General features: G+C 56.0%; 193 protein-coding genes and 2 pseudogenes (2 of these 195 running past the window's edge). 89 read left to right on the top strand and 106 right to left on the bottom strand.

The genetic code is table 11. From position 1 onward, the window contains the following. The 3 genes from EQV24_RS02950 to EQV24_RS02940 form a co-directional block, all read right to left on the bottom strand. On the bottom strand, window positions 1-3,083 hold the 5' portion of the coding sequence (locus EQV24_RS02950; RefSeq protein WP_130626149.1) for a nitrate reductase subunit alpha. The gene continues 658 nt to the left of window position 1, outside the view; only the first 3,083 of its 3,741 coding nucleotides appear in the window; the start codon lies at window positions 3,081-3,083; its stop codon lies beyond the left edge, outside the window. Window positions 3,084-3,150: 67 nt separating this feature from the next. Beyond that, entirely contained in the window at window positions 3,151-4,536 is a 1,386-nt protein-coding gene (locus tag EQV24_RS02945) for a NarK family nitrate/nitrite MFS transporter (protein WP_029883341.1), read from the bottom strand. Between the two features lie 207 nt (window positions 4,537-4,743). Continuing rightward, a complete protein-coding gene (locus tag EQV24_RS02940; protein WP_013096517.1) occupies window positions 4,744-5,319 on the bottom strand; it encodes a TetR family transcriptional regulator in 576 nt (191 codons plus the stop codon). Window positions 5,320-5,435: 116 nt separating this feature from the next. Between EQV24_RS02940 and EQV24_RS02935 the strand changes: the two genes are divergently transcribed. Further along, the gene (locus tag EQV24_RS02935; RefSeq protein ID WP_130626148.1) at window positions 5,436-6,923 is read left to right on the top strand and encodes an MFS transporter; all 1,488 of its coding nucleotides are present in this window, start codon (window positions 5,436-5,438) and stop codon (window positions 6,921-6,923) included. A gap of 46 nt (window positions 6,924-6,969) precedes the next feature. Here the strand turns inward: EQV24_RS02935 and EQV24_RS02930 are convergent, their stop codons facing one another. Further along, entirely contained in the window at window positions 6,970-8,043 is a 1,074-nt protein-coding gene (locus EQV24_RS02930) for a porin OmpD (protein WP_013096520.1), read from the bottom strand. Between the two features lie 625 nt (window positions 8,044-8,668). Next, on the bottom strand, window positions 8,669-9,547 hold the full coding sequence (yddG, locus tag EQV24_RS02925; protein WP_062676900.1) for an aromatic amino acid DMT transporter YddG: 879 nt from the start codon (window positions 9,545-9,547) through the stop codon (window positions 8,669-8,671). A gap of 221 nt (window positions 9,548-9,768) precedes the next feature. On the opposite strand from yddG, the gene fdnG reads away from it, so the two are divergent. Genes fdnG through fdnI form a run of 3 tightly spaced genes read left to right on the top strand, consistent with a single transcriptional unit; the run spans window position 9,769 to window position 14,361 of the window. Then, entirely contained in the window at window positions 9,769-12,816 is a 3,048-nt protein-coding gene (gene fdnG, locus EQV24_RS02920) for a formate dehydrogenase-N subunit alpha (RefSeq protein ID WP_130626147.1), read from the top strand. A gap of 11 nt (window positions 12,817-12,827) precedes the next feature. Next, complete coding sequence (gene fdxH, locus EQV24_RS02915; protein WP_130626146.1) at window positions 12,828-13,712, top strand: formate dehydrogenase subunit beta; 885 nt, start codon at window positions 12,828-12,830, stop codon at window positions 13,710-13,712. After that, a complete protein-coding gene (gene fdnI, locus EQV24_RS02910; protein ID WP_013096526.1) occupies window positions 13,705-14,361 on the top strand; it encodes a formate dehydrogenase-N subunit gamma in 657 nt (218 codons plus the stop codon). Before fdxH ends, fdnI begins: the two co-directional genes overlap by 8 nt. Window positions 14,362-14,415: 54 nt before the next feature. On the opposite strand, the gene EQV24_RS02905 is transcribed toward fdnI, so the two are convergent. The 3 genes from EQV24_RS02905 to ppk2 form a co-directional block, all read right to left on the bottom strand. Continuing rightward, on the bottom strand, window positions 14,416-14,739 hold the full coding sequence (locus tag EQV24_RS02905; protein WP_071830020.1) for a CcdB family protein: 324 nt from the start codon (window positions 14,737-14,739) through the stop codon (window positions 14,416-14,418). Beyond that, the gene (locus tag EQV24_RS02900; RefSeq protein ID WP_130626145.1) at window positions 14,739-14,927 is read right to left on the bottom strand and encodes a type II toxin-antitoxin system CcdA family antitoxin; all 189 of its coding nucleotides are present in this window, start codon (window positions 14,925-14,927) and stop codon (window positions 14,739-14,741) included. Before EQV24_RS02900 ends, EQV24_RS02905 begins: the two co-directional genes overlap by 1 nt. A gap of 103 nt (window positions 14,928-15,030) precedes the next feature. Next, complete coding sequence (ppk2, locus tag EQV24_RS02895) at window positions 15,031-15,849, bottom strand: polyphosphate kinase 2 (RefSeq protein ID WP_013096528.1); 819 nt, start codon at window positions 15,847-15,849, stop codon at window positions 15,031-15,033. Between the two features lie 167 nt (window positions 15,850-16,016). Between ppk2 and araJ the strand changes: the two genes are divergently transcribed. Next, window positions 16,017-17,192 (top strand): MFS transporter AraJ, encoded by a 1,176-nt coding sequence (gene araJ / locus EQV24_RS02890; protein ID WP_048972074.1) that lies wholly within the window; start codon window positions 16,017-16,019, stop codon window positions 17,190-17,192. 61 nt (window positions 17,193-17,253) lie between these two features. On the opposite strand, the gene adhP is transcribed toward araJ, so the two are convergent. The 6 genes from adhP to EQV24_RS02860 all read right to left on the bottom strand — a co-directional run bounded on the left by adhP (window position 17,254) and on the right by EQV24_RS02860 (window position 24,221). Then, on the bottom strand, window positions 17,254-18,264 hold the full coding sequence (adhP, locus tag EQV24_RS02885) for an alcohol dehydrogenase AdhP (RefSeq protein WP_013096530.1): 1,011 nt from the start codon (window positions 18,262-18,264) through the stop codon (window positions 17,254-17,256). 195 nt (window positions 18,265-18,459) lie between these two features. Beyond that, window positions 18,460-20,169: an ABC-F family ATP-binding cassette domain-containing protein gene (locus tag EQV24_RS02880; RefSeq protein WP_058678658.1), complete on the bottom strand. Its 1,710-nt coding sequence runs from the start codon at window positions 20,167-20,169 to the stop codon at window positions 18,460-18,462. 645 nt (window positions 20,170-20,814) lie between these two features. Next, window positions 20,815-22,512, bottom strand: a complete 1,698-nt coding sequence (locus EQV24_RS02875) for an NAD-dependent malic enzyme (protein ID WP_013096532.1) — start codon at window positions 22,510-22,512, stop codon at window positions 20,815-20,817. 176 nt (window positions 22,513-22,688) lie between these two features. After that, window positions 22,689-22,826, bottom strand: a complete 138-nt coding sequence (gene sra / locus EQV24_RS02870) for a stationary-phase-induced ribosome-associated protein (RefSeq protein WP_013096533.1) — start codon at window positions 22,824-22,826, stop codon at window positions 22,689-22,691. A 95-nt stretch (window positions 22,827-22,921) separates the two neighbouring features. Then, window positions 22,922-23,137: a biofilm-dependent modulation protein gene (gene bdm, locus EQV24_RS02865; RefSeq protein WP_013096534.1), complete on the bottom strand. Its 216-nt coding sequence runs from the start codon at window positions 23,135-23,137 to the stop codon at window positions 22,922-22,924. Between the two features lie 232 nt (window positions 23,138-23,369). Next, entirely contained in the window at window positions 23,370-24,221 is an 852-nt protein-coding gene (locus EQV24_RS02860; protein ID WP_130626144.1) for a Vmh family MBL fold metallo-hydrolase, read from the bottom strand. A 111-nt stretch (window positions 24,222-24,332) separates the two neighbouring features. Here EQV24_RS02860 and EQV24_RS02855 point away from each other — a divergent pair, with 111 nt between their 5' ends. Next, complete coding sequence (locus tag EQV24_RS02855) at window positions 24,333-25,226, top strand: LysR family transcriptional regulator (RefSeq protein WP_013096536.1); 894 nt, start codon at window positions 24,333-24,335, stop codon at window positions 25,224-25,226. Window positions 25,227-25,307: 81 nt separating this feature from the next. Continuing rightward, entirely contained in the window at window positions 25,308-25,736 is a 429-nt protein-coding gene (locus EQV24_RS02850; RefSeq protein ID WP_020690322.1) for an OsmC family protein, read from the top strand. 23 nt (window positions 25,737-25,759) lie between these two features. Here the strand turns inward: EQV24_RS02850 and EQV24_RS02845 are convergent, their stop codons facing one another. Beyond that, window positions 25,760-26,665, bottom strand: a complete 906-nt coding sequence (locus EQV24_RS02845) for a LysR family transcriptional regulator (RefSeq protein ID WP_045903017.1) — start codon at window positions 26,663-26,665, stop codon at window positions 25,760-25,762. Between the two features lie 133 nt (window positions 26,666-26,798). Here EQV24_RS02845 and EQV24_RS02840 point away from each other — a divergent pair, with 133 nt between their 5' ends. After that, entirely contained in the window at window positions 26,799-27,548 is a 750-nt protein-coding gene (locus EQV24_RS02840; protein ID WP_029883329.1) for an SDR family oxidoreductase, read from the top strand. Here the strand turns inward: EQV24_RS02840 and EQV24_RS02835 are convergent. Genes EQV24_RS02835 through EQV24_RS02805 form a run of 7 tightly spaced genes read right to left on the bottom strand, consistent with a single transcriptional unit; the run spans window position 27,545 to window position 34,378 of the window. Further along, a complete protein-coding gene (locus EQV24_RS02835) occupies window positions 27,545-28,474 on the bottom strand; it encodes an ABC transporter ATP-binding protein (protein ID WP_130626143.1) in 930 nt (309 codons plus the stop codon). The genes EQV24_RS02840 and EQV24_RS02835 overlap by 4 nt on opposite strands. 13 nt (window positions 28,475-28,487) lie before the next feature. Continuing rightward, window positions 28,488-29,453 carry an ABC transporter ATP-binding protein gene (locus tag EQV24_RS02830; RefSeq protein ID WP_130626142.1) on the bottom strand — a complete coding sequence of 322 codons (966 nt, stop codon included), beginning with the start codon at window positions 29,451-29,453 and terminating at the stop codon, window positions 28,488-28,490. Continuing rightward, window positions 29,450-30,346 carry a D,D-dipeptide ABC transporter permease gene (gene ddpC, locus EQV24_RS02825; RefSeq protein ID WP_013096542.1) on the bottom strand — a complete coding sequence of 299 codons (897 nt, stop codon included), beginning with the start codon at window positions 30,344-30,346 and terminating at the stop codon, window positions 29,450-29,452. Before ddpC ends, EQV24_RS02830 begins: the two co-directional genes overlap by 4 nt. Continuing rightward, entirely contained in the window at window positions 30,343-31,365 is a 1,023-nt protein-coding gene (locus EQV24_RS02820; protein WP_013096543.1) for an ABC transporter permease, read from the bottom strand. Before EQV24_RS02820 ends, ddpC begins: the two co-directional genes overlap by 4 nt. Window positions 31,366-31,387: 22 nt before the next feature. Further along, window positions 31,388-32,920: an ABC transporter substrate-binding protein gene (locus EQV24_RS02815; RefSeq protein WP_023619646.1), complete on the bottom strand. Its 1,533-nt coding sequence runs from the start codon at window positions 32,918-32,920 to the stop codon at window positions 31,388-31,390. 15 nt (window positions 32,921-32,935) lie between these two features. Further along, complete coding sequence (gene ddpX / locus EQV24_RS02810) at window positions 32,936-33,511, bottom strand: D-alanyl-D-alanine dipeptidase (protein WP_013096545.1); 576 nt, start codon at window positions 33,509-33,511, stop codon at window positions 32,936-32,938. A 12-nt stretch (window positions 33,512-33,523) separates the two neighbouring features. Further along, the gene (locus EQV24_RS02805; protein WP_038419494.1) at window positions 33,524-34,378 is read right to left on the bottom strand and encodes a MurR/RpiR family transcriptional regulator; all 855 of its coding nucleotides are present in this window, start codon (window positions 34,376-34,378) and stop codon (window positions 33,524-33,526) included. 267 nt (window positions 34,379-34,645) lie between these two features. Between EQV24_RS02805 and EQV24_RS02800 the strand changes: the two genes are divergently transcribed. The 14 genes from EQV24_RS02800 (at window position 34,646) to dsbG (ending at window position 51,352) form a co-directional block, all read left to right on the top strand. Then, entirely contained in the window at window positions 34,646-36,130 is a 1,485-nt protein-coding gene (locus EQV24_RS02800) for an alpha/beta hydrolase (protein ID WP_013096548.1), read from the top strand. Window positions 36,131-36,221: 91 nt separating this feature from the next. Continuing rightward, window positions 36,222-37,433: a diguanylate phosphodiesterase gene (locus EQV24_RS02795; RefSeq protein WP_165876008.1), complete on the top strand. Its 1,212-nt coding sequence runs from the start codon at window positions 36,222-36,224 to the stop codon at window positions 37,431-37,433. Window positions 37,434-37,521: 88 nt separating this feature from the next. Further along, a complete protein-coding gene (locus tag EQV24_RS02790) occupies window positions 37,522-38,415 on the top strand; it encodes an aminoimidazole riboside kinase (RefSeq protein WP_130626140.1) in 894 nt (297 codons plus the stop codon). 169 nt (window positions 38,416-38,584) lie between these two features. Then, a complete protein-coding gene (locus EQV24_RS02785; RefSeq protein ID WP_013096550.1) occupies window positions 38,585-40,102 on the top strand; it encodes a carbohydrate porin in 1,518 nt (505 codons plus the stop codon). A 67-nt stretch (window positions 40,103-40,169) separates the two neighbouring features. Next, window positions 40,170-41,540: a sucrose-specific PTS transporter subunit IIBC gene (locus tag EQV24_RS02780; protein WP_029883319.1), complete on the top strand. Its 1,371-nt coding sequence runs from the start codon at window positions 40,170-40,172 to the stop codon at window positions 41,538-41,540. Further along, window positions 41,540-42,946 (top strand): sucrose-6-phosphate hydrolase, encoded by a 1,407-nt coding sequence (locus EQV24_RS02775; protein ID WP_130626139.1) that lies wholly within the window; start codon window positions 41,540-41,542, stop codon window positions 42,944-42,946. Before EQV24_RS02780 ends, EQV24_RS02775 begins: the two co-directional genes overlap by 1 nt. Window positions 42,947-42,974: 28 nt before the next feature. After that, entirely contained in the window at window positions 42,975-43,991 is a 1,017-nt protein-coding gene (locus EQV24_RS02770) for a LacI family DNA-binding transcriptional regulator (protein ID WP_130626138.1), read from the top strand. Between the two features lie 97 nt (window positions 43,992-44,088). Next, a complete protein-coding gene (locus EQV24_RS02765; RefSeq protein WP_130626137.1) occupies window positions 44,089-45,639 on the top strand; it encodes a methyl-accepting chemotaxis protein in 1,551 nt (516 codons plus the stop codon). A gap of 761 nt (window positions 45,640-46,400) precedes the next feature. Further along, window positions 46,401-46,820 (top strand): hypothetical protein, encoded by a 420-nt coding sequence (locus EQV24_RS02760; RefSeq protein WP_013096556.1) that lies wholly within the window; start codon window positions 46,401-46,403, stop codon window positions 46,818-46,820. Window positions 46,821-46,825: 5 nt separating this feature from the next. Continuing rightward, entirely contained in the window at window positions 46,826-47,392 is a 567-nt protein-coding gene (locus EQV24_RS02755) for an RNA polymerase sigma factor (RefSeq protein ID WP_130626408.1), read from the top strand. A 90-nt stretch (window positions 47,393-47,482) separates the two neighbouring features. Then, window positions 47,483-47,854 (top strand): hypothetical protein, encoded by a 372-nt coding sequence (locus EQV24_RS02750; RefSeq protein ID WP_013096558.1) that lies wholly within the window; start codon window positions 47,483-47,485, stop codon window positions 47,852-47,854. A 47-nt stretch (window positions 47,855-47,901) separates the two neighbouring features. Further along, window positions 47,902-49,932: a protein-disulfide reductase DsbD domain-containing protein gene (locus EQV24_RS02745; protein ID WP_130626136.1), complete on the top strand. Its 2,031-nt coding sequence runs from the start codon at window positions 47,902-47,904 to the stop codon at window positions 49,930-49,932. 7 nt (window positions 49,933-49,939) lie between these two features. After that, complete coding sequence (locus tag EQV24_RS02740) at window positions 49,940-50,551, top strand: DsbA family protein (RefSeq protein WP_023619625.1); 612 nt, start codon at window positions 49,940-49,942, stop codon at window positions 50,549-50,551. A 42-nt stretch (window positions 50,552-50,593) separates the two neighbouring features. Further along, entirely contained in the window at window positions 50,594-51,352 is a 759-nt protein-coding gene (gene dsbG, locus EQV24_RS02735; protein WP_130626135.1) for a thiol:disulfide interchange protein DsbG, read from the top strand. A gap of 39 nt (window positions 51,353-51,391) precedes the next feature. Here the strand turns inward: dsbG and EQV24_RS02730 are convergent, their stop codons facing one another. The 9 genes from EQV24_RS02730 to EQV24_RS02690 form a co-directional block, all read right to left on the bottom strand. Then, window positions 51,392-52,684, bottom strand: a complete 1,293-nt coding sequence (locus tag EQV24_RS02730) for a glycoside hydrolase family 10 protein (RefSeq protein WP_130626134.1) — start codon at window positions 52,682-52,684, stop codon at window positions 51,392-51,394. A gap of 7 nt (window positions 52,685-52,691) precedes the next feature. After that, on the bottom strand, window positions 52,692-52,979 hold the full coding sequence (locus EQV24_RS02725) for a VF530 family protein (protein ID WP_130626133.1): 288 nt from the start codon (window positions 52,977-52,979) through the stop codon (window positions 52,692-52,694). A 93-nt stretch (window positions 52,980-53,072) separates the two neighbouring features. Next, window positions 53,073-55,244: a glycoside hydrolase family 2 TIM barrel-domain containing protein gene (locus tag EQV24_RS02720; RefSeq protein WP_130626132.1), complete on the bottom strand. Its 2,172-nt coding sequence runs from the start codon at window positions 55,242-55,244 to the stop codon at window positions 53,073-53,075. Next, window positions 55,234-57,909 (bottom strand): response regulator, encoded by a 2,676-nt coding sequence (locus tag EQV24_RS02715; RefSeq protein WP_130626131.1) that lies wholly within the window; start codon window positions 57,907-57,909, stop codon window positions 55,234-55,236. Before EQV24_RS02715 ends, EQV24_RS02720 begins: the two co-directional genes overlap by 11 nt. Before the next feature lie 11 nt (window positions 57,910-57,920). After that, a complete protein-coding gene (locus EQV24_RS02710) occupies window positions 57,921-58,346 on the bottom strand; it encodes a globin (RefSeq protein ID WP_130626130.1) in 426 nt (141 codons plus the stop codon). Further along, entirely contained in the window at window positions 58,343-59,737 is a 1,395-nt protein-coding gene (locus EQV24_RS02705) for a DUF3131 domain-containing protein (protein WP_130626129.1), read from the bottom strand. The genes EQV24_RS02710 and EQV24_RS02705 overlap by 4 nt, the downstream gene beginning before the upstream one ends. Further along, a complete protein-coding gene (locus EQV24_RS02700; protein WP_243649009.1) occupies window positions 59,722-61,224 on the bottom strand; it encodes a DUF3131 domain-containing protein in 1,503 nt (500 codons plus the stop codon). The genes EQV24_RS02705 and EQV24_RS02700 overlap by 16 nt, the downstream gene beginning before the upstream one ends. 41 nt (window positions 61,225-61,265) lie before the next feature. After that, window positions 61,266-62,597 (bottom strand): DUF3131 domain-containing protein, encoded by a 1,332-nt coding sequence (locus tag EQV24_RS02695; protein ID WP_130626127.1) that lies wholly within the window; start codon window positions 62,595-62,597, stop codon window positions 61,266-61,268. Further along, window positions 62,594-64,411: a cellulose synthase catalytic subunit gene (locus EQV24_RS02690; protein ID WP_130626126.1), complete on the bottom strand. Its 1,818-nt coding sequence runs from the start codon at window positions 64,409-64,411 to the stop codon at window positions 62,594-62,596. The genes EQV24_RS02695 and EQV24_RS02690 overlap by 4 nt, the downstream gene beginning before the upstream one ends. 280 nt (window positions 64,412-64,691) lie before the next feature. Between EQV24_RS02690 and opgC the strand changes: the two genes are divergently transcribed. The 5 genes from opgC to EQV24_RS02665 are packed head-to-tail and all read left to right on the top strand — an operon-like array spanning window position 64,692 to window position 68,797. Further along, window positions 64,692-65,909, top strand: coding sequence for an OpgC domain-containing protein (opgC, locus tag EQV24_RS02685; protein WP_130626407.1), 1,218 nt, complete (start codon window positions 64,692-64,694; stop codon window positions 65,907-65,909). Between the two features lie 11 nt (window positions 65,910-65,920). Next, window positions 65,921-66,820, top strand: coding sequence for a hypothetical protein (locus EQV24_RS02680; RefSeq protein ID WP_045294355.1), 900 nt, complete (start codon window positions 65,921-65,923; stop codon window positions 66,818-66,820). Between the two features lie 8 nt (window positions 66,821-66,828). Beyond that, window positions 66,829-68,049: a SpoIIE family protein phosphatase gene (locus tag EQV24_RS02675; RefSeq protein ID WP_058679074.1), complete on the top strand. Its 1,221-nt coding sequence runs from the start codon at window positions 66,829-66,831 to the stop codon at window positions 68,047-68,049. Next, complete coding sequence (locus EQV24_RS02670) at window positions 68,033-68,371, top strand: STAS domain-containing protein (RefSeq protein ID WP_045294124.1); 339 nt, start codon at window positions 68,033-68,035, stop codon at window positions 68,369-68,371. The genes EQV24_RS02675 and EQV24_RS02670 overlap by 17 nt, the downstream gene beginning before the upstream one ends. Then, window positions 68,372-68,797 (top strand): ATP-binding protein, encoded by a 426-nt coding sequence (locus EQV24_RS02665; protein WP_045294122.1) that lies wholly within the window; start codon window positions 68,372-68,374, stop codon window positions 68,795-68,797. 27 nt (window positions 68,798-68,824) lie between these two features. On the opposite strand, the gene EQV24_RS02660 is transcribed toward EQV24_RS02665, so the two are convergent. Then, a complete protein-coding gene (locus tag EQV24_RS02660) occupies window positions 68,825-70,315 on the bottom strand; it encodes a UbiD family decarboxylase (protein ID WP_130626125.1) in 1,491 nt (496 codons plus the stop codon). A 115-nt stretch (window positions 70,316-70,430) separates the two neighbouring features. Here EQV24_RS02660 and EQV24_RS02655 point away from each other — a divergent pair, with 115 nt between their 5' ends. Further along, window positions 70,431-71,315 (top strand): LysR substrate-binding domain-containing protein, encoded by an 885-nt coding sequence (locus EQV24_RS02655; RefSeq protein WP_013096565.1) that lies wholly within the window; start codon window positions 70,431-70,433, stop codon window positions 71,313-71,315. Here the strand turns inward: EQV24_RS02655 and EQV24_RS02650 are convergent. The 3 genes from EQV24_RS02650 to EQV24_RS02640 all read right to left on the bottom strand — a co-directional run bounded on the left by EQV24_RS02650 (window position 71,306) and on the right by EQV24_RS02640 (window position 74,102). After that, on the bottom strand, window positions 71,306-72,217 hold the full coding sequence (locus EQV24_RS02650; RefSeq protein WP_040022590.1) for a LysR family transcriptional regulator: 912 nt from the start codon (window positions 72,215-72,217) through the stop codon (window positions 71,306-71,308). The genes EQV24_RS02655 and EQV24_RS02650 overlap by 10 nt on opposite strands. A gap of 15 nt (window positions 72,218-72,232) precedes the next feature. Then, window positions 72,233-73,219 carry an MBL fold metallo-hydrolase gene (locus EQV24_RS02645; protein WP_100168897.1) on the bottom strand — a complete coding sequence of 329 codons (987 nt, stop codon included), beginning with the start codon at window positions 73,217-73,219 and terminating at the stop codon, window positions 72,233-72,235. Between the two features lie 142 nt (window positions 73,220-73,361). Then, window positions 73,362-74,102, bottom strand: coding sequence for a 5'-nucleotidase, lipoprotein e(P4) family (locus tag EQV24_RS02640; protein WP_130626124.1), 741 nt, complete (start codon window positions 74,100-74,102; stop codon window positions 73,362-73,364). A 162-nt stretch (window positions 74,103-74,264) separates the two neighbouring features. Here EQV24_RS02640 and treZ point away from each other — a divergent pair, with 162 nt between their 5' ends. Genes treZ through glgX form a run of 3 tightly spaced genes read left to right on the top strand, consistent with a single transcriptional unit; the run spans window position 74,265 to window position 80,605 of the window. Beyond that, window positions 74,265-76,049 carry a malto-oligosyltrehalose trehalohydrolase gene (gene treZ / locus EQV24_RS02635; protein WP_058650736.1) on the top strand — a complete coding sequence of 595 codons (1,785 nt, stop codon included), beginning with the start codon at window positions 74,265-74,267 and terminating at the stop codon, window positions 76,047-76,049. Next, window positions 76,046-78,514, top strand: coding sequence for a malto-oligosyltrehalose synthase (treY, locus tag EQV24_RS02630; protein ID WP_130626123.1), 2,469 nt, complete (start codon window positions 76,046-76,048; stop codon window positions 78,512-78,514). The genes treZ and treY overlap by 4 nt, the downstream gene beginning before the upstream one ends. A 15-nt stretch (window positions 78,515-78,529) precedes the next feature. Next, window positions 78,530-80,605, top strand: coding sequence for a glycogen debranching protein GlgX (gene glgX / locus EQV24_RS02625; RefSeq protein WP_029883305.1), 2,076 nt, complete (start codon window positions 78,530-78,532; stop codon window positions 80,603-80,605). Between the two features lie 2 nt (window positions 80,606-80,607). Here glgX and EQV24_RS02620 read toward each other — a convergent pair whose 3' ends face one another. Further along, window positions 80,608-81,156: a winged helix DNA-binding protein gene (locus tag EQV24_RS02620; RefSeq protein WP_013096572.1), complete on the bottom strand. Its 549-nt coding sequence runs from the start codon at window positions 81,154-81,156 to the stop codon at window positions 80,608-80,610. 215 nt (window positions 81,157-81,371) lie between these two features. Between EQV24_RS02620 and EQV24_RS02615 the strand changes: the two genes are divergently transcribed. The 3 genes from EQV24_RS02615 to EQV24_RS02605 are packed head-to-tail and all read left to right on the top strand — an operon-like array spanning window position 81,372 to window position 84,096. Beyond that, entirely contained in the window at window positions 81,372-82,094 is a 723-nt protein-coding gene (locus EQV24_RS02615; RefSeq protein WP_013096573.1) for a DUF969 domain-containing protein, read from the top strand. Next, window positions 82,091-83,077: a DUF979 domain-containing protein gene (locus tag EQV24_RS02610; RefSeq protein ID WP_013096574.1), complete on the top strand. Its 987-nt coding sequence runs from the start codon at window positions 82,091-82,093 to the stop codon at window positions 83,075-83,077. The genes EQV24_RS02615 and EQV24_RS02610 overlap by 4 nt, the downstream gene beginning before the upstream one ends. Window positions 83,078-83,100: 23 nt before the next feature. Further along, window positions 83,101-84,096, top strand: a complete 996-nt coding sequence (locus tag EQV24_RS02605) for a DUF2891 domain-containing protein (RefSeq protein ID WP_130626122.1) — start codon at window positions 83,101-83,103, stop codon at window positions 84,094-84,096. Window positions 84,097-84,132: 36 nt separating this feature from the next. Here the strand turns inward: EQV24_RS02605 and EQV24_RS02600 are convergent, their stop codons facing one another. Further along, window positions 84,133-85,542 carry an MFS transporter gene (locus tag EQV24_RS02600; protein ID WP_130626121.1) on the bottom strand — a complete coding sequence of 470 codons (1,410 nt, stop codon included), beginning with the start codon at window positions 85,540-85,542 and terminating at the stop codon, window positions 84,133-84,135. Window positions 85,543-85,659: 117 nt separating this feature from the next. Here EQV24_RS02600 and EQV24_RS02595 point away from each other — a divergent pair, with 117 nt between their 5' ends. Then, complete coding sequence (locus EQV24_RS02595) at window positions 85,660-86,571, top strand: LysR family transcriptional regulator (RefSeq protein ID WP_108453146.1); 912 nt, start codon at window positions 85,660-85,662, stop codon at window positions 86,569-86,571. Here the strand turns inward: EQV24_RS02595 and EQV24_RS02590 are convergent. Continuing rightward, window positions 86,539-87,996, bottom strand: coding sequence for a Cu(+)/Ag(+) sensor histidine kinase (locus EQV24_RS02590; RefSeq protein WP_130626120.1), 1,458 nt, complete (start codon window positions 87,994-87,996; stop codon window positions 86,539-86,541). The two genes, EQV24_RS02595 and EQV24_RS02590, sit on opposite strands and share 33 nt — an antisense overlap. Beyond that, the gene (locus tag EQV24_RS02585; protein ID WP_029883300.1) at window positions 87,986-88,669 is read right to left on the bottom strand and encodes a copper/silver response regulator transcription factor; all 684 of its coding nucleotides are present in this window, start codon (window positions 88,667-88,669) and stop codon (window positions 87,986-87,988) included. The genes EQV24_RS02590 and EQV24_RS02585 overlap by 11 nt, the downstream gene beginning before the upstream one ends. 162 nt (window positions 88,670-88,831) lie before the next feature. On the opposite strand from EQV24_RS02585, the gene EQV24_RS02580 reads away from it, so the two are divergent. The 4 genes from EQV24_RS02580 to silA are packed head-to-tail and all read left to right on the top strand — an operon-like array spanning window position 88,832 to window position 94,990. After that, a complete protein-coding gene (locus EQV24_RS02580) occupies window positions 88,832-90,217 on the top strand; it encodes an efflux transporter outer membrane subunit (protein ID WP_129317630.1) in 1,386 nt (461 codons plus the stop codon). Window positions 90,218-90,244: 27 nt separating this feature from the next. Further along, window positions 90,245-90,586, top strand: a complete 342-nt coding sequence (gene cusF / locus EQV24_RS02575) for a cation efflux system protein CusF (protein WP_058679091.1) — start codon at window positions 90,245-90,247, stop codon at window positions 90,584-90,586. Between the two features lie 11 nt (window positions 90,587-90,597). Continuing rightward, the gene (locus EQV24_RS02570) at window positions 90,598-91,839 is read left to right on the top strand and encodes an efflux RND transporter periplasmic adaptor subunit (RefSeq protein WP_130626119.1); all 1,242 of its coding nucleotides are present in this window, start codon (window positions 90,598-90,600) and stop codon (window positions 91,837-91,839) included. 10 nt (window positions 91,840-91,849) lie between these two features. Further along, complete coding sequence (gene silA / locus EQV24_RS02565) at window positions 91,850-94,990, top strand: Cu(+)/Ag(+) efflux RND transporter permease subunit SilA (protein WP_130626118.1); 3,141 nt, start codon at window positions 91,850-91,852, stop codon at window positions 94,988-94,990. A 27-nt stretch (window positions 94,991-95,017) separates the two neighbouring features. On the opposite strand, the gene EQV24_RS02560 is transcribed toward silA, so the two are convergent. Further along, on the bottom strand, window positions 95,018-95,593 hold the full coding sequence (locus tag EQV24_RS02560) for a hypothetical protein (protein WP_130626117.1): 576 nt from the start codon (window positions 95,591-95,593) through the stop codon (window positions 95,018-95,020). A gap of 611 nt (window positions 95,594-96,204) precedes the next feature. On the opposite strand from EQV24_RS02560, the gene EQV24_RS02550 reads away from it, so the two are divergent. Then, entirely contained in the window at window positions 96,205-96,516 is a 312-nt protein-coding gene (locus EQV24_RS02550; RefSeq protein ID WP_130626116.1) for a hypothetical protein, read from the top strand. Here the strand turns inward: EQV24_RS02550 and EQV24_RS02545 are convergent. Beyond that, a complete protein-coding gene (locus tag EQV24_RS02545) occupies window positions 96,513-97,313 on the bottom strand; it encodes a DUF4225 domain-containing protein (protein WP_130626115.1) in 801 nt (266 codons plus the stop codon). The genes EQV24_RS02550 and EQV24_RS02545 overlap by 4 nt on opposite strands. Before the next feature lie 57 nt (window positions 97,314-97,370). Further along, window positions 97,371-98,123, bottom strand: a pseudogene (locus EQV24_RS02540) (mechanosensitive ion channel protein MscS); the annotation flags it as partial. A 227-nt stretch (window positions 98,124-98,350) separates the two neighbouring features. Between EQV24_RS02540 and EQV24_RS02535 the strand changes: the two are divergent. Then, window positions 98,351-98,713, top strand: a complete 363-nt coding sequence (locus EQV24_RS02535; protein ID WP_023619585.1) for a DUF4406 domain-containing protein — start codon at window positions 98,351-98,353, stop codon at window positions 98,711-98,713. A 44-nt stretch (window positions 98,714-98,757) separates the two neighbouring features. On the opposite strand, the gene EQV24_RS02530 is transcribed toward EQV24_RS02535, so the two are convergent. Beyond that, on the bottom strand, window positions 98,758-99,525 hold the full coding sequence (locus EQV24_RS02530; protein ID WP_023619584.1) for a DeoR/GlpR family DNA-binding transcription regulator: 768 nt from the start codon (window positions 99,523-99,525) through the stop codon (window positions 98,758-98,760). 86 nt (window positions 99,526-99,611) lie between these two features. Here EQV24_RS02530 and EQV24_RS02525 point away from each other — a divergent pair, with 86 nt between their 5' ends. Beyond that, window positions 99,612-100,196: an NUDIX domain-containing protein gene (locus EQV24_RS02525; protein ID WP_130626114.1), complete on the top strand. Its 585-nt coding sequence runs from the start codon at window positions 99,612-99,614 to the stop codon at window positions 100,194-100,196. Between the two features lie 83 nt (window positions 100,197-100,279). After that, window positions 100,280-101,038 carry a trans-aconitate 2-methyltransferase gene (gene tam, locus EQV24_RS02520; protein WP_029883287.1) on the top strand — a complete coding sequence of 253 codons (759 nt, stop codon included), beginning with the start codon at window positions 100,280-100,282 and terminating at the stop codon, window positions 101,036-101,038. A 6-nt stretch (window positions 101,039-101,044) separates the two neighbouring features. Here the strand turns inward: tam and EQV24_RS02515 are convergent, their stop codons facing one another. From EQV24_RS02515 to EQV24_RS02485, 7 genes are all read right to left on the bottom strand, one after another. Then, entirely contained in the window at window positions 101,045-102,235 is a 1,191-nt protein-coding gene (locus EQV24_RS02515; RefSeq protein ID WP_038419435.1) for a cytochrome c biogenesis protein/redoxin, read from the bottom strand. Window positions 102,236-102,372: 137 nt separating this feature from the next. Next, complete coding sequence (locus EQV24_RS02510; protein ID WP_013096596.1) at window positions 102,373-103,668, bottom strand: HAMP domain-containing sensor histidine kinase; 1,296 nt, start codon at window positions 103,666-103,668, stop codon at window positions 102,373-102,375. Further along, window positions 103,665-104,405: a response regulator gene (locus EQV24_RS02505; RefSeq protein ID WP_020688639.1), complete on the bottom strand. Its 741-nt coding sequence runs from the start codon at window positions 104,403-104,405 to the stop codon at window positions 103,665-103,667. Before EQV24_RS02505 ends, EQV24_RS02510 begins: the two co-directional genes overlap by 4 nt. 44 nt (window positions 104,406-104,449) lie before the next feature. Next, window positions 104,450-105,445, bottom strand: a complete 996-nt coding sequence (locus EQV24_RS02500; RefSeq protein WP_013096598.1) for an alpha/beta hydrolase — start codon at window positions 105,443-105,445, stop codon at window positions 104,450-104,452. 145 nt (window positions 105,446-105,590) lie between these two features. Then, window positions 105,591-106,031 carry a GNAT family N-acetyltransferase gene (locus EQV24_RS02495; protein WP_130626113.1) on the bottom strand — a complete coding sequence of 147 codons (441 nt, stop codon included), beginning with the start codon at window positions 106,029-106,031 and terminating at the stop codon, window positions 105,591-105,593. A 12-nt stretch (window positions 106,032-106,043) separates the two neighbouring features. Further along, a complete protein-coding gene (locus EQV24_RS02490; protein WP_020688637.1) occupies window positions 106,044-106,514 on the bottom strand; it encodes a GNAT family N-acetyltransferase in 471 nt (156 codons plus the stop codon). A 9-nt stretch (window positions 106,515-106,523) separates the two neighbouring features. Then, window positions 106,524-107,111 carry a hypothetical protein gene (locus EQV24_RS02485; RefSeq protein ID WP_130626406.1) on the bottom strand — a complete coding sequence of 196 codons (588 nt, stop codon included), beginning with the start codon at window positions 107,109-107,111 and terminating at the stop codon, window positions 106,524-106,526. A gap of 134 nt (window positions 107,112-107,245) precedes the next feature. Between EQV24_RS02485 and EQV24_RS02480 the strand changes: the two genes are divergently transcribed. Beyond that, window positions 107,246-107,794 carry a GNAT family N-acetyltransferase gene (locus EQV24_RS02480; RefSeq protein WP_130626112.1) on the top strand — a complete coding sequence of 183 codons (549 nt, stop codon included), beginning with the start codon at window positions 107,246-107,248 and terminating at the stop codon, window positions 107,792-107,794. Here EQV24_RS02480 and EQV24_RS02475 read toward each other — a convergent pair. The 10 genes from EQV24_RS02475 to sad all read right to left on the bottom strand — a co-directional run bounded on the left by EQV24_RS02475 (window position 107,782) and on the right by sad (window position 119,254). Continuing rightward, on the bottom strand, window positions 107,782-108,696 hold the full coding sequence (locus EQV24_RS02475; protein ID WP_023619574.1) for a bestrophin family protein: 915 nt from the start codon (window positions 108,694-108,696) through the stop codon (window positions 107,782-107,784). The genes EQV24_RS02480 and EQV24_RS02475 overlap by 13 nt on opposite strands. Before the next feature lie 197 nt (window positions 108,697-108,893). Continuing rightward, a complete protein-coding gene (locus EQV24_RS02470; RefSeq protein ID WP_029883280.1) occupies window positions 108,894-110,345 on the bottom strand; it encodes a tagaturonate reductase in 1,452 nt (483 codons plus the stop codon). 117 nt (window positions 110,346-110,462) lie between these two features. Continuing rightward, window positions 110,463-110,990 carry a GNAT family N-acetyltransferase gene (locus EQV24_RS02465; RefSeq protein WP_038980690.1) on the bottom strand — a complete coding sequence of 176 codons (528 nt, stop codon included), beginning with the start codon at window positions 110,988-110,990 and terminating at the stop codon, window positions 110,463-110,465. A gap of 82 nt (window positions 110,991-111,072) precedes the next feature. After that, window positions 111,073-112,038, bottom strand: coding sequence for a sensor domain-containing diguanylate cyclase (locus EQV24_RS02460; RefSeq protein WP_023619571.1), 966 nt, complete (start codon window positions 112,036-112,038; stop codon window positions 111,073-111,075). 53 nt (window positions 112,039-112,091) lie between these two features. Next, on the bottom strand, window positions 112,092-113,084 hold the full coding sequence (locus tag EQV24_RS02455) for a sensor domain-containing diguanylate cyclase (protein ID WP_013096607.1): 993 nt from the start codon (window positions 113,082-113,084) through the stop codon (window positions 112,092-112,094). A gap of 176 nt (window positions 113,085-113,260) precedes the next feature. Next, window positions 113,261-114,700, bottom strand: coding sequence for a GGDEF domain-containing protein (locus tag EQV24_RS02450; protein ID WP_130626111.1), 1,440 nt, complete (start codon window positions 114,698-114,700; stop codon window positions 113,261-113,263). Between the two features lie 112 nt (window positions 114,701-114,812). After that, a complete protein-coding gene (locus EQV24_RS02445) occupies window positions 114,813-115,169 on the bottom strand; it encodes a DUF4186 domain-containing protein (RefSeq protein WP_013096609.1) in 357 nt (118 codons plus the stop codon). Further along, entirely contained in the window at window positions 115,169-116,095 is a 927-nt protein-coding gene (gene glsB / locus EQV24_RS02440; protein WP_013096610.1) for a glutaminase B, read from the bottom strand. Before glsB ends, EQV24_RS02445 begins: the two co-directional genes overlap by 1 nt. Before the next feature lie 64 nt (window positions 116,096-116,159). Further along, window positions 116,160-117,749, bottom strand: coding sequence for a methyl-accepting chemotaxis protein (locus EQV24_RS02435; protein ID WP_013096611.1), 1,590 nt, complete (start codon window positions 117,747-117,749; stop codon window positions 116,160-116,162). Between the two features lie 116 nt (window positions 117,750-117,865). After that, window positions 117,866-119,254, bottom strand: coding sequence for a succinate-semialdehyde dehydrogenase (gene sad, locus EQV24_RS02430; protein ID WP_130626110.1), 1,389 nt, complete (start codon window positions 119,252-119,254; stop codon window positions 117,866-117,868). Between the two features lie 99 nt (window positions 119,255-119,353). Between sad and EQV24_RS02425 the strand changes: the two genes are divergently transcribed. Continuing rightward, window positions 119,354-120,232 carry a LysR family transcriptional regulator gene (locus tag EQV24_RS02425; RefSeq protein ID WP_013096613.1) on the top strand — a complete coding sequence of 293 codons (879 nt, stop codon included), beginning with the start codon at window positions 119,354-119,356 and terminating at the stop codon, window positions 120,230-120,232. On the opposite strand, the gene EQV24_RS02420 is transcribed toward EQV24_RS02425, so the two are convergent. The 4 genes from EQV24_RS02420 to EQV24_RS02405 form a co-directional block, all read right to left on the bottom strand. Next, window positions 120,186-120,668, bottom strand: a complete 483-nt coding sequence (locus tag EQV24_RS02420) for a GNAT family N-acetyltransferase (RefSeq protein ID WP_013096614.1) — start codon at window positions 120,666-120,668, stop codon at window positions 120,186-120,188. The two genes, EQV24_RS02425 and EQV24_RS02420, sit on opposite strands and share 47 nt — an antisense overlap. A gap of 81 nt (window positions 120,669-120,749) precedes the next feature. Next, window positions 120,750-121,511 (bottom strand): DeoR/GlpR family DNA-binding transcription regulator, encoded by a 762-nt coding sequence (locus EQV24_RS02415; RefSeq protein ID WP_029883777.1) that lies wholly within the window; start codon window positions 121,509-121,511, stop codon window positions 120,750-120,752. 1 nt (window position 121,512) lies between these two features. Then, a complete protein-coding gene (locus tag EQV24_RS02410; protein ID WP_102752195.1) occupies window positions 121,513-122,499 on the bottom strand; it encodes a D-threonate 4-phosphate dehydrogenase in 987 nt (328 codons plus the stop codon). Continuing rightward, window positions 122,492-123,709, bottom strand: a complete 1,218-nt coding sequence (locus tag EQV24_RS02405) for a four-carbon acid sugar kinase family protein (protein ID WP_130626109.1) — start codon at window positions 123,707-123,709, stop codon at window positions 122,492-122,494. Before EQV24_RS02405 ends, EQV24_RS02410 begins: the two co-directional genes overlap by 8 nt. A gap of 173 nt (window positions 123,710-123,882) precedes the next feature. Between EQV24_RS02405 and EQV24_RS02400 the strand changes: the two genes are divergently transcribed. The 6 genes from EQV24_RS02400 to EQV24_RS02375 all read left to right on the top strand — a co-directional run bounded on the left by EQV24_RS02400 (window position 123,883) and on the right by EQV24_RS02375 (window position 129,730). Next, a complete protein-coding gene (locus EQV24_RS02400; RefSeq protein ID WP_102752193.1) occupies window positions 123,883-125,031 on the top strand; it encodes an iron-containing alcohol dehydrogenase in 1,149 nt (382 codons plus the stop codon). A gap of 14 nt (window positions 125,032-125,045) precedes the next feature. Beyond that, window positions 125,046-125,930, top strand: coding sequence for a dihydrodipicolinate synthase family protein (locus EQV24_RS02395; RefSeq protein ID WP_048972138.1), 885 nt, complete (start codon window positions 125,046-125,048; stop codon window positions 125,928-125,930). Window positions 125,931-126,006: 76 nt separating this feature from the next. Next, a complete protein-coding gene (locus EQV24_RS02390) occupies window positions 126,007-127,419 on the top strand; it encodes a sodium:solute symporter family protein (protein ID WP_013096620.1) in 1,413 nt (470 codons plus the stop codon). 1 nt (window position 127,420) lies between these two features. Beyond that, a complete protein-coding gene (locus EQV24_RS02385) occupies window positions 127,421-128,584 on the top strand; it encodes an exo-alpha-sialidase (protein WP_130626108.1) in 1,164 nt (387 codons plus the stop codon). Continuing rightward, window positions 128,581-129,051: a YhcH/YjgK/YiaL family protein gene (locus EQV24_RS02380; RefSeq protein ID WP_130626107.1), complete on the top strand. Its 471-nt coding sequence runs from the start codon at window positions 128,581-128,583 to the stop codon at window positions 129,049-129,051. Before EQV24_RS02385 ends, EQV24_RS02380 begins: the two co-directional genes overlap by 4 nt. Window position 129,052: 1 nt before the next feature. Beyond that, complete coding sequence (locus EQV24_RS02375) at window positions 129,053-129,730, top strand: SDR family oxidoreductase (protein ID WP_130626106.1); 678 nt, start codon at window positions 129,053-129,055, stop codon at window positions 129,728-129,730. Here EQV24_RS02375 and EQV24_RS02370 read toward each other — a convergent pair. Continuing rightward, on the bottom strand, window positions 129,727-130,518 hold the full coding sequence (locus EQV24_RS02370; RefSeq protein ID WP_057071885.1) for a PhzF family phenazine biosynthesis protein: 792 nt from the start codon (window positions 130,516-130,518) through the stop codon (window positions 129,727-129,729). The genes EQV24_RS02375 and EQV24_RS02370 overlap by 4 nt on opposite strands. Window positions 130,519-130,545: 27 nt before the next feature. Next, entirely contained in the window at window positions 130,546-131,334 is a 789-nt protein-coding gene (locus EQV24_RS02365) for a PhzF family phenazine biosynthesis protein (protein WP_130626105.1), read from the bottom strand. 175 nt (window positions 131,335-131,509) lie between these two features. Here EQV24_RS02365 and EQV24_RS02360 point away from each other — a divergent pair, with 175 nt between their 5' ends. Further along, on the top strand, window positions 131,510-132,706 hold the full coding sequence (locus EQV24_RS02360; protein ID WP_130626104.1) for a sugar transporter: 1,197 nt from the start codon (window positions 131,510-131,512) through the stop codon (window positions 132,704-132,706). Window positions 132,707-132,788: 82 nt separating this feature from the next. On the opposite strand, the gene EQV24_RS02355 is transcribed toward EQV24_RS02360, so the two are convergent. Next, complete coding sequence (locus EQV24_RS02355) at window positions 132,789-133,454, bottom strand: MarC family NAAT transporter (protein ID WP_013096626.1); 666 nt, start codon at window positions 133,452-133,454, stop codon at window positions 132,789-132,791. Between the two features lie 256 nt (window positions 133,455-133,710). Between EQV24_RS02355 and marR the strand changes: the two genes are divergently transcribed. From marR to marB, 3 genes are read left to right on the top strand one after another with little or no spacing between them, the layout of a single operon-like run. Then, window positions 133,711-134,145, top strand: a complete 435-nt coding sequence (gene marR / locus EQV24_RS02350; RefSeq protein WP_013096627.1) for a multiple antibiotic resistance transcriptional regulator MarR — start codon at window positions 133,711-133,713, stop codon at window positions 134,143-134,145. 20 nt (window positions 134,146-134,165) lie between these two features. Continuing rightward, window positions 134,166-134,546: an MDR efflux pump AcrAB transcriptional activator MarA gene (marA, locus tag EQV24_RS02345; protein ID WP_008502237.1), complete on the top strand. Its 381-nt coding sequence runs from the start codon at window positions 134,166-134,168 to the stop codon at window positions 134,544-134,546. A gap of 32 nt (window positions 134,547-134,578) precedes the next feature. Continuing rightward, a complete protein-coding gene (gene marB, locus EQV24_RS02340) occupies window positions 134,579-134,797 on the top strand; it encodes a multiple antibiotic resistance protein MarB (protein ID WP_013096628.1) in 219 nt (72 codons plus the stop codon). Window positions 134,798-134,834: 37 nt separating this feature from the next. On the opposite strand, the gene eamA is transcribed toward marB, so the two are convergent. Continuing rightward, entirely contained in the window at window positions 134,835-135,734 is a 900-nt protein-coding gene (gene eamA, locus EQV24_RS02335) for an O-acetylserine/cysteine exporter (protein WP_130626103.1), read from the bottom strand. Between the two features lie 194 nt (window positions 135,735-135,928). Here eamA and ydeE point away from each other — a divergent pair, with 194 nt between their 5' ends. Further along, on the top strand, window positions 135,929-137,146 hold the full coding sequence (gene ydeE, locus EQV24_RS02330; protein WP_048972147.1) for an efflux MFS transporter YdeE: 1,218 nt from the start codon (window positions 135,929-135,931) through the stop codon (window positions 137,144-137,146). A gap of 46 nt (window positions 137,147-137,192) precedes the next feature. On the opposite strand, the gene zinT is transcribed toward ydeE, so the two are convergent. The 8 genes from zinT to EQV24_RS02290 all read right to left on the bottom strand — a co-directional run bounded on the left by zinT (window position 137,193) and on the right by EQV24_RS02290 (window position 145,207). Continuing rightward, window positions 137,193-137,831, bottom strand: coding sequence for a metal-binding protein ZinT (zinT, locus tag EQV24_RS02325; protein ID WP_013096631.1), 639 nt, complete (start codon window positions 137,829-137,831; stop codon window positions 137,193-137,195). Window positions 137,832-137,884: 53 nt separating this feature from the next. Next, window positions 137,885-138,583, bottom strand: a complete 699-nt coding sequence (gene urtE / locus EQV24_RS02320; RefSeq protein WP_020688612.1) for an urea ABC transporter ATP-binding subunit UrtE — start codon at window positions 138,581-138,583, stop codon at window positions 137,885-137,887. Between the two features lie 9 nt (window positions 138,584-138,592). Beyond that, window positions 138,593-139,390, bottom strand: a complete 798-nt coding sequence (gene urtD / locus EQV24_RS02315; RefSeq protein WP_013096633.1) for an urea ABC transporter ATP-binding protein UrtD — start codon at window positions 139,388-139,390, stop codon at window positions 138,593-138,595. Further along, window positions 139,390-140,463 carry an urea ABC transporter permease subunit UrtC gene (gene urtC / locus EQV24_RS02310; protein ID WP_038980651.1) on the bottom strand — a complete coding sequence of 358 codons (1,074 nt, stop codon included), beginning with the start codon at window positions 140,461-140,463 and terminating at the stop codon, window positions 139,390-139,392. The genes urtD and urtC overlap by 1 nt, the downstream gene beginning before the upstream one ends. Then, a complete protein-coding gene (urtB, locus tag EQV24_RS02305; RefSeq protein ID WP_130626102.1) occupies window positions 140,463-142,037 on the bottom strand; it encodes an urea ABC transporter permease subunit UrtB in 1,575 nt (524 codons plus the stop codon). Before urtB ends, urtC begins: the two co-directional genes overlap by 1 nt. Window positions 142,038-142,061: 24 nt before the next feature. After that, entirely contained in the window at window positions 142,062-143,333 is a 1,272-nt protein-coding gene (gene urtA, locus EQV24_RS02300; protein WP_048972151.1) for an urea ABC transporter substrate-binding protein, read from the bottom strand. A gap of 200 nt (window positions 143,334-143,533) precedes the next feature. Next, window positions 143,534-144,637: a cobalamin-independent methionine synthase II family protein gene (locus EQV24_RS02295; RefSeq protein WP_130626101.1), complete on the bottom strand. Its 1,104-nt coding sequence runs from the start codon at window positions 144,635-144,637 to the stop codon at window positions 143,534-143,536. 156 nt (window positions 144,638-144,793) lie between these two features. Next, the gene (locus tag EQV24_RS02290) at window positions 144,794-145,207 is read right to left on the bottom strand and encodes a rhodanese-like domain-containing protein (protein WP_013096638.1); all 414 of its coding nucleotides are present in this window, start codon (window positions 145,205-145,207) and stop codon (window positions 144,794-144,796) included. A 73-nt stretch (window positions 145,208-145,280) separates the two neighbouring features. Between EQV24_RS02290 and ftrA the strand changes: the two genes are divergently transcribed. Beyond that, entirely contained in the window at window positions 145,281-146,282 is a 1,002-nt protein-coding gene (gene ftrA / locus EQV24_RS02285; RefSeq protein ID WP_130626405.1) for a transcriptional regulator FtrA, read from the top strand. A 158-nt stretch (window positions 146,283-146,440) separates the two neighbouring features. Here ftrA and EQV24_RS02280 read toward each other — a convergent pair whose 3' ends face one another. Next, window positions 146,441-146,803: a hypothetical protein gene (locus EQV24_RS02280; RefSeq protein WP_023619540.1), complete on the bottom strand. Its 363-nt coding sequence runs from the start codon at window positions 146,801-146,803 to the stop codon at window positions 146,441-146,443. A 250-nt stretch (window positions 146,804-147,053) separates the two neighbouring features. Here EQV24_RS02280 and EQV24_RS02275 point away from each other — a divergent pair, with 250 nt between their 5' ends. Continuing rightward, complete coding sequence (locus tag EQV24_RS02275) at window positions 147,054-147,284, top strand: DUF2554 family protein (RefSeq protein WP_013096641.1); 231 nt, start codon at window positions 147,054-147,056, stop codon at window positions 147,282-147,284. On the opposite strand, the gene EQV24_RS02270 is transcribed toward EQV24_RS02275, so the two are convergent. Together EQV24_RS02270 and EQV24_RS02265 are read right to left on the bottom strand one after the other, a co-directional pair. Then, window positions 147,285-149,249 carry a U32 family peptidase gene (locus tag EQV24_RS02270; protein ID WP_130626100.1) on the bottom strand — a complete coding sequence of 655 codons (1,965 nt, stop codon included), beginning with the start codon at window positions 149,247-149,249 and terminating at the stop codon, window positions 147,285-147,287. 80 nt (window positions 149,250-149,329) lie between these two features. Continuing rightward, window positions 149,330-149,857 (bottom strand): XRE family transcriptional regulator, encoded by a 528-nt coding sequence (locus tag EQV24_RS02265; protein ID WP_130626099.1) that lies wholly within the window; start codon window positions 149,855-149,857, stop codon window positions 149,330-149,332. Here EQV24_RS02265 and EQV24_RS02260 point away from each other — a divergent pair. Further along, window positions 149,754-151,115, top strand: coding sequence for a benzoate/H(+) symporter BenE family transporter (locus EQV24_RS02260; RefSeq protein WP_347812668.1), 1,362 nt, complete (start codon window positions 149,754-149,756; stop codon window positions 151,113-151,115). The two genes, EQV24_RS02265 and EQV24_RS02260, sit on opposite strands and share 104 nt — an antisense overlap. Here the strand turns inward: EQV24_RS02260 and EQV24_RS02255 are convergent. Next, window positions 151,095-151,967 (bottom strand): AraC family transcriptional regulator, encoded by an 873-nt coding sequence (locus tag EQV24_RS02255; protein ID WP_013096645.1) that lies wholly within the window; start codon window positions 151,965-151,967, stop codon window positions 151,095-151,097. The two genes, EQV24_RS02260 and EQV24_RS02255, sit on opposite strands and share 21 nt — an antisense overlap. Window positions 151,968-152,142: 175 nt before the next feature. On the opposite strand from EQV24_RS02255, the gene EQV24_RS02250 reads away from it, so the two are divergent. Continuing rightward, window positions 152,143-153,039: an EamA family transporter gene (locus EQV24_RS02250; protein WP_020688599.1), complete on the top strand. Its 897-nt coding sequence runs from the start codon at window positions 152,143-152,145 to the stop codon at window positions 153,037-153,039. Window positions 153,040-153,071: 32 nt separating this feature from the next. Here the strand turns inward: EQV24_RS02250 and EQV24_RS02245 are convergent, their stop codons facing one another. Together EQV24_RS02245 and EQV24_RS02240 are read right to left on the bottom strand one after the other, a co-directional pair. Then, the gene (locus EQV24_RS02245) at window positions 153,072-153,746 is read right to left on the bottom strand and encodes a DUF3313 domain-containing protein (protein ID WP_013096647.1); all 675 of its coding nucleotides are present in this window, start codon (window positions 153,744-153,746) and stop codon (window positions 153,072-153,074) included. Between the two features lie 134 nt (window positions 153,747-153,880). After that, window positions 153,881-155,476 carry an ABC transporter substrate-binding protein gene (locus EQV24_RS02240; protein ID WP_038419397.1) on the bottom strand — a complete coding sequence of 532 codons (1,596 nt, stop codon included), beginning with the start codon at window positions 155,474-155,476 and terminating at the stop codon, window positions 153,881-153,883. Window positions 155,477-155,586: 110 nt separating this feature from the next. On the opposite strand from EQV24_RS02240, the gene pepT reads away from it, so the two are divergent. Continuing rightward, window positions 155,587-156,816: a peptidase T gene (pepT, locus tag EQV24_RS02235; protein ID WP_045902945.1), complete on the top strand. Its 1,230-nt coding sequence runs from the start codon at window positions 155,587-155,589 to the stop codon at window positions 156,814-156,816. Here the strand turns inward: pepT and tehB are convergent. Beyond that, on the bottom strand, window positions 156,813-157,406 hold the full coding sequence (gene tehB / locus EQV24_RS02230; protein ID WP_013096650.1) for a tellurite resistance methyltransferase TehB: 594 nt from the start codon (window positions 157,404-157,406) through the stop codon (window positions 156,813-156,815). The genes pepT and tehB overlap by 4 nt on opposite strands. Continuing rightward, the gene (gene tehA / locus EQV24_RS02225; RefSeq protein WP_130626097.1) at window positions 157,406-158,407 is read right to left on the bottom strand and encodes a dicarboxylate transporter/tellurite-resistance protein TehA; all 1,002 of its coding nucleotides are present in this window, start codon (window positions 158,405-158,407) and stop codon (window positions 157,406-157,408) included. Before tehA ends, tehB begins: the two co-directional genes overlap by 1 nt. A 122-nt stretch (window positions 158,408-158,529) precedes the next feature. Here tehA and ydcK point away from each other — a divergent pair, with 122 nt between their 5' ends. Continuing rightward, on the top strand, window positions 158,530-159,510 hold the full coding sequence (gene ydcK, locus EQV24_RS02220) for a YdcK family protein (protein ID WP_045902942.1): 981 nt from the start codon (window positions 158,530-158,532) through the stop codon (window positions 159,508-159,510). A gap of 138 nt (window positions 159,511-159,648) precedes the next feature. Here ydcK and EQV24_RS02215 read toward each other — a convergent pair whose 3' ends face one another. From EQV24_RS02215 to EQV24_RS02205, 3 genes are all read right to left on the bottom strand, one after another. Then, window positions 159,649-161,304 carry a glucan biosynthesis protein gene (locus tag EQV24_RS02215; RefSeq protein ID WP_013096654.1) on the bottom strand — a complete coding sequence of 552 codons (1,656 nt, stop codon included), beginning with the start codon at window positions 161,302-161,304 and terminating at the stop codon, window positions 159,649-159,651. A 243-nt stretch (window positions 161,305-161,547) separates the two neighbouring features. Beyond that, complete coding sequence (locus tag EQV24_RS02210) at window positions 161,548-162,321, bottom strand: transporter substrate-binding domain-containing protein (protein WP_040020830.1); 774 nt, start codon at window positions 162,319-162,321, stop codon at window positions 161,548-161,550. Window positions 162,322-162,331: 10 nt separating this feature from the next. Next, window positions 162,332-163,501 carry a pyridoxal phosphate-dependent aminotransferase gene (locus EQV24_RS02205; protein WP_130626404.1) on the bottom strand — a complete coding sequence of 390 codons (1,170 nt, stop codon included), beginning with the start codon at window positions 163,499-163,501 and terminating at the stop codon, window positions 162,332-162,334. Between the two features lie 113 nt (window positions 163,502-163,614). Between EQV24_RS02205 and EQV24_RS02200 the strand changes: the two genes are divergently transcribed. Then, complete coding sequence (locus tag EQV24_RS02200; RefSeq protein WP_130626096.1) at window positions 163,615-164,457, top strand: LysR family transcriptional regulator; 843 nt, start codon at window positions 163,615-163,617, stop codon at window positions 164,455-164,457. Here EQV24_RS02200 and EQV24_RS02195 read toward each other — a convergent pair. Next, window positions 164,444-165,949: a carboxylesterase/lipase family protein gene (locus tag EQV24_RS02195; protein ID WP_130626095.1), complete on the bottom strand. Its 1,506-nt coding sequence runs from the start codon at window positions 165,947-165,949 to the stop codon at window positions 164,444-164,446. The genes EQV24_RS02200 and EQV24_RS02195 overlap by 14 nt on opposite strands. A 42-nt stretch (window positions 165,950-165,991) precedes the next feature. Next, complete coding sequence (locus EQV24_RS02190) at window positions 165,992-167,335, bottom strand: VOC family protein (RefSeq protein ID WP_130626094.1); 1,344 nt, start codon at window positions 167,333-167,335, stop codon at window positions 165,992-165,994. A gap of 529 nt (window positions 167,336-167,864) precedes the next feature. Here EQV24_RS02190 and EQV24_RS02185 point away from each other — a divergent pair. From EQV24_RS02185 to EQV24_RS02150, 8 genes are all read left to right on the top strand, one after another. Further along, window positions 167,865-168,050: a general stress protein gene (locus EQV24_RS02185; protein WP_004150795.1), complete on the top strand. Its 186-nt coding sequence runs from the start codon at window positions 167,865-167,867 to the stop codon at window positions 168,048-168,050. 89 nt (window positions 168,051-168,139) lie between these two features. Continuing rightward, on the top strand, window positions 168,140-168,634 hold the full coding sequence (locus EQV24_RS02180; RefSeq protein WP_014831873.1) for a ferritin-like domain-containing protein: 495 nt from the start codon (window positions 168,140-168,142) through the stop codon (window positions 168,632-168,634). A gap of 23 nt (window positions 168,635-168,657) precedes the next feature. Further along, window positions 168,658-168,861, top strand: coding sequence for a hypothetical protein (locus EQV24_RS02175; RefSeq protein ID WP_013096662.1), 204 nt, complete (start codon window positions 168,658-168,660; stop codon window positions 168,859-168,861). Window positions 168,862-168,886: 25 nt separating this feature from the next. Then, entirely contained in the window at window positions 168,887-169,393 is a 507-nt protein-coding gene (locus EQV24_RS02170; RefSeq protein ID WP_013096663.1) for a ferritin-like domain-containing protein, read from the top strand. 15 nt (window positions 169,394-169,408) lie between these two features. Next, complete coding sequence (locus tag EQV24_RS02165; RefSeq protein WP_020688584.1) at window positions 169,409-170,281, top strand: manganese catalase family protein; 873 nt, start codon at window positions 169,409-169,411, stop codon at window positions 170,279-170,281. Between the two features lie 67 nt (window positions 170,282-170,348). Continuing rightward, window positions 170,349-171,752, top strand: a complete 1,404-nt coding sequence (locus tag EQV24_RS02160; protein WP_013096665.1) for a cytochrome ubiquinol oxidase subunit I — start codon at window positions 170,349-170,351, stop codon at window positions 171,750-171,752. Beyond that, window positions 171,752-172,762 carry a cytochrome d ubiquinol oxidase subunit II gene (gene cydB / locus EQV24_RS02155; protein WP_013096666.1) on the top strand — a complete coding sequence of 337 codons (1,011 nt, stop codon included), beginning with the start codon at window positions 171,752-171,754 and terminating at the stop codon, window positions 172,760-172,762. The genes EQV24_RS02160 and cydB overlap by 1 nt, the downstream gene beginning before the upstream one ends. Window positions 172,763-172,770: 8 nt before the next feature. Further along, complete coding sequence (locus EQV24_RS02150; RefSeq protein ID WP_038419381.1) at window positions 172,771-174,396, top strand: alpha-amylase family protein; 1,626 nt, start codon at window positions 172,771-172,773, stop codon at window positions 174,394-174,396. Here EQV24_RS02150 and EQV24_RS02145 read toward each other — a convergent pair whose 3' ends face one another. Genes EQV24_RS02145 through EQV24_RS02130 form a run of 4 tightly spaced genes read right to left on the bottom strand, consistent with a single transcriptional unit; the run spans window position 174,397 to window position 176,878 of the window. Then, window positions 174,397-175,383, bottom strand: coding sequence for an SDR family oxidoreductase (locus EQV24_RS02145; protein WP_020688581.1), 987 nt, complete (start codon window positions 175,381-175,383; stop codon window positions 174,397-174,399). Window positions 175,384-175,400: 17 nt separating this feature from the next. After that, the gene (locus EQV24_RS02140; protein ID WP_029883805.1) at window positions 175,401-175,907 is read right to left on the bottom strand and encodes a 2-oxo-tetronate isomerase; all 507 of its coding nucleotides are present in this window, start codon (window positions 175,905-175,907) and stop codon (window positions 175,401-175,403) included. Between the two features lie 11 nt (window positions 175,908-175,918). Continuing rightward, window positions 175,919-176,365 carry a YetF domain-containing protein gene (locus tag EQV24_RS02135; protein ID WP_013096670.1) on the bottom strand — a complete coding sequence of 149 codons (447 nt, stop codon included), beginning with the start codon at window positions 176,363-176,365 and terminating at the stop codon, window positions 175,919-175,921. A 9-nt stretch (window positions 176,366-176,374) separates the two neighbouring features. Beyond that, on the bottom strand, window positions 176,375-176,878 hold the full coding sequence (locus EQV24_RS02130; protein ID WP_130626403.1) for a hypothetical protein: 504 nt from the start codon (window positions 176,876-176,878) through the stop codon (window positions 176,375-176,377). A 138-nt stretch (window positions 176,879-177,016) separates the two neighbouring features. Between EQV24_RS02130 and EQV24_RS02125 the strand changes: the two genes are divergently transcribed. From EQV24_RS02125 to EQV24_RS02110, 4 genes are all read left to right on the top strand, one after another. Beyond that, complete coding sequence (locus tag EQV24_RS02125; protein ID WP_013096672.1) at window positions 177,017-177,406, top strand: YdeI family stress tolerance OB fold protein; 390 nt, start codon at window positions 177,017-177,019, stop codon at window positions 177,404-177,406. Window positions 177,407-177,468: 62 nt separating this feature from the next. After that, complete coding sequence (locus EQV24_RS02120; RefSeq protein ID WP_130626093.1) at window positions 177,469-178,353, top strand: SDR family oxidoreductase; 885 nt, start codon at window positions 177,469-177,471, stop codon at window positions 178,351-178,353. 165 nt (window positions 178,354-178,518) lie between these two features. After that, window positions 178,519-179,442, top strand: coding sequence for a LysR substrate-binding domain-containing protein (locus EQV24_RS02115; protein WP_014831860.1), 924 nt, complete (start codon window positions 178,519-178,521; stop codon window positions 179,440-179,442). A gap of 266 nt (window positions 179,443-179,708) precedes the next feature. Beyond that, the gene (locus tag EQV24_RS02110) at window positions 179,709-182,093 is read left to right on the top strand and encodes a glucose/quinate/shikimate family membrane-bound PQQ-dependent dehydrogenase (RefSeq protein ID WP_045293990.1); all 2,385 of its coding nucleotides are present in this window, start codon (window positions 179,709-179,711) and stop codon (window positions 182,091-182,093) included. Between the two features lie 81 nt (window positions 182,094-182,174). Here EQV24_RS02110 and EQV24_RS02105 read toward each other — a convergent pair whose 3' ends face one another. The 3 genes from EQV24_RS02105 to EQV24_RS02095 form a co-directional block, all read right to left on the bottom strand. Further along, complete coding sequence (locus EQV24_RS02105) at window positions 182,175-183,866, bottom strand: methyl-accepting chemotaxis protein (RefSeq protein ID WP_038419375.1); 1,692 nt, start codon at window positions 183,864-183,866, stop codon at window positions 182,175-182,177. A gap of 160 nt (window positions 183,867-184,026) precedes the next feature. Then, the gene (locus tag EQV24_RS02100; protein WP_023619503.1) at window positions 184,027-185,145 is read right to left on the bottom strand and encodes an S-(hydroxymethyl)glutathione dehydrogenase/class III alcohol dehydrogenase; all 1,119 of its coding nucleotides are present in this window, start codon (window positions 185,143-185,145) and stop codon (window positions 184,027-184,029) included. Window positions 185,146-185,176: 31 nt separating this feature from the next. Continuing rightward, window positions 185,177-185,452, bottom strand: coding sequence for a metal/formaldehyde-sensitive transcriptional repressor (locus EQV24_RS02095; protein ID WP_013096678.1), 276 nt, complete (start codon window positions 185,450-185,452; stop codon window positions 185,177-185,179). Between the two features lie 516 nt (window positions 185,453-185,968). On the opposite strand from EQV24_RS02095, the gene iraM reads away from it, so the two are divergent. Further along, on the top strand, window positions 185,969-186,397 hold the full coding sequence (gene iraM / locus EQV24_RS02090; RefSeq protein WP_347812667.1) for an anti-adapter protein IraM: 429 nt from the start codon (window positions 185,969-185,971) through the stop codon (window positions 186,395-186,397). A gap of 246 nt (window positions 186,398-186,643) precedes the next feature. Here the strand turns inward: iraM and EQV24_RS02085 are convergent, their stop codons facing one another. Further along, window positions 186,644-186,931: a hypothetical protein gene (locus tag EQV24_RS02085; protein WP_130626092.1), complete on the bottom strand. Its 288-nt coding sequence runs from the start codon at window positions 186,929-186,931 to the stop codon at window positions 186,644-186,646. A 72-nt stretch (window positions 186,932-187,003) separates the two neighbouring features. Next, window positions 187,004-187,933 carry a LysR family transcriptional regulator gene (locus EQV24_RS02080; RefSeq protein ID WP_130626091.1) on the bottom strand — a complete coding sequence of 310 codons (930 nt, stop codon included), beginning with the start codon at window positions 187,931-187,933 and terminating at the stop codon, window positions 187,004-187,006. A gap of 81 nt (window positions 187,934-188,014) precedes the next feature. On the opposite strand from EQV24_RS02080, the gene EQV24_RS02075 reads away from it, so the two are divergent. The 3 genes from EQV24_RS02075 (at window position 188,015) to EQV24_RS02065 (ending at window position 189,622) form a co-directional block, all read left to right on the top strand. Continuing rightward, window positions 188,015-188,491 carry a GNAT family N-acetyltransferase gene (locus EQV24_RS02075; RefSeq protein WP_029883812.1) on the top strand — a complete coding sequence of 159 codons (477 nt, stop codon included), beginning with the start codon at window positions 188,015-188,017 and terminating at the stop codon, window positions 188,489-188,491. Between the two features lie 83 nt (window positions 188,492-188,574). Continuing rightward, window positions 188,575-189,243, top strand: coding sequence for an epoxyqueuosine reductase QueH (locus EQV24_RS02070; protein ID WP_130626090.1), 669 nt, complete (start codon window positions 188,575-188,577; stop codon window positions 189,241-189,243). Window positions 189,244-189,349: 106 nt separating this feature from the next. Further along, window positions 189,350-189,622, top strand: coding sequence for a CsbD family protein (locus EQV24_RS02065; protein WP_013096686.1), 273 nt, complete (start codon window positions 189,350-189,352; stop codon window positions 189,620-189,622). Between the two features lie 27 nt (window positions 189,623-189,649). Here EQV24_RS02065 and EQV24_RS02060 read toward each other — a convergent pair whose 3' ends face one another. Next, window positions 189,650-191,113 carry an EAL domain-containing protein gene (locus tag EQV24_RS02060; protein ID WP_058651354.1) on the bottom strand — a complete coding sequence of 488 codons (1,464 nt, stop codon included), beginning with the start codon at window positions 191,111-191,113 and terminating at the stop codon, window positions 189,650-189,652. A gap of 327 nt (window positions 191,114-191,440) precedes the next feature. On the opposite strand from EQV24_RS02060, the gene EQV24_RS02055 reads away from it, so the two are divergent. Then, window positions 191,441-192,325, top strand: coding sequence for a hypothetical protein (locus tag EQV24_RS02055; protein WP_013096689.1), 885 nt, complete (start codon window positions 191,441-191,443; stop codon window positions 192,323-192,325). A 40-nt stretch (window positions 192,326-192,365) separates the two neighbouring features. Here the strand turns inward: EQV24_RS02055 and EQV24_RS02050 are convergent, their stop codons facing one another. The 4 genes and pseudogenes from EQV24_RS02050 to EQV24_RS02035 all read right to left on the bottom strand — a co-directional run bounded on the left by EQV24_RS02050 (window position 192,366) and on the right by EQV24_RS02035 (window position 215,254). Beyond that, a complete protein-coding gene (locus EQV24_RS02050) occupies window positions 192,366-193,541 on the bottom strand; it encodes an HlyD family type I secretion periplasmic adaptor subunit (RefSeq protein WP_028027873.1) in 1,176 nt (391 codons plus the stop codon). After that, window positions 193,538-195,718 (bottom strand): annotated as a pseudogene (locus tag EQV24_RS02045) (type I secretion system permease/ATPase). Before EQV24_RS02045 ends, EQV24_RS02050 begins: the two are co-directional and overlap by 4 nt. 71 nt (window positions 195,719-195,789) lie before the next feature. Continuing rightward, complete coding sequence (locus tag EQV24_RS02040; RefSeq protein WP_130626089.1) at window positions 195,790-213,795, bottom strand: Ig-like domain-containing protein; 18,006 nt, start codon at window positions 213,793-213,795, stop codon at window positions 195,790-195,792. Window positions 213,796-213,916: 121 nt separating this feature from the next. Beyond that, window positions 213,917-215,254 carry a TolC family outer membrane protein gene (locus EQV24_RS02035; RefSeq protein WP_013096692.1) on the bottom strand — a complete coding sequence of 446 codons (1,338 nt, stop codon included), beginning with the start codon at window positions 215,252-215,254 and terminating at the stop codon, window positions 213,917-213,919. A 716-nt stretch (window positions 215,255-215,970) separates the two neighbouring features. On the opposite strand from EQV24_RS02035, the gene EQV24_RS02030 reads away from it, so the two are divergent. After that, window positions 215,971-216,714 (top strand): DeoR/GlpR family DNA-binding transcription regulator, encoded by a 744-nt coding sequence (locus EQV24_RS02030; RefSeq protein ID WP_130626088.1) that lies wholly within the window; start codon window positions 215,971-215,973, stop codon window positions 216,712-216,714. Window positions 216,715-216,727: 13 nt separating this feature from the next. Further along, window positions 216,728-217,795, top strand: coding sequence for an oxidoreductase (locus EQV24_RS02025; RefSeq protein WP_038419367.1), 1,068 nt, complete (start codon window positions 216,728-216,730; stop codon window positions 217,793-217,795). Between the two features lie 69 nt (window positions 217,796-217,864). On the opposite strand, the gene cybB is transcribed toward EQV24_RS02025, so the two are convergent. Beyond that, window positions 217,865-218,395 (bottom strand): cytochrome b561, encoded by a 531-nt coding sequence (gene cybB / locus EQV24_RS02020; protein ID WP_038419366.1) that lies wholly within the window; start codon window positions 218,393-218,395, stop codon window positions 217,865-217,867. Between the two features lie 189 nt (window positions 218,396-218,584). On the opposite strand from cybB, the gene gap reads away from it, so the two are divergent. From gap to EQV24_RS02005, 3 genes are all read left to right on the top strand, one after another. Then, the gene (gap, locus tag EQV24_RS02015) at window positions 218,585-219,586 is read left to right on the top strand and encodes a type I glyceraldehyde-3-phosphate dehydrogenase (protein WP_013096696.1); all 1,002 of its coding nucleotides are present in this window, start codon (window positions 218,585-218,587) and stop codon (window positions 219,584-219,586) included. Between the two features lie 250 nt (window positions 219,587-219,836). Continuing rightward, a complete protein-coding gene (locus tag EQV24_RS02010) occupies window positions 219,837-220,499 on the top strand; it encodes a DUF1120 domain-containing protein (protein ID WP_013096697.1) in 663 nt (220 codons plus the stop codon). A gap of 259 nt (window positions 220,500-220,758) precedes the next feature. Continuing rightward, the gene (locus tag EQV24_RS02005) at window positions 220,759-221,421 is read left to right on the top strand and encodes a DUF1120 domain-containing protein (protein WP_130626087.1); all 663 of its coding nucleotides are present in this window, start codon (window positions 220,759-220,761) and stop codon (window positions 221,419-221,421) included. Between the two features lie 67 nt (window positions 221,422-221,488). Here the strand turns inward: EQV24_RS02005 and EQV24_RS02000 are convergent, their stop codons facing one another. Next, the gene (locus EQV24_RS02000) at window positions 221,489-222,283 is read right to left on the bottom strand and encodes a YdcF family protein (RefSeq protein WP_130626402.1); all 795 of its coding nucleotides are present in this window, start codon (window positions 222,281-222,283) and stop codon (window positions 221,489-221,491) included. Between the two features lie 221 nt (window positions 222,284-222,504). On the opposite strand from EQV24_RS02000, the gene EQV24_RS01995 reads away from it, so the two are divergent. The 4 genes from EQV24_RS01995 to EQV24_RS01980 all read left to right on the top strand — a co-directional run bounded on the left by EQV24_RS01995 (window position 222,505) and on the right by EQV24_RS01980 (window position 227,382). Beyond that, complete coding sequence (locus EQV24_RS01995) at window positions 222,505-224,157, top strand: MFS transporter (RefSeq protein ID WP_095907795.1); 1,653 nt, start codon at window positions 222,505-222,507, stop codon at window positions 224,155-224,157. 22 nt (window positions 224,158-224,179) lie between these two features. Next, the gene (locus EQV24_RS01990) at window positions 224,180-225,262 is read left to right on the top strand and encodes an HlyD family secretion protein (protein ID WP_048972435.1); all 1,083 of its coding nucleotides are present in this window, start codon (window positions 224,180-224,182) and stop codon (window positions 225,260-225,262) included. Then, window positions 225,259-226,638, top strand: coding sequence for an efflux transporter outer membrane subunit (locus EQV24_RS01985; protein ID WP_130626086.1), 1,380 nt, complete (start codon window positions 225,259-225,261; stop codon window positions 226,636-226,638). Before EQV24_RS01990 ends, EQV24_RS01985 begins: the two co-directional genes overlap by 4 nt. 84 nt (window positions 226,639-226,722) lie before the next feature. Beyond that, window positions 226,723-227,382 (top strand): O-methyltransferase, encoded by a 660-nt coding sequence (locus EQV24_RS01980; protein ID WP_130626085.1) that lies wholly within the window; start codon window positions 226,723-226,725, stop codon window positions 227,380-227,382. A gap of 64 nt (window positions 227,383-227,446) precedes the next feature. Here EQV24_RS01980 and hrpA read toward each other — a convergent pair whose 3' ends face one another. Continuing rightward, window positions 227,447-230,686, bottom strand: the 3' portion of a protein-coding gene (hrpA, locus tag EQV24_RS01975) for an ATP-dependent RNA helicase HrpA (RefSeq protein WP_040023281.1). It continues 663 nt past the right edge of the window; only the last 3,240 of its 3,903 coding nucleotides appear in the window; its start codon lies off the right edge, out of view; the stop codon is at window positions 227,447-227,449.

Below are 230,686 nucleotides of genomic sequence, written 5' to 3'. Positions count from 1 at the left end.
TTGGTATAACCCGCGTTGTAGGAGACATGCTCGCTTTCCAGACCGGACCAGGTCGGGCTGGAGATGATTTTACGCGGCTGCGCCTGAATATCGCGGAAGCGGATTTTTTCATCTTCTTTATTCAGCGCCAGGTGGGTGTGGTCGCGTCCGGTCAGTTCGCCCAGCGCTTCCCACGCCTTCACTGCCACCTGACCGTTGGTTTCCGGTGCCAGCGCAAGGATCACTTCGGCGGCATCAATGGCCGTCTCGATACGCGGACGGCCTTTCGCCGGACCGTCGAGCTTGACGTAGTTCAGCTTGCCGAGGAACTCGACCTCGTTTTGCGTGTTCCACGAGATCCCTTTCCCGCCGTTGCCGAGCTTGTCCAGCAAGGGGCCGAGGGAGGTAAAGCGCTCCCAGGTTTCCGGGTAGTTACGCTCGACGACCGCAATGTTCGGCGCGGTTTTGCCGGGGATCAGATCGCATTCGCCTTTGCGCCAGTCCTGAATATCAAACGGCTGGGACAGTTCCGCCGGGGAATCGTGTTGCAGAGGCTGCAACACGACGTCCGTTTCCGTACCGAGATGGCCGACGCACACGTCAGAGAAAACTTTGGCGATGCCTTTGTAAATCTCCCAGTCGCTACGCGATTCCCACGCCGGGTCGACGGCGGCAGACAGCGGATGAATAAACGGATGCATGTCGGAGGTGTTCATGTCGTCCTTTTCATACCAGGTGGCGGTGGGCAGGACGATGTCAGAGAACAGGCAGGTGCTGGACATACGGAAATCGAGCGTTACCAGCAGGTCGAGTTTGCCCTCAATGGCGTTAGTCTGCCAGTCGACCTCTTCAGGCTTCACGTCATCGGTCGAGCCTAAATCTTCTCCTTGTATCCCGCTTTCGGTGCCGAGCAAATACTTGAGCATGTACTCGTGGCCTTTGCCGGAGGAGCCAAGCAGGTTCGAGCGCCAGACAAACAGATTGCGCGGGTGGTTTTTACCGCTGTCGGGCTGCTCGCAGGCGAAGCGGATATCGCCCGATTTCAACGCCTGAACGGTGTACTCCTGCGGCGTCATGCCCGCCGCCTCCGCGCGGGCTTTGATGTGCAGCGGGTTGAGGTTGAGCTGCGGCGCCGACGGCAGCCAGCCCATACGCTCGGCGCGGACGTTGAAGTCGATCAGATGACCGGTGAATCGGGATGCGTCCGCCAGCGGAGAAAGCAGCTCCTGCGCCGTCAGCTTCTCATAGCGCCACTGGCTGGCGTGGTTGTAAAAGAACGAGGTGCTGTTCATCTGGCGCGGCGGGCGGTTCCAGTCCAGCGCGAAGGCCAGCGGCAGCCAGCCGGTTTGCGGACGCAGCTTCTCCTGGCCCACGTAGTGCGACCAGCCACCGCCGCTTTGGCCTACGCAGCCGCAGAAGACCAGCATGTTGATCATGCCCCGGTAGTTCATGTCCATGTGGTACCAGTGGTTTACTCCGGCACCGAGAATGATCATCGAGCGTCCATGCGTTTTGTGCGCCGTGTCGGCAAACTCACGGGCAATTTTTTCAATCAGATACGCGGGAACACCGGTGATCTGTTCGCCCCAGGCCGGTGTATACGCTTTGATCTCACCATAATTTTCAGCCGCGTTACTGTCTTCCAGACCACGATCGAGACCGTAGTTGGCAAGCACCAGATCGTACACGCTGACCACATGTTTCTGGCTGCCATCGGCAAGCGTCAGGGTTTTACTTGGCACGCGGCGGGTCAGCACTGGCTCCTGCTTCACGCTGCGAAAATGCGGATTCTCATTGCCGCCAAAGTAGGGGAAGGCGACATCCGCCACGCTGTCGTGTGTGATCAGCAGGGAAAGGGTCAACTCCGTTTCCTGACCCGCAGCCAGCGATTCCAGGTTCCATTTGCCTTTTTCGCCCCAGCGGAAGCCAATGGAACCGTTAGGAACCACCAGATTACCGGCAATATCAAAAGCGACGGTTTTCCACTCCGGATTGTTGGCTTCGCCCAGCCCGTCAACAAGGTCAGACGCCCGCAGCATGCGTCCCGGCACCAGACGACCATCGGCCTGCTCATCCAGCAGAACCAGCATCGGCATGTCGGTGTAGCGGCGGCAGTAGTTGAGGAAGTAGTCGCTTGGGTTATCTAGGTGGAACTCTTTGAGGATCACATGTCCCATGGCCATCGCCAGCGCGCTGTCGGTCCCCTGTTTGGGGGCGAGCCACTGGTCGCTCAGTTTGGCAACTTCTGAGAAGTCAGGCGTGATGGCAACGGTTTTGGTCCCTTTATAACGAACCTCGGTAAAGAAATGGGCGTCGGGGGTGCGCGTCTGGGGAACGTTAGAGCCCCAGGCGATGATATAGCTGGAGTTGTACCAGTCGGCGGACTCCGGCACGTCGGTCTGCTCGCCCCAGGTCATGGGCGAGGCGGGAGGCAGGTCGCAATACCAGTCATAGAAACTCAGGCAGGTACCGCCGAGCAGAGAGAGATAGCGCGTACCGGCAGCGTAAGAGACCATCGACATCGCCGGAATAGGCGAGAAACCGGCCACGCGGTCCGGGCCATAATTTTTGATGGTCCAGACGTTGGCGGCGGCAATCAGCTGGTTCAGCTCTTTCCAGTTCGAGCGGATAAACCCGCCTTTACCGCGTGCCTGTCGGTAGCTCTGCGCTTTTTGCGGATCGTTTTGAATGGCATCCCAGGCGAGTACCGGGTCGCTGTTCTGCGCCAGCGCCTCGCGCCAGAGTTCAATCAGCCTGCGGCGCACCAGCGGATATTTGAGGCGGTTGGCGCTGTAGAGGTACCAGGAGTAGCTTGCGCCGCGTGGGCAACCGCGTGGCTCATGGTTAGGCAGGTCCGGGCGAGTGCGGGGGTAATCGGTCTGCTGGGTCTCCCAGGTCACCAGTCCGTTTTTGACATAAATCTTCCAGCTGCAGGAGCCGGTACAGTTCACGCCGTGGGTAGAGCGCACAATCTTGTCGAACTGCCAGCGCTGGCGGTAGCTGTCTTCCCAGTCCCGGTTGGTGTGATACACCTGCCCGTGTCCATCGGCGAAACTGTCGCCTTTTGTTTTGAAGTAACGAAAGCGGTCCAGCAGTTTGCTCATGACATTTCTCCTGCTTCGATAGCATGGCCGGAGGGTGCTGCATCACGCTCCGGCGAAGATGTAGTTATTATTTTTGTGAGGATTTACGGCCGTACACCAGCCAGGTGACGAGCACGCAGACGATGTAAAACACGAGGAAGACTTTCATGGCGCCGACCGGCGATCCGGTCATTGCCAGCGAGGTGCCGAAGGCTTTGGGGATAAAAAATCCGCCTACTGCGCCAATGGCAGAGATAAAGCCCAGCGCGGCAGCGGTGTCCGTCACGGCTTCATGCTGCGCCTGTTCATCCGTGCCACCTTGCTTTCTCACCCGGTCGATGGTGATTTGGCGAAAGATAATCGCAATCATCTGGAAGGTTGAGCCGCTGCCCAGCCCGGCGGTGAGGAACAGCCCCATAAAGACCAGATAAAACGCGACAAAGCTGCCGGAGCCCGAGCCGGGCAGGGTCAGGAAGATCAGGGCGCTAAAGATGGCCATAAAGACAAAGTTGATGAGCGTGACGCGCACGCCGCCCAGCCTGTCGGAGATCATCCCGCCCGCTGAACGCGCCAGCGCACCAATCAGGGGGCCAAAGAAGGCAAGGTGAAGAATGTTAACGTCCGGAAACTGGGTTTTCGACAGCATGGCAAAGCCTGCCGAGAAACCGATAAACGAGCCGAAGGTCGCCAGATAGAGCAGGCTCAGCAGCCAGAGATGAAACCGCTTAAGTACCGGAAGCTGGCTGGCGATAGAGGCTTTTGAGCTGGCGATATCGTTCATGCCAATAAACGCCGCAATGGTGGCCAGCAGCAGAAGCGGGGCCCAGATCCAGGCGGCATTCGCCAGCCACATGGTGGACCCGTCCTCCAGAGGCACACCGTTTACCCCCAGAAAGGTGAACATCGGCAGAAAAATGACCAGTGGCGCGATCAACTGCATCACGCTGACGCCCAGGTTTCCCAGCCCGCCGTTGATTCCCAGCGCGCTACCCTGTCTGGATTTTGGGAAGAAAAAGCTGATATTCCCCATGCTGGAGGCAAAGTTAGCGCCCGCAAATCCGCAGAGCAGGGCAATGACGATAAAGACCCAGTAAGGCGTCGCGGTGTTCTGAATGGCAATCCCCAGCCAGACGCAGGGGATAATCAGGATCACGGTGCTCAATACTGTCCAGTTACGTCCGCCAAATATCGGCACCATAAAAGAGTAGGGGACACGCAATATTGCGCCGGAGAGAGAAGGTAATGCCGTTAGCATAAAAAGCTGATCGGTAGTGAAATTAAATCCGACTTTATTGAGGTTAACCGCAATGGCACTAAATAACATCCAGACGCAAAAGGCCAATAGCAGGCAAGCCACAGAAATCCATAGGTTTCTTCGCGCGATATGTTTGCCTTTATTCTCCCAGAATTGCGGATTTTCCGGTTTCCAGTTACTTAAAAGATGGTGATGACTTTTCTCACTTTGTTGTGACATATCGCCCTCTTGCTTACCCAAATGAAGATAAAAAATAAGTAAAAACAGCTAGATATGAGAAGGTCTGGTATTGTGGTTATTGGAAGTATTGAGATACATCTGAAAGGATAGATAAAAAAGCGAACCCCAGAGTTTGGAAATGAAATAGGGGTTCGCCTAATGTGTTACTAATTGTAACGGTGGGATTTAATTACTCAGAAGGGAGTATTAAAACAACTCCAGAGAAATTAATTTATCAAGATGATTATTAAACGCAGCGTCATCCATTTCAGGCATGTTTAATAGATATATGCCGTCAAGGCCACATACCAGGCCAATTAAACGCCAGGCAATACTTGCTGCCGGGTCACCGGAACGGAATACGCCTGCATTCCTGCCAGCTTCAATAAGGGCAACCGTTTCCTGATGCCACATCTCCATTGTCAGCACATACGCGCCCTTGATCTCTGCGTCGCGGGTTGCGAGGATTTGCGCTTCTCGCCAGAGGCGAATGTAGGGTTCAAACCTGCCGTCATCGCTGCCGAGCATGGCATGTAAACGTGCCCGCCAGCTGGCGTGTTCCCCGACCACATCCGCATCCAGCAGTTCGCGGATCAGCCGGATAAAGGCCAGCGATTTTAACTCACCGCCGGAGGTGAAATGGTGATGCACTTGCCCGGTTGCGACACCGGCTTCGGAGGCGATGCGGCGCACCGTCATGGCGGAAAATCCCTCGGCCAGCGCCACGCGCATAGCGGCCTGTAAGATCTCTTCCCGTCTTTCATCCCTGGTCAGATAACCCATTTTCTCTCACTCTTAAATAGCAATGAAACGAGTGTAACAAAGAGCTGGACAAGTGTTCAACATTCCGTAGGATCGCATCCTGGACATGTGTCCATTTTTATATAAAAAGGAAATTTATGTTTCGTCAGTGGTTAGCGTTAGTGATTATCGTGCTGGTGTATATCCCGGTGGCGATTGACGCGACGGTGCTGCACGTGGCGGCGCCGACATTGAGCATGACGCTGGGCGCCAGCGGTAACGAATTATTGTGGATCATCGATATCTACTCGCTGGTGATGGCGGGTATGGTGTTGCCAATGGGCGCGCTCGGCGACCGCATCGGTTTTAAACGGCTGCTGATGCTTGGCAGCACGCTGTTTGGCCTGTCATCGCTGGCGGCGGCCTTTGCCCCCTCTGCGGGCTGGCTGATTGCCGCGCGCGCCTCGCTGGCAATTGGCGCGGCAATGATCATACCGGCAACCCTTGCGGGTATACGCACCTTGTTTATTAACGCGCGAGATCGCAACATCGCGCTTGGCGTCTGGGCCGCGGTCGGGTCCGGCGGGGCGGCGTTTGGTCCGCTGATTGGCGGTATGCTGCTGGAGCATTTTTACTGGGGATCGGTCTTTTTGATCAACGTGCCGATTGTGCTGGTGGTGGTGTCGCTGGCCGCGGTCTATGTTCCGCGTCAGCAAGGGCGCCCAGAGCAGCCGCTGAATATTAGCCATGCCGTCATGCTGATTGTGGCAATTTTGCTGCTGGTCTATAGCGCCAAAACCGCGCTGAAAGGCGGGCTTTCTCCATGGCTGGTGGCCTGTACACTGCTCACCGGCGCGGTATTGCTGTTTATCTTCGTGCGTATTCAGCTTCGCGCCCGCGTGCCGATGATCGACATGCGCCTGTTTTGCCATCGCATCATTTTAAGTGGGGTGGTGATGGCGATGACCGCCATGATCGCCCTGGTGGGGTATGAATTATTGATGGCCCAGGAGCTGCAGTTTGTGCATGGCTTTACCCCGTTTGAAGCGGGCATGTTCATGCTGCCGCTCATGGTCGCCAGCGGGTTCAGCGGCCCGATTGCCGGGATACTGGTTGGTCGTCTGGGGCTGCGCATGGTAGCGGCAGGCGGAATGGGGCTGAGCGCCGTCAGCTTTATAGGCCTGTCGATGCTCGACTTCAGCACGCAGCAGTGGCAGGCGTGGTGCCTGATGGTGCTGCTTGGCTTCAGTGCGGCGAGTGCGCTGCTGGCCTCCACCTCGGCAATCATGGCGGCGGCGCCGAAAGAGAAAGCCGCCGCTGCCGGGGCGATTGAAACCATGTCCTACGAACTGGGCGCGGGGCTGGGGATCGCGATATTTGGTCTGTTGCTGACCCGCAGCTTCTCGGCGTCGATTGAACTACCGAAGGGGCTGAACGCGTCCCTTAGCGAGAAAGCGTCGTCGTCGATCGGTGAAGCGATGAGCGTCGCGCAGGAGCTGACGCCTGCACTGGCCGAGTCGGTGATGTCGGCGGCGAAATCCGCGTTTATCACCTCGCACAGTGTGGCGTTAGGCAGTGCGGGAGGCATGCTGCTGGTTCTGGCGGTGGGGATCTGGTTTAGCCTGGCGAAAGCGCCGCAGCAGTAATAAAAAAGGCCAGCCGCGAGGGCTGGCCTTTCTGCACTAACGTATCTTAGAACTGGTAGGTCAGACCTACAGCAACGATATTGTCGGTAGCGATTTTAGCGTCTTTGGTGAACGCATTGTCGTCCAGCAGGTTGATTTTGTAATCAACATAGGTGGACATGTTTTTGTTGAAGTAGTAGCTCGCGCCAACGTCAACGTATTCCACCAGATCCTGGTCGCCGTAAGAACCGATGTCTTTACCTTTGGATTTCAGGTAAGCGATGGACGGACGCAGACCGAAGTCGAACTGGTACTGAGCCACAACTTCGAAGTTCTGTGCTTTGTTTGCAACGTGACCGTCACCGAAAGCTGTCATGTTACGGGTTTCAGAGTAGGTGGTTGCCAGGTAGATGTTGTTCGCATCGTACTTCAGACCGGCTGCCCATACTTCTGCGTTCTCGCCACCTGCGTTCAGGTCGCTTGCTGCACGAACCTGACGGTCAGTACGGTCAGATTTCGCGTAGGTTGCACCCGCTGCGAAGCCGTCGAATTCATAGGTAGAAGAGAGACCCCAGCCGTCACCGTTAGATTCGGTGATGTCGTTACGGTCGTTTTTACCCTGGTACTGAGCGGCAACGTTCAGGCCGTCAACCAGACCGAAGAAGTCGGTGTTACGGTAAGTCGCTACGCCAGTTGTACGGCCAGTCATAAAGCCATCAGTCTGGGTCCAGGTATCGCCACCGAATTCTGGCAGAACGTCAGTCCATGCGCCGATGTCGTACGCCACGCCGTAGTTACGGCCGTAGTCGAAGGAACCGAATTCGTTGAATTTCAGACCTGCGAACGCCAGACGCGTTTTGTTACCGTCAGCGCCCTGGGATTCAGAGCGGTTGCCCTTGAACTCATATTCCCACTGGCCATAACCCGTCATCTGGTCATTGATCTGAGTTTCGCCTTTGAAGCCCAGACGAACGTAGGTTTTGTCGCCGTCGTTGTCAGTATCATCAGAAAAATAGTGCAGACCTGTGACTTTACCGTACAGATCCAGCTTGTTACCGTCTTTGTTAAAAACTTCAGCCGCGTTTACAACGCCTGCTGCCAACATGGAAGTGACCGCCACTGCAACTAATTTAAGTTTCATCTTAAATATTCCTTATAATTTTCTTGGGTATTTCCTGAACCACTTCGAACGATTTCCAAACGAGGGTGTTCGTCAATGGCAAGCTATTTTTAAAAATCTTGTAGCCTGCTTTCAATAATAAGTTTCAAAATATTAAAGATAATTTCAATTAGTGTGATCGTGATCGGGTAAATTTCAGCTTTAACGAATAAATTGCCTGAAAATTATGCATTTTGTGCGCGTTTTACCGCCATTTTCGTTGCGGGGAATATAATTATTACCATTTTTATTTCATGGCGTTAATTATCGTTTTTTTCGTACTTTTACAGTGGCTGTTGAAATTGATGCGTATTGAAATCAGTATGTTATAAGATTAAACGTACGCTAATTCCGATGTATGAAGTGAATGTTTTGCAGTGAATTATATTATTTTATGCTTTTTCTGACGTGACTGTTTGATATACAGTTATTACGTTCCGGTGTCAGTTTATGTCAATTTGCGCGCCATATCTTTACGAACGAGAGTTAATATAAACAGAAACTAAACCGCTTTCTATTATTTTGCTAAAGAGTGAATGGGCGATCACATTTTAAATTTATGTTAATTATGTGGCCGAGTTGTAATTAACCCGGCATCAGGAAAAGATTATTTTCGTGTGGCGTACCAGCACAGCAAAGAACCCACACAGACCATGATGGCGCCTTGCCAGAAGGAGAAGGAAAGTGGGGCGCTCAACAACAGCGCCGCCAGCGCAGCGGATAAGACCGGGGTAAAATAGGACACGGCTGCCAGCACCGTGACGTTACCGTGAAGGATCCCAATATTCCACGACGCATAGCCCAGCCCCAGTGCGACGCCGCACATGAGTAATTTCACCACCACCGGAACGCTGAACACCATTTCCGGTTGATCGCTTAGGGCATATTTCACCCACAAACTCAGCGCGGTAAGCAACACAAAGAGCGTGATCCCGTTTTGTCCTTTGGCATATTTACTGGTTACCGTGCAGTACGCCGCCCAGATAAACGCGCCGGCAAATGCAAGGGCATAGCTGAGGGGGCTGGAGACAACATTGCGGATAATCTCATTCACCTGCAACCCCTGTTCGCCGCCCAATACCCAGCACACACCGAGTAAAGAGAGGGCTAATCCGGGGATCACCCACAGGGACGATTTCTGTCCGTTAAACAAAATGGCAAACACAATGGTCAGACTTGGCCAGAGATAATTCACCATGCCGACTTCAATCGCCTGTGAACGCGTAGCCGCATACCCTAACGACAGCGCCAGACAAATTTCGTAGCTCACAAACAGGAGGCTGCCGGCAATAAGATAGCCGGGAGTGAAGCGCCGGATTTGAGGAAATCCTACCGTCACCAGACAGAGTAAGCCGCTGACGGTATAGATCATGGCGGCACCCCCCACAGGCCCAAGCCCTTCACTCACGCTGCGAATGAGCCCCACCATGGTGCTCCATAACAAGATTGCTGCCAGCCCAATCAGCGTTGCTCTTTTTCTGTCCATACCCTTGCCATTACTCTCAAAACCAAAGGCAAAACTTATAGCACCGATCGCGCCCCGGTCGCGAATTATTCTCTTAAGCCGTTAATCAAAAAGAGGTATTTAAATGCGAGATGGTTGACTATTAAGGGGGCGAACACCGGCGACCTTGATTTGACGCAAAAAAAACAGGGGCTTTGCTGTTAGTTTGCGGCGCGAAGTCTTATCCGTAAATGAGGACAACAATGGACGTCAGCCGCAGACAATTTTTTAAAATCTGCGCGGGCGGTATGGCCGGAACAACAGCCGCGATGCTGGGATTCGCTCCCAAAATGGCGCTGGCTCAGGCGCGCAACTATAAACTGCTGCGTGCCAAAGAGATCCGTAACACCTGCACATACTGCTCCGTGGGTTGTGGGCTTTTAATGTATAGCCTGGGCGATGGCGCGAAGAACGCCAGAGAGGCCATTTATCATATTGAAGGGGATCCGGACCATCCGGTGAGCCGTGGGGCACTCTGCCCGAAAGGGGCGGGACTGCTGGACTACGTTCACAGCGATAACCGTCTGCGCTATCCGGAATACCGCGCGCCGGGTTCCGACAAATGGCAGCGTATTTCCTGGGATGAAGCCTTCTCCCGGATTGCCAGACTGATGAAAGCCGACCGCGACGCCAACTTCATTGAGAAGAACGCGCAGGGCGTGACGGTGAACCGTTGGCTCTCTACCGGCATGCTGTGCGCCTCGGCGGCCAGCAATGAAACCGGCATGCTAACGCAAAAATTTGTTCGCTCCCTCGGGATGCTGGCGGTTGATAACCAGGCGCGCGTCTGACACGGACCAACGGTAGCAAGTCTTGCTCCAACATTTGGTCGCGGTGCGATGACCAACCACTGGGTTGATATCAAAAACGCCAACGTTGTGATGGTGATGGGTGGCAACGCCGCTGAGGCCCATCCGGTGGGGTTCCGCTGGGCGATGGAAGCGAAAAACAATAACGATGCGACGCTTATCGTCGTCGATCCGCGCTTTACGCGTACGGCATCGGTGGCCGATATCTATGCACCGATCCGCTCCGGTACGGACATTACGTTCCTGTCGGGCGTGCTGCTCTATCTGATTGAAAACAATAAAATCAACGCGGAGTACGTAAAACACTACACCAACGCCAGCCTGCTGGTGCGGGATGATTTTGCCTTCGATGAGGGGCTGTTCAGCGGCTATGACGCGGACAAACGTCAGTACGATAAATCGTCCTGGAACTATCAGTTCGATGAAAACGGCTATGCCAGACGCGATGAAACCCTGAGTCATCCACGCTGCGTGTGGAACTTGCTGAAACAGCACGTTTCCCGCTATACGCCGGACGTAGTAGAAAACATCTGCGGTACGCCAAAAGCCGACTTCCTGAAAGTGTGTGAGGTGCTGGTCTCTACCAGTGCCGCCGACAGAACCACCACGTTCCTGTACGCGCTGGGCTGGACGCAGCACACCGTTGGTGCGCAGAACATCCGCACCATGGCGATGATTCAGCTGCTGCTCGGCAATATGGGTATGGCGGGAGGCGGGGTAAATGCCTTGCGCGGTCACTCCAACATCCAGGGCTTAACCGATCTGGGTTTACTCTCGACCAGCCTGCCAGGTTACCTGACGCTGCCGTCGGAAAAACAGGCCGATCTGCAAACCTATCTCACGGCGAATACGCCAAAAGCGACGCGTGCGGAGCAGGTGAACTACTGGAGCAACTATCCGAAGTTCTACGTCAGCCTGATGAAATCGTTTTATGGCGATGCGGCGCAGAAAGAGAACGACTGGGGCTTTGAGTGGCTGCCGAAATGGGACCAGGCCTACGACGTCATCAAGTATTTCAACATGATGGATAAGGGCAATGTCACGGGCTATATCTGCCAGGGCTTTAACCCGGTAGCGTCCTTCCCGGACAAAAACAAAGTGGTTCGCAGCCTGAGCAAGCTGAAGTACATGGTCGTTATCGATCCGCTGGTGACGGAAACGTCTAACTTCTGGCAGAACCACGGCGAGATGAACGATGTGGATCCCGCATCAATTCAGACCGAGGTCTTCCGCTTGCCGTCTACCTGTTTTGCCGAGGAAGACGGTTCGATCGCCAACTCCGGTCGCTGGTTACAGTGGCACTGGAAGGGGCAGGATGCGCCGGGTGAAGCGCGTAATGACGGTGAAATTCTGGCAGGGATTTACCATCGCCTGCGTGAGATGTACCGCACCGAAGGTGGCAAAGGCGCTGAACCGTTGCTGAAGATGAGCTGGAACTATAAGCAACCGGATCACCCTGAATCCGAAGAGGTGGCCAAAGAGAACAACGGCGTGGCGCTGGCCGATCTCTATGACGCCAACGGTAATCTGGTGGCGAAGAAAGGCCAGCTGCTGAACAGCTTTGCGCTCCTGCGCGATGATGGTTCCACCGCGTCGTCCTGCTGGATCTACACCGGCAGCTGGACCGAGCAGGGCAACCAGATGGCCAATCGCGATAACGCTGACCCGTCCGGGTTGGGCAATACGCTGGGCTGGGCCTGGGCATGGCCGCTAAACCGTCGGGTGCTGTACAACCGCGCGTCGGCGGATATCAACGGTAAACCGTGGGATCCGAAACGGATGCTGATCGCGTGGAACGGCGCGAAATGGACGGGGAATGATATTCCTGACTTCAACACCGCGCCACCGGGCAGTGAGACCGGGCCGTTTATTATGCAGCCGGAGGGGCTGGGACGCCTGTTTGCCCTCGACAAGCTGGCAGAGGGGCCATTCCCGGAACACTACGAGCCGATGGAAACGCCGCTCGGCACGAACCCGCTACACCCAAATGTTATCTCCAGTCCGGTCGTGCGTATCTACGCTGACGACGTGCTGCGTTTAGGCAAAAAGGACAAATTCCCGTATGTGGGAACCACCTATCGCCTGACGGAGCATTTCCACACCTGGACCAAGCACGCGCGGCTTAACGCCATCGCGCAGCCGGAACAGTTTGTGGAGATAAGCGAAACGCTGGCGAAAGCGAAAGGGATTGCCAATGGCGATCGCGTGACGGTGAGCAGCAAACGTGGCTTTATCCGTGCGGTTGCGGTGGTCACCCGTCGTCTGCAGACGTTGAACGTGAATGGTCAGCAGGTGGAAACCGTGGGTATCCCGCTGCACTGGGGCTTTGAAGGTGTGGCGCAGAAAGGCTATCTCGCCAATACCCTGACGCCAAACGTTGGCGATTCCAACTCGCAAACGCCGGAGTACAAGGCGTTTCTGGTCAACATCGAGAAAGCGTAAGGAGCGAGTAAATGGCGATGGAAACACAAGACATTATCAAACGCTCCGCGACCAACCCGATAACGCCCGCGCCTCGCGCGCGGGATTATAAGGCCGAAGTCGCCAAGCTTATCGATGTCTCTTCCTGCGTGGGCTGCAAAGCCTGCCAGGTGGCTTGTTCAGAGTGGAACGATATCCGCGATGAGGTAGGGCACTGCGTTGGCGTTTACGACAACCCGGCCGATCTGAGCGCCAAATCCTGGACGGTGATGCGTTATAGCGAAACTGACCAGAACGGCAAGCTGGAGTGGCTGATTCGAAAAGATGGCTGTATGCACTGTGAAGATCCGGGCTGCCTCAAGGCCTGCCCGTCTGCAGGCGCCATCATCCAGTATGCGAACGGGATCGTCGACTTCCAGCAGGATAACTGTATCGGCTGCGGATATTGCATTGCGGGTTGTCCGTTTAACATCCCGCGCCTCAATAAAGAGGATAACCGGGTATACAAATGCACCCTGTGCGTAGACCGCGTCAGCGTCGGGCAGGAGCCTGCCTGCGTCAAGACCTGTCCAACCGGGGCCATTCACTTCGGCACCAAGAAAGAGATGCTGGAGGTGGCGCAGCAGCGCGTGGACAAACTAAAAGCGCGCGGCTACGACAAGGCGGGCATCTACAACCCGCAGGGGGTGGGCGGTACGCACGTGATGTACGTTCTGCATCACAATGACCAGCCGGAGCTGTACCACAATCTGCCGAAAGATCCGGCGATCGATACCTCCATCAACCTGTGGAAAGGGGCGCTAAAACCACTCTCGGCGGCGGGCTTTATCGCCACCTTTGCCGGGCTGATTTATCACTACATCGGTATCGGGCCGAATAAAGAGGTGGATGACGACGAGGAGGAGCATCATGAGTAAGTCGAAAATGATAGTGCGCACAAAGTTTGTCGATCGCGCCTGTCACTGGACGGTGGTGATCTGCTTCTTCCTGGTGGCCGTATCCGGAATTTCGTTCTTCTTCCCGACGCTGCAATGGCTGACGGAAACGTTCGGCACGCCGCAGATGGGGCGTATTCTGCACCCGTTTTTTGGCGTACTGATTTTTGTGGTGCTGATGTTTATGTTTGTGCGTTTCGTCCACCACAATATCCCGGACAAGCAGGATATTCCCTGGCTGAAGGGCATTATTGAGGTCCTGAAGGGGAACGAACATAAAGTCGCGAAGGTCGGTAAATACAATGCCGGACAGAAGATGATGTTCTGGAGCATCATGAGCATGATTTTCGTCCTGCTGGTGACCGGTGTGATCATCTGGCGTCCTTATTTTGCGCAGTACTTCCCGATGCAGGTCATCCGCTACGCGCTGCTGATCCACGCAACCTCAGCCATCATTCTGATCCATGCTATTTTGATCCATATGTATATGGCGTTCTGGGTTAAAGGGTCGATTAAAGGCATGATTGAAGGGAAGGTGAGCCGCCGCTGGGCGCAGAAACACCACCCACGCTGGTACCGGGAAGTGGAGCGACAGGAAGCGAAACAGGAGAGTACGGAAGGGATGAAGTAAAACGTTCTGCGCCGTCGGCTTTGCCCGGCGGCGCTTCGCTTGCGCGGGCCTACGTTATGTGTTCGTCACTAACGCATCTATCGCCGCAATGACGGTACTTCTTGCGCTGCGAAGATTACATACAAAATTTTTATTATTTAATTTCTTTTTCTCCACGTGTGTTATGCCAGCGGTATTGAGAAAATATCTCTCAAATTCAATGTTTATTAATGGTGTGGCGGCGTTGTAATGCCCATGTAGGTTATTATGATAGCTTAAAGGAACAATCAGTCTTGTTGATAAGTCATCATAATAGTCATGTTGAATTATCATAAAATAAGGCTGGTATTCGCGCGTTTTGTCTGAGGGGTTACGATAAACATCGAACTGAAAGCACATTAAAGCCCTCCAAAATAAGGGTCATCTGATAATAATCCCGCTTTAGCAGTAAATTCATTCATGGCTTTTATGAACTCCTGATCCTGATGGTGCTGGCGTTTGCGTTCCTCTGGAGTCAAGGCCTGGCGCGGTATTCTCTCTGTCCGGAGTGGTCTGCTACTGCCGTTTTCTGTTCGGTTTGGTTTCATTTTTTAGCCTCCTTTGTTGGTGCGGTCATTATCAACCGCAGCCAACAAAAAACAATACCGTTTCCCCTGGTAATCTTCATTATGCGAGCCGTCTTCCAGCTTATCAGAATTTCTCCGCAATATATCGGAAAGGATATTTTGTCGGTTTGACTTTGCCAATTTTTCGCTTCGGCAAATCCACTTTTTCAACGTGAAGTTCTTTATACGGGATCTGCGAAAGCAGATGGGAGATAATATTTAACCGCACGCGTTTTTTATCTTCCGAGCGCGCCACAAACCACGGTGCCCAGGCAGTGTCCGTGGAGGCAAACATGGCATCCCGCGCTACGGTGTATTCATCCCATAAATTGAACGATTTAATATCCATAGGCGATAATTTCCAGATCTTGCGGCCATCGTTGATGCGATCGCGTAGCCTGCGTTCCTGCTCTTTCGGCGTCACTTCAAGCCAGTATTTCAGCAAAATGATCCCGGCATCGACCATCGCTTTTTCCATCACCGGTGCGCCATCAAGAAACTTTTCAACCTGTTCCGGCGTGCAGAACCCCATCACCCGTTCAACGCCTGCGCGGTTGTACCAGCTGCGGTCAAAAATGACGATTTCACCGGCAGCGGGCAGGTGCGGAACATAACGCTGGAAATAAAGCTGCGTTTTCTCTTTCTCTGTAGGCGCAGGCAGCGCGACAACCCGGAATACGCGCGGGCTGACGCGTTCGGTTATCGCTTTTATGGTGCCGCCTTTACCGGCCCCGTCGCGTCCCTCAAACACGATGCAGACTTTCAATCCTTTGGCGACAACCCATTGCTGGAGTTTGACCAGTTCAACGTGAAGGCGACGAAGCTCTTTTTCATACTCTTTTGTTTTCAGAGGGGCATTTTTAACGACATCAACAGCGACGCTGGTTTTCTTGTTACTTGCCATGATTGTCATCCTCAGGTTGTCCGATCGCGGGGAAGAAGCGAGGCCGCATTAAGAAGTGTAATTCACCTGAATTAATGGATTAACGTGTCAGTCTGCTGATTTGAACTGGCTCACCATACAAGATTATTCAATAATGCCCGCTGCGAATTTTCACTCGTGGTTGTGGTATGAAAAAGACAATTTTCTCGTTAGCCCTTAGCACGTTTGGCCTGGGCATGGCTGAATTTGGCATTATGGGTGTCCTGACGGAACTGGCGCATGATACCGGTATTTCCATTCCCTCCGCCGGAAATATGATTTCGTTTTACGCCTTTGGCGTGGTGATTGGCGCGCCGATTGTGGCGCTGTTTTCCAGTAAGTTCTCGTTAAAAACCACGCTGCTGTTTCTGGTTGCCCTGTGTGCGGTGGGCAACGCGATGTTTACCTTTTCAACATCCTACCTGTGGCTGGCGGCAGGGCGCTTAATCTCGGGGTTCCCGCACGGCGCAATTTTCGGCGTGGGGGCGATTATCCTCTCGAAAATAGCGCCACCGGGTAAGGTGACGGTGGCCGTGGCGGGGATGATCGCCGGGATGACCGTGGCGAATCTGGTGGGGGTTCCGTTTGGAACCTGGCTGGGGCATACATTCAACTGGCGTTATACTTTTTTCCTGATAGCCCTGTTTGACGCGCTGGTGATCCTCTCGGTGCTGGTGTGGGTACCAAACCTTCATGACGCATCAGAAATAAAACTCACCGAGCAGTTTCACTTCCTGAAAAAACCGGAACCGTGGCTGATCTTCGCCGCCACCATGTTTGGCAACGCTGGCGTTTTTGCGTGGTTCAGTTTTGTGAAACCGTTTATGGTCAATGTCTCTGGCTTCTCCGAGGGGCTGATGACGATCATCATGATGTTAATGGGCCTCGGCATGGTGCTGGGTAACCTGCTGAGCGGGAAACTATCGGGTCGTTTCAGCCCGCTGCGTATTGCTGCCACCACCGATATGGTGATTGTCGCCTCACTGTTATTGCTTTTCGCCTTTGGCGAACAGAAAACCGCGTCGCTGGTGATGGGGTTCATCTGCTGTGCCGGGCTGTTCGCACTCTCTGCACCACTGCAAATTCTGCTGCTGCAAAATGCGAAAGGAGGGGAAATGCTTGGTGCCGCAGGCGGACAGATGGCGTTTAACCTGGGCAGTGCGATTGGTGCTTATTTTGGCGGAATGATGATTACGCTCGGTTTTAGCTGGAGCTATGTCACGCTCCCGGCGGCGATATTATCCTTCCTGGCGATGAGCGCGCTGCTGGTGTATGGCTATCTGCGCGCCCGGCGGGCTCAGTCTGATGCTCGTGCGCTGGCCTGAGTGCCGGAATGTGGTCATAAAAAACCGCCCCATAAACGGAGCGGTTAGCGGGAACGGACCGTTACGAGCGTAAATCAATCACCATACGGCCGCGGATCTGGCCCTGTTCCATCTCTTTGAAGATGGCATTGATATCTTCCAGCGGGCGCATTGTCACTTTTGGCACCACTTTGCCTTCGGCAGCGAACTGGAACGCTTCCTGCAGATCCTGACGGGTACCAACCAGCGAGCCGACCACCTGGATACCGTCCAGCACCAGACGGGGGATATCAAGGCTCATGGCTTCCGGCGGCAGGCCAACGGCCACCACGCGGCCACCGGCACGCACCGCGTCCACCGCCGAGTTAAACGCTGCTTTCGCGACCGCGGTTACCACAGCCGCATGCGCGCCGCCGGTTTTTTCCTGCACGATTTTAGCGGCATCTTCGCTGCGGGAGTTGATGGTTAAGTCTGCCCCCATGCTCGCTGCCAGCTTCAGCTGTTCGTCGTTAACGTCAAGGGCGATGACTTTGGCGTTGAAGACGTTTTTCGCATACTGCAGCGCGAGGTTACCCAGTCCGCCCAGGCCGTAGATCGCAATCCACTGGCCCGGCTTGATATGGGAGACTTTTACCGCTTTGTAAGTGGTGACGCCGGCACAGGTTATGCTGCTGGCCGCAGCGGAATCCAGCCCGTCAGGCACTTTTACCGCGTAATCCGCGGTGACAATGCACTCTTCAGCCATGCCGCCATCAACGGAATAACCGGCGTTTTTCACATCGCGGCACAGGGTTTCGTTGCCGGTATTACAGTATTCACAGTGGCCGCAGCCCTCAAAGAACCACGCGACGCTTGCACGGTCGCCGACTTTTAGTGACGTCACGCCAGGCCCAACTTCTTTCACGATCCCAATCCCTTCGTGGCCCAGGATCACACCGGTTTTATCACCGAAATCGCCATTTTTGACGTGGAGGTCAGTATGGCAAACGCCACAGCACTCCATTTTGAGCAGGGCTTCGCCGTGCTTCAGTGGGCGTAAGGTTTTTTCGGTAACATTGACCTGATGATCCTGTGTAACAACAGCAGCCTTCATAGGTTTCTCCTTGTTTTTGATGGGTATGTGTATCGCAGGGGAATACTACTTAAGGATTAATAGTTTAGAGGAGTTATGCAAGGCGGCGGCAACATAATGTCACCAATTGATGCGATTTCAGATTAAGAATACAGCGATCCTCTAATAATTAGGGGGGAATTCACTGGCCCGGCGAGAAGCTCGCCGGGCACAGATCTACAGTTTTGCTTCTATCACCTCAATCTCTTTGCGCCATTGCGCCTGCAAATGTGGTTTCTGATGCTTAGGCTTACGCGCCAGGTCTTCTGCCAGTAGCGTTTCCAGCGCGATCAGCCTTTCAAGCAGATCGTCCGAGGCTTGCGCTTTAACATCCGCGACTGCGGGTGACGCCGACGACGCCATCAGGCCTGTGCGTTCACGCAGCCGTTCGAACACCGCTTCGGCGTCATGCCATTCGCTCAGCAAACCGTCCTCAATCAGCCAGAAGCGATTGCAGCTTTGGGCGATCAGCTGCCGGTCATGGCTGACCAGCAGCACTCCGCCGTCAAACTGTTGCAGGGTAGTGGCCAGCGCCTCTTTGCCTTCCATGTCCAGGTGGTTGGTAGGCTCATCCAGCATCAGCAGGCTATAACGGGCAAGCGTCAGGCCGACAAACAGCAGGCGCGAACGCTCCCCGCCGCTGAGGGTGCTGACCTTTTGCCCGTGACGAGCCCACGGGAACCCGGCGCTGATAAGCGCCATCTTGCGATCCTGTGGCGCTGGCGCAAAAGGCTCCAGCGCGTCGAAGATCGTTGCCTCATCCGGAAGCTGATTCAGCGTCTGGTCGTAATAGCCTGGCGACACGCGAGGATGGAGTTTTAGCCCAGCCTCTGACGGTTCACCTGAGAAATGCCGCCAGATGAGCTTCATCAGCGATGATTTGCCGCAGCCGTTACGCCCGACGATAGCCACGCGATCGCCACTTTTAAGCCGCGCAATGTCGACGTGAAATAGATCGGGCAACCCAGGTGCAGGCGGTACGCCGAGGTTTTCCATCTCCAGCAGTCGGTCCGCCCGCAGGGCATCACCACGCAGGGTTAACGTCCACGGACTGCCTGCCGTGAGCTCTGTCTGGCTCTCCTTTAGCCGCTCGACCTGTTTTTCCATCTGTTTGGCTTTGCGGGCCAGATCTTCGTTATCGTAGACCTTGCCCCAGGTGGCCAGCCGTCTGGCACTGGCGGTTACGCGGTCGATCTCCTTTTGCTCCGCCTTATGCCGAAGCGCATCGCTTTCGTCTTTCGCCACCAGCGCCTGGCGCGCGGCGGTGCAGGGAAGGGCGAAGTAGTGCAACATCTTATCGCGCAGGATCCAGCTGCCGTTGGTGACGGCATCCAGCAACTGCCTGTCGTGCGAGACCAGTACAAAGCTGCCGGACCAGTTCTGTAAAAACTGTTCCAGCCAGAGCATGGTAGGCAAATCGAGGTGGTTGCTCGGCTCGTCCAGCAGTAACAGATCCGGCTCGCCGATCAACGCCCGCGCGAGCAGGAGACGCGTGTGTTGCCCGCCGCTCAGCGTCGCCGACGTTAAGGCCATGTCCTGCGGCGTAAAGCCCATACCCGCCAGCAGCGTTTCTGCTTTCCAGCGCAGGCTCTCGCGCTCAGTCGTGGGCAGTTGCGCCAGTACGGCGTCCAGCATGGTCAGGGGATAAATGGCTTCTGGTAGATGTTGCTCAACGCGCGCCATCAGACAGTGTCCGGCCAGCGCGACGCTTCCGGCAGCAGGAGAATCTGTGCCGTCCAGCACCTTCAGCAGCGTACTTTTGCCGCAGCCGTTGTCGCCCAGCAGGCCAATGCGGTCGCCTTTTTTCAGCGTAAAGGAGAGGGAGTCGAAGAGCGTGCCAAACGCCGTATCAACACGTAAAGATTGTGCAGTGAGTAAAGTGCTCATTGTTGCTTACCCAAGAGTTACAGGCATGTTTATGCCTCGTCAAACATCGCTGACGATAACTCAGTAAGCCCGAGAGAAGGGATTTCAGGGGTTGGTGTCTTCGCTCAAGCAGAAGTTATCGCAGCACGATACCGATAACGCTTGAGCTGGTGCGATCACCAAATGCATGTGAAACATTGAAAATTTCACAGTACAGCATAATTGGCCTCCTTATATATTCAGTGGGTTAATGGATGAAAGGAGTGTAGCGGGGGAAAGGCGGTTTGGCTAGGGGGGGACGAATGTAATTCCCTCTCCCTTTGGGAGAGAAAACGTTTATAAATTCTTTGACCAGCAGCGATTCAGATTTTAGAAGTGAAATGATTAACTTGCAGCGACTCTCTGGTCCGGCGGTAAATCGCTGAGGCGATTTACCGCCGGGAGCCCGGGTCGCCAGGGCGGCGGCGATTGAGCCGCCCTGGCACGTTCACAAGTCATGCCGTTACAGAGTAGCAAGGAACATAAAGTGAACGGAATTACCTCTACAGCCTTATGTTCCCCCCTCACCCCGGCCCTCTCCCTCAAGGGAGAGGGAGTCCTCCGTGCAGGCATTATTTTGTGGGGAACCTTCAGCCCTGTGGGAGAGGGAACGGTCGGAACACAGTGTTAGATCGAAGTACGACGGTAGCTACGGTATTCCGGCATCCAGAAGTTGTCGTCGATGGCCTGCTGCAGCGCGTCGGCAGAGGTTTTCACCGCCACACCCTGCTGCTGGGCCATTTTCCCGACCGCGAACGCGATAGCACGCGACACCTTGTGAATGTCTTTCAGCTCTGGCAGCACCAGTCCTTCGCCATCGTTCACCAGCGGCGAGTGGCCCGCCAGGGTTTCGCTTGCCGACATCAGCATCTCATCGGTAATGCGCGACGCGCCGGAGGCGATCACACCCAGACCAATGCCCGGGAAAATATAGGAGTTGTTGCACTGGGCAATAGGATAGGTTTTGTCCTTCCACACCACCGGATCGAACGGGCTGCCGGTTGCGACCAGCGCGTTCCCTTCGGTCCAGGCAATGATGTCCTGCGGCGTTGCTTCCACGCGCGAGGTCGGGTTGGAGAGCGGCATCACGATAGGGCGTTCGCAGTGCTTGTGCATCTCACGAATGATCTCTTCGGTGAACAGCCCCGTCTGACCGGAGACGCCAATCAGGATATCCGGCTTCACGTTGCGCACTACGTCCAGCAGAGAGAGCACTTCGTTGTCGGTGTCCCAGTTCTTCAGATTCTCACGTTTCTGCACCAGCTTGGTCTGGAACGGCAGCAGGTTTGGCATGCCGTCGGTCAGCAGGCCGAAACGGTCGACCATGAACACGCGGGAGCGCGCCAGCTCTTCGCTTAGCCCTTCACGCTGCGTCTGGGCGATAATCTGCTCGGCGATACCACAACCCGCAGAGCCTGCGCCCAGGAAGACAATTTTCTGATAGCTCAGTTGGCTGCCTGCCGCGCGACTGGCGGCAATCAGCGTGCCGACGGTGACCGCGGCGGTGCCCTGAATGTCGTCGTTAAAAGAGCAGATCTCATCGCGATATCGGTTCAGCAACGGCATCGCGTTTTTCTGCGCGAAGTCTTCAAACTGCAGCAGCACGTCCGGCCAGCGATGCTTGACCGCCTGGATGAAATCATCAACAAACTGATAATACTCGTCGTCGGTAATACGCGGATGACGCCAGCCCATATACAGCGGGTCGTTAAGCAACTGCTGGTTGTTGGTGCCCACATCCAGCACCACCGGCAGGGTATACGCCGGGCTGATGCCGCCGCAGGCGGTATACAGAGAGAGCTTACCGATTGGGATCCCCATGCCGCCAATACCCTGGTCTCCGAGACCCAGAATACGTTCGCCATCGGTCACCACGATCACTTTGATATTGTGGTTCGGCACGTTCTGCAGAATATCGTCCATGTTGTGGCGGTTCTGATAAGAGATAAAGACGCCACGGGAGCGACGGTAGATCTCTGAGAAGCGTTCACAGGCGGCACCCACCGTTGGGGTGTAGATCACCGGCATCATCTCTTCGAGATGATTTTGTACCAGACGATAGAAGAGGGTTTCGTTGGTGTCCTGAATGTTGCGCAGGTAAATATGTTTGTCGATTTCGGTTTTGAAACCCTGATACTGGATCCACGCGCGTTCTGCCTGTTCTTCAATGGTTTCCACCACTTCTGGCAGCAAACCGAGCAGGTTAAAGCTGCTGCGCTCTTCCATGCTGAAGGCGCTACCTTTGTTGAGCAGGGGGAATTCGAGTAATACCGGGCCGGCATAAGGGATATATAGGGAACGATGTTTTTTCAGTTTGTTGTCCATGTCACTCACTCTTTTTTTGAAGATCCGTCCCTGACACTGCTGTTTGTCATCTTTCTGGCCTGTGCGATGGGGTGCGGTCAGGCGGTATTATAAAGGAGCTAAATATTAATTACCGCAACACATAAACAAAAACACCATCGGTTTTGCCGATGGTGTTGAGGATCTCTCCTGGGAACTTACTTGCCCGCGTGGCGTTTTCTGCCGGTGGCGTGAGTGACCTGTGTTTCACTGTCGCCTTCAATCACCACTTTACGTTGGTTAGAAAGCTTGTAGTTCAGTCCCAGTATATGGCGTGCCTGACGGTTCGATTTCATGTTAACTCCTCAATCCTGTTGATAGTTTTAAGGACCAGTTCGCTTACGCAAACGAAATGTAACCCCTTAGGTTGCAGATCCAGCTTAGCAGGTTTTTACAAAGGTGCGTTTTGCCCGCTGACGACGTAGTTAATGGTCTGCTGGTAGATGTCACTGAGGATGTCATTGTCTGTGGATTCCACCCACTTGGTCAGTTCCATCAAAATGTCATCTTCAGTCACAGCACCATGCTCGGCGTGAAGACCCTGTGCAATCGCGTTAACGAGTTCAGGTTGTGCTGCTGCAGTATTGGCCGGGTAATAAGTAAACATGCTGCCTCCGTGTCGTTGTCTGTTTAATGGTACGGCTCGCAAAAAATTTAATTCACAAACAGAATGGCAAATATTTTGGCCGCTGTGTCTAAGATTCATCTTAGAAATAAAAATGACATAAGTGCATGCTTTTATGCGCTTTTAGAATGGGAGGATATATTGCGGGTTTACCGCGAGGATATTTTGCAGGTGCTCCTGCTATCACTGAAATATAGCAGGAGCAGATTTTACATTACCACTTCATTTCGCCAGTATTCACTTTGGCGCTTAATTCCAGCGAGCTCTCTTCAGCCAGACCCGGATACTGTTTTTTCATGGCGTTGATCACGCCTGTCGATGTTTTATGTTCTGACAACGCCTGTTCGAAGCGCTGGAGATAATCACGGGTAAAGTCGATAGCACCGCTGCCTGCCGGTGGTGTTCCCAGATAGTGACCCGGGATCACGCGTTCAGGCTTATGTGCCGCCATGCTTTCCAGCGTCTGTTGCCACTCCTTGCGGCTGGCTGGCGTCTGGGTGTCTGCCGTCCAGACGTGGATACCCCAGGCGACACCGGTACCACCGAGGATAGTTTTAGCCGAAGGGATCCAGACATAGGCGGCGTAGCTTTCTGGCTGCTCGATATCAATCTTCTCGCCGTCCACCATGAAGGTAGTGGATGCCAGCACCTGCGGAACGATAAGTTCGGTTGGTGCACCGTTTTTCATTTGCGGTCCCCAGAAGGCAAGTTTTGCGTCTTTGGTGGCCTTGATATGGTCAACCACCTGCTGTGTGGCCACCACTTTGGCATTCGGGAAGGCTTTCACCAGCGGTTGCAGACCAAAATAGAAATCCGGATCGCCAGAGGTAATGACGATTTTATTCAGGGTTTTCCCGCTTTTGCGAATTTTGTCGACCAGCGCTTCGCCATCTTTGACGTTGAACTGGGCGTCAAACAGCACGGCCTCTTTTGGACCAGAGACCAGCGTGGAGGAGACCGCAAACATCCCTTTGTCCTGCGGGTTATAGGTATCAATGGTTAATGGCGCAGCCAACACCGCGGGCGTGATAAGCGTGGAAAGCAGTGCAAGGTGAGTGAATTTCATTCTGATGTCTCTGTTGTTCAGGAAAGTCTTTATTGTACGGATATTCGTATTTGCCAGAATTCCTGAAACAAGACATGCTTTGTTTCATAAATCGAGCAAATGGGGTGTGATATGGATCGCGTTATTGCCGCTCAGGTCTATAACCGGATATGCGAGCTGGGAAGCCTGAGTGCAGCGGCCCGGGCGTTGGGGATCTCCCGTCCTATGGTGAGCCGCTATCTTGAGCAAATGGAGAAGTGGGCCGGTACGCGGCTGGTAAACCGCTCGACGCGCAAGCTGACGCTGACGGCGGCCGGAGAGAAGGTGCTGCTAAAAACGCGAACGCTGTCCCAGCTGTCGCAGGAAATTGAAGGCCAGTCGGAGAAAGATCTCCCTTCAGGCACGCTACGGGTGGCCTGCGCCCATTTTACCGCCATGCATCTGATTGCCCCGGTGCTGCCCGGCTTGCTTTCGCGCTACCCGCAGCTGCGCATTGAGCTGGATGTGAACAACCACCCGGTGAGTCTGGTAGGGGAACGCATTGATGTGGCGATCCGCATTACGGATAACCCAGAGCCCGGGATGATCGCCCGCAGGCTTGGGGAGTGCCGTTCCGTGCTGTGCGCGTCGCCGCAGTATCTTGCAACCCACGGCACGCCAGAGCAGGTGGAGGAGTTAGCGCAGCACAACTGTCTGCACTACAGCTTTTTCGCCGGTCAGGCGTGGCACTTCCTGACGCCGGAAGGGGAAAACGTCAGCGTCGCCGTGAGCGGCAACCTCAGCGCCAGCATCTCGTCATTGTTGATGGAGGCGGCGGTGAAGCATTGCGGCATTGCCATGTTGCCGGAGCAGGAAGCACATGCCGCGATTGAACAGGGCACGCTGGTCCCAGTGCTGAGCAGCCTGACGCCCAAAGCGTTAGCCATTCACGGTATTTATCAGTCCCGGGAGTATCAGCCCGCGGCGTTGCGCGTGTTTCTTGATGAGATAGCGCACCATCTGTCAGGCGACGCGCAGCGGGAATAGGTTACAGAATTGTCTGTGTTCCAGGGTGTGCCGAAACCATCGTCTATACTTATCCCTTTGTAAGCCAAAAGGAGAGCAAGAATGACGATTCATAAGCACGGTTCGGCACACTGGTCTGGTGATATCAAAAATGGCAAAGGGACGGTCTCAACGGAAAGTGGCGTCCTGAATCAACAACCTTACGGCTTTAACACCCGCTTCGAAGGCGCTAAAGGTACTAACCCGGAAGAGTTGATTGGCGCAGCCCACGCCGCCTGTTTCTCAATGGCGCTGTCGCTGATGATTGGTGAAGCGGGCTATACCGCAGATTCCATCGATACCACAGCGGATGTCTCGCTGGATAAAACCGATGGCGGCTTCGCAATCAGCAAAATTGCGCTAAACAGCAAGGTCACCGTACCGGGTATCGACCCGCAGAAATTCGACGGCATCATCCAGAAAGCGAAAGCAGGATGCCCGGTGTCGCAGGTACTGAAAGCGGAAATCACGCTGGACTATAAACTTAACTAAGCCTGAGCCGGGCGAAGGCCCGGCTATCCCTTCAGCGCAGCAGGAAAAACCGCTGCCAGCCATGCAATAAACGCCTTAAGCCGATGCGTCAGATGCCGGTTTTGCGGATAAACCACGTGAAACGGATACGCCGCCGGGTGCCAGTCGCTTAAAATTTCTTGTAACGTACCCGCCTGAAGATATGTCTTTGCTGAATATGTAAACGTCTGAATGATCCCTAATCCTGCCACCGCCGCTGCCAGGTGCGCATTGCTTTCATTAACGCCGAGATAGTGCGAAATGCCGATCTCCTGCACCTCGCCGCCTTTCCTGAAGCGAAACGGAAAGGGTCGCCCGGTGACCGGGGAGAGATAGCTTATAAGTTTATGTCCGTTGCGCAACTCTTGGGGATAAGCCGGAACGCCGTGCTTTTTCAAATAGCCAGGCGTTGCGCAGGTCACCATGTCGGCGTCGCCCAGATGACGGGCGATAAGGGTGGAATCGTTCAGCGGACCGCCTCTGATCACACAATCCACGTTGCCGCTGATCAAATCAACAGGACGATCCGCCACGCCAAGATCGATGCGAATATCCGGGTAGCGCTGCATGAAATCCGGGAGCAGGGGGATGAGCACGTCGCGGGCAGTCGAACCGCCAATATCCACCCGCAGGTGTCCTTTCGGTGTGGCGTGAGAGACGCGAAACGAGGTATCGATATCTTCGATATCAATGAGCACCCTGAGCGCTTTTTCATAATACTCCGCGCCTTCCGGCGTCGTGACCACCCGGCGGGTGGTACGGTGCAGCAGCCGTATTTCAAGATGCGCCTCAAGCGCTTTCACAAGCTTGCTCAGTGTGGCGATGGGCATGTTTAGCGAATCAGCCGCTCGGGTAAAGCTACCGGTTTCCACAACCCGCGTGAAGGCGCGCATCGCCATGAGCTGGTCCATCTTTTTCTCTCGATTATTTCTGTCTGTGAATAGTCATTTTCATTTTTGCTGGTTTTTCACTAATCCGGCAAGGGCTAATGTGTCTCCAGCGCAAGCAAAACGCACAACGCAAACCCAACAAAAGGTAAATGACATGAACACAACGCTCTTCGAAAAAATCGCACTGGTCACTGGCGGCAGCACCGGTATTGGTCTTGCCACGGCGCAGGAGCTGGCGGCTCAGGGCGCCAAAGTTTATATCACCGGTCGTCGACAGGCCGAGCTGGATGCCGCCGTCGCACAAATTGATTCCCGTGCGGTGGGTATTCGTGCCGACGTCTCACAACTCGCCGATCTGGATCGAGTCTATGCGCAGATAGCAAAAGAAGAAGGGCGTCTCGATATTTTGTTCGCCAATGCGGGTGGCGGAGATATGCTGCCGCTGGGAGCAATCACCGAGGAGCAGTTTGACCGTATTTTCGGCACAAACGTGCGCGGAGTGCTGTTTACAGTACAAAAAGCGCTGCCGCTGTTATCTGCCGGGTCGTCCATTATTCTGACCGGTTCAACGGTGTCGATAAAGGGAACGGCAAACTTTAGCGTCTACAGCGCCAGCAAAGCCGCCGTGCGCAACTTTGCCCGCTCCTGGGCGCTGGATCTGCAGGGCCGTGGGATCCGTATCAACGTGGTCAGTCCTGGCCCCGTCAAAACCCCGGGACTCGGCGAACTGGTGCCAGAAGAACATCGTCAGGGGCTGTACGATGCGCTGGCTGCACAGGTTCCGTTAGGACGTTTAGGTGCGCCGGGCGAGGTGGGGAAAGTGGTGGCGTTTCTGGCCTCTGACGCGGCCAGCTTTATTAACGCCACCGAGCTGTTTGTTGATGGTGGGATGGCGCAAATTTAATCCACATTACGCCAGCAGCGCACGCTACGGCCCTCGTGTGAAGGCTGTAGCGGCTGCGGGCGTTCACACCCCTGCGTGGCCTGCGGACAACGGTCGCGGAAATAGCACCCCTCGGGCAGATGGCGGTTACCCGGGAGATCCGTTTTACGCAGCGCCAGGTTTTCATCCAGCGGCTCACCGGTTCTGGGAACGGAATCGAGCAGCAGCCTGGTGTAGGGATGACGCGGCGTAACCAGCACCTGTGCCGCCGTGCCCAGTTCGACAATCTGTCCCAGATACATCACCGCCACGCGATCGCTCATGTGCCTGACAACCGAGACGTTATGGGATATCAGCACATAGGTCAGGTTGCGTTCCTGCTGTAGCTTCACCAGTAAATTGAGGATCTGCGCCTGTACGGAAATATCCAGCGCGCTGGTGGGCTCATCCAGCACGATGATGTCCGGGTCAGAGGAAAGAGCGCGGGCGATAGCAATACGCTGGCGCTGCCCGCCGGAAAAGGCGTGCGGCAGGCGGTCGAGATATTCCGGGCGGATACCGACCTGCTGCGCCAGGTTTTCAGCAAGCTGACGTCGTTCCCGTTCGCTGCTGCGTTTTTGCACCCACACCGGCTCGGTGATAATGCGCCAGACCGGCAGGCGCGGGTCAAGCGACGAGAGCGGATCCTGGAACACCATCTGCATACCGCCCACGTGGTTTGTCCGTGCACACAGGCCGGCACTGGGTTTGAGCATCCCCATTAAAAGCTGCGCCAGCGTGCTTTTACCACAGCCGGATTCGCCAACAATCCCCAGCGTTTCGCCGCGATGGATCTGAAGATCCAGCCCGTTAAGAGCGTGCACCTGTTCAGTGACCCGCCCCAGCCAGTTTTTGCGTGCGGGAAAGTTAACGTGCACGCGATCCAGTTCCAGCAGTACGTCAGACATGGGTTTTCTCCTGTTACGGATACCAGCAGGCCGCCCGCTGGCCTTCGGCCCACTGAGGCAGTAAGCGCGGCGTTTCAGTGCATTTTACGCCCGCAGCAAAACAGCGCTCCCGAAAAGCACACCCGCGCGGAAGCTGGCTAAGATTGGGCACCGTACCGGGGATGGCAGGCAGCATCTCGCGCGGCTCGCCGTTTTCAGGCGCACACTGCAGCAGGCCGATGGAATAGGGATGAACGGGATGGTGGATCAGCGTTTGCGTGGTGCCGCTTTCAATCACGCTCCCGGCGTACATGACATACATCCGATCGCAGAGCTGTGAAACCACCGCCATATCGTGACTGATAAACAGTACCGAGGTTCCGCTGGCCCGCGCTTTATGCTTCAGCAATCGCAGTACCTGTAGCTGGACGGTGACGTCCAGTGCGGTGGTCGGCTCATCGGCAATAATCAGTTCAGGCTCGCAGGAGAAGGCCAGCGCAATCATCACCCGCTGGCGCATGCCACCGGACAGCTCGAACGGATAACGTTCCATGACCTCCGCCGCATCCGGGATCTGCATCTCTTCCAGCAGGGTGATCGCTTTTTTCCCGGCATCACGCCGTGAAAGGGGCTGATGCTGGCGGATCACCTCCACCATCTGTTTGCCAATTCGTCGCGTTGGGTTCAGCGCTGTCATCGGCTCCTGAAAAATCATCGCCACTTTGGCACCGCGCCACTGGCGGAGCTGTTTCTCGGATGCATTCAGGACATCTTCACCCAACAGTTTTACCTGCCCGCGATGGATCCGGTAACTGCCCTCCGGCAGCAGACGCATGGTCAGCATCGCCGTTACCGATTTTCCGGAGCCGGATTCGCCCACTACGCCAACAATCTCGCCGCGTTTGATCTCCAGCGATACGTGGTTCAGGGCGTGAACTTCACCGCGAAATATCGGGAAGCTCAGGTGTAAATCTTCAATGGTTAATACTGCTTCGCTCATGCCTGTTTTCCTCCCGATTTCGGATCCAGCAGGTCGCGAATGCCGTCACCAAACAGATTAAACCCGACGGCAGTGACCAGAATTGCCGCACCAGGAAAGGCGCAGTACCACCACTGGTCGAGCACATAGTTGCGGCCCACGGCCACCATCGCTCCCCATTCGGCGGTGGGCTGCTGTGCCCCAAGGCCGATAAAGCCCAGCGTGGCGGCCATCAGAATGGCGCTGCCAATATCCAGTGAGGCCTGCACGATCAGCGGTGGCAGGGCGTTACGCAGAATGTGCCAGCTGATCAAATGCCAGCGCGATGCGCCAAATGTACGGGCGGCCTGCACATAGGTAAACTGGCGCACCACCAGGGTCTGCCCGCGCGCCAGGCGCACGTAAAACGGGATACGCACAATCGCAATCGCCAGCATGGCGTTAAACAGACTCGGTCCCAGCGCCGCCGCCAGCGCCATGGTCAGTACCAGGGAGGGAATGGAGAGCATAATGTCCATCACCCGCATAATGATGGCATCGCCGCGCCCGCCCAGCACGCCGGACAAACAGCCCAGCAGCGAGCCGATACTCCCGGCAATCACCACCACCGCCAGCCCGGCGGTAATGGATTGCTGGCTACCGACCAGCACGCGGCTGAACAGATCGCGTCCGACTTCATCGGTACCAAACCAGTGTTGCGCAGACGGGGCCTGCAACCGGGCAGTGAGATCCAGCGCGTTCGGATCATGGGGGACGATCCACGGTGAGGTTACCATCAGCAACAGCATCACCAGCATAATCACCCCGCCGATCAGCGTGAGCGGGCTTTGACGCAGCATCCAGAAGAGCCTTGCCCAGTCGATGCCCGGTTTCGTTGTGTTTACGGGGACGGGCGTTTCCTCAGTCAACATCATTCGGCACCTCCGCGCCCGATACGAGGGTCAATCCACAGATAGAGCAGATCAACCACCAGATTGACGACCACATAGGCCAGTGAAACCACCACGGCGAAGCCCATGACGGCAGGGAAATCCAGCGCCTGAATGGAGGTCACCACCCAGGCGCCCATGCCTGGCCAGGCAAAGACGGTTTCGGTCAGTACTGCACCATAAAGCAGATCGCCCAGCGCCAGCCCGAGTACGGTAATGGACGGGATCATCGCATTCGGCAGGGCATACCGCAGGACGATATACCAGCCCGGCAAGCCGCTGGCGCGGGCGGTGCGAATGTAATCTTCGCTGAGCTGCTCCAGCATGGCGGAACGTACCTGACGCGCCACGATGCCAAGATGAACAAACGCCAGCGTCAGTGACGGTAAAATCAGGTGTTGCAGGGCGTTGAAAAAGACCTCGCCGTTACCCTCCAGCAGGGCATCCAGCAGATAAAAGCCCGTCACGTGGGCAGGCGGGTCGAGCCAGTCGTCCAGCCTGCCGCCGCCGGGCAGAAGCTGCAGATGGCCGTAGAACAAGACGATGACGCCCAGACCCAGCCAGAAGGCCGGTGTGGAGATCCCTGTCATCGCCATCAGCCGTACCAGATGATCCAGCCAGCGGTTACGGTAGACCGCCGATAAAATCCCCAGCGGAACGCCGATCACCAGCGCCAGCAGCAGGGAACAGAACGCCAGCTCCAGCGTGGCAGGGAAGAAGGCTTTTAAATCTTCCGCCACCGGCCGCCCGGTACGGATAGAGGTCCCTAAATCGCCGTGCGCCAGGGCGTCCACATAGCGGCCAAACTGGATATAGAGCGGCTGATCCAGTCCCAGTTGCTGGCGAATGTTTTGCACAATCTCGTCGCTGGCACGGTCACCGGCCAGCAGGCGGGCCGGATCGCCGGGGATCAGGTGTGAAATGATAAAGGTGATGATACAGACACCGGCTACTACCAGGATTAACCCCCAGCAGCGCTGGCGCACAATGCTCCAGAACGTCATACACTTTCCCCCGGCGAAACCGTTACTTGCTCATGGTGGCGATGTTGAACACCTGCTCGAGCATTGGATTAAAGGTGAAGCCTTTGACCTCTTTGTTCATTGCCAGCTGGTAGTTCTTCTGGAACAGATAAACGTAGGCCGCTTCGTCAATCACAATCTTCTGCGCCTGCTGGTAATCGCGGGTGCGCTCCGCCTGGTCCGTGGTTTTCAGCGCCGCCTGCAGCAGGGAATCGACCTCTTTGTTCTCATAGAACGAGCGGTTGCCCGGCAGACCTTTTTTGTCCGACTCAAACCAGTAGTTCATGAACATGTACGGGTCGGCAAAGTCCGGGCTCCAGTTGCCAATGGCAATGTCATAATCGCCTTTACCCACGCGGTCGCGCATGGTGGCGTTAGCCAGTTTTTCCAGCTTGACGTTGATACCGAGCTTGCCCAGGCTGGCCTGAGTGGAGAGGGCGATAGGCTCCCAGTTCGGGTCGTTGTCCGAGTAGAGGAACGTCAGGCTGGCCGGTTTATCTTTGACTTTCTCCAGTGCCGCTTTCGCTTTGGCCTCGTCAAAGCTGTACTGCATGGCGGTGGCGTCAAAGCCCCACATGCCATCCGGGATCGGGCCGCGCATCTGCTTGCCGTTACCGCTGAGAATGCCTTTCACCATCCCCTGATAATCGGTTGCCCAGGAGACGGCCCGACGCAAATCCACCTGATTCAGCGGCGCTTTGCTGTTGTTGAGATAGAGATAGGTCACGCGCAGGGACGGATACTCCGCCACGGCGACTTTGCCCTCCTGCTTGAGCGCAGAAAGCTGATCGACAGGCAGGGAGTCGGCAATATCCAGATCGCCACGGGAAAGCTGCAGGCGACGCGACGCGCTTTCACCGATAATTTTCACCGAGACGCGCTTAAAGTGGGGCTTATCTCCCGCCCAGTGCGGGTTAGGCACCAGCACCAGCTGCTGACCTTTTTGCCAGCTCTTCAGCATAAATGGCCCGGAACCGGCGGTGTTCTGCGCCAGATAAGCCCGCGCATCATCGGCGGCATTGGCCTTTAGTACGGCCGGGTTAATAATCGATGCACCGTCATTCGCCAGGGTATAGAGGAAGGGAGCAAACGGCTGGCTGAGGGTGAACTTCACCGTGTGGTCATCAACGGCATCAATTTTGAGATCTTTCGGGAACGCTTCAGACGGCCCCTGGCTGAGCTTCAGCAGGCGCTCAAACGACAGTTTTACCGCTTCAGCGGTGACCGGCGTGCCGTCAGAGAATTTCGCGTTGTCCGTCAGGGTGAAGGTCCACTCTTTCTGATCCTCAGATGCCTTCCAGCCCGTGGACAGATCGCCTTCGACCTCCGTGGTGCCAGGCTTGTACTTCACCAGACGCTGATAGGACGGATAGGTGACGGTCCAGTCGTTGTTATCAATGGTGATTGCCGGATCGAGGGTTTGCGGGTCGGCGGCTTTACCTATCACCAGCATGTCTTTCGGAACGGCGGCCTGCGCAGCAGGCATGCTCAGGGCCAGCGTGGCGGCGATAAGCGTCGTGAGAAGCGTTGTTTTCATGGCAGTGCTCCAGGTTTAAAGAGGGGTGTGCGTCAACGGAAAACAGGCGAAACGATCGTCAAGAAGGGGATAACTGGCGGCGTTTGGCAACTCGAAGTGCCACCATTCGCTGCCGATCCCCACAAAGCCGCCGCCAAACATGATGGCGTTAAGCAGCAGGCGGTTGCGCTGGGCGTGCGGCGGCACAGAGGGATGATACGGATGAGAACGGTCATCCATCTCATCAAACCCGGCCCCCATATCCAGCACGTTGTTATGTTCATCCATCAGGGTGACGTCGATGGCCGTGCCGCGGCTGTGATTGGAGCCAATGGCCACATCCACCACATATTCCGGGTTCGGGCACGCATCCCACAGCTGCGCCTGGGCCTGCTGTGGGCGATAGGCGTCGTATACCACCAGTTTCAGTCCGGCGAGCGTGGCGATGCCAATCGATTTCGCCAGCGCGGTGGCGGCATCGGTATGCAGCAAACACAGCGCCTCCTGATAAATGGGACGGCCAGTCAGGTTGTCGGCGGTGGCGTATTTCAGATCGATATGCAACTCAGGAAACATTCTGGCGACATCGATCAGTTCACTCTCTTCGGGCATAGCTCCGCTCCTTTAGCGTTCGAATTGTCCAAACTCTTGTTGTAATTCACGGTTTATCGTCAGACGGTCTGCAAGCGCATCACCCAGCGCCTGGACCACGCCTGACAGCAGCAGGTTGAAAAGACAGCTCACAGGGGCCAGCGAATCCCAGAAGTGGCCGGTATCGGTTTTAACCTGCAATAAATCAATAGGGTAATCCCGCGCCCACGGACACCAGATATCGGTGATCAGGGCCATCGGAATACTTTTCTGACTTGCGACACGACAGTACTGCCGGGCAATGGCGGAATAGGCGCGGGTATCGGTCAGCACCACATAAGGGTGGTCAAAACCGGAGTTGAGCGATTCAACCCAACTGCCGGATAACCCCTCGGAGTAGCTCACGCGCGGGCGCAGGTATTCCAGGTGGCTGAAGAAGGCGTTGGCAATCCCGCGTGTTGACTGAATACCCAACACAAACACCGCCTCAGCATGGGTGAGCTGATGGACGATTTGCTTAAAGACATCGGTTTGTGCCAGCTGATAAACATGGGTGATTGCATCCACCTCCAGCGAAAGGGAGTGCTGGAGGCGATCCGAGAGCGGGCGCTGCTGTTGCCAGGAGTCCAGACGTTCGTTCATTCCCCAGGGCTGATAAGGATCGCGCAGGCTTTTTTTGGCATCGTCCAGGTTGCGATACCCCAGCTTACGCAGGAAGCGCCCGACGGTGATCCCGCTGGTACCGGTAGTCAGCGCCACGCTCTCTGCCGTCTCAAACGGTATCAGCGCGGCGTGCGCCAGCATCCAGCTTGCCACACGCTTTTCGCTGGGCGTCAGCTGGCTGAAGGTGGCTTCGATACGGTTCAGCATTTCAGGTTTGGTGGTCATTACCGCCTCGCTGTTAACCGGCTGTCGATGGCCGGAATTATGTTACCTGGTTAACAATGCATGACGCGTGCCATGTTCACATGACGGCGAAAAGCCGCTGTGCTGTAAATTTCATGCAATATTTGATTAACCAATGATCAACATTTGTGCAGCGTAGTTCACTTTTGGTGCATTGTCGGATTCGACAGAGATGAATTTGGTGAATACGTCAGCCCCTTCACATTTTTGATAAGATACAAACACAGTGACTAAGAGAAGGAACCCGGTATGGCGAATCTGCCCTGGCGTGTCAGCGTGCGCCTGATGGCTCTCGCAAAGAAAGTGGCGATGGTCATAGGGATTATCGTGGTTGTGCTGCTGGCAGTGCGGGTATATCTCTCGCAGCAGGGGCCGGCGTTACATCTCTGGCATACCTGGCGTGCGGATGAAATGAGCGTAAGCGAGCTGGATAAGGCGAACTTTGCTGACTATCTCGACCGGGAAAAGGCCATCTTCACCGACCTGGATAACGCGGTCACGGCAAAAACGAAGGGGGAGGAGCGTACCGCCTTAAACCGCTACTACCGTCAGAGCCTGGTGTGGCCCGGAAAATTTACTCCGGATGCAAATCGCTCGTTTGTGCTGATGCCTGCCGGTAAACCGCGTGGTGCGGTAGTTTTACTGCACGGACTCACCGATTCGCCCTATAGCGTTAAGCACCTTGCCGTTGATTATCAGCAGCGCGGATTTGTGGCCGTGGTGCCGCGTCTGCCCGGACATGGGACGGCACCAGGGGCGCTGACAAATGTTGACTGGGAGATGTGGCTGGCGGCGACGCGTCTTGCCGTGCGCGAAGCCTCCCGTCTGGCGGGGGATAACGTTCCTTTGCATCTGGTGGGCTATTCCAACGGCGGGGCGCTGGCGATGAAATACACCCTGGACGCGCTGGAGTCGCCTTCGCTGCGAAAACCTCAGCAACTGGTGTTGTTGTCACCGATGATCGGCGTCACGGCGTTTGCCCGCTTTGCCGGATTCGCAGGCTTACCGGCACTGTTACCGGCGTTTGCGAAAGCGGCGTGGCTGAATATCGCGCCGGAGTATAACCCTTACAAATACAATTCTTTCCCGGTAAACGCGGCGCGTCAGTCGTGGCTGTTGACGAAGGCGCTGCAGGAGCAGATTGGCCGCGATGCACAAAACCACACGCTGGATCGGTTGCCGCCGGTACTGGCCTTTCAGTCGGTGATGGATTCCACCGTCAGTACCCGTGCGGTTGTCACGGGGTTATTTGACCAGCTCCCGGCCAACGGCAGTGAACTGGTGGTGTTTGATATCAACCAGGCGGCGAGTTTCCGCCCGTTATTCCGGCCGTCGTCGTGGACGGCCCTCTCTGAGCTGTTGCCGTCTGCGCAAAGACGTTACAGTGTCACAATTATTACCAACGCCAGTGCGGAGCGTTTCGCCACGGTCGCGAAGCACATCCCCGCAGACAGCACAGAAGAGACCGTGGAGCCGCTGGCGCAGCAGTATCCGCCGGAGGTCTATTCGCTTTCGCATGTCGCCGTACCTTTCCCGCCTGATGACGATCTGTATGGCCGGCATCCTGCCGTGAAAAACCGCTATGGCATCAGCCTGGGCACCATTGCGTTGTGGGGAGAGACCTCCGTACTGAGCGTGGGTAAAGATGCCCTGATGCGGGTGACCTCAAATCCGTTTTACGACTACATGAAGATGCGGATCGACAACCGCATCGGGACGGAGGAAAAAGGGTGATCCCTTAAGCCGTTAATTTATTAGGTAGCGCTGGTGAAGTATGTTAAACAGTAACTTCCTCGGCGCCTCCCTTATTCTGGAACCCATTCCTGTGCTCACCACGCTGATTTATCGAAGCCAGTTACATTTATCCTGCCGGTCCGCAGAATTAAGCGCGCTGGTAGAACGAGCACGAAGCCGCAATGCCAAACTGAACATCACGGGTGTCCTGCTCTCGAACGGCTGTGACGTCATGCAAATTCTTGAGGGCGCGGAAGAGAGCGTCGTGAAGTTGTTCCACAAAATTCGCGATGATGAGCGCCACAGTGGCGTCGTCGAACTGATGCGGGATTACGGCCCCCGCAGACGGTTTGACAATGTCGGCATGCTGCTGTTTGACCTGCAGGTCCAGTCCCCAAAAGAGGTGCTTGAGTCGGTTTTGCATTACAGCCAGCTGGAAAGCTATCTCATATCCGATGATCGGGTGTTCAAATTCATTCAGACCTTTATCACCGGGAAACATACCGGCCAGACGAGGAACCCGGTGGATGCGGGAAAATGGACGCTCGCATGTGAAAAAGCGCCCTTCGGTGAGGCCATGGGGTTGATAGCCGGTCAAATCTGTCAGTTTGCGCTGCAGCCGATAGTCGAGCCCTCGGAAGGGAAAATCAGTTCACTTGAAGCGCTTATTCGTGGCAACGATGGCGGGAGCCCGGAACATTTCTTCAAAACGCTCGATCAGGACAAGCTCTACGAAGTGGATCTGCAAACCAAAGCGTATGCCTTCGCGCTTGCGGAGAAACTGGGTATCGGCAGCCATAAAATTGCGGTGAATTTGCTTCCCATGTCGCTGGTCAAGGTGCCCGGGGCGGTCGAGTTTCTGGTGGAGCAAATCAGACAACACGGGCTTCAGCCGGAGCAGGTGGTCATAGAAGTAACTGAAAATGAGATGATTTCCGGCTTTAACAAGTTCAACAGCGCGATCAAACAGCTTCGGGGTGACGGTATTGGCCTGGCGATCGATGATTTCGGCTCCGGGTATGCGGGGCTTTCACTGCTTACCCGCTTCCAGCCGGATAAAATCAAGATCGATCGGGAAATTGTCAGCAATATTCATCTCAGCGGCCCAAAACAGGCGATTGTCCGATCGATAGTGAGCTGCTGCAGCGACCTTGAGATCACGCTGGTGGCGGAAGGCATTGAGAAGCTGGAGGAGTGGTGCTGGCTGGAATCCGCCGGTATTCGCCGTTTCCAGGGGTTTCTGTTTGCCCGGCCGCAGCTTAACGGGGTGGGCGATATTCACTGGCCACACCTGGTACGATAACGCTTTTTCCTTCCTGATTATTTCCCCTTTGGTCAGCCTGTGTTTAAATAGCTAAAACGGTTTAACAGAGTTTAGCTACGGGGATGACATGGATAAAATCTGGGTACTCGGTGATGCAGTGGTGGATTTACTGCCAGAGGGGGACGGCAAATTGCTGCAATGTCCCGGCGGAGCACCGGCAAATGTGGCGGTCGGCATCGCCCGACTGGGCGGAAAAAGTGCCTTTATTGGTAGGGTTGGCGACGATCCGTTTGGCCGCTTTATGCAGAAAACGCTTGCGGATGAGCAGGTTGATGTGCAGTGGATGCGCCTCGATCCGGCTCACCGCACCTCAACGGTGGTGGTTGATCTGGACGAACAGGGCGAACGCTCGTTTACGTTTATGGTTCGGCCGAGCGCCGATCTGTTTCTCGATTCCACCGATCTGCCGCCTTTCAGGGCCAAAGAGTGGCTGCACGTCTGCTCCATTGCGCTCAGCGCGGAGCCGAGTCGCTCTGCCACTTTTCAGGCGATGGATGCAATTAAAAAAGCCGGTGGTTTTGTCAGCTTCGACCCCAACATTCGCCCCGACCTATGGCGGGATGAGGGCGATCTTCGCCGTTGCCTCGAACTTGCGCTACAGCGCGCGGACGTGGTGAAGCTCTCCGTTGAAGAGCTGACGTTTTTGACCGGCGAATCCCATATCGAAACCGGTCTGGCGGCGCTGATGCGCCATTGTCCGGCCCGACTGGTGCTGGTGACGCTGGGTAAAGAGGGGGTAATGGCCTGGCATGAGGGCATCACGACACACTATCCGGCCACACCGGTAGCGTGTGTTGACACCACCGGCGCAGGCGATGCGTTCGTCGCAGGGTTGCTGTTCGGCCTGGCCTCGTCAGGCCAGGATCTGGCAACAACCCTTGCACTGGCCCAGCGCTGTGGTGCACTGGCCACGACGGCCAAAGGGGCAATGACCGCGCTGCCGTACCGTCACAACCTGTAATTCCTTCCTGGCCGCCGACCGGCGGCCTGAATTGTCGCCTCGATCACACTTACTAAAACGGTTTAGCAAAAAGTATTGCCGATCCAAAATTCACGGGTTTAGTATCAGCAGCCTAAACCGGTTTAGCAATTTAGCATTATCAAAACACTTTTTTTAGGGATGCGACAAAATGTATAAAAAACGCAGACTTGCCGTGATGATTGGCATGCTGGCCGGTAGTACCTCTGTTTTTGCCCAGACCGATATGACAAGCATTGAATCGCGCCTGGCGGCGCTGGAACAGCGTCTTCAGGATGCGGAAATGCGCGCCCAGAATGCGGAGAAACGCGCGACGGCAGCAGAACAAAAAACGCAGCAGCTGGTTGCCGCCCAGCAGCAAACGCAGACCACCACCCAGGAGGTGGCCCAGCGTACCACGGTGCTGGAAAAGAAAGCCGATCAGAGCAGTGGTTTTGAATTTCACGGTTATGCTCGCTCAGGCCTGCTGATGAATGATGCGGCGTCCAGCAGCAAAAGCGGTCCGTATCTGACGCCTGCCGGGGAAACCGGGGGCGCGGTCGGTCGTCTGGGTAACGAAGCGGATACCTACGTTGAGCTAAATGTGGAACACAAACAGACGCTGGAGAGTGGGGCGACCACGCGCTTTAAGGCCATGTTAGCCGACGGGCAGAAGACCTATAACGACTGGTCAGCCGATACCAGCGATCTTAACATTCGTCAGGCCTTTGCCGAGCTGGGCAATCTGCCTGATTTCACTGGCGCGCTGAAAGGGAGTACCTTCTGGGCCGGTAAACGCTTTGACCGCGATAACTTTGATATTCACTGGCTGGATTCTGACGTCGTGTTCCTCGCCGGTACCGGCGGCGGTGTCTACGACGTGAAGTGGAATGATACGCTGCGCAGCAACTTCTCGATTTACGGGCGCAACTTCGGCAGCGAAGAGCAGATCGACAACAACGTTCAGAACTATATCCTCAGCATGAATCACTTTGCCGGGCCATTCCAGCTGATGGTGAGCGGCCTGCGGGCGAAGGATAACGACGAACGCAAGGACAGTAATGGCGATCTGATTAAAACCGATGCGGCGAACACCGGCGTGCATGCCCTGGTGGGTCTGCACAATGACAGCTTCTACGGCCTGCGAGAAGGCTCAGCGAAAACGGCGCTGCTGTATGGTCACGGCCTGGGGGCAGAAGTTAAAAGCATCGGCTCTGATGGCGCGCTGCTGTCAGAAGCCGATACCTGGCGCTTCGCAAGTTACGGTGTCACGCCACTCGGCGGTGGCTGGCATATCGCGCCTGCTGTACTGGCCCAGAGCAGTAAAGACCGCTACGTCAAAGGCGACAGCTACGAGTGGGTTACGCTCAATACCCGCCTGATCAAAGAGGTTACGCAGAATTTCGCCCTGGCGTTTGAGGGCAGCTATCAGTACATGGATTTGAACCCGGAAGGCTACAAAGATCGCAACGCCGTTAACGGCAGCTTCTACAAGCTGACCTTCGCACCGACCTTAAAGGCGGGCAAAATTGGCGATTTCTTCAGCCGTCCTGAACTGCGCCTGTTTGCCACCTGGATGGACTGGAGCAGCAAACTGGATAACTACGCCAGCGATGACGCCTTTGGCAGCAGCGGCTTTAACGCTGGCGGGGAATGGAACTTTGGGGTCCAGATGGAAACCTGGTTTTAACCCTTCACGCTCCCGCCAGGCGGGAGCGTATCAAACATCATAAAAATGAAGTCAGGCAGAGGTAACTATGGATTTTGATAATATTTCCCGTGCGCTCATTCCGCTGCTCGGTGGCAAAGAGAACATCGCCAGTGCCGCGCACTGCGCAACGCGCCTTCGTCTGGTGCTGGTCGACGATGCGCTTGCTGACCAGCAGGCCATCGGCAAGGTCGAGGGGGTGAAAGGCTGTTTTCGTAACGCGGGCCAGATGCAGGTGATTTTTGGCACCGGCGTGGTGAATAAGGTTTACGCGGCTTTTATTCAGGCGGCAGGGATTGGTGAATCCAGCAAGTCAGAAGCGGCAGATCTCGCGGCGCGTAAGCTCAACCCGTTCCAGCGCATTGCCCGCCTGCTTTCCAATATTTTCGTACCGATCATTCCCGCCATTGTTGCGTCCGGTTTGCTGATGGGCCTGCTCGGAATGGTGAAAACCTACGGCTGGGTGAATGCCGATAACGCCATCTACATCATGCTGGATATGTGCAGCTCGGCGGCGTTTATTATTTTACCGATCCTGATTGGTTTTACCGCCGCGCGTGAGTTTGGCGGTAATCCCTATTTAGGCGCCACGCTAGGTGGCATTCTGACCCACCCGGCGCTGACCAACGCCTGGGGCGTGGCGTCCGGCTTCCACACCATGAACTTTTTCGGCCTTGAGATTGCCATGATTGGCTATCAGGGAACGGTGTTCCCGGTGCTGCTGGCCGTCTGGTTTATGAGCATTGTGGAGAAAAACCTGCGCAAGGTCATCCCGGATGCGTTAGACCTGATCCTGACGCCGTTCCTGACCGTCATTCTCTCCGGTTTTATCGCGCTGCTGATTATCGGCCCGGCGGGACGCGCGTTAGGCGATGGCATCTCCTTTATTCTGAGCACGCTGATTACCCACGCGGGCTGGCTGGCCGGTTTGCTGTTCGGCGGGCTCTATTCGGTGATTGTTATTACCGGCATTCACCACAGCTTCCACGCGATTGAAGCCGGGCTGTTGGGGAATCCGTCGATTGGCGTTAATTTCCTGCTGCCCATCTGGGCCATGGCGAACGTGGCGCAGGGTGGTGCGTGCCTGGCGGTGTGGTTTAAAACCAAAGACGCAAAAATCAAAGCCATTACCTTACCGTCGGCGTTCTCGGCCATGCTCGGCATTACCGAAGCCGCTATCTTTGGTATCAATCTGCGTTTCGTGAAACCGTTTGTGGCCGCGCTGATTGGCGGTGCGGTGGGCGGCGCATGGGTGGTGTCGGTGCATGTCTACATGACGGCGGTAGGGCTGACGGCGCTGCCGGGGATGGCCATCGTGCAGGCCAGTTCGCTGCTCAACTATATTATCGGCATGGTGATTGCCTTTGGCGTAGCGTTTACCGTCTCGCTGCTGCTGAAATATAAAACGGACTCTGAATAATGACATTACCTTCCCGCTGGCCTGCCGTGCTGCAGGCCGTGATGAAAGGCCAACCGCGCGCGCGTGCCGACCGCCACTACCCGCAGTGGCACCCGGCACCGGTGACGGGGCTGATGAACGATCCGAACGGTTTTATCTGGTTTGCCGGGCGCTACCATCTGTTTTATCAGTGGAACCCGCTGGGCTGCGATCACCGGTATAAATGCTGGGGGCACTGGAGTTCGCACGATCTGCTGCACTGGCAGCACGAGCCGATGGCGCTGATGCCAGATGAAGAGTACGACCGCAACGGTTGCTATTCCGGCAGCGCCGTGGACAACAACGGGATGCTGACGCTGTGCTATACCGGCAACGTTAAATTCGATGACGGCAGCCGCACCGCCTGGCAGTGCCTGGCGGTGGAACAACCGGACGGGACCTTTAAAAAACTGGGGCCGGTGCTGGCGCTGCCGGATGGCTACACCGGCCACGTGCGCGACCCGAAAGTGTGGCAGCACGACGGGCAGTGGTACATGGTGCTGGGCGCGCAGGATGTGCACAAGCGGGGCAAGGTGCTGCTGTTCAGGTCTGCCGATTTGCACATGTGGGAATCGTGCGGAGAAATCGCCGGTCACGGCGTCAATGGACTGACGGAGGCGGGATACATGTGGGAGTGCCCGGACCTGTTTGCCCTCGACGGGACGCACGTTCTGATCTGCTGCCCGCAGGGGCTGGCCCGTGAGCCGCATCGTTATCTCAACACCTATCCGGCGGCCTGGATGAGCGGGGCGTTTGACTATCAGCGCGGCGCATTTGAGCACGGTGAGTTACACGAACTGGATGCCGGTTTTGAATTCTACGCCCCGCAAACGACGCTGGCGGAAGATGGCCGGCGGATCCTGATTGGCTGGATGGGCGTGCCTGACGGGGAAGAGATGCTGCAGCCCACCCGGGCACAGGGCTGGATCCATCAGATGACCTGTCCGCGAGAGCTGCGCTACCGCGACGGCAAGCTCTGGCAGACCCCGGTGCGTGAGCTGGAAATGCTGCGTGAAGAGGAACTGCACTGGCAGGGCAACGCCTGCGATGCGCCGGAGCTTGATGCCTCGCGCCTTGAGTTCGAGCTGAGCGCTGCCTGCGCGAAACTGGATTTTGCCGGTGCGCTGCACCTCACGGTCGATGGCAATGGCCTGCGTCTGGAACGTGCCAGCCTGCAAACGGGTGAGACGTTAACCCGCTACTGGCTGGGTGAGGTTCACCATCTGCGCGTTCTGTGCGACCGCTCCAGCGTCGAAATTTTCATCAACCACGGCGAAGGGGTGATGAGCAGTCGCTATTTTCCTGACCAACCGGCCCGTGTGCGATTCGAAGGTGCGTCCGACATCACATTACGCTACTGGTCGCTGCGCGGCTGCATGGTAGAATAGCGGTTTTGGCAGCCGGATCTAAGTCGTTGTGAGAAAAACAAAACGCGTCACCATTAAAGACATCGCGGAGCTGGCGGGGGTGTCAAAAGCCACCGCCAGCCTGGTACTGAACGGACGCAGCAAAGAGCTGCGCGTGGCGGAAGAGACCCGTGAGCGCGTGCTGGCCATTGCGAAAGAGCATCACTACCAGCCCAGCATTCACGCCCGCTCGCTGCGCGATAACCGCAGCCACACCATTGGTCTGGTGGTCCCGGAGATCACCAACTACGGGTTTGCCGTGTTTTCTCACGAACTGGAGACGTTGTGCCGCGAGGCGGGCGTTCAGCTGCTCATCTCCTGTAGCGATGAAAATCCGGGGCAGGAGACCGTGGTGGTCAACAACATGGTGGCGCGTCAGGTCGACGGGCTGATTGTTGCCTCCAGCATGCTCAACGATGCGGATTACCAGAAACTGAGTGAACAGCTGCCCGTGGTGCTCTTTGACCGCCACATGAATGACAGCTCGCTGCCGTTGGTGATCACCGATTCCATTATCCCGACAGCCAAACTGGTGGCCGACATTGCCCGCCAGCACCCCGATGAGTTTTATTTCCTCGGTGGGCAGCCACGGCTTTCCCCCACGCGCGACCGCCTTGAAGGGTTTAAACAGGGTCTGCGCGACGCGAACGTTACGCTGCGCCCGGAGTGGATCATTCACGGAAATTATCACCCGAGTTCCGGTTACGAGATGTTCGCCGAACTCTGTGCTCGTCTGGGGCGTCCGCCAAAAGCCCTGTTCACCGCCGCCTGCGGCCTGCTGGAAGGGGTGCTGCGCTATATGGGGCAGCACAATCTGTTGCAAAGTGACATCAGGTTAGCCAGCTTTGACGATCACTATCTTTACGATTCGCTCACGATCCCGGTGGATACCGTGCGCCAGGATAACCGTCAGCTTGCATGGCACTGCTTTGATCTGATTGGGAAATTGATCGACGGTGAAACGCCAGAGCCCGTGCAGCGGAAACTGGATGCCACCCTGCAGCGGCGCTATAAAGTGGCAGAATAGCCCTGCCGGACGACGGGATATATCAATAACTTTAATTAATTTAAGTTTTGGTTTAGCCGATAACCATAAGGAATAATTTTCTTTGAGGTATCGGTTCATGTCGTTAAAAAAATCATCCCTGATTGTCTTTTTCTCGCTGCTTTTCTTCTTTATCGCCAGCACCCTCACCAGCGTTGGCCTCATCATCAAAAGTAATAACTCCCTGGATAACGTGAACAAAGAGATCCAGGTGGTGCTGTCAATTATTGATCCCATCAACCATAGCCGCACGCTGCGCGTCCGGGTGATGGAGTATGTGAAGATGGTAGAGGCGGGCGCATCAGCGGATGAATCTGCGAAGCTCGCCGCAGTAAAAGAGGCACTGACCAAAGCCGATCGCGCCTTTGCTGCCTTTATGGCGTCTCCCCGTCTGACCGATGAAGCGCCGTTGGTAAGCGCTTATCAGGATGCTTGGCAGAATTACCGTAACCAGGGGCTGGCACCGCTCATTGATGCTGCCGCCGCGCACGATATTGCCAAATTCAACGCCCTGATACCGGAAGTCTCGCGCCTCGATCGTCAGTATGAGATTGTCCTCGACCAGGTTCTGGCCGTACACCAGGCCTATGCCAAAAGCCTGAACGAAGATGCGAGCAGCAACTTTGTTTCTGGCCTGGCGATTATCGCCGCTATCGCACTGCTGTTTGTGCTGGTGATTGTCGCCGTCAGCCTGCTGATGAAACGCCTTGTTCTGGCACCGGTTAATCTGGCACGTGAACATTGCAGCCAGATTGCCGCAGGCAAACTGGATATTCCGGTGCCGGTGAAGGGGGATTCCGGCAATGAAATTGTTCACCTGATGGGCTCTATGGAGCAGATGCGCCAGGCGCTGCTGGCAACCATCGCCCAGGTGCGTGACGCGAGTCATACCGTGACCCATGCCGCACAGGAGATTGCCTCCGGGAATATCGACCTGGCTTCGCGCACCGAACAGCAGGCTTCTGCGCTAACCCAGACGGCGGCCAGCATGGAAGAACTGAGCGCGACCGTCGCCAATAACACCGATAACGTCTATCAGGCCGGAAAACTGGTGCAGGACGCGGTGAAAAATGCCCACACCGGGGAGGCCGTCACGCGTGAAGTGATTGAAACGATGAATACCATCGCCGCGAACTCGAAGCGCATCGAGGACATCACCAGCGTGATCAACAGCATCGCTTTCCAGACCAACATTCTGGCGCTTAACGCGGCGGTAGAAGCGGCGCGCGCCGGTACCCAGGGGCGTGGTTTCGCCGTGGTAGCCAGCGAAGTTCGCACGCTGGCGCAGAAAAGCGCGGTGGCGGCCAAGGACATCGAAAGCCTGATTGCCCAGTCGGTTTCCAGCGTCAAAAACGGTGCCGAACTGGTGGGGCGCTCAGGGGAGGTGATTGACTCGATTATCAGTTCCGTCAATAAAGTGAACACGCTGATGGAGCAGATCTCTGTGGCCTCTGAAGAGCAAAGCCGCGGGATTAGTCAGGTCGGGCAGGCAGTGACGGAGATGGACGGCGTGACCCAACAGAACGCCGCGCTGGTGCAACAGTCCGCCGCGGCGGCCGCGTCGCTGGAAGAGCAGGCCCAGCAGCTCACGCGGAGTATTTCGAGTTTTAGTTTGCCAGTGCAGGCTTGATATTATTGTGGATTGTAAGCCGGGTAAGCGTAGCGCCACCCGGCAATAAACGCGGCTAAATTGTTGGTTTCAGCTTAATTTTGCAAATTGTTTTGATTCAACAACCGGTGCGACGGGCATTATCTTTGGCGATGTTTCGCTGATAGCCGATGTAGCCGAAGGCATACCAGTAGCGCCGGGAATAAAAAGAAAATTAATCCTGTCAGGAATGCGTCATCCCCATGAAAATGCAGTATGGCATTAAAAAATACGCCAGCAGCCACGCCGACCACTAATAAAAATATAAACACCCAGACAGTGTGGTACCAGAGGATATAATTCGTCAGTCTGCCTATCATTACCGGATTGCTCCTTTTTAATGTGTCTGTTTCTATTTCCTGCTGCAGGGCATGACGCTATGAATAATAGACAGAGATGTAATGATTACAAACCTTTAACTAAAAATAGTTAATTAAGCCTCGCTTTAGATTATTGTTAAACAGAGGTTTTTTTGGATGATTATAGGAATAGTCTCAACAACTGGAATAGGGCATTTAAAAAGCATCAATATCAAACCTGTTGAATAAATAACCTGATTTAAAAGTGCGAACAGATCGGCATTATTACGGGTTTTAATTTTTATGCTGTTTCCATTCGTCAGTCGCGAAAAGCGTAAACCACATTGACTACAATGTTTTTAAAAATTTTTAGCAATATTCTTGTTCCTCATCCGTCTACCTCATCACAAGCCATAATCAGTTACTGTAAACGAGGTCAACACCATGAGAGAGTTTGATATGCACGGCAGAGGTCACGGGCGCGGATTCGGTCGCCACCGTATGGGCAAGGGCTTAGTCATCGGCGCGGTCATTTTTATCGTGCTCGGCCTGCTGGTGATGTCCCTGTGGAACGCCTTACTCCCGGCGATCCTCGGCGTGAAAGCCATTGGCTTCTGGCAGGCGCTGGGCATTTTGATATTGAGCCGGATCCTGTTTGGTGGTCTGGGGTTCCGTCCGGGTATGTTTGGTGCGCACCGCCGGATGCACGAACGCTGGATGAACATGACGCCCGAACAGCGTGAAGCGTTCATGCAGCAGCGCCGGGAAGGATTTGGTCGCCATGGTCGCGGGCACTGTGGCTGGCACGGCCACCGTGATGACAAGCGTGAAGACAACGCGCCAAAAGCGCCGGACGCAGAGTGAGCGAGATGAAAACCGGGGAGGCGGGCGGATCCTTGCTGATGTCGGCGGTTAATGCCTGCCGCGCCCGGCTGAGAGCCTTTTTTCGCGGAAGAACCCCGGTACGTGACGACGCCGACGATATTTTGCAGGAGATCACGTATCAGCTGATGAAGGTGGAACAGCCGGTCGAAAACGTTGCCGCGTGGCTGTTTCGCGCGGCGCGAAATGAGATGACCGACCGGGCGCGGAAAAAGCGTGAAGTGTCGCTCTCCGGTTATTTCAGCTTCACAGGCGAGGAGGATGACGATTTTCCGGAAGATGAGATCGCTGAAACCCTGTTCGGCGTTCCGCATACCCCGGAAGAGGAGTACCTCAAAACGCTGCTGTGGGAAGAGCTGGGGCAGGCGCTGGCTGAACTGCCCGCAGCGCAGCGCGAGGTCTTTGAGAAGACGGAGCTACAGGGCTACAGCATCAAATTGCTGGCCGGGGAAACCGGGGTTAGCGAGCAGGCATTATTATCGCGTAAGCATAAGGCCGTGTTGTTCCTGCGCACGCGATTGCGGGATGTGTATGACGCGCTGACAGGGGGGTAATGTTCCCGGCAGACAAAACCTTACACTGTCGGGACTTGTAGATTCATCACTATCGTTTATGATCGGGGCGTCTTGTTATTTTGGAACGTTATGCGCAACCGTCAGCTTCTCGGTAAATGGCTTCTGATAATCACGTGTCTGGCAATGGCAATTTGCCTGGTTCAGCGTGCGGTTTATCTCAACCATTTTTTACAGGGGCTGGATCCTCAGGTGCAAACGCTCATGATGGCTGACGCCCCGGGTCAGGAGGCTGAACAGCCCGGCCCGTCGCCGTGTCAACTTGGCGCACAGTCTTTGCTTTGCGCCCAGCCGCTGTTTTTTGACGGTGCGCTACCGGCGATTATTATCTTCTTCGCTCTGCTGCAGTTGTTTACCCAACGGCGCACATTTCTCTCCAGGGAGCAGCCTGTCCAGGCACCGCCTCCCCGAATACACCTCAAAAACTGCGTTTTCCGTGAATGAAAAACATCGTCACCACACGATAATTTTCACTATTCACGGAGTAAAACATGGTTAACCTTTTCAGGGGACTCGTCCTCCTGTTGCTGTCCTGCATGGGTATTGCTCATGCGGCAGATACGGGCTGGCTGGTGTCACCGCAAAACGATCACGCCCGCATCCGCTTTCAGGCTGAGCGGGATCACGACCGCATCATCGGCCTGCTCAGCGTGGAGCTGCAGCCCGGCTGGAAAACCTACTGGCGTTCGCCGGGCGAGGGCGGCGTGGCCCCGAAAATCAGCTGGCCACAGGGTGTTAAGGATACCTGGTACTGGCCGGTTCCTTCCCGCTTTGATATCTCGGGCCTGACGACCCAGGGCTACCACGATAGCGTCACGATCCCCATTACAATCGCCGGGACGGACGCGGATGTGCTCGACGCCACGCTTACGCTCCCAACCTGTAGCAACGTCTGTCTGTTGACGGACTACAAGCTGCATCTGGATTTTCGCACGCCAGCGGATGCGGGCTTTCGTACGGCATTCGAAGACGCGATGCGTTCAGTACCCGGTGCGTCAGGCGTGTCGTCAGACTTCAGCGCCTGGTTATCAGACGGCAAGCTGATGATGACGGGCACGACGGAAGGCGAATGGGTCAATCCCGGGATCTATTTTGACCCGCTGGAGGGTGACATTCTGCCCGGCGAACCGGTGATTAAGCACACCGGAAACCGGCTTCAGGTCGCGGTTCCGGTCACTGATGAGTGGGGCGATAAACCCGCGACGCTTGCGGGGAAAACGCTGTCGTTTGTCGTCACCAATGGCGATAAAGCCCAGCAAACGCAACTGACCGTAGGCGCAGCCCCCGCAGACGTGGTGCAGAGTGCGCCAGCGGGAACAGTCAAAATGTTGGCCTTTGCACTGCTGGGCGGTCTGATCCTGAACCTGATGCCCTGCGTATTGCCGGTAATGGGCATGAAGCTCAGCAGCGTCCTGCAGGCGGGTACGGACACGCGGAAAATCCGGCTGCGTTTTCTGGCGACCAGTGCGGGTATTCTGACCTCCTTTATGCTGCTGGCCACGATGGTGACCGTTCTGAAACTCACCGGCGCGTCGCTGGGCTGGGGCATCCAGTTCCAGAACCCGTGGTTTATTGGGCTGATGGTTGCGGTGACCTTTATCTTCGCGCTGAACCTGTTTGGTGCGTTTGAGCTGTTTCTGCCTTCCGCCGCCACCGGACGGCTCGCCACAACGGGCGGAACCGGACTGACGGGCAGCTTCTGCGAAGGCGTGTTTGCCACGCTGCTTGCCACGCCGTGTTCCGCGCCGTTCCTCGGTACGGCCGTGGCCTTTGCGCTGGGCGCACCGCTGCATTCCCTGTGGCTTATCTTCCTGATGCTCGGGGTGGGCATGAGCTTGCCGTGGCTGTTCGTGGCGCTGATCCCCAAAACCGCCTTGTTGCTGCCAAAACCTGGCCGCTGGATGAATACCCTGAAGGTGATTCTGGGGGGGATGATGCTGGCCTCCAGCCTGTGGCTGGTGACGTTGCTGAGTCTGCATCTGGGCGAGATGTTCAGCCACATCCTCATGCTGCTTCTGATTGTGGTCGCCATTGTGGTCTATGCCCTTCGCGGTCAGACATCATCGCCGCTGTTCTGGGTGGTGGTGATTGCGCTGGCCGTATTCGGGGGCTATCAGCTGCGCGGGATAGTGAACGCAACGCCGGTAACCACGGCTGAGAATAGCGAACAGACGATCCCGTGGCAGCCGCTCAGTGAAGAGGCAATCAGCGATGCGCTTGCGCAGAGGAAAAGGGTGTTTGTGGATATCTCGGCGGACTGGTGTGTCACCTGCAAGGTGAATGAGCATCGGGTGCTGAATCAGCCGGAGGTTATCGCCGCGCTGCGCCAGCCGGATGTGGTGGCGCTACGCGGAGACTGGAGCCAGCCATCAGAGACGATTGCGGCGTTTCTGAAATCACGCAATCGCTACGCCATCCCGTTTAACCAGGTGTATGGCCCTGGAACGCCGGAGGGCGACATCCTCTCGCCATTGCTGGACAAACGCACCCTGATGACCACCCTGAACAAAGCAAAAGGCTAACGCAGTTATGAAAAAAATCCTTATTACGTTTCTGCTGTTTTTCGCGTCAGCCCAGGTGATGGCGGCGGACCCGATCACCCCGGATCAGGAGCAACGCGCTCAGAAGCTGATCTACGATTTTTTGTTTAACGACCCGGATTCACCGCGTATCGGTGCCAAAAATCCAACGCTGACGCTGGTGGTGTTTACGGACTACAACTGTCCATACTGCAAAAAATTCGATCCGTATCTGGAGAAGATCGTTGAGAAACATCCGCAGGTGGCCGTGGTGTTTAAGTTTCTGCCGTTCCGTTCGGAAAGTTCGCTAACCGCCGCGCGCGACGCGTTAACCGTCTGGCGTTCACACCCTGAGCAGTTTATGAAGTTCAACGAAACCCTGATGGCGAAAAAAGGGTATCACGATGACGCCAGCATTCAGGAGGCGCAAAAGCGCGCGGGCGTGAATGTTGCAACGCCGGATGATACGAGCCTGGTCACGGTAAAACGCAGCCTGATCATCGCAGAAAAACTGGGTATTCAGGGGACACCGGCCACGCTGATTGGCGAAGGGCTGTTACCCGGCTGGGTGCCTTTCGAACAGTTTGATGAAATGGTCACTGATGCACTGAAAAACCGCTAACCTGAAGGGGGCCTCAGGCCCCCGAACAAACCGGAGAGGGACATGAAAAAATTACTGTTACTTTCGCTGCTGACCGCGTCAGGGCTGGCGCAGGCTGCGGATGCTATACCTGATGTCGTTAAGACCTTTAGCGAGCAGCAGGAGATTAAGATCCTCAAGAAGATCGACGTGCCCGGTGGCGCATCCGCCTGGCTGGGACAATATCAGGACATGGGAGTGACGCTCTTTCTGACACCTGACGGAAAGCACGTTATTTCGGGTTATCTCTATGACGAGAAGGGTAAAAACCTCAGCGAGGGTATTTTCCAGAAAGAGATCTACGCCCCGATGGGACGCGAAATGTGGAAACAGCTTAACGCTGCGCACCCCCTGAAAGAGGGGGCGGATAACGCGCCACGCAAAGTGTTTGTCTTCGCCGACCCGTTCTGCCCGTACTGCAAGGCATTCTGGTCAGAAGCACAGCCGTGGGTGACGGCGGGTAAGGTGCAGCTCAATACGCTGCTGGTGGCGTTTCTGAACCCAAACAGCGGCCGTAACGCATCTGCGATCCTGAATGCAAAAGATCCGGTTACGGCGTGGAAGGAGTATGAACTGTCCGGCGGTAAAAAACTGCCTAAACCGGAAGGCACCGCCTCGCGTGAAACCGTGGCGATACTGCAAAAACACCAGGCGTTAATGGACAGTCTGGGGGCGAATGCCACACCGGCCATTTATTATCTCAATGACCAGAATGAGCTCCAGCAGGTTGTCGGTATGCCGGACGCGAAGCAGCTTGAGGCGATGTTCGGGCCGAAGCCGTAAAAAAACAGGCAGAAACAGGGCGTTTCTGCCTGACTGTACTTAGCTTCCCCAGCGTCCTTTCAGGTAGTTTACCGCCTGCTGCGTCTGCGGCTGGTTGAGGTAATCTTCGCGGAACAGGATCGTGCCATTCACGTTCGGCAGTGAGTCGTTGAGATCGAGCTGTTTTTTCAGCTCCGGCACGCCGCCCTGAATCGTCCAGTCCGGCTCATTTCTCGACGGCTCGCCCACTTTATAGAACGCAATGCCGATGTACAGACGGGTATGGGTCGGTTTCACTACGTCGGCCCACCATTTGGTCAGCACGTCATAGCGTGCCGCATCCCGGGAGAAAGGCCAGTAGATTTGCGGGGCAATGTAGTCCAGCAGCCCCTGTTGCACCCACTGACGGGTGTCAGCGTAGGATTCATCATACGCCGCCGCGCCACGGGTGTCGGATCCTGCCGGGTCAAAGGAGCGGTTACGCCAGACGCCCGCCGGGCTGACGCCAAATTCAACCTGCGGTTTTGTCTGTTTGATCGCCCGAGAGACCTGCACAATCAGCTGCTGCGTATTGTGGCGACGCCAGTCGGCTTTGGAGCCAAACCCCTGGCCGTATTGTCTGTAGGTCTGCGCATCATTCAGCGTTGAGCGGGGCGATTCGGCATAAAAGTAGTCATCAAACTGCACGCCGTCTATCGGGTAGTTCGCCACCACCTCGGTCACCACCCGGGTTATCCAGTCACGCACCTCCGGGATACCCGGGTCGAGCACAAACCGATCGCCTGCGATGCGAACCCACTCAGGGTGCTGCACATAGACGCTGGACGGTTGTTGGTATGAGGTGCGGTTCAGCGCGGCGATGGTTGACGGTTTGGTATTGGTTGAAACGCGATAGGGGTTGAACCAGGCATGAACTTTCATCCCACGCTTGTGGGCTTCATCGAGCATAAACTGCAGCGGATCATAGCCCGGATACTCGCCAATATTGCCGGTAAGCATATCTGACCACGGCAGGATTTTGGACGACCAGAGCGCGGTGCTGTCCGGTTTCACCTGGAAAAACACCGTGTTAATTCCCAGGCGTTTCAGATTGTCGAGTTTGTCGATCAGCGCCTGTTTTTGCATCGCAATACGCTGGTCAGCACTGCGGCCATTCACCGACGCGACCGGCGGCCAGTCGAGACGGGAGACAGTTGCCAGCCAGATCCCACGCATCGGCTCGTTTGCCTGCTGCGTCGGTTTGCCTGGGGTCGGGAGCGGTGTGACCAGCGACTTTGGGGGTTTTGAGGAGCAACTAACAAGTAAAAGCGCGCAGCCAAGCAGCGCACCAGTCCGTTTTACATGTCGCATCATTTGCGTATTAGCTCTTGGTTATCCGACTATTGGCCCAGGGGTTAAAGGCGGGCGCCTCGCGTTCAGCGGTCCCGTTATCATTGAGGGAATCAAGATACAGGGCCTCGACCTCCGCGCGTGCCCAGGGGGTACGGCGCAGGAATTTCAGGCTCGACTTCACGCTTGGGTCATTTCTGAAACAGTTAATTTTGATTCGATCGCCCAACTCGCGCCAGCCATATCGCGCCACCAGGGCATTGATCATCATCTCCAGCGTAACGCCATGCAAAGGATCTTTGGAAATATGTGCAGTCATAGGCGTCCGGTGTCTCGATTTACAGGGGATTGGGGTAAACGCTGAAAGGGTACAAGAAAGCAGGGGAAGCGGCAATTTTCCTTTTCCCCTCGCTCACTTTATGACGGATTCTGTTCTCTGATTATCTCCGACGGTTTTCCCCGCTTTGTTTTTGATCGTGAATCTGATCAACACCGCGTCCTGACCCACGGGTGTGACCGTAAGCGCTTTTACCATTTTTCCGGAGTCTGCGGCGATCGTCATTGTCATCGTGCCCTTTGCCAGCACCTTATCGCGCTGGGTAACACGCCATATCAGACGGCATTCATTGCACGGTTTCCAGGTGTCATTGATTGCCCAAAGACGCAGGGTCGCCGCTGCGCCGGACATCCACTGCGCAGTGACCGGCTCAATGGAGGGCAGGATGGGCTGATACGCGCGTTTTAATGCGAAATACCCGGCTTTAGGTTTGCGCAAATAGTCCACCACCCCCCAGTTGATAGAGGGCCAGGTTTCTACAAACATGAAATGGAACAGTGCCGTTACCGGCTGGTATCGCTGTCTACGATAGCTCTCTGCCGCCGTGGCCACCAGTTGTGACTGATAGGCCTGCGTATTGTGGATCATCTGTTTAATGTTATTGCCGCGCGCGATGCCGGCAAACTTAAAGGTCTGGAACGGCTGAAAATTATGGTATTTCCAGAGCGTCCAGCCGGGGTCGTCGGCGGCGGTCGTTTTAGGCCACAGATGTGATGCCGGGATAATGGTTTTTAGCGTGGACAGGCGGGGAAGGGCCTGTGCACCGAACTCGGTAATGATACCCGTTTTGGCCGGGGCAAGCAGATCGCGTACGGTACCGAAATACCATCCCGCCCAGTAATGCTCCTCCACGGCGGAAAAACGATGCACAATGCGGGAGGTATCTTCGGCAAGCGTATCCGCGACTTTTTGCGTGAGGTCGCGATTAAGGTTTTTGTTCCAGTCCGGAAAGCGTTTTTCCATCCAGGGTGAATTCCAGGGCGGTTCGTTATGACCGCCCCAGACGATGATGGCGGGAGAATTACCGAACTGTTCGATCATCTCGCGAGTCTGGCGAACCGCATTTTTCGTAAAGGCCTCGCTGTTGTCGTAGCCCCACTGCAGCGGAACATCCTGCCAGATTAGCATTCCCATCTCATCGGCAACCTCATAAAGCGCGCGACCCGCCACGTGTCCGTGTACGCGTATGGCGTTGGCGTTCATGGCCTTAACCAGACGAAGATCGCGACGGTATTTCTCGCGCGTCATGGTGCTGAGCCACGGGGAGCCGATGTAATTGCTGCCCTTAATAAACAGGCGTTTATCGTTAATAAGCCAGCCTGTGTTACCCGGCTGTTCTACTATCTTGCGCAGTCCGGTGCGGGTGACAGCCGTATCCATTAACCCGGTTTTATCGCGTAATGAGGCGCGAACCGTATACAGGTGTGGCTTCCCTGTGCCGACCGGCCACCAGAGTTTTGCCCCCGTCATGGGCAGCGTAACCTGCACGGAATGGGCGTTGCTTTTGAGGATGACTGGAAAGTCAGCCTCAAAGCGTTTGCCGTTGAAGTTGGTGGGGGTTGCGGTAAGCCGCACGGTAGCGCGTTCCGACTGGAGGGCGCGATAGCGTATCTCAGCCTTTAACGCCGGATGCGTCAGTCCCTGCGTCCAGTCGGGGCGCAGAATAATGTCATCAATGGTGGCTCCCCGGCTAAGATGCAGTCTGACCGGTGCCCAGATGCCGCCAGAGTTCGCATCCTGACCTTCAGGTGACCACGCCCCGCCTGGACGAGTGTCATGCTGATTAAGAATCCCCTTCATGGCGGTTTTATGCAGAGGCCAGACCGTCTGCGGATCTTCGAAGGGGCTATCAACCCTAATTATAAGCTGGTTGTGACGTTGTAACGCTCCGGTGGCATCCAGCGAAAAGCGCTGGAAATAACCCTCATGCTGGCCCAGTGACTGGCCGTTTAATGTGACATCGGCCAGGTAGTCGACACCGTCAAACACCAGGGTGGTCATGATATCGGGCGGTTGAGCGGGGAGGGTAAAAGCGTGGCGATACCACAACGCCCCCTGATGATCGTACCCGGCGCTATACCAGTTGGCAGGTACGTTCAGTTTACGCCAGCCTGCCCCGGCAGGCCGGGGGTTATCGTTGGCGTCCTGAACCTGCCATACACCCGCAAGAGACCAGCTTATCGGTACTGAAGTTGCCATCACCGAGGGGGTCAACAATGCAAAAAGCAGCGTGCAGTTACGAATCATGAATAACATTTACCCCACGATTGGCGAGCCAGGCCATCAGGCGCCGTGATTCCTTATGAAGTTTGGCATTCAGCATCGCAAGCTGTTGCGTCTCCAGCGTATGCGCTTCGCTCTCCAGCACCTGCAGTTGCTGTGCGAGACCCCGGAAGTCCAGCGTGACGGCTTCGCCGCGCAGTTTATGGGCCGCACGGCGCAGCGTTTCACGGTCATCACGGTCGATAGCCCGGGAGATGGCTTTCACGGCCCCATCCAGTTCTTCACCAAACAGGGTCAGAAGTTCCTGGACCAGGGCGGGATCGTCAGCGCACTGGTTCAGCAGGCGAGCTTCATCGGGAAAGTCCAGTGAATCTTCGCGCTGAAGAACGCGGGCAATCTCTTCAGCAAGACGTTCCTGGCTGATGGGTTTGGCAATATAGCCATCGAATCCCATATTGAGACAACGCTCTTTATCCCCCTGCATAGCGTGTGCGGTCATGGCGACGGTTGGCTGAGCAGGGCCGGGTAGGGTCTGTTCCTCTTCCCGAAGCCGTCGAATGGCGGTTTCACCGTCCATTTCGGGCATCTGAAGGTCGATCAACAAAACGTCCCATTCTCCCGAACGCCAGCGTTCAAGCAGAGTGAGTCCATTGTCGACGATCTGACAGCTATGGCCGAGGCGTTCAAGCAGCCGTGCTGCCACCTTCTGATTGACCAGATTATCTTCAGCCAGCAGGATGCGTAGCCCCTTACGACCCGATGACGCGACTGGCACGGGGAGGGCTTCACTCATTAGCTTCGGCAACCGCTCAAAGGCTGCGGCAATGGCCTGATGCAACTCGTCCTGCGCGATGGGTTTATGCAGATAGTGTTTGATACCAATCCGTTTCAGCATATTGCTGTCAAAATGTCGGCTCATGGAGCTCAGCATGATGATATGACTCTCCGCCGTCTGCGGCAGAACTGAAAGCTCCAGCGCCAGAGAAACCCCGTCCATTTCAGGCATTTGCGCGTCCAGCAGTATTAACGGCCAGGCGGGCCCCGCTTTAACCCGATGTATCGCCTCGCTGGCTTTATTGACGCAGGTGGGTTTCAGCCCCATCTGGCTGAGCATTGCGGCCAACAATCGCAGATTCGTTTGGTTATCATCGACCACAAGCACCGGCTCCCCGCTAAACCGTTTGCTGTACGGCCGTTCTTCCGGGGCCAGAGGCTGCGTCGCCAGCGGTAGCACGAATGTAAACTCGCTGCCTTTACCCGGTTCGCTGGTCACGGTTAACTCACCCCCCATCGCCGCAACCAGCCGCGCAGAGATAGTCAATCCAAGCCCCGTACCTCCATAGCGACGAGTTGTTGAATTGTCCGCCTGGCTGAAGGCTTCGAAAATGGCATTCTGTTTATCCGCCGGTATACCAATACCGCTGTCACGTACCCGGAAACGCCAGCGATGCTCGCCATCTTCCGGCTCAATAATCAGCATGACTTCCCCCTGGTGGGTAAATTTGAGCGCATTTCCCAGCAGATTGGTGAGGATCTGACGTAGCCGTGCGCCATCCACCAGCAGTACGTCGGGAACGTCAGGTGCTATATCAACCAGAAGCTCAATCCCTTTTTCACTGGCACCCGGCATGTGCGGACGAATAAGCGACTGAATAAAGGGGCGCACAGAAACCGGCTCTGTCTCCAGTTCCACTTTGCCGGCTTCGATACGCGAGAAATCAAGAATGTCGTTAATGATGTGCAGCAAAGACTGGGCAGAACTCATCACCAACGTAAGGTAATCACGCTGATCGGCGTCAAGAGGGGTATCAAGGCACAGTTGCGTCATGCCAATAATGCCGTTCATCGGCGTGCGAATTTCATGACTCATATTGGCTAAAAATGCACTTTTCGCCTCATTCGCCTTTCTGGCCTCCAGGGCGGCATTGATCGCCAGTATTTCGGCCTCTTTACGCCGGGTAATATCCTGTAGTGTACCAATGACCCGCTCAGCGTTGCCCCCGATGGAGAGCGTCACCACCTGGCCGGACAACAGCATCCAGCGTAACCCTTCTGTGGGGTGATGAACGCGGATTTCACATTCGAAGACCGGACGGTGGTCCTGTTTTGAGGCCTGCAGTGCCTTGCGCAGCGCAGCGCGATCGTCCTCATGAACCTGATTGAGCAAAAAACGCACCGGATAATGCCACCGCGTGCGTGACTGACCGAGCATGGACAGCAGCGTGTCGTTCACCTGTAAAGTGTCACCAGAAACCTGCCAGTCCCAAATTCCGATATGAATGGATTCCGCCGTGAGCAGAAAATCGTCATGTAGCCGGTGGCGCGACCGCTGCGCTTCGTCAAGCTCCGTGATATCACTATGCAGACTGACGATACTGCCGTCCGCAAGCCGCTGATGTTGAACAAAAATGCGTCGTTGACCGGCCTGTCTGACTTCACAATGTTTATCCTGCCGACAGTTGCGAACGATGGATTCACGCAGCGTTTGACGAAGGCCTGGATCGACGTTGTAAACAGCGTCAATGAAACGTTCTGCCAACTCTTCAAGAGGCGTACCTGCTTTCAGCCACGGAGTGATGACCGGATAAAACAGGGCAACGCTGTGATTCCAGGCCACCAGGTGTTCATTGCGGTCATAAATCATGACCGCAGCCGGGAGCGCGTTAAGATCATAGTTAAATGAAGGCATTGTCATGCTCCTTACGCCCGGTAATGCAGTTCTGCCTGTCGGCGCAGGTATTCCAGCCCGGGCGCAATAGCCATCGCCCATGCCGTCAGGATCTCATCGTCGCATTGCGGATCGCGCAGGCTCACCGTGTTGAGCATCGCTTCCCGCCAGAGGGCAAAAAAACGCGGCGGAAGGTGCAAGCCGTCATCGCTTTGCTCCCGCGCCAAGCGCTCAAGAAAATCCGGCACAATCAGGGCGCCATCTACCGTCAGCATGGCGAAGAAACTTTTAAACAGGGTTTGCTGGCCTTCCTGATCCGGCAGACGGGCAAAATGTGCTTCCGTCTCAGGTGACATATGCACGAAAGCGTCGTAGAACGTCTCGAAAAACGCCGTTTTTTCATTATCCGGGAAGACGCGGTTCAGGCTGGATTCAAACAGATCGCGGTAGAATTTCACGGCGTCCTCCTTATAGCGTTTTCACCCGGCAGACAACGTCCCGGGGGGGCATATTCATCTGCCAGACGGTGGGTAAAGTAGCTCTCTTTCCTTGACTGGCGGGTATCAAAGAGAGGCCCGGCGTTATGCTTAAAGAAAAGGGCTTCCAGCACCATGGCATTGGTGGAGAGGGTGAGGGCAGCATTGGTATCGCCCGTGGCTTCAAGGCGGCCTTCATACCAACCTCTTTGCGGATCGTTAAGGTGTTTTGTGACTGACATCAGCACGTCGGTGTAAGGGGTATCCCACAAGGCCCACAGCGTAAAGACCGCTTTGGTCGACACCTGCGCGAACCGGGTGTAGTCCCGGCCATCATCGCCTATTGAGTTCCAGGCATAACCATTTCCCCAGACGGTATCCTGTATATGCCAGGGGGCCTGTGAGAGCGCGAAATCAGCACGCGCTGTCAGGATTTTATCGATCTCCCAGCGGGTCTTCTGGCTCAGCCAGACGTTTTCTGCTTGCTTACGCAGACGCTTTTGTCGTTCGGCCGTCACGCCATCGGGTTCCCAGCCAAACTCCAGACCTGGCAGCATGTAGGGAAGAGTGGTAATCAGGGAGGGCTGCCACGTGGTGCGCGGATCGCGGGCATCCACGGCCAGTCGCCGCTGCGCGATGATGACGTGATGTACCGGCGGCGTAAACGCCTTCTCCGCTGAAAATCCCCACAGATGAAACGCCGTGGCGGCATATTCGCTTTCGCCCAGACGCAGCTCCTCACGCACCACCGGCTGGCCATTCTGCAGGGAAGATGACCACAGTTCGCCCTCGTTATCGATGACCGGACAGAAATTCCACCGCAGAATGATTTTGTCCAGATACTCACCATATTGCGGCTCACGCTCTGCAGTGAGGCGCAGAGCGAGCATCAGGCGAGCCATGTCCCGGGCAGACCAACCCTGTCTGACCGGGTTGCCGCTAAAATCGATAAGCGTTGCTGTCTGGCTGGAATAGAGCCGCCCTGGTGTACGGGTATCGGTCAGCATCAGACGGTTGAGTGTCCCCATCAGTCGGGTTAAGCGGGCGTCATACTCGGCATCCTGAATCAACCCCAGCTCTTTTGCTGAGAGCAGCGCGATAAGTGTATCGCCCATTTGCCAGAGCGTGACGCGCGGCTGTTTGTCGCTTCCGTTGACCAGCCCAGTTTGTGGCTGGGTATTGTTGACGAAATAGCGCCAGGCAATTGCCGCCCATTTCTGCTCTTCCGGCGTCAGGGTGGCGAGGCGAGCAGTGGAGTGCCAGCCACCGTTTATCAGCCAGCGCCAGCCAGCCCCCTGATGGCCAAACAGGGCAAAAACCACTACGCCTGCGAGGAGTAATCCCGCGAGCCCTCTGGCTAAGGTTTTAAGCATTGCGCAGTCACCGGAGGCAGTTTAACAGGCTCGTCCGCGCTGCAGGATGCGCACTGACAAGCCTGACAGGCGGGTTTGGTGCGCAGCGTGACGCCGGTCCGGTCGCACCAGCTTTTTACTGCCGGTGTGCTGGTAAGGAACGGTCGGCTACGCAGCGCGTTGTTCTCTTCAAACTGATCCAGCAGCTTTTGATCCCACAGTGACGGGGCAAAATCCTTGCTCTTCGGGTTGTCGGTGTTGAAGGCCAGCAGTTTTCCCTCTTTTTTGAATAACAACGCCTCCAGCATGATGCCGTTATTGTTCGCGGTGAACTCCTTGATCGGCCCGTCACCATTTTCATACAGGCCTTCGTAGTAGCCTTTTCCCTCTTCGTTTGCATTCTCAATGGTATTCAGCAGGCGGTCCGTGTAGGGCGAGTTCCACAGTACCCACATCCCCAGCGCCGCTTTCAGTGAAATCGCGGCAGCGCCAGGGACGAACTGGCCTTTATCGGTGATGGTGTTCCAGTTAAAACCATCGCTGAATACGGTGTCATAGACGAAATATGGAGGTTTATCGAGCTGGTGTTCAGAGCGGGCAGTGAGGACGCCGGTGATGGTATAGCGGTTCTCCTGTGCCTGGTAAACGCGGTCGGCAAAGTTCTTCATCCATGTCAGGGAGTAGTCGCGGGGCGCGTTATCCCGCTCGGTCGGTTTATCGAAGCCGAACTCCAGCCCGTAAAGCAGGTAAGACTCCGTCACAACATAGTTATGTTGAGATGTGTTACGCGGGTCGCGTGTATCATAGGGAACGAGTACGCAGTAAATTTCGGCCAGCTCATAAGGCTGCGGGCGACTGGCTTTACAGGTATTAAAACCCCACAGCTGGAAACCCGCCGCGCCGTACTCTTCATAGCCCAGTCGACCTTCCTGAACATATTTGGGCTGGCCATTTTCCAGATAGGCACCATACAGGGTACCGCAGGGATCAATCACATGGCTGAAATCCCATCCCAGTACCACGTTATCTATGCTGTTGCCATATTCCTGGTAACGCTCTTTGATAATTTTCAGCCAGACCAGCATCCGTCCGATATCCAGGGCCGAGAAGCCAATTTCACCGGGCTTGTTGGTATAGTCCACTTTCTGGCCGCTGATGGTGTTATACGCTTTGTTTGGCAGCTCGTTGCGGAACAGCACCAGCGTGTTTAGCGTGGCGAGAAACTTCAGCATTCTGCGATCGAATTCTGCTTTATCAATGATCCCCAGTTCACGCGCCGCCGTCATGGCAGCCAGATAGGATGCGCTGTCCCACATCGTGGTAGAGGGATATTTATTGACCGCATTCACCAGGCCCGTCGTGGGCTGATAATTCGCCACAAAATACTGCCAGGCATTTTTCGCAATGGTCATCTCTCTGACCGTCAGCTCTCCACTGCGCGGGGCGTAATTCGATGCTGGCAGCCCGGTTTCCGCACGCACGGTCGATAATGCCAGCCAGCAGATCATTATTCCCGTCAGCAGGTGAAAGAAGATCAGGGATCGTGGCTTCATGGCGTTGCTCCTGCAGAAGTGGATGGCCGTGGGGCCGTGTAGAGACAGGCCAGACAGAGCATCTGGCCATGCGCGATATAAGACAGGCTTTCCAGCACAATGGCATTGGTATCCGCATCTACGACGGAATTAACGCTATTGTTGAGATTTAATCCTCTTTGCCAGCCTTTGCCCGGCACCTGAAGCGGCTCAACCTGCTGGCGCAGCGCTTCACTCCAGCTATTACGAAACAGGGCATACCAGGCAAACGCAGAACGGGTTGAGGTAATGGCTACCTTCTCCGGTGCTTCGTCGCGCAAGGCGCGTGCCTGTACTGGCTGTCTGTCTGGCAGGTCGGTAACATAATCCGGTGCCGGTTCGGCATAATCCGTGCTGACAGGCGGTTTTGGTGTACGGAGGTGGTGGCGACGCTGCTGAATTTGCATAATTCGCCACGCGATTTCCGCGCTCTGGGCATCAAAACCCAGCTCAAGACCGGTTAACAGATAGGGCAGGCTGATCAGAGAGGTCTGCTTGCCCCAGGGCGTACGTAACCCTTCATCGGGGACCATGATGCCATCCAGGTCGATCATCTTTTGCCCTTCAGGCGGGTTGGTGACCGCGAGGCCCGCTGCACTGTCAATCAAACGCAGGGTATGGCTGGCATAGAGTCGATAGCCAAAGCTGTCCCGCTGTTCATCGGCAGTCAGCGTCCAGTGATGAAGCGGCACGGCCGCCTGGCTTTGAGTGTTATTTTCAATCAGCGAGCCGGTACGCCAGTGGCTAAACACATCACCTACCGCCGCGGCGTGCTGAGGGTAGCGCCACAGGAGAGTCTGAAGTGCCGTCAGCAGGCGGCTGAGCCCTATGGGCGAGGCGTCTGATTTGCCGAGGATCTTCAGCGTGTCCGCATGATAATAGGCGGCCGGGAGCCCTTTATCATTGAGCGGTAGCGCCCCCAGCGTGAACAGGGCGGCGCCGATCCGCTCGTCAAACTCGTCGGTGGTAATAATATTGAGTTGCTGTGCAGCGATGGTCGCAAAGAGATAGCTTCCCACGCTCCAGAGGCTTAGCCATGGCTCACCGTCGCTGGCGTTCGCCAGCCCGTTTGGCTGGGTATTATTCACGTAATACTGCCATGCCACCCGCGCCCAGATGGCTTCGTTATAGGTCAGTTCGCGTGTCGCAGGCAGTGGAGGGAAATCTTTACTGAGCGCAATGCCGCCGCTGCTTTCCACACGCGAAGGCATTTGTTTCTCAACCCACACCACAATGGCAAAACCGAGCAGGAACCCCAGCAAAATTGTCAAATAACTGCGCGCAGAAAGCAGGGCATCGCGTCGTCTCATTGGCTGACCTCTCCCTCTTCAGCTGGCGTCCACATGGCCGCGAAAATCAGAGGGAGCATGGCGGCGATATTGACCGTTCCCCAGAAAATATTGATGACGTAACCAGATGGATCGTCAACCTGGCCGCGAGCGACCTGGATTCCTCCCCAGAGAAGCCCCGCCAGGGTCAGTACCACGATGGCAATCTGCGGCTTCACCAGATAGAGAAAACGGCCGGTTTGCCTCTCTTTCGGCGTAACATGAAACTTGATTTGTTCGCCTCGCAGCACGGTGTTGAGCGCGCGCAGATTCATGGAAAAGAAGGAGAGGTAAGAGGCCCTGCCGTCCCAGGCCGAAATCCCCCAGGTGCCGAACATAAAGGCCAGCTCAGAGAGGATAAAAAAGGGCAGAAAGTGGAGATAGAACGGCGTCGACCAGGCTGAAACCGGTGGAATGCCGGTGAACAGGTAAATGATGGGCGAAATCAAAAACACCGTGTTCCACACGCAGGCCAGATAAGACCAGAAGGTTGTGGCGTACATCAGCGTCTGAGGGAGAGAAAGCTTAAAGCGGCGGCGACTGAAGATATTGTCATGGAACAAAATATCCAGCGAGCCGGCGGCATACTTAAAGCGCTGGATCATCCATGTCAGCATATCCTGCGGGGAGAGCATTTTCGATTCAACGCGCGGGTGCATGACCGAACGCCAGCGTCTTGCGGCATCACCGTGCAACAAAATTGAGGTATAGATATCTTCCGATACGTGGAATTTGTAGGGCGTTAATTCGGTGTCAAATGCCACGTGCGGACGCATCGCATTCTGCAAGGCTTCCCGCGTTTCTTCGTCACGGATATCCCGGGTATGGCGATGGATCTCCTCTTCAACAGACCAGGCATAGCTTCTCAGTGCGGCCTGCATTACGGCCTCACGGCGGTGAATGGAGGCCGCTCCACAGCAGAATGCCGCATTGGCCCAGTTGCGGCGTCGCAGGATCACGTCATAGAACATGCGCGGGTCGTTGAAAAACGGATCGCGGCCAAGGGTCACCGAGCCAACCAGCTTCTGGATCGCCCAGCCCAGGCCATAGCCAACTTTCCCTGCTTTACGGTGTCCCCAGTGTGACAAATTTTCGCCTTCAGGGAGGTCGAAGAACCATTGGGGGGTCTGTACCCAGGCGACATCGGGGTCGCGAAAATAGCCGAGCGTATGGCTGAGAAGAGTAGGGAAGACCCGGGTATCGGCATCGCAAATAACAATGAAGTCGCCGTCGGTTTGCTCAAGGCCGTTGCGCAGATTGCCGGCCTTAAAGCCGATGTTAGTCTGGCGACTGATGTAATTGACGCCTTCCTCTTCGCAGACGGCTTTCATATCCGGGCGGCGGCCGTCATCAAGCACGTGGATCCGGTAGTCAATCGGGAAAGGGTAATCCATCTTCAGCGCATCCTGAATGGAGAGCCGTACCAGCTCGGTGTCTTCGGAATAGGTTGCGATGAATAAATCCACTTTAACAGGACGCGGTTCCGTGGCCTCCTCGGGCGACAGACAGGCGTTAATATCGCTGGGAGGGGGACTTTGCGGTGGATCCTCTTCTTTCCACAAATTGATGGTAAACAGCACGGTTCCGATCCATGCCAGGGTTTCGGCGAGAACCAGCGGAATGGCATACCACAAGGCATCGGTATTCAGGGAGGCGGTCCAGCGCCAGTAAATATAATTTGCGCCCAGTATGAGCGCCGCGACCGCTAACACCTGCCAGGTCATCATGACCCAACGTGGCGTTTTTAACGGTTCCGGAGGTTGACGATGTTCAAAACGGGAAAAATAAAAATCCATAGATCCGGCTTTCCTGATTCCGTGAAAATGCAGCCCCATTCTGCGGCGCAGACAGTTACCCGAAGGCCAAAGAAAAAGCGATTGAACGAAATTTAAGGTAAGTGTAGAACGCCGAATAAAAGTGTCCAGCCATGCACATGAGTAATATTTAGCATGGGTTAATTGGATGTAAATTTTGCTTAATCCATTTTCTCTGCCAGGGAGAAATTGCGGTTACTATTTCTATAGGCTATCTACTTTATTTAGAACTTTATTTTCGCTTCCTGGTAAAGGACACCCTATGAGCCATATTGCGCCTTCGCTCGCGCAAGAAGATAAATCAAAATCAACAACATGGCGGTATGCCGTTGCAGGTGCACGAGACCTGAGAATCGACTTTATGCGCGGTATTGCCCTCGTCATGATGGTCATCGCACATACGGAAGTGATGTCAGTATTTAATATATTTTCCTGGGAGCGTTTCGGATTAACCACCGGCGCAGAGGGTTTTGTGATTCTCTCAGGATTTATGTTGGGCATGCTCAACCGTGCTCGCCTGCAAAAAGTGGTATTACTTACGGTGTCATGGGGGCTTTATCTCCGGGCGTGGAAAATATATCGTGTAAATATCATTATCATAGTGTCATTTATTCTTCTGGCATGGGTTCCCAATATTACTCTTTTCGAGGTTACCCATTTTACCGATCGCTTTTCGGGTGAAAGCTGGTCGCTTTTTCCGGTGACACCGCAAATAAAAGAGACCTGGTTCAATATCATTCTCTATTTGCAGATTGGCCCCCATCAGACTCAAATTCTTGGGCTATATATCTTTTTATTGCTCTTTAGCCCTCTGTTTTTAGGGATGTTGCAGAAAGGGAAGGTCTGGTGGCTGCTGGGGCTGTCGCTGCTGGTGTACAGCCTGTGGCAGCGTTGGCCGCTGCGGCTGACGCCAGCGGAATTCGAATTCGCTTTTCCGCTGCTAGCCTGGCAGTTCATTTTCGTGCTGGGCATGGCGTGCGGATGGTACAAAGCCGAATTACTCTCTTTTGCCCGCACGCCGGCAGGTAAAGTGGTGGTGGTTGCGCTGGTGATGGTATCACTTGTTCTGGGGTTTGTTGCGCAGAACCATACCAACCCGTTTATGCCGCCTGCGCTGCTGTTGCATGTGATTCCACCTGACACCTTCAACACGTTTTATCACACCTGGGCTGCAAAAAATGGGCTGGGTCCGGTGCGGGTATTAAACGATATCGCGCTGATGGTTACCGTCTATCTGGTGCTGACCTGGTGGTGGGTGCCGCTCAACAAAATGTTCGGATGGTTTCTCATTCCGTTAGGCCAGCACTCGCTTTATACCTTTATTTTGCATGTGTACGTGGTGTTGCTGGTGAGTCAGTTCATTACGTTCGATTTATGGCGTCACGCCTGGACAGAAAACACGTTAGTGCATGCTGCGGCACTAGGCATACTGTGGCTCATGGCGAAATATAACGTCGCCGCACGCTGGATACCTAACTAAGGATGGCGGTTATGCGCGAGAAATGGCTTCTGGCGGGCGTGCTGCTCGCCGCAACATCTTCCGCAGATGCGGCACAAAGTAATGAAAATGACACCCTGCGCGATAAAAACGGCGAACCGGTACAGGCTGGCGTATTTACCAGTCGATGGGGGCGCCTGTTTTCGGGTAATGACAAAAAATTCTCAGGTGCCCTGAGTTTCAGTTCGGGGCTGAAAGAGCAGTGGATGAGCATTCCAAACAGCTCAGACAGCGCCACACAAAAGCGAAAAATTAACCAGACGCTGAATCTCAGCCTGCAGTATTCGCCCTATAGCTTCTGGTTTGCCAACATTACCTCCCGGCTGCCGGTCAGGGATACCAGTCGCTACACCGCAGATTTTCGTTACAGTTTTGGCTATGACGACTGGCATGCTAATACGGTTAGCCTTGTGTACAGCAACTACGGTGATAATCACTTCTGGACGCCTGGTAGCCGACGACATACCTACTTCGAGCAGGGGGCGGTGACTCTCGCCTATAAGTTTTCCTTACCGAAGCCGATAGAAAAATCGCTTCTGATCAACAAAGGCGACTCTATTATCTGCCAGGCAGGGTACAGTTGGGTCCCACGTTACTATGACCTTAGCAGCGATGACATTCGCAAAAATAAAAATGTATTCCTCGGCGGCTGCGGTTACACCTTTAAACAGCATTTCTTTATTCGGGCAACGGCATTCTGGTTCCCCGACAGCAGTCAGCAACAACCCTGGAACGGCGATTACAGCTACAGCTTTGGTTATGCAGGCTATACGCCGGGTTCGTTCTCCGTCCAGTACGCGAACTACTCGGGGACACGCTACCCTGGCCACAGTAACGGGAATGCTAAGTTCCGCGAAGGCACCGTCAGCCTTATCTGGTTCTTACCGCTATAGGGGGATGCATGTCAGCGCTGCACGTTTTAATCGTTGAAGATTCGCTGATTTATCGTCGTTTACTCTCCCGGATGCTCACCCAGTGGGGCTACATCGTGAGCGAGGCGGAGAATGGCGTCGCCGCGCTGGAGATATTGGCGAGCGAGCCCGTCAGCATGGTGATCAGCGACTGGGAAATGCCCGTGATGGACGGGCTGGCTCTGTGCAAGGCGATCCGTAGTCGCGAATGGGGTCACTACGTTTACGTCATCCTGTTAACGGCGCGCGAGAACACGGGCGATTTGACGCAGGGTTTTCATGCCGGGGCCGATGATTTTTTGAGTAAGCCCGTCGAGCAGGCAGAGCTACGGGCACGGTTACACGCAGGAGGGCGCATTTTGACGCTGGAAGCGACGCTCGCCGCGCACAATAAGCGTCTGAGCGAGGCCTTACACCAGCTTGAACAGGATCTTGAGCTGGCGGCGCGTGTCCAGCACTCCGTGCTGCCTTCGCACCGCTTACGTTATGGCAATTACTTTTCCGACTGGCTTTTCTTACCCTCAGCCTGGGTCTCGGGCGACGTCTTTAATATTTTTGCGCTCGATTCCCATCTGGGTTTTTATTGCGTCGATGTTTCCGGTCACGGCGTAGGCGCGGCGATGATGTCCCTCGCGGTTGCGCGCCAGTTTTTACATGGCCGGGTGGTGGACCGGTTCTTGTTTACCGAAGCGGGCGGGGTTCAGTCTCCCGCTGAGGTGATCAGAATTCTGAATAGCCGGTTTTGCAGTGAAGAGAACGACATCACCAGCTATTTCACCATTATCTACGGGGTAATCGATCCTGCAACGGGTCAGGGATTGTTGTGTCAGGCAGGGCATCCTACCCCCGTAATTGTGAATGCAGACAGTGCCGTCACCGCCGTGGGTGACGGCGGACCGCCTGTAGGGCTGATCCCCGATCTCAGCTGGGACGATGTGGCGTTTACCCTCAATCCAGGGGATCGCTTATGCTTATTCAGTGACGGGATCACGGAATGTGAGAATGTCGAGGGCGAGCAGTTTGGCCCGCAACGTCTCCAGCGCTGGCTTCATCAGCACGCCCGTTTGCCTGTTGATGAACTGTTATCACAGTTTGGTCAACACCTGACCGACTGGCGTAACGCACATCGCGATGAACCGACCGCCTTAACTGACGATGTTTCACTATTAGTAATTGAGCGGCAGGGAGAACAGAATGATGATGAACACTGAACGATTACCGCATGCCAACGTACTTACGCCGGCGGTCCGGCGGCTGGATGCCTCCGTTGCGGCAGCGTTTAAAGCCACTGTGACGGAAGAAATTGGCAGCGATCGTAAAGCCCTGATTGTCGACTTTAGCAAAGTAGATTTCATCGACAGCAGCGGGCTGGGGATGCTGGTGTCGTTGTTCAAGTTGATGAATGGCAAAGGCGAAATGGCGCTATGCTCCCTGAACCCAGGGATCATGAATATGTTCACTCTGACCCGGATGGATCGCATATTTCGCATCTATCCGGATAAAAGCACCGCGCTTGCGCAGCTGGGGCAGTAAATGCAGACGCCGGAGCAGGCAGAATTTCCGGCGGTGCTCGGCTCGCTGACGCCGCTGGCAAGCTGGCTGGAAGAGAGGCTATGCGCGCTTACCGTTGATGATGAATGGCGTTTCGCGCTCGATCTCGCCGTCTGTGAAGTGGCGACGAATATCATCCGGCATGCGTTGCATGAGGATCCCTCAAGCGCATTCCGCGTGCGGTTCGACATCCGCGACAGCGACGTCTGCCTTATCTTTACCGACGCAGGTGAGGCGTTCCCGCAGGAGCGGCTTGATGCCGCCAGACGAGACCGATTTTGTGAAACATCGCCATTGCTGGAGAGCGGCAGAGGGTTGATGCTGATTTTGCTGAGCGTCGATCGTTTTACGGTGGAGCGCGTGGCGGGTGAGAATATCGCCACGCTTGAAAAGAAAATAAGCGTATGACCCGATGACCATACGCGTGCTGTGGGACTATTGCTTATTCGTCGCAAACAGCTCCGGCGCCCACGGTGTGGGATCAACCTCCATGAACGGCGCCCGTTCAAACCGCGCCTTCAGCGCCCACGGCACCGTGCAGTCAAAGATAGTCTTGCAGGAAATGCCGTTTCCACGGATCGAGGTGCTGTAGTCCGGTGACTGCGACGGATCCAGCTGGTGGCCGCGGATCCCCGGAAGCGTGGTAATGCTCACATCGCCCTGCATGCGGGTGGTCATTGCCCACAGGATGTCGTCGCTGTCGAAGATATCCACGTCTTCATCCACGAGGATAATGTTTTTCAGCTCGGAATAGGTGGCCAGGGCGATAAGTGCCGCCTGGCCCTGACGTCCTTCGTCTGACGGCTGGCGTTTTTTCACCTGTAAAATGCCGAGAAATTTACCGCCCCCGGCGGTGTGCGCATAGACGTTTTGCAGAAAGCCGGGAATGGCCTCTTCGACCGCGTTGCGAATGCTGGCCTCGGTCGGCAAACCGGCAAGCGTGGTGTGCTCTTCGCCCGGGCCCACCAGCGTCTGCAGGATCGCGTGGTTTCGCATCGTCACGGCTTTCACTTTGATCACCGGCAGAGACGGATTCGCCTCGCCGCAGTAGCCCGGGAACTCCGGCATGGCGTGGCCGGTGTTGGTGTGCTGATCTTCTCTTACGCGCACGCCGGGAAGCAGTTCGCCCTCGATGATGATTTCCGCCCGCGCGATCGCTTTCTCTTTTACCGCCACGCCCTGTACCAGCTCCACCGGTTGCTGGCGTAATGCCCCGGCGACGCCAAGCTCGTTGTAACCGAATGGCGTGGTTGGCGCTTCGAAACAGGCCCCAATGTAGATAGCCGGGTCAAGTCCCATATTGATGGTTACCGGCAGCGGTTTGCCCGCCGCTTCGGCCTTCTTGCGAAAGACTTCGATATGGCGACCGGCGGCAAGGAACATAGAGAGTTCATCTCGCTCCTGCACACAGAGACGGTGAATGGTCACATCGGTCAGCGAGGTATCTTCCGGATCGCTTGCCAGTACCAGCCCCAGACAGAAGAACGGGCCTGCATCAATCGGCGTGTTGGTCGGGGCCGGAAGCAGCTTACGCAGGTCAAAGTCCGGATCGTCGGCGTAAAAGACCTGCTCCTGGCACGGTGCCTGCGAGGCCGGAACCACCACCGGTGCAACGGGGTTTTTCACCGCCTGACCAACGTGCTGCGCCAGCTTCGAGGGTTCACAACCCAGCAGAAGCGCCGCTCTGTCCCGGCTGGCGTGCATACCTACCAGGATGCGGGAGCCGGGGTAGCCCTTCACGCTATTGAACATCATGGCCGGGCCCGTGCGAGTGGGGCGTTTTACGGTACCGCCCGCGCCGATATGGCGGTAGACGCCCGCCAGTTCAGCATTGGGATCTACCGGGTGATCGGTTTCGATATAGTGACCTGGATGGCGTTGCAGCAACGCGATGGCGCTTCTGAGATCGTTGATGGGGTTTTGCATGTTTTTCTCCCTTAATGGCTGACCTCCATTGTTGGGCGAACGACAGATAGCATCAATTGCATCATTGATGCTATTTTGATAAGTATTTTGTTATCAAATTTCGCGGGACTTCATCATGCAATTTCGTCTGATGCGTAATTTTCTGGTGGTAGCCGAAGAGCTCCATATGCACCGCGCCGCGGAGCGCCTGAACATGGCGCAACCTGCGCTGAGTCAGCAGATTAAAGCGCTGGAGGCGCGTCTGGGCGTCACACTGTTTAGCCGGGCACATCGTCGCTTAACCCTGACGCCTGCCGGAGACGCGTTTCTGGTCAAAGCCCGGCTGGCAATTGCGATGACCGAGCAGGCCGTGCTGGACGCCAGACAAACCGCCCGTGGCGAACAGGGGGTGTTGAATCTGGGATGTGTATCGAGTGCGATGTTCGACGGTAAGCTGCCTGCAACGCTGCGCCAGCTGCACGAGAACTGGCCCGCGATTGCCATTTCGCTGATGACCGGAAACGTGCAGACGCTTTACGAAGCCGTGCAGACCAACCAACTGGACGTGGCGATTATCCGGGCTCCGTTGCCTGCGTTACCTGACGATCTGCAATCTCGCCCCTTTACCTCAGAGAAAACGGTGCTGGCGCTGCCTCGCCAACACCCCCTGGCCACGTCATCCGCGCTGACGCTTTCATCCGTGAAGGACGAAAAGTGGATCTCGCTGCGCGACCCGCAAGGCATGGGGCTGGAACAATATTTCTATGACGCCTGTAACGGTGCGGGTTTCCAGCCGGAGGTGGTGCAGAATGCCACCGACGTGCCCACCGTCATCAGCCTTGTCGCGGCGGGATTTGGCATTGCGCTCTTGCCCGCCTCAGCAAGGGCGGTGAGCGTCGGGAATGTGGTTTACGTCGACATTATTGATCGGCTCAGGGAGAGCGAACTGACGCTGGTTTGTCACCGAATCATTCGTTCTGAAGTCTTAAAAAAATTCCTCACCACCGTTGCTCAGGGTTGACGCCCGGCGGCCAGCAGCAGTTGTTCGCGCAGCCAGGCGTTCGCCGTGTCCTGACTGTTTTTAGGATGCCAGAACATGCTGATGGCGATCGGCTGGAGTGGCAGCGGGGGCGGGAAAATATCCAGCGTGGTGGCGAACTGCTGCAACATGCGTCCCGGTAAGGTGCAAATCAGGTCAGTCCCCGCCACCAGAGGCGGTGCCATGGCATAGCTTTGCGTGGACATCACCACGTTGCGCTGATATCCCAGCCCGGCCAGCGTCTGGTCGACAAAGCCGGTAAATGGATCGCCCTGGGAGGAGACCACCAGATGAGAGAGGGCGCAATACTGCCCCAGATCCAGCGGCCCCGTACCGCGAGGATGCCCTTTGCGCTGGGCGGTGGCAAATGCGTCTTCAAACAGTTTGCGTCTGACCCAGCCGTCGTGAGCGCCCGCACTCACGCCGATGTAAATATCAACGTCTCCGCTTTCCAGCTGCTGGGGCAGGTTCACCCACTCCGGCAGGGCGAAACGCAGGCGGATCCCCGGCGCTTCACGTCTGATGTGATTCAGCAGTTCAGCCCCAAGCATCAGGGCCGGGTTTTCATGCAGGGCAATGACGAACGTGCGATTGCTCTCGCGGGGGTTAAACCCGGTGGGGGCAAGCATCGCGCTGATGCCACGCAGAACGGCCGCGACCTGAGGCCTCAGCGCCTCGGCACGGGGTGTGGGCAACACCCCACGTCCATGTGGGGAAGGGATAAACAACGGCTCGCCAAAAATGGCACGCAGGCGCGAAAGACGGGCTGACAGCGCGGGCTGGCTGACCCCCAGACGTGCGGCGGCGTGCGTGATGTTCCGGTCGGTGAGCAGTGCATCCAACGTCAATATCAGGTCAATATCCAGGTCTGAAAATGGCGTCATGTTGTTTTCCGCTGTTTATTTAGCTGTGCTGGCGTCCCGGTTGGTATAGGTAACCGGAACCCAGGCATAGCCCGCGCGTTCGCCTTTGGTGACATAACCGATACCGGGGAACGGCAGGTGTGGCGCGGCAATCAGATCTCTGTTTTTGACAAAGTCGTCAAAGGCCTGCTTGCGCACACGGGCTGCTCCGTCCTGATCTTCATCGTAGGCGATGGTCACATCAGGCTGCGGGAACTGTACCGCAGCGACGTGGATAATATCGCCCACGAAGGTAATTTTCTCGCCTTTACTTTCCAGCGTATAGAAGGCCGAACCCGGTGTATGGCCGGGGTGAACCGTTCCGGTAATACCCGGCAGCAGCGCTGATGTACCGGTAAACGGCACCACTTTGCCGGCATCAAGATACGGTTTTAAGGTCTTCTGTGCCACGTCAAAGTAGTTCTGATCGTAACCGGTTTTTTTCTGATTCTCTTCATTGAAGAAAAAGTCGATATCCGGTTTCCCCACGAACACGCGGGCATTGGTAAATACCGCCTTACCGTCCTTAATCAGGCCACCGGAATGATCGGAATGCGCGTGCGTCAGTAAGATTTCCGTGATGTCCTGCGGTTTGATCCCCTGCGTTGCCAGGCTCTCGATTAAACGCCCGCCGTTGCCCGGACCAAAAAGCTGGCCTGAACCGGTATCGACCAGAATTTTGTGTCCCGGCAGCGCAATCAGAAAGGCGTTAATGGAGACCTCAACCGGGTTCGCCTGGAAATTTTTCGCCAGTAACGCATCGGTTTTTTGCTCTGTGGTCCGGCGCAATAGCGTGTGCAGATCCTGCGCGACGCTGCCGTCCGTAAACGACGTAACCAGCACGTCGCCCACCTGAACGCTGTAGCCGCCCGCTGGTTGTTTCACCACGTGCTGAGGCGTCTCTGCCAGGGAGTGCAGCGCAGGGTAAAAGAGCAGTGAACTGGTGATAAGCGTAGAGAGGGCAAGTTTCTTGACAGTAAGCATGATGATCTCCTTTAGAAAGTCCTCATCTTACTTATGCATCAAAATTTAAGAACCCGCTCAACAGTGATAGGACCTATAAATGGGATGGATAGCTCAGTGGGTTGGCCGGGCAACGGCAATGCCATGCCCGGCGGGCAGATTGTTACGGCTTCCAGCTGTCCGGCGTGGCTTTAGACCATGAGCCATAAGCGGCATTAGGCAGCACAATCCAGTCATTGCCAAAATGCTCTGCGCTTGCCTCAACCAGCTCGCTCTGCTGCTCACTCGGTTTTTTGTTTTTAAACTGCACGGCGAAATCCGGCAGGCTGTCGCCAAACAAAATAATGATCTGTTGCTTTTTAAGGATGCTCTGGCGGCGCTCTTCTTTACTCACCGTATCCAGAAGCACGCTGTCGTCCGAGACCTGCGGCAGGCCAAGGGATTTTAACGTGTTGATGGTATCTGCTTTATTTTCCTGCATGCGGTCAGAGACGTAGTAGATACGCACCTTGCTTTGATTCACATGCTCAAGAAACGCCTTCGCGCCGGGGATCAGGCCGGGTTTTCCCTGTTTTTCCCAGTCGCTCCAGGTATCCCATTGGGTGTAGTCATGGCACTGTTCCATGTCGCGCACCAGCAGCGGGGTGTTGTCGAGCACGGTTTCATCCAGATCCATGACCACCGCGTAATTTTCTGGCGTTTTCAGATCTTTCACTTTCTCGTCAAAACGGCCGGTGGCAAAACGGTACGTCTGCAGCTGAAGCGCCATGATTTCAGCTGACTTCTGCTGGTAGCGCAGCGCCATTTCGTAGGCTTTTGGTTCACACAGTTCATTATTTGCCGCGGTAGCGGTTGCGCTCAACATCGGTAATGCCACCAGTAATGCCTTAGCTATTGAATTCATTATTGTTTCCTTAACACCCTTGTCAAAATGACGAAAGCGTAATGAATTTAAGTGACAGAAAAATGACGGTTGCACGTTGGGGCTCTGTTGAAACGTGCTTTCGATCCTGAACTAAGCTTGTACTTCATTCCGCGTAAAATGTGGGTCATTCGAGGATAATGAATGGAATTCAGGACATTTCAAAAGCAGTGGGGTGCTGAGTTTATTTCCAGTGACGTTGTACGTTTTCGCGTCTGGGCTGAGGGACAACAACAACTTACGCTACGTCTGGCAGAACGCGATCTGCCCATGACGGCGGTCGGGAACGGCTGGTTCCAGATTGACGTACCTGGCGTGACGCATGGCACCGAGTATCAGTTTGTTTTACAGGACGGCATGGCGGTACCTGACCCCGCATCGCGGGCGCAGAAAGGGGACGTTAATGGCCCCTCCGTGGTGATTGACCCCGGCCGCTATCAGCCCATCAACCCAGACTGGGCAGGGCGACCGTGGGAAGAGACGGTGATTTACGAACTGCATATTGGCACCTTTACACCGCAGGGCACCTTCCGGGCGGCTATCGACAAGCTGCCGTATCTGGCTGAACTCGGCATCACTCAGCTTGAAGTCATGCCGGTTTCACAGTTCGGCGGCAGCCGCGGCTGGGGCTATGACGGCGTATTGCTGTATGCCCCGCATTCCGCCTATGGCACGCCGGAGGATTTTCACGCGTTCATCGATGCGGCGCACGGCCTGGGCCTTTCTGTCGTGCTGGATATCGTACTCAACCATTTCGGCCCGGAAGGAAACTACTTACCCTTGCTGTCACCCGCGTTTTTTGATGCGCAGAGAATGACGCCGTGGGGTAACGGTATCGCCTATGAACGGGAGCCGGTCAGACACTACATTCTTGACGCGCCCCTGTTCTGGCTGACCGAATACCGTCTGGATGGCTTACGGTTTGATGCCATCGACCAGATTAAAGATACGGCGTCGAAACATATTCTTCAGCAGATCGCGGAAACGATCCGCGAAGCGCTCCCGGATCGTCATATCCATCTCACCACCGAGGACAGCCGTAACGTGATTTTTCTGCATCCTCGGGATGAGAAGGGAGCCACGCCGCTGTTTACCGCCGAGTGGAATGATGATTTCCACAACGCCGCCCACGTCTTTGCCACCGGCGAAACGCATGCCTACTATCAGGATTTTGCCTTCGAACCGGAAAAAAAATTCGCCAGAGCACTCGCAGAAGGATTTGTCTATCAGGGTGAGGTCTCTTTGCAGACCGGACACTCACGCGGGGTGGAATGCCACACCCAGCCGCCGACCTTCTTTGTCGATTTTATTCAAAACCACGATCAAACCGGCAACCGCGCCCAGGGCGAACGGCTTATTACCCTTGCGGGCGCGGATAAAACCCGCGTTCTGCTCGCCGCGCTGCTGCTGTCACCCCATATCCCGCTGCTGTTTATGGGCGAAGAGTATGGCGAAACCAACCCGTTCCTGTTCTTTACGGATTTTCATGGCGATCTGGCGAAAGCCGTGCGGGAAGGGCGGGCAAAAGAGTTTACCGGCCACAGCGGACACGATGGCGATGTACCGGATCCGAATGACGAGCAGACCTTTGCCCGCTCAAAACTGGACTGGCACAACGTGACGACTGCGCAGGGTAAATCCTGGCTGCGCTTCACGCGAAGCCTGCTGGTCCTGCGGCATCGCTATCTTGTGCCGTTACTTCGCCCTGGCGGCACCGTTGAGGGCAAAATCGTTAAGACTGCTCCCGGTATGGTGGCGGTGAGCTGGTCTTTCCCGACGGGTACATTGTCGCTGGCGCTGAATATCGGTAATAAGCCCGTTGACGTTCCTGCGCTGGCAGGCGAAACGCTCTTTAGCTGGCCGGAGGCCGCTGAGGTGTTAGTGCCAAACAGCATTGTCGTTCGTTTTGCAGATGGAGACGCATCATGATCCCTTGTGCCACATACCGAATACAGTTCCGCAATGGCATGACCTTTGACCGCGTGGTGGAGCTGGTGCCATATCTTAAAGACCTCGGGATCAGCCATCTCTATGCCTCACCGATATTTACCGCCACCACCGGTTCAACCCACGGTTATGACGTCACCGATCCTAACGAAATCGATCCCGCCATTGGCGGGCGCGCCGGTTTCGACCGCATGACGGCGGCACTCAGGCAGGCGGGAATGGGGCTCATTCTGGACATCGTCCCTAACCACATGTCGACCTCGCTGGAAAACCGCTGGTGGCGGGACGTTATCGCGTTTGGTCAGCAAAGCCGTTACGCGCACTATTTTGATATCGACTGGTCGCGCCCGCTGACGCTGCCGTTCCTTGGCGACACCTTTGAGGCCGAGCTGGAGAAGGGGGCAATTGCCCTTAAACGTGACAGTGTCACCGGTGAGGCCGCGCTGGTCTACTATGACACAGCCTATCCGCTTAACCCCGGAACATGGGCTGCGGAGAAAAGCATCGAGGCGATCCACGAGGCGCAGAGCTGGCGGCTGATGTCCTGGCGGGAAGCGCCGAAACAGCTCTCATGGCGGCGCTTTTTTGAAATTACCGGCCTGGTGGGCGTCAGAGTGGAAGACGAGCGGGTGTTTCAGGATTCGCATCGCCTGATCCTCGAGCTCGTGCATACCGGCATTGTCGACGGGTTGCGCATTGACCATATCGACGGGCTGGCCGACCCGCTGGGTTACCTGCAGCGGTTACGGCAGGCTACCGGTCCCGACTGTTATATCACGGTGGAAAAAATTCTCGCCAAAGGGGAACAACTGCCTGCGGAATGGCCGGTCTCCGGCACCACCGGATATGAGTTTATCGCCTCGCTGGCCGAAGTGCTGGTCGACGATAATAACCTCGGGCGGCTGGAAAAAATCCACGACGAGACGCTGGGCGTGACGGTCGATCGCCATGCGGAACTTCGCAACGCTAAAGGGCTGATGACCGATCGCAATTTTGAGGGTGAATTCACCACGCTGCTTAACATTGCCACCGACCTTGCCCGATGCAACGACATTGACGTGCCGCAGGACGACATACGCTACACGCTGCGCGAACTGCTGATTGCGTTTCCGGTCTACCGCACCTACGGCACCGCCGACGGGTTAACCGCCCCGGATGTCGCGCTGTTGAACCGGGTTGTTGCCAGCGTCGACGCACCGGAACCGGCGTTAAGCCTGTTGGTGAGGATCCTCACCGGCGACCTGGACGCCAGCAGCCGCGATGCGGCCTCGCTGTTCAGAACCCGCTTCCAGCAGCTTACCGGGCCGCTGATGGCGAAATCGGTGGAAGATACGCTCTTTTTCCGCCATAACCTCGAGCTCGCCCTGAACGAAGTGGGGGCCGATCCCACCCCGCGCGCGTTCTCGTTATCCCGCTTTCACCAGGAGATGCGCATCCGTCTGGCCCGTCAGCCCGATGCGCTGCTGGGGACCTCCACGCATGACACCAAGCGCGGGGAAGACGCGCGGGCACGCCTCTACACCCTGACGGAAGCCCCGGAACAGTGGGGCGAAAATCTGGCGCGCTGGCGACAGATGAACCAGACCCAGGTGCGTTTTCTCAATGACGGTACCGCGCCAAACGCGGCCGATACCTGGATGATCTACCAGGCGCTGGCGGGCGTCTGGCCTGCAACGTTGTCGCCTGACGATGGTGAAGGGCTGAAGTCTCTCGAAGCGCGTTTCCTCGGGTTTATTGAGAAAGCGCTGCGCGAGGCCAAACAGCGTACCGACTGGATCGACAGCAATGAGAGCTATGAGAGCGTGGTGCTGAATTACGTCCGGCACTTGCTATCTCCTGAGAACACGCTGTTCCTGCATGATTTCTCGTCCTCCCTGCAACCTTTTATCCGCGCCGGGCTGATGAACAGCCTGAGCCAGACGGTGATCAAACTGACGGCGCCGGGCGTACCGGATATCTATCAGGGAAGCGAGGCGCTTAATTTTAGCCTGGTCGACCCGGATAACCGGCTGGAGCCGGATTTCGCCACGCTGAGGCAAAACCTGAGCAGCGCCGACGCAAAGCTCTTTGCCGACGAACAGCAGTGGCGAAACGGCAGGGTGAAGCAGTATGTCACCGCCACGCTGTTACGCGTCCGGCAGCACTATTTATCGCTCTTCCAGTACGGCGACTGGCTGCCGCTGAAGGTCAGCGGCGAGCGCGAGGAAAATCTGATTGTCTACGCGCGCGTGAAGGACGGGGAGGCGCTGATTGTTGCCGTACCGCGTCTGGTTTTTGCTACCCCCACAAACGAAACGCTGTGGGCCAACACTTCGGTCGTCATCCCCGAAGAGCTTTCCGGGAAACGCTACCGGGATCTGTTTACCGGTGAACGTCGGGCGCTGCGGGAGACGCTGGATTTAACGTCTGAAACAGGAAGTTTGTTAGTTCTGCTTACCTGCGAATAATCGTGGAGAACAAAAATGGCAAAGGAAAATACGTTTGACATACGGGCCGGTCATGGCCAGCAGCTGGGTGCAAATTATGACGGGAAAGGGGTTAACTTCGCGCTTTTTTCAGCTCACGCCGAGCGGGTGGAGCTCTGTCTGTTTGACCCCTCCGGTAAAACGGAAATCGCCCGTCTGGAGCTGCCGGAATATACCCACGAGATCTGGCACGGCTATGTGCCCGACCTCCAGCCCGGCGCGCTGTATGGCTATCGCGTCTACGGGCCGTATGACCCGGAAAACGGACATCGCTTTAACCCGCATAAGCTGCTCATCGATCCCTATGCCCGTGAACTGGTGGGCGATATCGACTGGAATGATGCTCATTTTGGCTACGAACTGGGTCATGATGCGCTGGATCTGAGCTTTGATACGCGTGACAGCGCGCCGTTCACTCCAAAATGCAGGGTTATCGATCCGAATGCGTTTGACTGGCAGGACCATCAGCGGCCAGCGATCCCCTGGCCGCATACCGTGGTCTATGAGAGCCATGTGAAAGGTTTCACCCAGCTCAACCCGGCGATACCGCCCGAGCTGCGCGGCACCTTTGAAGGCATGGGTCATAAAGCCTCGGTCGATTACATCAAAAGTCTGGGTATCACCGCCGTCGAGTTGCTGCCGGTTCACTGGTTCCCGGACGATCAGCACCTGCTGGACCGCGGCCTGAAGAATTTCTGGGGCTATAACACACTGGGCTTTTTTGCGCCCGCGTCACGCTATTACGGCCCGGCGGGGATCCAGGGTTTTCGCGATATGGTCCGCGCCTACCATGACGCGGGTATCGAGGTGATTCTGGACGTGGTCTATAACCACACGGCAGAGGGCAACGAGCTTGGCCCGACGCTCTCGTTCAAGGGTATCGATAACTACAGCTATTACCGCACCTTGCCGGATCAGCATCGCTATTACATCAATGACACCGGCACGGGGAATACGGTGAATACCTCACACCCGCGTGTGCTGCAGATGATCATGGATTCGCTGCGCTACTGGGCGGAATCGATGCATATCGACGGTTTTCGCTTCGATCTGGGCACGATACTGGGGCGCGAGCCAGAAGGGTTCGATCCGCGCGGCGGCTTCTTTGATGCCATGACCCAGGATCCGGTTTTATCAAAACTCAAGCTCATTGGTGAGCCCTGGGATATCGGCCCCGGCGGCTATCAGGTGGGCGGCTTCCCGCCCGGCTGGGGCGAGTGGAACGACAAATATCGCGATACCGTTCGCGAATACTGGCGGGGCGATAACGTTCCCACTGATTTTGCCGCCCGCCTGCTGGGCTCGGGCGATCTCTATGATTTACGCGGGCGTCGCCCGTGGGCCAGCGTCAACTTTATTACCGCGCATGACGGCTTCACGCTGAACGATCTGGTGTCGTACAACGAGAAACACAACGCCGATAATGGTGAAGAGAACAACGACGGGCATAACGATAACCGCGCGTATAACTATGGCGAGGAAGGCCCGACTGAGAACCCCGACATTATTGCCACCCGTGAACGGCAGAAACGGAACTTCCTCACCACGCTGTTGTTCTCCCACGGTACACCGATGCTGCTGGCCGGGGATGAGTTTGGCCGGACGCAAAAAGGGAACAACAACGGCTATTGCCAGGACAGCGAGATCTCCTGGATCAACTGGAAAGGGTTGTCAGAAAACGACGTCGCGCTGCGTGAGTTTACCCGGCACCTGATTGCGCTTCGCGCCAAACAACCGCTGCTGCGCCGGGAGAGCTGGCGAGACGGCCTTGAGATCCGCTGGTTTAACGCCGGAGGAGGACCGCAGCAGTCTGAGCAATGGGAGGAAGGCTCGACAATCGGCGTCTCCATCAGCCGGCCCGATCTCATCCAGGAGGAGGGGATCTGGCACGACGTGCTGATGCTGTTCAACCCGTTCGAAGGCGCCGTGTCGTTCCAGATCCCGCAGTTTGGTGAAGGAGGCTGGGTGCTGGAACTCTCCACGGCGGGGGAAGTTGCCACGGGCGAGGTCATCACCCGGACCGTGGATTACGAACTGGCGGGGCGCAGTATTACTCTCTTCAGACGCCCGTGATGTCAAAGTGATGCCGCCGCCCGTGCGGCGGTGTCATACAGGGATGAAATGGTGCGCAGCAGCTGGGCGGTGTCACCGATAGCGGCACCCGAAATCCCGCTTTCGGCATGTATGTTGATCAGACACGCTTCGCGCACATCCCGGTATTTCATGCACAGTGCTTTTCCCGCCTCGGTGGTGGAGAAGAAAAGCTCTTTTCCTGCCTTTTCACTGGTGACGTAGCCCGCCTTGACCAGCTTTTTCAAGGCATAGGTCACCACGTGGGTATCTTCCACGTTGAGCACAAAACAGATATCGGCCAGCTTCTTCTTGCGATTGCGGTGATTCACATGATGCAAAAGCGAGACGTCAAAGGCCCCCATATCCGGCTCACCGGCCGCGGTCATGCAGCGCACCATCCATTTATTGAACGCGTTACTGGTCATGATCAGCGCGTACTCCAGCTCCGATAGCTCCGCGCAGCGCTCGGAAACCAGATGGCGGGAGGAGACGATCCGGCCGTCGTTAATGTCGTCGTGATTCATTGATGCAGCACTTTTCTTCAGGGTCATAACGTTCCTTACGGGAGTGTGGCTGTTGCCCGGAAATGTAAACTCATCGATAAAATAAGAACATTTTATTGATAAATTGTTTACATGTTTTTGCGGTTCAGATATAGCTTTTTAACGCAGGTTTTCGAAGCCTGACGGAAAACACAACATCGCTCGCCGCAAATTAAAAAAATAGCCGTCGGCGCGCAACGCTCACTTTGGATAGGGTAACGTTTATGGACGGTTCTACACTGTTGCCGCTTATCGGGATCCCGGTGGTGGTTATTGGTTTTGCCCTGCGCTTCAACCCGCTACTGGTGGTCGTGGTAGCAGGGCTGACGACGGGTCTGCTGGTTGGGATGGATTTCGGCATGCTGCTGGAAACCTTCGGCGAGAAGTTCGTCAACAGCCGCTCTCTGGCTACATTCATTCTGATCCTGCCGGTTATTGGTCTGCTGGAATATTACGGTCTAAAAGAGCGCGCACAGGCGTGGGTGGCGAAGATCGCCAGCGCCACTTCGGCGCGTATTCTGATGATCTATTTTGTCGCCCGCGAGGGGACGGCCGCGCTGGGGCTGATGTCGCTGGGCGGTCATGCCCAGACGGTGCGTCCGCTGCTGGCACCGATGGCCGAAGGGGCGGCGCTGAACGAGTACGGCGAACTGCCCCAGCATATTCGCGACAAAATCAAAGCCCATGCCGCCGCGTGTGACAATATCGCGGTGTTCTTTGGCGAAGATATTTTTATCGCCTTCGGGGCGGTGCTGCTGATCGACGCCTTCCTGAAGGAGAACGGTATTCAGGGTATTGAACCGCTGCATATCGGCCTGTGGGCGATCCCGACGGCGATTGCGGCATTGATTATTCATATGACGCGTCTGTTGCGCCTGGATGCCAGCATCCGCCGTGACGTGATGGCCTGGAAAGCCGGGCAGGGAACGCAGGAGATCGCGCCATGATGACGCTGCTCACCATTAACCGCGTGTACTACCTGATTGGCTTTGTCGTGATGCTGCTGGTGGTTATGACCCTGCGCGATCGCGCCAACCCCAAACGTTTTACCACGGCGCTGTTCTGGTTTCTGTTCGGTGGGATCTTCCTGTTCGGTGACCTGATGGTGCAGGAGCTGGGCCGCTCGCTGGCGTACCGGATCATTGGCGGCGCCGTGATTGTAATTGCCCTTCTGGCAGGCTTTGGGCTGGTCGGTAAAGGGCAGTACAAAATGGCCAGTGAGCCTGAGCGTATTGCCTCCTCAAACCGGCTGAAAAACTGGCTGTTTTTACCGGCCCTGATGATCCCGGTAGTGACGGTTATCGGCACGCTGTTCCTGAAAGGGGTGTCGATTGGCGGGGTTTACCTGCTCGATCAAAAACAGCTCACGCTGGCGGCGCTGTGCGTGGCCTGTGTGGCGGCCATCCTTACCGGCTGGTGGCTGACAAAAGGTACGCCGCTGCATGCCGTCCGTCAGTCTCGCCGACTGGTGGATACCATTGGCTGGGCGGTGATCCTGCCGCAGATGCTGGCCATGCTGGGCGGGGTTTTTGTGGTGGCCAATACCGGCAACTCCGTGCAGAAGGTAGTCAGCCTGTTTGTGAACCCGGACAGCCGCTTTATGCTGGTGGTGATTTACTGCGTCGGCATGGCGCTGTTCACCATGATCATGGGTAATGCCTTTGCGGCCTTCCCGGTGCTGAGCGCCGGTATCGCCTTACCGTTTCTGATCCACGTGCATCACGGTAATCCGGCACCGCTGCTGGCGATTGGTATGTACGCTGGCTATTGCGGCACGCTGATGACGCCGATGGCGGCGAACTTCAACATCGTTCCCGCCGCGTTACTGGAGCTGAAAGACAAATATCAGGTCATTAAGATCCAGATCCCGACCGCGTTAACCCTGCTGGTGGTCAACGTGTTCTTAATGTACTTCCTCGTGTTTCGCTAAGCGTGGCAACCTAAGGAGCTGTGATGGAATTAACGCAACACCAGGCTGATGCTTTTGCCAGAATGCCTTTGACCTATCTGCGCCAGGAATACCCGAACCACATTATGCATCTGCTCAATGATGACGGGGACGTCCTGCCGCCGCGCGAACTGCATCCCATTTTTTATGGCTGTTTTGACTGGCACTCGGCGGTACACGGCTACTGGCTGCTGCTGCGCTGCCTGCGCCTCTACCCGGAACTGTCGTGCCGGGATGACATTATCACGCTGTTTGCCGACCATCTCACGCCAGAAAACGTGGCGCAGGAGCTGGCTTATTTCAACGCGCCGTTCCGCGCCTCGTTCGAGCGTCCGTATGGCTACGGCTGGCTACTGGCACTGGCCCAGGAGCTGAAACAGTCATCGCTGCCGCAGGCGGCAGGCTGGTATCAGACGCTTGCGCCGTTAACGCAGGACATTCGCAACCGTCTGGTGGATTACCTCAGTAAGCTGACGTACCCGATCCGGGTTGGCACGCATTACAACACCGCGTTTGCCCTCGCGCTGGGGATCGATTACGCCCGGGCGGTGGAAGATAACGCGCTGGAGAGTGCCATTCTGGAGGCGGCGACGCGGTTTTATCACGCGGATACCCAGTATCCGGCTCACTATGAACCGGGTGGTGATGAGTATGTGTCCGGCGCGCTGACAGAGGCTCTGCTGATGAGCAAGGTCGCGAAGAATTTCCCGGCCTGGTTCGACGCGTTTCTGCCGAATATCGGAGCCGTTTCAGCGCTGATGACCCCGGCAGAAGTGAGCGACCGTACCGACCCCAAAATTGCGCATCTGGACGGATTAAACCTCAGCCGCGCCTGGTGCATGAAGCATATTGCCAGTGCGCTGCCGGAGGATCATCCGGCGCAGCAGGCGCTGCGTGATGCGGTGGCGAAACACCTGACGGCGAGCGTCGAGCATGTTGTCGGCAGCCACTACAGCGGTGGGCACTGGCTGGCGAGTTTTGCGCTGCTGGCGCTGGAGTAAATATGGGGGCAGCGTCGCAGGACGCTGCCCTGGCATTTATGCCGTAGCCTGTCGCGCGCGACGCAGTCGGCTAACGCTAAATAATACTGACGCAGTTGACGCGATCACCGCGATCCACAGCGCAATATGAACGGCACCGTCATCCAGCATTTGATGATCTGACCCTGCGGTCGCAGCCAGCAAAACTCCCACCACGGCGGCACCGAGACACTGGCCGAACGTTCTGACGATGGACAACACCCCGGATGCATAGCTGGCGTACTCCCGGGCAACGTTAGAGAGCATTTCACGGTTATTGGGACTCTGGAAACAGCCAAAGCCGATACCGCACACCAGGCTCCTGAGACAGATATCCCAGGCAGAAGGGCCGGCAGGCAGCGTCGCCAGCAAAATCAACCCAACGACAAAAATCATCAGTCCAAGCGTGGAGATCAACGGGGCGGAGATGGTGTCTGCCCAACGGCCCGCGTGCGGCGCAATGAGTACGATACCTATCGGCCAGGGGGTGAACAGTAAAGCGGAGATCGCCGGGCTATAGCCGTACACGCTCTGAAACAGAAACGGCAGCGCGATAAAGGTAATGCCCTGACTCACAAACGAGGCCAGCGAGGTTAGCGCGGCGAGGGTCAACCGTCCGTTGCTGAATATCACCGGCGGCAGGATGGGGCTCCGGGCACGGCGGATATGCCAGACAAAAGCGATGAGGCTGACCGTAGCGACAAATGCCCAGCAAACGGTGCTGATGGCGTGCGCTCTATTCTCTATGCTGTTTGCCGCCATGATCATCGACCCCAGCAGGATCACGGACAACAGGGCACCGGGCACGTCAAACGGGGACGTATCAGAGGCCGTCGCCCGCGGCAGCGCTTTCCAGGCCAGCAGCAGGGCAACGGTGCCGGGCATAATGTTGATCGCGAACAGCCATTGCCAGCTCAGTACGTCGAGTATTGTTCCGCCCAGCACCGGTGCAATGGCGGTGCTGGCGGCGATAAGCAGGGCGTGTAACCCCAGAATGCGGCCAAGCAGCCGTCCCGGGAATACCGAGCGCAGGATCGCCGGGGCAATACTCAGCGTGGCCGCGCCGCCGATACCCTGCAAAATACGCATCCCGATCAGCATTTCCGGCGTTGTTGCCAGCGCGCAGCCGAGCGAGGTCAGGGTAAACGTAGCCAGTCCTGCCAGAAACACCGGGCGGTAACCCACCCGCGCGGCGAGTGCGGCGAAGATGGCTAACGTCATTGCCGCAGACAGCAGGTAACCGTTGGCGAACCAGACTGCGACATTCGCGGGCACCTGCATCGCGCTGGCCATTGATGGCAGGGCAATGTTGATCATGGTGCCATCGAAGACGCCCATCAACGTGGTGGTCATCACTGCAGCCATCACCCGGGCGCGTTCATGTCCCGGTAACCCTTCGTCGCCGGGTTGGTTTGAAAAGAGCGTCATCGTGTTATCTCCAGGCAAGAATGTTGATGACGACACTATAGTAATGGGTTATACAGGGCGGAAGACGCAGCATTTGCACTTATACGTTGCATCAAACGCCCTGTATGAGGAGGTTTTGTGACCGATCCTGATTTCAACTTGCTTGTCGCACTCGACATCCTGCTGGCTGAAGCCAGCGTGGCGGGGGCGGCGCGGCGTCTTAACCTGAGCACCTCAGCCATGAGCCGCACGCTGAGCAGACTTCGTGAGGTCACCGGCGATCCGATTCTGGTGCGGGCCGGGCGTCAGATGGTGCTGACTCCGTGGGCCGAAGCCACCCGGGATCGCGCCCGACATGCGCTGCATGAGGCAAGGGCGGTGCTGCAGCCTTCAACGGACACCTTCCGGGCAGAAAATCTTGAACGGGTGTTTACCGTCAGAGCCAATGATGGCTTTGTGGTGGCGTTTGGCCCGTTGCTGATTGCGGCCGTTGCGGAAACAGCGCCGGATGTCTGCATCCGCTTTGCCCCAAAACCGGAGAAAACGTCGCGTTATCTGCGGGAGGGGCTGGTTGACCTGGAAATTGGTGTGCAGAGCAACATGGGGCCCGAAATTCGTCTGCAGCGGCTCTTTGAGGACCGCTTTGTTGGCGCGGTGCGCAAAGGGCATCCGCTGGCGGCGCTGCCAACAGTCAGCCTTGAGGATTATGTCGCCTGGGGTCATGTGGTGACCGCGCCAAATGGCTCATCACACGGTTTTGTTGATGATGCCCTGGCCGCGCGGGGGATGAAACGCAAAATCGCCAGCGTGGTGCCCGGTTTTCCGACTGCGTTATCCGTGGCGCTGGCGTCCGATCTGATTGCGATGGTCCCGGCATTGTATCTGCTCAATCAACCGATGAGCGAGAATGTGCACATCTTTGAACTGCCGTTCAACACCCGGACCATTACCGTATCGCAGATGTGGCACCCGCGGATGGAACAGGATCCGGGCCACCGGTGGCTCAGAGAGAAGGTGCTAGCGGTGTGCCATCAGTCGCGGCACCGATAATATAAAACGGGTCGACACAGCATCGGATTCCACATGCACGTTGCCGTGATGCGCGGTGATGATGGATTTCACAATCGCCAGGCCGATCCCGCTGCCTTCGCCTTTTCGCTGTCTGGACGGATCCACCCGGTAAAAGCGGTCGAACAGCCGGGGCAAATGTGCCTCAGGGATCGGCTTGCCGGGGTTGGTAACGATCAGCTCGCACACGTTTTCCTTTTCGCTTACCGACACGGTCACCGTTTCTCCGTCCGGCGTATAGCGCAGGGCATTGGAGAGCAGGTTATTGATGGCTCTCCGGAACATCTGCGGATCGCCTTCTATCAGGCAGGGCGTGCCGTTAAAACGCAGCGTGATATGGCGTTCTTCCGCCCAGGCTTCGAAGAAATCAAAGACTTTCATCACCTCCGCGCTCAAATCAAAGGTTACCCTGTCAGGGATCAGCTGATTATTATCCGCCTGGGCCAGGAACAGCATATCGCTGACCATGCGGGTCATCCGGTTGTACTCTTCAAGGCTGGAGTACAGCACATCCTCCAGCTCTTTCGGCGAGCGGTTCTGGCTTAACGCAATTTCCGTTTGCGTTACCAGATTGGTGATCGGGGTTCTGATCTCATGGGCGATATCGGCAGAGAAATTTGCCTGACGGGTAAAGATATCCTCAATTTTTTCAATCATGTGGTTAAACGAGATCACCAGCTGCTCCAGCTCAACCGGCACCCGCGACGGCTCAATCCTCGCATCCAGATTCTCTGAGGTGATATTTTTTATCGCATTGCTGACGTTACGCAGGGGCAGGTGTCCCTGACGTACCGCGATGCGAATGAGCAGAATAATCAGCAGGCTGATCGCCACCGCGATGGCAATCAGGTTCTTTTTCAGCGTCTCAAGGTAGTGAAGATGAAAATTAATGGAGAGGCCGATCAGCATGACATAGTGTTGTTCTTTTCCCTGCAATGTCGCCGTGCCGGACGAGGCGATAATCCGGTATGTTTCCTTCTTCATGTCGGACTCGGCGTGCATCGCCTTGCCAGCATCCTCCACTGACCAAAGAAACACATCCTGCGCGCGGCGATGGGCGCTGAAATCCGCGGTATTCACCGCTGGCCGGATGGCCTCGCCCTGTGAGCTGAAGAGCACATTGCCACGGGGATCGAGCAGCAGGACGGCAACGTTGCGATAGCTGGCCAGCGACTCTTTGATTTTGCTGATTTTCTTTTCATCCGGCTCCGCGGGCGACTGCAGTATGCGGTGCATGGCGCGGCTGATTTGTTGTAGATCGCTGATATCCTGCTCGGCAAAGTGCTTTTCAACGGAGTGGAGCATAAACCAGGTAAACGCGAAAAAAGCCAGAATGGTGGAGAGGCTGATAAAGAACGTCAGGCGCAGAGCCAGGGAGAAGGGGCGTCTGGCGGGCTTACTCTGCATCCGGAACCTCCAGCATATAGCCCACGCCGCGTACCGTCTGGATCAGCTTCGGTTCATAATCGTTATCGATTTTGGCGCGTAACCGCTTCACCGCGACGTCAATCGCGTTGGTGTCGCTGTCGAAATTCATGTCCCAGACCTGCGCGGCAATCAGCGAGCGGGGCAGCACTTCACCCTGATGGCGAACAAAAAACTCCAGCAGGCTAAACTCCTTGCTGGTGAGCAGGATGCGGTTTCCGGCGCGGTTTACCTTCCTTGATACGAGGTCGATGCTCAGATCTGCCACCGTAAACTGGCTCTCGGCGATCACCGTATTGCCGCGTCGTAACAGCGTTCTGACCCGGGCGAGCAGCTCAGCAAAGGCAAAGGGCTTAACCAGGTAATCATCCGCCCCCAGTTCCAGGCCTTTCACCCGGTGTTCAATGGTGCCGAGAGCCGACAGCAACAGGACCGGCATTCCCTTTCCGGCAGAGCGGAGCATGCGGATGATATCCCAGCCGTTCACATCAGGAAGCATGATATCCAGAATGAGCAGGTCATAATCGGCGGTCATGGCGAGATGGTAGCCGGTCAGGCCGTTGTCAGCGCGATCCACCACAAAGCCCGCTTCCGTAAGCCCTTTGCTGAGGTACTCACCGGTTTTAATTTCGTCTTCAACAATCAATATTTTCATCACGCTTCCCCGACTGGCTGCTCAGCACATTCTATTGCACCCGCGACCGTTAACAATGACTTACGCCATAAATGACAACATTGTCATTATCCTGTCACCCGTCAAACAGGACGCGTTCAGTAGAGTAGCCCTAAAAATACTCTGGAATTCATCTGAACCGCTATGTTCCTGCTAAAACGACTAAGCATCACTACGGTATTTATCCTGACAGGATGCGTCTCGCTGGCCCCTGAATACCAGCGCCCGACGTCACCGGTACCCCAGCAGTTTTCGCTGTCGCGTAACAGCCTGACGCCCGTGGAGGGCATGTATCATGACACCGGCTGGCGCAACTTCTTCGTCGATCCGCAAATCGCGGGATTGATTACAGAGGCCCTGAAGAACAACCGCGATATAAAAATGGCCGCGCTGAAGGTTGAAGAGGCCCGGGCGCAGTTCAACGTGACGGATGCGGATCGTTATCCTCAGCTGAACGCCTCCTCGGGCGTCACTTACAGCGGGGGGCTAAAGAGTGACAAACCCACCTCACAGCAGTACGACGCGGGACTTGCGCTTAGCTACGAACTCGACTTTTTTGGCAAGCTAAAGAACATGAGCGATGCCGACCGACAAAACTTTTTCGCCAGCGAAGAAGCCCGTCGTGCCGTGCATATTTTGCTTGTCGCTAATGTGTCCCAGAGCTATTTCAACCAGCAGCTGGCCTACAAACAGCTGCGTATCGCGCGGGATACGCTGTCAAATTATCAGCAGTCTTACGCCTTCGTTGAGCAACAGCTGGTGACGGGAAGCACGAACGTGCTGGCGCTGGAGCAGGCCCGGGGGCAGATCGAAAGTACCCGGGCAGAAATTGCCAAAAGAGAGGGGGAGCTGGCACAGGCCAATAATGCCCTGCAGCTGGTCCTCGGAACGTATCGCGCGCTACCTGGCGACGGCGGAATGAACGCCAGCGATATTGTGCCGGTAATACTGCCGCCCCATCTTTCATCGGCAATATTGCTGCAGCGCCCGGATATTATGGAGGCGGAGTATCAGCTTAAAGCGGCCGATGCGAATATTGGCGCGGCGCGCGCTGCCTTTTTCCCGTCCATCTCCCTGACCAGCGGGCTTTCAACGGGCAGCACGGAATTATCTGGCCTCTTCACGTCCGGCAGCGGCATGTGGAATTTTATTCCCAAAATAGACATTCCCATTTTTAATGCGGGCAGGAATAAAGCCAACCTGAAGCTGGCCGAAATTCGCCAGCAGCAGTCGGTTGTGAATTACGAACAAAAAATTCAGTCCGCCTTTAAACAGGTCGCCGACGCGCTCGCGCTGCGGGACAGCCTCAGCCAGCAACTTGCTGCGCAACAGCGGTATCTTGATTCGCTAAACATCACCCTGCAGCGTGCCAGAGGGTTATATACCCGCGGTGTGGTCAGTTATATCGAAGTATTAGACGCGGAACGCGCACTGTTTTCCACGCAGCAAAACATTCTCGACCTTATTTATGCCCGACAGGTTAATGAAATTAATCTCTTCACCGCACTGGGCGGCGGTTGGGTCGAATAACCGCAATTAACTCAACAGGAAAATAATATGCGTAATTCAATGAAGGCCGTTGTATTCGGTGCGATCTCCATGATGTTTTCTGCCGGCCTGCAGGCTGAGGTTCATCAGCACGCAGAGATGAGTGCTGCCAGCGAAGGGGCCACAGAGCAGGTTGTCTCCGGGACTGGCATCGTGAAGGACATTGATCTCACAAACAAAAAGGTAACGATCGCTCATGAAGCCATCCCGGAAATTGGCTGGCCCGCCATGACCATGCGTTTCACCTTTACTGACGCAGACGAAAGTATTAAGGCCGTAAAAGTCGGCAACCACGTGAAATTTTCTTTTGTGCAGCAGGGCAATATCTCTTTACTCAAAAGCATTAAATAGCGGGAAACGGCATGGCATCGTTAAAGGTTAAATATGCTGCAATGATAATCGGCAGCCTTCTTGCGGGAGGGCTGATTGCAGTGACGGCGTGGCAGTATATTTATGCTGCCGAAAAAACAGAAAATACCCCGCCGGAACGAAAGGTGCTTTTCTGGTATGACCCGATGAAGCCCGACGTTAAATTCGATAAGCCCGGTAAATCGCCGTTTATGGATATGGATCTGGTACCTAAATACGCGGATGAGAATGACGATAAAAACGGTGCCGGTATCCGTATTGATCCGACGCAGGTTCAGAACCTGGGATTAAAAACGCAAAAAGTAACCCGCGGCACGCTGAATTATGCCCAGACCATCCCGGCCAACGTCAGCTATAACGAATATCAGTTTGTGATTGTGCAGGCACGATCCGAAGGCTTTGTGGAGAAAGTGTATCCCCTGACGACAGGCGATCGTGTGAAGAAAGGCACGCCGCTCATCGATATCACCATTCCGGAGTGGGTGGAAGCGCAGAGTGAGTTCCTTCTGTTGTCCGGCACCGGCGGCACTCCCACGCAGCTGAAAGGGGTGCTTGAACGGCTTCGTCTGGCAGGCATGCCGGAAGCGGATATTCAAAGGTTACGCTCGACCCGCACGGTCCAGACCCGGTTTACCATCAAAGCCCCCATTGACGGGGTGATCACCGGCTTTGACCTGCGTACCGGGATGAATATTTCGAAAGATAAGGTTGTGGCACAGATTCAGGGGATGGATCCGGTGTGGATCAGCGCGGCCATACCTGAATCCATCGCGTATCTGCTGAAAGACTCCTCGCAGTTTGACATTTCGGTCCCGGCGTACCCGGACACATCGTTTCACGTTGAAAAATGGAACATTTTGCCAAGCGTCGATCCTGCCACCCGTACGCTGCAGGTTCGCTTGCAGGTTTCCAACAAAGACGAACGGCTTAAGCCGGGCATGAATGCATATCTGAAGCTGAACACCCAAAGCCAGGAGATGCTGTTGATCCCCTCCCAGGCCGTTATCGATACGGGTAAAGAACAGCGGGTCATCACCGTTGATGCGGACGGCCGGTTTGTGCCGAAGCAGATCCACGTTCTGCACGAATCCCAGCAGCAGTCCGCCGTAGGTTCCGGCCTGAACGAAGGGGAGTCGGTGTTGGTTAGCGGTCTGTTCATGATTGATTCCGAAGCCAATATTACCGGTGCGCTGGAGCGTATGCGTCAGCCTGAAAAGAATCATTCAGGCCATTGAGGAGACGACGATGATTGCATGGATTATCCGGCGCGCTGTCGCCAACCGTTTTCTGGTGATGATGGGGGCGCTGTTTCTTAGCGTCTGGGGAACATGGACCATTATCAATACGCCGGTGGATGCCTTACCCGATCTGTCTGATGTTCAGGTGATTATTAAAACGAGTTACCCCGGCCAGGCACCGCAAATTGTCGAAAATCAGGTGACGTATCCGCTCACCACGACCATGCTGTCGGTGCCGGGTGCGAAGACCGTGCGTGGGTTTTCACAGTTTGGTGATTCCTATGTGTACGTTATTTTTGAAGACGGGACCGATCTCTACTGGGCCCGCTCGCGCGTTCTGGAATATCTCAATCAGGTCCAAGGGAAACTGCCTGCTGGCGTCAGTTCGGAAATTGGGCCAGACGCTACGGGCGTGGGCTGGATCTTTGAATATGCGCTGGTGGATCGCAGCGGTAAACACGACCTGTCCGAACTGCGTTCCCTGCAGGACTGGTTCCTGAAATTTGAGCTGAAAACCATCCCGAACGTGGCGGAAGTGGCCTCGGTCGGCGGGGTGGTAAAGCAGTATCAGATCCAGGTCAATCCGCTGAAACTGGCGCAATACGGCATCAGTCTGGCTGACGTGAAGCAGGCTCTGGGATCCTCTAATCAGGAAGCAGGGGGCTCATCGGTCGAAATGGCGGAAGCAGAGTATATGGTCCGGGCCAGCGGCTATCTTCAGAGCATTGATGATTTCAATAACATCGTCCTGAAAACCGGCGAGAACGGGGTACCGGTTTATCTGCGTGATGTTGCTCGCGTACAAACCGGACCTGAAATGCGGCGCGGGATTGCCGAGCTTAACGGGCAGGGACAGGTCGCGGGCGGCGTGGTGATCCTGCGTTCGGGTAAAAACGCGCGTGACGTGATTACCGCGGTAAAAGATAAACTGGAGACGCTGAAGGCCAGCCTGCCGGAAGGTGTTGAGATTGTTACCACGTACGATCGCAGCCAGCTGATTGACCGGGCCATTGATAACCTGAGTTATAAACTGCTGGAAGAGTTTATTGTGGTGGCCATCGTCTGCGCGCTGTTTCTCTGGCATGTGCGGTCTGCGCTGGTGGCGATTATCTCTCTGCCGCTAGGCCTGTGTATTGCCTTTATCGTCATGCATTTCCAGGGGCTGAACGCCAATATTATGTCCCTGGGCGGGATCGCCATTGCCGTGGGGGCGATGGTGGATGCCGCCATCGTGATGATTGAAAACGCGCATAAACGGCTTGAGGAGTGGGATCATCAGCACCCTGGCGAGCAGATTGATAACGCGACCCGCTGGAAGGTGATCACCAACGCCTCCGTTGAAGTAGGCCCCGCGCTGTTTATTAGCCTGCTGATCATCACCTTATCGTTCATCCCTATTTTTACCCTCGAAGGTCAGGAAGGGCGTCTGTTTGGTCCGCTGGCCTTTACCAAAACGTACGCCATGGCAGGCGCAGCCGCGCTGGCCATTATCGTCATTCCCATTCTGATGGGCTTCTGGATCCGGGGGAAAATTCCTGCCGAGAGCAGTAACCCGCTGAACCGGCTGCTGATTAAAGCCTATCATCCGCTGCTGCTGAGGGTGCTTCACTGGCCAAAAACAACCCTGCTGGTGGCGGCCTTGTCGATCTTCACGGTTATCTGGCCGCTGAGTCAGATGGGTGGCGAGTTTCTGCCGAAAATCAACGAAGGCGATCTGCTGTATATGCCATCAACACTGCCGGGCGTTTCTCCGGCTGAAGCGGCTGCGCTGTTGCAGACCACAGACAAGCTCATCAAAACCGTTCCTGAAGTGGCGTCTGTATTTGGCAAGACCGGTAAAGCAGAGACTGCAACGGACCCCGCACCGCTTGAAATGGTGGAAACCACCATTCAGCTGAAACCCGAGGATCAGTGGCGACCCGGGATGACGATTGACAAGATTATTGACGAACTCGATAAAACCGTCCGTCTGCCGGGTCTGGCTAACCTCTGGGTGCCGCCGATCCGTAACCGCATCGACATGCTTTCTACCGGGATTAAAAGCCCAATCGGTATCAAGGTGTCAGGCACCGTTCTGTCGGATATCGACGCCACGGCGCAGGGCATTGAAGCGGTCGCCAAAACCGTGCCCGGCGTGGTGTCTGCTCTGGCAGAGCGGCTGGAAGGCGGGCGTTACATTGATGTGGATATTAATCGTGAAAAAGCGTCCCGCTACGGTATGACGGTGGGGGATGTGCAGCTGTTTGTCTCCTCCGCCATTGGTGGCGAGACGGTAGGGGAAACGGTCGAGGGCGTGGCCCGGTACCCGATTAATATCCGTTATCCCCAGGACTACCGGAACAGCCCGCAGGCATTGAAAGAGATGCCGATCCTGACCCCGATGAAGCAGCAAATCACGCTGGGGGATGTGGCGGACATACGTGTCGTTTCCGGCCCGACGATGCTTAAAACGGAAAATGCCCGACCAACCAGCTGGATCTATATTGATGCCCGCGGCAGGGATATGGTGTCGGTGGTCAATGACCTTAAGACGGCCATCAGCCAGAACGTGAAGCTGAGACCGGGAACCAGCGTGTCATTCTCCGGTCAGTTTGAATTGCTGGAACACGCCAATAAGAAACTGAAGCTGATGGTGCCGATGACGGTAATGATTATTTTCATTCTGCTGTATCTGGCATTCCGCCGCGTTGATGAAGCCTTGCTGATCCTGATAAGTCTGCCGTTCGCTCTGGTCGGTGGGATCTGGTTCCTGTACTGGCAGGGCTTTCATATGTCTGTCGCCACCGGCACCGGATTTATTGCCCTAGCCGGGGTGGCCGCCGAGTTTGGCGTGGTGATGCTGATGTATCTGCGCCATGCCATCGAAGCGAACCCGGCCTTATCCCGGCGAGAGACGTTCACCGCACAAGCGTTGGATGACGCGCTGTACCATGGCGCGGTTCTGCGTGTCCGGCCCAAGGCGATGACGGTGGCGGTAATCATTGCGGGTTTGCTGCCCATACTCTGGGGAACCGGCACGGGTTCAGAAGTTATGAGTCGGATCGCCGCGCCGATGATTGGCGGGATGATCACAGCGCCGCTGCTGTCGCTGTTTATCATTCCGGCGGCGTATAAGCTTATTTGGTTGCGCAGGTATAAAAAGCAATAAACAGACCCCGCCAGAGATGGCGGGGTTTTACGTTTTACGAGTCTGGTGCAAAAGTTTACGCCAGGCACGATTGTGCAGGATAAAGAGCAGCATCTTATAGAAAGAAATAGAGTGGATGCAGTAACCGCTGAGCAGCAGCATAAAGATGCTTATCAGCGCCGCGATGAGACTGACGCCCGGAACACTCGCACCGCTTAGCGCAGTCAGCAGATAGACTGACGTTAACACAAGGCTCATAACCGCCAGCGTAAGATGCACCTGCACGGCACGCATGAGGCCTTTGCCAATCAGAAACATCGTCATGCCATTAATGCCTGAGAACAGCAGGGCGATCAATACCACCCATATAAATACGCTTTCTTCAGGCTGCCCGAGGGCGGCGCTGACGTTGTAACCTAACCACAGCTGCGGTATCCCAAAACTGACGATCACCCCAAGGGTACTGAGAACAGCTGGAATGCCCATGGTATAGCATCCCGTGGGTGTCCCGATCAGTTCGGCCAGTTCCGCTTTTAACTGTTGCAGTTGTGCAGTATTGGCCTTGCTAATTCTTACCGCCAGGTCGTTACAGTGGTTTAGTCGACGATATAGTGCTTTAATCATTTGAATATAATGACATAAACGTCATCAGCCCGTCATGCGAAAGAGGTTCAGCCATATGAGCTGCGAGCACTGCCGTGAACTCTGTGTTAAGTACGTTATCCGGACGCCCGATCAGTTACGAAAAGCAATTCGTATTGCCAGAAATGCAATCAACGAAGGGATGTTGTCAGAAGTTCTGACAAAGGACGACTGGAATCAGTACAGCTTCAGTGAGTGTGCTGAAAAGATGATATGGGGCGACATCGTCGATTACCACTTTGCGTGCAACTTTTGCGGTACCCAGTTCGTCCTGGGGGCAGAAACGTACCATGGAAGTGGAGGTTACTGGTCGCCAGAGTTTGAAAAGCCTTCCGACATCATTGACTGATTATGATGTGAGAGCAGAGGCTGAGGCACAGGACATGATTTAAGGATTTATCGAATTTAACATAATATACATTATGCGCACCAACATTGAATCTGGGAGAATTGAGCTTTTCATGGCCGTCATTTCCTCTGCCTATTCATAGTTGTTGTAAGATCATTTACGCGTTTCCTACAGATCACTATCCACTTGGCTAAATGGTTGATAGTATTCATTACGAGAAGAGATCACCGCTCAGGGAGAAAACATGGCGATAACCGAAGAAAAACTTCTGGCTTCTGGATTTACATCCTCGGACCTGCAGAAGCTGCGTAAGTACATAATTAAAGATGCCCTTTCTCTGGATATGGTCATATCCGACTTGTCCAGACGTTTTAACGCAGCATTGTTGTTGACCATATTGCTTGCTGCTGTTTACCTCGTAGTACTTACCATAGCGTCCAGAGAAAATGTTATATCCACAGGTGTTGCTATGTTGATCGCTTTGTTCATCATTTGGTTTTTCCAGCCACCGCTTCTTTCCTATAAGGCATGGAAATTTAACAAGAAAATCCGCTAAGAGTTCTTCTCAGTTGCTAACAGATCAAAAATGATTTTTGCTTTGAGTCCATACCCTACAATTTTCATCGTCAACATTGGGCGACTCATTGAACTGACTTTTCTGTAATAATCTTGTGGTACATAGTGAAAAAGTCGCCATGCATCTGGTTTTCTCATTAGCCCAAACACACCATAGATGTTCGCGGCCAGACTGACACCATTATATAAAGCTAACCCTGTATTCCCGCGAAATCCTAAAAACTGAGCCGCCGCGATCGCACCATCAGCAAAAACACCCTGAGAATTTTCCTTTTCTAAAAGCTGATTGTTTATTTCCCTGGAAATCCCGTTCAGACCGTCCATAACTAACGTAGCTCCGGCGAGCATCCCTACAGGTGTCATAGTGCCAAAAAGAGCCACTCCGCCAACGATTTCAAAACCTGATAACACTACACTAACAGCGCTGATTACATATCCGACAATTTCATTATTCTCCTTCACAAATTCAATCTTTGCGTAAATTTGTGCGGCCCTGGTGCGTATTAATCTGTCCTGTTCCAGTAAGTTTGCCGTCTCTGTACGTAATATCTCTGTTGAGTGCGTATAAGATTCAATCGTTTTAAGTCTACGAGCTGCTGCCAACTGCTGAGAGATAAGATCGCGGATTTCTTCCATAAATCTGAGGCGCGTCAGGCCATCCTTGAGGTGTGTTGATGAGATTATATTGGCGATATTCACTAATCTGCGGGCTTCGCGATCAAGCGCCATTTCTGACCACGCTACACTTTTTTGTCCAGGGGGGATGGCGATATACATGGATAATCCTTATCGATGAGCAATTTTTTGTACCGTATCGAACCTGATATCGATATTCGACAGCGCAATATCCCGCAGCACGCGCATGGTCCAGTCGCCTAACGATGCACCCCAGACGCGTGTCCAGGGGAACAAGCTGAACGTCCAACTCAGCCAGAGATACAATCCGAGAATGCCCAGTAAAATCATCAGCAAAGCATACAAACGAGCCTCAATTGCGCCGACAAACTTACGCCAGCTCTGCGGGATAACGCTGCGGTTTTCAAGAATGCGGCGACGGCAGACATTGCGAACCCAGCGCCACGACCGCCACGCCCCGTACCAGAAAAGAGACAGAACCAGCAGCCCGACGACCGTTTTCCCGGCGGAGAGCGCCAGCCAGCCGGTGTCATATTGATCGCGAAGCGCCGTACGTTGCGCCTCCATCCGCGCCAGCACGCGCTGAGCGGCCTGGTCGAGAGTCAAATCGTCCCCCTCATCCAGGTCCGCCTGCGTAAGCAATAAAACAGGCTTATTGTTCATGACAATCAGCCTTCCCTGCTGGTTGTAACGGGTGACGGGAACAATTTTCAGCGGCTCACGTACGTCCTGCTGCGTGAAATTGCGCAGGGTATGGCGAATACGTAACACGCGTTCTTCAGGCGTCGTGAGACCAAATTTGGCCTGCAACATCACAATCGGTTGATGAAAAATATAAACGGTTCGGGCCCGCTCCTGCTCAGTAGGCTCCTGGCGTGGCTCGGCGGCGACGCCAGTAAATGAGATGACCGAGAGCACGCAGGATAATAATGCGAGCAGGACCTTATTCATTTCCACCCCCTGAAACGCAACTTATTGTTATTTTTCAATTGCCCCAGAGAATGGCGAGTCTCTGCATGTTGAGCATAGACCAGCGTCGCGCTTATGCAACATCACCGCCATGCATGATACTGCTTGTATTTGCACGATAATGCCTATTAAGATACGTTTAAGAGCTAAAAACCGATGCTTCAAATAATAACGTGCAAATTCATGCACCATCACGCAACGAGGTATGTATGACACAACAGTTGATTTTAATAGCGGGCCCCTGGCGCAGCGGGACTGATGGCGACCAGGCCAAAATGGATGAAAACCTTGCCCGTCTGGAAAACGCAGCATTAGCCGTATACCAGCGTGGCCACGTTCCGGTGATTGGTGAATGGCTTGCGCTACCGCTGGCAAAGGCCGCGGGTTCAACGTCCATTGGGGATGAAATCAGTGAAGCGATGCTCTATCCCGTTGCACACCGGCTCATTGGGAAATGCGACGCGATTTATCGTATTGCCGGTGCGTCTAAGGGAGCTGATATGGATATCGAGGTTGCCCGTAAGCTCGGGCTGAACGTTTACACCTCGTTAGAAAGCATCCCTCAGGCCTGAGGACGCGCCTGAACCTGCCTGCTCATCACAGGCAGGTTCAAGGGTTATTCTGGATCTGAGGTCGTCACCACGGAGACGCCCTTCTCCCTTACCGCGCTAATCCAGGCGCGATCGGTATCATCTTCCACGACAATCGTATTGGCCAGCGATAGCTCGCCAATCACAAACGATGACGCGGTGTTAATTTTTTCTGGCGATGCCAGGACCACTGTCTCGGCGGCCCTGCCGGAAAATGCACGTTTGATGCACGCCTCTTCGAAATCGCCGGTGGTAAGCCCGGCTTCAGGATGGATGCCGGTAACCCCCATGAAGAACAGATCCGCATGGATATTGTCGATGCCTTCAATGGCCGCTGCGCCTACCGTCACGATGGAATGTTTGTACAGACGTCCTCCGATCAGGATCACTTCAATCGAAGGATGCTCGACGAGCCCAAGGGCAATGCTCGGGCTGTGTGTGACCACGGTAATGCGTAAATCCGCCGGTAAATACGCGATCAGTTCCGATGTGGTGGTGCCGCCGTCGACAATCACCACCTGCCCAGGGGAAATGAGCTTTGCGCCTTTGCGGGCCACATTTTTTTTCGCGTCCATCTTCACCGATTTACGCTCGGCAAATGGCACAGTGGCCGACGAGGCCGGCAGCGCACCGCCATGGACACGCTGCAAACGCCCTTCCGCCGCCAGTTCGCGGAGATCACGACGAATGGTGTCTTCTGACACCGCGAAATGTGCACTGAGCGCTTTGGACTGGACCTGGCCTTCAGCGGCAAGCTTCTCGAGGATTAATTGTTTTCGCTGACTGGTGAGCATTGTGGATTCCTGATATTGCATGTTTTATCTTGAATGTGCATGATAATGCTGTTTATGACGATCACTCTACGTAAGGAGCAGCAAACGTGCAATCGAAACGTGCAGATGTGCGCATCATTGAAAATGAAACCCTGTCGGATAACTGGTACATCCTGAAAAAGTACACCTTTGAGCTGCAACGACGCGACGGCGAATGGCAGCGGCAAAACCGCGAAGTGTATGACCGGGGAAACGGGGCCACGATACTGCTCTATAACCGGGATAAAAGAACGGTGATCCTGACGCGCCAGTTCCGCTTTCCGGTCTTTATCAATGGCCATGAGGACGACCTTATCGAGGCCGCTGCCGGGCTGCTGGATAACATGGATCCCGAAAGCCGCATCAAGGCGGAAGCGGAAGAAGAGACCGGATATCGTGTCTCCCGTGTTGAGAAAGTCTTTGAAGCCTACATGAGCCCAGGCTCCGTCACGGAAAAACTCTATTTTTATATCGCAGAGTATCACCCGCAGGATCGGGCCAGCGCGGGCGGCGGCATCAAGTCAGAGGGAGAAGATATCGACGTGCTGGAAATGCCGCTGGATGAGGCCTTGCGCGGTATTGATACCGGCAGGATTGTCGACGGCAAAACGATTATGCTGCTTTACCATATCGCGCTGAAAGGCGTTCTGTAGTCACTGCGTCGGTCGAGACCTGCCCCAGTGCGGGTCTCTGCCTGTGCTATTCTTGCTGATGAATTCAACACGGAGAGGCAAAAATGGCCGACTGGAACCCTTCGCTTTATCTGCAATACGGTGCCGAACGCACGCGCCCTGCTGCTGAACTGCTCGCCAGAATTCCACTGGATGAGGTGTCCACCATCGTTGATTTAGGCTGCGGACCGGGAAACAGCACCGCGCTGTTGAAGCATCGCTGGCCTTCCGCCCACATCACCGGTGTTGATAACTCACCGGCGATGCTCGAAGAGGCGCGCCAGGCGTTGCCCGATTGCCACTTTGTTGAGGCCGATATTCGCCAGTACAAGCCAGGCCAACCGCTGGACCTGATTTATGCGAATGCCTCTCTACAGTGGATCCCTGACCATTACGATCTCCTGCCGCATCTGGTTTCGCTGCTGAAGCTAAACGGCGTGCTGGCGATCCAGATGCCTGATAACTGGCTTGAACCGACACACGTCTCGATGCGCGAAGTGGCTGTTGAACAAGGTTATCCGAATCGAGGCCGTGAACCTCTGCCCGGTGTCCATGCGTATTACGATATTCTGACGGAGGCAGGCTGCGACGTGGATATCTGGCGCACGACCTACTTCCATAAAATGGGATCGCATCAGGCGATTATTGACTGGGTCAGCGCCACGGGGCTGCGTCCGTGGTTACAGGAGTTGAATGAAAGCGAGCAGAAGCAGTTCCTGCAACGCTACCATGAACTACTGGAAGAGCAGTATCCGCTTCAGGAAAACGGGCAGATACTGCTGGCATTTCCACGCTTGTTTATCGTTGCGCAACGTCAGCCATAAGTCGGCTCAAGAGCGAGCCTCTTTCAGCAGCTGCTGAATGACTTTTTCCTGCTGGTCATAATTGCCTTCTCCAAAAGAGGTGTAGCGCAGCTGCCCTTTGGCATCGAAATAGTAGTGCGCGGGCCAGTACTGATTCCCGAAGGCGTTCCAGATCTTATAGTTATTATCCGTGACCACCCGATACGGGAGCTGCCATTTCGTCACCGCTTTTTGTACCGAGGCGAGCGGTTTTTCCCACGGGTATTCCGGCGTATGCACACCTATCACCACCAGACCTTGCGCCTGGTACTTTTGGGCCCAGTCGCGAACGTGCGGGAGCGTATGCTGACAGTTGATGCAGTCCCACGTCCAGAAATCAATCAATACTACCTTCCCCCGCAGAGAGTCAGACGTGACAGGGTCACCATTAACCCATCCTGTTCCGCCGCTTAAGGAGGGTAACTGGCTGCTGGGTTCGGTCATCACCACTGGCTGAAGCTTCACCGGTGCCGTTGCGGGTTTCGCCAGCGTCAGGAGCGAATTTTCCAGACGGTCTGCGACCCCGTTGGCGCCTTTCAGAACGGACGTCATCCCGGTGGCGTTAAACGCAACGGTCGCTAACATGACCACGCCCGCCCCCTTGCGTAACCTTTCCATCAATGCCGATCTGGCGCGCAGGGGTGCCATCAGCGCGCGACCACCGATAACCAGCAGCCCCAGCATCAGCGCGCATCCGCTGCCATAAGCGGCCAGCAGTGCCCCCGTGGCAATGGCGGAGTGACCGGCAATATTCAGGCTGAAGATGGCACCCAGAATCGGTCCGGCGCACGGCGACCAGAGCAACCCAACGGCCAGCCCGGCCAGAAACGCGGAGAGAGTACCGCGCGTCTGCCCGCTGCGTGTGTTGAGGAGATTACCTGCGCTGACGGCCGGTCCGGCAATACGCTGGGCGAATGTCGGGAAAATGAGTGCCAGCGCGGCTATTGCCAGTACAACCAGTGCGACCCAGCGCCCTGCTATCGTCGCCTGGGCGATCCAGTTGCTGGCTGCGGTAGCCACCAGTGCCACGAGGGTGAACATTACAATCATCCCCGCGAGCAACGCCAGAATATGCCGTCGTTGCCCCTGGAACCCGGCAAACAGCAGTGGAATAACCGGGAGTGTGCATGGGCTGAGCAGGCTTATCATCCCGCCCAGAAAAGCGATTATCAGAAACATAGTGACCTCACATTACAGATACCCTGCGAAGCTGCAGTGAGGTTATTTCACCGTGTTGATATGTTCAGGATGTGTGCAAATCAGCGCGAATTGTCTGTGCGCGTATCATGAAGGCTGTCCGATACAAAACCGTACAATTACCCGCGCGGCAGCGTAATCGAAACGTCCAGCCCACCCTCGGCGTGGTTCGCCAGATGCAATTTCCCGCCTAACTGCGCAGTCAACTGGGCGGCGATTGCTAGCCCTAATCCGGTGCCCCCGGTGTCGCGGTTTCGTGAGGTTTCCACCCGATAAAACGGCTGCAATACCGCCTCCAGTTCGGCGTCCGGTATCCCCGGCCCCCCATCGCGAATAGCGATCGTAACATGATGGGCATCTGAATGAATCGTAATGACGGCGTAGTCGCCAAATTTCAGCGCATTATCCAGCAGATTGGTCATCACCCGGCGTAGCGCCTGCGGACGCGTGACCACGGGCAGACGGGCATCGGTTGCCTGAAGCTGCACGTTTTTCCCGATGTCCTGGTAATCGCTGGCGATGCTGTTTATCCAGGCATTCAACTCCAGCTTGAGCGAGGTCTCTTCCAGAGATTCTGATGACCGGGCATACGCTATTCCTTCCCGCACCAGGCGCGTCATATTGTCCAGGTCGTTGAGCAACTTGTCCCGCAGTTCCGGCTGGTCCGCCATTTCGACGCGTAACTTCATGCGCGTTATCGGGGTCTGAAGGTCGTGCGATACGGAGGCCAGGATCTGCGCACGCTCGCGCAGGTAAGACTGGATACGCGCCTGCATGGCATTAAAGGCGTGCGCGGCCCGTTGCACCTCGACTGGCCCTGCCTCGGTCATTGGCGAGCTTGCTGCCGGGTCGAGGGAATCCACCGCCCGGGTAAACTGAGAAAAGGGTCGAATAACCTGACGCACGGCAATCCATGAGCAGAACGCCAGAAGCAGTAGCTGCAACACAAGCACTACAGGCAGCCAGCTGGCGACCGGAGGCATTCGGGGGATAAGGTCAATGGTCAGCGGCGAACCATCGCTCAGCGTAAGGTGGGCCTGAATATGGGAAACCGGCCCCGGCACGGCAGTAAACGTCAGTGGCCAGGTTGCCGACAGCGCCTCTGTCAGGGTGCGGATGGCATCCTGCGAGCGTTTGTCATGCGGTGCAGGCCCCGGTTCGCCGGTTCCCAGAATGTAGCGATAGTTCCCCCGCGCCAGTCGTTCCAGCCAGGCTGGACGCTCCTTTGCGGGAAGCCGGTCGAGGATGGCCACACTGGTGGAAACGTCATATTCCAGGTTGCCGAGCATCACCGTGCGGGCGCTGCGCATTCGCTCAAGCATGACCAGCGTGAGGCTGAGCGCGTTGGCCAGCAGGAGCCCCAGCATCACGATGATCAGCAGTCGCGTCAGTAACGAGCGTGGCCAGATCCTCATTCATTGGCCTCTTTGATGATCACCGGCATGGTAAAAACGTACCCTTCGCTGCGAACGGTCTTGATGTAGGCCGGCGTGCGGGCATCTTCATTCAGCCGCTGACGAACCCGGCTGACCAGAAGGTCAATCGAGCGCTCAAAGAGTTCAGCATCTCGCCCCTGGGTCAGGTTAAGCAACTGATCGCGGCTCAGCACACGCTGAGGATGGTCAAGGAACACGCGCAGAAGTCGGTATTCCGCCCCGCTGAGTGCCACAATCATCCCCTCGCTGTCGATCAGGTGACGAGCAACGGTGTCCAGTTGCCAGTCGCCGAACATCACCAGGCGCCCGGCCTCGGTCACCTGCAGATTGGGTGGCATGGTACGAAAACGGCGCAAAATGGCTTTGATACGCGCCAGCAGTTCGCGCGCAACAAAGGGCTTCACGACATAGTCATCGGCCCCCATTTCCAGCCCCAGGATCCGGTCTGTCTCTTCGTTGCGCGCGGTCAGCATCAGGATCGGCAGATCTTTATGTTTACCGCTGCGCAGTCCCCGGCAGAGCGTTAATCCGTCATCGCCTGGCATCATCACGTCCAGCACCACCAGATCGACATGCTGTTTATCTAGCACGGCCCGCATCTCTTTGCCGTTTGCCGCGCCAGACGCGCGATAGCCCGACTTGACGAGATAGTCGACAATCAATTCACGAATATCCCTGTCGTCATCGACGACAAGGATATGATCAATATGCTCCACCGGGATCTCCTGACTGAGGGGTAACGTATTGAAAATAGCACATATCACAGCTTATCCGCGTCGATAACCGCCTTGACGAAATCCTGCGGATCTTCCTGCGGCGGGTTGTGCCCCACGGTGGCCCCAAAGGTGCGGTGTTCATATTTACCGGTGAATTTACCGGCATAGGCTTGCGGCGCAGGATGTGGCGCCCCGTTGTTGCCGCCTTCGATGGTGATTGTCGGAACGGTGATATTTGGCAATGTCGCCAGCTTCTGCTCATAGCTGTCGTATTTACGCTCGCCTTTTTCAAGCCCTAAACGCCAGCGATAGTTGCTGAGCGTAACCGCGACGTGATCGGGGTTATCCAGGGATTTTGCGCTGGCGTTAAAGGTTGCATCGGAAAACTTCCAGTCTGGTGAGGCCTGAGACCAGATCAGACGGGCGAAGTCATGGGTATTCTTGGCATAGCCTTCGGCACCGCGTTCTGTTGCGAAATAGAACTGATACCACCACTGCTGCTCTGCTTTTGGCGGCAGCGGCTGTTTACCAATCTGCTGGCTGCTGATGAGATAGCCACTTACCGAAACAAGGGATTTGACGCGTTCAGGCCACAGCGCCGCGACAATGTCCGCCGTACGGGCGCCCCAGTCATATCCCGCAAAAACAGCCTGCTTAATGTTGAGGGCATCCATCAGGTTAACGATATCTTTCGCCATGGCCGAAGGCTGGCCGTTACGCGGCGTGCTTGCTGACAGGAAGCGCGTGGTGCCGTAGCCGCGCAGCGAAGGCACAATGACCCGGTAGCCTTTTGCCGCCAGCGCGGGTGCGACTTCGGCATAGCTGTGAATATCGTAGGGCCAGCCATGTAACAGAATCACCGGCTGTCCCTCTTTTGGTCCGATATCGACATAGCCGATATTCAGATCGCCAGCGTTAATTTGCTGAGGGTGATCGAAGGCTGCGGCAACATCTTTGCCGGTGACTTCGGCCTGACAGGACATGACGGTGCCAAGAGAAACGGTTAACGCCAGGGTTGAATACGCGAGTTTGCTGAACATGTTGGTATCTCCGGTTAAGAACAGTTGACGGGGATATAACAACACGCGTTTGTATAGCGGATATGTGCGAAAGGGGGTTTATTGCAATCCTGTGTATGTATCCGGTACGCAGATACAGTGTGATACAAACACAGGTGATTCAGGCTTACAGCGAGAGGCGGTAGCGTACGTAATCGTCTGCTTCACCGTATTTGTCATAGAGTTTACGCGCCGGGTTTTTCTCCCGGGTGACCCAATACAGTTTCGACCACCCTTCGCGCTTGCCTTCGGCTATCAGGGCATCAATGAGCGCCTTCCCGGCCCCAACACCGCGTTCGGTGGCATCGACAAACAGATCTTCCAGGTAGCAAACGGGGGCCGTTGACCATGTGCCTTCGTGGAGAATGCACATCGCGAAACCAATGATCTTTTCGTCTTTCTCTACTACGCGGCAGAACATCGGTGAATGCGCTGAGAGCGCCCTCTCCCATGTCGATGCGGTAACCGATTCATCGAGAAAACAGTCATAAAAATGGGTATACCCGTCCCACAGCGGTCGCCACTGGGCGTAATCGCCTGCGCTTAAAGGTCTTACCGTGACAGCCATGCGTTCCTCACATTACAAGTTGATCGCCATTTCAAAACAGCGTAAATCAGCGCCCGCCATGCGCGAGTGATGATACTTTTCGCTCAGTGTGACAAACCCCAGCTTCTGGTAAAACGACCGGGCGTTAGGCGTTGCATCGAGCGTCAGGCGGGTTAACCCCCGGCTATGGGCCTCCTGTTTGAGCGCCTCGATAATCCGGGTCGCCATGCCTTTTCCGGATGCCGCCGGCAAGGTGAATATCGCCTCCAGACAGTGGGTATCCAGATCAAGATAGCCAGTTGCCGCAATGTCGCCCTTTTCATCTTCCACCACGTAAAAAGGGTATTCAATGACCATTTGCCGGTAATGCTCCGGCATGTCGTCGGGCGTCCAGCGCGCAATGACGTCCGCGTCGTAACTGGTTTTACAGCCGTGACGAATCGCCTGATTGCGAATATTCCAGAGTATTTCAGCTTCCTGCGGATGCGCTTTTCGTAACGTCATATCACCTCTTTAATGGTTTTTTAACCGGATTTCACGTGCAACTCTGGCAAGACGCTGAGTGCGACAATAGAGGGTAAACAGCACAAAGCCGCTGTTATTCATTACCATCCGACAAAGTATCAGCGCGAAGGATGCGGTGACCAGTGGCCAAAGGTTTCCGCTATGAGAAAACAGAAGATGCAGAACCTGAACGAGAGTTATGACCAGCAGAATGATGAACACTGCCATAAACCCCAACAATCCTGACGTTACCCCTCGGGCCAGAAGCACGCTGATAACAATGAGCGCGCCTGTCATTATTAATGATGGTGCGAAAAAGCTCAGTGCATGGTGTAAAGGTGACAAACCCTGCAACGCGCTGAGAAAAGGCAGAAGGTTTAACGCAAACGCCACTAAAAAAAGAGGTAATAGCGCCGCTACCGGGTAAGGATTTTGACGCGGAAGCTCGCTGAGGGGGCGAGAAAAATACCCTTCCAGCTCGGGGGTGGAATGATTCAAAACACGGGTATCACGACGAGCAATGGCCTCCTCTATCTCTTTGCCATGCTGCAGGAGATCCTGGAAAACACGTCCGGTTAAAAGAGACCACAAGCGCATTAAAATTTCGCCATTGAAGAAATGATGCCTATTTTTGGTAGGGTATAAACTCAGCACGCCTCAACTGAATGTGATAGAGATGAAAATACCAGAACGCAAACAAAATCATAACGCTTAAATATGGAGATCTGCGGATGACGATACCGACGCTCACGACAGAACGCTTGCTGCTAAAACCGCTGGTTGCCGAAGATGCCGTTCAGATACAAAAGCGCTATCCGCGCTGGGAGATCGTCCGCTATCTGGTCTCTTCCGTGCCCTGGCCCTACCCGGATAACGGCGCGGAAAACTATGTCAACAACGTGGCGCTGCCGGATATGGCGAAAGGGATTGCCTGGTTCTGGAGCATCCGCCGTCGTGAAGCGCCGGACGAACTGATGGGGGTTATCTGCCTGTACGATGTGGAAGATAACAACCGCGGGTTTTGGCTGGCGCCGGAGTTTCAGGGAAAGGGATATATGCGCGAAGCCAGCATTGCGGCAACGGATTACTGGTTTAACACGCTGAACAAACCCGTATTGCGCGCGCCGAAGGCGGCCACCAATAGCCGCTCCCGTCGTATTTCAGACAGTAGCGGCATGCGGCTTATCAGAACGGAAAAAAAAGCGTACGTCAGCGGTATGCTCGATTCTGAGCTGTGGGAAATTACCCGGGACGAGTGGAACGCCCGTCAGGTCAGCTGATAATACTTATCCGGCATCAGCCTTTCCGGAATGTTCTCTTCATCGTTCATCTGCAGCAGATCGCGTTCCATCATGTTGCAGATGGCGTCCAGCGGCAGGTCGTTGTCTTCGGTACCAAACGGATCTTCCAGCTCTTCTGCCAGCGTATCCAGCGAAATGAAGGTATACGAAATCAGCGCAGAGACAAACGGCGTCATGTAGTGCAGGTCAACAACCAGCGCGAACGGCAGCATGATGCAGAACAGATAGACCGTACGGTGCAGGATAAGCGTATAAGCAAACGGCACGGGCGTGGTGGCGATGCGCTCGCAGCCTGACAGGACAATCGACATATCGTTGAGACGGTTGTTCAGGCTGTGGAACAGAATATCGGAGAGGTCTCCGTTACGGCGTCTGACGGCCAGCCATTCACCCATGATCAGCAGAATACGGTTCGCCGGGGAATTGGCGGCCATGACGTTGCGTAAATCCTCCGCCGCCAGATAGCGCGCCAGTTGCCCTTCCCCCTTTTCACGACGCAGGGTCATGCGCAGACAATGGGCAAAGGCGATCTGCAGGCGGACGAACTCACCCAGATGTTTATCATCCGGCAAGGTGTTTTTAACCTCGCGAAATAACGAGCGTGCCGCTATCATCAGTTGCCCCCACAGCTGGCGCGCCTCAACGTAGCGCGAATAGCAGGCGTTGTTTCTGAACCCCAGAAAGATAGCGATGGCCACACCCAGGATGCTGAACGGCGCAACGGTAAATTTAATGCCCAGCGAGGTATACCACGGCAGCATCAGAATAACGGCGATGGATAGCAGGAAGTTAAGTAACAACCGGGTATAGATTTTAGGAAGTACCGAACCGTGCCAGACGAAAATCAGTTGTAGCCAGTGCTGTTTGGGACGAACAATCATAGTCAGCTTCAGGAAAGGAAAGAGCCGCGTTATTAAACGTGATCCCTGTCACGGTTGCAAGCTTGTTAATAACAGATTGCATTTTATCACCTGATAAGCAATAAACCGCACGGTGCTACAGCCTGTTCTACATAAACGAGTCCATAGTATGTTGTAACTAATGAGATATAAAATACCCGGCCGAAGCCGGGCATGGGTTAACAAAGCGGTTTTACTGCGGCCCGCATCCCCTGTTGCAGAATCGCGTCGAGATCGCGCGAAACCTGACCGACAAGACCCTCTACCTGAGTTAAATCCTGCTCCCAGTGCTCAGTAACGCTTAAAACGGAGGCGACCAGCTCGCGGGTGGTGATCTGTTTATCGTGATGCTGCGCCCACAGCTGTTGGTAACGAGCAAGCCAGTGCGCGTCATCCTGCACCGGATAGTTCTCCCCGTTACGCTCTGCACGGTAGAACGCGATCAGTGCGGCCAGCGCGAACGTCAGGCGAGCGGGCAACGTGCCAGATGCCCTCACCCCCGCCAACAGCTGCGGCAGAATGCGCGTGCGATACTTGGTCATGCCGTTAAGGGCAATCGACAGCAGCTGATGCTTGATATACGGATTGCGGAAACGACCCGTAACGGCGCTGGCGAAAGACGCCAGTTCATCACGCGGCAAATCCAGGACCGGAATAATTTCCTCATAGATCGCTTTTTCGATGAACGCGCATATGTCGGCATCATTCATCGCCTCGCCCACCGTATCCAGCCCCGCCTGGAACGCCACCGGCACCAGCGCTGTGTGCGCGCCGTTGAGAATCGCCACTTTGCGCTCCTTGTACGGCTTAATGTCATCCACAATCCGCACGTTTAGCGGGAATTTGTCCAGACGCAGTTCGCTGGCCAGGGATTCAGGCCCCTGAATAACAAACAGGTAGAAATGTTCAGCGGTATCCAGGAACGCATCGTGATAGCCAAGCCCGGCTTCCAGCGTCGCCGCTTCGTCGCGCGGATACCCCGTTACAATGCGGTCAACTAACGTGGAGCAGAAGCTGTTATGCGCATTCAGCCACTGAATAAATTCCGCTGGCAGTGCCCATGCCTGTGCATAGCGCAACACCAGTTCGCGCAGCGCTTCGCCGTTATAGTCTATTAGCTCGCACGGAATGATGATCCAGCCTTTGTCCGCTGCGCCGTTAAAATGGCTGAAGCGCTCAAACAGCAGCCGCGTCAGCTTCGCCGGATAGCTCACCGCTGGCGCATCTTCGAAACGATCGCCCGCGTGCCAGCTAATCCCCGCCTCGGTGGTGTTGGAGAAGACAAAACGCATCTCCGGATTGTGCGCCAGTTTCAGAAATTCATCGTACTGGCTGTAGACGCTGATCTCTCGATTCACCGAGCGGATAAGACGCGCTTCGCTGACCGCCTCGCCCTGCTCATTCAGACCACGAATGATCGTGGTATACAGGCCATCCTGAGTGCTTAATGACGGCGGGAAGTCGCTTTGAATTGGGCGTACGACCACGACGCCGGCATTGAGATCGGTATGTTCGTTTAACAGGTCGATTTGCCAGTCGACAAACGCACGCAGGAAATTGCCCTCGCCAAACTGAATGATTCGTTCGGGGTAGAGAGCACCGGGGAAATCACGACGGTTAAGTGTGTTCACAATGGGGTCCTTTTATGATTAGTCGTACAACCTGATTAAATTGGTATGATAACTTACCAAAGGTTTTCGACCAGAACCCCGCTTTTGATCAATTCATCACGTCATTGAGGGAAATAATCACAAGAACTTATAGAAGACCGATGTGGCAGTCATCGCGCCATCCGGCATTAGCGCATAACGCGGGATCTCCCCCACTTTTTGCCAGCCAGCACGCTGGTAGAAGATCTCCGCTCCGCTGCCGGTTGAGGTATCCAGCACCAGCACCGAGATGTCTCTTGCTCTGGCCTGCACTTCCAGCTCCTCCATTAGCGCCATCGCGGCACCTTTACGACGCGCTTTTTCATGCACCAGCAGCTTTGCCACATCGGCACGATGCGGCTGGTTTTCCGGCTGATCGGTAATGAGCTGCACGGTGCCAATCACTCCATCCTGAGAATCGATGCAGGCCAGCACAACGCGTTCGTTACGCTCTACGCTCCCGGCAATATCCTGCCAGAAAGCACGAGCTTTATCGGTACTGAATGGCAACATAAAACTGACGGAAGCGCCGCCCCTGACACAATTTTCAAGGATATCGGCCAGCGCATCGAGGTGGGTGAGAATATCGTCCCGGGTGAGGGTTTTGATCTGCAGTGAGGTATTCATGGGTTTTCCTTACGTTGAATACGCTCACTGTGCATTTAACATTTACGTAACGCAATCACATCAGACATAGGCTTTTGTTATGTCATGTTGCGCGCTTGCGCTGCTGCTTCATGGCATACATTTTTTCATCCGCGTCTTTCATCCACTGCTGCAGATCGTTGCCGTTATGATCGAACTCGCTCAGCCCCCAGGAAAAATGGAGTGACCAGGGATGCAGCCTGCGCGCATTGTACTGTTCGACCTGCTCGGCCAGATACTGCATGGCAATCCAGGCCCCCTGCTCGTCGGTATCGGCAAACAGCACGGCAAACTCATCGCCGCCAAAGCGAACCAGCAAATCCGCTTCACGGAAAGAGGTGCGCATCAGTTCCGCCATCACTTTCAGCGCGTTGTCGCCCTCTTCATGTCCGTAGCGATCGTTAATCTCTTTGAAACGATCCAGATCCAGCCAGCCCAGAGTTAACGGCTCCGCCCGACGTCTGGCTACGGAGAGCGTGAACCGGAGCAGCTGGTTAAAGCCCCGACGGTTAAACAGACCGGTTAATTCATCGGTTGTCGCCGCGCTGACGGCAGCAAACTCGTCTTCCGCCAGCGCGCTCAGGTCGCCCAGCACGGCAAGATCGGCAGCGGAAAATTCACGAGGAGAATAATCAATCAGGCACAGCGATCCCACGCTCGCCCCGTCACGTAAACGCAGTGGAAAACCGGCATAGAACCTTACGCCGGGCTCACCGGCCACCAGCGGGTTATCGGCAAATCGATCGTCCTGACGCATATCGGCAACCACCAGCGGCGCTTCGCTGAGGATCGTGTGGCCGCAAAACGAGATATTACGCGGAACGGTTTCAGGCGCCTGACCATCGGCCGACTTCACAATCAGCGAGTGTTCATCAATAAGATTGACCATCGCCAGGGGAACCTGGAAGAAGCGTTTTGCCAGACGTGTCAGTCGGTCAAACGCCGGGGAACTGTCGATCTCAAGCAGGCCTGACTCGCGCAGCGAGTTCAGACGTTCCATTTCATTTGCCGGGGTTGCAGGTGTTTTCATAACGTCTCCTGACGCAAAGCGTTACTCAAAGCGTAGCCTAAACAGAGACATTGTCAGTGCGCGAATATTCTGTTCTTACCGTCCCGCTTGGCGCGGTACAGGGCGTTGTCCGCGGCCTGTAGCCAGTCGGTTACGCTTATCATTTCTCGCGTGGCACAGGCGATACCGATGCTGAGCGTGCAATGCACCGTCTCCTGAGCCACCTCCTTTTTCATTGCAGCCGCATCCATAATGCGTCTGGCGACAACTTGCGCCTCTTCAAGGGTGGTATCCGGCAGCAACACCACAAATTCGTCACCGCCAAGGCGTGCGGGGGTATCGTTCGGGCGTGTCGACAAATGCAGTATTTGCGAGACGGCCGCCAGCAATGCATCCCCAACCTTATGACCAAAACGATCGTTAACGTCTTTAAAATTGTCGATATCGATGAACATCAGGGCCGATTCCCGGCACGTCTGGCGCAGTTTATTCAGTTCGTGGTCAATGCGCTTTTCGAGCAGACGTCGGTTCGCGATATCCAGTAGCGGATCCATCATCGCGATCCGCTCAAGCTCCCGGCTCTTGATCCGCAGGCGCAGCGCAATGCTGTCCGTTAATATGCTCAGCGCCAGCAGATAAATTGCAATCAGCGGCAGCGTGGCAAACATGGTGCGCTGCGAAACGTACATATCCACCGCCATTCCCTGCGTCAGCCAGGTCACCAGAAAAACGCCCACCATGGTAATGGCCGCCTTTCTCATCAGCGTAACGCCCCCTGCCGAGAGCCGGTCGGTCAGCATAATGGTGGCAATGACCACCGACGGCAGCGGATTAACCGCCATCATGGCGATCCAGAATCCCCCCGCCCCGGCGTCCAGCACCAGATTCTGATGCTCAGTCACCAGCGGCATGGCCGAATTTCGCGCCCGATACCAGGCAAGCGTAGGCCAGATAAACGCGTTCAACGCCAGCAAACACATCAGCCAGATTGAACGATTCTGTTCAATCAGCACAGAGAGGATGGGAATAAAACAGAGAAACGTGCCGAGAATACGCATCAGATACATACGTTTGACAAACCGGCTTCCTGGTACACGAGAGGGTCTATGGAGTTTGTCAGCTGCATTCATTCTGCGAATTTTCCGATAGCTTTCTTGCGGTATCTTATTGACGTTAAAAATACCTAGCAAGCAATTTATCTGCTATTCGTTATGATTCATCCCCGGCAGAATGCAGGCTGCGCTCAGGTTTCACTCTCCGGGGCCGGGGTAATGGGATCGTCTGACACACGCGCACTGGTGCGATTTCTCCCCGCTTTTTTGGAACGATAGAGATGATCGTCTGCTTCGGCCATCAGCCTGTTGAAGACTTCGGTCAACTGCCACGACGCCGCCTTCCCGCTCCCGAGACCAATACTCACGGTAAGATAGAGCGTTTGCTGGCGCCAGGTAAACGGATGAGCGGCAATGGTGAGTCTGATACGTTCCGCCAGCGCAAAGCCGTGCTGCGCGTCACCGGTGTTCACCACAACCGCGAACTCTTCTCCGCCCATACGCGCCACCATACCGTCGTCTCCGACAACCTGCTGAACCTCGCGGGCAAACGCGGCCAGCACGCGGTCGCCACACTCATGCCCATAGTTATCATTGATGCTTTTGAAGTAATCGATATCCAGCAGCATCACGGTCAGAAAACGTGTCTGCCGCTGCGCCTCTTCCCGCTTTAACGCCTCATAGAGCCCGGAGCGTGAATAAACGTGGGTCAGAAAATCATAATCCGCGCGCAACGACACCTGACGGATGAGCGAATTAATGGCCGCCATACTGACGGAGACCATAACCGGACAGATCGCCATGGTAGCAATCCCCAGCCGGGCGGAGAACATCATCGGGGTAGAGAGCGGCGTGCCCACGGCGATATTGATAATGGAGTTAGCGACCAGAACGATCTCCAGACCGCCGGTCAGAAACGTCAGCAGACAGGTCGCGGGCAAGGAGTAGCGGACCGCACACCAGATCAGCGCCGGCAGCGGAAAGGCAAGGCTTCCCGCCCCGCCAATCACCACCGATGCCATCACCGAGACAATCAGCGCAATGACCGGTAAAAGTTGCTCCAGACGCAGCTTGAATGCCCGCGTCGGCATACTGACCGTGAGCATGCAGGGTAAAATGAGCACGCCGGTTGAGAACTGCTCGCTGAACCAGTCGGCAAACAGCGGCCAGAAGGTATGGCTGTCGATCCCCACCGACCCGGTCGCGCCGAGCAGCGCACATAATAAGGCGGCGATCAGACAATAATTGAACAGCCGCAGCGCATTAATGGGATCGGGGGTTTTCTTCATCAACCGCTTATCACGCACCACCAGCAATGCGACAACGACGATAAAGACCATATTCGACAGGTTGATGACCACCGAGGCCATTCCCCAGTTGGTGGTGACCGCGTCGTACATCAGCATGGCGACATACGACACCGCGTAGTTATGCAGGCGATTGAGATAGGTATAACGGGCAAAGACGCCCGCCATCACGCCATTCAGCGGCCAGAACAGCGACAAGGCTTCGACCAGACGTAATTCCGCACCGATAAAGTAGAACAAGGTGGTGAGAATAAAGATACCCGCCGCATTACGCAGTGGGGATTCAGGGCGAAAAAGCGTGAAGGCAGCGGGGTCTGAACGCATTAAATATCATTCCATATAATAACTTATGGCAACTAACTGACCCGTCACCACGCGGGGGATCTCATAGCATGCATCTATAACACAATTACAACAGGATCAGCACCCATCAACATCAGGCGTTCATCTGCAACACCAGCCAGTGGTGGATCACGCCGACGATATAGTGCTGTTGCTGCGCGGTGAGCTGAACACCTTGCGGAATGTTGTGCCATTTCGCCAGACAGCCGCGACAGCAGGTGGCGGTCGCGTGCTGGGCAATAAACACCGGATGGCCGCGCATGGGGGTCTGTTTACCGTCGTTGACGGGGTGCGCGGGGGCAAGACGCTTCGCAATAAAGTCGGCAGCATGCTGGTCAATGGTATCGGCACCTTTGTCCCAGCAGTACTGTCGTTCTTTTGTGCCTAAGCGAAAGCGCGACCGAAAGGTCGAACGCGCCAGGCGAGAAAAAAGAGGATCCAGGTCAGACATCAGTAAACGGAACGTCCCAGGCGTTGGGTCAGTTTCTCCAGAACCGCCACACCGGCCAGTGAATTACCCGTCTCATCCAGCTCCGGGCTCCAGACAGCAATAGCCATCTCATGCGGTACAATGGCAACCACCCCACCCCCGACGCCCGACTTGGCCGGAAGACCGACGCGCCAGGCAAATTCGCCCGCGTTCTGATACATCCCGCTTGTCGCCATCAGGGCATTGACCTGACGCGCCTGCATAGGTGAAACCACCTCCTGATCGAGATGCGGTGCGTGCCCCTGGTGGGCAAGGAACAGGAAGGTCTGCGCCAGCTCCACGCAGCTCATTTTCAGCGCGCAGTAGTGGAAATAGTTTTGCAGTACGGTCGCCACATCATTATGGAAATTGCCGAACGATTTCATCAACCAGGCAATGGCGGCGTTACGCGCAGAGTGCTCGAACTCTGAACGGGCGACCACTGAATCATAAGCAATATCGTCAACGCCTGAGAGCTGGCGAACAATTTCAAGCATGCGCTGGCGTGGCGCGCTGAGACGGCTTTGCAGCATATCGCAGACCACCAGCGCCCCGGCGTTGATAAAGGGGTTACGCGGTTTACCCTGTTCAATCTCAAGCTGTAGCAGAGAGTTAAACGGCTGCCCGGAGGGATCTTTACCCACCCGTTGCCAGATCTCCTCTTCCTCGTACTGTCGCATGGCCGCAACCAGACTTAGCACTTTCGAAATAGACTGGATGGAAAAACGTTCCGTGGCGTCACCGGCCTGGTAACGCTGACCGTCTATCGTACAAATTGCAATTCCCAGCTTATTCCCGCTGACCGAGGCAAGGGCCGGAATATAGTCGGCAACCTTTCCTTTTCCAAGTAACGGACGAACCTGCGCCAGAATCTCGTCCAGCATCTCATTATGGATGACCGCAGCCACTCTCTTTGCTCCTTGCCCTCAGGCTAAAACGGGCTGCGAGTATAACAGACGCTTATGTGTTGCGTCAGGCACTGAGACGAAAACGCGAAACCGCCTGCAATAAAAGATCCGACTGTTTGTGCAGGCGCTCAGAGGCATCAGACGCGTCAGAGACAAGGCTGTCGGTTTGTCGCGACACCTGATTCAGCGCCTGAAGCTGGCGCGTCATCTGATGAATACTCTCCCCCTGACTCAGCGTGGCCGCGGAGATCTCATTCAGCAAACTGCTTAATGTTCCCACCAGCCCCGTCACCTGCTGCAGGTTATCTTCCAGACGGTTAACGGCCCGTGACCCGTCTTCGATCCCCTGAAGGGAACGGTTGATAAGCTCCTGGATGGTCTGCGTCGAATGGCTGCTCTTCCTCGCCAGCAGCCCCACTTCACGAGCGACAACGGCGAACCCGCGCCCCTGGTTTCCCGCGTGAGCCGCTTCAATTGCTGCATTCAGCGCCAGAATGTTGGTCTGAAACGCGACGCTGTCGATCATCGCCACGATCCCCCGCATCTCTGAGGATCGGTCGACGATCGCCTGCATCGACGCATTGACGGTCGACATCATCTGATCCCCTCCCGCCGCGGCCTGGCGCGCCTCATCCGCCCGCGAGCTGGCAAGCTTCGCATAGCCCGTGTTGCCTTCTACGTGAGTTTCCAGGGTCGCGATATGCGCCGTCACGTCTTCCAGCTCTTTGGCCTGACGTGCCGACTGGTGATACAGCTTTTGATTGCCCTGCGCCAGTGCGCCAATATTTTCCACCATGGCGGTGGTCGCATCGCTGACCTGGGTCACCAGCTGCTGTAGCCCGTTCTGCATGGTGGCAATACTGTCGCTGAGCTGTGCAATTTCACGGTTAAAACGCGTCACGCCAGGAGAGGTACCGGAGAGATCGCCCGCGGCCAGCCGGTTGATATGCGCAATCAAGCGCCGCAACGGGGTAATTACCCATCGGGACATCCCGAACCAGACGGCAACCGCAATAGCGAGCAACAGAACAGGCGCAAGCAGGAACAGCGTTTGCAGACCGGAGAGCTGCGCAATCAACGACTGACGCCCTTTGAGCGCCTGCTTCTCGCTTGCTTGCTGATAGCGGGCATAGTTGTCATTAAAGTCGGTCTGAAACGCCTGCGCCGGCACGGCAAAAAACGCATCGATGGTGTTGGTTTTCACCAGCCCTTCCGCCTGCTCTTTTATCGCGCCGTAAAAAAGCTGATAGCTGTTCACCAGGGCGTCATCTTTTGGCGGATTAAGCGCCAGCCAGGCATTCCACGCCTGCTGCGAAACAGCCAGCGCCTTTTGCGCGTCGTCCATCAGGCTGTGCCAGCTGCCCTCGGAGCCGGTCTCTTTATCCTGCATAAACCAGACGCCGGAGCGGTTAAGCAGATCGCTTGCGGCCAGCAGGGAAACGCGAGCCAGATCCAGCTTGCTCTGCTGCTGGTACGCCAGCAGGTTTTGCTGCTCGTTGCGTTGCGCTTCCTTAAGGGAGGCATTGAGCAGGAACGACGAGGAGAGTTGCAGGGCGGAAAAGAGGCCGATAATACAAAAGATACCGGTCAGCAGGCCAAACTGGCGGGGGATAATGCGCTGCGCAATACGACGATAAATTTGCGTTAGGTTCATAATTTTCTTCAGTAACAAGACGTTAGACGCGTGCGAGTCTACGAAACGAAAATGACAGAACCATTGCAGAGAAATGACAGAGGCCCTCGTCGTCAGGGCCTCTGTAAGGATGGCGGTTACACTCTGTTCTTCCACACCGTCTGCACGTTACAAAACTCGTGCAAACCAAAGTGGGAAAGCTCACGGCCAAAACCACTTTTCTTCACGCCGCCAAAGGCCACGCGCGCGTCACTGGCGCTAAAGCCATTGATAAACACCCCGCCGCACTCCAGCTCGCGGGCGAATTTTCCGGCCAGCGCTTCGTTGGCGGTAAACACCGTGGCAGAGAGACCAAAGTCGCTGTCGTTGGCAAGCTGCAGGGCATGTTCCGCATCCTTCGCCACCGTAATCGCCGCAACCGGACCAAACAGCTCCTGACGGAAGGCGGTCATTGTCGGGGTGACATGGCTCAGCACGGTTGGCGCGTAATAGTTGCCCTCCCCGCTGATTTTCTCGCCGCCCAGCAGCAGCGTGGCCCCTTCCGCGAGCGTGTCCTGCACCTGCTGATGCAGTTCGTCACGCAGATCGAAACGCGCCATCGGGCCAATATCATTCTCTTCCCGATCCGGTGCTCCCATCTTCAGCGCCGTAACCGCCGCAACAAAACGCCGGGTAAAGTCATCGGCAATACCCTCTTCGATAATAAAGCGCTTTGCCGCCGCGCAAACCTGCCCGGTGTTCTGATAACGTCCCGTGACGGCCGCGCGAACGGCCAGATCCAGATCGGCATCATTCAGCACGATAAACGGATCGGAGCCGCCCAGCTCCAGAACGCATTTTTTCAGCGCCGCTCCCGCCTGAGCCCCTATCGCCGCACCTGCACGCACGCTACCGGTGACGGTGACCGCTGCAATACGACGATCGTTGATCGCCTGGCTCACGCCATCATTGGTGGCATTCACCCAGCCAAAGACGCCTTGCGCAATACCGGCATCAGCAAAGATTTGCCCAATCAGCTCTGCAGAACCCAGGACGTTCGGTGCGTGTTTGAGCAGATAGCTGTTACCTGCCAGCAGGATCGGCACCGCACCGCGCAGTACCTGCCAGAGCGGGAAGTTCCACGGCATTACCGCAAGAATAGGCCCCAGCGGACGGTATTCAATGACCGCGTTTTGGTTTTCCACCAGCGTGGGCTCCGCACGCAGCATCGCCGGGCCATGTTCCGCATACCAGTCGCACAGACCCGCAGATTTGGCCACTTCCGCCCGCGCCTGCACAATCGGCTTGCCCATTTCCCGGGAGATCATTTGCGCCATCTCTTCCCCACGCTGGCGCAGTGCTGCCCCCAGGTCGCGCAGTTTTTGTGCCCGGTGTGAGACGCTTTCTCTTCGCCACTGGCGAAAACCGGCATCAGCCAGGGTGATTGCCTGTTCGACCTCTTCGGATGTGGCCCAAGGATATGTGGCCAGCGTCTCGCCTGTCGCCGGGTTAACAGAGAGGGCATGCGTAGCAGATGAATAAGTCATGATGTTCTCCACGTAATATCGGTTGATTGATTGTGGCCCACTCTGCTATTTCTTAAAAATGAATAATACTAACCACCTTATTCACAAATCGAGAATGCTATGGATTTAACTCAGCTTGAAATGTTTAACGCCGTTGCCCTGACCGGCAGCATTACCCAGGCGGCGCAGAAGGTGCATCGCGTTCCGTCTAACCTCACCACCCGCATCCGCCAGCTTGAGGCCGATCTCGGCGTTGAGTTGTTTATCCGGGAGAGCCAGCGTTTGCGCTTATCTCCCGCCGGGCACAACTTTCTGCGCTACAGCAAGCAGATCCTGGCGCTGGTTGACGAGGCGCGCATGGTCGTCGCCGGTGATGAGCCGCAGGGGTTATTTGCCCTTGGCGCCCTGGAGAGCACCGCCGCTGTGCGGATCCCGGAAAGTCTGGCGGCGTTTAACCAGCGCTATCCGCGCATTCAGTTCGCGCTCTCTACCGGCCCGTCCGGAACGATGATTGACGGCGTTCTGGAAGGCACCTTAAGCGCGGCGTTTGTCGACGGGCCACTTTCACACCCGGAGCTGGAAGGCATGCCGGTTTACCGGGAAGAGATGATGCTGGTCACCCCCGCCGGACATGCGGAGGTGACGCGCGCCGCGCAGGTAAGCGGCAGCGACGTCTACGCGTTTCGCGCAAACTGTTCGTATCGACGTCATCTGGAAAGCTGGTTTCACGCAGACCGCGCCACGCCCGGGCGGATCCATGAGATGGAGTCGTATCACGGTATGCTCGCCTGCGTGATTGCAGGGGCGGGTATTGCGCTAATGCCCCGCTCCATGCTTGAGAGCATGCCGGGGCATCATCAGGTAGAGGCGTGGCCGCTGGCGGAGAACTGGCGCTGGCTGACCACCTGGCTGGTGTGGCGTCGTGGGGCGATGACCCGCCAGCTCGAAGCGTTTATAGCGCTGCTAAACGAACGTCGACAACCAGAGCCTTCTCCATAAACAGGCTCAGCGGATCGTCGACATACGGCGCAAACGCCGGACGGCGTTCATATCCGCACTGTTCATACAGGCGAATGGCGGCGTGTTGCTTGATCCCTGTCTCCAGGCGCACGGTGTGGCAGTGACGACTCAAGGCTTCATCCTCAAGGGCAGCAAGCAGCTTCTCGCCCAGATGTTGCCCGCGATGGGTCGGATCGATATAGACCCGTTTCATCTCCCCGGTACCGTCGCCATTAAGCACCACGGCGCCACATCCCACGGCCTGCAGCTGCGGGTCGCGAATGATCATCAGGATAAGCGAGGCTTCAGGCAGTGCAGCCAGATCGAGCAGATGATTGCTTTCAGCGGGATAGAGTTCGCTCTGATAGCGGTCAAGCGCCGCGATCAGCTTGAGGATGTCCGGATGACGGGCAGATTCAGAGGTAATGGAATACATGGCAGGCTCCTTGCTTTTTTTTGAGGCCAGGCTTCAACATAGCGTCTGCCATCTGTTCGGACTTCATAGTTTTAACTTATGTCATGACGCCAGCGTCAGGCGGGTCTCAAGCTGTTCCAGCTGGGTCCGGGCCGCTTCATCCAGCCTGCTGTCGGTGACGATATCCGTCAGGGTGTTCAGGTGCGCCACATTAAACAGCGACCAGGCACCGTACTTAGAGCTGTCTGCCAGCAGCACCCGGCGTTTTGCATTGGCTATTAAATCCCGCTTCAGCGCGGCCTTCTCCTCTGTAGGCGACGTGATACCGCGGGTAATATCCCAGCCATTACAGCTGACAAAAGCCACATCAGGCCAGACATTCTGCAACAGCCGACGCCCGTGCTCACCAATACAGGACTGGCTCGAATCATCGATACGGCCGCCAATAATCGTCACTTCAATCTGTTTAAACTCAGAGAGAAACAGCGCAATGTGCAGATCGCTGGTGATGACGCGAAGCGGCAGATGCGTGAGCTGACGCGCGAGTTCAATCATTGTGGTACCGGCGTCCAGCACAATGGCATCCCCCGCTTTCACAAAGCTCGCGGCCGCGCTGGCAATGGCATGTTTTTCTGCCAGACTGCGCTGCATTTTTTCGGACGTGGTCGGCTGGGAAGGAATAAACCGGTTAAGAGTAACGCCGCCGTGGGTTCGGCTGATGACGCCCTCCTGGTCAAGCTTAATCAGGTCGCGGCGGATCGTCGCCGGTGAGGCATCGGTGATCGCCACCAGTTGATCCACCGTGACCAGGTTGTGCCCTTTGAGGTAATCCATTATCTGCTCTAACCGGTTATATCCCTTCATATTATTCCCGTGTAATTTGCATAGCCAACTGAATAGACACCGTCATGCTCTCCGACCTGGCTTTACCGGTCCATGCTATATCGAACGCGGTTCCGTGGTCTGCAGAGGTGCGGATAAACGGCAATCCGGCGGTGATATTCACCCCGTCGTAAAAGCCGAGCAATTTTAGCGGAATATGCCCCTGATCGTGATACATCGCAACGACCATGTCATACATTCCTTCGTGGCATTGCATAAATACCGTATCCGGCGGGCACGGTCCGGTGACGTTGACCCCCTGCGCCTTCATCGCCGCAACGGCCGGGCCAACAATCGTGATCTCTTCATCGCCAAACAGGCCATTTTCTCCCGCATGCGGGTTCACGCCCGCGACCGCAATACGAGGTGTGCTAAAGCCCACCCGCTTCAGGAAGGTATCCGCAATGCCGATGACGGTTTTTACCCGATCCTGATTGAGCGTATCAAGGAATTTACGCAGCGCAATATGGGTCGTGATATGAATGACCTTCAGCCGATCGGTGTACAGCACCATAGCGTAGTCTTTGCTGTGCGTCAGATGGGCCAGCAGCTCGGTATGCCCGGGGTAGTGATGTCCGGCCAGATGCAGCGCTTCTTTATTCAGTGGCGCCGTGGCAACCGCTTTTACGTCCCCCGCCATCGCCAGTTCCGTCGCGCGCTTCACGCAGCGATAGGCTAAATCCCCCGCCTGAGCCTGGACTACGCCGGGCTTCAGGGCATCAGGGTCGGCCAGCGGTTCGTCCAGCACGTTAATCATGTTGGGTGCGAAACGGGCCTCGCTGACCTGCCTGATGATATGGATGTCAGCCTGCCCCACGATCCCATCATCCAGCACCCGCCTGAGCGTGCGGGCACAGCCCACCACGACAACCGGGGATCCCGTTAATTCGCTCCCGGTGAGGGATTTGATAATGATCTCCGGGCCAATGCCCGCCGGGTCACCCATGGTTACAGCAATAATGTTAGTCACTCAGTCTCTCCTCGATAAAATGCAACACCTCAAGCAGCGTCTCTTCTTTTCCGAAGCCCCCTGCTTTGGTCATTACCGGCTGGTGCCAGGCACAACCCAGAAATTTGCCGTAAGGGACGCATCCTGCGACGCGCCCTGTAATTTCAAATCCTTGCGCATCAAGCGCGCTGGCGACGGCCATTGCCACATCGCCGCCTGAGACATACAACGCATCCGGCGGACATGCCGTCAGTGCCTCTCGGGTAATCTCTCCCAGGAAGGCGCAGATCGTTTCACCCAGTTCGGTCCGGGTCATTTGATACTGCGCGCAAAGCCGTTCAACCTGATGTCGCGCCTCATGGTCCGGGCAGGTATGAACGATGCAGTGACGGCCCGCCTTCAGGGCCTGCGTGATGCGCATGAGCGCGCTCGCCGTCTCCCCGTTCAGCACATCATTAATATCAATAAACACCGACGAAACCGCAGGCTCTGCAGCGGCCAGCGCAATCTGACGCTGAGCGATCTCACTCATTGATCCCACCACCGCCAGCAGTTGCTGACGCTTCACGGGGGCGAGATGGCGTGCCAGCGCATCACATAACCCGGCCGACCCGACCAGCAGCGGTGTCTGCGGGCAGGTCAGCGCGGCGGCAATAATGGCGTCCAGATCCTCGTCACACTGGGCATCGACGATGAGCCACTCCGTTCCCTGCGCCAGTTCGGCTGCCAGCGTGTTTACCGTTACGGATTGACAACTCACGTCGGTAAACAGGTCAGCAATCGTGGCAGACGGGACGGGCGTTTTCGGATCGCTGGCGAATTCGGTTTCATCCACCGGAATGCCGTTCACCAGACACTTGCCGTGACGTGTGATCCGGCCTGCCGCGGGATACGCTGGCGCCACAATCACCTGCCGTTTGCCGCTTACTGCCTTAAGGACGCCTGTTTCTGCCCCTACATTGCCGCGCAGCGTGGAATCAATCTTTTTGATGAGCCAGCGCGCATCCGCAATATCCGCCCCCAGTACGGCCACTTTTTCGGCCGCCTCTGCTGCCCGCAACGCACGGGAATCGGTATTAATGACCAGTGCATCCACCGGCTGGGTAAAGGGGGTGTGGAATGCCACGCTGACCTTCTTGCCGCTTAGCGCCAGGCTGACACCCGCATCGTTTGCACCGGTAAAGTCATCTGCAACGACAACGACGTCTCTGAACAGGTTGTTTTCTTTCATTCCCACTCCGGGCTCGTTTTTCCTGTTAATGATTATATTCAATCATGATTGATTATATGTGAGCAAGATCAAGTTAATCAGTTTGCGAATAAATTATAAATTTAGCCACACGATGACCATGAAGCGTCTTGATTGAGCGAATTTAATCATGGACACAAAGACAGGAGAAAAGCGTGGTTACCCTCAACAGCACCATTATTAGCGGCGCAAATGCGCTCGCCGCCATCAGGCCATTACTCACCGATAACGCGCAGCTTTTGCTGGTTACGGACGGCAACATTGCGCGTCTGGAGGCGGCAAAACAGATCCGTTCAATTCTTGAAGAGGACAACCGCCGCGTTACGGTGATTGACACGGTGCCGCCTGAACCCTCCCACCACGATGTCAGCCAGTTGCTCGCGGGGTTAAACAGCGGATCGTTTGATGTCGTGGTCGGGATCGGCGGCGGCAGCGTACTGGATGTGGCGAAACTGCTCTCCGTGCTTTGTCACCCGCTGTCACCGGGGCTGGACAGCCTGCTGGCAGGGGTAAAACCGGTGGCACGCATCTCCTCACTTCTGATCCCCGCCACCGCCGGAACCGGGTCGGAGGCCACGCCGAACGCTATTCTGGCGATACCGGAGCAAAACACGAAGGTCGGTATTATCTCTCCGGTCCTGCTGCCCGATTACGTCGCCCTGCTGCCGGAACTGACCACCAGCATGCCCGCGCATATTGCTTCCTCCACCGGCATCGATGCCCTGTGCCATCTGATTGAGTGCTTCACCGCCACGGTCGCCAACCCGGTCAGCGATAACGCGGCGTTGACCGGGCTCGCTAAGCTGCTGAAGAACATTGAAACGGCCTGCGCTGAGCCGGGCAACCTGCTGGCAAAGCTGGAAATGCTGTGGGCCTCTTATTACGGCGGGGTCGCGATTGCGCATGCCGGCACACACCTGGTTCACGCCCTGTCTTATCCGCTTGGCGGGAGATATCACCTGCCGCATGGCGTGGCCAACGCCATTCTTCTGGCGCCCTGCATGAGGGTGGTTCGTCCCCACTGCGTGACAAAATTTGCGCAGGTCTGGGATCTCGTGCCAGGCACAGACAGCAGCCTGTCCGATGACGAAAAATCTCACGCGCTGGTGGAGTACTTTGCCGCGCTGGTTCGTCGGCTCAACCTGCCGGACAACCTTGAGTCCCTGGGCGTGCCGCGCGAAGACATCGCTTCCCTGAGCGATGCCGCCCTGAACGTTAAACGGTTAATGAACAATGCCCCCTGTCAGGTGAATCACGACGAGGTGCAGGCGATTTACCGGACACTGTTTCCTGAACATGCATAGTCAAGGAGTAAGAAATGCGTAACAACATCAAGGGCGTGCTGACGGCCATCGTCACCCCCTTTGACGCGGAAGGCGAACTCAACCTTCCCGGCTTAACGCGGCAGGTTGCCCGGCAGCTGGACGCCGGAAACGGCATTTTTTGCGGCGGAACCAACGGCGAGTTCTTTGTCCTGAACGAAGCGGAAAAAATCGCGGTCACCCGGACCTGTGTGGAAACCGTCGCCGGACGCGCGCCCGTCGTGGCGCATATTGGCGAAATCTCCACCCGCGACACCATCCGGCTGGGAAAACAGATCGCCGCGCTGGGTGTGGATGCGGTTTCCGTCATCACCCCTTACTTCGTGCCGCTGAAACAGTCTGAACTCATCGCACACTACACCGCCGTCGCTGACGCGCTAACCGTACCGGTCTTTCTGTACAACATTCCGGCGCGGACCGGCAACACCCTTGAGCCCGCCACGGTACGGGCGCTGGCCGAACATCCCAACATCTCAGGTATTAAAGACAGTGCCGGGAGCTATGAAAGCCTGCGCGGTTTCCTCAACGCGGTAAGCGACATTGACGGGTTCGACGTGCTGAACGGACCGGATTCACTGATCCATCAGGGCTTCGTCGAGGGATGTTCAGCCTGTATTTCCGGGCTGGCAAACGTGGCGCCAGCGGCGATCAACGCCATCTGGTCACGCTTTAACGCGGGTGATGTTGAAGGTTCCCGGCAGGCGCAGGAGCGCGTCACCCGGCTCCGCACCGAGCTGTACAGCGTGGCGTTTTCCCCTGCCGCTGTTAAAAAGGCCCTGCAAATCATGGGCGAGGATGTCGGAGAGAGTCGCTATGCCGTGGCGTTTAGCGAGCAGCAGTGCCAACAGATTCGCCAGATAGTGACAACGTCACTTAGCTAAACGGCGTTGGTTTCGTCAATAAGAATACCGGGTACCTGAGGTGCCCAGGATTCACTCGCCCTGAAGAGAGGCAAAGATGAATAATTTTACCGCTGAAGATACCCTGATCATTGTGGGCATAGTCATTGCCTACATCCTGTTCACCACCTGGCTGACCTTCCGGATCCGCAGTAAAAACTCCGGGGACTTTATGGAAGGCTCCCGCGCGATGCCGGCGTTTATTGTCGGGATCCTGCTGATGTCCGAGTATATCGGCGCTAAATCCACCATCGGCACCGCGCAGGCGGCGTTTGAGGACGGGTTTGCTGCGTCATGGTCCGTCATCGGTGCCGCGATTGGCTTTCCGCTTTTTGGTCTGTTACTGGTAAAACGCATATACAACACCGGGAAAATCACCATCTCGGGTGCGATTGCTGAAAAGTACGGTAACAGCACCAAAAACATTATCTCCCTCATCATGATCTACGCCCTGCTGCTGGTGAACGTGGGGAATTACGTCAGTGGCGCAGCAGCCATTTCTACCGTACTGAAAGTCAATCTGCCCGTTGCCGCTTTCATTACGGCTATCGTCAGTACCTTCTATTTCGCCTTCGGCGGCATGAAAGGCGTGGCGTGGGTAACTGTGCTGCACAGTGCGCTGAAATACTTCGGCATTCTGGCCATTATGGGTTTTGCGTTATCCAAAACCGGCGGTTTCACGCCGATGATCGAAAACATGCCGGACTTCTACTGGACCTGGGATGGCAACATCGGCGCGTCGACCATTTTCGCGTGGCTTATCGGCACCATTGGCTCCATCTTCTGCACCCAGTTTGTGATCCAGGCCATCTCCTCCACTAAAGATGTTAAATCGGCCAAACGCTCCACCTGGGTCGCGTTCTTCTTCTGCCTGCCGATCGCGCTGGCCATTGCGGTGATTGGCGTGGCGGCAAAATACCTGCATCCGGAGATCGACAGCCTGTATGCGATGCCGATTTTCCTGCAGGATATGAACCCGTGGCTGGCCGGTCTGGTCACCACCTCTCTGGTGGCGTCCATCTTCGTCAGCGTCAGTACCGTGGCGCTCGCCATTGCCTCCCTGGTGGTCAAAGATTTCTACGTGCCGATGCGCAACCCGACCCCCGAGCAGGAGTTTAAAGCTACCCGCTGGATCTCCCTGCTGATTGGTTTCCTGCCGCTGATTTTTGTTCTGCTGGTGCCTGAAGTGCTAAAGCTGTCGTTCTTTACCCGCGCCATTCGTCTGTCGATTTCCGTCGTGGCGGTCATCGCGTTCTACGCCCCGTTCTTCCGCAGTACTCGCGGAGCCAATGCTGGGCTGATCGGCGCCTGCGTCGTGACCTCTGTCTGGTATCTGCTGGGCGATCCGTTTGGCATTAACAATATGTACATCGCCCTGCTGACCCCTGCGGTCATCATGGTCATCGACCGTCTCATTCCGGGAAAGGCACAGGGTAAAGCGCCAACCCCCGTTGAAAACAATGGAGTCTGATATGTCTGTAACCGTAACCCGCGACGGGATTATTCGCCCACAACAGGATACGCGCGTGGAGGCGGCCATGCTGCCTTCCGCCTGCCCACAAAACCACGCGGCAAATCTGCTGCCGCTGCCGGATGGTTCGCTGATGTGCGTCTGGTTTGGCGGTACCCAGGAGGGTATTGCGGATATCTCTGTGTGGGGTTCGCGCCTGTCACCGGGAAGCCAGCAGTGGAGTGAGGCAGAAAAACTGTCGGATGATGCCACGCGCTCCGAACAGAACCCGGTTCTGTTCCTGGCACCCGATAACGTGCTGTGGCTGCTGTGGACCGCGCAAATTTCCGGCAACCAGGACACCGCTATTGTGCGCTATCGCCAGTCCCGGGATCTGGGTAAAACCTGGGGGGACATCGCGACCCTGCTCGATAAACCCGGCACCTTTATTCGTCAGCCGATTGTCGTGCTGGAGAACGGGAACTGGCTGCTGCCGGTGTTTTACTGCCGCACCCGGCCGGGTGAGAAATGGGTCGGTAACGATGACATCAGCGCGGTGAAAATCTCCGAAGACGGGGGCAAAACCTGGCGTGATGTCGAGGTGCCGGACAGCCTGGGCTGCGTCCATATGAATATCACCCCGCTGCGCAATGGCACCCTGGTTGCCCTGTTCCGCAGCCGCTGGGCGGATAACATTTATTACAGCCAGTCAACGGACAACGGCGAAAGCTGGTCCGTGCCGGAGCCCACGGTATTACCTAACAACAACTCCTCTATCCAGGTGACAACGCTTGCCAGTGGCGAGCTGGCGCTGGTGTTTAACCTCATGAGCGCCGCCGGGGCGCAGGAGCGTCGCACCTCGCTGTACGATGAAATTGACGATGGCGATGGCCGTAAAGAGCCGGTTGTGACCCACGGTCGAACCGCCTTCTGGGGTGCCCCGCGTGCGCCGATGACCGTCGCCATTTCGCCGGACGGAGGCAAAAGCTGGCCGTGGCAACGGCATCTGGACGAGGGAGACGGCTACTGCATGACTAACAACTCTCTGGAGAAACTGAACCGTGAGTTTTCCTATCCGAGCATTAAGCAGAGCCCGGATGGCAGCCTGCATATCGCCTACACCTACTTTCGTCAGGCCATAAAATACGTGCGGGTGACGCCCGAGTGGGTCAAGGAGTCAGCATGATTATCGGACATCTCGACGCCCTGCCGCTGGCAGGGTTACCGCCGGTGTTGTATGCCCTGCTGTCCCGCCCGGACTGCACGCTGCAGGCGCTTAGCGAACGCGATGACGGCCGCTGGCAGCCGGACAATGCCCCCTGGTTTTGCCAGATTGGTCCGGCGCAGACGCAGCCGCGCGCAGAGCGGCATACGGAGTACCATCACCAGTGGGCGGATATTCAGGTTGTGCTGGCGGGAGAAGAACTCATCTATGCCGGCGCGCGCCCTGTTGGCAAGCCGGATGACGAAGAGCCTAAAGCGGACCTGTTCATTGCCAGCTCATCGGCACACAGCGTCGGGATCCGCCTTGGCGCGGGTGACTTTGCGGTCTTTTCTCCCGGAGAACCACACCAGGCGCTGTGCGCCAGCGGCGCGCCGATGACCGTGCGCAAAGCGGTGTTTAAAGTTCCTCGTTCAATGCTGGAGGTCTGACATGCGTCACGCCGTCGTGACCGGAGCCAGCTCCGGAATTGGTGAGGCCATCGTTAAGCGTTTACTGGCGGAAGGCTGGCAGGTCACCGGACTCAGCCGCCGCGCCGTGATGCCGGATACCCCTGGCTTTGCGGGGTTACGCGTGGATATCACCGACCCTGAGGCGCTGAACAGCGCCCTGCACGCCATCGCGACACCGCAGGCGGTGATCCACGCCGCCGGGATGATGGCCGCCGCCCCACTGGGGCAACTGGAAAGCCGGGTTGGCGCGTCACTGTGGCAACTGCACGTTCAGGCCTGCGAAGCCCTGTTTAACCATTTCGCGCCCGCTATGGCCGCCGGTGGACGATTTGTGGCGATTGGCAGCAGAACCTCCCGCGGGGCGGCAGGTCGTTCACAGTATGTTGCCACCAAGGCGGCGATGACAGGGATGGTCAGAAGCTGGGCGGCGGAACTGGCCCCGCGTGAGATCACCGCAAACGTGGTCGCGCCGGGCGCCACCCAAACGCCGATGCTTAGCGCACCGGGGCGAGAAAGTTCACCGCCTACCTGTCCGCCCATCGGCCGTCTTATCACGCCAGAAGAGGTCGCGGGACTGGTGAATTTCTTGCTCAGCGATGAAGCCGCCGCCATCACGGGCCAGGAGATGGTGATATGCGGCGGCGCCTCGCTCAGCTAGCGCAGGAAGATACGCCCTTTCAGATAGAGCGTCGCCTGGCCGCCAATCAGCACACGGTCGCCCTTCAGTTCGCAGCGCAGATCCCCGCCACGGTATGAAACCTGGCGGGCGTTCATCGACGTTTTGCCCAGCTTCTCGCTCCAGTACGGTATCAGCATGCTGTGCGTGGATCCGGTGACCGGATCTTCCGGTACCCCTTCGCCCGGGCAGAAGAAGCGGCTGACGAAGTCATACTCCTCTCCTGGTGCCGTCACGCAGACCATTTTCCCGAGCGGTGCCATCGCTGCAATATCCGGGGTTAAGGCCTCTACCTGTTGCTGGCTCTCCAGTACCACCATGTAATCCCGTCCGACGCGGACCTCTTTAGCCTGGTCTATCCCCAGCGCGCTGAACAGGCCCGGCGGGGGATTGTCGACCACCTCGGTCGACCACGCAGGGAAATTGAGCGTCAGCCAGTCGCCGCTGCGTTTCACCGTCAACTCACCCACGAAGCGCGTGGTGAAGGTGATTTCGGTATGCGGATAATCGAGGTATTCGAAAATCACGTGGGAGGCTGCCAGCGTCGCGTGGCCGCAGAGGTTGATTTCATGCAGCGTGGTAAACCAGCGCAGCTCGAACCCGGTGTCGGTGCGTACGAAAAACGCCGTCTCAGACTGGTTATGCTGTTGCGCCATTTTGAGCAGCGTCTCATCCGAAAGCCACTCCTCCAGCGGGCATACCGCCGCTGCATTGCCGCCAAACGCCCTGTCGCTGAAGGCATCCACTAGATAAAAATCAATTTCCTGCATTGTCTTTTCCTCTGTTGTTATAGGTATCTAGCGCAGAAAAACTGTGCCTTTCAAATAGCATGACGCCTGTCCGCTCATCAGCACGCGCGAGCCTTTTAGCTCGCACCGCACGTCGCCGCCCCGCACGGAAACCTGACGGGCAAACATCGTCGTTTTACCCAATTTTTCGCTCCAGTAAGGAATGAGCATGGTATGCGCAGAGCCGGTCACCGGATCTTCCCAGACGGCAACGCCGGGGGAGAAAAAGCGGCTGACGAAATCGTAATCCCCGTCGCCCCGTGCCGTAACGGCAACCTTATGTTCGCCAGGCGTCATGGCTGAAATTGTCGGTGCGAGTGCTTCAACCTGCTGGCGATCTTCCAGCACCACCACCCATGCGCGGCCTTTGCGGGCTTCAACGTAGCGGCGGATACCGAGCGCCGCGAGCATCTCCGGCGGGGGCGTCTCTTCATGCGTGGGACACGCCGGGAAATCCAGCGTCAGCCACTCCCCCTCCCGGCTCACCGTCAGGCGGCCAGAGGCCGTTTCGAAGTGGATCCGCGAGTCAGGATAGTCCAGCTCATTGAACAGAACGTACGCCGCAGCAAGCGTGGCGTGACCGCAAAGATTAACTTCGGTCAGCGTGGTAAACCAGCGTAGCTCAATGCCCCCTTTCGTACAGACGAAAAATGCGGTTTCCGACTGATTATGCTGTTGCGCCATTTTCAGTAACGTTTCGTCCGGCAGCCACGCCTTGAGCGGGCAAACGGCAGCCGGATTTCCGCCAAATGACACATTGCTAAACGCATCGACCAGATAAAAATCAATCTCCTGCACTGTCTTACCGCCTGTTTTTGTTGGAGTGTTCTTTTATATTCAATGAAAACCCTGCCTCCGGCTACCGCTTTCATAAGGTAAATATTGAGATCTGCATCACATAATGGTTGAGTTTTCGCCGTGCAAGGCTTTAAGATCGTCTCCTCTTCTTTTGCAACGAATCTCCGACATCCCTATGACAACGAACACAGTTTCCCGCAGGGTTGCGTGGCTACGCGTGGTCACGCTGGCTATTGCCGCGTTTATTTTCAACACCACAGAATTTGTTCCGGTTGGGCTGTTGTCTGACATCGCAGAGAGTTTCCAGATGGAAACGGCGCAGGTGGGCATTATGTTGACCATTTACGCCTGGGTGGTGGCGTTGATGTCGCTGCCGTTTATGCTGCTGACCAGCCAGATGGAGCGGCGTAAGCTACTGATCGGGCTGTTTGCGTTGTTTATCGCCAGCCACGTGCTGTCGTTCCTGGCGTGGAATTTTACGGTGCTGGTGTTAAGCCGCGTCGGGATCGCCTTTGCGCATGCCGTTTTCTGGTCGATTACCGCGTCGCTGGCTATCCGGCTGGCACCGGCGGGGAAACGCGCCCAGGCGCTGAGCCTGATTGCCACCGGGACCGCGCTGGCGATGGTGCTGGGCCTGCCGATTGGCCGTATCGTGGGGCAATACTTCGGCTGGCGTACCACGTTCTTCGCCATTGGCATGGGAGCGCTGGTTACCCTGGTGTGTCTGGTAAAACTGCTGCCGAAGCTGCCAAGCGAACATTCCGGCTCACTGAAAAGCCTGCCGCTGTTGATGCGTCGCCCGGCGCTGCTGAGCATTTATCTGCTTACCGTTATTGTGGTCACCGCCCACTATACGGCTTACAGCTATATCGAGCCGTTCGTTCAGGTGGTGGCCGGCTTTAGCGGCAATTTTGCCACCCTTCTCCTGCTGCTCCTTGGCGGGGCGGGCATTATTGGCAGTATTCTTTTCGGCAAGCTTGGCAATCAGCACGCTTCAGCGCTGGTGAGCAGCGCCATCGGTTTGCTGCTGGCGTGTCTGCTGCTGCTGATGCCCGCCGCGGGCAGTGAAAGCCAGCTGGCGATCCTCAGCCTGTTCTGGGGTGTGGCGATCATGATTATCGGTCTCGGGATGCAGGTGAAAGTGCTGGCCCTCGCGCCGGATGCCACAGACGTGGCGATGTCGCTGTTCTCGGGCATTTTTAACCTGGGCATTGGCGCGGGTGCGCTGGTGGGCAATCAGGTGATTCTGCACGTGTCCATGTCGGCGATTGGCTATCTGGGGGCCATTCCGGCACTGGTGGCGCTTATCTGGTCGGTGCTGATCTTCCGTAAATGGCCGGTGGCGCTGGAGGAACAGCGGCAGCACGGGTGACGTCTGTTTGTGCCGGGTGGCGGCTACGCTTACCCGGCCTACAAACCCGTAATAACGTCGGCCCCGCCACCCGGCAATGACCTCAGTGGTAAGTCTTAATAATCTCCAGCACGCCGTTAATAATAAACTGCACGCCCATACATACCAGCAAGAACCCCATCAGACGGGAAATCGCCTCGATACCGCCTTTGCCGACCCAGCGCATAATTGCCCCGGAACTGCGCAACGATGCCCACACAATAATGCCGATCAGTGCAAATATCAGCGGTGGCGCTACGGTCACGACCCAGTCCGGAAACGTAGTGCCGTCACGTACCGTTGAGGCAGAACTGATGATCATCGCAATGGTCCCCGGCCCTGCCGTGCTCGGCATGGCTAACGGTACAAAGGCGATATTCGCACTCGGTTCGGTCTCCAGCTCTTCGGATTTGCTCTTCGCTTCAGGCGATTCATGCGCTTTTTGCGCCGGAAACAGCATGCGGAAACCGATAAAGGCCACAATCAGCCCCCCGGCGATACGCAGACCCGGGATGGAGATCCCGAAGGTATTCATCACCAGCTGACCGGCGTAGTAAGCCACCATCATGATGGCGAACACATACACTGAGGCCATCATCGACTGATGATTGCGCTCTGCGCTGTTCATATTCCCTGCCAGCCCGAGGAAAAGCGCTACCGTCGTTAACGGGTTGGCCAACGGCAGTAATACCACCAGCCCAAGACCAATTGCTTTTATCAAATCCAACATAGTGCGTCGTTGTCCTTATCCATGTTTATCACCGCAATTATAGGGTGAAAGTGTGACATTGAGCCATTCACGCAACGTAACGATTATTTTCATAAAGGAACGATAACCATGCGTTATCTGTATGATTTGAAAGACCTCAACAAAAGTTCATGAAACGTTTTAGCAATTCGTGGCATCCGCAGATCCATTCAGTTGACTTATACTTGCCTGAGCAATAATATCTGCCGTGATTAAACTACTTGCCAGGGCAACCATTGTGAAAAGCACCAGTGATATCTTCAACGACGTTGTTCCGCTGGGTCGTCTTATTCATCTGGTTAATCAGAAAAAAGACCGCCTGCTGAATGACTATCTGTCGCCGCTGGATATCACCGCAACGCAGTTCAAAGTGCTGTGCTCCATTCGCTGCCAGGTGTGTATCACCCCGGTTGAGTTAAAAAAGGTGCTCTCTGTCGATCTGGGCGCGCTGACCCGCATGCTGGATCGTCTCGTCTGTAAAGGATGGATAGAACGAAGCCCTAACCCGAATGACAAGCGCGGCGTCCTGGTGACACTCACCAGCGACGGTGCGGATATGTGTGAACAATGTCATCAATTAGTAGGACAAACACTGCATCAGGAACTAACAAAAAACTTAACGGCAGAGGAAGTGGCAACGCTTGAGCTTTTGCTTAAGAAAATACTGCCGTAAACAGAAAAAGAGGTATGACGATGTCCAGACGCAATACTGACGCTATCACTATTCATAGCATTTTGGACTGGATCGAAGATAACCTGGAATCGCCGCTCTCCCTTGAAAAAGTGTCAGAGCGTTCAGGTTACTCCAAATGGCACCTGCAACGGATGTTTAAAAAAGAGACCGGTCATTCATTAGGTCAATATATTCGCAGCCGCAAGCTGACGGAAATTGCCCAAAAACTGAAAGAAAGTAATGAACCGATCCTTTATCTGGCGGAGCGATACGGGTTTGAATCGCAACAGACCCTGACGCGTACGTTTAAGAACTACTTCGACGTGCCGCCTCATAAGTATCGTATCACCAGCGTGCCGGGTGAATCCCGATACCTGTATCCGCTAAAACATTGTAGTTAATCATCGCCTGTAAAGACGTAACCGAGGAAATCATGAACGTTACCGCCTCCGCCGCCCTCGCCTTGCTGGTGCTCTTTTCCAGCCAGACCTTCGCGGAGCAACCCCCTCGTGCAACGCAGCAAAATAATCATGACACGATGATTTTGCCGTCAGCACATAGCCAGTCCCCTTATGATTTCAACCACATGGGGTCTGGTAGCGACAAATCCGACGAATTAGGCGTGCCTTATTATAATCAGCACGGCTTCTGATTCGTTTTGCCCCGCCGATGCGGGGCTTTTTTCTGCCCTAATTCCGCACTCGCGCCGCCCGACGCACGCGTAAGCCAAACACGTTGATATACAGCCCGGCCATGATCAGCACCGCGCCGAGCAGCTGTAATGCACTCAGCTTTTCGTCCAGCAAAATCGCAGCGCTCGCCAGCCCGACAACCGGCACCAGCAGCGATAACGGCGCCACGCGCCAGGTTTCGTACCGCCCCAACAGAGAACCCCAGATCCCGTACCCGATAATGGTGGCGACAAACGCCAGGTAGACCAGCGACAGAATAGTGGTGAGATCGATTTCAACCAGACTCCTCAGCATCACCGCCGGGCCATCAAAAATCAGCGAGGCCACCATAAACGGCACAATCGGGATCAGCGCGCTCCAGACCACCAGCGACATGACCTGCGGGCGTGTTTCATGCTGCATGATCAGCTTGTTGAAAATATTGCCGCAGGCCCAGCTCAGCCCCGCTGCCAGCGTCAGCATAAAGCCCAGCAACGCCACGTGTTGACCATTCAGGCTGGCCTCAATCAGCACCAGCACGCCAAACACGGCCAGAGTGATCCCCGCCAGCTGTTTGCCCTGTAAACGCTCGCCAAAAACAAACGCACCAAGAATGATGGTGAAGAACGCCTGCGCCTGCAGCACCAGCGAGGCAAGACCGGCAGGCATACCGAACTTAATGGCGCAGAACAGAAATGCAAACTGGCCAAAGCTGATGGTCAGGCCATAACCCAGCAGGAGCGTTAGCGGGATTTTCGGGCGGGCAACAAAAAACAGTGCCGGGAAGGCGACCAACATAAAGCGCAAACCGGCCAACATCAGCGGGGGCATGTTATGCAACCCCACTTTGATGACCACAAAATTAAGTCCCCATACGATGACCACCAGCAGTGCCAGCAATCCGTCTTTACGCGTCATACCCTGCCCCTGATTTATTAATAATTTGTTAACACTTCAAGGTAACAGAAAAAAGTGCGTCGCGAGAAGATCATTAATTCTGGCAGGCAGTTGAAGCACTTACGGATAAATTGGGCGCTATACAAGCTTCTTATGTCGTGATACTCCTTTTAGGACACACTATAAAAAAGCATAAGCATTTGTCGGGCAGGAATATGAAACCATCTCTCAGGCGCTCAACCGCAGCGCTGCTGGCATCGTCATTGTTATTAACCATCGGTCGTGGCGCTACGCTGCCGTTTATGACTATTTATCTCACGCGCGTGTTTAACATGAGCGTCGAGAATATTGGTTATGCCCTGACCATCGCCTTGACCATCGGCGTGGTATTCAGCCTGGGGTTTGGCATTCTGGCCGATAAGTTCGATAAAAAGCGCTACATGTTGATCGCGATTGTGGCGTTTATCGCCGGTTTTGTGGCGATCCCGCTGGTCAATAACGTCACCCTGGTGGTGCTGTTCTTTTCGTTAATCAACTGTGCCTATTCTGTGTTCTCGACGGTGCTGAAAGCCTGGTTCTCCGACGTGCTGACCTCCAGTGAAAAAGCCCGCGTTTTTTCGCTGAACTACAGTTTTTTGAACATCGGCTGGACGATCGGGCCGCCTCTTGGCACGTTTCTGGTGATGTACAGCCTGCAGCTGCCGTTCTGGCTGGCCGCGTTCTGTGCCGCTCTGCCGCTGGGGTTTATCCACTTCTTTGTGCAAAAAAGCATTGCGTTAGATGCCGCGGAGCAGAAGACAACGTGGCAGCCGTCGGTTTTGCTGAAAGACCGCGCGCTGTTCTGGTATACGCTCTCTGGCCTGCTCGCGTCATACGTCGGCGGGTCGTTCGCGAGCTGTATTTCGCAGTATGTTCTGGCTGCACATGCAGACAGTGATTTCGCCGAAAAGGTGGTCGCCGTGGTTCTGCCCGTCAATGCCGCAGTGGTGGTGACGCTGCAGTACGCACTCGGACGCAAAATCTCTGCCAGTAATATTCGCCCGTTGATGACAGCCGCCACCCTGTTTTTTATCGTGGGGTTGGGTGGCTTTATGATCTCCGGAGAAAACCTGATTTACTGGGGCATCGCCGCCGCCATCTTTACGCTGGGTGAGATTATTTATGCACCGGGTGAATATATGTTGATCGACAACATCGCCCCGCCGGGTATGAAAGCAAGCTACTTCTCAGCTCAGGCGCTGGGCTGGCTCGGCGCGGCGGCCAACCCGATGATCACCGGCATCATCCTGACCCATTTGCCGCACTGGTCGCTGTTTATGATTATGATGGCGGCTATCGTCATTGCCTGGCTGATGATCCTGCGTGGAATGAGCGTGAAGCGTGAAGATTGCGTGTCGGGTAGCGCTGCGCTTACCCGACCTACAAAACCCTGATCGCAGGCCGGGTAAGGCGTAGCCGCCACCCGGCAACAGCAACAGCCTAGTGGTGCAGCATCTCCTCCACCACCTGCTCTTTGTACATCTCGTTTGGATAATAGGTCGGCCAGTTATCCATCTCTTTCAGCAGTGCCTCGTGGGAGGTATTGCCCATAAAGATGTGGAAGTGGGATGAGGCTTTTGGCGCAATGGTGTGGTCGCTGAACTGAACAAACTTCGGTGCCTTGCTGCCCGCGTCCTTACACTCAAACAGATAGCGAACACCTTTTTTGCCTGACGCGTAGGTCAGAATTTTGTAGCCGCTGTAATCATACTGACAGCGGCTGACCTCTTTACCTTTATGGAATTCCATGACGTTATTTTCGATGCCGATAGCCTCCACATCGGTGGCGTACCCCGTGCGGTAATAGGCTTTGATCTCGTCGAACGTTTTATTGTCCTTCTGTGCCTTCTTTCTGAAAACCGGATCCAGCGAGCCATCCAGCAGGAAGGGATAAACGGACTGCCAGGTGCCGTCCCAGTCGGACAGTTTCCGGTCCTTAACGTCTTTGTCCGCAAACACGCCGTTTGCCGCCTTTTGCTCCGCTTCGGTCATCTGGTGACCGTGTGAGTGGGCAAACAGCTGGCCGCTGACCAGCAGCGCCCCCAGAGTCATCGCAAATTTTCCAATATGTGCAGCCACAACAGTATCCTCACTCCGTTTTTATAAGAATGAGAATGTTATATTATAACATTTCAGATCGCAACCTGTCCGCGAACGCCCTCCTGCTCCATGTTTTCTCCCCGTCCTCGCTGGATAATGGTGCCGCGAGACATGAGCAGATAGCTGTCTGCCAGCGCTGCCGCAAAGTCATAAAACTGCTCCACAAGCAGGATCGCCATGTCCCCCCGGTCTGCAAGCTGGCGGATCACGTGGCCAATCTCTTTGATTACCGAGGGCTGAATGCCTTCGGTAGGTTCATCGAGGATCAGCAGCTGCGGACGGCTCGCCAGGGCGCGACCTATCGCCAGCTGCTGCTGTTGTCCGCCAGAGAGATCGCCTCCGCGTCGATGCTTCATCTCTTTTAATACCGGGAAAAGCTGCCAGATTTCCTCCGGGACATGTTTTGCTTCGCGGGCTGAGAAGCGCGAGAGCCCCATGAGCAGATTCTCTTCCACGGTTAAGCGCGGGAAAATCTCACGTCCCTGCGGTACATACGCCACGCCAGACTGCACCCGCTGGTGCGGCTTGCTGTGGGTGATCTTTTTCCCCTGCCAGATAACCTCACCCGTTTTCGCCGGGATCAGCCCCATCAGACACTTCAGCAGCGTGGTTTTACCCACGCCATTGCGCCCCAGCAGGCAGGTCACTTCGCCGGTGATGGCCTCAAAGCTCACGCCGCGCAGAATATGGCTTCCACCGTAATATTGATTCAGTTCGTTAACCTGTAACATCAAGGCTCCTTAGCGTCCCAGATAGACTTCAATCACCTGCTCGTTGGCCTGTACCTCGCGAAGCGAGCCTTCTGCCAGCACCTGTCCCTGATGCAGTACGGTCACGCGATCGGCAATGGTTTCAACAAACCCCATGTCATGTTCAACCACCATCAATGAGTGTTTGCCTGCCAGGGTCCGGAAAAGCTCGGCGGTGTACTCGGTCTCCGCGTCCGTCATCCCGGCGGCGGGTTCGTCCAGCAACAGCAGATGCGGATCCTGGACCAGCAGCATTCCGATCTCGAGGAACTGTTTTTGCCCGTGCGAAAGCAGCCCGGCGCGGCGGTCGCGTTCACCGGCGAGCCGCAGCAGGACCAGCATCTCATCAATACGATCGCGCTGTTCGCCGTTAAGTTTGGCCCGCAGGCTTGCCCAGACGGACTTGTCGGTTTTCATGGCGATCTCAAGGTTTTCCCATACCGTCAGCGCCTCAAATACCGTCGGTTTCTGAAACTTGCGGCCAATCCCCTGGCGCGCAATGGCGGCGGGCTCAAGCTGGGTCAGATCTACCGACTGGTCATAAACGGCTTTACCGCTTTTTGGCCGCGTTTTGCCGGTGATCACGTCCATCAGCGTGGTTTTTCCCGCGCCGTTTGGCCCAATCACGCAGCGCAACTCCCCCACGCCGATGTTCAGCGTGAGATCCGTCAGCGCCTGAAACCCATCGAAGTTAACGTTGATCTTATCCAGCTGCAGCACCGGATCCGTCTGCTCGCGATAGCGATCCCCGGGCAACTGGCGAGTGAATAATCCTTCGGCTGGCTGCATTATTTCTCTCCCTTACGAAAGAGGCCGTAGACGCCGCGCGGTAAAAACAACGTAACCGCAATAAAAATCAGCCCGAGAAACAGCTGCCAGTATTCCGGCATTGCGACGGTGAAGAAACTCTTCGCGCCGTTCACCAGCGCCGCGCCAATGACCGGGCCAACCAGCGTGCCGCGGCCGCCCAGCGCCACCCAGATGGCGGCCTCAATGGAGTTGGTCGGCGACATTTCACCGGGGTTAATAATCCCGACCTGCGGCACATAGAGCGCCCCTGCCAGGCCACACAGCATGGCGGAAAGCGTCCATACCAGCAGCTTAAATCCCTTCGGATCGTAGCCGCAAAACGTCAGGCGGTTTTCAGCGTCGCGCACGGCGGTCAGAATACGGCCAAACTTGCTTCTGGCGAGGGCAAAACCGATGCCAAGCGTGAGAAGCAGCAACATGACGGTCGCCAGAAACAGCGCGATACGGGTCGTGGTCGCGGTGATGGAGAACCCCAGCAGCGTGGTAAAACCGGTAAAACCGTTATTGCCACCAAACCCGGTTTCGTTGCGAAAGAAGAGCAACATTCCCGCGTACGTCAGGGCCTGCGTCATGATCGAGAAATAAACCCCTTTGATTTTTGAGCGAAAGGCAAACCAGCCAAACACCAGCGCCAGCAGCCCCGGCACCATCACAATCAGTACCAGCGCCCAGGCAAAGTGCTGGGTTCCCCACCAGAACCACGGCAGTTCGCTCCAGGAGAGAAACGACATAAATGCGGGCAGCCCATCACCCGCGGCCTCGCGCATCAGGTACATCCCCATGGCGTATCCGCCCAAGGCGAAGAAGATCCCGTGGCCCAGCGAGAGCATACCGGCATATCCCCATACCAGATCGAGCGCCACCGCAACGATGGCGTAGCACAGGATTTTGCCGAGCAGCGTCAGCATCCAGGTCGACAGCGCCAGCGGATGGGTGGCGGGCAACATCGCAAAGAACGGCAATATAAGCAAACACGCCACCAGCAGGCTGCCTGCAATCTGCGTTGTGCGTGGCGCTTTTCGCGCCAGTTTTAAGGTAAGTGGCTGGCTCATCAGTCAGTGACCCTCCCTTTCAGCGCAAACAATCCCTGCGGACGTTTCTGAATAAACAGAATAATGGCCACCAGAATGACGATTTTGCCCAGCACGGCCCCCATCTGCGGCTCAAGAATTTTGTTGAAGATCCCAAGGCCAAACGCCGCCGCCACGCTCCCTGCCAATTGTCCAACGCCACCAAGAACCACCACCAGGAAGGAGTCGATAATGTAACCCTGGCCCAGTTCCGGCCCGACGTTGCCCAGCTGGGAGAGCGCCACGCCGCCTAAACCGGCAATGCCGGAGCCCAGACCAAACGCCAGCATATCGACACGTCCGGTCGGCACCCCGCAGCAGGCCGCCATGCTGCGGTTTTGCGTTACCGCACGCACGTTCAGGCCGAGACGGGTTTTATTCAGGACCAGCCAGGTGAAGAACAGCACCATCAGCACAAAGCCCAATACCACAATGCGGTTCCACGGTAGCGTCAGGTTGGCAAACACCTGCACCCCGCCTGACAGCCAGGCCGGGTTTGCCACCTCCAGGTTTTGTGCGCCAAACGTCATGCGTACCAGCTGAATCAGCATCAGGCTGATACCCCAGGTGGCGAGTAATGTCTCCAGCGGACGACCATAGAGATGGCGGATCACGGTGCGTTCAAGGATCATCCCGATGCCTGCGGTCAGGCAAAAGGCGACAGGCAGCGCGACGACCGGATACAGCGCCAGCCACTGAGGCGTGACGCTGGCCATGATCTGCTGAACCATCCACGTGGCGTACGCCCCAAGCATCAGCATCTCGCCGTGCGCCATGTTGATGACACCCAGCAGCCCATAGGTGATCGCCAGCCCCAGCGCCGCCAGCAGCAGGACCGAGCCCAGCGACAGCCCCATAAACGCCTGCCCGAGGAGATCGCCCCACATCAGACGGTGCTGAATTTGGCTCAGGCTCTCCCCGGCGGCGGCACGCACGCGGACATCCGGTTCGGTTTGCGTCTGGGTATATGGCATGAGTCGGGATGGCACGTCCGGGTCGTCAGATTGCCCGAGTCGTTCAATAGCCTGAAGACGCACGTCAGCCTGTGGGCTGGCGAGCTGGAGATTAGCCAGCGCCAGCAGCAGCGACTGGCGCGCCACATCGTCCGTTTCACTGTTTACCCGCGTTTGCAGGAGGCCGATCATTTCCGGCTGCGCATCCCGCTGTAACTGGCGCGCGGCGGCACGCCGCTGCGTGACGTTGTCACTGATAAGCTGATGCGTAGCGTTGGCCGTGGCGGCCAGCACCCGCAGACGGTTGGTCAGGCGTACGGCTTTGGTTTGCCCTTCTGCAGCAGGGGAATCTCCCAGCGCCACCATCTCGCCATTGCGTCGCGCAAAGGCATGTTTCTGGCTGTCGGCAAACAGATTTTCGTTTTGCAGCGCCTGCAGTAACGGCAGTCTTGCGGCATCCGGCGCGAGAGCCCAGCGGGTCAGCATATCCGCCTGCTGGCTGCGGCTGGCGGCAACAAATTGATCGGCATCCGATGCCTGCGCCATCCCTGGCAGCAGTCCGGTAAGCCATACAATAGCGATCATCATGCGCATGGCGTTCATGACTTTTCTCCCTGCGGTAATGGCTTAGTTGCTGGCGGTCTTCATCGGCTGATCGGGCTTTTTATCATTCCCGGCGATGAACGGGCTCCACGGCTGGGCGCGTACCGGCTCTTCCGTCTGCCAGACCACGTTAAACTGACCGTTACCTTCGATTTCACCGATCATGACCGGCTTATGCAGGTGATGGTTGGTGGCATCCATGGTGAGCGTAAAGCCGGAGGGTGCCTTAAAGGACTGTCCGGCCATGGCCGCGCGCACTTTATCCACGTCGGTGGTGCCTGCTTTCTCTACCGCCTGCGCCCACATGTGGATCCCGACATAGGTGGCTTCCATCGGGTCGTTGGTGACTACGGTATCGGCGTTAGGCAGCTTATGGGCTTTGGCATAGGCTTTATAGTCCGCCACGAAGGCCTGATTGGTCGGGTTATCAACGGACTCGAAGTAGTTCCACGCAGCCAGGTTGCCGACCAGCGGTTTGGTGTCAATCCCGCGCAGCTCCTCTTCGCCAACGGAGAACGCCACCACCGGGACATCGGTTGCTTTCAGCCCCTGGTTAGCCAGTTCTTTGTAGAACGGGACGTTGGAGTCCCCGTTGATGGTGGAGACCACCGCGGTTTTACCGCCTGCGGAGAATTTCTTGATGTTGGCGACGATGGTCTGGTAGTCACTGTGTCCGAACGGGGTGTAGACCTCTTCGATATCTTTGTCTTCCACGCCTTTGGAGTGCAGGAAGGCGCGCAGGATCTTGTTGGTGGTTCGCGGGTAGACGTAATCCGTGCCCAGCAGGAAGAAGCGTTTAGCGCTACCGCCGTCTTCACTCATCAGGTACTCCACCGCCGGAATGGCCTGCTGGTTTGGCGCCGCACCGGTATAGAAGACGTTCGGCGACATCTCTTCGCCTTCGTATTGCACCGGATAGAACAGCAGACCGTTCAGCTCCTCAAACACCGGCAGTACGGATTTACGTGACACCGAGGTCCAGCAGCCAAACACCACGGCCACTTTATCCTGGCTCAGCAGCTGACGCGCTTTTTCGGCAAACAGCGGCCAGTTAGAGGCCGGGTCAACCACCACTGGCTCCAGTTTTTTACCCAGCACCCCGCCTTTGGCGTTGATCTCGTCAATCGTCATCAGGGCGACATCTTTCAGGGGCGTTTCTGAGATCGCCATCGTGCCGGAGAGCGAATGCATAATCCCCACTTTGATGGTATCGGTCGCCTGTGCGCCAAAACTCATCCCCATAGCAACGACTGACGCAGACAACGCGAAGGCTTTTAATAATGTACGACGGTGCATATTTTCACTCCTGAAAAAGAACGCTGTGCGAAGACGTCCGTTACGGCATGGACGCGGAAAAATGTCTCAGCGAAACAGGAGCAAAAAGGATGCCAGGATGAATGACGTGCTATTGCAGGATGTGTAACGCGGGATGTAAAGAGAACGACTCAGAATGGTACAGCGCTGCACTTTTATAATGCAGCGCTGTGACGACGGGATTACCAGACTTCGCTGGCGATCTGCGTGACCAGACGCACTTTGTCCCACTGCTGGACTTCACTCAGGGTGTTGCCCTCTTCGGTGGAGGCAAAACCGCACTGCGGGCTGAGGCAGATCTGCTCTTTTGCCACGTATCTGGCCGCCTCCTCCAGGCGCGCCTTCACCCCTTCAGGGTTTTCCAGCTCGCCATTTTTGGTGGTGATCAGCCCAAGTACCACCTGCTGCTTGCCCGGGCGGACAAAGCGCAGCGGTGCGAAATCACCGCTACGGTCATTGTCGTACTCCAGGAAGAAGGCATCGACGTTCACCGTGCCGAACAGCACCTGGGCCACCGGCTCATAGCCGCCTTCGGAAATCCAGGTGGAGCGGAAGTTACCGCGACAGACATGCAGACCGATGGTCAAATCGTCTGGTTTTCCTTCCAGCACCTTGTTCAGCACGCGGGCATAGGTACGCGCCAGCTCATCGGCATCTTCCCCGCGCTCGCGGATCTGACGACGCTGGTCATCCGAACAGAGGTAGGCCCAGACGGTATCATCCAGTTGCAGATAGCGACAGCCTGCATCATAAAATGCCCGGATGGCGTCGCGCCAGGTGGTGGCCAGATCGTCAAAATAGTCATTCAGATCAGGATAGACCGTCGCATCGATGTCTTTGCGACCGCCACGGAAGTGCAGCACGCTCGGGCTGGGAATGGTCATTTTCGGCTGCGCGTTGCCGCTGATGCTTTTCAGGTAGCGGAAGTCTTCAAGCATCGGATGATCGCCAAAGCCCAGCTTGCCGGTGACGCGCACGCCGTGCGCTTTGGTCTGCACGCCGTTGAACTGAATGCCCTGCTGTGAATCGTAACGCTCAACCCCCTGCAGACCATCGAAGAAATCGAAGTGCCACCAGGCGCGACGGAACTCACCGTCGGTGACCACGTGCAGGCCGCAGGCGCACTGCTGTTCGACCACCTGGCGGATCGCGTCATCTTCCACCGCGCGAAGCTGCCCGGCATCAATCTCACCGCGGGCAAACTGCTGGCGAGCCTGTTTGATGGCATCCGGGCGTAAAAAACTGCCGACTACATCGGCGCGGTATGGGGCGTGCTGTCGCTGCATGGAAATCTCCTCTGTCTGCCGGCGATAATTGCCAGCAGTGATAATTCATCTCTTGAAGCTTTAGACTTCTGGATGTCTAAATGTCCAAAAAAGATGACATACCTGCTGTATCCCGGCAAACGAGAAAATTTCACGACAGTTGAAATTTATTCATGTTCACAACGCGGCAGCGGTTTCGCTACTGGCAAACGCGTACTGTTCGTCCTCCCAGCCGGTGATGCCGCCAATCATGATTTTCACGGGCAGTCCGAGACGCGCCAGCTTCAGTGCGGCTCTGTCCGCGCCGTTACAGTGCGGCCCGGCGCAGTACACCACAAACAGCGTATCGGCCGGCCACTGCGCCATGCGCGCCTCAGTGATCTGGCTCCAGGGCATATGTATCGCGCCGGGCACATGACGACGGGCAAACTGCTCAGGTTTCCCGACAACATGCAGCAACACAAAGTCCTGCTCGTTATTCGTCAGCGCATGGTGCACATCGGCACAGTCTGTTTCGACGCTCAGGCGACGCAGAAAATGGGTAACGGCTTCCTGCGGCTCGGCAGCCGGAAATTCAGTAACATAACTCATGATCCTTCCTCATCTTTGGCGTTTGTGTTAACACTACTCTATCCAGAAATTGATCACGTGAATGCGTCCGCTTATGCCAGAAAACAGCAAAAAGATGACAAACTTAAGACAGGTTTCCCGCCCGCAGGTGGTGGTACTGGCCTATGACGGTTTGTGTACCTTTGAATTTGGCGTGGCGGTGGAAATCTTCGGTTTGCCACGTCCCGAGCTGGGCGACGAATGGTATCGTTTTGCGGTGGCGAGCATTGATGACGGTGAGCTTCGGGCAACCGGTGGGATCCGCATCCTGACCGACGGGGGGCTTGATCTGCTGGAATCGGCAGACCTGATCGTTGTGCCGGGCTGGCGAGGGATGGATGCGCCTGTTCCCGCGGCGCTCTGCGAGGCCTTACGCCGGGCCAATGCACGCGGTTGCCAGCTGCTTTCTATCTGTTCCGGGGTGTTTGTTCTGGCCGCGTCGGGTCTGCTGAACGGCCGTAAAGCCACCACCCACTGGCGCTATATTGAGGCGCTGAAAGCCCGTTATCCGGCGATCGGCGTGGTCGAGGATGTGTTGTATCAGGATGAAGGCGATATTCTGACCTCTGCAGGAAGCGCGGCAGGCATCGATCTCTGTTTGCACGTGGTGCGACGGGATTACGGTATGGAAACCGCCAACAGCGTCGCGCGCCGTCTGGTCATTCCTCCCCACCGGGATGGCTCCCAGCCGCAGCAGTTGAGTCGCCCGGTGGCACAGCTGCGGGAGAGCCAGCGTCTGGGACAGTTGTTCGACTTCCTGCACAATCACCTGAGCATTTCTCACAGCGTGGATTCGCTGGCGCGTCGCGTCGGCATGAGCCAGCGCACCTTTCTGCGCCGCTTTCAGGCTGCCACAGGCACCACGCCTGCGCGCTGGCTGCTTAATGAACGACTGTTACGGGCGAAAGATTATCTTGAGAGCAGCCGTCTCAGCATCGACAGCATTGCTGAACAAACCGGATTTGGTCAGGCAGCGACCCTGCGTCACCATTTCCGCCAGCAGTTCGCGCTTTCCCCTGCCCAGTACCGTAAACAGTTTGCCCGCCCGCCACGCTGATGGCCGGTTCGCAGGCAAAAAAAAACCGCCATAATCTGGCGGTAAATGCTTGCATGGATAGATTTGTATTTTCATGTCTACGTCCCGACACTCCATGCCGGGCAGCGGATCAATAACAACCTAACATGCCTGAACTCAACAAAAGCTAAACAGAGCCATTAACCCGCTTTGGTATTAATTTGCAGGTAGCGCATCAGGCCCTGTTCCGCGCTCTGTTTTGCATCATCGTTAATCGCTTCCAGATAGAATGGACGCGAGACGCCATACGGTGCTTTATCTGCTGAGAAAACAGCAAACTGGAATGTTTTACTTTTCGACGGATTGGTACACCCTAATTCCCAACGCTCGTCATCAATTTGCTTGCTATTACACGCCACGCGTCCGTAGTCGCTGGTTAAATAAGAACCGACCCGAGCTTCCGCTGACTGAATATAATCCGGTTCGCCACTCCAGTTAACGTTCATACCTACAACAGCCCCAACGGCAACCACCAGAAGCGCTATTGACATGACTTTTTTCATTGAATCAGATCCATTCCTTTGTCAGAGAAATCTTATTATATAAGATTAATCCTTAAACCTCTGCCATATTTTGATACCAAATTTTAGGGTATGACAAAGATAATTCTTTTTTAGGAAAAATCTCACTACGCGCAAAATATATCCTGTTCGCGCAACATGACATATTCTTTGCGCTAATTTGAAAATGCCAATAATAACCCTACGAAACTACGTTCATGCTAGCGTGGCATTTTTATTGAAGGGGAAATCCATGTTCAAAAAGGGGTTAACGCTTATGATGCTGGTCTGCGCCCTGTTTTCCGGCCAGCTGATGGCAGGACACAAAGGCCATGAATATTTGTGGGTTAAGAATGTTGATCATCAACTCCGGCACGAGGCAGACAGTGATGAATTACGCAGCGCAGCGGAGGAATCAGCAGAGGGTTTGCGCGAACATCACCTGTGGCAAAAATCGCGCAAACCGGGTACTCACTTTCGTTAATTAATTACCCTTACGTTTCGGCAGGGTTTTCATCAGTTCGTCGGGGCTCACGGAGGCAACAATACTGCCCGGTGGCGGCATTTTGAAAATATGGTTTTTCATTTTGCCAATAACGTGCATTTCACACGGACGACAATCAAATTTGAGGGTCAGCACCTCGTCGCCATTCACCAGCTGCATTGGCGTAGCTTTCCAGCTCTTAATATTGCCTTTCGCCTGTTTCGGGCAAAGATTAAAGGCAAAACGCAGACAATGTTTGGTGATCATCACCGGCACATCACCCTTCTCTTCGTGCGCCTCATAGGCAGCATCAATTAACTGCACGCCGTGGCGATGATAAAACTCGCGCGCTTTATGGTTATACACGTTCGCCAGGAACGATAAATGCGACTCGGGGTAAACGGGCGCTGGCACGGTTTCCGCCTTACGGCTGCCGCGCGGATAATTCGCCAGTCGCGCGTCATCCAGCATCTCTGCCGTTTCCCGGCGGAACTGGTTCAGCAGACTATTTGGCACGAACAGCGCATCCGGCAGATTTACCGCAATGTTGCGCGCATAGTAAATGGTCTGTCCCAGCTTCGCCACGCCATCCTTCAGGCTGTTGAGGGCTTTTTCTGCATTGTTCGCCACCTCAAACAGACCGTCGAGGGTATGCGTGACGCTGATGCCGTCTTCACAGGTCATGGTCAGGATAAGCTGCTCTTCCCAGCCACCTAACTCGATATCCACCGCAATGCGACGCTCGCTGGAGGTTTTCAGCAGCGCCTGCTGCCAGTTGTGGTCAAGGTTACGGTTCAGCGCAGCGTTAGGACGTGCTTTATAGAGATCGGCAGGCATCTCGTTTGGCCACACGCGATAGCGGTTTTCACCGGTCTTTTCCACCGTATTAGCACGGAAGCCCACGACTTCACGTTTGATCATCACGTTCAGACCATCCCCGTTCGCCAGCGGTTCGGTCACCGACACGTCGAGATAATCTTTGGCGACCTTCAGCACCTCACCCACCGGTAAACCGATAAACTTCGGTGAATCAAACGCGCCAATATCGCCTTTACGGGCATTGACGAAGTAGTCCGTGCTGCCGCGGTGGAAGGTTTTATCCGTCGACGGAATAAAGAAATGCTCGGTGCGACCGGCAGACGCGCGCGCCAGGTCACCGCGATCTTCAATAATGGCGTCCAGCATCTGACGATAATGGGCGGTTATGTTCTTCACGTAGCTCATGTCTTTGTAGCGCCCTTCAATCTTGAAGGAACGCACACCGGCATCAATCAGCGCGCCCAGGTTGGCGGTTTGATCGTTGTCCTTCATGGACAGCAGGTGTTTTTCGAAGGCGACCACGCGGCCCTGATCGTCTTTCAGGGTATACGGCAGACGGCAGGCCTGAGAGCAGTCACCGCGGTTGGCGCTGCGGCCAGTCTGCGCGTGGGAGATATTGCACTGCCCGGAATACGCCACGCACAGCGCACCGTGGATAAAGAACTCAATGGTGGCATCCGTCGCCTGGTGAATATCGCGGATTTGATTCAGGTTCAGCTCGCGCGCCAGCACAATCTGGGAAAAGCCCGCATCGGAGAGAAACTTCGCCTTCTCGACGGTGCGAATATCGCACTGGGTACTGGCGTGCAGTTCAATTGGCGGAATATCCAGCTCCAGTACGCCCATGTCCTGAACAATCAGGGCATCCACGCCGGTCTGGTAGAGATCGGTGATCAGACGTTGCGCAGGCTCCAGTTCATCATCATGCAGAATGGTGTTCAGGGTCACGAACACTTTCGCCCCAAAACGGTGGGCGAACGGCACCAGCTCGGCAATATCGCTCAGGCTGTTGCTGGCGTTATGGCGGGCACCGAAGCCAGGACCGCCAATGTAGACGGCATCAGCCCCATGAAGGATCGCTTCACGGGCGATGGCGGCATCGCGGGCCGGGCATAAAAGTTCAAGATGATGGGATTGCAGGCGCATACTTCGTCGTTATCCGTTATGGTCAAAATGGCGGCTATTGTAGTCAGAAGTATGCATCAGCGAAACAGTTTTGCGAGCCTTTAGCGGGGATAATGAATCAGGGAGTGAAAATGCACCGGTCGGCTGCTGCTGTTGCGGTAGGCATGCGGTTTATCCCCGGCAAAACGCACGCCCTGATCGGGATAAAGGGTTCGCCATTCGCCGTCAATTTTCATCTCCAGTTCACCGCTTATCACCACCACGTGTTCAATCACCCCCACCTCGTGCGGCGTGGATTCACTCAGGGCGCCAGGCGCCAGGGTGATGGAGAAATGATCGAACTTCAGCGTCTCATCCCACGGGAACAGCGGCTTCACCACCATCGCCTGCTGCTGCGGGTCGAACACCGCCTGCCGGTCTGCCTCCGGCGTGATAAACGCCGAGAACGGGATGTTTAGCCCCGTGGCAATTTTCCACAGCGTCGACACCGTTGGGCTGGATTCATTACGCTCGATCTGTCCCAGCATGGCTTTTGACACCCCCGTCTCTTCTGCCAGCTTTGACAGGCTCCAGCCGCGCGCCTGGCGCTGCGTCTTGAGTGTTGTAGCAAGATGTTGTGTGATTTCCATGTTTCCTCCCGAGGGGGTAAGCATACCACTTGTACGCTATAACGCACAGTGCTACCTTATTGCGGACGTTATAACGCACAACGGAGATATTATGCGCCAGTCAGCCCCTCTTTTTCCCGCCATTCTTGCCGGATTTGTTGCCGTTCTGGTCGGTTATGCCAGCTCGGCCGCCATCATCTGGCAGGCTGCTGCCGCGGCAGGCGCCAGCCCACAGCAGATCGCCGGCTGGATGACCGCACTGGGGTTCGGCATGGGGATCAGTACGCTCGCCCTGTCATGGTGGTATAAAGCCCCGGTGCTAACCGCCTGGTCAACCCCCGGCGCGGCGCTACTGGCTACCAGTCTGCACGGGATAACGCTTGCAGAAACCATCGGCATTTTCATTTTCGCCAATGGACTGATCTTACTGTGCGGCCTGACCGGCCTCTTCGCCCGCCTGATGAAACTCATTCCCCATTCGCTTGCCGCCGCGATGCTGGCAGGCGTACTGCTGCGCTTTGGCCTGCAGACGTTCAGTCACCTTGACGGCCATTTTCTGCTCTGCGGCAGCATGATTGCGGCATGGCTTGTCGCCAAAGCGCTGGCGCCACGCTACGCCATTGTGGCGACTCTGATAACAGGGAGCGTGGTGGCCTGGGCGGGCGGTGACGTTGTCACAAATCGACTCACCCTTTCCCTCGTCATGCCCCAGTTCATTGCACCGGCGTTTAGCCTCACCAGCCTGGTCAGTATCGGCTTGCCCTTTTTCCTCGTGACCATGGCGTCGCAAAATGCGCCCGGTGTCGCCACGATGAAAGCGTCGGGCTATCCGCTGGCGGTATCTCCGCTGATGATCGCGACCGGCGGGCTGGCGCTGCTGCTTTCGCCCTTCGGCGTCTACTCCATCTGCATTGCAGCCATTACCGCAGCCATTTGCCAGAGCCCGGATGCGCATCCTGATGCCAGTAAACGCTGGCTGGCAGCGATGGCGGCAGGCGGTTTTTACCTGCTGGCGGGCGTATTCGGGGGATCCCTTACCGGGCTGATGGTGGCCCTGCCGCCGAGCTGGATCCAGACGCTGGCAGGCCTGGCGCTGCTGGGCACCATCAGCGGGAGTTTGTATCAGGCATTGCATAACGAAACGGAGCGTGACGCGGCGATTGTCACGTTTCTGATGACCGCCAGCGGCGTGACGCTGCTCGGGATTGGCTCTGCATTCTGGGGGCTGGTGCTGGGAGGCGTGTGCTTCGCCGTTTTATCACGCCTTCGCCGCGCGTAGCTGTGATGGCGTCATCCCCATCACACTGCGAAAGCGGTTGCTGAAGTGGCTGGCGGAGTTAAATCCACAGGCGAGTGCAATATCCGTCAGCGGCGTCGCCGTATGCTGCACCAGCGTTTTGGCTTTCTCCATGCGGCGCTGCATCACGTACTGGTGCGGTGCCAGCCCCGTCGACTGGCGGAACATGCGGGCAAAATGGTACTCACTGAGCGCGGCCTGCGCCGCCAGTTCAGCCAGCGTGAGCGGTTGAGCAAGGTTCTCTTCGATAAAGGCCAGCACGTTGCGCAGCACAAACGGCGATAGCCCGCCGGTAACCACCGGCAGCTTCCACTGCACATTCGAATAGTTCTGCAGCAGATGGGTCAGCAGCAGCGTCGAGGCCGTGCTGAGCGTCAGCTGGTTGGCTTTTTGCTGCCAGTCACAGCCGAGCAAAAACTGACGATAGAGCGCAGTGATTTTTGCATCGCTGCCAAAGATTTTTTCATCCAGCGTCAACGACAGCGGGCGTTTGTCCCAGATTTTTTCACCCACATCGCGCAGATGGTCATCGGTGCAGTAGAGGTGGACAAACGACAGGTCATCGCGAATATCCCACGTCGATTCACTCTCTTTCGGCATCAGACAAAAACGATCCGGCCCGCCGCCGTTTTTCCAGCCGCCCGGCGTTTTTTGATAGCTCTCATAACCGTCCGCCACGTACAGGCTCAGGGTGTGATGATTGCTTTTTACGGTGATCGTGTCGCGCTTGTTGTACCACGCCGCCAGCTGGATACCGGAATTGAGCGCAACGGTTTCCCGCAGCACGGCGTTCTGTTGGCGTAGCGTTTCAAAGGTATCGTAAGCGTGTGACATAACCGTTAGCGCGTCTGTGAATCAGAATGTCAGTCTAAGAATTGTTGCTTCACGTTGCCAGACCCCGGAACAGAAAAAAGCGCAAGATTTTGCAAGTCCGCCGCAGGACGGTGAAAGCCTGTCAACGCCCTCGTCGTCATACTGTGGGTTTCCGTGGTTTGAGAAGAGAGACAACATGAACGCATTGTTATACGGACTGGTGGTGGTTATCTGGGGAACCACCTGGATTGCAATTTTCCTGCAGCAGGGTCCTGTGGCGGCCCCGGTGTCCATTTTCTGGCGTTTTGCGCTGGCCAGCGCCACGATGATGGTGGTGCTCCTGGCGCTTGGTCGCCTGCGTAAACTGGCGCTGCGGGATCATCTGTTCTGCGTGCTGCAAGGATGCTGCGTGTTTTGCTTCAACTTCTGGTGCTTTTACACGGCAGCGGCGCATATTAACACTGGCCTGGAGTCGGTGATATTTTCCATGGCGGTGCTCTATAACGCCATCAACAGTTTTATTTTCTTCGGACAGCGTCCACCCGCGCGTTTCTGGACAGCCGCCGCCCTGGGTCTGGTGGGGATCATCACCCTCTTCTGGGACGATCTGCTGGCCAGCGGCTGGAGCGTATCGCTGCTGACGGGCATTGGCCTTTCCGCACTCGGGACCTACGGCTTCTCGCTGGGCAACATGATCAGCATGCGGCATCAGCGCAGAGGGCTAGAGACGATGACCACCAATGCGTGGGCGATGCTCTACGGCACGCTGGTGATGGGCTGCATCGCGCTGTTCAGAGGCGACAGCTTCGCGCCGCAATGGACGATGAGCTACATGGGGGCGCTGGTCTATCTGGCCCTGTTTGGTTCGGTGATTGCCTTTGGCGCCTACTTCACCCTGGTCGGACGCATTGGTCCAGGCAAAGCGGCCTACAGTACCCTGCTCTTCCCGCTGGTGGCGCTGTCCATCTCCACGGTTTATGAAGGCTACGTCTGGCACATTAACGGCATTATCGGGTTACTGCTGATTCTGGGCGGGAATATGGTGATGTTTACCAGACCGGAAACCTGGTTCAGACGCCTGCGTACGGCATAAAAAAACGGCCTGCGCTTGCAGGCCGTATATGATTATTTCGCTGTTTTATGCACATCAAACATGGTGGCGTCCGTCGCCATGTCATCAACAACCTGCTTCAGCGTCGCGAAGGTCATTGGTGAATTTTCGTTGTTCAGCTCTTTACCTTCACCTTTACGAACTACCTTGATTACCGGTTTGTTCGTCGCCGCATCAATCAACTCACCCTCGAAAAAGAGATGGGTATCCATGGTGCGATGGCCGGTTGCCATCTGCGTACCTGCCACCACCAGCGCAACAGGCACTACTTCATAGAACTGCAGACCTTCTTTCTGCGAGCTCACCCCGGTGATCGCCCCGCGGAAAATCAGGCTGTGTTTGCCCGGCGTCGTCACAATTGGCTTGCGTTGGCCAATCGCGGTTTTCATTTTGTTATTGGTGTAATTTAACAGCTCATCAAGCGTACGTTGACCAATCTGGGTGGTCGGTTTAGGTGCCGGATAATAGGTAATCGGCGTCCAGATGATACTGTCGTAATTTGCTTCGTTATAAGAAGGATCGACCCAACGCAGGGTTGGTTTACCCGTTGCGGATGTCGTTTGCTGCAAGCCTGAGTAATCTTTCAAAAAGCCGGAGTATTGTTCAGGCGCGGCGACCTTGGATGAACACCCCGCCAGCGCCAACAGACCAGAAAGCACTGCAACTTTAAAAAAAGTGTGAGTACGCATGATGGTTTTCCATGTTATCTGCAAGTATGCATTTGAAGTTATAGCAAAAGTCAGGCGGGTTTGTTGTGACAAAAAATGATGCCGGGAGCACAATTTGCGAAAAGTCTGCCCGCCATGCGACGGGCAGTGAAAAATCATGGTTTGATATCAACCTGCCAGAAGATATGTTTGCCAAACGGGTCGATTTCGTACCCCGTGACTTCCTTACGAACCGGTTCAAAAATCGTGGAATGCGCGATCATCACCGCGGGCATCTGATCGTGCATCATCTGCTGAGCCTGCTTATACAGCGCCACGCGTTTGTCATGATCGGTTATCGATTTTGCCTCGGCGATAATGTCATCAAACGGCTTGTAGCACCATTTGGCCGAGTTTGAACCGCCGTTCGCCGAGGTGCAGGTAAAGAGCGGACCAAAGAAGTTGTCCGGATCGCCGGTCGCCGTAGTCCAGCCCATCAACGCGGCCTGATGTTCGCCGCCCTTCACCCGCTTCAGGTACTCGCCCCATTCGTAGGTGACGATTTTGGTCTGTACGCCCACCTTCGCCCAGTCCGCCTGAATCATCTCCGCCATGCGTTTCGCATTCGGGTTATAGGGGCGCTGCACCGGCATCGCCCATAAATCGATACTGATACCGTTGGCAAAACCGGCCTCTTTTAACAGCGCTTTGGCTTTTTCGGGATCGTATTCGTAATCCTTCAGCTCGCTGTCGGCCCCCCATACCCCCGGCGGCAGCAGGTTCTTCGCCGCCGTGCCAGTGCCGTGGAACACGGCGTCAATAATGGCTGGTTTGTTGATGGCCATCGCCAGGGCCTGGCGCACTTTCACATTATCCAGCGGAGGCTTCTGGGTATTGAACGCCAGGAAACCGGTATTCAGCCCCGCCTTGCTCATGAGATTGATATCCTTGTTCGCCTTCATTCGCGGCAGATCGGCCGGGTTCGGGAACGGCATCACCTGACATTCGTTTTTCTCGATTTTGGCAAAACGGACCGACGCATCCGGCGTAATGGTAAACACCAGCCGATCCAGCTTCGATTTCCCCTGCCAGTAGTCCGGGAAGGCGGTGAACAGGATGCGGGAGTCTTTCTGATATTGCGCCAGCTTAAAGGGGCCGGTGCCGATGGGCTCCATGTCCACCTTCTCCGGCGTGCCCGCCTTGAGCATCGCGTCGGCATATTCCGCCGAAAGAATGGAGGCAAAATACCACGCCAGATCGGCGACAAATGGCGCTTCCGGGTGCGCCAGGGTAAAGCGCACGGTATGGTCATCCACTTTATCAATCGCGGTGATTAAACTGCCAAACTCCAGACTTTCAAAGTTGGAATAGCTGCCGTTAGAGACGTTATGGTAAGGGTGATTCGCATCCTTCTGGCGCATAAACGAGAAAATCACATCATCGGCATTAAAGTCGCGCGTTGGCGTAAAGGACTTATTACTCTGGAATTTCACCCCTTTGCGCAGATGGAAGGTATAGACCTTGCCGTCTTCGCTCACCTCCCAGCGCTCCGCGAGGCTCGGCACCAGCTCCGTGGTGCCAGGTTTGAAATCGACCAGCCGGTTATAGACCGGCACCGCGCTGGCGTCCACGCTGGTACCCGAGGTATATAACTGAGGATTAAAATTTTCCGGAGACCCTTCGGAGCAATACACCAGCGTTTTCGCGGCTACGGTGGAACTGACCGTGAGCGCGGCGAGTGCCAGGGTTAACGTTGTGAGTTTGCTTTTCATCATTTATTCCTGTCTTTTAATTCGACGGCTAATTAATTCTTTTGCCATTTCATAAATAACATTAAAGTGAGGGAGCAAACACCCGAAAAATAAATAAGGAAGAAAACACTATGGGCTCGCCGCTTTCCAGACAATTAACGCAACGCTTTTTCCGTTATCTCGCCATCACCAGCCAGAGCGATGCAAAAGTCAGCACTCTCCCTTCCACTCCGGGCCAGCATGAGATGGCGCGAGAACTGGCCAAAGAGTTGACACAGCTGGGCTTAGACGACATTGTCATCGATGAATTTGCCACGGTCACCGCGGTAAAAAAAGGCAATGTGCCCGGCGCGCCGCGGATTGGATTTATTACCCATATTGATACCGTTGACGTGGGATTATCACCGGATATTCATCCACAAATATTAACCTTTAATGGTGAAGACCTCTGTCTGAATAAAGAGAAAGAGATCTGGCTTCGCGTCAATGAGCATCCGGAAATTCTGGCCTATCCCGGCGAAGAGATTATTTTCAGCGATGGAACCAGCGTATTAGGCGCAGATAATAAAGCCGCCGTGACTGTGGTGATGACCCTGCTGGAAAACCTGACGTCGGCGCATCAGCATGGGGATATCGTGGTTGCGTTTGTGCCGGATGAGGAGATTGGCCTGAAGGGGGCAAAAGCGCTGGATCTGAAGCGCTTCGACGTTGATTTTGCCTGGACGATTGACTGCTGCGAGCTGGGTGAAATTGTCTATGAAAACTTTAACGCGGCGGCGGCAGAAATCCGTTTTACCGGCGTCACCGCGCACCCCATGTCTGCCAAAGGCGTGCTGGTGAACCCGCTACTGATGGCGACGGATTTCATTAACCATTTTGACCGCCAGCAAACCCCGGAGTGCACCGAGGGGCGTGAGGGCTATATCTGGTTCAACGGCATTCAGGCCGGGCAAAACGAGGCCGTACTTAGAGCGAATATCCGCGACTTCGATCAGGCAAGCTTTGCCGCCCGTAAGCAGCAGATTGCCGACGTCGCGGCGCTGATTGCCGCCCGACACCCCACCGCAAAGGTGGAGTACCAGATTGAGGATACCTACAGCAATATCAGCAATGCGATTGGGGAAGATCGCCGGGCCATTGACCTGATGTTTGCGGCAATGGAATCCCTTGGGATCACCCCCAAACCCACCCCGATGCGCGGCGGAACAGACGGCGCGGCGCTTTCAGCCAAAGGGTTGTTAACCCCGAACTTCTTCACCGGCGCGCACAATTTCCACTCACGGTTTGAGTTTCTGCCGCTGTCGTCGTTCGAGGCCTCTTACCACACTGCCCTGCAACTCTGTCTGCTGGCCGCCCGTTAAGCGGGTTTACGTGCCAGCAGGGTCGCGAAGCGCAATTTGATGCGGTTGCCGTTCTCGTCGGTGCGGTGCAGTTCGCCGGGATCTTCGTTGTACTTAAGCAGATCCCAGCCTTCGTAATAGTGGCTCAGTTCGCCGGTTTTGAATGCAAACGGGAAGCCGACGGTACAAGGATAATCCGCAGTATCCATGGCGGCCACAATCAGGTTGTAACCGCCCGGTTTCGTGCAGCGCTGCATATTGGCGATCAAACCAGGGATGGTTTTCGCTTCAAGGAACATCAGCACCACGGTGGAGAGAATGAAATCGTATTCCCCGTCAAAGCTCAGGCTGTTCAGGTCTTTGATCGCCGTCTGCAGATTCGCTATGCCTTCCGCCGCTTTAATGCGTTCGATGTTATCGATGCTCATGGGGTTTTTATCCCACGCCGTCACATCGTAACCGTTAGCGGCCAGATAGAGGCTGTTGCGGCCATTGCCGCAGCCGAGATCGAGCGTTTTACCGGGCTTAACGATCTCTGCGCTGTACAGCACCTCTGAATGGGTACGGGTGAGTCCATATTTCTCGGTGAAGTAGTTTTCGTCGACAGCCATTATTGTTCCTCAGATTGCATAAGCCGTGCTTTCTCAGTGCGCACCAGAAGTTTGCCCTGTATCAGCAGGATGAATGTACGAACCAACAGCATCCCAATGATGAAGTTAGTGAAGATAAAGAGCGGCACGGCAATGGCGTGGAAAAAGCCTGACGCGCTGCTGTGCCCCAGATGCAGACCGGTGGTTGCCAGTGCCGACACGCCAAACGAGAAGCTCCAGAACGATGCGTTAAACGGCTGAGACATATACCACGGCAACAGACGCAACATAAACAGCAGTTGCAACAGGCCATAACCGAACAGCATTTTGGCAAAGGTATCGGCTTCCCCGCCGTTGACGCTAATCCAGGCGCTGCAGGCCACCAGCGCCGGGGCCAGTTGAATACCCAGCGACGTACGCAGTGCGGTGGGCAGTTCACCCGCGCTGCGAAGGCGCTGGAGAATAACCGGTTCCAGGCTGAGCCAGGAAAAGACGCCTGCGCCGAGGAAGACTAACCCTGCATCGTTAAACCCCAGCGCACCACACGCCATCGCGCTGATAAAATTGTTTGCCACCGTAGGCAGATATAATCCCGGCGTTGTCGCCTCCTGAGGATGGTTACCGCGCCATAGCCCGGCGCTTTGCCAGGCGGAATAGGCAAGCTGCACCACCACGCCCACGGCAAACAACACCAGCGAAACCGGGCGGTACCAGGGGACAAACCCAATGGCAACCAGCATCGTGGTGGCCGGAAAAAGGCTGACAAAGCTGCTCATCACCGGATGTCGCATTTCCGCCAGCACGCTACGCGGGAAACGCACCGCGCGCGTAATAAACGCCACCGTCAGTAAAAACCAACATACCACCGCAAGGGCAACCAGCCCCTCACCCGGCCAGCGCGTAACCGGACAGAGGGTGCTGGCGTATCGCCAGGCGAACCCCATGCCGATGATGCCAAGGACCATGCCAAAATAACCTGCGGGCAGGTTAAGTACCTGCCGGGTTTCGTCATTTTTATTCATTAATTTTAAAATTTAAAATGTATTTGAAATGCCATTTTAAGGTGTTTCCGCCTCGGATGCCAGCACAACGCAAAGCTGAAAGTTTGCTACGTTTAGTGAAGACGCTTACCAGGGATAACACGATGAAAAAGTATCGGCTCAGCGATGAAACCCGGCTCTGGCACTGGAAAAACGGCGAAACGCCCCACTCGGCTACGTTAAAGCAGATTATCGCCACGACAGATTTTAATGACGTCGTCGCCGGGACGAAAGGCGGCTGGATTGAGGATGAACGCGCCTTGTCTCAGGAGGGGAACTGCTGGATCTACGACGAAAACAGCGTGGTCTTCGCCGGTGCGACCGTCTCCGGTAATGCCCGTCTGACCCTGCCGTGCGTCGTCAGCGACCATGCCCATATTAGCGGCAACAGCTGGCTGGACGGGGCAAACGTGAGCCATGGGGCGCGAATAAGTGACAACGTCACCATTCAGAACTCCACCGTACGGGGGGAATGTCATATTTTTGGTGATGCCCGGGTGCTGCATAACAGCATGATTATCGCCGCCAAAGGTTTAACCCCAGACCAGGAGCAGATCCTTAAAATCTACGACAACGCGACCGTCAGCCAGTCGCGCGTGGTGCATCAGGCGCAAATCTACGGCGAGGCCATCGTCAATTATGCGTTTATCGAGCACCGTGCCGAGGTGTTCGACAAGGCCATTCTTGAAGGGAACGATATCAATAACGTCTGGGTCTGCGACTGCGCAAAAGTGTACGGCAACGCGCGCCTGATTGCCGGATTCGACGACGATGCCATTCCTACCGTGCGCTACAGCTCTCAGGTGGCTGAGAATGCTGTGGTGGAAGGCAACTGCGTAATTAAGCACCACGTGCTGATTGGCGGTCAGGCGTGGCTACGCGGGGGGCCGATCATGATTGATGATAAGGTCGTGATTCAGGGGCGGGCGCGGATCAGCGGCGACGTACTGATTGAGCACCACGTTGAAATCACCGACGATGCCGTCATTGAGGCTTTCGACGGCGACAGCATTCATCTGCGCGGCGAAAAAGTAGTTAACGGCGAGAGTCGAATCACCCGCACGCCCCTGCTGGGCGCGCTATAGGGGGAAGATACCGGGATAATTTCAGATTTTGCTGCGGTTATTGCCCCTCACCCCAGCCCTCTCCCAAAGGGAGAGGGGGCCGTCTGTGCAGGCATTATTTGTGGGGATCCCTCTCCCGAAGGGAGAGGGAATCGATCGTTAACGCATTACCCGGTCGTCAACGTAATTACGTTTGTCCGGCGCTGGCGGGAAATACTGATACAGCCAGGTTTCACTGATGGCATCGCCCTGACAGCGCAGGAACAGGCGCATATCCACCGGCTCCGTCGAATCGGACGTTGGGTACCAGTCAAACAGAATGCGGTATCCGTCAAACGGCTCAACGTAGAGGATTTCCACCTGCTTCGCTTCACCGCTGGAGAGCGTGATCACCGGCTCAATCCCCTTCGGCGCGGCCGCTTTCAGATCGCCGCCGACAAAGTCGATGGCGAAGCGGCGGGCCCACACTTTCGGGTAGTGTTCACCTGGCGCCCAGCCTTCCGGGAAGCCGCCCATACCGGTACGCGTCGCGAAGACGTTGGCCAGCGGGGAACGTACCGGCGGCATGGCGCTCCAGTACAGGCGATATTTGAAGTCCAGCTCATCGCCCGCTTTGACCGCTTTTTCCGGCTGCCAGAAGCAAACCACGTTATCCAGCGTTTCACCCGTGGTCGGGATCTCCATCAGGCCAACCGCACCTTTACCCCAGTCGTTACGCGGCTCCACCCACAGGCTTGGGCGCTTGTTATACCAGCCCATCACGTCCTGATAGTGGGAGAAATCCCGGTCAAGCTGCAGCAAACCAAACCCTTTCGGGTTTTTATCGACAAAGGCATTGAACTGCAATTTCTGCGGGTTGTTCAGCGGACGGCAGATCCACTCGCCGTTACCGCGCCACATGGCCAGACGGTCGGAGTCATGGATCTGCGGATGAATGGTGTCGCACATACGGCGCTCGTTATTGCCGCAGCTGAACATACTGGTCATCGGCGCGATACCGAGCTGTTTGATGTCTTTACGCGCATAGAGATGGTTTTCCACCTCCATGATCACCTGGCTCTTCTCGCAGTGGATCACGAACTTATAGGCACCGGTAATGCTTGGGCTGTCCAACAGCGTATAGACGGTAAAGGTGGTGTCGCCCGGTTTGACGGTTTCAAACCAGAAGGCCGTAAAATCAGGAAACTCTTCCGGCGTGTCGGTAAAGGTATCCACCGCCAGACCACGCGCCGACAGGCCGTACTGGTAAGTGTCATCCACCGCACGGAAATAGCTCGCGCCGAGGAAAGAGACAATATCGCGACGCGCCAGCTCAGGCGCTTTGAAGGCGCGGAAGCCGGCAAAACCGAGGTCGCTCTGCCCTTCCAGCTGTTTGGTATCTACCCCGGTATCCCCGTAGCTGAAGAGCTCCGGGCGGAAGTGGATCTCACGCGCCTGGGAGGTCGACTGGTCCAGGGAGAACATCCGCACGCGGCGGCGGAAGCCCATCCCCATGTGGAAGAACTGCACGTCAAGCTGACGGCCTTCAATGTTATTCCACAGGGACTGCTTTTCATCGTACCGGATGGCGTTATAGGCCTGCGGCGTCATGGTTGCCAGCGTTTCCGGCAGCGGACGCGGCGCACCACCCCACGGGGTTTTCGCCAGGTCATGGGCCATGGATTGCAGTACGGAGAAGTCAAAACGACGGCTCTGGCCATCGGCGATGTCAGAGTCAGCGGCATAGGCCGCTCTGGAGAACAGTGAAGCAAGGCCAGAAGTGCCGCTCAGGGCTGCCATTGCCAGCGAACCTTGTAAAAAACGTCTGCGATTCATGCCTGGAAAAACGTCCTTATGGTCGTGTGAATGTGTTTCGCGCTCGGCGAAATGACGGCAAGAAAGAACGCACAGCCTAAACAAAAACGGTTAAGAATCCAATTGTTGGCCGGTGATTATATGAGCAAAGTGAGAAATATTTTCTGTCGACCAGAACGGCCCGAAAGTGGTGTAAAGAAAGCCTGGAAAGTGTGAAGAAAAATGCCCCGGTGCGACATCGACAACCGGGGCGAAATGAGGTGGTTATTTTACGCTGACATCGATACCCGGGAAGTACTTATCAGCGAGTTTTGCGATCGTGCCGTCGGCACGAACTTTATCAATCGCGGCATCAAGCTGCTTTTTGGTGGCCTCATCCCCTTTGCGCAGCCCAAAGCCGATCCCGCTGCCGAGGATGGTGTCGTCAGACACCGGTTTGCCGATAAAGCCAAACCCTTTCCCCTGCGGCTTGCTCAGGAACCCTGCCTGCCCGGCCGCGGACATCACCAGCGAGGCGTCGATGCGGCCATTCAGCAAATCGCCCCACGCCATATTCTGATCTTTATACGACACTACCGTGACACCCTGCTTTTCCCAGTGCTCTTTGGCATAGGTTTCCTGAATGGAACCCTGCAACACGCCAATGGTTTTGCCCTGCAGCCCTTCAGGTGTCGCCTCTACTGCGGTTCCGGCCTTGCCCACTAACTGCGAGGGGATGCGGTAGATAGGTTGGGTAAAATCAATACTTTTGCGCCGCTGTTCGGTGATGTTCATCGCCGAGTTGATGGCATCAAATTTCTTCGCCACCAACCCCGGAATCAACGCATCAAAGGATGTTTCCACCCAGGTGCATTTCAACGCAGCGGCTTTGCAAATGGCATTCCCCAACTCAACGTCAAACCCTTCCAGCTCGCCGGAGGCATTGCGGCTCTCAAACGGTGGATATTCCGCTTCCAGTCCGTACCGCAGTTCGGTGGCCGCGAATGACGAAAACGTACACAGCAGTCCCATGCCGACAACTAACGCGCGTAATTTCATCTCAAACTCCTTAGCGTGGTTTAACCCGACACAGGGCCTGGGCACCTGCCCGTAACGTCGCCTCATCTTTGGCAAAAGAGAGACGAATCAATTTATTGTCCGTACCATCCATATAGAAAGCGGACAGCGGAATGGTCGCGACACCGCACTCAACGATCAGCCGTTTCACCATCACGCTGTCGGGCTCGTCGCTGAATGGGCTGTAATCCGCCAGCAGGAAGAACGAGCCCGCGCTCGGCAGCAGTTTAAACGGCGACTCAGCCAGCAGAGTTTGCAGCAGATCGCGCTTGCGCTGATAAAACGTCGCCAGCGACAGCCAGGTTTGCGGATCGGTCATATGTTCGGCAAACGCATGCTGCATTGGCGTATCGGCAGAAAACATCAAAAATTGATGCACTTTACAAATCTCTTCCATCAGTGCCGCCGGTGCAACACAGTACCCCACGCGCCATCCGGTAACGTGATAGGTTTTTCCGAAGGAAGAGATAATGACGCTACGCTCCGACAGCTGCGGATGTGTGGCCATACCGTGGTGCGGTTCACCGTCAAAAACGACGTGCTCGTACACTTCGTCAGACAAAATAATGATATCGGTATTGTGCGTCACGGCCACCAGCTGCTGCAGGTCATTCGCGGAGAACACCTGCCCGCTTGGATTATGTGGCGTGTTGATGATGATCATACGCGTTTTGGGGGTGATGGCCGCGCGGACCTCATCCCAGTTCACGGCAAAATCCGGCACCGTGAGTTTGATGGCGACCGGGGTGGCACCCTGAAGGCGAACAATCGGCGCGTAGCTATCAAATGACGGTTCGAAGTAGATCACCTCATCGCCCGGATGCACCAGCCCGCTGATGGCGGAATAGAGCCCCTGGCTGGCACTGGCGGTAACCAGCACCTCGCGCCCCGGGTCATACGTGGTACCGTAAAGGGTGGCAATTTTCTCCGCGATACGCTCTTTTAAAGGCTGCAGGCCGGTCATCGCGGCATACTGGTTATGCCCTGCCTCCATCGCGCGGGTTACGCCCGCAATCAGTTTCGGGTCGCAGGAAAAATTCGGTGCGCCCTGAGAAAGATTGATGGCGTTGTGCTGAGCAGAAAGCTGGCCGATTACGGTAAAAATGGTGGTACCCACATCCGGTAATTTGGAACGGGTTTGTACCGCGGTCTTCAGGGTCATCATTTATCCTTCTCATGGGGATTGCATAACTATTCAAACAACAACGCCGTTGCCGGGACAATCGAATTGTTGTCATAATAGCCATGAGAAAAATGCATAGCTGAGGTGTTTTTATGTCGCGCCGTTCGCTCCCGCTCAATGCCATCGACGCCTTCCTGGTGACCGCGCGTCACCTGAATCTCACCCACGCCGCCAGAGAGCTTTGTCTGACTCAGGGGGCCGTGAGCCGTAAAATCGCCGCTCTGGAAGCGTGGTTTGGCTTTCCGCTGTTTGAGCGCCACGCGCGCGGGTTGCGCCTCTCTTCCCAGGGTAGCGCCCTGCTGCCGGAGCTACAATCCGCTTTCGAACAGATGCTGAACGTGGCCGATCGGGCCCGCGCCCAGCATACGGTGATCCGGCTTAAAGCGCCCACCTGCGCCATGCGCTGGCTGGTGCCGCGCCTGCTGGAGGTAGAGCGCGAACAGCCCGATCTGCAAATCGCGTTGACCACCACCACCGATCATAACGTCAACTTTAAAACCGAATCCTACGACGCCGCCATCGTGTTTGGCACGCACATGAGCGCGGGCGATCTGCTGTTCGAAGAGGCGTTAACTCCGGTGCTCAGCCCGCTGCGGGCGGGGACTGGACTGGGTTCATTAACCTTTCTTCACCCGACACGGGATAAAACCGACTGGTCACTGTGGCTGGCGAAACAGGATGAGCCGGGCGTTGTTATGCACAAAAATCAACACTTCGACACGATGGATCTCGCCATTACGGCGGCCATTCAGGGGCTGGGCGTCGCCATCGCCGATGAAACGCTGGTGGAAGAGGACATCCGCGCAGGAAGGCTGGTGCGGCCTTTTGCGACCAGCATCAAAACCGGTGCGAGCTACCGGCTGGTGCTGCGCGAAGCGCCAGGCACGGAAAACGGCATGGCCGCGTTTCGCGCCTGTTTGCTTAATCGAGGTTAACGTGGTGCTTCATCACCCGTTTAAAGAGGCTCATGCGGGCGCGCATAAAGCGGTTTTCAAGCTTAAAACCTGCATGCTTATTCACACCAATGCGTAACAGGACGTCACGCCCTTTACGGCAGGCTGGCCAGTGCGTCGGCCCAGGCAGGCTGTCACGATGCCCCGCATCGCGGGCAAAACTCACCCAGTAGTCGGCCACGTGGGCGGCGAACTGTAAATCACGCGCGTTCACATACTGCCGTGAAGGTTCCACCTCTCCGAGCGTATCAAAAACATACGGCACCTCGTTGCCGTGCCAGGCACCGTTGATATAGGTGGCGTGCTCCGCTTCGGCCACATAGTCAAACCAGTAGCGCCAGCACGGCGCGCCGACGCGCTGCTGGGCCTGCATCACCACATAGCCCATGGTGGTGAACGCCATATCCCGGCACACCTGCCTTCCCAGCTCTTCATCGCCTTTCACGCCTGGATAGAGCAGCTTGATCAGCCCCAGACCAAAGCGCCGCTCCCGGCGGAGCTTCTGAATTTGTCCGGCGAGATCGATGCCAAACACCGCCATTACGCTCGCCTCGTCGCTGTTGGAGCCAATCATGATGGGGACAGGCTGCTGACGGGCGGCAAAGAAGACGTCCAGCATCGGCTCCGGCAGCACACAATCTCCGGCGACAGGCGCCGGGGCGATATTCAGCGGTGCCGTCAACGGCCAGAACGACTCAGGTGGAATAGCGCGCAGCTGCTCCGCTGTCGCGTTCTCCAGCCCAAAATGCGCGGCCAGCGCTTCCCCTTTTCGCAGGGCCTGCTCGCGCGGGGTATCCGGCAAGGTATAGCCACTTTGCACAATCGCTTTATGAAATAACCCTTTCGCCAGCGGCGAGGCCAGCAGCGACAACACGCTGCGTGCGCCAGCTGATTCACCAAACAGCGTGACGTTTTCGGGATTGCCGCCAAAGGCGGCGATATTGTCCCGCACCCATTCGAGAGCGGCGATCTGATCCAGCAGGGCAAAATTGTACACCACGCGATCTTCTTCCCCCTCCAGCGCAGGATGGGCGAAAAAGCCGAGATGACCAAGACGGTAATTGAGGGTGACCACCACCACGCCGCGTTCCGCCAACGCCCTGCCGTTATAGGGCGGTAACCCACCCGCGCCGAGCGTGAACCCACCACCGTGCAGCCAGACCATCACCGGCAGCGGCTCAACGCGGTCAACGGGCGACCACACGTTAAGATAAAGACAATCCTCTGAAAACTGTCCGGGGTCCCCGCCGCCCAGCTCCTGGCAATATTCGCTGCTTTGCCAGCTTGAAGCGGAAAACGCCGTTGCCGGGCGAACCCCATCCCAGCGTTCGGGCGGTCGCGGTGAGCGCCAGCGCCAGTTGCCAACGGGCGGTGCGGCGTAGGGAATGCCGTACCACGCCTGAACAGTATTATCCGTAAAACCAGCCAGTGCGCCGTAGCGCGTTTCAACCACAGGGGCGGAGGGATATTGCATAACTACCTTCTTTTTCCATCACACCCCTGAAGAGTAACGATTTCAGAGCAAACCGCAACGCTGTTTGCTGCGGGTTTCCGCCTCCTCGTACAGTGCGAACTCGTCATAGACCGGGCAGCCCAGCGCCGCTTCGAAGGCATCCCGGCTGGCGTTACCGTGGCTGCGCGCCTGGGTTTCATTCCCGAGATTGGACTGGAAAATCCCTGCGGCGCTGACCGGCAGGAAATCTTCGTAGGTGATCGGCTGGGCAACCACCCACCCGCGTTCAATTAACGGCTGCGGATCGTCGCCCGGACGAAACGCATAACGATGCGCTTCACCCGCTGGCGTCAGGCGATAGCGGAAATACGCCAGCTCCTGTCGGCGCATCATCAGCTCGCTGTCCGGGAAGGCGCTGAACACTTCACGCAGATGAAGCTGATGGGTCAGGTTGTCTTTGCCGGTGCCGGACTCGGCGAGCAAACTGTCATAAAGCTCGCGACCTTTCGGCGTCAACGCCACCCCGCGCTGTTCAATTTCACCAAAGCGCGCGGTATGGGTGCCTTTATGTTCCCCGGCAAACAGCACCGGCTCTTCCAGCGCCTTGAAGCTGGTCTGACGCAATAACACCGGCACCTCGCGGCGCGGCGGCCCTTCAATCAGAATTTTGGGTTCAATGCCGTACTTCGGCATCAGCTCCTGCACCCGGTCAATATCCAGCGTGCGTGGCGTAAGGTGGTTGATGTGGCATCCCGGGAAACAGACCACATCCGCAATCAGGCGATGCTCATTATGCAGCGCCAGATAGGTCTCCTGATCGACCGTCGCATGACGGTGCCAGCGGAAGGTTTCTAACGCTTCCTGAACAAACTCCCGCGCCTGCGCCTCGGTGAACGCCCCTTCTTTTTCATGCAGTTCGATGAGCGCCAGGCAGCGCGGCGTAAAGATGTTGCGGTAAGAGAGGATCTCCGCCGCCCGCTCGCGCAGGGCAACGTTCTCAATCAACTCAAGGCGCAGCAGTGAGGTAAAGATACGAAACGGGTTACGGCACAGCGCCCCATCATCCACCGGGCGAAATGCCGTCGAGTGAACCGGAACGCCCGCCTGAGAGAGATCATAGTAGCTGACCGGGTACATGCCCATGATGGCAAACATACGACGTAAAGTAGAAAGCTCTTTTGCGGTGCCAACGCGGATAGCCCCGTGACGCTCCACATTCAGGCGCGCCAGCTCATCTGCATTCGCCAGTTGTTCATGTAAGAGTGGATTGTTTTCCAGAACCGCCAGGTTTACGTCCGCGACCAGCTCAAGCAAGGTGCCGTACTGCGGAACTTCCTGCTGGTACATCGCCGACATAGCCTGCGAAAAATGTTCCCGAATATCATCAGCCGTGATGGTGTTCGCCATGGTGTCATGCCTCCAGTGAATATTACCTGGAGTGTAGAGAAACCCGTTCCTTCCGGGGGGAAGAATTTACGATTTGTGATCTTACGACGACAGTGGTCAAACCGTGTGCTGCCCGAACCTGTCGCGGCCGTACCAGGCCCCCTTCCTTTCCCCCCGGCCCGTCGTGCAGGATTTTCCTTATAATTAATGATTATTCTGTATTCTAGCTATAAAGGAGTAATTTTGGAGGCCATCCCGGCTAAAAATTGAACGAAATTGTGGCGCTACAATTTTTATCCTCACCTTTCAGGTTTTTAGCGGCAACTTAGGATTAATCCGAGCATTTTTTTACAAGTCCTTCCCACTCATCCATATTTTTTTCGCCAAACGAAGCGTAAACCCACCAATATTTTTAAATAACGCAACCGTGAATGGCGAAACGCATTTGACGCATGCCGCACAGCGTCTAAAGTTATTACTCGAACGACGAGTGATACGGAATATTTCTGTATCGTACTGACATAACCAATATATGACTATGAGGTTTAATATGGCAGAGCATCGTGGTGGTTCCGGTAATTTCGCTGAAGACCGTGAAAAAGCATCAGAAGCTGGACGTAAAGGCGGCCAGCACAGCGGCGGTAATTTCAAAAACGATCCGCAACGCGCATCTGAAGCAGGTAAGAAAGGGGGTCAGAATAGTCACGGCGGAGGCCGTAAATCTGATAACTCCTGATTTTATTAAGCTGTCTCAGTAATACCAGAGAGCATGCTGCGGGCCGAAAGGCTCGCAGTTCCCTTAACGTTTTAACCGGAGCAAAATATATGAATATGAAAAGTATCGAGGATGTTTTTATTCATCTACTGTCCGATACCTACAGCGCGGAAAAACAGCTTACCCGAGCCCTGAGCAAACTCGCCCGTGCCGCCTCCAGTGAAAAGCTCAGCGCGGCCTTCACAGCCCACCTTGAGGAGACGCAGGGTCAGATTGAGCGTATCGATCAGATTATCGAACAGGAAGACGGTATTAAGCTTAAGCGAATGAAATGTGTGGCAATGGAAGGCTTAATTGAAGAGGCCAATGAGGTCATCGAAAGCACAGAAAAGAATGAAGTCCGTGATGCTGCATTAATTGCTGCAGCGCAAAAAGTGGAACATTACGAAATTGCCAGTTACGGTACCCTTGCCACATTAGCAGAACAACTTGGCTATAAAAAAGCCGTTAAACTTCTTGCCGAAACACTGGAAGAAGAAAAAGAAACCGATCTTAAACTCACCGACCTGGCCGTAGGAAATATTAACCAAAAAGCGCAAAAATGACGCTATAACACAGGTTAAATATAATGAGCATCAGTCCCAGGACAATTAAACGGTGCCATTTAACGGCAGCTATAATATGGTTCATCCTTGCTATTCCTTCCGTAATATGGTGGAAGAATAGCGTACTATGGGTCATTATCATCAGTATTTACGCCAATATTGTCGGCCATTTATCTGGCTACAGTGCCGCACGTGCCGATCAGGCTGCTGAAAGTGAGACCAAATAAGCGAACCTATAATGAGGAACGAAATATGAATCACGTAGAACACTACCATGACTGGCTACGCGATGCCCATGCAATGGAAAAGCAAGCCGAATCAATGCTGGAATCGATGGCCAGCCGTATTGAAAATTATCCTGATGTTCGCGCCCGTATTGAGCAGCACCTTAATGAGACAAAACGGCAAATCACATTGCTGGAGGAAATCCTCGATCGTAATGATATTTCTCGTTCGGTTTTAAAAGACTCGATGAGCAAAATGGCTGCGCTCGGCCAGTCCATCGGCGGCATGTTCCCGTCCGATGAGATTGTTAAAGGCTCCATCAGCGGCTATGTTTTCGAACAGTTCGAAATTGCCTGCTACACCTCCCTGCTGGCCGCGGCCAAAAAAGCGGGCGACACCGCCTCTGTACCCGCCATTGAAACCATTCTCGCCGAAGAGCGCGAGATGGCCGACTGGCTGATTCGTCATATTCCGCAAACGACGGAACAGTTCCTGCTGCGTTCTGATGCATCAGGTGTCGAAGCGAAAAAATAAACCACAGGAGAGTGTATGTTTCGACACGTCAAACAGCTGCAATACACGGTTCGCGTTGCTGAACCGAATCCCGGCCTCGCCAATCTTCTGCTGGAACAATTTGGCGGGCCGCAGGGTGAACTGGCGGCCGCCTGCCGCTACTTCACCCAGGGCCTGAGTGATGACGATCCTGGCCGTAAAGATATGCTGATGGATATCGCGACCGAAGAGTTGAGCCACCTCGAAATCATCGGGACGCTGGTCGGCATGCTGAATAAAGGGGCCAAAGGCGCGCTGGCGGAAGGGGTAGAGAACGAAGCCGAGCTGTACCGGTCCATGACCGAAAACGGCAACGACAGCCATATCACCTCCCTGCTCTACGGCGGCGGTACCCCGCTCACTAACTCCGCGGGTGTGCCCTGGACGGCGGCCTATGTTGATACCATTGGTGAACCCACGGCGGATCTGCGCTCGAACGTGGCCGCAGAGGCGCGGGCAAAAATCATCTATGAGCGTCTGATCAACGTGACAGACGATCCCGGGGTGAAAGATGCACTGGCGTTTCTGATGACGCGAGAGGCGGCGCACCAGCTCTCCTTCGAGAAGGCGCTTCAGTCTATTCGCAATAATTTCCCGCCGGGGAAATTGCCGCCAATCGAGGAATTCACCAACAAGTACTACAATATGTCTGAAGGTGGCGAGGTCCGCGGAAGCTGGAACAGCGATAAGCATTTCGACTACGTTGAGGCCCCCCAACCTGCGGTTGACGGTGGAGACGGGAGTGCAAGCGTGACGCTCTCGACCGAACAGGCTACGCTCGTCAAGGCGATGTCTGCTCGCACAAAATCCGATCCGAATGCCGACCCGTTAACAGGTGCCGAGCTAGGCGCCGGTAAGAAAAAACCGTAACCGGTTTTGCCAGGCAGCTCCCGCTGCCTGGTAATTCTCGTGCCCCATCGTTCCAGAGGTACGGACCATGTTCGAACTCGACGCGTTTCATCTGGCGAGAATTCAGTTCGCTTTTACCGTCTCGTTTCATATTCTCTTCCCGGCGATCACCATCGGGCTTGCCAGCTATCTGGTGGTGCTCGAAGGGATGTGGCTGCGTACCAAAAACGACGTCTGGCGCTCCCTGTACCATTTCTGGCTCAAAATATTTGCCGTCAACTTTGGTATGGGCGTTGTGTCCGGGCTGGTCATGGCCTATCAGTTCGGCACCAACTGGAGCGGGTTCTCTCAGTTTGCAGGTAGCATCACCGGGCCATTGCTGACCTACGAGGTATTAACCGCTTTCTTCCTGGAGGCCGGTTTTCTCGGCGTAATGCTGTTCGGCTGGAACAAGGTTGGACCGGGACTGCACTTCTTCGCAACCTGCATGGTGGCGCTGGGTACGCTAATGTCCACCTTCTGGATCCTCGCCTCTAACAGCTGGATGCACACTCCGCAGGGCTTCACCATTGAGAACGGTCAGGTGATCCCTGAAGACTGGCTGGCCGTCATCTTCAACCCCTCTTTCCCGTACCGACTGATTCACATGTCCATTGCCGCGTTCCTGTGCAGCGCACTGTTTGTGGGCGCGTCGGGAGCCTGGCACCTGCTGCGCGGCAACGACACGCCCGCCATTCGCAAAATGTTCTCGATGGCTATGTGGATGGCCCTGCTGGTCGCCCCCATTCAGGCCGTAGTCGGGGATATGCATGGCCTGAACACGCTTGAACATCAGCCTGCCAAAATCGCCGCCATCGAGGGGCACTGGGAAAATCCGCCAGGGGAAGCCACCCCGCTGCTGCTGTTTGGTCTGCCGGATATGGAAGAGGAGCGCACCAAATACGGGCTTGAGATCCCGGCCCTCGGCAGCCTGATCCTCACCCACAGTCTGGATAAACAGGTCCCCGCGCTGAAAGATTTCCCGAAAGAAGATCGCCCGAACTCCACCATCGTCTTCTGGTCGTTCCGCATCATGGTTGGCATGGGGCTGTTGATGATCGCCCTCGGCGTCCTGAGCCTGTGGCTACGCTATCGCCACCGGCTGTATCACTCGCGCCCGTTCCACTGGTTTGCCCTCTGTATGGGGCCAGCCGGTCTGCTGGCGCTGCTCGCTGGCTGGGTGACCACCGAAGTGGGTCGCCAGCCGTGGGTGGTCTACGGTTATCTGCGCACCATCGACGCGGTCTCTCTGCATAGCACGCTGCAGATGAGCATCAGCCTGCTGGCCTTCATCGTCGTTTATTGCTCGGTGTTTGGCGTGGGCTATGTCTACCTTGTGCGTCTGATTAAGAAAGGACCACAGCCGGTGGACACGCTAACCTCGAACACCTCGGGCACTCCCGCCCGTCCGCTGTCTGCCGCTGAGTCTGTTCCGGAAGAGGAGAGAATCTGATGGGCGTCGATATCTCGGTTATCTGGTTTGCCATCATCGTCTTCGCCACCCTGATGTACATCATCATGGATGGCTTTGATTTGGGGATCGGTCTGCTGTTTAACTTCGTGGGCGATGCTAAAGAGCGCGACGTGATGGTGAACAGCGTGGCCCCCGTCTGGGACGGCAACGAAACCTGGCTGGTGCTGGGCGGCGCAGGGCTGTTTGGCGCCTTTCCGCTGGCCTATGCGGTGATCATCGATGCGCTCACCATTCCGCTTACCGCCATGCTGATCGGTCTTATCTTTCGCGGTGTCGCCTTTGAGTTCCGCTTCAAAGCGACGCCCTCTCACCGCCAGTTCTGGGACTATGCCTTTGCGGGAGGCTCGCTACTCGCCACCTTCAGCCAGGGCGTGGTGGTCGGCGCGGTGATCAACGGTTTTGAAGTAGAAGGCCGACGCTACGTGGGGTCTGCCCTCGACTGGCTGACCCCCTTCAACCTGTTCTGCGGTATCGGGCTAGTGGTGGCCTATACGCTGCTGGGCACCACGTGGCTTATCATGAAAAGCGAAGGTGCACTGCAAAACCGCATGCGCGAGTTGACCCGCCACGTGCTGCTGGCGCTGATTGTCGTCATCGCGGTGGTGAGCATCTGGACGCCACTCGGCTGGCAGTACGTGGCCGAGCGCTGGTTTACCCTGCCTAACTTCTTCTGGTTCCTGCCGGTGCCTCTGCTGGTAGGCGTATTTAGCCTGTGGATCTGGCGCTTGACCCGCAACCCGGCCAGCCACGCGCGTCCGTTCCTGTTGACGCTTGGGCTTATCTTCCTCGGTTTTAGCGGACTGGGCATCAGCCTGTGGCCGAACATTATTCCGCCGGGCATTAGCCTGTGGGATGCCGCGGCCCCGCCCGCCAGCCAGCTCTTTATGCTGGTGGGGACGTTACTGATTATTCCGGTGATCCTGGTGTACACCGCCTGGAGTTACTACGTCTTTCGGGGAAAAGTGTCTGATACAGAAGGTTACCACTGAGGTGCAGGATGGCAGGATGGCATACACGGGCCATTATTTATCAAATTGATACGGCACTGTTTTACGATTTAAACGGCGATGGCTGCGGAGACATCGCCGGAATAACGGCCAAATTGCGTTATATACGCCGCATGGGGGCGACAGTAATCTGGATCACTCCGTTTTACCTTACCCCTTTTCTGGACGAAGGGTATGACGTCAGCGACCACCTGCAGGTCGATCCCCGGTTCGGCAAACTGGCGGATATTATCGCTTTTATTGAGCAGGCACGTGAGCTGGGGATGCAGGTCATTATCGAGCTGTTGATCCAGCATACGTCGGACGCCCACCCCTGGTTTCAGGAGGCCCGGCGCAACCCGAAATCCCCCTTTCGCGACTATTACCTGTGGTCAGATAATGACGATGACGATACGCCCCCGATGTTCCCCGGCGTGGAAAAGAGCATCTGGACATGGGATGACGAGGCGGGTCAATACTACCGGCATATGTTTTATCGCCACGAGCCTGATCTCAACCTCACCTCACCAGCGGTAATTAAAGAGATAGAGAACATTATCCTCTTCTGGCTTAAGCTCGGCGTATCGGGATTCCGTCTGGACGCCGCGTCGCATCTCACCACCCAGGCCGGAAGCGGTGACGAGAAAAAGGGGCTGTGGATCCTGGAGCACTTGCGCCGCCTGATTACCCAACATAACCCGCAGGCGATTCTGCTCGGTGAAGTTGACGTAGAAGTGGAAGCCTACAAAGACTATTTCGGCAATAACGACCGCCTTCATCTGGTGCTTAACTTCTGGCTTAACAAATATTTCTACGTGAGCCTGGCCAGGAAAAGCGCCCGCCCGCTGCGCAATGCGGTGAAGAAAATGATCGTCCCGCCAGACTCCTGCTGCTTTGCCAACTGGTTGCGTAACCACGACGAGCTGGATCTGGAGGGGATCGGTAAAAAGGACAAACAGTTCGTCCTCGACACGTTCGCCCCGGATGAAGAGATGAACGTGTACCAGCGTGGGATCCGCCGTCGCCTGGCGCCGATGCTGAATGGCGACCAGAAGCGGCTGGCGCTCTGCCACGCCGTGCTGTTCTCCCTGCCCGGGGTGCCCGTTATGCGCTACGGGGATGAAATCGGCATGGGTGATGATCTGGATTTAGAAGAGCGTTACGCCGTGCGTACGCCCATGCAGTGGGCGCCCTCTCAGGGCGGTGGCTTCTCTGATGCAGACCCGCAGAGCTTTATCGCGCCCATCATTGACCATGGGCCCTATCGTTATCAGAAAATTAACGTGGCGGATTCGCTGTTGCACCGCAACTCGCTGCTGCACCGGATTATAGATATCGCCAACACGCGGTCTGAATTCCCGGAGATTGCCGTGGCGCCGTTTCATCTTATCGCCATCGATAATGATGCAGTGCTGGGAATTTACTACGAGGCTGAAGATCGCAGCATTCTTACCTTTGTTAATTTCAGCGATAAACCGGTGACCTTCACCGCCAGAGGGATCCGCCACGCCACCTGGACCGCCTGTCTGGCAGACAAACGCTACGAGGATGCGCTGGTCTGCGGCAAAACCGTTGAGCTGGATATAGGCGGCTACGGCTATCGCTGGTTCTGGACAAACCGTAGCGCGCTGCGCTGACTACTTTTTGCGGCCGCGCATCAGGCGTGTGAGCACAATCCCTGCGACGGCCAGGGAGCCCAGCAGCACTTTCCCGGGCGCGCCAGAGGAGACGGCGCTGGCGCGCGTTTTCGCCTCAGCAGAGAAATGGCCGTGGATTTTGTGCAGGTCGTTGACCGGCTGGTCGAGGTAATCCCGCCGGTCTTCTGCGTTCAGGGTGTCGGTCATCTGCCCTTCCCAGGCCTTTTTCACCATCAGACGGTCAAGAAAGCCGGGGAAGAGGAACTGGCCGACAATCGACTGGATGGTACTGCTGCCCACCCACAGCTCGCGCACCGGTTTTTGCGCCACCCTGAAAATGGCACTCGCGGCCACTTCCGGCTCAAACACTGGCGGAACCGGGCGCATCGCCCAGGCAAACTTATTCCGTGCCCATTCAAACTGCGGCGTATTTAGCCCCGGCATCTGGACCATGGCGAGCTGCACCCGGCTGTTCTCATGCATCAGCTCGGTACGCACCGCATCGGTAAAGCCCCGGATCGCGGCTTTGGCGCCGCAGTAGGCGGACTGCAAAGGAATGGAGCGGTAGGCCAGCGCGGAGCCAACCTGAATAATTACGCCCCGATCGCGCGGCACCATCAGTTCCAGCGCGGCACGGGTACCGTTCACGTAGCCAAGGTAGGTGACTTCTGTGACGCGGCGAAATTCATCCGGCGTCATGGTCCGAAACGGCGCCAGCACCGCCCCCATGGCATTATTGACCCACACATCTATCGCCCCAAGGCGATACTCAATTTCGTTGGCGGCATCCACCACCGCCTGACTGTCGGCCACATCCGCCTGCACGGCCAACGCATTGACGCCAAAACGGCGTAGCTCTTCCTGGGTCGAGTGAAGGCTTGTCTCCTCGCGCGCAATAATGCCCACATCGTAGCCCGCTTTTGCAAAGTGCAGCGCCGTGGCTTTCCCCACGCCAGCCGTCCCGCCAGTAATGACCATCACTGCCATAAAACCTCCGCGTTATTTCAGCCCGATAATTTCGTCACTAATTCAGCCAGCGAGTAATGCACCGCTTTTTCCACCACGTCCTGACAGTCGCCGGAAAAGAGCACCCTGCTCGTTTCCGTCTTTCCGCCGATATTCCAGGCGAAGCACACGGTCCCCGCCGCCGTGCCGTCATCTCCCCCTTCCGGCCCGGCATACCCGCTGATGGCAATACTGACATCGGCCTGGGCAATGTCGCGGATGCTGGCCGCCATCTCGGTGACGGTCTGTTCACTGACGGCGGTAAACCGCGCGAGGGTTTCCGGGCTTACGCCCAGGATCCTCTCCTTCGCGCTATCGCTGAAGACGACCAGCCCCACATCATAAAAATCGGCAGTGTTCTCTTCCGCGCAGAGCGCCACCGAAAGCTTCCCGCCGGTGCAGGATTCTGCGGTTGTTAAGCGAAGCCCTGCATCGATTAACCTGCTCGCCAGTTTTTTGGTCAGTTCAGCCACGGTAATGGTGTTGTCGTGGTATAGATTGCTCATCATCAGGCCTCTCATTTTTTCTCAGGAATAATGGAAATATGGCCATTGCGTTCCAGAATGGCATATTTAATTTCACTTAACTTTGTAATACCATTATTCTGCCGGGCTGAAACCAGAATATCATCACATGAAACATCGACCTTTTTGAGTTTATCTGCTAAGGGCACGCCGTTCTCAACCAGAATTACCGGCGTGCCATCCAGGATATTCTCCACCGGCGAAAAATACTTTTTCATCAGTCCAAAAATAATATCCACAACCACCAGCGTGGTGATGGTTATCATTGCGCCCGTGACCGAAAAATCCTCCCCCAGCAGGGCCTGCTGGGTTGCTTCGCTGATAATTAACAGGAGAATAAGATCAAAGCTGGTCATCTGCAGCAACGCACGTCGTCCGGCCACTTTGAAGACCACCACCAGAAACAGGTAAATCGCCAACGCCCTAAAAACCATATCCATGGCAGCCTCCTAAGGGTAAATAAATTGCCAGAAAGGAATATCCGGCAGGTTGTTTACACGAATGACGTTGTGCCATTTACCGCCTCTGGTCGGGGTAATGAACAGCCAGACCGAAAAATGTGGCGATTTTTCAAGATGATTATAGACAAAATAGAGCGTGTTCCCGCGGCTGTACATGCTGTCTGGCTGCGGCCAGACGCTGCCCGGCTCGTAGGCGTCGCTGCTCTCGCTGGTCATGCTCACAGTGTATTTGCCCTCGCTGTTGACCGGAAAGATCAGCTGAAGTCGCGACTCCGTTTGCCGACGCGCAAAGCGTTCATAGTTGAGGGTCAGGGATTTTGCAGAATTGGTTTTCTCCGTGTTACTCACTATCCCACTTGAAAACAGACCGGCAATCGCCGCGATGATAATACTCAGTAACACAATAAATCCGACCTGGCGAAATGCATATTCAAACCTCAGCAAGCGATAACTCTCATTTATCCCGGGTAACTTTTCATTTTTATCATTCATGGCAGCCATCACCGTTTCGCTTATTTACCAAACGTTCTGTTTTGTATGGCGAATGTTTTTAAGACTTATCACATTTGCCACATAAAGGAATAGCAACAATACTTAATAAGTCAAGACACCTTAAATGAAGGATATCAGATGAAATTATCACTTATTTCCGCTTTTTTAATATTTATGGTGCCAACCGCATGGGCTGATAATAACGGCGGGTTACAAAAGGGTGAAGCGCCGCCCCCTCCGCATGCGCTGGATAGCGGTTATCGCGGCACCGATGATGCCCGTATTATGACCATCGACCAGGCGAAACAAATGCATGATGGCGCGACCATTTCACTGCGCGGCAACCTTATTGACGGTAGCGGCGATAAGTATGTATTTCAGGATAAATCCGGAAAAATCGACGTTATTATCCCAAAAGCAGTTTTTGACGGCAGAACAGTCAAACCAGACCAGATGATCAGCATTAACGGTTCGCTTGATAAAAAGTCATCGCCTTCCGTTGTACGTGTCGATCATCTGCAGAAATAACTCAGCGAAGCGTTAACGCTGTATTTTCATCCTAACTCACCTATTGGCTTAAGGAGTCAGCTATGAGTGATACTCAACAACGTACGAACGCTTATCCGCAACCCCCTTTCCCGGAACAGCCGCAGACGCCACCAGGACTGGCTTCTGAGATGCAACCTGTTCCCGATCACGGGGAAACGAGCTATAAAGGCCACGGCCGTCTGGCGGGCAAAAAAGCGCTGATTACCGGCGGTGACTCCGGTATCGGCCGCGCGGTGGCCATTGCCTACGCCCGTGAAGGCGCCGATGTCGCCATTAACTATCTGCCTGAAGAAGAGAAAGACGCCGCAGAGGTCATCGACCTGATCAAGGCCGAAGGGCGCAACGCCGCCGCGCTGCCGGGGGATGTCCGGGATGAAACCTTCTGCCAGAACCTGGTGGAAGAAGCGGTGGCTAAACTTGGCGGGCTGGACATTCTGGTGAATAACGCCGGTCGCCAGCAGTATCGGGAATCGCTGGAAGAACTCACTACCGAAGATTTCGATGCCACGTTTAAAACCAACGTTTATGCCCCGTTCTGGATCACCAAAGCGGCGCTTCGCCATCTGAAAGCCCCTGCGGCAATTATTAACACCTCCTCGGTGCAGGCGGTAAAACCCAGCCCTGTCCTGCTGGACTATGCCCAGACCAAAGCCTGTCTGGCGGTGTTTACCAAATCCCTTGCCAAACAGCTTGGGCCGAAGGGCATTCGCGTTAATGCCGTGGCTCCCGGGCCTTACTGGACGGTGCTGCAATCCAGCGGCGGCCAGCCGATGGAGAAAGTGAAGCAGTTTGGGGGTGACACACCGCTGGGCCGTCCGGGCCAGCCGGTGGAGATTGCACCTTTATACGTCACGCTGGCGTCAGATGAGTGTTCCTTTACGACCGGCCAGGTATGGTGTTCCGACGGCGGTGATGGCGTGATTTAACGTTTCCCTGCCCGAATGTGCAATAAATGAACAAGGACGTTCAGCCCCCCGCCAAAAACATGTTGTAACTCAAATAGATCAAATGTTAAAAATATTTTGCTATCAAGTTATCAAAATTAAACAACTTAGCTTGTCACCCGCATCGCTCTGTTTTTAACATCGCCTATGGAAAAAAATGGTCTGTTCAGTCAGCGCATACGCTTGCGCCATTTGCATACATTTGTGGCCGTCGCTCAACAGGGAACGCTGGGGCGTGCGGCTGAAACCCTTAACCTGAGCCAGCCTGCTCTCTCAAAAACGCTTAACGAGCTGGAACAACTGACCGGTGCCCGTCTGTTCGATCGCGGCCGTCTGGGCGCACAACTGACCCTGGTCGGGGAGCAGTTTCTGACCCATGCAGTCAAAGTGCTTGATGCGCTCAATACCGCCGGACAGGCGCTAAACCGTAAAGAAGAGCAGACGCACGAGATTGTCCGCGTGGGTGCCCTGCCGACGGCGGCGCTGGGCATTCTGCCGCCGGTGATCGGTCAGTTTCACAAACAGCAAAAACATACGACCCTGCAGGTCGCCACCATGAATAACACCATGCTGCTTGCGGGGCTGAAATCCGGCGAGCTGGATTTGGGTATCGGACGGATGTCAGATCCCGAACTGATGGTGGGTCTGAATTATGAACTGCTGTTCCTGGAATCCCTGAAGCTGGTGGTACGCCCTAACCATCCTCTGTTGCAGGATACGGTCACCCTAAGCCGGGTGATGGAGTGGCCGGTGGTCGTGTCACCGAAAGGTACGGTTCCACGGCAAAATGCCGAAACGTTACTGCAGATGCAGGGCTGTACGCTGCCGACAGGCTGTATTGAAACCCTGTCCGCTTCCCTGTCACGCCAGCTTACCGTGGATTATGACTACGTCTGGTTCGTCCCCTCCGGTGCGGTCAAAGATGATTTACGCCAGGGCACGCTCACCGCACTGCCGGTGACCTCGCCCGGCGCCGGCGAACCGATTGGCATTTTAACCCGCGTTGATACGCCGCTCTCCTCAGGTGCACAGACGCTACTGAGCGCGATACGTAAATCGATGCCTGCCTGATTCCTTTCCCCTTGCCCTGACCCTCTCCCCCCGGGGCGAGGGTCATTCCTGCGTTCTAATCATTTAATGCGAAATCATTTATTAACAATTGCGCAAAACAATTTAACAGTTTTATCATAGCGACGAATTCACCAAATGGTTCGTAAATATTTTATCAACCCCGAATTCAAGCGTATTAATCATTATTCCCACTGCATTTATTACCCACCTGGTACACTTCCGGCACGTTGTCGTGCTGTGCAGCGGGGGATCTTAAGGAGAAAGAGATGGCATTTGGCAGCGCGCCACGTGGGATACCCCGTATCCTGCAGTGGCTCCTTGCCGGACTGATGGCGATCGTCGGTCTGGCCGTTGGCGGGTTGGGTTTTAAACTCGTCACCGTAGGCGGAAGTGGATACTTCCTGATCATGGGCGTGGTAATGGTGATTGCCGCGATCCTGATTTTCATCAACCGCAGCAGCGGGATTGTGTTGTATGGCATCGCGTTTATCGCGTCGCTGTTCTGGGCGGTAAGCGATGCCGGCTGGGATTTCTGGCCGCTCTTCTCACGCCTCTTCACCTTTGCGGTTCTGGCATTCCTCTGTGCCCTCGTCTGGCCGTTCCTGCGTGCGGCAAACCGTGCGACGCCAGTGAAAAAAGGCCCGGCCTTTGGCGTGGCGGCGCTGCTCGCCGTGGCAATGCTTGTCAGCCTGGGCTGGATGTTTATACCCCAAACGCTGGTGGCGGCGAATGAGCCGGTGCCGGTGAAACCGGTCGCGGCTGGCGAACAGCAGAAGAACTGGGAACACTGGGGTAACACCACCCACGGGGATCGTTTTGCGGCCCTTGACCAGATTAACAAGCAGAACGTTAACGAGCTGAAAGTCGCGTGGGTTGCCCATACCGGGGATATCCCCCAGAGCAACGGCTCCGGTGCGGAAGACCAGAACACGCCGCTGCAGATTGGCGACACGCTCTACGTCTGTACGCCGTACAGCAAAGTGCTGGCGCTGGATGTAGATTCCGGGAAAGAGAAGTGGCGTTACGACGCCAAAGCCACGGCCCCGAACTGGCAGCGCTGCCGTGGGCTGGGCTATTTTGAAGATTCACAAAACGTGACAACGTCACAGGCTGATGCGCAGCCCGCCGCCTGTCCGCGCCGTCTGTTCCTGCCCACCACCGATGCCCGCCTGATTGCCATCAACGCCGATAACGGTAAAGCCTGCGAAGACTTTGGTGACAAAGGTACCGTGGATCTGAGCGTGGGTATGGGTGAGATTAAACCGGGCTACTATCAGCAAACCTCCACGCCGCTTGTGGCAGGAAACGTGGTGGTGGTCGGCGGACGCGTGGCGGATAACTTCTCCACCGGCGAACCGCCGGGCGTGGTGCGCGCCTATGACGTTCATACCGGTAAACTGGCCTGGGCGTGGGATCCGGGTAATCCGAACCTGACCGGCCTGCCGCCGGAAGGCCAGACCTACACGCGCGGTACACCGAACGTCTGGTCTGCAATGTCCTATGACGCAAAACTGAACCTGATTTACCTGCCAACCGGTAATGCCACGCCAGATTTCTGGGCCGGAGAACGCACCGCGCTTGATGATAAATACAGCTCCTCCATCGTTGCCGTTGATGCCACCACCGGCCAGGTCCGCTGGCATTTCCAGACCACCCATCACGACCTGTGGGACTTCGATCTGCCTTCTCAACCGCTGCTGTACGATCTGCCAGACGGTAAAGGCGGAACCACGCCGGTACTGGTGCAGACCAGTAAACAGGGCATGATCTTTATGCTCAACCGCGAAACCGGCAAACCGGTGGCGAAAGTGGAAGAACGTCCGGTCCCGGCGGGTAACGTGCAGGGCGAACGCTACTCCCCGACGCAGCCGTATTCCGTCGGTATGCCGATGATTGGCAACCAGACCCTGACCGAATCCGACATGTGGGGCGCGACGCCTGTCGACCTGCTGCTGTGCCGCATCCAGTTTAAAGAGATGCGCCATCAGGGGGTCTTTACCCCGCCGGGTCTCGATCGTTCCCTGCAGTTCCCTGGCTCACTGGGCGGGATGAACTGGGGCAGCGTCTCGGTCGATCCGAACAACGGGCTGATGTTCGTCAACGATATGCGCCTGGGTCTGGCCAACTACATGGTACCGCGTGCCAGCGTGGCGAAAGACGCCAGCGGGATTGAGATGGGTATTGTGCCCATGGACGGCACGCCGTTCGGCGCTATGCGCGAGCGTTTCCTGTCACCGCTGGGTATTCCATGCCAGAAACCGCCGTTTGGCACGATGTCCGCGGTTGACCTGAAATCCGGCAAGCTGGTGTGGCAGGTTCCGGTGGGCACCGTGGAAGATACCGGCCCGCTGGGTATTCGCATGCACATGCCAATCCCTATCGGGATGCCAACCCTTGGCGCGTCACTCTCCACCCAGTCTGGCCTGCTGTTCTTTGCCGGCACTCAGGATTTCTACCTGCGCGCGTTCGATACCGCCACCGGAAAAGAGATCTGGAAAGACCGTCTGCCGGTCGGCAGCCAGTCCGGGCCGATGACCTACGTTTCACCGAAAACCGGTAAACAGTACATCGTCATTAACGCTGGCGGCGCCCGCCAGTCACCGGATCGCGGTGATTACGTTATCGCGTATGCGTTACCCGATAAAAAGTAAGCGATGAAAAAAGGGACCGAAAGGTCCCTTTTTATTTGTAGGTCGGGTAAGGCGAAGCCGCCACCCGACACAACACGCCACTCAGAACGTCTCCCAGTTATCCCCGGAAACCGCTGCCGCCGGACGCAGCGGCGCATTCTTCGCCACTGGCGCAGACGTTGCCGCCCGGCCTTGCTTCGCGCCGCTCAGTCGAAATGCACCCACCGCCTCGGTCAGACGCGCGCCCTGTTCTTCCAGCGACGCCGCCGCGGCGGAAGCCTCTTCCACCAGCGAGGCGTTCTGCTGGGTCACTTTATCCATCTCAGAAATCGCCTGGCTCACCTGCTCAATACCACGGCTCTGTTCATCAGACGCGGCAGCGATCTCCAGCATAATGTCCGTGACGCGTTTAACCGCTTCGACGATTTCATTCATGGTATTACCGGCGGCGACGACCTCACCCGAGCCCTGGTCAATCAGCGAAACGGATTCGTTGATCAGGCTTTCGATCTCTTTGGCGGCATTCGCACTGCGGCTTGCCAGAGTACGAACTTCGCTTGCCACCACGGCAAACCCGCGCCCCTGCTCACCCGCACGCGCTGCTTCTACCGCCGCGTTAAGCGCCAGAATATTGGTCTGGAAGGCGATACTGTTAATCACGGCGGTAATTTCAGAGATCTTCTTCGAACTGGTAGAGATATTGCCCATGGTTTTAACCACCCCGGAGACCATCTGGCCGCCACGACTGGCTTTACCGGAGGCATCTTCCGCCAGCTTGCTGGCATGGTGCGCGTTATCGGCGTTCTGTTTCACCGTTGCGGTGAGCTGTTCCATGCTGGCTGCCGTCTGCTCAATGGCAGCCGCCTGCTGCTCGGTACGGGAAGAGAGGTCGGTGTTGCCTGCGGAGATTTCGCTGGTGCCACGATAGATCTCTTCCGCCCCCTGACGCACGGTACCGACAGTGTTCTCCAGCGAGTGCTGCATGGTTTGCAGGTCGCGCGTCAGGCGGCCAATTTCGCTGCGTCCGGCCACATCGTCCGGCATGGTGAGGTCGCCTTTGGCGATATTTTCAATGCGTTTCGCGGCGCGCTGCAACGGGGTGATAACCGTGCGACGCAGCACGACAAAGGTCATGGCCGTCAGCACCAGCGCCAGGGCAAACGCGCCCACCATAAACATCAGACCCAGCTGGGTGCGGCTGTGTGCCTTAACCGTCAGGGCGTTCGCGCGCTCGGTGCGGATCTTTATCGCCTTCAGCAGCACGGCGTTGTAGGCATCATCCAGCGGGCGGGCGCTTTCGTTTTCATGGTTAATGATGGCTTCAAACATGCCGTTTTTAGCAAACTTAAGCATCGGCTGCAGGCCTGCGATATAGGCGTCATAGCGTGTTTTCAGATCGGCATCCAGCGCTTCATCCTCAGGCGTACGAACCGCGCGATTGATGTAGGCATTAAACCCTTCCTGAGACTGTTTGATCCGTTTTTCCGCCTCAGCGATGTTTTGCTTCATCGCATCCATTTCCGCGATACGGCTCGCCGCCCCGGCGTGGATCATATTGATACGCGCGGTTCGCAGATGGTTTGAGCTATTCGACAGCCCCATACGCACCTGAATTTCAGACGTGACATCCTGCTGATCGGTGTCGGCCTGTAAAAGGAAATACCCCGCCAGACCTGCGCTCAAGGCAAATAGCAGAATAATGCCACCGAGAATGGAGGAAAACAGCGGAACCAGCCTGATGTGATGCAAGAAGCCCAGCTTGCGCTGCGCTGGCATCGAAGTAGTGTTGTCCATGACCGTCGACTCTCTTGTAGGTAAGATGCGTAAAAACACGCCTGTTAAATAGTCATCGGCACGGCTGAGATTTAGATTACGGCTAAAAACGCCGCACTGGTCACACTTTAGAGAAGATTATTAAAGAAACGCCAGCGGCGAAAAACCGCTGGCGTAAGAGTTACTTGTCGCCGAAATGAATAACGGTACGAATGGATTTACCTTCATGCATCAGATCGAACGCCTCGTTGATCTGCTCCAGCGGTAAACGGTGGGTAATGAACGGATCGAGCTGGATTTTCCCGGCCATTGCATCTTCAACCATCCCCGGCAGCTGCGTGCGCCCTTTCACGCCGCCGAACGCTGAGCCACGCCATACGCGCCCGGTTACCAGCTGGAACGGACGGGTTTTGATCTCCTGGCCCGCACCGGCCACGCCGATGATAATGCTCTCGCCCCAGCCTTTGTGGCAGCATTCAAGCGCAGAACGCATCACGTTCACGTTGCCGATACATTCGAAGCTAAAGTCCACGCCGCCGTCGGTCATCTCAACAATGACCTCCTGAATCGGTTTTTCGTGATCTTTCGGGTTCACGAAATCGGTCGCGCCCATTTCACCCGCCAGTTTGAATTTCTCCGGGTTGGTATCGACCGCGATGATCCGCCCGGCCTTCGCCTGGACCGCGCCCTGAATCACCGCCAGACCAATCCCGCCAAGACCGAACACCGCCACGGTGTCGCCCTCTTTCACTTTGGCCGTGTTGTGTACTGCCCCAATCCCAGTGGTGACGCCGCAGCCCAGCAGACAGACTTTATCCAGCGGCGCCTGCGGGTTCACCTTCGCCAGTGAGATCTCCGCGCAAACGGTGTATTCACTGAAGGTGCTGGTGCCCATGTAGTGGTAAACCGGCTCGCCGTTGTAGGAGAAACGGGTGGTACCGTCCGGCATCAGGCCCTTGCCCTGGGTGGCGCGAACCGCCTGGCAGAGGTTGGTCTTACCGGATTTACAGAACTTACACTCGCCGCATTCTGCAGTGTACAGCGGGATCACGTGGTCGCCCGGCTTCAGGCTGGTCACGCCTTCGCCCACTTCCACCACCACACCGCCCCCTTCATGGCCGAGCACCGCCGGGAAAACGCCTTCCGGATCGTCGCCCGACAGCGTAAAGGCATCGGTATGGCACACCCCGGTATGGGTAATTTTGATCAGCACTTCGCCCTTCTTCGGCGGTGCAACGTCGATTTCAACGATTTTGAGCGGCTGGCCAGGGCCAAATGCGACGGCTGCGCGAGATTTCATAGTGTCTTCCCTTATTGTGTGGTGTGTGGGTTTATTTTAGATAAGCGCGCAGCAAATGGCCGACTTCTGCCATGCGCACGGCTCGCTGATCCGGCGTGGTTTCCCCCGTTACCAGCTCATCTTTGAGGTGAATTTCGACCATTTCGCCCATCAGGCCATTGGCAGCACCGCGCACGGCGGCAATTTGCTGCAGGATGGCCAGACAGGGGTCGCCCGACTCCAGCGCGCGTTCAAGGGCATCAACCTGGCCCCGAATGCGACGAACGCGAGTGAGGATACGTTTTTTATCTTCGGGTGAGTGCGGCATACGGCCTCCTGATACTATAGGGGGGTATGGTACCCCTTAAAGCAACATTATGTAAACAACAGCTTTCATAGGGTTATCAGGCTCTTGAAGCGCATTATCATACATAAGTAATTCTGAATAATTTCTCTTTGAAATGCTGGCCTCAACATTCGAATTAAGCCATTTTCTATGGCTAAGCCAAAAAAAAGCGTCACCAGTACCCTTTATTCGCTGGAATCGATAAGCAGCATTGATAATAATTCAAAAAACCTTCTAAACCTTAAACCTGGTAACAGGTTGAAATGAAATGGTTTCCGCCATGATTAAATTTTCCTTAATAATAAAGGCTTCTACGAAATCTTATTTTTTGGCGTTCAGAATCTGTAAACGGTCAAAATCAAACCACTCCTCTTTGATGTAAGATATATAATTCAAAATAATTATCGAAACCATATTGCGCAAGCCATTGTTATATATAGAGAAAAATCACAACACCTTAAAATAACGATCAATATCAATGAGTTACAACATTGATTGATGTCTAATCACGTGCTAAACCTAAATCCAGGTAAAAAATATCTTATGGAGAAGAGTATGATGTCGTGGCGAGTATTAAGTTCTGTCATTTGCCCTAACACAGGAATCGTTTATTCGCACATTGTTGGTTTGAAATTATTAAGATTAATAATTTGGTACGAGAGTGACATCTATCTTTTGCCCGGAGACAGAATACATACAACAAAAAATGGAATTTTTGTAAATGGCGTGTTCAACCACATATCCCTTTATAACGTCTCGCCATACAATGAGAACCTGTGGGACGAAATAAAAAACAAAATGGCCTGTCCTTTTAATAAAAACCTGGATTCTGAAGACTGCTCATACGCTGAGCATTGCAATGCGCGCAAATGCCCGCACGGATTTGAGACAACCCCGTTGATAATAAGAGTGCCCCGCGATAGCTAATCATTTAATAAGTTAGCTTTTGGATCCGCTGCCCCCTGTTACAGGGACCGCATGCTTAACATATATTAGACTGAGATACCAACTGAAACCCTATCAGTTACGGCCCCCGCGCGCCTGTCGATGACTTGCGGCAGGCGCGAGGCCATATCTCAGATAACATACGTTATTAATCATTTGGTTTGGTATTATTTATACTTTTATTCATCCTGGTGGCAGAGGTCTTCTACCACATCTTTTAACTAAACTTTAAATGTTACGCGCGGAGATCTCTGCTTTAGTTAAGCTGTATAGCTCATCTTGTAACCTATTAAGCGCGTTGTTCTCTTCTCGCAGCATTTTGCCGTTATTTTGCAGTATTAAGTCGTTAAAGGACCCTGCCCCTGCGAAAATAGACCTGATACCTAACAAGGCCTGCTCATAATCAGAGTCCAGCTGTTCGCGAAAATAGATGAGTTTCTTTGACCAAACACTTTCATTACATGAAACAAGCAACTCAATGATTTTATTGAGTAAAACATTAACATCTGATGTCATTTCAGTCTCCTGATGATACCGGTCATTGCAGTCGCGCAACGACATGCCCCTTCCTGCCGACTGGCGCTGCGCTTACCCGGCCTTCATTTCTTTTGCTAATCTTTGCAACTCTTCTTTCAGCCAGCGGGTTGCGCCCCGCTGACCGCTGCGTTTATGGGAGTAAATTTTCACGTCAAATTTTTGAATGGAGAACGGTAAGGTAAAAATGTTGATATTCACGGCCGCCTTCAGCTTTTCGGCTGCATACCGGGGAATGGCCATCAGCAGATCGCTTTGCGCAACGATAAACGGTGCGCTGAGCATTGACGGGGTTTTGATTGCAATGTGCCGGGTATAGCCCAACTCCTCCAGCCGTAAATCCAGCACGCCCTGCTTCTCATTCCAGGGGGTGACAACCAGATGGCGGGCCGCGAGATAATCCTCCAGCGTCAGACGCGTCCGGCTTGCGTTGCTGATGACCACATACTCATCTTCAAACCAGCTTATCTCCTCCAGTTCAGGATGGCGGATCTCCTCCGCCGTGCTGAAACCGAGCGCCAGATCCACTTCGCCTGCCAGCAGCTCCGTCAGCGCCGGGCTGTGCGGCAGATAACGCAGTTCAAAACGCAAACCCGGCGCGGCATCCTGCAACGTGTGCATCAGGGCCGGGAATATACAAAGCGCGGTAAAATCTGTAATCGCAATGTGCAGGCTCTCGCTACTTTTGGCCGCTTCAAACTCCGGCTGCGGGGTAAGCTCATGATTAAGAAACGACAAAGCAGAAGCAATGGACGGCGCGAGCTGTGTGGCATACACGCTGGGTGACATGCGATGCCCTTCCCGGAAAAATAGCGGATCATTCAGCGTCGTTCGCAAACGTGACAGCGCATGGCTCAGTGCCGATGTGCTCATCGCTAACTCATCGGCGGCCAGGCGAACCGAACGGTGACGGTAAATGGCGTCGAAAACGGGCAGCAGGTTTAGATCAAGGCGTCTCAGGGCCGGATGCATAATATTCATCATTTGTTGATTTCATTGCACTTAATTCTTGGACAATACTCCGTATGCTTAGCGCCATCAATCGCAAAACATGCAGGAAATACCATGAGCATTACTATTCGTCAGGCCCGCCCCGAGGATGCGGCGGCCATTTACGCCATGATCTATGAGCTGGCGGTCTATGAAAAAGCGCCGGAAGAAGTGATCACCACGCCGGACGAGATCCGCGAAACCCTCTTTGGCGCAGACAGTAAAACCGAAGCGCTGATCGCGGAGTATGAAGGTAAGATCGCTGGCTATGCCGTGTTCTTCACCAGCTATTCAACCTGGCTTGGCCGCAACGGTATCTATATGGAAGACCTGTATGTATCCCCGGATTATCGCGGTAAAGGCGCGGGAAGAGCCTTGCTGAAACATATCGCGCAGCTCGCCGTAAAACGCCAGTGTGGTCGTCTGGAATGGAGCGTACTGGACTGGAACCAGCCGGCAATCGACTTCTACCTGAGCATTGGCGCGCTCCCGCAGTCCGAGTGGGTGCGCTATCGCCTGGATGGAGAAGCGCTGCTGAAATTTGCCGGGTAAACGGCGCGCGCTGTGCAGAGATCCCGGCTGTGCGGGATCTATGCTACAATTCCATAAATTTCATTAACATATTGTTGAATACCATGAGCACAGCCCCCTTCATTCGTCCTCAACTTACCCTGCCAAACGGCGCTGACAAACTGCTGCTGCACTCCTGCTGCGCGCCCTGCTCCGGCGAGGTAATGGAGGCCATTCAGGCCTCAGGCATTGATTACACCATCTTCTTCTATAACCCCAATATCCACCCGCAAAAGGAGTATCTCATCCGTAAGGAAGAGAATATTCGTTTTGCGGAAAAACACGGCGTGCCCTTTGTTGATGCGGATTACGATACGGACAACTGGTTTGAACGCGCAAAAGGGATGGAATGGGAGCCTGAACGTGGGATCCGCTGCACCATGTGTTTCGATATGCGTTTCGAACGCACGGCGTTATACGCGGCGGAAAATGGTTTCAGTGTGTTCAGTAGCTCCCTTGGCATCTCGCGCTGGAAGAATATGCAGCAGATCAACGACTGTGGTCAGCGCGCGGCAGCCCACTATCCGGGCATGGTCTACTGGGATTATAACTGGCGCAAGCAAGGCGGATCGTCGCGGATGATTGAGATCAGCAAGCGCGAACAGTTTTATCAGCAGGAGTACTGCGGATGCGTATATTCCCTGCGTGACAGCAACCTTCACCGTAAGTCGCAGGGGCGTCCTCTCATCAAAATTGGCAAACTGTTTTACGGCAAAGACGAGTCTGAAGAGTAAGGCGGCGCGAAGGGAGACATATCCTAAAACGCGCCTGAATCCGCATTACGGCTCTCAGATGTTGAAATAGCGGCTATCCTTTAATTATCCACAAAAGGAGGTAACAATGTCTGATTTCGACGCTGATAAAAACGCACAGTATGCTGGTGATAAAGCCAAAAATAAACTCGACGAACTGACGGGCTCTGCTCAGCAGCAGTTTGGTGAATTCGTTGACTCCCCTAAACATCAGGTGAAAGGGGCAGCACGAAAATATGCTGCGCAGGCCAGTGATGCCGTTTCTGATGTCACTGAGGCAGTCAGAAATAACCCGTTAACCGGCCTGATTGCGGCTGGTGCAGTGGGTATTGTTCTGGGCCTGTTACTCGGCCGTAAATAATCTCAGGCCCCACGGGGCCTTATTTTATTAGCTAAACAATCTTACCATGCGATCTAACTCCTCCTCTTTCACGGCGCGGGAAAGATAATATCCCTGGAAACTTTTTACGCCTAACGCCACCAGCTTTTCAAATTTCTCTTCGCTATCCACCCCCTCTGCAATACATTCGCTGCCGGTCATGTCACTGTATATCTGAATCGCTTTGATAAGTTTGTAATCATTGTCATTAGCGACAAACTTTCCGACAATATCCCGGTCAAGCTTTAAACCATCAAAATGAACCTGCCTCACCGGAAACATGGTTTGATGGCTGGAGAAGCAATCATCCAGGAATAACCGACACCCCGTACTGCGCAGGCGACGCATGGTTTCTGGGATGGTTTTATCTTTGGTCACATCAATATCTTCAGCAAATTCAAAGACCAGGTTCCCGGCCCACTGGGGTTTGAGCAGCATCTTGATGGCTTTTTTGGCCATCTCGGGCAAGGCATTTCCGGCCGCGAGTTCCGGCGGTATATTCACCGAAAAATAATATTTCCCGTTATATTTGTTGATGCCAGAAACAGCGGCATGCAGCACCAGCGCCGTGATATTCAACCATAGCTCACGATTTTTCACCCCGGTAAGAAAATGGGCAGGCTTGATAATTTTACCGTTCTTGTTCCAGCGTAATAAAATCTCAAACCCAACACCTTTTTTATTTTCATCGGTGATGATTTGATACGCAGGAAATATCTCCCTTTTAAGCAGCGCATTAAAGACATCCACCTCAGTACTGGACAGTGATTCTATTTTGCCCTGCCGTTCCCCACTCCCTGACGCAGAAAAACCCTGAGAATTTTTATACCACAACTGGATTAATTGCAGCTTTCTTAAACCGGCCTTGCGATGTGTATATACCGTTTTATTCGTCAGCCCAAATTTTTTGCACTGTTTATTTACCGACATGCCCCGGTAGAAATTTAATAAGACATCAAGTTCTCTGTTTGTGAGCCCTTTTTGACGGTCTTTAAAGCTACAGTCCGCATGATGATCCTGCAATGAGCGAGATCTGTCCCTGCATGCGTCATTTTTTTTCTGAACACGCGCAATAATATCGCCGCTGTTGGCGATGCGGATCAGAGATAATTTTTGATTGTTATTCAATAAACTACGCAAGGTCCCGTACAGCCAACTGTCAGGTATATTGCCATACAGAGTGACCGGGCGGATGACGGGAAGTGTGTTAAGAAGATCGGCAAGGTGCCTGAGGCTCTGCAAAAGATCCACGATCTCTTCCCCGAGAAAGACCGTAATTTTAGCGTCCTGATTTTTGATAATAGTGTAGACATCTTCCCGATTTGCGACGTCATCCTCAAAACGCACCTGTGACGCCAACCCTCCCTGCTCTTTCAGTAACAGACGGTACCCCTGGAACGTAAAACTGCAGGCTGAAATAACAAATTCCTGTGCATGACAATCATGATTATTGTGAGAATTGTTTTGAATCATAATGCGCTCCTGGGTACAAAAACACCGTTGCCCTGGTCAATAATGACCAGCACATCGAGACTAAAAACATGCGGAAATGTCACAAGCCTGAATATAACCTGCGTAACAGGTTAATTTTATCTTACCACCATAGGTTAATAAACCGTTATCAACGTCTCGCCCTGCAACATCTTTGCGTTAATCACCGCCTGGATCCATATGCTGTGCAAATATAACAATCTTTGCAAATAACGACGGAAAATGTTTTCCCTGCAAGGTATAATGAAAATTCCGAAAAAGAAGTCTGGACACTTCATTACGTCGGCTTGCTCAAAAAGAGAAAATGCTATGGATAATCATATCTCATCCAGGGCCTTGCTACATCGAAGGGATGTTATTAAGAACAACCCGCGGTTTAGCGAGGCAATAATAGAACACTACAAAATCAATGACAGCATCTATAAAAAACAACCCTTGTTCTACAAAACAATGCTCCAGGAATCACGGTTCAATATTATTCTTGCCATGTGTTGTTTTATATTCGGCAATCAGGCCGAATCTGTTTCAGAGATAAAAGCATTATGTTCGCGATACAAAATCGCCAGTCCCAACAGCGTTATTGCTATCATCACCTTACTGAGAACTACCGGGCGGATTAAGACCTGGCGCTGTATGGAGGATCGCCGAAAGACGCGCATCGCCCCCACGCAAAAAGGACTGGATGAACTAAAACGTTACATGAGCGGCGCATTTATACCCGTCAGTATTCTTTACCCGACATTTAACATCGACCTTAACCTGTTAGATAACGATATTCTGAGAAATAACTTTTTCCGCCGGGCGGCTGAGTATCTGTTTCGCGGATTAACCTTCAAAGCCGTGTTACCGGAAGTGGGGTTATTTATTGATAAAGATGGAGGGCGAATGATTATGCTGTATTTATATTTGCAGGCTATTAAAAACAAAACTGCACATGGCGCGATAATTGATTATTCGCCCGGCACGCTGGCGAAAGCGTTTTTTGTCTCACGTATCCACGTGGCGCGCATTATTAAATCCGCGCAAGAAGCAGGTTATCTTAAAGACAGAGGGGATGGCCGCATGACCATTTATCCTGCATTTATGCAGCTCGTCGAAAATTATGCCGGGTTATATTTTGCCTATGTCACGCATTACATCAACGTGGTTCCGAAGGAGCGACGCCAGGGGGGTGACGTAACCTCCCCGGTATAATCCTGGGGCGTTCGGTTTCCCGAGCGCCCTTTTCTGTTCGTCAGCGTTCCCGCAACGCCTCTTTCGCCTTATTGAGTGGTTTCAGCAGATAATCCAGAATGGATTTACTGCCCGTTTTAATATCCACCGTCGCAATCATCCCCGGGAATACCGGAAATTCCTTGCCCTGTTTATTGGTCAAGTGGTTACTGTCAGTACGGATATAGACGCGGTAGTAGTACACGTCTCTTTTGACCTCATCCTGAAGGGTATCGGGTGAAATCATGGTCACCTCACCCGTCAGTCCGCCATAAATCGAGTAGTCATAGGCGGTGATTTTCACCAGCGCTTTTTGTCCGGGGTGGATAAACGCCACATCACGCGGTGAAATTTTCGCTTCAACCACCATCTGATCGTCAAGAGGCACCAGGCTCATCAGTTTCCCATTGGGGGGGATAACGCCGCCGACGGTGGTGACGTCGATGTCCTTCACAATCCCGCGCACCGGCGCGTTGAAGGTCAAACGGGTCAGGGAATCCTCGCGCCCTTTCATGACCGAGCGCTGGGCTTCGATCTCCGCATTCGCTTTCGCCAGCTCTTCACGGGCGCGCACGTAATACTGGTTTTTCATTTCGGTGATTTTGTTCTCAAGCTCGTTTTTTTGCCGCTCCAGACGTAACACCTCCACCTTGCTCGCCGCCCCCTGAGTGACCAGCGGACGGGTTAACGACAGCTCGCGCTGGACCAGTTCAGCCCCCTGACGCAAACCGGCCAGCCCTTTTTCCAGGCTTTCGCGACGGGACTGGAAGAGCGCCGTTTCCTGTTTGACCAGTTCAACGTCGTCATCCAGCTCTTCCGGAAACGTCAGTTCCGTGTCGTTGACTTCCGCTTTCAGGCGTGCAGCCGTGGCCAACGCGGCATTCAGACGAGACTCACTCTCCAGCACGCTGGATTCTGTTTTGGTGCGGTCAAGCTGAGCCAGCCGCTGCCCACGTTCAACGATGTCACCTTCGCGCACCAGCAGGCTATGGATAATGCCCCCCTCCAGCGACTGAATGACCTGCTCGTGAGAAGACGGGATCACTTTGCCGTTGCCGGTGGTGACTTCATCAAGCTGGAACAGACTCGCCCAGGCGATAAACGCCGCAAGTAGCGCGAACAGCGACCAGGCCACCCACGTTGAGCGCGGCAGGCGCGGCTCTTTCAGGCGGCTGTTATAGCGGGATAGATCATTCATGCCATTCCCTCCTCGGCCACGGCCGCCGGTTTCATGGTCACGGTACGCTGCGCTGCCTTTTGCGGCGCCATACCGTGCTGACGCAGGATCGCGTCGCGCGGGCCATCCATCACCACTTTGCCGTTTTCCAACACGATGATGCGGTCAACCAGATCCAGAATCGGCAGCCGGTGTGTTGCCACCACCAGCGTCCGGCGCTTGCCCAGCCATTGCTGTAAGTGCTGAATGAACTGCTTTTCGCTCATCTCATCCAGCCAGGCGGTAGGCTCGTCCAGCAGAAGAATATTGGGCGACGTGATCAGGGCGCGCGCCAGCAACAGCGCCTGTCGCTGGCCGCCGGATAACCCGGCCCCCCCTTCATTGATGAGGTAGTTCAGCCCCATTTTCTGCTTACGCACGAACTCCAGCGCACCGCTGTTCACCAGCGCCTGATGGATCTCCTCGTCGGTAGCAAGCGGGTTGCCCATCAGGATATTGTCGCGCACAGAGCCAAAGAACAGCCGCGCCTGCTGGCTGAGCAGCTGCATATCCCGGCGCACATCGGCGGTGTCGAGATGATTTAAGGCAATGTCATCCAGCAGAATGCTTCCCTGCTGCGGTTCCTGCATCCCGGCCAGAAGCTGCAGCAAGGTACTTTTGCCGGAGCCGTTGCGCCCCAGCACCGCCACCCGTTCGCCGGCGCGGATCTGCAATTTGCTGATGTGCAGCACGGTCAGTTTTTCCTCGTCGTCGTACCAGAATCCCACGTCGTCGAGGGTATAGTTCCCGCGCAGATGGGCTTTATGCACCTTTTTGCCCTGCTGAGGATCGTCAATCGGGCGCTGCATCAGGTCGTCCAGGCCCTTTCTTGCCACCTTCGCCGACTGCCAGCGGGACAGCACGCCCGAAATCTGTGAGAGCGGCGCGATGGTGCGCGAGGCCAGAATCGAGGTCCCCACCAGCGCACCGGTGGTCATGTCACCGCTGATGACCAGATAGCACCCCACCAGCAACACAACCGCGTAAACAATCGACTGTACCTCCTGAGTCCAGGTCAGGAGCAGCCCGGTCAGCCAGCGTTGTTTCATTCCGACGGTGGCCGCCACATCGTTGGTGTTATTCCACTGATTCTGAAAACGCTGTTCGGCGCGCATCAGCTTGATGTCCTCAATGCCCTGTACCGCCTCCACCAGGGTGGCGTTACGAATGGCGGATTCGCGCATCCCTTCGCTGGAGAGTTTTCCCAGCGGGCGCTGTACCAGCAGGCCCGGGATCAGCAGCAGCGGCACAGCAAGCAGAACCACCAGCACCAGCGGACCGCCAATCATCCACAGAATGAACACAAACAGCAGGAAGAACGGCAGATCGGAAATCGCCGCAATGGTGGTGGAGGTAATCAGCTCGCGCACCGACTCCAGCTCGCGGATCTGGGCGATAAACGACCCGGTCGATTTAGAGCGCGCGCCGTTTTTGATCCGCAGCGCGTGAGCAAACACCCGCTCGGAGATCCGCAGATCCGCCCGCTTACCCACCACATCCGAAATATGCACGCGCAGCATACGCATAATGAATTAGAACACGATGGCGAGCATGACGCCGCCAAACAGCACCCACAGCGTGGCTTCAGACTGCGACGGCACCACCCTGTCGTACACCTGCATGGAGAAGACCATGCCGGAGAGCGCCAGCACGTTCGCGACCAGCGCCACCAGCATGATGTCGCTGTAGCGTCGCCAGTCTTTCAGCGCCAGCTGCCAGAACCAGTTTTTCTCATAGGGTTTGATGTAATCATCCACGCGGGCATCCGGCGTGGATTCGAGCGGGCGCAACACCAGCAGCTTTTTCAGCCGTGCGCCGAGCGCTTCCCGCGTTAATGTTGTCTCCAGCCCGCCATCGCCGCTGAACTGCAGGCTGACGTTGCCGTCGTTGTCCATGCGGTTAATAACCGCGATCTGTCCGCCAGTGAACTCCGCCAGCAGCGGTAAACGCCACGGGTCGAGGGAGACGGCGTCTGCTTCCACCTTACGCATCCCAAGCCCAAGCTGGCGCGCCATCTCCTCCAGCACCAGCTGGCGCGGGGACTGGCTTTCATGGTTAATCGTGACCCGAACATGCTCCGCCGAAAAATCCAGCCGATAGTGCTTCGCGATGGTGAGCATGCCCTGCAACCAGGGTTCGTACTGTGGATGTGTCTTCATAATCTCCGGGTTAACGCAAGTCGTCTAAAGAAACGCAAAAGGCCGCGGGGATCGCTCCCCGCGGCAGGGTTTTACGCAATTAACAGTTGATGATTGGCCAGCAGCGTCGCCAGATCCGTCTGGACGCCGTTCAGGGTCACCAGCGTGGTAGGCGAGAACTGACCGCCCGTACCGTCGAGGTCAACCTGGATTTCGGTATTGCTGCCGTTTTGCACCACGCGGATGTAATCGGTGATGTTCCCCGCGCTGCTGTCCAGCGTTGCCACCCCGTTCACATAGCTCGCCGAGCCCGTGCCGGTATAGCCGCTGTCGGAGAGCAGATCGCGCAGGTCGATACGGTCCGTATCCGCCGTGCCTTCCCAGGTGCCGACGGTAAAGCCGTTCACCACATCGTGACCGTTACCGCCCGTGGCATCCGACGCGTTGATGAGCTTATAGAGCAACGTGTCGTGGCCGCCGCTGCCGATATTGAAGGTGTCGTTTCCGCCCCGGCCCTCAAACTGGTTATCACCGCTGTTGCCGGTAATGACATCGTCGAAGTCCGAGCCGTTGATCCCTTCAATGTTCAACAACCGCGTGGTGCCAAACCCGGTGTCCTGCGCCGTGGAGAGGCGTAAATCAACGGTAATGCCGGACGTTGCGTTACGGTAATCCACCACGTCCATCCCACCGGTGTTACTCCAGGTGTCATAGTCGGAATGGGTATTCCAGCCGCCGGAACCGTTATAGGTATAGGTGCCATCCTCTGCGATAAAGGTGTCGTTATACCCGGTGCCGGTAATCGTTCCGCTGTGGCCGCCGGTGGCCGCTTCGGCAGTGAGCACGTAGCCCTCCTTACCGTTGCCCGCCTCCAGGCCGCTCCAGGTGACGTTATCCGACACGCCGTTAGTGATCTTGACGATCTCGGCTGAGTAGGTCTCATTCGGATCCAGCCCGTAGAAACTCACCAGCGCAGAGGTATCGTTCGAGCCGATACCGGACTGGGCGTTGATGATCTGCGAGGCCACCAGCACACCCGCGGCGTTATACAGATTGACCGTGTTGCCGTAGTAAGCGTTGATACCCTCACTGTCGACAATGTGCAGGTGCATCGCGGTGCCGTCGGCAATGGTTTTGCTGTTTTGCACCAGCACCACCTTGCCGTTTTGCTGCGACACCAGCAGATCCTGTGCGCCGTCCCAGTTGTAATCCACCGCAGCCACGCCGGTGACGTTGGCAAGCCCAGACGCCAGCTGGCTCGAGGTCCAGGTGGAACCGTAACCGTTGTTGGTGAACAGGGTTGCGGTTTGTGACGCGCCGTAGGTGCTGAGCTTGATGATGTCCATCTGCCCGTCACCGTTCCAGTCCACCGCCACCGACAGATACCCCGCCGTGGCGTTAGAGGCTTCTACCGCGCTCTTGGTCGTGGACAGCTGCCCTGCACCGTTGTTGTAGTAGATCACCCCGCCGGTGTTGTTGTAGCTGCTGCCCAGGTACAGGTCCATGTAGCCATCGCCGTTGAAGTCCGCCCACGTCATAGAGGCTGCCGTGGTGGTATTCGAGGCGTTAACCACAAACACGTTGGTCAGGTTCTGGCCGATGGAGAGCGTGCCGTTGCCGTTGTTGTTCATCACGGTTAACGAGTACGCGCCGCTGCGGTTGGTGTGCTGCACAATGTCTACGGTGCCGTCGTTGTTCAGGTCGACGCCGGAGATTTCACGCATGGTGGTGAATTGTCCCCAGAAGCCTGCCCCGCCGTTGGTACCGTCTGGTGTCAGCACGCCATTGTTGTTAATCAGATAGGTTATGGAGTCCGCACCCGCATCGCCGTATGCCAGATCCAGATAACCATCCCCGTTTTTGTCGTACGCCACCACGCCGCCGTACCAGATGGTGGTCCCCATCGCCAGCTGGCTGGCGTTATAGGTGCTGCCATCGTAGGTCCACATGACCTGCGTGGAGCCTGCGTAGCCGGTTTCAGTACCGAACACATCCTGTGTGCCGTTTCGGTCAAAGTCTGCGGCCGTCTGGCTGACCACGTAGTAGGAACGCGTGTTGGTCAGCGCATTACCCGCATAAGTGGAGCTATCGCTGCTGGAATAAGACTGGCCGTTAGCAATGATATTCCACAGGCCGCTGCTGTTCGTGCCGACGGTCATGGTCGAGTTATTGCTGTTCCCCGCCGTGGTCGCCCAGTCGGTATTCACGGTGGTGGTATCAATCACCAGGCTGCCGTTGGCAATACCGGTGGTATTACCGTTGCCCGCGCTGCTCTTCACCTGAGCGGTGACGTTATAGCTCGCCACGCCCAGCGCATCGCTGTCCGGGATCTGCAGATACCAGGTGTTGTGATCCGGGTCGACGACGACCGCACCGCCGGTCTGGGAGGTGTAGGTTTTCCCGTTCACCGTCACCACCAGATATTCACCGTTCACCAGGTCTGCGGATACCGTACCGCTGACAATCGGCGTGGTATCGGAGGTGGTCTGGGCGGTAATTGCCGCCGTGGTGGTCGGTACGCTGGTATCGACGTTCAGCACAAACCCGTCCGATTCCGTGTAGTTACCGGCTTTGTCGGTGACGCGCACAATGTAGGTGTGGTTGCCATCGCTCAGGCCGTTGTCCTGGAAGGACCAGCTGGCGCTGCCGTTCATGGTTACCTGACCAAGCAGAATACCGTCGCGATAGAGCTGCACAATTTCGCTGTCGTCCGGGGCGCGGTTCAGCGTGCCGTTGATCAGCGGTGAGGTATCATCCGTCGCCACCGACGTACCGTAAGTGCCCTGACGCTCGCCTTCACCGTCGGTGTAGCTCACCACGGTACCCACGGTGGTTGGCGGCGTAGTATCGACCGTCACCACCTGCGACGCGGTGGAGCCAACGTTACCCGCCTGGTCGATAATCCGCACCTGGTAGGTGTAATCCCCGTCATCCAGATCGCGGGTATCGGTGTAGCTCCAGCGCTGGTTGGTGACTGTGGTGTCAACCCAGGTATTGCCGCCATCCAGGCTGATCTGCACGCGCTCGTCGCCTGCCAGCGCGCTACCGAGCGAACCGTTAATGGTCAACGTGGTGTCCATGGTGATGAAATCACTGCCGGACTGTCCGGTATCGTCGCTGATGCTGTCGATAGTGACGCCGTACTGCGGCGCCTGCGTATCCACCGTTACCACCTGCGACGTGGTAGCCCCGACGTTCCCCGCCTGGTCGACAACACGTACCTGGTAACTGTAGCTATCGTCGGTCAGCGTGCGCGTGTCGTTATAGCTCCACTGCGTGCCGCTCACGGTGGCGTAGACCCAGGTGGTGCCGCCATCCATGCTCACCTGAACGTACTCACCCGCCCCCAGTTCAGCACCGAGCGTGCCGTGCAGGGTGTAGGATGTCGAGCTGGTCAGGAAGTCGTTATTGTCGAAGCCGGTATCCACGGTGATGTTATCCACGCTCACCGTGATCGCCGCATCCGGGGCCACCGTGTCGACGGTGACCTGCTGATGGGCACTGGCACCCACGTTACCTGCGGCATCCACCACGCGAACGTAGTAGTCGTAGGTCTGGTTAGCCAGCGTGCGGCCATCCACGTAGTACCAGCTGTTGCCGGTGACAATCACGTTCTGCCAGGTCACGCCGCCGTCGATGCTGATCTGGGCATATTCCCCGTCGGCCAGCGTCGCGCCGAGCGAGCCGTGCAGCGTCAGCGAGGTATCGCTGGTGATAAAGTCGCTGCTGCTCAGGCCGGTGTCATCGCTGATGCTGTCGATGGCGATCGTTTTGCTGGCGTCCGGCACAACGGTATCGATGGTCACTACCTGGCTTACGGTAGCGCTGATATTCCCCGCATCATCAATGACGCGCAGCTGGTAATTGTAATCCCCGTCGGCCAGCGTACGGCCATCCACATAGGTCCAGCTCAAACCGCTGACGCTAACATCGGTCCAGTTCTGGCCGCCGTCGAGGCTGATCTGGACGTGGTCACCGCTGCCCAGCGCCGCGCCCAGCGTCCCTTTCAGGCTGATCTGCGTATCGCTGGTAATAAAGTCGCTGTCGGACAGACCGGTATCCTGGGAGATGGAGTCAACCGTAATGCTCGTTGCCACAGGCGCGGTCAGATCAATCACCACGTCCTGGCTGTCCGTTGCCCCCACGTTGCCCGCGTTATCGATCACCCGCACCTGGTACTGGTACGTATCGTCCGTCAGAGTGCGGCTATCGGTGTAGCGCCAGGTCGTGCCAGTGACGCTCAGATCACTCCACGTGGCCCCGCCGTCTAGGCTGATCTGCGCCTTCTCGTTGTTGCCGAGCTGCGCGGTCAGGGAACCGTTGATGATAATCTGGCTGTCGTTGGTGATGAAATCACTCGCGCTCAGACCGGTGTCGTTTTGCAGGGAATCAATGCTGATCCCCATCGACGGCGCAGTCAGATCCACGGTAACGGTGTGGTTGTCGCTGGCGCTGTTGCCGATGGTGTTGCTCACCTGCGCGTTAATGACATACGCGCCGCCGTCTGCCAGCGCGGAAACATCTGCGCTGCCGAGCGTATAGCTCCAGCTGCCGTCATTCTGCACGGTCGTCGTATAGGACTTGCCGTTCAGGGTCACCGTCACCGTCTGGCCCGCTGGCGCGTCGGTAGTACCGCTGATCACCAGCGGCGTACCGTGTTCGGCGGCGCTGACGATGTCGTCCTGGGCAAAGGTGTTAATAACGATCGTCGGTACCTCGCCGTTCAGCGTCACGTCGTGCGTGGCGCTGCCCGGGTTGCCCGCCTTATCGCTCACCGAGGCGGTAAGAGTGTAATCCCAGTCGCTCAGGCCAAGGAAATCTCGGCCCGGTACGAAGACCGACCACGTACCGTCTGCCGCGACGGTTGCCTGATAGCTGTGGCCGTTAAAGGAGACGGTCACTGTCTGGCCCTGTTCCGCCGTAGTGGTGCCGCGGATGGTCTGGCCGGCCAGCTGCTCGGCGTTGTTGACAATATCGTCATCGGCCACGGTGCTGATGGTGACGGTCGGCGCAACGGTGTCCACCGTTAAGGTGTGCGTGGTCTGGCCGTTATTACCGGCGTTGTCATTGACCGACGCGGTCACCGTCAGCGCGCCCTGGCTGAGTGCAGCCAGGTCAGTGGCCGGAACATCCAGCGTCCAGGTGCCGTCATCTGCCACGGTGGCAGTGTAGGTTTTGCCGCCCAGGGTCACGGTGACGGTCTGGCCCGCCTCTGCACTGGAGGAGCCGTGCACGGTCAGCGGCTGCTGCGCTTCCGCTGCGTTCAGCACGTCATCGCCCGACAGCGTTGCAATGCTCACCACCGGCGCAGTGGTATCCACGCTGATGCTGTGCGTTGCCGAAGCGCTGTTGCCCGCGCTGTCCTGCGCCGAAACCGCTACCTGATAGTTCGCGCCATCGGCCAGCGCAACCACATCGGCTGCCGGTACGGTGGTGCTCCAGCTGCCGTCGCTCTGAATGGTGGCCGTATAGCTCTTGCCGTTCAGGGTCACGGTCACCACCGTGCCGCTGGCAAACTGGGCACTGGAGCCGTTAATCACCAGAGACGTAGCCGCTTCTGCTGCGTTGATTACGTCATCGCCACTGAGGGTATTAACCGTCAGCGCCACGGAGGCGGTGTTAACCACCACGTCGTGGGTCTGGGTGCTGCTGTTGCCCGCGCTGTCGGTGATGGTTGCGCTGAGGGTCACGGTGCCGTCATTGAGCGCAGAAATCACGCTCGCCGGTACGCCCACGCTCCAGTTACCGCTGGCATCAACGGTGGTAGTGTACTGGTTTGAACCCAAGGTGATGACGACCTTATCGCCTACGTTCGCGCCGGTGGACGTGCCGCTGACGATCTGCGCCTGCGCATGTTCCACGCTGTTGATGACATCATCGCCCGCCACCACGTTAAAGCTGACGGTCGGCGGTGTGGTATCCAGCGTAATCGCTTTGTTCGCGCTGCCCGGGTTACCCGCCGTATCGCTGACGCTCACCTGCACCGTATAGCCATTATCAGCCAGTGCGGACAGATCGGCGGAAGGTACGTTGACGCTCCAGGTGCCATCCGGTTGTACCTGGGCGGTATAGCTGTTGCCGCCCAGCGTCACGGTAACCGTCTGCCCGGTTTCTGCCGTGGTCGTGCCGGAGACAGTCACACCAGCGGATGCTTCGCTGCCGTTAATAACGTTATCGCCTGCAACCGTATCAATGGTGACGCCTGGCGCGGTGGCATCCACGCTGTACTCACGCCCTGCGGACGCGCTGTTGCCGTGCGCGTTGGTGACGCTCACCTGCACGCTGGCATCGCCGTCTTTCAGGCCCGCGAGATCCGCGGACGGCACGGTGGCGGTCCAGTTGCCGTCGGCATCGACGGTGGCGGTATAAGACTTGCCGCCAAAGGTGACGGTAACGGTCTGGTTTTCTTCCACGTTGCTGGTGCTACCGGAGAGCACCAGATCCGCACCTTTCTCCGCCGCGTTAATCACGTCGTCAGCGGCGATGGTGTCAATGCTGATGGCGACCGCGGTCAGATCGACCGTGACGTCATGGCTGATGGTCACCGGGTTGCCTGCTGCGCTCTGGCCTGCAACGGTGACGGTGACCGTACCAGCAGCCAGCGCCCCGACGTCTGCGGCCGGGATCGCCGCGCTCCACGTACCATCTGCCAGCACGGAAGCCGCATAGGTTTTGCCATTCAGGGTCACGGTGAGCGTTGTGCCCGCCGCCAGCCCGTCGCTGGAGCCGGTGACAATCAGGTTCTGACCATGTTCGATGCTATTGATCACATCGTCGCCCGCCACGGTGTCCACACGCAGACCCGGCAGGTTGGCGTCGATGGTGATATCGCGTTCGCCCGTACCGGTGTTGCCGTGGCCGTTGGTGACGGTCGCTGATACCGTTAAATCGCCGTTGCCCAGCGCGGTCAGGACCGACTCCGGAACGCTCACGGACCAGCTCAGATCGCTCTGCACCGTCGCGGTGTAGCTGTTGCCGCCAATCGTCACGGTTACGGTGTTGCCCGCTTCGGCATTCGCCACGCTGCCGCTGATGGTCTGGCCTGCCGCCACTTCTGCTGCGTTAATCACGTTGTCGCCCGCCACGGTATTAATGGTGACGGTCGGCAGTGCGGTGTCGACCAGCAGGTTCGCCGTATTGCTCACGCTGTTGCCCACGCCGTTGGTGGCGGTCGCGTTCAGGGTGTAGTTCGCATGTCCCAGCCCCGCCAGGTCGGCGGCCGGAACCGTCAGGCTCCAGGTACCGTCTGCCGCCGTGGTGGCCGTGTAGTTTTTACCGTTCAGGGTCACGGTCACCACGGTGCCTTCTGCCAGGTTGGCGCTGGTGCCGCTGACGTTCAGATCCTGGCCTTTCTCCACCGCATTCAGGATGTTGTCATCGCTGATAGTGTTGAAATTAACCGAAGGCAGACCGGTATCGACGGTCACGCTATGGGTGCCGGTGCCGGTATTGCCCGCCGCGTCAGTGACGGACGCAGTCACGGTCACGCTGCCGTCGCTGAGGCCGGAAATGACGCTGGCCGGTACCCCCACGCTCCAGTTACCCGCCGCGTCCAGCACGGTGGTGTAGCTCTGGCCGCCAATCGTCACGGTGACCTTATCACCCGCCGCCGCGCCGGTGGCTATGCCGCTGATGATTTGCGCCTGGCCGTGTTCTGCGATGTTAATGACGTTATCGCCCGCGATGGTGCTGATGGTCACCTGAGGCACGGTCATGTCCACCGTCAGATTATGATTAACCGACGCCGGGTTACCCGCCTTGTCGCTGACCGATGCGGTGACGGTTACGCTGCCGTCGCTGAGCGCCGCCAAATCCGCCGCCGGGACGTTCAGCGTCCAGTGACCGTCTGAACCGACCGTTGCGGTGTAATCCTTGCCGTTCAGGCTCACGGTCACCGTCTGGCCCGCTTCCGCGGTACTGGTGCCGGAGACGGTCAGGTCAGACTGTGCTTCTGCCGCATTAAGAATGTCGTCCGTCGCCAGGGTGTTAATGGTCACGGACGGCGCGGTGGCGTCCACGCTGTACTCGCGACCCGCCGACGCGCTGTTGCCATTGACGTTGGTAACGCTCACCTGCACGCTGGCGTCGCCGTCTTTCAGACCGGCAAGATCCGCCGCTGGCACGGTGGCGGTCCAGTTGCCATCGGCATCGACCTGCGCAGTATAGATTTTACCGCCCATGCTCAGGGTGACGGTCTGCCCGGCTTCCACGTTGGTGGTGGCGCCAGAGAGCACCAGATCCAGGCCCTTCTCCGCCGCGTTAATCACGTCGTCGGAGGCAATGGCATTGATGCTGATGGCCACCGTTGCCAGATCCACGGTGACATCATGGCTGATGGTAATTGGGTTACCCGCCGTACTGTCGCCGGTGACGCTGATCTTCACGGTGCCTTCCGGCCACGTGCTCACGTCCGCCGCCGGGACCGCCGCGCTCCAGGTGCCGTCCGCCAGCACCGTTGCGGAATAGTCTTTCCCGTTGACGGTCACGGTCAGTGCGGTGCCTGGGGTCAGCCCGTCGCTGGAGCCGGTGATAATCAGGTTCTGGTTGTGCTCAATGGTGTTGATCACATCATCGCCCGCCACGGTGTCCACACGCAGGCCCGGCAGGTTAGCGTCGATGGTGATGTCACGTTCGCCCGTACCGGTGTTGCCGTGGCCGTTGGTGACGGTCGCGCTCACGCTCAGACTGCCGTTGCCGAGCGCGGTCAGAACGTCGGACGGCACGCTTACGGACCAGCTCAGATCGCTCTGCACCGTCGCGGTGTAGCTGTTGCCGCCAATCGTCACGGTTACGGTGTTGCCCGCTTCGGCATTCGCCACGGTGCCGCTGATGGTCTGGCCCGCCGCCACTTCCGCCGCGTTAATCACGTTGTCGCCCGCCACGGTATTAATGGTGACGGTCGGCAGTGCGGTGTCGACCAGCAGGTTCGCCGTATTGCTCACGCTGTTGCCCACGCCGTTGGTAGCGGTCGCGTTCAGGGTGTAGTTCGCCTGACCCAGACCCGCCAGATCGGCGGCCGGAAGCGTCAGGCTCCAGGTACCGTCTGCCGCCGTGGTGGCCGTGTAGTTTTTACCGTTCAGGGTCACGGTCACCACGGTGCCTTCTGCCAGGTTGGCGCTGGTGCCGCTGACGTTCAGATCCTGGCCTTTCTCCACCGCATTCAGGACGTTGTCATCGCTGATGGCGTTGAAATTAACCGAAGGCAGACCGGTATCGACGGTCACACTATGGGTGCCGGTGCCGGTATTGCCCGCCGCGTCAGTGACGGACGCAGTGACGGTCACGCTGCCGTCGCTGAGGCCGGAAATGACGCTGGCCGGTACGCCCACGCTCCAGTTGCCCGCCGCGTCCAGCACGGTGGTGTAGCTCTGGCCGCCAATCGTTACGGTGACCTTATCGCCCGCCGCCGCGCCGGTGGCAATGCCGCTGATGATTTGCGCCTGAGCGTGTTCTGCGATGTTAATGACGTCATCGCCCGCGATGGTGCTGATGGTCACCTGAGGCACGGTCATGTCCACCGTCAGATTATGATCAACCGACGCCGGGTTACCCGCCTTGTCGCTGACCGATGCGGTGACGGTCACGCTGCCGTCGGCTAAACCTGCCAAATCCGCCGCCGGGACGTTCAGCGTCCAGTTACCGTCTGAACCGACCGTTGCGGTGTAGTCCTTGCCGTTCAGGCTCACGGTCACCGTCTGGCCCGCTTCTGCGGTGCTGGTGCCGGAGACGGTCAGGTCGGCCTGTGCTTCTGCGGCGTTGAGTATGTCGTCAGTTGCAAGGGTGTTGATGGTCACGGACGGCGCGGTAGCATCCACGCTGTACTCGCGCCCTGCGGACGCGCTGTTGCCGTTGACGTTGGTAACGCTCACCTGCACGCTGGCGTCGCCGTCTTTCAGACCGGCAAGATCCGCCGCTGGCACAGTGGCGGTCCATTTACCGTCTGTCCCCACGGTGGCAGTGTAGCTCTTGCCGCCGAATGTAATCGTGACGGTCTGGTTCGCTTCCACGTTCGAGGTGTTGCCGGAGAGCACCAGATCCGCGCCCTTCTCGGCCGCATTAATCACGTCGTCGGTGGCAATGGCGTCAATGCTGATGGCGACGCTTGCCAGATCCACCGTGACATCGTGGCTGATGGAGACCGGGTTACCCGCGCTGCTCTGACCTTCAACGGTCACGGTGACCGTGCCTGCAGCCAGCGCCCCGACGTCCGCCGCCGGAACCGCTGCGCTCCAGGAGCCGTCGGCCAGCACCGTCGCCGGGTAGGTTTTGCCGTTCACGGTGACGGTTAATCCCGTACCCGGCGTCAGACCGTCGCTGGAGCCGGTGATAATCAGGTTCTGTCCGTGCTCGATGGTGTTGATCACATCATCGCCCGCCACGGTGTCCACACGCAGGCCCGGCAGATTGGCGTCGATAGCAATATCGCGCTCAGCGGAGCCGCTGTTGCCCACATTGTTGGTTACGCTGGCGCTCACCGTCAGTTCGCCGTTGCCCAGCGCCGTCAGATCGGATTGCGGTACGTTGACAGACCAGGTGAGATCGCTCTGCACCGTGGCCGTGTACGTGTTGCCACCTAACGTCACGGTCACGGTATTGCCCGCTTCGGCATTCACCACGGTACCGCTGATGGTCTGCCCGGTTGCCAGCTCTGCCGCGTTAATGACGTCGTCACCCGCGACGGTATTGATGATCACGCCCGGCAGAACGGATTCCACGTTCACGGTGTGCGAGGTACTGGCACTGTTGCCGACGCTGTCCGTGGCTGACGCGGTGACGCTGTAAAGCGCTTCACCCAGTTGCCCCACCTCGCTCGCCGGAACGGTGGTGCTCCAGAGACCGTTATCATCCACCGTCGCGCTATACGCTTTGCCGTTGAGCATCACGGTAACAACCGCACCTGCCGTCAGGCCGGTGGCCGTACCGGTAATGGTCAGATCCTGCGTTTTCTCGGTGCTGTTGATCACATCATCACCGGACACGGTATCGATGGTCAGCACCGGGGCGGTCAGGTTCACCTCCACGTCATGGGTCGCGCTATTGCTGTTACCGGCTTTATCAGTCAACGCGGCGGTGATGGTGTAATCGCCCGCGGTCAGCGCACTGACGTCCGCCGCAGGTACCCCCACGCTCCAGTTGCCTGAGGCATCCACGGTGGCGGTATACGATTTGTTGTTAATGGTGACGGTAACCACATCGCCCGCTTCGGCGCCGGTCACGGAACCGGTCACCATCAGGGCCTGCGCATGCTCGGCACTGTTGATCACGTCGTCGTCGGACACGGTGTTAATGGTCAACTGCGGAACCGTGATATCCACCAGCACGTCGCGATCCGCAGAGGCCGGGTTGCCCGCTTTATCGGAGACAGCGGCACTGATGGTGTAGTTGCCGTCCACCATGCTGCCCAGGTCCGCAGACGGCACGGTGACGCTCCAGCTGCCGTTGGCCTGTACGGTGGTGGTGTAACCCACGCCGTTCAGGGTCACGGTAACGGTCTGGCCCGCTTCGGCGTTGGTCACGCCGTTGATGTCCAGATCCTGCTGCGCTTCAAGCGCGTTGATGATGTTGTTATCGCTGACAATCTCAATAGAAACCGTCGGCGCGGTAGCATCCACGCTGTATTCGCGGCCTGCCGACGCGCTGTTGCCATTGACGTTGGTGACGCTCACCTGCACGCTGGCGTCGCCATCTTTCAGGCTACCCAAATCAGCCGATGGTATGGTGGCCGTCCAGTTGCCGCTGGCATCTACGGTGGCGGTGTAAGACTTACCGCCGAAGGTGATGTAAACCGTCTGGTTTTCTTCCACGTTAGTGGTGGAGCCGGACAGCACCAGATCCGCCCCTTTTTCTGCCGCATTGATCACGTCATCGGTGGCAATGGCGTCAATGCTGATAGCCACGGTCGCCAGATCCACGGTCACGTCATGGCTGATAGTCACCGGGTTACCGGCGCTGCTCTGGCCGTCAACGGTCACGGTGACCGTGCCCGCATTCAGCGCGCTGACGTCTGCGGCAGGGATCGCTGCCGCCCAGGTGCCGTCTGCCAGCACCGTGGCCGCGTAGGTTTTACCGTTGACGGTGACCGTCAACGCCGAGCCAGCGCTCAGCCCCTCGCTGGTACCGGTGATAATCAGGTTCTGCCCGTGCTCGATGCTGTTAATCACATCGTCGCCCGCCACGGTGTCCACACGCAGGCCCGGCAGGTTGGCATCAATGGTGATGTCACGCTCGCCATAACCGGTGTTGCCGTGGCCGTTGGTGACGCTGGCCGTCACGGTCAGGTCCCCGTTGCCGATGGCGGTTAACACGTCAGACGGTACATTCACCGACCAGCTTAAATCGTCCTGAACGGTTGTCGTATAGTTGTTGCCGCCAATGGAAATCGTGACAGCGTCACCGCTCGCGGCACCGCTCACTTTCCCGCTCAGCGTCTGGCCAGACGCCACTTCCGCAGCGTTGATGACGTCGTCGCTGGCAACCGCATTAATGGTGACAACCGGCAGCGCGCTGTCCACCAGCACGTTATGACTTGCGTTCGCGCTGTTGCCTGCCGTATCGGTCACGCTCGCCGTCACGGTGTAATTGGCTTCACCCAGCGCCGAGACGTTGGCTGCCGGAACGGTCACGCTCCAGTTGCCGCTGGCGTCGGTGGTGGCGGTATAACTGATACCGTTCAGGGTTACGGTGATGGTGGTGCCGTCCGGCTGATTGCTGGTGCCGGAGAGCAGCAGATCGTCGCCCTTTTCGATCGCGTTAATCACGTCATCGCCCGCAAGGGTGTTGATGGCGATAACCGGCGCGGTCAGGGAGACCGTAACATCATGCGTGGCGGTGGTGCTGTTGCCCGCTTTATCGGTGAGGGTTGCCGAGAGGGTCTGATCGCCGCTTACCAGCGCGCCGACGTCCGTGGCCGGAATGCCGGTGCTCCAGTTCCCGGAGGCGTCCAGCATGGCGGTGTAGTCTTTGCCGTTGAGGGTGACGGTAATCACGTCTCCCGCCTGGGCACCCGTGACCTTACCTGAGACGATCAGCGCCTGGCCGTGTTCGGCGATATTCAGGATGTCATCACCCGCCACAACGTCAAACACGATCTGCGGCACGGTGGTATCCACCAGCACGGCCGCATCGGTGCTCGCCGGGTTGCCGGCTTTATCAGAAACGGATGCCGTGACCGTGGCATTACCGTCGGCGATGCCCGCCAGATCGGCCGCCGGGACGTCGAGCGTCCAGCTGCCGTCTGCCTGCACCTGCGCGGTATAGGTGTTGCCATTGAAGGCCACGGTCACCGTCTGGCCCGCTTCGGCGGTGGAGGTACCGCTGAGGGTCAGATCCTGCGCCGTCTCTGCCGCATTCAGGATATTGTCACCGCTGATGGTATTGAGGGTGACCGTCGGCGCGGTGGTATCCACGCTGTACTCGCGCCCCGCCGATGCGCTGTTGCCATTAACGTTGGTCACGCTCACCTGCACGCTGGCATCGCCGTCCTTCAGGCTGCTCAGATCCGCTGCCGGAACGGTGGTGGTCCAGTCGCCGTTGGCGTCTACCGTCGCCGTATACGTTTTCCCGCCCAGGGTAACGGTCACGGTCTGTCCCGCCTCAACGTTGGCCGAGGTGCCGCTGAGCACCAGGTCTTCGCCTTTTTCCGCCGCGTTCAGCACGTTGTCAGCGGTCACGCTGTTAATGCTAATGGCGACCGGGCTGAGATCCACATCAACGACGGTGCCAATCGTGACCGGGTTGCCGGAGGAGTCCTGCGCGCTGGCGCTGATGGTCAGTGAACCGTCAGCCCACTGGGAGACGTCCGCCGCAGGCACGGCCGCCTGCCAGGTGCCGTCTGCCAGTACCGAGGCGGAATAATCCTTGCCGTTAATGGTGACGGTAACGGTGCTGCCTGCCGCCAGATCGGTGCTGGTTCCCGACACAATCAGGTTCTGACCGTGCTCGATGATATTGATGACGTCATCGCCTGCGACCGTATCAATACGCAGGCCCGGCAGCTGGGCGTCGATGGTGAAGTCCAGCGAGGAAGAGCCGGTGTTGCCGTGCACGTTGGTGACGCTGGCTGATACGGTCAGTTCGCCGTTGCCAAGCGCGGTTAACTGGCTCTGGGTTAACGGCAGGCTCCAGGTGAGATCGTCCTGAACCGTGGTGGTATAGGCCTGGCCGCCGAGCATAATGGTGACAGTGTCACCTGAAGCGGCATTGGTAACCTTACCGGTCAACGTCTGCCCCGCGGCCACTTCCGCCGCGTTAACGATGTTATCGCCCGCCAGCGCGTTGATGGTCACAACCGGCAGCGAGCTGTCCACCAGCACATCGTGCGTGGTTGAGGCGCTGTTGCCCACGCTGTCGGTGACGCTGGCAGTCACGGTGTAATGTGCCTCGCCCAGCGCGCTGACCGCAGAGGCAGGTACGGTGACGCTCCAGCTGCCGCTGGCGTCGGTGGTCGCGGTGTAGGTGATGCCGTTAAGGCTAACGGCAATCGTCGTCCCTTCCGGCTGGTTGCTGGTCCCGGAAAGCAGCAGATCCTCGCCTTTCTCAGTCGCATTGATCACATCATCCACCGCCAGGGTATTGATAGCAATTTCCGGCGTCACGGTGTTGACCACTACGTCCACTGTGCTACTGCCGGTATTACCGGAGCGATCGGTCACCGAGACGTTAACGGTCCAGGTCCCGTCTGTCAGACCCTGTACAACGGAGGCTGGCAGGCCGAGGCTCCAGTTCCCCGCCGCATCCACCACGGTGGTGTACTCCACGTTATTCAGGGTGATGGTCACCAGGTCACCCGCTGCCGCACCGGTGACCGACCCGCTCAGGATCTGCGCCTGTGAATGTGCGAGCTGGTTAACGGTATTGGTGTCGGTGACAAAATCGTTAATGGTTACCTGCGGGACGGTCGCATCCACCAGCCCAACGCGGTCTGCGCTGCTGCTGTTGCCTGCCACGTCACTCACGGTTGCCGTTACCGTGACGGTGCCGTCGGTCAGAGCGCCGAGATCCGCAGCCGGTACGTTCACCGTCCAGGTCCCGTCACTCTGGACCGTGGTCTGATAGTGCTTGCCGTTCAGCGTAACGGTAACCGTCTGTCCCGCCTCAGCATTGCTGCTGCCGCTTAAGATCAAATTCTGCTGCGCTTCGGCCGCATTAATGATGTTGTCGTCGGTCAGGTTATCGATCGTAATGGACGGCGGTAAGGTATCCACGGTCACCACGCGCGACGCGTCGGCGCTGTTGCCGCTGACGTTCGTCACGCTGACGCTGACCTGCGCGCGTCCGTCAATCAGCGTCTCCATGGCGCTGGCCGGCACGGTCAGGCTCCAGGAGCCATCCTGCTGCACCTGCGCGGTAAAGGTCTGGTCGGCGAATTTCACCACCACGGTCTGCCCGGCCTCTACGCCCTGCGTCTGGCCCGACAGCACAAGATCGGCACCTTTTTCAGCCGCATTCAGCATGTCATCGCTGCTGACGGTATCGATGGTCACCGCCACGGCGTTCAGATCCAGCTCGATGGGGTGCTCAGCTGAAACGGTATTTCCCCAGGCATCTGTCGCGCTGACGTGAACGGTGATATCTCCGGCCGTCCAGCCCTGCAGATCGGACGCCGGGACGCCGATTTGCCAGCTGCCGTTGGCGTTGACCACGGCGGCATACTCGACGCCGTTGATGGTGACGGTGACGTGCGTGCCCGCTGCCAGGTGGGTACTGGAACCGGTCACGGTCAGATCCTGCTGCTGCTCGATGGCGTTGATCACATCATCGCCAGAAATGGTATTCACCCGCAGGCCAGGAAGCTCGGCGTTGATGTTGATATCACGCTCGCCGCTGCCGGTGTTGCCGTGGGCGTTGGTGACAGAAGCGGTAAAGGTTAACGCCCCGTCGCCAAAGGCCTTCAGATCGGCGGACGAAATGGTCACGCTCCAGGTCAGATCGCTGCCTACTGTAGCGGTGTAGCTCTTACCGCCCACCGAAACAGAGACCGTGTCGCCCGCCGCCGCGCCGGTGACGCGCCCGCTCAGGGTTTGATCCACCGCCACTTCAGCATTGTTGACCAGGTTGTCACCGGCGAAGGTATTGATAATCACCTGCGGCAGCACGGTATCCACCAGCAGCGTCGCTTCGGCGGAGCCGCTGTTACCGGCGGCATCGGTGCCGCTCACGCTGACGGTGTACAGGGTGTTCGCCAGGTTCAGAACGTCAGACACCGGCACCTGAACTGACCAGATGCCGTTATTAACGGTGGCCTGATAGCTCACGTTATTCAGCGTGACGTTTACCACGCTGCCGTCTGGCAGGTTGCTGGTGCCGCTCAGGCTCAGCGGCTGCATCGCCTCCTGCGCGTTCAGCACGTTATCCTGGCTGATGGCATTCAAGGTGAATTCCGGTGGGTTACCGCTCAGGGTAATGCCGTGGGTGGCGTTACCGGTATTGCCCGCCGCATCGGTCACCGAAACCGCAATGCTGTGGTTACCTTCCCCCAGCGCGCCAATGACTGACGCCGGTACGCCTACGCTCCAGCTGCCGTTCGCCTGCACCACGCCGGTAAAGCTCTGGCCGCCAACGGTCACGGTGACCACATCGCCTGCTGCGGCTCCGGTCGCCTGGCCGGAAATAATCTGCGCCTGGCCCTGCTCGCTGGTGTTGAGAATATCGTCGCCCGCGACGGTATTGATGGTCACGACCGGGGCGACAGTATCCACGGTGAAATGCGCCTGGGTGGATGACCCGTTCCCGGCTTTATCGCTGACGTTCACCGTCAGGGTGTGTTCACCATTCGCCAGCGACTGCACCTCGCTGGCTGGCAGCGTGACGGACCAGGTACCGTCGCTGCCCACCGTGGCGGTATGGTTTTTACCGTTCACTGTCACCGTGACAATCTGACCGGCTTCCGCCGTGGTTTTCCCGCTCAGCGTCAGCGGCTGATGGTGTTCAGCGGCATTGATAATATTGTCCTGCGCGACAGTATCGACCGCGATGGTCGGTGCCGCAGTATCCACGCCAATCGTCTGACTGCCGTTCACGGTATTGCCCGCCGCGTCCTTGCCGCTGACGTTCACCGTCCAGGTGCCGTCGCCCAGCGCCTGCGCATCCGCCGCAGGCACCTTCACGCTCCATGCGCCGTTTGCACCCACCTCAGCCGTATAGGATTTGCCGTTCAGCGTAACGGTCAGCTCTGTTCCCTGCGCCAGGTTCTTGCTGGCACCAGAAAGCGTAAAGCCTGCGGACTGCTCGCTGGCGTTGATGACGTTATCCCCCGCCGTGGTTGCCAGCGTCACGCTCGCCACGGCAGTATCAACGGTCACGGTGATGCTGCCTGCGGAGGTCGTTTTACTGCCGTCGAGCTGCACGACTGACCAGGTATGTTCCCCGTCTGTCTGGGTCGGCAGTTTTACCGTCCAGGTGCCGTCTTTACTGACCATCGCGCTGGCAAGCGTATTGCCGCTGCTGTCTTTGATCTGAATGGTCGCGCCCGGTTGCCCGGTACCGCTAAAGGTTGGCGTGTTATCGTCGGTGATCGCATTTGCACTCAGCACGCCCTGCTTGTCGCCCGCAAGATCGGTGAGCATGAAGGTTGGCGTTGCGCTCTCAACTTCTTTCGTATTATCAATAACTTTTGTTTTTGTTTCGCCGTCACCACCGTGAGCCAGCAGTGCCCCAATAGCACCGCCGCCTAACGCCGCCCCCGCAATCCAGCCCCATGGCGCATCGCTCAATATGCTCTCCTGGGTCAGGAAAGGTTCAATGCTGCTAATCGGTGTGGCTTGCGCGGTTAATTCAGTAACGGCTGCGCCTGACGCTTCCCCGGCATCGGCAAAAGAGATATGTGTTAATTCCTGATTATCGTTAAATACCAGTTCAGACTGGTTATGGGTTTCAGGATCTTCAACGAAATAGTTATTGCAGCGAATAACGCTGCCATCTTTCATATAAATGAGAAGGTCTTTCCCCTGGCGGACGTAACGCACCACGTCCTGTGCAGAACCCTGGATTTCAATCACGCTCGGAGAGGAAATGGAGACCGACAGATTTCCTTCGCCGGTTAATTTCGTTTTCTCCGCTGTCTTGCGAATGATGACATCTACAACTTTTACGTTACTCATATTTCTCTCCTTGCAGGTGCTCGGATTCCTGTGGATATGTCCACCAGATGGATGTAGCTATCCCTGGGAAATTTCACCCATTATTTTCAGATTTATTTCGCGCAGAAAGGCGCGGCTTTTTTCAACTCAAATCGGGTAATTTTGCGGCAGCGTTTTTTTCTACTCCAATAAGCGTCATGAGATTATCAACAGCGGAGGCGTAATTAATTGCCGCGCTCCAGCCATCATATTCAGCCATTATTTTGGCAGACGTGGCCTGCCAGACATCCTGTTCTACGCTGAGCAAATCATTAATGCTCCGCTTGCTCAGGGTGTATTCGTTTTTGTAGACCGCGCGGGCACGTAACGCGTTTTCAAGCTGTAAGCTTCCGGCGGCCATTCTTCCACGCGCGCCGGTCCAGTCTGCCTGCGCGACGGAGGCTTTTTGCAGCACATCAAACCGCGCCTGATCGACCTGAGAGGAGGCCATCGCCCTGGTGCCTTCAGCCTGACGAACGCGTGCCGAAACGGCGCCGCCCTGATACAGCGGTGCATCGATATTGAGCTGGATCTGGTCATCCCAGTAAGCGCGGTTATCCGACTCATAGCGCGTGCGGCCTCCTTTCAGGCTTAACGTTGGCCAGTGCTGAGATTTTGCGGTTTCCACCCCATACTGGGCTGAACGCTCCATATTCTGCGCGGCCATTACCGCCGGTATCAGCGAGTAATCGATCTGGTTGACGGCATTCTGCTCTACGGCAAGCTTCTCAGGGACCGGTGAATAGGCTTCAGCCTGCATGCCCGTCAACACCGCGAGCCTTGCGCGGGCGCTGTTGAGCGCGGCGTTGTACTGCTCAACCGTCGCCTGCATACCGGCGATCCGCGTGCGGGTCTGCAGCTCATCGGAGGTTGAGCTTACGCCTGCATCCGCGCGCAGTTTCGCCAGCTGCTCCACGTTTTTGAGGGCCTGCACATTCTCTTTAGCCGCCTGCAACAGATCGCTATAACGTCTGACCTCCACGTAGCTCAGCGCGGTTTTTTCCGCCACGGCGGTGAGCGTCTCCATCAGCTGATAACGATAGCTATCGCGTCGCGCTGAAGACTGGCTGATGCTGTTATTCGTCTTGCCAAAGTCATAAATGAGCTGCGTAAGGCTTAATCCCCATGCCGCTGAATTTCTCAGTGAACCGCTGGAATCGGTGGTTTGGCTATGGCCCGTACTGCCGTTCAGCGATATTTGCGGCATCCATCCGCTACGTGCTTCATCTATTTGCGCCTGACCAATACCCAATTGTGCCGCCTGCTGGCTGACCGACGGATCGCGATCGATGGCAAAAAGAATACTTTCTTTTAATGTTGTCGTCGGCACCGTGGCAAAACCCAACGCGCCGCTATTGGCATAGGTCGTATTAATGCATGCCGAAATTAACACCAGCACTGCGGATAATCGAACCCACTTATAATTTCGCTCTCTCATCATTTATATCTCCCTGAGTCTGCGAATGGTTTAACCCTTTACCCAAAAAGAGGTATAGATAATCAGAAAAATATTATTAATCCCCCGTACTGAATTTCGGGTAATAGCTCTCCATACCCATTTCCATTAGAGATGAGAGCCGACCTTAGCCTAATATGAATTAAGAATTTGCTTACTTCTTAACTGATTCGCAGCATAACAAAATGTGGTATAGGCAACTACACCCACAATGTTAATGTGGTGTTACAATTAAGAAAAATCATGGGGTTTCTGGACAAACTATTAAAAATGACCTTTCAAATGAAACTAATAAAGTCATTGTTATTTAAGTGAAATTTAAAAATACCCGGATGTACATTTTTGCGTTAATTTCCACGCGCGTCAGACACAAAGATTTTCAAAGAAATGTCAACTTAAGTAGCTTCGCCCTATTTATTGGCATAAAAATCCGTTAAAATTCACTTTTGTGGAATTTTGTTGGTTTAAATAGTTTTTTAATAGACCAACAAACCAGTAAAGCGAAGCTAACTGGTTACAAAATCCAAATAGCGAGATAAAACATCGTTATAACATATTGATTACCCTTAGAAACCGTTCACTTATATTTAATCAATAACAGCTCAATTATCACGCAACTGAACTAATGTGCGGTTGCCCTTTTCTCTGCGACAAAATGCTGTATTATGCGAACTATTGCGACATTTTGCAGGATTGCTGCCATGCACAAAACCGCGCGTCAAAAATATGTGCTCGAGATCATCAGCGAGCAGGGACAGGCCAGCATCACTGAGCTGGCAGAAAAGCTGCAGGTCTCTGCGGATACCATTCGCCGCGATCTCACGGACCTCGAAAAACAAGGGCTGGCGCAGAAGAACCACGGAGGCGCTATCGCGCTCAATCTTTCGGCCATGAATCGCCAGGGCAGAGATACGCTCCTGCCGGCGACCAAACAGCGGCTGGGAAAACAGGTGGCACAGCAGATTCCGCCGGGCTCTACGCTGTTTCTGGATGCGGGCAGTACGGTCATGGCGGTGGCCTCTTTTCTTCAGGGGCCGCTGACGGTGATCACCACCTCGCTAGATATCGCCCACGCTTTTAGCGACCGGGAGGATATCGAACTGATCCTGCTCGGCGGGAAATGGGATCAGAAGCAACGCCTGTTTGCTGGCGGTGCCACCCTCTCCCTGCTTTCACGGTATCGGGCGGATATCGCCATCCTTGGCGCCTGCGCCCTTCATTCATCACTCGGTCTGAGTGCCGGGACGGAAGCCGATGCAGAAGTCAAACGGGCGATGCTTGCCGCCAGCCAGACGCACTGGATCGTCGCAGACCATCTGAAAGTCAACCGCTGTGAGCCGTATCTGGTGTGCGGGTTAGACGAAATTCATCAACTGTTTTTAGATCGTCCCTGGCCTGAGCTTGGGGACCAGAGCACCGTGCCCGTCACGGTTTGCGCTCATTAACGTGGAGAAGGTCATGAGTAAAATGAAGACAATCAACATTGCGCTGATCGGGTATGGTTTTGTCGGTAAAACCTTCCATGCCCCGCTCATCCAGTCTGTGGACGGGCTTACGCTGGCGGTGGTTTCCTCCCGTGATGAGGAAAAAGTTAAGCGCGATCTGCCGGACGTGCAGGTGGTTGCTACCCCGGAAGAGGCCATTACGCACCCGGATATTGACCTGGTGGTGATCGCCTCCCCTAACGCTACCCATGCTCCGCTGGCCACGCTGGCCCTGAACGCCGGAAAACACGTGGTGGTGGATAAACCCTTCACGCTCGATATGCAGGAAGCGCGCGATCTTATTGCCCTGGCGGAGGAAAAACAGCTTCTGCTCTCCGTGTTCCACAACCGCCGCTGGGACAGTGATTTCCTGGGCATTAAGGACGTTATCACACAGGGCACCCTCGGGAAGGTGAAACTGTTTGAGTCGCACATTGACCGCTTCCGCCCGGAAGTGCGCGTGCGCTGGAGAGAACAAAACGTACCGGGAAGCGGGCTGTGGTTTGACCTGGGGCCGCACCTGATCGACCAGACGCTACAGCTCTTTGGTCTGCCTCACTCGGTGCAAGGGAATATCGCGACGCTGCGCGACGGCGCGGAAGTGAACGACTGGGCGCATGTGGTCTTAAACTACCCTGATCATAAGGTTATTTTGCACGCCAGCATGCTGGTCGCCGGGGGGACCGCGCGCTTTACCGTCCATGGAGATAAGGGCAGCGTGGTGAAGGCCCGTATCGATCAGCAGGAAGCCCAGCTGCTGACCGGTATCATTCCGGGAAGTGAAACCTGGGGTGAGGACAGCGACAGTATGGTGTTCTTTGGGGCTGACGGCGCGCCGCAGAACATTACCACGCCGAAAGGCGATCAGCGCCAGTATTACATTAATGTGCGCGATGCTCTGCTCGGGAAGATTGCCAATCCGGTTCATCCTGTCGAGGCATTAGCGGTGATGGCGGTACTGGAAGCGGCGGTGAAATCGTCAGAGACCGGGTCAACCCAGGGACTGGCGTTAACGGCTGAAGAGCGTGCTCTGCTGCAATAAAAAAACGGGTTTTGTAGGCCGGGTAAGCGCAGCGCCACCCGGCGAGAAAGGCGGCAAAAGTGTTGAGGACTATTGCCGCTTTTTCGGCATCATGCGCAGCAGCGTATTATCTTTCCAGAAATAGTGATGCATCAGCGCCGCCGCTGCGTGCAGGGCAATGACAAAATAGCCGAGGTTCGCCAGCGTCTCGTGCCACTCTTTTAGCCCATCAGCCAAATCAAAGTTGGATTCCGCCGCGTGCGGCATGGCGATGCCAAAGGCAAACCAGTCGTTTCCACGGTTATACATCATCACCAGGCCAATCAGCGGCAAAGCAATAAACAGCAGATAAATCACCAGATGCCCCAGATGCGAAAGGCCTGTGATCATCGCTTTCGGTTTCGGCTCAATCGGCGGCGCGCGGAACTTCAGGCGCACCAGCAGACGTGTCACCATCAAAACCAGGATAGCGATCCCGCATGAGACGTGGATCATATTGATCACCGGTCGGTCGGTACGCGGAAAGAAGCCTCTGAACTCCATGGCGCAGTAGGCGACGATAACTAACAGAAACACCAGCCAGTGAATGCCGATTTGCAGGCCTGTATATTTAGTGCGCATGTGATTTTCCGATAAAAAACAGTTACCGCGCCAACATAACGACCTTTCCTTAAAAATTCATTAACTTTTCTGTATGGATTTTCAAATACTTCCCGGGGCATGAAGCATCTTCAATTGCTGCCCCGCCCCTCATGGTCTAAGCCTGGATAAGTTCAAACTGTCGCATCGACACGTTTACAGGAGAAAACCATGAGTAAAATTGGCATTAACGGATTTGGACGCATTGGACGCCTGGTACTTCGTCGTCTTCTTGAAACCCAGGACAGCAACACCGTCGTCGCCATCAACGACCTCACCTCTCCCAAAGTACTGGCTTATCTGCTCCGGCATGATTCTAACTACGGCGGCTTCCCGTGGAGCGTGGATTTCACCGAAGACGCGCTGATTGTGGACGGTAAAACCATCGCGGTGTACGCCGAGAAAGAGGCCAGACATATCCCGTGGAAAGCCGCTGGGGTGGATATCGTCGTGGAATGCACCGGTTTTTATACGTCGGAAGAAAAATCCAGAGCGCATCTGGATGCTGGCGCCAAAAAGGTCCTGATCTCCGCGCCAGCAGGTGAGATGAAAACCATTGTGTTTAACGTTAACGACGACACCATTGACGCCAGTGATACCATTATCTCTGTCGCCTCCTGCACCACCAACTGCCTCGCCCCGCTGGCAAAAGCCCTGCACGATGCTTTTGAGATTAAAGTGGGCACCATGACCACCATTCACGCCTATACCGGTACCCAGGCGCTGGTGGATGGTCCGCGCGGGAAAGATCTGCGCGCCTCACGCGCGGCGGCGGAGAACATCATTCCCCACACCACGGGTGCTGCCAAAGCGATTGGCCTGGTGATCCCGGCACTCAGCGGCAAACTGAAAGGTCATGCCCAGCGCGTACCGGTGAAAACCGGCTCGGTAACGGAACTGGTCGCCATTCTGGGCAAAAAGGTCACCGTTGAAGAGGTGAATGCCGCACTGAAAAAAGCGACACAGGGGAATAAATCCTTTGGCTATACCGATGAAGAGATTGTGTCGTCAGATGTCATTGGCTCACACTTTGGCTCGGTGTTTGACGCCACTCAGACCGAAGTGACCGAGGCGGGCGAACTGCAACTGGTGAAAGCCGTCGCCTGGTATGACAACGAGTATGGCTTTGTGACGCAGCTGGTGCGCACGCTTGATAAATACGCCGCACTTTAATAACGCTGACGGGTGGTCATACCATCCGTCGCTCTCCCTTACCGCATGGCTTACTCTTCATCATCTGTTTTCCAGAATAAAATTATTCACGAAATTTTTGAATCACACGTTAATTATCATTAGAACTTCTAAAATGAAGTTTTAAATATGCTTGCTTTAATTTCATAAACACTCCCAATAATATAAATCACAAGACAGGCAAGCGGTCTGTCAAAACAAATACCCCCTATGAAATTGTTAAGGAACAACAATGAAAAAAGTTATTTTGGCTTCATTAATTGCACTGGCCAGCGCATCAGCTTTCGCAGAACCTACCGCTGTATTAAAAGTACACGGAACGTTGACCAATGCGGCGTGTACGCCTTCTATCGGCAACGGCGGGGTCATTGATTACGGCTATATTCGCCTCGGAGAACTTTCTGCACTGGAAAATAATAATTTGGGACAAAAACAGGTACCTGTCACCATTACCTGTTCTTCGCCAACCAAAGTGGGCTTTACCATTCTTGATAACCGTAGCGACAGCAACGCGCGGCTGCCGGTTGATATCGGTAAAAACTTAAACCAGTCGGTGAAATATTATACTTACGGCGTGGGTACCACGTCCGAAGGCGTAAATATTGGTGACTACGGCATGTGGATGACGGATGTCACGGCAGATGGCAAAGTCGTAGACCCGATTGTCAACAACCACGACTGGAATCCTGATATCTGGAAAAAAAGCGGTATTCCGCGTAGTGATGCGTTCCAGACCGTCGCCTTTGCTGATACAGGGACCACCGCACCGTTGGCTATCACCACAGCTAACTTTAACTTTGTTACTAATCTGACGATTCGTGACACTACTGCGCTGGCGATTACCGACGATACTCCTCTCGACGGTCAGGCAACGATGACCCTGGTATATCTCTAATCCTATAATTTGCTTATACCGGTTCAGCGTAACCCTGAACCGGTACTTTTCCCCGTTATATTCACACAACAAATAAAAAGCCTTCTTTTATTTGTCGCTTTCGCATATCTTTAGTTTTTCTACAAAATAAATTCAACTTTAATAAATATACCAAAAACTCAATACTCAATATTATTTCCGCCAGGTGAATGGGAACGCCATCGCTGCGTTCACTTATCATTCCCGCATGTCTTATATTCATGAAAAGGAAAAATCAAGGATGAAAAAAATCATTCTGGCTACAGCCATCGCATTGAGCACCACATCAGCTTTTGCAGCCGGAACTGCTGTTATTAAGGTTAAAGGTACATTAACCAACGCAGCATGTACTGCTGAGCTGGGTAACGGCGGTGTTATCGATTACGGCTTTATTCGTCTCGGTGAGTTATCCGAAAACTCACATAATCAACTCGGTCAGAAACAGATACCTGTGACCATAAATTGCTCTGCGCCAACCAAAATAGGTTTCACTATCACCGATAATCGCAGCGACAGCAACGCACAACTTCCTGTTGATATTGGGAAGAATAAGAATATTACAAATAAATATTATACTTATGGCGTTGGTTTCACGAACGACGGGAAAAAGATCGGTAACTACGGCATGTGGATGACCGGTACCACCGCAGACGGTAAAACTGTAGACCCTATTGGGCATAACCACGACTGGTCCACAACAAGCTGGAAATATTCCGGTATTCCACGCAGCGATACTTTCCAGACCATCGCCTTTGCTGAAACCGGCACCACCACCCCATTGGCTATCACCACGGCTAACTTTAACTTCGTGACCAACCTGGTGATTTGGGATACCTCCACCCTGGCCATTACCGACGATACCCCACTGGACGGCCAGAACACCATGACGCTGGTTTATCTGTAATTTTTCGCGCTTTGTTCAATACCGGGTCAGCGGCAAACGCTGGCCCGGTATTTTTTTGCGTCCACATTCACAACAGGGATCGGCTTACCAACGCATCGGTCAAAATGACATCGTTGCGTAAGATATTCCACGCCGCCTCGATCTCATCAGGTATCTCCACATGGGCAATAAAATCACGTCCTGCCGGACCGTAACCGTTAACATCGTCGCGAAGGCGCGGCAGTTCACCCAGCACCAGCGACAAATAGCGTTCCACCGGCCAGATCCCTTCTCCGGAATCGCTGAACTCCAGCCCATCGTCGCCGTTTTGCAGGACGGGCGTAAAGCCCGCGTGGCTCACCCATTCCGGCGATACGGGTTCGTCCCGACACACGCGGGCGAACGTTGCCATGGTGCGGCGCTGCATGGTTGGATCCTGCACCACCAGCACCCTTTCAGGGGCAAACTGATGGTGCTTCATTAATTCGCGGCTAAAGCGGGCGTTCTCCCCGCAGTTCGTTGACTGATCTTCCACCCACACCCGGTCTGCCGGGATCTGCCAGAATTGACGGGCGATATCCGCCAGGATGGCCGCCTCTGCCCGGCCCGTGGTGGGAATGGTGTGATAGCGCGGATGTTTCGCAATCGCGGCATAGAGAAAAGTGGTGGAGTGTCCGATGCCACCGCTAATGATCATGGGCACCCCCTGCTCCGCCGCCAGACGGCAGGCAGCTTCGATGGTTGGAATGACGGCATTCCCCGCCAGAATCACCATATCCACGGACTTACCCGGTTGCAGGTCATCCTGCGCCAGCCACTGCCCAACCGTGTTTACGGCACTGAGCGTGCTGCCGGGCAAACAGGGAAAAATTGTCGGTATCATCATAACCTCCTTACAGCATTTGGATTAGCGTACCGCACTTGTCGCATCAAAACAGGCGTTGATTCCTAAAGTGCCAGAGATAAGGCCGCTCTTTTTCCTAAAACTTTCAGTTCAACATTTGATTAACATGCGTAAATCATATTCACTTGTATTATGTTTTACGGCAGACGTAGAATCGCCAGCCTGTTAATTCTTCCATTTTATCAAAGGTAAACGACGTTATGCGCCTGCCCGAACGCGACCCTTATGCTCCTCGCGAGTGGCAGCCACACGAGAAACCCGCCCTGCTGGGTTCCCCCTCCACGCCGGAGCACAGCACGCCAAAGCGGATTGCCTATGGCGTTGTCGGTCTGCTGGTTTGCCTGACGGGCGCCCTGGGGAATGCGGTAGTCACCGCCAACCTGCAAAATTTGCAGGGCACCTTTGGCGCCTGGTCAACCGAGATCGCCTGGCTACCGGCGGTCTATGTAATGACCAATATCTCCATTAACCTGCTGCTGGTGAAATTCCGCCAGCAGTACGGTCTGCGCGCCTTCACCGAAGGTTTTCTGGTGCTGTATGTGCTGGTCACTTTTTTCCACCTGTTTGTCAACGATCTTAGCTCGGCGCTGATGGTGCGCGCCGCGCACGGGATGGTGGCCGCCGCGCTCAGCTCGCTGGGCATTTATTACCAGATCCAGGCCTGGCCGGCGAAACACCGCCTGAAGGCGTTGACCATTGGCATCACCGGCTCGTCACTGGCCATTCCGCTGGCGCGACTCTTTTCAACCGAGCTGTTGCAGCTTGATGAGTGGCGCGGGCTCTATTTCTTCGAGCTGGGGCTGGCCCTCATCTCGCTGGCGTGCGTGATTGCGCTGAAACTGCCGCCGGGCGATCGGCGTAAGGTCTTTGAGAAAAAAGACTTTATCACCTTCTTTTTACTGGCACCGGGGATGGCGCTGCTGTGCGCGGTGCTGTCGCTGGGCCGTCTGGACTGGTGGTTTGAAGCGCCGTGGATCGGCTGGTCGCTGGCGCTCTCGCTGGTGCTGATTGTTTCCGCCATCGTGTTTGAACATAACCGCACTAACCCGTTGCTGAACACCCGCTGGCTGTCGAGCGGCAGTATTGTGCGCCTTGGGTTGATTATGCTGCTGATCCGCATCGTGCTGGCCGAGCAAAACACCGGCGTCATCGGCTGGCTGCAGTACGTGGGGTTACAGAACGAGCAGATGACGCACCTGGCGTGGTCCATATTTGCCGGGATCGTCTGCGGGATCGTCACCAGCTGTCTGACCATTAAGCCGACCAAACTGGCATGGCCGATTATCACCTCCCTGGCGCTGATGATTGTCGCCTCGCTGCTGGACAGCCAGTCCAACAACCTGACGCGCCCGGATCAACTGATGCTCAGCCAGTTCCTGCTGGGCTTTGGCAGTGCCTTCTTCCTCGCCCCCGCGATGCTGGCCGCCATTGGCGGTGTGATCGCCGACCCGCGTAATCTGGTGAGCTTCTCGGTAATGTTTGGTATGAGCCAGAACCTCGGCGGCCTGCTGGGCTCGGCTATTCTCGGTACCTTCCAGACCTGGCGCGAAAAGTATCACTCCAGCCTGCTGGCGGACCAGCTCACCACGCTCAATCCGCTGGTTAACGAGCGGATTCAGCTTTATACCCAGATGTACAAAAGCCTGATTGGCGACAGCGCCCTGCTGGGCACGCAGGCGATCACCCAGTTGCAGACGGTGACCGCGCTTGAGGCAAACATTCTGGCTTACAACGACACCTATTTACTGACCGCGAGTATTGCCGCGGCCACGCTGGTCTGGATTTTATGGCGCTTGCTGCGCCTGCGCATCACTGCCCGTATGGCGCTTAAGAACGCCACCGGCAACAAATAATTGAAATATTTCTGGAGAGTTTATGAGTCAGCAGGATGCCGCCAAAGAGCAGGCCAACACCCGCAAAAATGTGCGCATTGTTTCCGTTTTCACCGCCGCGGCAATCGGTATTGTCGGCGTGCTGGTGATCCTTTACGCGTGGCAGCTCCCGCCGTTCACCCGCCACGCGCAGTTTACCGATAACGCTTACGTGCGCGGCCAGACCACGTTCATCAGCCCGCAGGTAAATGGCTATATCACCGAGGTGAAGGTACAGGATTTCGCGCAGGTTAAAAAAGGCGAGCTGCTGCTGCAGATCGATGACCGTATCTATCGCCAGCGGGTACATCAGGCCGAGGCGCAGCTGGCGATGAAAATTGCCGCCCTGAATAACAATCTCCAGCAGCGTAAAAGCGCTGAAGCCGTCATCGCAAAAAATGACGCTGCGCTGAAAAATGCCCGCGCCCAGAGTCTGAAAACCCAGGCGGATTTAAAGCGGGTGAAAGATCTGACGGCTGACGGATCGCTCTCCATCCGCGAACGCGACGCGGCGCTGGCCAGCGCGGCCCAGGGCAGTGCCGATATTGAGCAGGCCAAAGCGACGCTTGAGATGTCGCGCCAGGATCTGCAGACGGTGATTGTGAACCGCGGTGCGCTGGAGGCGGATGTGGAAAACGCCAAAGCGGCGCTGGAGCTGGCACAAATCGACCAGCAAAACACCCGCATTGTGGCGCCGCGTGACGGCCAGCTGGGGCAGATCGCGGTGCGTCTGGGCGCGTATGTCACGGCCGGGACCCATCTCACCACCCTGGTACCGCCGCAGCACTGGGTGATCGCCAATATTAAAGAGACCCAGCTCGCGGAGCTGCGCGTGGGCCAGCCGGTGAAATTTACCGTCGATGCGCTCAATAACAAAGCCTATCAGGGCCGCGTGGAGAGCATCTCCCCGGCGACCGGCGTCGAATTCAGCGCCATCACGCCGGATAACGCCACCGGGAACTTTGTCAAAATCGCCCAGCGTATTCCGGTGCGTATCGAAGTGCTGGGTAAACCTGAAGAGTCAGCACTGCTACGTCCTGGCATGTCGGTACAGGTGACCATTGATACGCGGGAGGCGAAGCAATGACCCTTCGCCCGCTAGCCAGCCTGCTGGTTGCCGTGCTGCTTACCGGATGCCAGTCGGTGGATGTAAAACCTGCCCAACCGTCACTGCACATTCCTGCCCAGTGGCGGGCGGCATCCGGTCCCGCCAGCGCGCCTGAACAACTCTGGTGGCGAAATTTTCACGACAACAACCTCAACCGCTACGTGGATCAGGCGCTGAAAAATAACAGCGACGTGCTGATCGCCCGCGAACGGACCAATGAGTATCAGGCAAGAGTCTATGCCGCTGACGGCAGCCTGTTTCCGTCGCTGGATGCGGGCGTAACCGGCACCCGCGCCCGGACGCAATCGGCCGCCACGGGGTTACCGGTATACAGTACGCTGTACAAAGGCAGCCTCACAGCCAGCTATGATGTGGATATCTGGGGCGTCAACCGCAGCACGGCCAATGCCGCGCAGGCCTCGCTGGAGGCGCAAAAAGCCGCCGCCGCTGCCGCAGATTTAACTGTCGCCTCGTCGGTGGCCTCCGGGTATGTCACCCTGCTCTCGCTTGACGAACAGCTTCGCGTCACCGAATCCACGCTGAAATCACGCGAAGAGGCATTTAATCTTGCTAAACGGCAGTTTGAAACGGGCTACAGTTCGCGCCTGGAGCTGATGCAGTCTGACTCTGAGCTGCGGGCCACCCGGGCGCAGGTGCCACTGCTGCAGCATCAGATCGCGCAGCAAGAGAATGCCCTGAGTCTGCTGCTGGGCAGTAACCCGGGCGAGGTGGCGCGCAGTGAAAGCTTCAGCACGCTTACCCCGCTCAGGCTGCCTTCACAGCTGCCGTCATCGTTGCTTAACCGACGACCTGACATCGTTCAGGCGGAGCGTCAGCTTATTGCGGCCGATGCCAGCCTTGCCGCCTCGCGCGCCAGCCTGTTGCCGTCGATCAACCTGACGGCGACCGGATCGATTCAGGATCGCACCCTTTCCGGCCTGCTGGACAACCCGTTACAGCTCTGGAGCGCAGGCGGCAGTATTCTCGCCCCGCTGCTGAACCGCCAGGCGCTGAATGCGCAGGTGGATATCTCCCAGTCGCAGCGTAATCAGGCGCTGTACGCCTATGAGAAAACCGTGCGCAATGCGTTTGCCGAAGTGAACAACAGCCTTGACGCCATTACGCGTTATCAGGAACAACTTAGCGAACTGCTGGCCCAGCAGGAGGTGGCCCAGGAGACGCTGCGCATTGCGCAGAACCGCTATCGCAACGGCTATTCATCTTATCTGGATGTGCTCGACGCACAGCGTACACTTTACTCGGTGCAAACCAACGTGGTGCAGGTGAAAAATAACCTGCTGCTGGCGCAGATTGATTTGTATAAAGCGCTGGGCGGCGGTTGGGTCAATGTCTGAAGGCGCTTAACGGGCCTGGATTTCGTCACACAGGCCGGGTAAGGCGCAGCCGCCACCCGGCGATTCCCCCTCAGGAGACAATTTATGCAACAACAGTGGTCTGCAGTCGATAATTTCATGATTTCGTCGCTTATTCCTGAAGATGAGGTACTGAGCAAGGTACTGGAAAACAACCAGCGCGCCGGACTCCCCGAACACGATGTTGCGGCCAATCAGGGGCAGCTGCTGGCACTGTTCGTGCGCATGACGCAGGCGCGGCGCGTTCTGGAGATCGGAACGCTGGGTGCTTACAGTTCAATCTGGATGGCGCGCGCCCTGCCGCCGGACGGAAAGCTGATTACGCTTGAGGCCGATTCCACGCATGCCCGCGTGGCGCGGCAGAATATTCAGCTTGCCGGTCTCAACCAACGCATTGAACTCATCGAAGGCCCGGCGCTGACTTCTCTGGAAAATTTCGGCGACGTTCCGCCGTTCGACCTGATCTTTATTGATGCTGATAAGCCAAACAATCCCGGCTACCTCGAATGGGCGCTGCACTACTCCCGCCCCGGCACGGTGATTATCGGCGATAACGTGGTGCGCGATGGCGAAGTGATTAACGGCCAAAGCGACGACGCGCGCGTGCAGGGTGTTCGCCGGTTTATCGAGATGATGGGGGACAATCCGCGCTTAACCACCACCACGCTGCAAACGGTCGGGGTTAAGGGGTGGGATGGGTTTACGCTGGCAATTGTGAACGGGTGAAAATTGTGCGGCCTGATGCCCTCACCCCGGCCCTCTCCCACCGGGAGAGGGAGAAAACAGGGTGTTAAGCCGAAATCTGCTCCATCGCCTGCAAAATACGTTTATCCGAAATCGGATATGGCGTACCGAGCTGCTGGGCAAAGAAGCTGACGCGTAACTCTTCGATCATCCAGCGGATCGCCTGAACGTCTTCATCGTCACGACGTGCCGGTGGCAGTTTGTTTAACCACTGCTGCCACGCCTGCTGCACGTTTTCAACTTTCAGCATCTGGGCACGGTCACGATGCGGATCGATGGCCATTTTCTCCAGCCGTTTTTCAATCGCCTGCAGATAACGCAGCGTGTCGCCGAGACGGTTGAAGCCATTGCCGGTGACAAAGCCCCGGTACACCAGGCCCGCCATCTGCGCTTTGACATCCGAAAGCCCCAGCGCCATGGTCATATCCACGCGCCCTTTCAGGCGTTTGTTGATATTGAACACGGTGGTGAGGATCTGCTCGACCTGTTTGGCAATATCCACCACGGTGTCGTTCAGCTCCGCGCGTACCTTTTCATGAAGCTGAGCAAAGCCCTCTTCTGACCAGACCGGACCGCCCGCCTCGTGGATCAGCTTGTCCACGCCGCAGGAGATGCAGTCGTCGATCAGATCCAGCACTTTGCCGTACGGGTTAAAGTACAGCCCCAGCTTGGCTTTGTTCGGCAGCTTCTCGTGCAGATACTTGATCGGCGACGGGATGTTGAGCAGCAGCAGGCGGCGCAGCCCGCGCCACATCATCTGCTGCTGTTCCTGCGGGTTATCAAACAGCTTGATCGCCACGCTGTCGCGCTCATCCACCAGTGCAGGCCAGGCCTTCACTTTGTAGTTACCGCGTTTTTGCTCGTAGCTTTCGGGGAGCTGACCAAAGCTCCAGATGTGCAGCCCGCTCTGCTCAATCCCATCATCCGCCACTGCGGACAAGGTCTCCTGCACTTTGCCTTTCAGCGCCTCTTTCAGCGCGGTGAGCGAACGGCCTTCCTGCAGCTTCTTGTTTTTATCGTCCACCACGCGGAAGGTGATTTTCAGGTGATCGGGCACCTGATCCCAGTTCCAGTCTTCGCGGTCAATGGTGGTACCGGTCATGCGGCGGAACTCACGCTCCAGCGCATCCAGCAGCGGCATCTCCAGCGGCGTGACGCGGCCTAAAAACGCTTCGGCGTAGTTAGGGGCCGGAACAAAGTTACGCCGCACCGGTTTCGGCAGCGATTTGATCAGCGCAATCACCAGTTCGCGGCGCAGGCCGGGAATTTGCCACTCAAAGCCGCTCTCATCCACCTGGTTTAGCAGTGGCAGCGGGATATGAACGGTGACACCATCCGCGTCCGTTCCCGGCTCAAACTGATAGGTCAGCCGCAGCTTAAGGTTGCCCTGATGCCAGAAGTTCGGGTAGTCGAGCTTACTGACCGACTCCGCCCCTTCTTTAATCAACATGCTCTTTTCAAAGTTGAGCAGATCCGGCGTCTCTTTGCTGGCCTTCTTCCACCAGCTGTCAAAGTGACGGGCGGAAATGACATCGTGGCTGATGCGCTGGTCGTAAAATTCGAACAGCGTCTCGTCATCCACCAGAATGTCGCGACGACGGGATTTGTGCTCCAGCTCTTCCACTTCAGCACGCAGCTTGAGGTTTTCACGGAAGAAGGCGTGACGCGTCTGCCAGTCGCCCTCCACCAGCGCGTGGCGGATAAACAGCTCGCGGCACAGCGCCGGGTCAATCTGGCTGTAGTTGACCTTACGCGCGGCCACCACCGGCAGGCCGTAGACGGTCACTTTTTCGGTTGCCATCACCGCCCCCTGCGCGCGCTCCCAGTGCGGTTCACTGTATGAGCGTTTCAGCAGGTGTTGCGCCACCGGCTCCACCCATTCCGGATCGATACGCGCGGCAATACGCCCCCACAGACGGCTGGTTTCCACCAGTTCAGCAACCATGGTCCACTTGGGTGGTTTCTTGAACAACCCGGAGCCGGGGAAGATGGAGAAACGGGCGTTGCGCGCACCGGTATACTCCTGCTTTTCGGCGTCCTTCATGCCGATATGGGACAGCAGTCCGGTCAGCAATGCGATGTGAATCTCGCGGTACTCCGCCGGTTCACTGTTCACCGGAATACCCAGCTCTTTCACCACCTGGCGCAGTTGGGTGTAGATATCCTGCCACTCGCGCACGCGCAGGTAGTTGAGGAAATCCACGCGACACTGACGGCGGAACTGGTTAGAAGACAGCGCTTTCTGCTGCTCGCCGAGGTAGTTCCACAGGTTCACGAAGGCAAGGAAATCCGACTCTTTGTCGTGGAAGCGACGGTGTTTTTCATCCGACGCCTGCTGTTTGTCCATTGGCCGTTCACGCGGATCCTGAATGGAGAGCGCCGAGGTGATGATCATCGCCTCGCGCACACAGCCGTGTTTTTGCGCTTCCAGCACCATGCGCGCCAGACGCGGGTCCACCGGCAACTGGCTGAGCTGCCGTCCCAGCGGCGTCAGTTTATACGCGGTGGCCTGCTCGTCGGTGGTGATCGCCCCCAGCTCTTCCAGCAGGCGTACGCCATCCTGAATATTGCGTTTGTCCGGCGCTTCGACAAACGGGAAAGCGGCGATATCGCCCAGCCCCAGCGCGGTCATCTGCAGGATGACGGAAGCCAGGTTGGTGCGCAGGATTTCCGGGTCGGTAAACTCCGGGCGGGAGAGGAAATCGTCTTCTGAATAGAGACGAATACAGATCCCCTCCGACACACGTCCACAGCGCCCTTTACGCTGGTTGGCCGACGCCTGTGAAACCGGCTCAATCGGCAGACGCTGTACCTTGGTGCGGTAGCTGTAGCGGCTGATACGCGCCGTACCCGGATCAATCACATACTTGATGCCCGGCACGGTCAGCGAGGTTTCCGCCACGTTGGTTGCCAGCACGATGCGGCGCCCGCTGTGTGGCTGGAACACGCGGTTCTGTTCACTGTTGGAGAGACGTGCGTAAAGCGGCAAAATTTCCGTGTGGCGCAGATCGCGCTTGCTGAGCGCGTCGGCGGTATCGCGGATCTCACGCTCGCCGCTCATAAAGATCAGAATGTCGCCCGCGCTCTCATTGCCCAGTTCGTCAACGGCGTCGAAAATTGCCTGCAACTGGTCGCGCTCGGTATCCTCCGCCTCCTCCACGATCGGGCGATAGCGCACTTCTACCGGATAGGTACGACCGGAAACTTCAATAATCGGTGCGTTATTGAAATGTTTTGAGAAACGCTCCGGGTCGATGGTCGCGGAGGTGATGATAATTTTCAGATC

This window comes from Enterobacter sp. A8 (assembly GCF_004296595.1).
Lineage (GTDB): Bacteria > Pseudomonadota > Gammaproteobacteria > Enterobacterales > Enterobacteriaceae > Enterobacter > Enterobacter cloacae.
This window is presented reverse-complemented; position numbering and strand designations above follow the sequence as displayed.

Excerpts from the sequence above, each read along its gene's own strand:
- EQV24_RS02255 (WP_013096645.1), bottom strand. The coding sequence starts at position 151,967 with ATGTCACACGCTTACGATACCTTTGAAACGCTACGCCAACAGAACGCC.
- EQV24_RS02905 (WP_071830020.1), bottom strand. The coding sequence starts at position 14,739 with ATGTGCTTTCAGTTCGATGTTTATCGTAACCCCTCAGACAAAACGCGC.
- EQV24_RS02460 (WP_023619571.1), bottom strand. The coding sequence starts at position 112,038 with ATGAAAACACCTGCAACCCCGGCAAATGAAATGGAACGTCTGAACTCG.
- EQV24_RS01995 (WP_095907795.1), top strand. The coding sequence starts at position 222,505 with ATGCGCCTGCCCGAACGCGACCCTTATGCTCCTCGCGAGTGGCAGCCA.
- EQV24_RS02550 (WP_130626116.1), top strand. The coding sequence starts at position 96,205 with ATGGCGATAACCGAAGAAAAACTTCTGGCTTCTGGATTTACATCCTCG.
- EQV24_RS02705 (WP_130626129.1), bottom strand. The coding sequence starts at position 59,737 with ATGCTTAAAACCTTAGCCAGAGGGCTCGCGGGATTACTCCTCGCAGGC.
- EQV24_RS02395 (WP_048972138.1), top strand. The coding sequence starts at position 125,046 with ATGCGTAACAACATCAAGGGCGTGCTGACGGCCATCGTCACCCCCTTT.
- EQV24_RS02545 (WP_130626115.1), bottom strand. The coding sequence starts at position 97,313 with ATGTATATCGCCATCCCCCCTGGACAAAAAAGTGTAGCGTGGTCAGAA.
- EQV24_RS02080 (WP_130626091.1), bottom strand. The coding sequence starts at position 187,933 with ATGATGAATATTATGCATCCGGCCCTGAGACGCCTTGATCTAAACCTG.
- EQV24_RS02355 (WP_013096626.1), bottom strand. The coding sequence starts at position 133,454 with ATGTTGGATTTGATAAAAGCAATTGGTCTTGGGCTGGTGGTATTACTG.
- EQV24_RS01990 (WP_048972435.1), top strand. The coding sequence starts at position 224,180 with ATGAGTCAGCAGGATGCCGCCAAAGAGCAGGCCAACACCCGCAAAAAT.
- ydcK (WP_045902942.1), top strand. The coding sequence starts at position 158,530 with ATGAAAAAGTATCGGCTCAGCGATGAAACCCGGCTCTGGCACTGGAAA.
- EQV24_RS02120 (WP_130626093.1), top strand. The coding sequence starts at position 177,469 with ATGAGTGATACTCAACAACGTACGAACGCTTATCCGCAACCCCCTTTC.
- EQV24_RS02760 (WP_013096556.1), top strand. The coding sequence starts at position 46,401 with ATGAGAGAGTTTGATATGCACGGCAGAGGTCACGGGCGCGGATTCGGT.
- EQV24_RS02035 (WP_013096692.1), bottom strand. The coding sequence starts at position 215,254 with ATGATGAGAGAGCGAAATTATAAGTGGGTTCGATTATCCGCAGTGCTG.
- pepT (WP_045902945.1), top strand. The coding sequence starts at position 155,587 with ATGGGCTCGCCGCTTTCCAGACAATTAACGCAACGCTTTTTCCGTTAT.
- fdxH (WP_130626146.1), top strand. The coding sequence starts at position 12,828 with ATGGCGATGGAAACACAAGACATTATCAAACGCTCCGCGACCAACCCG.
- urtC (WP_038980651.1), bottom strand. The coding sequence starts at position 140,463 with ATGAGCCAGCCACTTACCTTAAAACTGGCGCGAAAAGCGCCACGCACA.
- EQV24_RS02490 (WP_020688637.1), bottom strand. The coding sequence starts at position 106,514 with ATGACGTTACGAAAAGCGCATCCGCAGGAAGCTGAAATACTCTGGAAT.
- EQV24_RS02240 (WP_038419397.1), bottom strand. The coding sequence starts at position 155,476 with ATGAAAAGCAAACTCACAACGTTAACCCTGGCACTCGCCGCGCTCACG.
- EQV24_RS02475 (WP_023619574.1), bottom strand. The coding sequence starts at position 108,696 with ATGATTGTTCGTCCCAAACAGCACTGGCTACAACTGATTTTCGTCTGG.
- EQV24_RS02190 (WP_130626094.1), bottom strand. The coding sequence starts at position 167,335 with ATGGCGAACACCATCACGGCTGATGATATTCGGGAACATTTTTCGCAG.
- EQV24_RS02880 (WP_058678658.1), bottom strand. The coding sequence starts at position 20,169 with ATGAGCACTTTACTCACTGCACAATCTTTACGTGTTGATACGGCGTTT.
- tam (WP_029883287.1), top strand. The coding sequence starts at position 100,280 with ATGGCCGACTGGAACCCTTCGCTTTATCTGCAATACGGTGCCGAACGC.
- cydB (WP_013096666.1), top strand. The coding sequence starts at position 171,752 with ATGGGCGTCGATATCTCGGTTATCTGGTTTGCCATCATCGTCTTCGCC.
- EQV24_RS02945 (WP_029883341.1), bottom strand. The coding sequence starts at position 4,536 with ATGTCACAACAAAGTGAGAAAAGTCATCACCATCTTTTAAGTAACTGG.
- EQV24_RS02725 (WP_130626133.1), bottom strand. The coding sequence starts at position 52,979 with ATGACTGCACATATTTCCAAAGATCCTTTGCATGGCGTTACGCTGGAG.
- EQV24_RS02830 (WP_130626142.1), bottom strand. The coding sequence starts at position 29,453 with ATGAGCGAAGCAGTATTAACCATTGAAGATTTACACCTGAGCTTCCCG.
- marA (WP_008502237.1), top strand. The coding sequence starts at position 134,166 with ATGTCCAGACGCAATACTGACGCTATCACTATTCATAGCATTTTGGAC.
- EQV24_RS02835 (WP_130626143.1), bottom strand. The coding sequence starts at position 28,474 with ATGTCTGACGTACTGCTGGAACTGGATCGCGTGCACGTTAACTTTCCC.
- EQV24_RS02160 (WP_013096665.1), top strand. The coding sequence starts at position 170,349 with ATGTTCGAACTCGACGCGTTTCATCTGGCGAGAATTCAGTTCGCTTTT.
- treY (WP_130626123.1), top strand. The coding sequence starts at position 76,046 with ATGATCCCTTGTGCCACATACCGAATACAGTTCCGCAATGGCATGACC.
- EQV24_RS02745 (WP_130626136.1), top strand. The coding sequence starts at position 47,902 with ATGGTTAACCTTTTCAGGGGACTCGTCCTCCTGTTGCTGTCCTGCATG.
- sra (WP_013096533.1), bottom strand. The coding sequence starts at position 22,826 with ATGAAATCGAACCGTCAGGCACGCCATATACTGGGACTGAACTACAAG.
- EQV24_RS02535 (WP_023619585.1), top strand. The coding sequence starts at position 98,351 with ATGACACAACAGTTGATTTTAATAGCGGGCCCCTGGCGCAGCGGGACT.
- EQV24_RS02185 (WP_004150795.1), top strand. The coding sequence starts at position 167,865 with ATGGCAGAGCATCGTGGTGGTTCCGGTAATTTCGCTGAAGACCGTGAA.
- EQV24_RS02600 (WP_130626121.1), bottom strand. The coding sequence starts at position 85,542 with ATGACGCTCTTTTCAAACCAACCCGGCGACGAAGGGTTACCGGGACAT.
- EQV24_RS02050 (WP_028027873.1), bottom strand. The coding sequence starts at position 193,541 with ATGAATGATCTATCCCGCTATAACAGCCGCCTGAAAGAGCCGCGCCTG.
- EQV24_RS02260 (WP_347812668.1), top strand. The coding sequence starts at position 149,754 with ATGGCTTTTGACACCCCCGTCTCTTCTGCCAGCTTTGACAGGCTCCAG.
- EQV24_RS02280 (WP_023619540.1), bottom strand. The coding sequence starts at position 146,803 with ATGAAAAAAGTCATGTCAATAGCGCTTCTGGTGGTTGCCGTTGGGGCT.
- EQV24_RS02645 (WP_100168897.1), bottom strand. The coding sequence starts at position 73,219 with ATGCTTACTGTCAAGAAACTTGCCCTCTCTACGCTTATCACCAGTTCA.
- EQV24_RS02105 (WP_038419375.1), bottom strand. The coding sequence starts at position 183,866 with ATGGACAACACTACTTCGATGCCAGCGCAGCGCAAGCTGGGCTTCTTG.
- fdnI (WP_013096526.1), top strand. The coding sequence starts at position 13,705 with ATGAGTAAGTCGAAAATGATAGTGCGCACAAAGTTTGTCGATCGCGCC.
- EQV24_RS02485 (WP_130626406.1), bottom strand. The coding sequence starts at position 107,111 with ATGCGCTTGTGGTCTCTTTTAACCGGACGTGTTTTCCAGGATCTCCTG.
- EQV24_RS02125 (WP_013096672.1), top strand. The coding sequence starts at position 177,017 with ATGAAATTATCACTTATTTCCGCTTTTTTAATATTTATGGTGCCAACC.
- EQV24_RS02815 (WP_023619646.1), bottom strand. The coding sequence starts at position 32,920 with ATGAAAACAACGCTTCTCACGACGCTTATCGCCGCCACGCTGGCCCTG.
- EQV24_RS02030 (WP_130626088.1), top strand. The coding sequence starts at position 215,971 with ATGCACAAAACCGCGCGTCAAAAATATGTGCTCGAGATCATCAGCGAG.
- EQV24_RS02070 (WP_130626090.1), top strand. The coding sequence starts at position 188,575 with ATGAGCACAGCCCCCTTCATTCGTCCTCAACTTACCCTGCCAAACGGC.
- EQV24_RS02370 (WP_057071885.1), bottom strand. The coding sequence starts at position 130,518 with ATGCAGGAAATTGATTTTTATCTAGTGGATGCCTTCAGCGACAGGGCG.
- EQV24_RS02680 (WP_045294355.1), top strand. The coding sequence starts at position 65,921 with ATGCGCGAGAAATGGCTTCTGGCGGGCGTGCTGCTCGCCGCAACATCT.
- EQV24_RS02935 (WP_130626148.1), top strand. The coding sequence starts at position 5,436 with ATGTTTCGTCAGTGGTTAGCGTTAGTGATTATCGTGCTGGTGTATATC.
- EQV24_RS01980 (WP_130626085.1), top strand. The coding sequence starts at position 226,723 with ATGCAACAACAGTGGTCTGCAGTCGATAATTTCATGATTTCGTCGCTT.
- ppk2 (WP_013096528.1), bottom strand. The coding sequence starts at position 15,849 with ATGGCAAGTAACAAGAAAACCAGCGTCGCTGTTGATGTCGTTAAAAAT.
- EQV24_RS02270 (WP_130626100.1), bottom strand. The coding sequence starts at position 149,249 with ATGCGCCTGCAATCCCATCATCTTGAACTTTTATGCCCGGCCCGCGAT.
- EQV24_RS02840 (WP_029883329.1), top strand. The coding sequence starts at position 26,799 with ATGAACACAACGCTCTTCGAAAAAATCGCACTGGTCACTGGCGGCAGC.
- EQV24_RS02805 (WP_038419494.1), bottom strand. The coding sequence starts at position 34,378 with ATGACCACCAAACCTGAAATGCTGAACCGTATCGAAGCCACCTTCAGC.
- EQV24_RS02695 (WP_130626127.1), bottom strand. The coding sequence starts at position 62,597 with ATGAGACGACGCGATGCCCTGCTTTCTGCGCGCAGTTATTTGACAATT.
- urtD (WP_013096633.1), bottom strand. The coding sequence starts at position 139,390 with ATGCAGCCAGCCGAAGGATTATTCACTCGCCAGTTGCCCGGGGATCGC.
- EQV24_RS02165 (WP_020688584.1), top strand. The coding sequence starts at position 169,409 with ATGTTTCGACACGTCAAACAGCTGCAATACACGGTTCGCGTTGCTGAA.
- EQV24_RS02180 (WP_014831873.1), top strand. The coding sequence starts at position 168,140 with ATGAATATGAAAAGTATCGAGGATGTTTTTATTCATCTACTGTCCGAT.
- bdm (WP_013096534.1), bottom strand. The coding sequence starts at position 23,137 with ATGTTTACTTATTACCCGGCCAATACTGCAGCAGCACAACCTGAACTC.
- EQV24_RS02055 (WP_013096689.1), top strand. The coding sequence starts at position 191,441 with ATGGATAATCATATCTCATCCAGGGCCTTGCTACATCGAAGGGATGTT.
- ydeE (WP_048972147.1), top strand. The coding sequence starts at position 135,929 with ATGAAACCATCTCTCAGGCGCTCAACCGCAGCGCTGCTGGCATCGTCA.
- EQV24_RS02425 (WP_013096613.1), top strand. The coding sequence starts at position 119,354 with ATGGATTTAACTCAGCTTGAAATGTTTAACGCCGTTGCCCTGACCGGC.
- ftrA (WP_130626405.1), top strand. The coding sequence starts at position 145,281 with ATGCCAGAAAACAGCAAAAAGATGACAAACTTAAGACAGGTTTCCCGC.
- ddpX (WP_013096545.1), bottom strand. The coding sequence starts at position 33,511 with ATGCCCGAAGAGAGTGAACTGATCGATGTCGCCAGAATGTTTCCTGAG.
- EQV24_RS02095 (WP_013096678.1), bottom strand. The coding sequence starts at position 185,452 with ATGCCGCACTCACCCGAAGATAAAAAACGTATCCTCACTCGCGTTCGT.
- EQV24_RS02000 (WP_130626402.1), bottom strand. The coding sequence starts at position 222,283 with ATGATACCGACAATTTTTCCCTGTTTGCCCGGCAGCACGCTCAGTGCC.
- EQV24_RS02610 (WP_013096574.1), top strand. The coding sequence starts at position 82,091 with ATGATGACGCTGCTCACCATTAACCGCGTGTACTACCTGATTGGCTTT.
- EQV24_RS02615 (WP_013096573.1), top strand. The coding sequence starts at position 81,372 with ATGGACGGTTCTACACTGTTGCCGCTTATCGGGATCCCGGTGGTGGTT.
- EQV24_RS02730 (WP_130626134.1), bottom strand. The coding sequence starts at position 52,684 with ATGATGCGACATGTAAAACGGACTGGTGCGCTGCTTGGCTGCGCGCTT.
- EQV24_RS02445 (WP_013096609.1), bottom strand. The coding sequence starts at position 115,169 with ATGTCTGACCTGGATCCTCTTTTTTCTCGCCTGGCGCGTTCGACCTTT.
- EQV24_RS02465 (WP_038980690.1), bottom strand. The coding sequence starts at position 110,990 with ATGAATACCTCACTGCAGATCAAAACCCTCACCCGGGACGATATTCTC.
- EQV24_RS02655 (WP_013096565.1), top strand. The coding sequence starts at position 70,431 with ATGCAATTTCGTCTGATGCGTAATTTTCTGGTGGTAGCCGAAGAGCTC.
- EQV24_RS02530 (WP_023619584.1), bottom strand. The coding sequence starts at position 99,525 with ATGCTCACCAGTCAGCGAAAACAATTAATCCTCGAGAAGCTTGCCGCT.
- EQV24_RS02200 (WP_130626096.1), top strand. The coding sequence starts at position 163,615 with ATGTCGCGCCGTTCGCTCCCGCTCAATGCCATCGACGCCTTCCTGGTG.
- yddG (WP_062676900.1), bottom strand. The coding sequence starts at position 9,547 with ATGGACAGAAAAAGAGCAACGCTGATTGGGCTGGCAGCAATCTTGTTA.
- EQV24_RS02455 (WP_013096607.1), bottom strand. The coding sequence starts at position 113,084 with ATGTATCTGATGCGTATTCTCGGCACGTTTCTCTGTTTTATTCCCATC.
- EQV24_RS02010 (WP_013096697.1), top strand. The coding sequence starts at position 219,837 with ATGAAAAAAGTTATTTTGGCTTCATTAATTGCACTGGCCAGCGCATCA.
- EQV24_RS02775 (WP_130626139.1), top strand. The coding sequence starts at position 41,540 with ATGACATTACCTTCCCGCTGGCCTGCCGTGCTGCAGGCCGTGATGAAA.
- tehA (WP_130626097.1), bottom strand. The coding sequence starts at position 158,407 with ATGAATAAAAATGACGAAACCCGGCAGGTACTTAACCTGCCCGCAGGT.
- EQV24_RS02075 (WP_029883812.1), top strand. The coding sequence starts at position 188,015 with ATGAGCATTACTATTCGTCAGGCCCGCCCCGAGGATGCGGCGGCCATT.
- treZ (WP_058650736.1), top strand. The coding sequence starts at position 74,265 with ATGGAATTCAGGACATTTCAAAAGCAGTGGGGTGCTGAGTTTATTTCC.
- EQV24_RS02510 (WP_013096596.1), bottom strand. The coding sequence starts at position 103,668 with ATGAGGATCTGGCCACGCTCGTTACTGACGCGACTGCTGATCATCGTG.
- EQV24_RS02150 (WP_038419381.1), top strand. The coding sequence starts at position 172,771 with ATGGCAGGATGGCATACACGGGCCATTATTTATCAAATTGATACGGCA.
- adhP (WP_013096530.1), bottom strand. The coding sequence starts at position 18,264 with ATGAAGGCTGCTGTTGTTACACAGGATCATCAGGTCAATGTTACCGAA.
- EQV24_RS02590 (WP_130626120.1), bottom strand. The coding sequence starts at position 87,996 with ATGCAGAGTAAGCCCGCCAGACGCCCCTTCTCCCTGGCTCTGCGCCTG.
- EQV24_RS02375 (WP_130626106.1), top strand. The coding sequence starts at position 129,053 with ATGCGTCACGCCGTCGTGACCGGAGCCAGCTCCGGAATTGGTGAGGCC.
- EQV24_RS01985 (WP_130626086.1), top strand. The coding sequence starts at position 225,259 with ATGACCCTTCGCCCGCTAGCCAGCCTGCTGGTTGCCGTGCTGCTTACC.
- EQV24_RS02855 (WP_013096536.1), top strand. The coding sequence starts at position 24,333 with ATGGATCGCGTTATTGCCGCTCAGGTCTATAACCGGATATGCGAGCTG.
- EQV24_RS02750 (WP_013096558.1), top strand. The coding sequence starts at position 47,483 with ATGCGCAACCGTCAGCTTCTCGGTAAATGGCTTCTGATAATCACGTGT.
- dsbG (WP_130626135.1), top strand. The coding sequence starts at position 50,594 with ATGAAAAAATTACTGTTACTTTCGCTGCTGACCGCGTCAGGGCTGGCG.
- EQV24_RS02040 (WP_130626089.1), bottom strand. The coding sequence starts at position 213,795 with ATGAGTAACGTAAAAGTTGTAGATGTCATCATTCGCAAGACAGCGGAG.
- EQV24_RS02130 (WP_130626403.1), bottom strand. The coding sequence starts at position 176,878 with ATGAATGATAAAAATGAAAAGTTACCCGGGATAAATGAGAGTTATCGC.
- EQV24_RS02800 (WP_013096548.1), top strand. The coding sequence starts at position 34,646 with ATGGCGAATCTGCCCTGGCGTGTCAGCGTGCGCCTGATGGCTCTCGCA.
- EQV24_RS02390 (WP_013096620.1), top strand. The coding sequence starts at position 126,007 with ATGAATAATTTTACCGCTGAAGATACCCTGATCATTGTGGGCATAGTC.
- EQV24_RS02140 (WP_029883805.1), bottom strand. The coding sequence starts at position 175,907 with ATGAGCAATCTATACCACGACAACACCATTACCGTGGCTGAACTGACC.
- EQV24_RS02875 (WP_013096532.1), bottom strand. The coding sequence starts at position 22,512 with ATGGACAACAAACTGAAAAAACATCGTTCCCTATATATCCCTTATGCC.
- glgX (WP_029883305.1), top strand. The coding sequence starts at position 78,530 with ATGGCAAAGGAAAATACGTTTGACATACGGGCCGGTCATGGCCAGCAG.
- EQV24_RS02570 (WP_130626119.1), top strand. The coding sequence starts at position 90,598 with ATGGCATCGTTAAAGGTTAAATATGCTGCAATGATAATCGGCAGCCTT.
- EQV24_RS02740 (WP_023619625.1), top strand. The coding sequence starts at position 49,940 with ATGAAAAAAATCCTTATTACGTTTCTGCTGTTTTTCGCGTCAGCCCAG.
- EQV24_RS02660 (WP_130626125.1), bottom strand. The coding sequence starts at position 70,315 with ATGCAAAACCCCATCAACGATCTCAGAAGCGCCATCGCGTTGCTGCAA.
- ddpC (WP_013096542.1), bottom strand. The coding sequence starts at position 30,346 with ATGATGTTGACTGAGGAAACGCCCGTCCCCGTAAACACAACGAAACCG.
- EQV24_RS02065 (WP_013096686.1), top strand. The coding sequence starts at position 189,350 with ATGTCTGATTTCGACGCTGATAAAAACGCACAGTATGCTGGTGATAAA.
- EQV24_RS02860 (WP_130626144.1), bottom strand. The coding sequence starts at position 24,221 with ATGAAATTCACTCACCTTGCACTGCTTTCCACGCTTATCACGCCCGCG.
- EQV24_RS02175 (WP_013096662.1), top strand. The coding sequence starts at position 168,658 with ATGAGCATCAGTCCCAGGACAATTAAACGGTGCCATTTAACGGCAGCT.
- EQV24_RS02450 (WP_130626111.1), bottom strand. The coding sequence starts at position 114,700 with ATGCGTTCAGACCCCGCTGCCTTCACGCTTTTTCGCCCTGAATCCCCA.
- EQV24_RS02940 (WP_013096517.1), bottom strand. The coding sequence starts at position 5,319 with ATGGGTTATCTGACCAGGGATGAAAGACGGGAAGAGATCTTACAGGCC.
- EQV24_RS02665 (WP_045294122.1), top strand. The coding sequence starts at position 68,372 with ATGCAGACGCCGGAGCAGGCAGAATTTCCGGCGGTGCTCGGCTCGCTG.
- EQV24_RS02170 (WP_013096663.1), top strand. The coding sequence starts at position 168,887 with ATGAATCACGTAGAACACTACCATGACTGGCTACGCGATGCCCATGCA.
- EQV24_RS02515 (WP_038419435.1), bottom strand. The coding sequence starts at position 102,235 with ATGTTTCTGATAATCGCTTTTCTGGGCGGGATGATAAGCCTGCTCAGC.
- EQV24_RS02405 (WP_130626109.1), bottom strand. The coding sequence starts at position 123,709 with ATGAAAGAAAACAACCTGTTCAGAGACGTCGTTGTCGTTGCAGATGAC.
- EQV24_RS02145 (WP_020688581.1), bottom strand. The coding sequence starts at position 175,383 with ATGGCAGTGATGGTCATTACTGGCGGGACGGCTGGCGTGGGGAAAGCC.
- EQV24_RS02110 (WP_045293990.1), top strand. The coding sequence starts at position 179,709 with ATGGCATTTGGCAGCGCGCCACGTGGGATACCCCGTATCCTGCAGTGG.
- EQV24_RS02650 (WP_040022590.1), bottom strand. The coding sequence starts at position 72,217 with ATGACGCCATTTTCAGACCTGGATATTGACCTGATATTGACGTTGGAT.
- EQV24_RS02250 (WP_020688599.1), top strand. The coding sequence starts at position 152,143 with ATGAACGCATTGTTATACGGACTGGTGGTGGTTATCTGGGGAACCACC.
- EQV24_RS02715 (WP_130626131.1), bottom strand. The coding sequence starts at position 57,909 with ATGCCTTCATTTAACTATGATCTTAACGCGCTCCCGGCTGCGGTCATG.
- EQV24_RS02360 (WP_130626104.1), top strand. The coding sequence starts at position 131,510 with ATGACAACGAACACAGTTTCCCGCAGGGTTGCGTGGCTACGCGTGGTC.
- EQV24_RS02245 (WP_013096647.1), bottom strand. The coding sequence starts at position 153,746 with ATGCGTACTCACACTTTTTTTAAAGTTGCAGTGCTTTCTGGTCTGTTG.
- EQV24_RS02755 (WP_130626408.1), top strand. The coding sequence starts at position 46,826 with ATGAAAACCGGGGAGGCGGGCGGATCCTTGCTGATGTCGGCGGTTAAT.
- EQV24_RS02210 (WP_040020830.1), bottom strand. The coding sequence starts at position 162,321 with ATGAAATTACGCGCGTTAGTTGTCGGCATGGGACTGCTGTGTACGTTT.
- gap (WP_013096696.1), top strand. The coding sequence starts at position 218,585 with ATGAGTAAAATTGGCATTAACGGATTTGGACGCATTGGACGCCTGGTA.
- EQV24_RS02085 (WP_130626092.1), bottom strand. The coding sequence starts at position 186,931 with ATGACATCAGATGTTAATGTTTTACTCAATAAAATCATTGAGTTGCTT.
- EQV24_RS02060 (WP_058651354.1), bottom strand. The coding sequence starts at position 191,113 with ATGATTCAAAACAATTCTCACAATAATCATGATTGTCATGCACAGGAA.
- EQV24_RS02420 (WP_013096614.1), bottom strand. The coding sequence starts at position 120,668 with ATGTATTCCATTACCTCTGAATCTGCCCGTCATCCGGACATCCTCAAG.
- EQV24_RS02765 (WP_130626137.1), top strand. The coding sequence starts at position 44,089 with ATGTCGTTAAAAAAATCATCCCTGATTGTCTTTTTCTCGCTGCTTTTC.
- EQV24_RS02930 (WP_013096520.1), bottom strand. The coding sequence starts at position 8,043 with ATGAAACTTAAATTAGTTGCAGTGGCGGTCACTTCCATGTTGGCAGCA.
- EQV24_RS02480 (WP_130626112.1), top strand. The coding sequence starts at position 107,246 with ATGACGATACCGACGCTCACGACAGAACGCTTGCTGCTAAAACCGCTG.
- EQV24_RS02560 (WP_130626117.1), bottom strand. The coding sequence starts at position 95,593 with ATGATTAAAGCACTATATCGTCGACTAAACCACTGTAACGACCTGGCG.
- EQV24_RS02900 (WP_130626145.1), bottom strand. The coding sequence starts at position 14,927 with ATGAAACCAAACCGAACAGAAAACGGCAGTAGCAGACCACTCCGGACA.
- EQV24_RS02115 (WP_014831860.1), top strand. The coding sequence starts at position 178,519 with ATGGAAAAAAATGGTCTGTTCAGTCAGCGCATACGCTTGCGCCATTTG.
- iraM (WP_347812667.1), top strand. The coding sequence starts at position 185,969 with ATGTCTAATCACGTGCTAAACCTAAATCCAGGTAAAAAATATCTTATG.
- eamA (WP_130626103.1), bottom strand. The coding sequence starts at position 135,734 with ATGACGCGTAAAGACGGATTGCTGGCACTGCTGGTGGTCATCGTATGG.
- EQV24_RS02265 (WP_130626099.1), bottom strand. The coding sequence starts at position 149,857 with ATGGAAATCACACAACATCTTGCTACAACACTCAAGACGCAGCGCCAG.
- EQV24_RS02720 (WP_130626132.1), bottom strand. The coding sequence starts at position 55,244 with ATGATTCGTAACTGCACGCTGCTTTTTGCATTGTTGACCCCCTCGGTG.
- EQV24_RS02380 (WP_130626107.1), top strand. The coding sequence starts at position 128,581 with ATGATTATCGGACATCTCGACGCCCTGCCGCTGGCAGGGTTACCGCCG.
- EQV24_RS02295 (WP_130626101.1), bottom strand. The coding sequence starts at position 144,637 with ATGCAGCGACAGCACGCCCCATACCGCGCCGATGTAGTCGGCAGTTTT.
- EQV24_RS02415 (WP_029883777.1), bottom strand. The coding sequence starts at position 121,511 with ATGAAGGGATATAACCGGTTAGAGCAGATAATGGATTACCTCAAAGGG.
- silA (WP_130626118.1), top strand. The coding sequence starts at position 91,850 with ATGATTGCATGGATTATCCGGCGCGCTGTCGCCAACCGTTTTCTGGTG.
- EQV24_RS02500 (WP_013096598.1), bottom strand. The coding sequence starts at position 105,445 with ATGTTCAGCAAACTCGCGTATTCAACCCTGGCGTTAACCGTTTCTCTT.
- opgC (WP_130626407.1), top strand. The coding sequence starts at position 64,692 with ATGAGCCATATTGCGCCTTCGCTCGCGCAAGAAGATAAATCAAAATCA.
- EQV24_RS02290 (WP_013096638.1), bottom strand. The coding sequence starts at position 145,207 with ATGAGTTATGTTACTGAATTTCCGGCTGCCGAGCCGCAGGAAGCCGTT.
- EQV24_RS02690 (WP_130626126.1), bottom strand. The coding sequence starts at position 64,411 with ATGGATTTTTATTTTTCCCGTTTTGAACATCGTCAACCTCCGGAACCG.
- EQV24_RS02435 (WP_013096611.1), bottom strand. The coding sequence starts at position 117,749 with ATGAACCTAACGCAAATTTATCGTCGTATTGCGCAGCGCATTATCCCC.
- EQV24_RS02275 (WP_013096641.1), top strand. The coding sequence starts at position 147,054 with ATGTTCAAAAAGGGGTTAACGCTTATGATGCTGGTCTGCGCCCTGTTT.
- EQV24_RS02025 (WP_038419367.1), top strand. The coding sequence starts at position 216,728 with ATGAGTAAAATGAAGACAATCAACATTGCGCTGATCGGGTATGGTTTT.
- EQV24_RS02215 (WP_013096654.1), bottom strand. The coding sequence starts at position 161,304 with ATGAATCGCAGACGTTTTTTACAAGGTTCGCTGGCAATGGCAGCCCTG.
- marB (WP_013096628.1), top strand. The coding sequence starts at position 134,579 with ATGAACGTTACCGCCTCCGCCGCCCTCGCCTTGCTGGTGCTCTTTTCC.
- EQV24_RS02700 (WP_243649009.1), bottom strand. The coding sequence starts at position 61,224 with ATGATCTGCTGGCTGGCATTATCGACCGTGCGTGCGGAAACCGGGCTG.
- cybB (WP_038419366.1), bottom strand. The coding sequence starts at position 218,395 with ATGCGCACTAAATATACAGGCCTGCAAATCGGCATTCACTGGCTGGTG.
- cusF (WP_058679091.1), top strand. The coding sequence starts at position 90,245 with ATGCGTAATTCAATGAAGGCCGTTGTATTCGGTGCGATCTCCATGATG.
- urtA (WP_048972151.1), bottom strand. The coding sequence starts at position 143,333 with ATGCACCGTCGTACATTATTAAAAGCCTTCGCGTTGTCTGCGTCAGTC.
- sad (WP_130626110.1), bottom strand. The coding sequence starts at position 119,254 with ATGACTTATTCATCTGCTACGCATGCCCTCTCTGTTAACCCGGCGACA.
- EQV24_RS02585 (WP_029883300.1), bottom strand. The coding sequence starts at position 88,669 with ATGAAAATATTGATTGTTGAAGACGAAATTAAAACCGGTGAGTACCTC.
- EQV24_RS02135 (WP_013096670.1), bottom strand. The coding sequence starts at position 176,365 with ATGGATATGGTTTTTAGGGCGTTGGCGATTTACCTGTTTCTGGTGGTG.
- EQV24_RS02675 (WP_058679074.1), top strand. The coding sequence starts at position 66,829 with ATGTCAGCGCTGCACGTTTTAATCGTTGAAGATTCGCTGATTTATCGT.
- EQV24_RS02670 (WP_045294124.1), top strand. The coding sequence starts at position 68,033 with ATGATGATGAACACTGAACGATTACCGCATGCCAACGTACTTACGCCG.
- EQV24_RS02605 (WP_130626122.1), top strand. The coding sequence starts at position 83,101 with ATGGAATTAACGCAACACCAGGCTGATGCTTTTGCCAGAATGCCTTTG.
- EQV24_RS02385 (WP_130626108.1), top strand. The coding sequence starts at position 127,421 with ATGTCTGTAACCGTAACCCGCGACGGGATTATTCGCCCACAACAGGAT.
- tehB (WP_013096650.1), bottom strand. The coding sequence starts at position 157,406 with ATGGCTGTCGACGAAAACTACTTCACCGAGAAATATGGACTCACCCGT.
- EQV24_RS02195 (WP_130626095.1), bottom strand. The coding sequence starts at position 165,949 with ATGCAATATCCCTCCGCCCCTGTGGTTGAAACGCGCTACGGCGCACTG.
- EQV24_RS02785 (WP_013096550.1), top strand. The coding sequence starts at position 38,585 with ATGTATAAAAAACGCAGACTTGCCGTGATGATTGGCATGCTGGCCGGT.
- EQV24_RS02780 (WP_029883319.1), top strand. The coding sequence starts at position 40,170 with ATGGATTTTGATAATATTTCCCGTGCGCTCATTCCGCTGCTCGGTGGC.
- EQV24_RS02205 (WP_130626404.1), bottom strand. The coding sequence starts at position 163,501 with ATGACCCTGAAGACCGCGGTACAAACCCGTTCCAAATTACCGGATGTG.
- EQV24_RS02005 (WP_130626087.1), top strand. The coding sequence starts at position 220,759 with ATGAAAAAAATCATTCTGGCTACAGCCATCGCATTGAGCACCACATCA.
- EQV24_RS02495 (WP_130626113.1), bottom strand. The coding sequence starts at position 106,031 with ATGGCTGTCACGGTAAGACCTTTAAGCGCAGGCGATTACGCCCAGTGG.
- EQV24_RS02850 (WP_020690322.1), top strand. The coding sequence starts at position 25,308 with ATGACGATTCATAAGCACGGTTCGGCACACTGGTCTGGTGATATCAAA.
- EQV24_RS02820 (WP_013096543.1), bottom strand. The coding sequence starts at position 31,365 with ATGACGTTCTGGAGCATTGTGCGCCAGCGCTGCTGGGGGTTAATCCTG.
- EQV24_RS02640 (WP_130626124.1), bottom strand. The coding sequence starts at position 74,102 with ATGAATTCAATAGCTAAGGCATTACTGGTGGCATTACCGATGTTGAGC.
- urtB (WP_130626102.1), bottom strand. The coding sequence starts at position 142,037 with ATGAACGCCATGCGCATGATGATCGCTATTGTATGGCTTACCGGACTG.
- urtE (WP_020688612.1), bottom strand. The coding sequence starts at position 138,583 with ATGTTACAGGTTAACGAACTGAATCAATATTACGGTGGAAGCCATATT.
- EQV24_RS02845 (WP_045903017.1), bottom strand. The coding sequence starts at position 26,665 with ATGGACCAGCTCATGGCGATGCGCGCCTTCACGCGGGTTGTGGAAACC.
- EQV24_RS02620 (WP_013096572.1), bottom strand. The coding sequence starts at position 81,156 with ATGACCCTGAAGAAAAGTGCTGCATCAATGAATCACGACGACATTAAC.
- EQV24_RS02580 (WP_129317630.1), top strand. The coding sequence starts at position 88,832 with ATGTTCCTGCTAAAACGACTAAGCATCACTACGGTATTTATCCTGACA.
- EQV24_RS02790 (WP_130626140.1), top strand. The coding sequence starts at position 37,522 with ATGGATAAAATCTGGGTACTCGGTGATGCAGTGGTGGATTTACTGCCA.
- araJ (WP_048972074.1), top strand. The coding sequence starts at position 16,017 with ATGAAAAAGACAATTTTCTCGTTAGCCCTTAGCACGTTTGGCCTGGGC.
- EQV24_RS02100 (WP_023619503.1), bottom strand. The coding sequence starts at position 185,145 with ATGAAATCTCGCGCAGCCGTCGCATTTGGCCCTGGCCAGCCGCTCAAA.